The sequence below is a fragment of the Kocuria sp. CPCC 205258 genome (assembly GCF_040981005.1).
In the GTDB taxonomy this organism is placed as follows: domain Bacteria; phylum Actinomycetota; class Actinomycetes; order Actinomycetales; family Micrococcaceae; genus Kocuria; species Kocuria rosea.
In genome coordinates this window covers 1-223,372 of sequence record NZ_JAVKPS010000002.1, presented here as the reverse complement: position 1 = coordinate 223,372, position 223,372 = coordinate 1, and the positions used below count along the sequence as shown (strand labels likewise).

228 protein-coding genes, 2 pseudogenes and 1 riboswitch (1 of these 231 cut by a window edge) are annotated in these 223,372 nt (G+C 72.0%); of the genes and pseudogenes, 127 read left to right on the top strand and 103 right to left on the bottom strand.

All coding sequences use genetic code 11. The features are described from left to right. Together RF644_RS04380 and RF644_RS04375 are read right to left on the bottom strand one after the other, a co-directional pair. Positions 1-4: the beginning of a VWA domain-containing protein gene (locus tag RF644_RS04380; protein WP_368795557.1), read on the bottom strand. 1,985 nt of this gene lie to the left of the window's left edge; the window shows 4 of its 1,989 coding nt (coding positions 1-4); it begins with the start codon at positions 2-4; its stop codon lies off the left edge, out of view. Between the two features lie 81 nt (positions 5-85). Then, positions 86-1,501, bottom strand: coding sequence for a sigma 54-interacting transcriptional regulator (locus tag RF644_RS04375; RefSeq protein ID WP_368795556.1), 1,416 nt, complete (start codon positions 1,499-1,501; stop codon positions 86-88). 129 nt (positions 1,502-1,630) lie between these two features. Here RF644_RS04375 and RF644_RS04370 point away from each other — a divergent pair, with 129 nt between their 5' ends. Together RF644_RS04370 and RF644_RS04365 are read left to right on the top strand one after the other, a co-directional pair. Beyond that, positions 1,631-2,275 (top strand): MSMEG_4193 family putative phosphomutase, encoded by a 645-nt coding sequence (locus RF644_RS04370; protein WP_368795555.1) that lies wholly within the window; start codon positions 1,631-1,633, stop codon positions 2,273-2,275. Between the two features lie 10 nt (positions 2,276-2,285). Continuing rightward, positions 2,286-2,981 carry an SCO1664 family protein gene (locus tag RF644_RS04365; RefSeq protein WP_368795554.1) on the top strand — a complete coding sequence of 232 codons (696 nt, stop codon included), beginning with the start codon at positions 2,286-2,288 and terminating at the stop codon, positions 2,979-2,981. Here RF644_RS04365 and RF644_RS04360 read toward each other — a convergent pair. Both RF644_RS04360 and RF644_RS04355 read right to left on the bottom strand, forming a co-directional pair. Next, positions 2,978-3,952: a helix-turn-helix domain-containing protein gene (locus tag RF644_RS04360; protein ID WP_368795553.1), complete on the bottom strand. Its 975-nt coding sequence runs from the start codon at positions 3,950-3,952 to the stop codon at positions 2,978-2,980. The genes RF644_RS04365 and RF644_RS04360 overlap by 4 nt on opposite strands. A 5-nt stretch (positions 3,953-3,957) precedes the next feature. After that, on the bottom strand, positions 3,958-4,917 hold the full coding sequence (locus RF644_RS04355) for a helix-turn-helix domain-containing protein (protein ID WP_336650484.1): 960 nt from the start codon (positions 4,915-4,917) through the stop codon (positions 3,958-3,960). A gap of 239 nt (positions 4,918-5,156) precedes the next feature. Here RF644_RS04355 and RF644_RS04350 point away from each other — a divergent pair, with 239 nt between their 5' ends. Next, positions 5,157-6,845 carry an ABC-F family ATP-binding cassette domain-containing protein gene (locus tag RF644_RS04350; protein ID WP_368795552.1) on the top strand — a complete coding sequence of 563 codons (1,689 nt, stop codon included), beginning with the start codon at positions 5,157-5,159 and terminating at the stop codon, positions 6,843-6,845. Between the two features lie 18 nt (positions 6,846-6,863). Here the strand turns inward: RF644_RS04350 and RF644_RS04345 are convergent, their stop codons facing one another. Next, positions 6,864-7,742 (bottom strand): serine hydrolase, encoded by an 879-nt coding sequence (locus tag RF644_RS04345; protein WP_368795551.1) that lies wholly within the window; start codon positions 7,740-7,742, stop codon positions 6,864-6,866. A gap of 196 nt (positions 7,743-7,938) precedes the next feature. On the opposite strand from RF644_RS04345, the gene RF644_RS04340 reads away from it, so the two are divergent. From RF644_RS04340 to RF644_RS04310, 7 genes are all read left to right on the top strand, one after another. Continuing rightward, complete coding sequence (locus RF644_RS04340; protein ID WP_017835020.1) at positions 7,939-8,202, top strand: hypothetical protein; 264 nt, start codon at positions 7,939-7,941, stop codon at positions 8,200-8,202. Between the two features lie 49 nt (positions 8,203-8,251). Next, positions 8,252-8,932 carry a YqjF family protein gene (locus RF644_RS04335; RefSeq protein WP_368795799.1) on the top strand — a complete coding sequence of 227 codons (681 nt, stop codon included), beginning with the start codon at positions 8,252-8,254 and terminating at the stop codon, positions 8,930-8,932. Between the two features lie 256 nt (positions 8,933-9,188). Beyond that, on the top strand, positions 9,189-9,551 hold the full coding sequence (locus tag RF644_RS04330) for a hypothetical protein (protein WP_368795550.1): 363 nt from the start codon (positions 9,189-9,191) through the stop codon (positions 9,549-9,551). Between the two features lie 237 nt (positions 9,552-9,788). Then, positions 9,789-10,202, top strand: coding sequence for a hypothetical protein (locus tag RF644_RS04325; RefSeq protein ID WP_126349613.1), 414 nt, complete (start codon positions 9,789-9,791; stop codon positions 10,200-10,202). Between the two features lie 88 nt (positions 10,203-10,290). Then, entirely contained in the window at positions 10,291-10,509 is a 219-nt protein-coding gene (locus tag RF644_RS04320) for a hypothetical protein (protein WP_368795549.1), read from the top strand. Then, on the top strand, positions 10,506-11,336 hold the full coding sequence (locus tag RF644_RS04315; RefSeq protein ID WP_368795548.1) for an FAD:protein FMN transferase: 831 nt from the start codon (positions 10,506-10,508) through the stop codon (positions 11,334-11,336). The genes RF644_RS04320 and RF644_RS04315 overlap by 4 nt, the downstream gene beginning before the upstream one ends. A 95-nt stretch (positions 11,337-11,431) precedes the next feature. Then, positions 11,432-13,936 carry an ABC transporter gene (locus RF644_RS04310; RefSeq protein ID WP_368795798.1) on the top strand — a complete coding sequence of 835 codons (2,505 nt, stop codon included), beginning with the start codon at positions 11,432-11,434 and terminating at the stop codon, positions 13,934-13,936. A gap of 56 nt (positions 13,937-13,992) precedes the next feature. Here the strand turns inward: RF644_RS04310 and RF644_RS04305 are convergent, their stop codons facing one another. The 4 genes from RF644_RS04305 to RF644_RS04290 form a co-directional block, all read right to left on the bottom strand. Next, complete coding sequence (locus RF644_RS04305; protein WP_368795547.1) at positions 13,993-14,193, bottom strand: antitoxin; 201 nt, start codon at positions 14,191-14,193, stop codon at positions 13,993-13,995. Positions 14,194-14,330: 137 nt separating this feature from the next. After that, the gene (locus RF644_RS04300; RefSeq protein WP_368795546.1) at positions 14,331-14,846 is read right to left on the bottom strand and encodes a nucleoside deaminase; all 516 of its coding nucleotides are present in this window, start codon (positions 14,844-14,846) and stop codon (positions 14,331-14,333) included. 29 nt (positions 14,847-14,875) lie between these two features. Next, positions 14,876-15,637, bottom strand: a complete 762-nt coding sequence (locus tag RF644_RS04295; RefSeq protein WP_133409672.1) for a YoaK family protein — start codon at positions 15,635-15,637, stop codon at positions 14,876-14,878. Between the two features lie 51 nt (positions 15,638-15,688). Continuing rightward, complete coding sequence (locus RF644_RS04290; protein ID WP_368795545.1) at positions 15,689-16,399, bottom strand: FadR/GntR family transcriptional regulator; 711 nt, start codon at positions 16,397-16,399, stop codon at positions 15,689-15,691. Positions 16,400-16,541: 142 nt separating this feature from the next. Here RF644_RS04290 and RF644_RS04285 point away from each other — a divergent pair, with 142 nt between their 5' ends. From RF644_RS04285 to RF644_RS04260, 6 genes are all read left to right on the top strand, one after another. Further along, on the top strand, positions 16,542-17,921 hold the full coding sequence (locus RF644_RS04285; protein ID WP_035924441.1) for a GntP family permease: 1,380 nt from the start codon (positions 16,542-16,544) through the stop codon (positions 17,919-17,921). Between the two features lie 8 nt (positions 17,922-17,929). Then, on the top strand, positions 17,930-18,697 hold the full coding sequence (locus tag RF644_RS04280; RefSeq protein ID WP_017835009.1) for a glucose 1-dehydrogenase: 768 nt from the start codon (positions 17,930-17,932) through the stop codon (positions 18,695-18,697). A 97-nt stretch (positions 18,698-18,794) separates the two neighbouring features. Continuing rightward, positions 18,795-19,817: an L-idonate 5-dehydrogenase gene (locus tag RF644_RS04275; RefSeq protein WP_368795544.1), complete on the top strand. Its 1,023-nt coding sequence runs from the start codon at positions 18,795-18,797 to the stop codon at positions 19,815-19,817. Then, the gene (locus RF644_RS04270) at positions 19,817-21,364 is read left to right on the top strand and encodes a gluconokinase (RefSeq protein WP_368795543.1); all 1,548 of its coding nucleotides are present in this window, start codon (positions 19,817-19,819) and stop codon (positions 21,362-21,364) included. Before RF644_RS04275 ends, RF644_RS04270 begins: the two co-directional genes overlap by 1 nt. Before the next feature lie 183 nt (positions 21,365-21,547). Beyond that, complete coding sequence (locus RF644_RS04265) at positions 21,548-22,963, top strand: FAD-binding oxidoreductase (protein ID WP_368795542.1); 1,416 nt, start codon at positions 21,548-21,550, stop codon at positions 22,961-22,963. A gap of 61 nt (positions 22,964-23,024) precedes the next feature. Beyond that, positions 23,025-23,372 (top strand): Rv0909 family putative TA system antitoxin, encoded by a 348-nt coding sequence (locus RF644_RS04260; RefSeq protein WP_368795541.1) that lies wholly within the window; start codon positions 23,025-23,027, stop codon positions 23,370-23,372. Positions 23,373-23,488: 116 nt separating this feature from the next. On the opposite strand, the gene RF644_RS04255 is transcribed toward RF644_RS04260, so the two are convergent. The 3 genes from RF644_RS04255 to RF644_RS04245 form a co-directional block, all read right to left on the bottom strand. After that, positions 23,489-24,325, bottom strand: coding sequence for an alpha/beta fold hydrolase (locus tag RF644_RS04255; RefSeq protein WP_368795540.1), 837 nt, complete (start codon positions 24,323-24,325; stop codon positions 23,489-23,491). 148 nt (positions 24,326-24,473) lie between these two features. Beyond that, entirely contained in the window at positions 24,474-25,196 is a 723-nt protein-coding gene (locus RF644_RS04250; RefSeq protein WP_368795539.1) for a class F sortase, read from the bottom strand. A 21-nt stretch (positions 25,197-25,217) separates the two neighbouring features. Beyond that, the gene (locus RF644_RS04245; RefSeq protein WP_017835002.1) at positions 25,218-25,988 is read right to left on the bottom strand and encodes a hypothetical protein; all 771 of its coding nucleotides are present in this window, start codon (positions 25,986-25,988) and stop codon (positions 25,218-25,220) included. A 293-nt stretch (positions 25,989-26,281) separates the two neighbouring features. Here RF644_RS04245 and sigK point away from each other — a divergent pair, with 293 nt between their 5' ends. From sigK to RF644_RS04220, 5 genes are all read left to right on the top strand, one after another. Beyond that, entirely contained in the window at positions 26,282-26,890 is a 609-nt protein-coding gene (gene sigK / locus RF644_RS04240) for an ECF RNA polymerase sigma factor SigK (RefSeq protein ID WP_368795538.1), read from the top strand. Then, positions 26,887-27,657, top strand: a complete 771-nt coding sequence (locus tag RF644_RS04235) for an anti-sigma factor (RefSeq protein WP_368795537.1) — start codon at positions 26,887-26,889, stop codon at positions 27,655-27,657. Before sigK ends, RF644_RS04235 begins: the two co-directional genes overlap by 4 nt. Positions 27,658-27,682: 25 nt before the next feature. Next, on the top strand, positions 27,683-28,453 hold the full coding sequence (locus tag RF644_RS04230; RefSeq protein ID WP_368795536.1) for an aldolase/citrate lyase family protein: 771 nt from the start codon (positions 27,683-27,685) through the stop codon (positions 28,451-28,453). Then, complete coding sequence (locus RF644_RS04225; RefSeq protein ID WP_368795535.1) at positions 28,450-29,364, top strand: hypothetical protein; 915 nt, start codon at positions 28,450-28,452, stop codon at positions 29,362-29,364. Before RF644_RS04230 ends, RF644_RS04225 begins: the two co-directional genes overlap by 4 nt. A gap of 88 nt (positions 29,365-29,452) precedes the next feature. After that, a complete protein-coding gene (locus tag RF644_RS04220; protein ID WP_017834998.1) occupies positions 29,453-30,406 on the top strand; it encodes a hypothetical protein in 954 nt (317 codons plus the stop codon). Between the two features lie 50 nt (positions 30,407-30,456). Here the strand turns inward: RF644_RS04220 and RF644_RS04215 are convergent, their stop codons facing one another. After that, a complete protein-coding gene (locus RF644_RS04215) occupies positions 30,457-30,615 on the bottom strand; it encodes a hypothetical protein (protein WP_368795534.1) in 159 nt (52 codons plus the stop codon). 79 nt (positions 30,616-30,694) lie between these two features. After that, entirely contained in the window at positions 30,695-31,333 is a 639-nt protein-coding gene (locus RF644_RS04210; RefSeq protein ID WP_017834996.1) for a hypothetical protein, read from the bottom strand. Between the two features lie 166 nt (positions 31,334-31,499). Here RF644_RS04210 and RF644_RS04205 point away from each other — a divergent pair, with 166 nt between their 5' ends. From RF644_RS04205 to RF644_RS04195, 3 genes are all read left to right on the top strand, one after another. Next, a complete protein-coding gene (locus RF644_RS04205) occupies positions 31,500-32,636 on the top strand; it encodes a Gfo/Idh/MocA family protein (RefSeq protein WP_368795533.1) in 1,137 nt (378 codons plus the stop codon). 62 nt (positions 32,637-32,698) lie between these two features. Continuing rightward, positions 32,699-33,043 (top strand): nuclear transport factor 2 family protein, encoded by a 345-nt coding sequence (locus RF644_RS04200; protein ID WP_115163310.1) that lies wholly within the window; start codon positions 32,699-32,701, stop codon positions 33,041-33,043. 35 nt (positions 33,044-33,078) lie between these two features. Then, complete coding sequence (locus tag RF644_RS04195; protein ID WP_035924466.1) at positions 33,079-33,441, top strand: YciI family protein; 363 nt, start codon at positions 33,079-33,081, stop codon at positions 33,439-33,441. Between the two features lie 22 nt (positions 33,442-33,463). Here the strand turns inward: RF644_RS04195 and RF644_RS04190 are convergent, their stop codons facing one another. After that, positions 33,464-34,348, bottom strand: a complete 885-nt coding sequence (locus RF644_RS04190) for a hypothetical protein (RefSeq protein ID WP_368795532.1) — start codon at positions 34,346-34,348, stop codon at positions 33,464-33,466. A 147-nt stretch (positions 34,349-34,495) separates the two neighbouring features. Here RF644_RS04190 and RF644_RS04185 point away from each other — a divergent pair, with 147 nt between their 5' ends. The 5 genes from RF644_RS04185 to RF644_RS04165 all read left to right on the top strand — a co-directional run bounded on the left by RF644_RS04185 (position 34,496) and on the right by RF644_RS04165 (position 37,950). Beyond that, positions 34,496-35,044 carry a CueP family metal-binding protein gene (locus RF644_RS04185; protein ID WP_368795530.1) on the top strand — a complete coding sequence of 183 codons (549 nt, stop codon included), beginning with the start codon at positions 34,496-34,498 and terminating at the stop codon, positions 35,042-35,044. Between the two features lie 26 nt (positions 35,045-35,070). Further along, positions 35,071-35,982: an alpha/beta hydrolase fold domain-containing protein gene (locus RF644_RS04180; RefSeq protein ID WP_368795529.1), complete on the top strand. Its 912-nt coding sequence runs from the start codon at positions 35,071-35,073 to the stop codon at positions 35,980-35,982. A gap of 58 nt (positions 35,983-36,040) precedes the next feature. Next, positions 36,041-37,138 carry an FAD-dependent oxidoreductase gene (locus RF644_RS04175; RefSeq protein WP_368795528.1) on the top strand — a complete coding sequence of 366 codons (1,098 nt, stop codon included), beginning with the start codon at positions 36,041-36,043 and terminating at the stop codon, positions 37,136-37,138. 25 nt (positions 37,139-37,163) lie between these two features. Next, a complete protein-coding gene (locus RF644_RS04170) occupies positions 37,164-37,739 on the top strand; it encodes an NADPH-dependent FMN reductase (protein WP_368795527.1) in 576 nt (191 codons plus the stop codon). A gap of 70 nt (positions 37,740-37,809) precedes the next feature. Then, on the top strand, positions 37,810-37,950 hold the full coding sequence (locus tag RF644_RS04165; protein ID WP_017834987.1) for a hypothetical protein: 141 nt from the start codon (positions 37,810-37,812) through the stop codon (positions 37,948-37,950). Between the two features lie 16 nt (positions 37,951-37,966). On the opposite strand, the gene RF644_RS04160 is transcribed toward RF644_RS04165, so the two are convergent. Further along, positions 37,967-38,272, bottom strand: a complete 306-nt coding sequence (locus RF644_RS04160) for a hypothetical protein (protein WP_017834986.1) — start codon at positions 38,270-38,272, stop codon at positions 37,967-37,969. Between the two features lie 71 nt (positions 38,273-38,343). Continuing rightward, the gene (locus RF644_RS04155) at positions 38,344-38,841 is read right to left on the bottom strand and encodes a DedA family protein (RefSeq protein WP_368795526.1); all 498 of its coding nucleotides are present in this window, start codon (positions 38,839-38,841) and stop codon (positions 38,344-38,346) included. A gap of 190 nt (positions 38,842-39,031) precedes the next feature. On the opposite strand from RF644_RS04155, the gene RF644_RS04150 reads away from it, so the two are divergent. After that, entirely contained in the window at positions 39,032-39,412 is a 381-nt protein-coding gene (locus RF644_RS04150; protein WP_368795524.1) for a hypothetical protein, read from the top strand. A gap of 10 nt (positions 39,413-39,422) precedes the next feature. Here the strand turns inward: RF644_RS04150 and RF644_RS04145 are convergent, their stop codons facing one another. After that, on the bottom strand, positions 39,423-40,019 hold the full coding sequence (locus tag RF644_RS04145) for a LysE/ArgO family amino acid transporter (protein WP_368795523.1): 597 nt from the start codon (positions 40,017-40,019) through the stop codon (positions 39,423-39,425). A 70-nt stretch (positions 40,020-40,089) separates the two neighbouring features. Between RF644_RS04145 and RF644_RS04140 the strand changes: the two genes are divergently transcribed. Continuing rightward, complete coding sequence (locus RF644_RS04140; protein ID WP_368795522.1) at positions 40,090-40,998, top strand: LysR family transcriptional regulator ArgP; 909 nt, start codon at positions 40,090-40,092, stop codon at positions 40,996-40,998. A 122-nt stretch (positions 40,999-41,120) separates the two neighbouring features. Then, positions 41,121-42,260, top strand: a complete 1,140-nt coding sequence (locus RF644_RS04135) for an MBL fold metallo-hydrolase (protein WP_368795521.1) — start codon at positions 41,121-41,123, stop codon at positions 42,258-42,260. A 130-nt stretch (positions 42,261-42,390) separates the two neighbouring features. On the opposite strand, the gene RF644_RS04130 is transcribed toward RF644_RS04135, so the two are convergent. From RF644_RS04130 to RF644_RS04085, 10 genes are all read right to left on the bottom strand, one after another. After that, on the bottom strand, positions 42,391-43,137 hold the full coding sequence (locus tag RF644_RS04130) for a methyltransferase domain-containing protein (protein WP_368795520.1): 747 nt from the start codon (positions 43,135-43,137) through the stop codon (positions 42,391-42,393). A 151-nt stretch (positions 43,138-43,288) separates the two neighbouring features. Then, a complete protein-coding gene (locus RF644_RS04125) occupies positions 43,289-43,765 on the bottom strand; it encodes a heme-degrading domain-containing protein (protein WP_368795519.1) in 477 nt (158 codons plus the stop codon). Then, the gene (gene mgrA / locus RF644_RS04120) at positions 43,766-44,815 is read right to left on the bottom strand and encodes an L-glyceraldehyde 3-phosphate reductase (RefSeq protein WP_368795518.1); all 1,050 of its coding nucleotides are present in this window, start codon (positions 44,813-44,815) and stop codon (positions 43,766-43,768) included. Positions 44,816-44,862: 47 nt separating this feature from the next. Beyond that, positions 44,863-45,489, bottom strand: coding sequence for a bifunctional 4-hydroxy-2-oxoglutarate aldolase/2-dehydro-3-deoxy-phosphogluconate aldolase (locus RF644_RS04115; protein WP_368795517.1), 627 nt, complete (start codon positions 45,487-45,489; stop codon positions 44,863-44,865). Further along, positions 45,477-46,220 carry an IclR family transcriptional regulator gene (locus RF644_RS04110; RefSeq protein WP_368795515.1) on the bottom strand — a complete coding sequence of 248 codons (744 nt, stop codon included), beginning with the start codon at positions 46,218-46,220 and terminating at the stop codon, positions 45,477-45,479. Before RF644_RS04110 ends, RF644_RS04115 begins: the two co-directional genes overlap by 13 nt. Before the next feature lie 7 nt (positions 46,221-46,227). Then, positions 46,228-47,142 carry a sugar kinase gene (locus RF644_RS04105; protein WP_309057132.1) on the bottom strand — a complete coding sequence of 305 codons (915 nt, stop codon included), beginning with the start codon at positions 47,140-47,142 and terminating at the stop codon, positions 46,228-46,230. Further along, a complete protein-coding gene (locus RF644_RS04100; protein ID WP_368795514.1) occupies positions 47,114-48,598 on the bottom strand; it encodes a tripartite tricarboxylate transporter permease in 1,485 nt (494 codons plus the stop codon). The genes RF644_RS04105 and RF644_RS04100 overlap by 29 nt, the downstream gene beginning before the upstream one ends. A 17-nt stretch (positions 48,599-48,615) precedes the next feature. Continuing rightward, a complete protein-coding gene (locus RF644_RS04095) occupies positions 48,616-49,155 on the bottom strand; it encodes a tripartite tricarboxylate transporter TctB family protein (protein ID WP_368795513.1) in 540 nt (179 codons plus the stop codon). Then, on the bottom strand, positions 49,152-50,099 hold the full coding sequence (locus RF644_RS04090) for a Bug family tripartite tricarboxylate transporter substrate binding protein (protein WP_368795512.1): 948 nt from the start codon (positions 50,097-50,099) through the stop codon (positions 49,152-49,154). Before RF644_RS04090 ends, RF644_RS04095 begins: the two co-directional genes overlap by 4 nt. Before the next feature lie 376 nt (positions 50,100-50,475). Next, positions 50,476-51,321 (bottom strand): DUF1524 domain-containing protein, encoded by an 846-nt coding sequence (locus tag RF644_RS04085; RefSeq protein WP_368795511.1) that lies wholly within the window; start codon positions 51,319-51,321, stop codon positions 50,476-50,478. 92 nt (positions 51,322-51,413) lie between these two features. On the opposite strand from RF644_RS04085, the gene RF644_RS04080 reads away from it, so the two are divergent. Beyond that, positions 51,414-52,115 carry a Pr6Pr family membrane protein gene (locus RF644_RS04080; protein ID WP_368795509.1) on the top strand — a complete coding sequence of 234 codons (702 nt, stop codon included), beginning with the start codon at positions 51,414-51,416 and terminating at the stop codon, positions 52,113-52,115. An 85-nt stretch (positions 52,116-52,200) separates the two neighbouring features. Here RF644_RS04080 and RF644_RS04075 read toward each other — a convergent pair whose 3' ends face one another. Both RF644_RS04075 and RF644_RS04070 read right to left on the bottom strand, forming a co-directional pair. After that, the gene (locus RF644_RS04075; RefSeq protein ID WP_368795508.1) at positions 52,201-54,462 is read right to left on the bottom strand and encodes an esterase-like activity of phytase family protein; all 2,262 of its coding nucleotides are present in this window, start codon (positions 54,460-54,462) and stop codon (positions 52,201-52,203) included. Between the two features lie 167 nt (positions 54,463-54,629). After that, positions 54,630-55,661, bottom strand: a complete 1,032-nt coding sequence (locus tag RF644_RS04070; RefSeq protein WP_368795507.1) for a peptidase — start codon at positions 55,659-55,661, stop codon at positions 54,630-54,632. A gap of 163 nt (positions 55,662-55,824) precedes the next feature. Between RF644_RS04070 and RF644_RS04065 the strand changes: the two genes are divergently transcribed. From RF644_RS04065 to RF644_RS04035, 7 genes are all read left to right on the top strand, one after another. Beyond that, positions 55,825-56,520, top strand: coding sequence for a dienelactone hydrolase family protein (locus RF644_RS04065; protein WP_368795506.1), 696 nt, complete (start codon positions 55,825-55,827; stop codon positions 56,518-56,520). Between the two features lie 145 nt (positions 56,521-56,665). Beyond that, on the top strand, positions 56,666-56,854 hold the full coding sequence (locus RF644_RS04060) for a hypothetical protein (protein WP_368795505.1): 189 nt from the start codon (positions 56,666-56,668) through the stop codon (positions 56,852-56,854). Between the two features lie 48 nt (positions 56,855-56,902). Then, on the top strand, positions 56,903-57,520 hold the full coding sequence (locus tag RF644_RS04055) for a maleylpyruvate isomerase family mycothiol-dependent enzyme (protein WP_368795504.1): 618 nt from the start codon (positions 56,903-56,905) through the stop codon (positions 57,518-57,520). 145 nt (positions 57,521-57,665) lie between these two features. Next, positions 57,666-59,072, top strand: a complete 1,407-nt coding sequence (locus RF644_RS04050; protein WP_368795503.1) for an extracellular solute-binding protein — start codon at positions 57,666-57,668, stop codon at positions 59,070-59,072. Then, positions 59,069-60,010, top strand: coding sequence for a carbohydrate ABC transporter permease (locus tag RF644_RS04045; RefSeq protein ID WP_368795502.1), 942 nt, complete (start codon positions 59,069-59,071; stop codon positions 60,008-60,010). The genes RF644_RS04050 and RF644_RS04045 overlap by 4 nt, the downstream gene beginning before the upstream one ends. A gap of 28 nt (positions 60,011-60,038) precedes the next feature. Continuing rightward, the gene (locus RF644_RS04040; RefSeq protein ID WP_017834956.1) at positions 60,039-60,926 is read left to right on the top strand and encodes a carbohydrate ABC transporter permease; all 888 of its coding nucleotides are present in this window, start codon (positions 60,039-60,041) and stop codon (positions 60,924-60,926) included. Beyond that, entirely contained in the window at positions 60,923-62,266 is a 1,344-nt protein-coding gene (locus RF644_RS04035; protein WP_368795501.1) for a glycoside hydrolase family 32 protein, read from the top strand. Before RF644_RS04040 ends, RF644_RS04035 begins: the two co-directional genes overlap by 4 nt. On the opposite strand, the gene RF644_RS04030 is transcribed toward RF644_RS04035, so the two are convergent. The 7 genes from RF644_RS04030 to RF644_RS04000 all read right to left on the bottom strand — a co-directional run bounded on the left by RF644_RS04030 (position 62,232) and on the right by RF644_RS04000 (position 68,728). Next, on the bottom strand, positions 62,232-63,257 hold the full coding sequence (locus RF644_RS04030; RefSeq protein WP_368795500.1) for a LacI family DNA-binding transcriptional regulator: 1,026 nt from the start codon (positions 63,255-63,257) through the stop codon (positions 62,232-62,234). The two genes, RF644_RS04035 and RF644_RS04030, sit on opposite strands and share 35 nt — an antisense overlap. An 85-nt stretch (positions 63,258-63,342) precedes the next feature. After that, positions 63,343-64,692, bottom strand: coding sequence for an HAAAP family serine/threonine permease (locus RF644_RS04025; RefSeq protein ID WP_368795499.1), 1,350 nt, complete (start codon positions 64,690-64,692; stop codon positions 63,343-63,345). Positions 64,693-64,920: 228 nt separating this feature from the next. Beyond that, positions 64,921-65,085 (bottom strand): hypothetical protein, encoded by a 165-nt coding sequence (locus RF644_RS04020; protein WP_017834952.1) that lies wholly within the window; start codon positions 65,083-65,085, stop codon positions 64,921-64,923. Positions 65,086-65,375: 290 nt separating this feature from the next. Then, entirely contained in the window at positions 65,376-66,212 is an 837-nt protein-coding gene (locus RF644_RS04015) for a hypothetical protein (protein ID WP_368795498.1), read from the bottom strand. 148 nt (positions 66,213-66,360) lie between these two features. Next, positions 66,361-67,167, bottom strand: a complete 807-nt coding sequence (locus RF644_RS04010; RefSeq protein WP_368795496.1) for a VC0807 family protein — start codon at positions 67,165-67,167, stop codon at positions 66,361-66,363. A gap of 10 nt (positions 67,168-67,177) precedes the next feature. Beyond that, positions 67,178-67,798 (bottom strand): TetR/AcrR family transcriptional regulator, encoded by a 621-nt coding sequence (locus RF644_RS04005; protein ID WP_368795495.1) that lies wholly within the window; start codon positions 67,796-67,798, stop codon positions 67,178-67,180. A gap of 78 nt (positions 67,799-67,876) precedes the next feature. Further along, positions 67,877-68,728, bottom strand: a complete 852-nt coding sequence (locus RF644_RS04000; protein WP_368795494.1) for a helix-turn-helix domain-containing protein — start codon at positions 68,726-68,728, stop codon at positions 67,877-67,879. An 88-nt stretch (positions 68,729-68,816) separates the two neighbouring features. Here RF644_RS04000 and RF644_RS03995 point away from each other — a divergent pair, with 88 nt between their 5' ends. Both RF644_RS03995 and RF644_RS03990 read left to right on the top strand, forming a co-directional pair. Next, positions 68,817-69,401, top strand: coding sequence for a dihydrofolate reductase family protein (locus tag RF644_RS03995; RefSeq protein WP_368795493.1), 585 nt, complete (start codon positions 68,817-68,819; stop codon positions 69,399-69,401). Between the two features lie 76 nt (positions 69,402-69,477). Further along, the gene (locus tag RF644_RS03990; RefSeq protein ID WP_368795492.1) at positions 69,478-69,849 is read left to right on the top strand and encodes a VOC family protein; all 372 of its coding nucleotides are present in this window, start codon (positions 69,478-69,480) and stop codon (positions 69,847-69,849) included. Between the two features lie 35 nt (positions 69,850-69,884). Here RF644_RS03990 and RF644_RS03985 read toward each other — a convergent pair whose 3' ends face one another. Continuing rightward, on the bottom strand, positions 69,885-70,499 hold the full coding sequence (locus tag RF644_RS03985; protein ID WP_368795491.1) for a hypothetical protein: 615 nt from the start codon (positions 70,497-70,499) through the stop codon (positions 69,885-69,887). A gap of 102 nt (positions 70,500-70,601) precedes the next feature. On the opposite strand from RF644_RS03985, the gene RF644_RS03980 reads away from it, so the two are divergent. Beyond that, positions 70,602-71,588: a GlxA family transcriptional regulator gene (locus RF644_RS03980; protein ID WP_368795490.1), complete on the top strand. Its 987-nt coding sequence runs from the start codon at positions 70,602-70,604 to the stop codon at positions 71,586-71,588. 35 nt (positions 71,589-71,623) lie between these two features. On the opposite strand, the gene RF644_RS03975 is transcribed toward RF644_RS03980, so the two are convergent. Continuing rightward, positions 71,624-72,214: a GNAT family N-acetyltransferase gene (locus RF644_RS03975; protein ID WP_017834942.1), complete on the bottom strand. Its 591-nt coding sequence runs from the start codon at positions 72,212-72,214 to the stop codon at positions 71,624-71,626. A 191-nt stretch (positions 72,215-72,405) separates the two neighbouring features. Between RF644_RS03975 and RF644_RS03970 the strand changes: the two genes are divergently transcribed. After that, positions 72,406-73,278: an NAD(P)H-binding protein gene (locus RF644_RS03970; RefSeq protein ID WP_368795489.1), complete on the top strand. Its 873-nt coding sequence runs from the start codon at positions 72,406-72,408 to the stop codon at positions 73,276-73,278. A 35-nt stretch (positions 73,279-73,313) separates the two neighbouring features. On the opposite strand, the gene RF644_RS03965 is transcribed toward RF644_RS03970, so the two are convergent. The 3 genes from RF644_RS03965 to RF644_RS03955 all read right to left on the bottom strand — a co-directional run bounded on the left by RF644_RS03965 (position 73,314) and on the right by RF644_RS03955 (position 76,409). After that, entirely contained in the window at positions 73,314-73,904 is a 591-nt protein-coding gene (locus RF644_RS03965; protein WP_368795488.1) for a dihydrofolate reductase family protein, read from the bottom strand. Positions 73,905-73,986: 82 nt separating this feature from the next. Further along, positions 73,987-74,847, bottom strand: a complete 861-nt coding sequence (locus RF644_RS03960) for a phosphotransferase family protein (RefSeq protein WP_368795486.1) — start codon at positions 74,845-74,847, stop codon at positions 73,987-73,989. A gap of 77 nt (positions 74,848-74,924) precedes the next feature. Continuing rightward, entirely contained in the window at positions 74,925-76,409 is a 1,485-nt protein-coding gene (locus tag RF644_RS03955; protein WP_368795485.1) for a selenium-binding protein SBP56-related protein, read from the bottom strand. Positions 76,410-76,626: 217 nt separating this feature from the next. Between RF644_RS03955 and RF644_RS03950 the strand changes: the two genes are divergently transcribed. From RF644_RS03950 to RF644_RS03940, 3 genes are all read left to right on the top strand, one after another. Next, positions 76,627-77,004: a TIR domain-containing protein gene (locus RF644_RS03950; protein WP_368795484.1), complete on the top strand. Its 378-nt coding sequence runs from the start codon at positions 76,627-76,629 to the stop codon at positions 77,002-77,004. 70 nt (positions 77,005-77,074) lie between these two features. Further along, on the top strand, positions 77,075-78,103 hold the full coding sequence (locus RF644_RS03945) for an FAD-dependent oxidoreductase (RefSeq protein ID WP_368795483.1): 1,029 nt from the start codon (positions 77,075-77,077) through the stop codon (positions 78,101-78,103). Positions 78,104-78,330: 227 nt separating this feature from the next. Then, complete coding sequence (locus RF644_RS03940; RefSeq protein WP_368795482.1) at positions 78,331-78,777, top strand: hypothetical protein; 447 nt, start codon at positions 78,331-78,333, stop codon at positions 78,775-78,777. Positions 78,778-78,825: 48 nt separating this feature from the next. On the opposite strand, the gene RF644_RS03935 is transcribed toward RF644_RS03940, so the two are convergent. Next, complete coding sequence (locus RF644_RS03935) at positions 78,826-79,329, bottom strand: SRPBCC family protein (protein WP_368795481.1); 504 nt, start codon at positions 79,327-79,329, stop codon at positions 78,826-78,828. A 293-nt stretch (positions 79,330-79,622) separates the two neighbouring features. Here RF644_RS03935 and RF644_RS03930 point away from each other — a divergent pair, with 293 nt between their 5' ends. Further along, positions 79,623-80,573: an intradiol ring-cleavage dioxygenase gene (locus tag RF644_RS03930; RefSeq protein WP_368795480.1), complete on the top strand. Its 951-nt coding sequence runs from the start codon at positions 79,623-79,625 to the stop codon at positions 80,571-80,573. A gap of 47 nt (positions 80,574-80,620) precedes the next feature. Here RF644_RS03930 and RF644_RS03925 read toward each other — a convergent pair whose 3' ends face one another. The 3 genes from RF644_RS03925 to RF644_RS03915 form a co-directional block, all read right to left on the bottom strand. Then, complete coding sequence (locus RF644_RS03925) at positions 80,621-80,947, bottom strand: GYD domain-containing protein (protein WP_368795479.1); 327 nt, start codon at positions 80,945-80,947, stop codon at positions 80,621-80,623. Between the two features lie 58 nt (positions 80,948-81,005). Then, positions 81,006-81,455, bottom strand: coding sequence for a DUF4440 domain-containing protein (locus RF644_RS03920; RefSeq protein WP_368795478.1), 450 nt, complete (start codon positions 81,453-81,455; stop codon positions 81,006-81,008). Between the two features lie 137 nt (positions 81,456-81,592). Next, positions 81,593-82,021: a DUF1801 domain-containing protein gene (locus tag RF644_RS03915; protein ID WP_368795477.1), complete on the bottom strand. Its 429-nt coding sequence runs from the start codon at positions 82,019-82,021 to the stop codon at positions 81,593-81,595. A gap of 470 nt (positions 82,022-82,491) precedes the next feature. Between RF644_RS03915 and RF644_RS03910 the strand changes: the two genes are divergently transcribed. Next, entirely contained in the window at positions 82,492-82,725 is a 234-nt protein-coding gene (locus RF644_RS03910) for a hypothetical protein (protein ID WP_368795476.1), read from the top strand. A gap of 216 nt (positions 82,726-82,941) precedes the next feature. Further along, positions 82,942-83,730, top strand: coding sequence for an acetoin reductase (locus RF644_RS03905; RefSeq protein ID WP_368795475.1), 789 nt, complete (start codon positions 82,942-82,944; stop codon positions 83,728-83,730). Between the two features lie 133 nt (positions 83,731-83,863). Here RF644_RS03905 and RF644_RS03900 read toward each other — a convergent pair whose 3' ends face one another. Both RF644_RS03900 and RF644_RS03895 read right to left on the bottom strand, forming a co-directional pair. Next, on the bottom strand, positions 83,864-85,021 hold the full coding sequence (locus RF644_RS03900) for a thermonuclease family protein (RefSeq protein WP_368795474.1): 1,158 nt from the start codon (positions 85,019-85,021) through the stop codon (positions 83,864-83,866). Positions 85,022-85,117: 96 nt separating this feature from the next. After that, on the bottom strand, positions 85,118-85,777 hold the full coding sequence (locus tag RF644_RS03895; protein ID WP_368795473.1) for a M15 family metallopeptidase: 660 nt from the start codon (positions 85,775-85,777) through the stop codon (positions 85,118-85,120). 400 nt (positions 85,778-86,177) lie between these two features. Here RF644_RS03895 and RF644_RS03890 point away from each other — a divergent pair, with 400 nt between their 5' ends. Further along, positions 86,178-86,942 carry a nuclease-related domain-containing protein gene (locus RF644_RS03890; RefSeq protein ID WP_368795472.1) on the top strand — a complete coding sequence of 255 codons (765 nt, stop codon included), beginning with the start codon at positions 86,178-86,180 and terminating at the stop codon, positions 86,940-86,942. 18 nt (positions 86,943-86,960) lie between these two features. On the opposite strand, the gene RF644_RS03885 is transcribed toward RF644_RS03890, so the two are convergent. Next, positions 86,961-88,370, bottom strand: a complete 1,410-nt coding sequence (locus RF644_RS03885; protein WP_368795470.1) for a plasmid pRiA4b ORF-3 family protein — start codon at positions 88,368-88,370, stop codon at positions 86,961-86,963. A 162-nt stretch (positions 88,371-88,532) separates the two neighbouring features. Between RF644_RS03885 and RF644_RS03880 the strand changes: the two genes are divergently transcribed. Then, the gene (locus RF644_RS03880; protein WP_368795469.1) at positions 88,533-88,802 is read left to right on the top strand and encodes a hypothetical protein; all 270 of its coding nucleotides are present in this window, start codon (positions 88,533-88,535) and stop codon (positions 88,800-88,802) included. A 156-nt stretch (positions 88,803-88,958) separates the two neighbouring features. Here the strand turns inward: RF644_RS03880 and RF644_RS03875 are convergent, their stop codons facing one another. Both RF644_RS03875 and RF644_RS03870 read right to left on the bottom strand, forming a co-directional pair. After that, entirely contained in the window at positions 88,959-89,261 is a 303-nt protein-coding gene (locus RF644_RS03875) for a hypothetical protein (protein WP_368795468.1), read from the bottom strand. 236 nt (positions 89,262-89,497) lie between these two features. Further along, positions 89,498-90,448, bottom strand: coding sequence for a helix-turn-helix domain-containing protein (locus RF644_RS03870; protein WP_368795467.1), 951 nt, complete (start codon positions 90,446-90,448; stop codon positions 89,498-89,500). A gap of 134 nt (positions 90,449-90,582) precedes the next feature. Between RF644_RS03870 and RF644_RS03865 the strand changes: the two genes are divergently transcribed. After that, positions 90,583-91,365 carry an SDR family oxidoreductase gene (locus tag RF644_RS03865; RefSeq protein WP_368795466.1) on the top strand — a complete coding sequence of 261 codons (783 nt, stop codon included), beginning with the start codon at positions 90,583-90,585 and terminating at the stop codon, positions 91,363-91,365. Between the two features lie 241 nt (positions 91,366-91,606). On the opposite strand, the gene RF644_RS03860 is transcribed toward RF644_RS03865, so the two are convergent. The 4 genes and pseudogenes from RF644_RS03860 to RF644_RS03845 all read right to left on the bottom strand — a co-directional run. After that, on the bottom strand, positions 91,607-91,942 hold the full coding sequence (locus RF644_RS03860) for a hypothetical protein (RefSeq protein WP_368795465.1): 336 nt from the start codon (positions 91,940-91,942) through the stop codon (positions 91,607-91,609). 194 nt (positions 91,943-92,136) lie between these two features. Continuing rightward, positions 92,137-93,096, bottom strand: a complete 960-nt coding sequence (locus tag RF644_RS03855; RefSeq protein WP_368795464.1) for a 2-hydroxyacid dehydrogenase — start codon at positions 93,094-93,096, stop codon at positions 92,137-92,139. Then, positions 93,093-94,292 (bottom strand): pyridoxal phosphate-dependent aminotransferase, encoded by a 1,200-nt coding sequence (locus RF644_RS03850; protein ID WP_368795463.1) that lies wholly within the window; start codon positions 94,290-94,292, stop codon positions 93,093-93,095. The genes RF644_RS03855 and RF644_RS03850 overlap by 4 nt, the downstream gene beginning before the upstream one ends. A 218-nt stretch (positions 94,293-94,510) precedes the next feature. Then, positions 94,511-94,846, bottom strand: a pseudogene (locus RF644_RS03845) (NlpC/P60 family protein); the annotation flags it as partial. Between the two features lie 170 nt (positions 94,847-95,016). Continuing rightward, a riboswitch (cyclic di-AMP (ydaO/yuaA leader) is annotated at positions 95,017-95,203 on the bottom strand. Between the two features lie 520 nt (positions 95,204-95,723). Between RF644_RS03845 and RF644_RS03840 the strand changes: the two are divergent. After that, positions 95,724-96,239: a hypothetical protein gene (locus RF644_RS03840; protein WP_368795462.1), complete on the top strand. Its 516-nt coding sequence runs from the start codon at positions 95,724-95,726 to the stop codon at positions 96,237-96,239. A gap of 46 nt (positions 96,240-96,285) precedes the next feature. Next, positions 96,286-101,094: a DEAD/DEAH box helicase gene (locus RF644_RS03835; protein ID WP_368795461.1), complete on the top strand. Its 4,809-nt coding sequence runs from the start codon at positions 96,286-96,288 to the stop codon at positions 101,092-101,094. A gap of 221 nt (positions 101,095-101,315) precedes the next feature. On the opposite strand, the gene RF644_RS03830 is transcribed toward RF644_RS03835, so the two are convergent. Continuing rightward, positions 101,316-101,648 (bottom strand): Lsr2 family protein, encoded by a 333-nt coding sequence (locus RF644_RS03830; RefSeq protein ID WP_368795460.1) that lies wholly within the window; start codon positions 101,646-101,648, stop codon positions 101,316-101,318. A 368-nt stretch (positions 101,649-102,016) separates the two neighbouring features. After that, positions 102,017-102,298, bottom strand: coding sequence for a hypothetical protein (locus tag RF644_RS03825; RefSeq protein ID WP_368795459.1), 282 nt, complete (start codon positions 102,296-102,298; stop codon positions 102,017-102,019). A gap of 154 nt (positions 102,299-102,452) precedes the next feature. On the opposite strand from RF644_RS03825, the gene RF644_RS03820 reads away from it, so the two are divergent. Next, positions 102,453-103,193 carry a hypothetical protein gene (locus tag RF644_RS03820; RefSeq protein ID WP_368795458.1) on the top strand — a complete coding sequence of 247 codons (741 nt, stop codon included), beginning with the start codon at positions 102,453-102,455 and terminating at the stop codon, positions 103,191-103,193. Between the two features lie 239 nt (positions 103,194-103,432). Here RF644_RS03820 and RF644_RS03815 read toward each other — a convergent pair whose 3' ends face one another. Beyond that, positions 103,433-104,458 (bottom strand): hypothetical protein, encoded by a 1,026-nt coding sequence (locus RF644_RS03815; RefSeq protein WP_368795457.1) that lies wholly within the window; start codon positions 104,456-104,458, stop codon positions 103,433-103,435. Positions 104,459-104,851: 393 nt separating this feature from the next. On the opposite strand from RF644_RS03815, the gene RF644_RS03810 reads away from it, so the two are divergent. Further along, on the top strand, positions 104,852-105,520 hold the full coding sequence (locus RF644_RS03810; RefSeq protein ID WP_368795456.1) for a recombinase family protein: 669 nt from the start codon (positions 104,852-104,854) through the stop codon (positions 105,518-105,520). A gap of 143 nt (positions 105,521-105,663) precedes the next feature. Here the strand turns inward: RF644_RS03810 and RF644_RS03805 are convergent, their stop codons facing one another. The 3 genes from RF644_RS03805 to RF644_RS03795 form a co-directional block, all read right to left on the bottom strand. After that, positions 105,664-105,828, bottom strand: coding sequence for a hypothetical protein (locus RF644_RS03805; RefSeq protein WP_368795455.1), 165 nt, complete (start codon positions 105,826-105,828; stop codon positions 105,664-105,666). A gap of 20 nt (positions 105,829-105,848) precedes the next feature. After that, positions 105,849-107,309 (bottom strand): hypothetical protein, encoded by a 1,461-nt coding sequence (locus tag RF644_RS03800; protein WP_368795454.1) that lies wholly within the window; start codon positions 107,307-107,309, stop codon positions 105,849-105,851. 442 nt (positions 107,310-107,751) lie between these two features. Then, positions 107,752-109,119, bottom strand: coding sequence for a hypothetical protein (locus RF644_RS03795; RefSeq protein ID WP_368795453.1), 1,368 nt, complete (start codon positions 109,117-109,119; stop codon positions 107,752-107,754). Positions 109,120-109,562: 443 nt separating this feature from the next. Between RF644_RS03795 and RF644_RS03790 the strand changes: the two genes are divergently transcribed. Next, positions 109,563-110,141 (top strand): recombinase family protein, encoded by a 579-nt coding sequence (locus RF644_RS03790; RefSeq protein ID WP_368795452.1) that lies wholly within the window; start codon positions 109,563-109,565, stop codon positions 110,139-110,141. Positions 110,142-110,268: 127 nt separating this feature from the next. Here the strand turns inward: RF644_RS03790 and RF644_RS03785 are convergent, their stop codons facing one another. The 6 genes from RF644_RS03785 to RF644_RS03760 all read right to left on the bottom strand — a co-directional run bounded on the left by RF644_RS03785 (position 110,269) and on the right by RF644_RS03760 (position 115,059). After that, the gene (locus RF644_RS03785) at positions 110,269-110,493 is read right to left on the bottom strand and encodes a hypothetical protein (protein ID WP_368795451.1); all 225 of its coding nucleotides are present in this window, start codon (positions 110,491-110,493) and stop codon (positions 110,269-110,271) included. Between the two features lie 235 nt (positions 110,494-110,728). Continuing rightward, positions 110,729-111,130 carry a hypothetical protein gene (locus RF644_RS03780; RefSeq protein WP_368795450.1) on the bottom strand — a complete coding sequence of 134 codons (402 nt, stop codon included), beginning with the start codon at positions 111,128-111,130 and terminating at the stop codon, positions 110,729-110,731. 485 nt (positions 111,131-111,615) lie between these two features. Continuing rightward, complete coding sequence (locus RF644_RS03775) at positions 111,616-112,803, bottom strand: helix-turn-helix domain-containing protein (RefSeq protein ID WP_368795449.1); 1,188 nt, start codon at positions 112,801-112,803, stop codon at positions 111,616-111,618. A 295-nt stretch (positions 112,804-113,098) separates the two neighbouring features. Beyond that, the gene (locus RF644_RS03770; protein ID WP_368795448.1) at positions 113,099-114,043 is read right to left on the bottom strand and encodes a diacylglycerol kinase family protein; all 945 of its coding nucleotides are present in this window, start codon (positions 114,041-114,043) and stop codon (positions 113,099-113,101) included. 41 nt (positions 114,044-114,084) lie between these two features. Continuing rightward, positions 114,085-114,345: a hypothetical protein gene (locus RF644_RS03765; protein ID WP_368795447.1), complete on the bottom strand. Its 261-nt coding sequence runs from the start codon at positions 114,343-114,345 to the stop codon at positions 114,085-114,087. A gap of 21 nt (positions 114,346-114,366) precedes the next feature. Then, positions 114,367-115,059: a TetR/AcrR family transcriptional regulator C-terminal domain-containing protein gene (locus RF644_RS03760; protein ID WP_368795797.1), complete on the bottom strand. Its 693-nt coding sequence runs from the start codon at positions 115,057-115,059 to the stop codon at positions 114,367-114,369. Between the two features lie 267 nt (positions 115,060-115,326). Between RF644_RS03760 and RF644_RS03755 the strand changes: the two genes are divergently transcribed. The 5 genes from RF644_RS03755 to RF644_RS03735 all read left to right on the top strand — a co-directional run bounded on the left by RF644_RS03755 (position 115,327) and on the right by RF644_RS03735 (position 118,574). Beyond that, positions 115,327-115,626, top strand: coding sequence for a hypothetical protein (locus tag RF644_RS03755; RefSeq protein WP_368795446.1), 300 nt, complete (start codon positions 115,327-115,329; stop codon positions 115,624-115,626). Between the two features lie 88 nt (positions 115,627-115,714). After that, on the top strand, positions 115,715-115,936 hold the full coding sequence (locus tag RF644_RS03750) for a hypothetical protein (RefSeq protein WP_368795445.1): 222 nt from the start codon (positions 115,715-115,717) through the stop codon (positions 115,934-115,936). Positions 115,937-116,290: 354 nt separating this feature from the next. After that, positions 116,291-117,010, top strand: coding sequence for a GAF and ANTAR domain-containing protein (locus RF644_RS03745; protein WP_368795444.1), 720 nt, complete (start codon positions 116,291-116,293; stop codon positions 117,008-117,010). Between the two features lie 9 nt (positions 117,011-117,019). After that, the gene (locus tag RF644_RS03740; protein WP_368795443.1) at positions 117,020-117,304 is read left to right on the top strand and encodes a hypothetical protein; all 285 of its coding nucleotides are present in this window, start codon (positions 117,020-117,022) and stop codon (positions 117,302-117,304) included. A 286-nt stretch (positions 117,305-117,590) separates the two neighbouring features. After that, the gene (locus tag RF644_RS03735; protein WP_368795442.1) at positions 117,591-118,574 is read left to right on the top strand and encodes a GAF and ANTAR domain-containing protein; all 984 of its coding nucleotides are present in this window, start codon (positions 117,591-117,593) and stop codon (positions 118,572-118,574) included. 153 nt (positions 118,575-118,727) lie between these two features. Here the strand turns inward: RF644_RS03735 and RF644_RS03730 are convergent, their stop codons facing one another. Then, on the bottom strand, positions 118,728-119,543 hold the full coding sequence (locus tag RF644_RS03730; protein WP_368795441.1) for a hypothetical protein: 816 nt from the start codon (positions 119,541-119,543) through the stop codon (positions 118,728-118,730). Positions 119,544-120,059: 516 nt separating this feature from the next. Next, positions 120,060-120,212: pseudogene (locus tag RF644_RS03725) on the bottom strand (DUF1990 family protein); the annotation flags it as partial. Between the two features lie 131 nt (positions 120,213-120,343). On the opposite strand from RF644_RS03725, the gene RF644_RS03720 reads away from it, so the two are divergent. Both RF644_RS03720 and RF644_RS03715 read left to right on the top strand, forming a co-directional pair. Next, positions 120,344-121,015, top strand: a complete 672-nt coding sequence (locus RF644_RS03720) for a DNA alkylation repair protein (protein WP_368795440.1) — start codon at positions 120,344-120,346, stop codon at positions 121,013-121,015. Positions 121,016-121,095: 80 nt separating this feature from the next. Further along, complete coding sequence (locus tag RF644_RS03715; protein WP_368795439.1) at positions 121,096-122,313, top strand: MFS transporter; 1,218 nt, start codon at positions 121,096-121,098, stop codon at positions 122,311-122,313. Here the strand turns inward: RF644_RS03715 and RF644_RS03710 are convergent. Continuing rightward, positions 122,308-122,856: a hypothetical protein gene (locus RF644_RS03710; protein ID WP_368795438.1), complete on the bottom strand. Its 549-nt coding sequence runs from the start codon at positions 122,854-122,856 to the stop codon at positions 122,308-122,310. The two genes, RF644_RS03715 and RF644_RS03710, sit on opposite strands and share 6 nt — an antisense overlap. Positions 122,857-123,020: 164 nt before the next feature. Between RF644_RS03710 and RF644_RS03705 the strand changes: the two genes are divergently transcribed. Further along, positions 123,021-123,590, top strand: coding sequence for a dihydrofolate reductase family protein (locus RF644_RS03705; RefSeq protein WP_368795437.1), 570 nt, complete (start codon positions 123,021-123,023; stop codon positions 123,588-123,590). Between the two features lie 12 nt (positions 123,591-123,602). Here RF644_RS03705 and RF644_RS03700 read toward each other — a convergent pair whose 3' ends face one another. After that, on the bottom strand, positions 123,603-126,239 hold the full coding sequence (locus RF644_RS03700; protein ID WP_368795436.1) for an AAA family ATPase: 2,637 nt from the start codon (positions 126,237-126,239) through the stop codon (positions 123,603-123,605). Continuing rightward, complete coding sequence (locus tag RF644_RS03695) at positions 126,236-127,375, bottom strand: exonuclease SbcCD subunit D (protein WP_368795435.1); 1,140 nt, start codon at positions 127,373-127,375, stop codon at positions 126,236-126,238. The genes RF644_RS03700 and RF644_RS03695 overlap by 4 nt, the downstream gene beginning before the upstream one ends. A 116-nt stretch (positions 127,376-127,491) precedes the next feature. On the opposite strand from RF644_RS03695, the gene RF644_RS03690 reads away from it, so the two are divergent. The 3 genes from RF644_RS03690 (at position 127,492) to RF644_RS03680 (ending at position 129,511) form a co-directional block, all read left to right on the top strand. Beyond that, a complete protein-coding gene (locus tag RF644_RS03690) occupies positions 127,492-128,136 on the top strand; it encodes a maleylpyruvate isomerase family mycothiol-dependent enzyme (protein ID WP_368795434.1) in 645 nt (214 codons plus the stop codon). 192 nt (positions 128,137-128,328) lie between these two features. Continuing rightward, a complete protein-coding gene (locus RF644_RS03685; RefSeq protein WP_368795433.1) occupies positions 128,329-128,967 on the top strand; it encodes an HD domain-containing protein in 639 nt (212 codons plus the stop codon). Between the two features lie 133 nt (positions 128,968-129,100). Continuing rightward, positions 129,101-129,511 carry a VOC family protein gene (locus RF644_RS03680; protein ID WP_368795432.1) on the top strand — a complete coding sequence of 137 codons (411 nt, stop codon included), beginning with the start codon at positions 129,101-129,103 and terminating at the stop codon, positions 129,509-129,511. A 170-nt stretch (positions 129,512-129,681) separates the two neighbouring features. Here RF644_RS03680 and RF644_RS03675 read toward each other — a convergent pair whose 3' ends face one another. Then, positions 129,682-130,749, bottom strand: coding sequence for a GAF domain-containing protein (locus RF644_RS03675; protein ID WP_368795431.1), 1,068 nt, complete (start codon positions 130,747-130,749; stop codon positions 129,682-129,684). A gap of 197 nt (positions 130,750-130,946) precedes the next feature. On the opposite strand from RF644_RS03675, the gene RF644_RS03670 reads away from it, so the two are divergent. Next, a complete protein-coding gene (locus tag RF644_RS03670) occupies positions 130,947-132,755 on the top strand; it encodes a flavin-containing monooxygenase (RefSeq protein ID WP_368795430.1) in 1,809 nt (602 codons plus the stop codon). 87 nt (positions 132,756-132,842) lie between these two features. On the opposite strand, the gene RF644_RS03665 is transcribed toward RF644_RS03670, so the two are convergent. Together RF644_RS03665 and RF644_RS03660 are read right to left on the bottom strand one after the other, a co-directional pair. Beyond that, the gene (locus tag RF644_RS03665; protein ID WP_368795429.1) at positions 132,843-133,643 is read right to left on the bottom strand and encodes a hypothetical protein; all 801 of its coding nucleotides are present in this window, start codon (positions 133,641-133,643) and stop codon (positions 132,843-132,845) included. A gap of 71 nt (positions 133,644-133,714) precedes the next feature. Then, positions 133,715-134,278, bottom strand: a complete 564-nt coding sequence (locus RF644_RS03660) for a GIY-YIG nuclease family protein (protein ID WP_368795428.1) — start codon at positions 134,276-134,278, stop codon at positions 133,715-133,717. 171 nt (positions 134,279-134,449) lie between these two features. Here RF644_RS03660 and RF644_RS03655 point away from each other — a divergent pair, with 171 nt between their 5' ends. Further along, positions 134,450-134,812: a PadR family transcriptional regulator gene (locus RF644_RS03655; protein ID WP_095650174.1), complete on the top strand. Its 363-nt coding sequence runs from the start codon at positions 134,450-134,452 to the stop codon at positions 134,810-134,812. Next, the gene (locus tag RF644_RS03650; protein WP_368795427.1) at positions 134,803-136,161 is read left to right on the top strand and encodes a permease prefix domain 1-containing protein; all 1,359 of its coding nucleotides are present in this window, start codon (positions 134,803-134,805) and stop codon (positions 136,159-136,161) included. The genes RF644_RS03655 and RF644_RS03650 overlap by 10 nt, the downstream gene beginning before the upstream one ends. A 376-nt stretch (positions 136,162-136,537) precedes the next feature. On the opposite strand, the gene RF644_RS03645 is transcribed toward RF644_RS03650, so the two are convergent. Then, positions 136,538-137,539 (bottom strand): LacI family DNA-binding transcriptional regulator, encoded by a 1,002-nt coding sequence (locus RF644_RS03645; protein WP_035923595.1) that lies wholly within the window; start codon positions 137,537-137,539, stop codon positions 136,538-136,540. Between the two features lie 185 nt (positions 137,540-137,724). On the opposite strand from RF644_RS03645, the gene RF644_RS03640 reads away from it, so the two are divergent. Genes RF644_RS03640 through RF644_RS03610 form a run of 7 tightly spaced genes read left to right on the top strand, consistent with a single transcriptional unit; the run spans position 137,725 to position 144,069 of the window. Next, complete coding sequence (locus RF644_RS03640) at positions 137,725-138,693, top strand: asparaginase (RefSeq protein WP_035923592.1); 969 nt, start codon at positions 137,725-137,727, stop codon at positions 138,691-138,693. Between the two features lie 25 nt (positions 138,694-138,718). Continuing rightward, a complete protein-coding gene (locus RF644_RS03635; protein ID WP_368795426.1) occupies positions 138,719-139,606 on the top strand; it encodes a polysaccharide deacetylase in 888 nt (295 codons plus the stop codon). Positions 139,607-139,632: 26 nt separating this feature from the next. Continuing rightward, entirely contained in the window at positions 139,633-140,973 is a 1,341-nt protein-coding gene (locus RF644_RS03630; protein ID WP_144835717.1) for an MFS transporter, read from the top strand. Continuing rightward, positions 140,970-141,749 carry an SDR family oxidoreductase gene (locus RF644_RS03625; RefSeq protein WP_368795425.1) on the top strand — a complete coding sequence of 260 codons (780 nt, stop codon included), beginning with the start codon at positions 140,970-140,972 and terminating at the stop codon, positions 141,747-141,749. The genes RF644_RS03630 and RF644_RS03625 overlap by 4 nt, the downstream gene beginning before the upstream one ends. A gap of 20 nt (positions 141,750-141,769) precedes the next feature. Beyond that, complete coding sequence (locus RF644_RS03620) at positions 141,770-142,522, top strand: SDR family NAD(P)-dependent oxidoreductase (RefSeq protein WP_017834874.1); 753 nt, start codon at positions 141,770-141,772, stop codon at positions 142,520-142,522. Positions 142,523-142,545: 23 nt separating this feature from the next. After that, complete coding sequence (locus RF644_RS03615; protein WP_368795424.1) at positions 142,546-142,908, top strand: hypothetical protein; 363 nt, start codon at positions 142,546-142,548, stop codon at positions 142,906-142,908. Between the two features lie 60 nt (positions 142,909-142,968). After that, entirely contained in the window at positions 142,969-144,069 is a 1,101-nt protein-coding gene (locus RF644_RS03610; protein WP_368795423.1) for an NADH:flavin oxidoreductase, read from the top strand. Between the two features lie 66 nt (positions 144,070-144,135). Here the strand turns inward: RF644_RS03610 and RF644_RS03605 are convergent, their stop codons facing one another. The 5 genes from RF644_RS03605 to RF644_RS03585 form a co-directional block, all read right to left on the bottom strand. Next, a complete protein-coding gene (locus RF644_RS03605; RefSeq protein WP_284562904.1) occupies positions 144,136-145,101 on the bottom strand; it encodes a biotin-dependent carboxyltransferase family protein in 966 nt (321 codons plus the stop codon). Next, entirely contained in the window at positions 145,085-145,993 is a 909-nt protein-coding gene (locus tag RF644_RS03600) for an allophanate hydrolase subunit 1 (protein WP_017834475.1), read from the bottom strand. Before RF644_RS03600 ends, RF644_RS03605 begins: the two co-directional genes overlap by 17 nt. Continuing rightward, the gene (locus RF644_RS03595) at positions 145,990-147,402 is read right to left on the bottom strand and encodes an acetyl/propionyl/methylcrotonyl-CoA carboxylase subunit alpha (protein WP_368795422.1); all 1,413 of its coding nucleotides are present in this window, start codon (positions 147,400-147,402) and stop codon (positions 145,990-145,992) included. The genes RF644_RS03600 and RF644_RS03595 overlap by 4 nt, the downstream gene beginning before the upstream one ends. A 3-nt stretch (positions 147,403-147,405) precedes the next feature. Next, positions 147,406-147,645 (bottom strand): acetyl-CoA carboxylase, encoded by a 240-nt coding sequence (locus RF644_RS03590; protein WP_017834473.1) that lies wholly within the window; start codon positions 147,643-147,645, stop codon positions 147,406-147,408. A gap of 105 nt (positions 147,646-147,750) precedes the next feature. Next, positions 147,751-148,506: a 5-oxoprolinase subunit PxpA gene (locus RF644_RS03585; RefSeq protein WP_181372611.1), complete on the bottom strand. Its 756-nt coding sequence runs from the start codon at positions 148,504-148,506 to the stop codon at positions 147,751-147,753. 280 nt (positions 148,507-148,786) lie between these two features. Here RF644_RS03585 and RF644_RS03580 point away from each other — a divergent pair, with 280 nt between their 5' ends. Together RF644_RS03580 and RF644_RS03575 are read left to right on the top strand one after the other, a co-directional pair. After that, positions 148,787-148,993, top strand: coding sequence for a cold-shock protein (locus tag RF644_RS03580; protein ID WP_035923571.1), 207 nt, complete (start codon positions 148,787-148,789; stop codon positions 148,991-148,993). Between the two features lie 187 nt (positions 148,994-149,180). Further along, positions 149,181-150,092 (top strand): phosphotransferase, encoded by a 912-nt coding sequence (locus RF644_RS03575; RefSeq protein WP_368795421.1) that lies wholly within the window; start codon positions 149,181-149,183, stop codon positions 150,090-150,092. 150 nt (positions 150,093-150,242) lie between these two features. Here RF644_RS03575 and RF644_RS03570 read toward each other — a convergent pair whose 3' ends face one another. The 3 genes from RF644_RS03570 to RF644_RS03560 are packed head-to-tail and all read right to left on the bottom strand — an operon-like array spanning position 150,243 to position 151,805. Then, complete coding sequence (locus RF644_RS03570) at positions 150,243-150,611, bottom strand: Asp23/Gls24 family envelope stress response protein (RefSeq protein ID WP_133409785.1); 369 nt, start codon at positions 150,609-150,611, stop codon at positions 150,243-150,245. Then, the gene (locus tag RF644_RS03565) at positions 150,604-151,206 is read right to left on the bottom strand and encodes a hypothetical protein (RefSeq protein ID WP_368795420.1); all 603 of its coding nucleotides are present in this window, start codon (positions 151,204-151,206) and stop codon (positions 150,604-150,606) included. Before RF644_RS03565 ends, RF644_RS03570 begins: the two co-directional genes overlap by 8 nt. Continuing rightward, positions 151,197-151,805 carry an RNA polymerase sigma factor gene (locus RF644_RS03560; RefSeq protein ID WP_017834467.1) on the bottom strand — a complete coding sequence of 203 codons (609 nt, stop codon included), beginning with the start codon at positions 151,803-151,805 and terminating at the stop codon, positions 151,197-151,199. The genes RF644_RS03565 and RF644_RS03560 overlap by 10 nt, the downstream gene beginning before the upstream one ends. Positions 151,806-152,201: 396 nt before the next feature. On the opposite strand from RF644_RS03560, the gene RF644_RS03555 reads away from it, so the two are divergent. The 8 genes from RF644_RS03555 (at position 152,202) to RF644_RS03520 (ending at position 157,059) form a co-directional block, all read left to right on the top strand. Next, positions 152,202-152,759: an Asp23/Gls24 family envelope stress response protein gene (locus tag RF644_RS03555; protein WP_368795419.1), complete on the top strand. Its 558-nt coding sequence runs from the start codon at positions 152,202-152,204 to the stop codon at positions 152,757-152,759. Positions 152,760-152,972: 213 nt separating this feature from the next. Next, a complete protein-coding gene (locus RF644_RS03550; RefSeq protein WP_017834465.1) occupies positions 152,973-153,149 on the top strand; it encodes a hypothetical protein in 177 nt (58 codons plus the stop codon). 3 nt (positions 153,150-153,152) lie between these two features. Continuing rightward, positions 153,153-153,596 (top strand): Asp23/Gls24 family envelope stress response protein, encoded by a 444-nt coding sequence (locus RF644_RS03545; RefSeq protein WP_368795418.1) that lies wholly within the window; start codon positions 153,153-153,155, stop codon positions 153,594-153,596. Continuing rightward, positions 153,593-154,159, top strand: a complete 567-nt coding sequence (locus tag RF644_RS03540) for a DUF6286 domain-containing protein (protein WP_368795417.1) — start codon at positions 153,593-153,595, stop codon at positions 154,157-154,159. Before RF644_RS03545 ends, RF644_RS03540 begins: the two co-directional genes overlap by 4 nt. A gap of 3 nt (positions 154,160-154,162) precedes the next feature. Continuing rightward, on the top strand, positions 154,163-154,801 hold the full coding sequence (locus RF644_RS03535) for a hypothetical protein (RefSeq protein ID WP_368795416.1): 639 nt from the start codon (positions 154,163-154,165) through the stop codon (positions 154,799-154,801). Between the two features lie 253 nt (positions 154,802-155,054). Continuing rightward, positions 155,055-155,579, top strand: coding sequence for an excalibur calcium-binding domain-containing protein (locus RF644_RS03530; RefSeq protein ID WP_368795415.1), 525 nt, complete (start codon positions 155,055-155,057; stop codon positions 155,577-155,579). A gap of 28 nt (positions 155,580-155,607) precedes the next feature. Then, positions 155,608-156,294: a class F sortase gene (locus RF644_RS03525; RefSeq protein WP_368795414.1), complete on the top strand. Its 687-nt coding sequence runs from the start codon at positions 155,608-155,610 to the stop codon at positions 156,292-156,294. 195 nt (positions 156,295-156,489) lie between these two features. Continuing rightward, positions 156,490-157,059: a hypothetical protein gene (locus RF644_RS03520; protein ID WP_052132676.1), complete on the top strand. Its 570-nt coding sequence runs from the start codon at positions 156,490-156,492 to the stop codon at positions 157,057-157,059. A 100-nt stretch (positions 157,060-157,159) separates the two neighbouring features. Here the strand turns inward: RF644_RS03520 and RF644_RS03515 are convergent, their stop codons facing one another. Then, positions 157,160-158,365, bottom strand: coding sequence for an MFS transporter (locus RF644_RS03515; protein WP_368795413.1), 1,206 nt, complete (start codon positions 158,363-158,365; stop codon positions 157,160-157,162). Positions 158,366-158,495: 130 nt separating this feature from the next. Next, the gene (locus RF644_RS03510; protein WP_368795412.1) at positions 158,496-160,088 is read right to left on the bottom strand and encodes a GntP family permease; all 1,593 of its coding nucleotides are present in this window, start codon (positions 160,086-160,088) and stop codon (positions 158,496-158,498) included. Between the two features lie 98 nt (positions 160,089-160,186). Between RF644_RS03510 and RF644_RS03505 the strand changes: the two genes are divergently transcribed. Beyond that, a complete protein-coding gene (locus tag RF644_RS03505) occupies positions 160,187-160,948 on the top strand; it encodes a FadR/GntR family transcriptional regulator (protein WP_368795411.1) in 762 nt (253 codons plus the stop codon). Position 160,949: 1 nt separating this feature from the next. Continuing rightward, the gene (locus tag RF644_RS03500) at positions 160,950-161,726 is read left to right on the top strand and encodes an SDR family NAD(P)-dependent oxidoreductase (protein ID WP_115163398.1); all 777 of its coding nucleotides are present in this window, start codon (positions 160,950-160,952) and stop codon (positions 161,724-161,726) included. A gap of 69 nt (positions 161,727-161,795) precedes the next feature. Here the strand turns inward: RF644_RS03500 and RF644_RS03495 are convergent, their stop codons facing one another. The 3 genes from RF644_RS03495 to RF644_RS03485 form a co-directional block, all read right to left on the bottom strand. After that, complete coding sequence (locus tag RF644_RS03495) at positions 161,796-163,211, bottom strand: alpha/beta hydrolase family protein (protein ID WP_368795410.1); 1,416 nt, start codon at positions 163,209-163,211, stop codon at positions 161,796-161,798. A 113-nt stretch (positions 163,212-163,324) separates the two neighbouring features. Continuing rightward, the gene (locus RF644_RS03490; protein WP_035923555.1) at positions 163,325-163,801 is read right to left on the bottom strand and encodes a MarR family winged helix-turn-helix transcriptional regulator; all 477 of its coding nucleotides are present in this window, start codon (positions 163,799-163,801) and stop codon (positions 163,325-163,327) included. A 102-nt stretch (positions 163,802-163,903) separates the two neighbouring features. Further along, the gene (locus RF644_RS03485) at positions 163,904-164,887 is read right to left on the bottom strand and encodes an aldo/keto reductase (protein WP_368795409.1); all 984 of its coding nucleotides are present in this window, start codon (positions 164,885-164,887) and stop codon (positions 163,904-163,906) included. 190 nt (positions 164,888-165,077) lie between these two features. On the opposite strand from RF644_RS03485, the gene RF644_RS03480 reads away from it, so the two are divergent. From RF644_RS03480 to RF644_RS03445, 8 genes are all read left to right on the top strand, one after another. Beyond that, on the top strand, positions 165,078-166,118 hold the full coding sequence (locus RF644_RS03480; protein WP_368795408.1) for a LacI family DNA-binding transcriptional regulator: 1,041 nt from the start codon (positions 165,078-165,080) through the stop codon (positions 166,116-166,118). Positions 166,119-166,289: 171 nt separating this feature from the next. After that, entirely contained in the window at positions 166,290-167,978 is a 1,689-nt protein-coding gene (gene araB, locus RF644_RS03475; protein WP_133409799.1) for a ribulokinase, read from the top strand. Beyond that, a complete protein-coding gene (locus tag RF644_RS03470; protein ID WP_368795407.1) occupies positions 167,975-168,727 on the top strand; it encodes an L-ribulose-5-phosphate 4-epimerase in 753 nt (250 codons plus the stop codon). Before araB ends, RF644_RS03470 begins: the two co-directional genes overlap by 4 nt. Then, a complete protein-coding gene (araA, locus tag RF644_RS03465) occupies positions 168,702-170,216 on the top strand; it encodes an L-arabinose isomerase (RefSeq protein WP_368795406.1) in 1,515 nt (504 codons plus the stop codon). The genes RF644_RS03470 and araA overlap by 26 nt, the downstream gene beginning before the upstream one ends. A gap of 128 nt (positions 170,217-170,344) precedes the next feature. After that, a complete protein-coding gene (gene chvE, locus RF644_RS03460; RefSeq protein ID WP_017833605.1) occupies positions 170,345-171,463 on the top strand; it encodes a multiple monosaccharide ABC transporter substrate-binding protein in 1,119 nt (372 codons plus the stop codon). 82 nt (positions 171,464-171,545) lie between these two features. Then, the gene (mmsA, locus tag RF644_RS03455; RefSeq protein ID WP_144835727.1) at positions 171,546-173,075 is read left to right on the top strand and encodes a multiple monosaccharide ABC transporter ATP-binding protein; all 1,530 of its coding nucleotides are present in this window, start codon (positions 171,546-171,548) and stop codon (positions 173,073-173,075) included. Between the two features lie 93 nt (positions 173,076-173,168). Then, positions 173,169-174,332 carry a multiple monosaccharide ABC transporter permease gene (gene mmsB / locus RF644_RS03450; RefSeq protein ID WP_031283073.1) on the top strand — a complete coding sequence of 388 codons (1,164 nt, stop codon included), beginning with the start codon at positions 173,169-173,171 and terminating at the stop codon, positions 174,330-174,332. Further along, positions 174,329-175,375, top strand: coding sequence for an aldose epimerase family protein (locus RF644_RS03445; RefSeq protein WP_368795405.1), 1,047 nt, complete (start codon positions 174,329-174,331; stop codon positions 175,373-175,375). The genes mmsB and RF644_RS03445 overlap by 4 nt, the downstream gene beginning before the upstream one ends. 213 nt (positions 175,376-175,588) lie before the next feature. Here RF644_RS03445 and RF644_RS03440 read toward each other — a convergent pair whose 3' ends face one another. The 4 genes from RF644_RS03440 to RF644_RS03425 all read right to left on the bottom strand — a co-directional run bounded on the left by RF644_RS03440 (position 175,589) and on the right by RF644_RS03425 (position 179,952). Then, on the bottom strand, positions 175,589-176,437 hold the full coding sequence (locus RF644_RS03440) for a formate/nitrite transporter family protein (protein ID WP_368795404.1): 849 nt from the start codon (positions 176,435-176,437) through the stop codon (positions 175,589-175,591). A gap of 185 nt (positions 176,438-176,622) precedes the next feature. Beyond that, positions 176,623-177,564: a sugar phosphate isomerase/epimerase gene (locus tag RF644_RS03435; protein ID WP_115163405.1), complete on the bottom strand. Its 942-nt coding sequence runs from the start codon at positions 177,562-177,564 to the stop codon at positions 176,623-176,625. Positions 177,565-177,653: 89 nt separating this feature from the next. Next, entirely contained in the window at positions 177,654-178,430 is a 777-nt protein-coding gene (locus tag RF644_RS03430) for an SDR family NAD(P)-dependent oxidoreductase (RefSeq protein WP_368795403.1), read from the bottom strand. 97 nt (positions 178,431-178,527) lie between these two features. Then, on the bottom strand, positions 178,528-179,952 hold the full coding sequence (locus RF644_RS03425; RefSeq protein ID WP_368795402.1) for a GntP family permease: 1,425 nt from the start codon (positions 179,950-179,952) through the stop codon (positions 178,528-178,530). 207 nt (positions 179,953-180,159) lie between these two features. Here RF644_RS03425 and RF644_RS03420 point away from each other — a divergent pair, with 207 nt between their 5' ends. The 5 genes from RF644_RS03420 (at position 180,160) to RF644_RS03400 (ending at position 185,172) form a co-directional block, all read left to right on the top strand. Beyond that, positions 180,160-180,873: a GntR family transcriptional regulator gene (locus RF644_RS03420; protein WP_368795401.1), complete on the top strand. Its 714-nt coding sequence runs from the start codon at positions 180,160-180,162 to the stop codon at positions 180,871-180,873. Positions 180,874-181,050: 177 nt separating this feature from the next. Then, entirely contained in the window at positions 181,051-182,046 is a 996-nt protein-coding gene (locus tag RF644_RS03415; RefSeq protein ID WP_368795400.1) for a 3-hydroxyacyl-CoA dehydrogenase family protein, read from the top strand. 94 nt (positions 182,047-182,140) lie between these two features. Next, a complete protein-coding gene (locus RF644_RS03410; protein ID WP_368795399.1) occupies positions 182,141-183,892 on the top strand; it encodes a dihydroxyacetone kinase family protein in 1,752 nt (583 codons plus the stop codon). Between the two features lie 9 nt (positions 183,893-183,901). After that, complete coding sequence (locus RF644_RS03405) at positions 183,902-184,708, top strand: triose-phosphate isomerase (RefSeq protein WP_368795398.1); 807 nt, start codon at positions 183,902-183,904, stop codon at positions 184,706-184,708. Beyond that, positions 184,708-185,172, top strand: coding sequence for a ribose-5-phosphate isomerase (locus RF644_RS03400; RefSeq protein ID WP_017833593.1), 465 nt, complete (start codon positions 184,708-184,710; stop codon positions 185,170-185,172). The genes RF644_RS03405 and RF644_RS03400 overlap by 1 nt, the downstream gene beginning before the upstream one ends. Positions 185,173-185,254: 82 nt before the next feature. Here RF644_RS03400 and RF644_RS03395 read toward each other — a convergent pair whose 3' ends face one another. Next, positions 185,255-186,121 (bottom strand): alpha/beta fold hydrolase, encoded by an 867-nt coding sequence (locus tag RF644_RS03395; protein WP_368795397.1) that lies wholly within the window; start codon positions 186,119-186,121, stop codon positions 185,255-185,257. A 134-nt stretch (positions 186,122-186,255) separates the two neighbouring features. On the opposite strand from RF644_RS03395, the gene rocD reads away from it, so the two are divergent. Beyond that, complete coding sequence (rocD, locus tag RF644_RS03390; protein WP_368795396.1) at positions 186,256-187,521, top strand: ornithine--oxo-acid transaminase; 1,266 nt, start codon at positions 186,256-186,258, stop codon at positions 187,519-187,521. A gap of 6 nt (positions 187,522-187,527) precedes the next feature. Here the strand turns inward: rocD and RF644_RS03385 are convergent, their stop codons facing one another. Both RF644_RS03385 and RF644_RS03380 read right to left on the bottom strand, forming a co-directional pair. Next, positions 187,528-188,049, bottom strand: coding sequence for a glutathione peroxidase (locus tag RF644_RS03385; protein ID WP_095650202.1), 522 nt, complete (start codon positions 188,047-188,049; stop codon positions 187,528-187,530). A gap of 93 nt (positions 188,050-188,142) precedes the next feature. Next, a complete protein-coding gene (locus RF644_RS03380) occupies positions 188,143-188,865 on the bottom strand; it encodes a GntR family transcriptional regulator (protein ID WP_368795395.1) in 723 nt (240 codons plus the stop codon). A 148-nt stretch (positions 188,866-189,013) separates the two neighbouring features. On the opposite strand from RF644_RS03380, the gene RF644_RS03375 reads away from it, so the two are divergent. From RF644_RS03375 to RF644_RS03320, 12 genes are all read left to right on the top strand, one after another. Beyond that, entirely contained in the window at positions 189,014-190,351 is a 1,338-nt protein-coding gene (locus RF644_RS03375) for an ABC transporter substrate-binding protein (RefSeq protein ID WP_368795394.1), read from the top strand. Positions 190,352-190,405: 54 nt separating this feature from the next. After that, on the top strand, positions 190,406-191,383 hold the full coding sequence (locus tag RF644_RS03370) for a carbohydrate ABC transporter permease (RefSeq protein ID WP_368795393.1): 978 nt from the start codon (positions 190,406-190,408) through the stop codon (positions 191,381-191,383). A 1-nt stretch (position 191,384) separates the two neighbouring features. Next, positions 191,385-192,242 carry a carbohydrate ABC transporter permease gene (locus RF644_RS03365; RefSeq protein WP_368795392.1) on the top strand — a complete coding sequence of 286 codons (858 nt, stop codon included), beginning with the start codon at positions 191,385-191,387 and terminating at the stop codon, positions 192,240-192,242. Positions 192,243-192,294: 52 nt separating this feature from the next. Beyond that, a complete protein-coding gene (gene nagB / locus RF644_RS03360; RefSeq protein ID WP_368795391.1) occupies positions 192,295-193,083 on the top strand; it encodes a glucosamine-6-phosphate deaminase in 789 nt (262 codons plus the stop codon). Further along, positions 193,080-194,066 carry a family 43 glycosylhydrolase gene (locus tag RF644_RS03355; protein ID WP_368795390.1) on the top strand — a complete coding sequence of 329 codons (987 nt, stop codon included), beginning with the start codon at positions 193,080-193,082 and terminating at the stop codon, positions 194,064-194,066. Before nagB ends, RF644_RS03355 begins: the two co-directional genes overlap by 4 nt. Beyond that, entirely contained in the window at positions 194,063-194,947 is an 885-nt protein-coding gene (locus RF644_RS03350) for an endonuclease/exonuclease/phosphatase family protein (protein ID WP_368795389.1), read from the top strand. The genes RF644_RS03355 and RF644_RS03350 overlap by 4 nt, the downstream gene beginning before the upstream one ends. A gap of 47 nt (positions 194,948-194,994) precedes the next feature. Next, the gene (gene nagA, locus RF644_RS03345; RefSeq protein ID WP_368795388.1) at positions 194,995-196,224 is read left to right on the top strand and encodes an N-acetylglucosamine-6-phosphate deacetylase; all 1,230 of its coding nucleotides are present in this window, start codon (positions 194,995-194,997) and stop codon (positions 196,222-196,224) included. A gap of 179 nt (positions 196,225-196,403) precedes the next feature. Continuing rightward, on the top strand, positions 196,404-197,189 hold the full coding sequence (locus tag RF644_RS03340) for a VOC family protein (protein ID WP_368795387.1): 786 nt from the start codon (positions 196,404-196,406) through the stop codon (positions 197,187-197,189). A 135-nt stretch (positions 197,190-197,324) separates the two neighbouring features. Continuing rightward, the gene (locus RF644_RS03335; RefSeq protein WP_017833570.1) at positions 197,325-199,031 is read left to right on the top strand and encodes a carbon starvation protein A; all 1,707 of its coding nucleotides are present in this window, start codon (positions 197,325-197,327) and stop codon (positions 199,029-199,031) included. 4 nt (positions 199,032-199,035) lie between these two features. Further along, a complete protein-coding gene (locus RF644_RS03330; RefSeq protein WP_052132674.1) occupies positions 199,036-199,311 on the top strand; it encodes a cory-CC-star protein in 276 nt (91 codons plus the stop codon). Further along, entirely contained in the window at positions 199,302-200,327 is a 1,026-nt protein-coding gene (locus tag RF644_RS03325) for an ArsA family ATPase (protein ID WP_368795386.1), read from the top strand. The genes RF644_RS03330 and RF644_RS03325 overlap by 10 nt, the downstream gene beginning before the upstream one ends. A gap of 13 nt (positions 200,328-200,340) precedes the next feature. Next, positions 200,341-201,903, top strand: a complete 1,563-nt coding sequence (locus tag RF644_RS03320) for a molybdopterin-dependent oxidoreductase (RefSeq protein ID WP_368795385.1) — start codon at positions 200,341-200,343, stop codon at positions 201,901-201,903. A gap of 38 nt (positions 201,904-201,941) precedes the next feature. Here the strand turns inward: RF644_RS03320 and RF644_RS03315 are convergent, their stop codons facing one another. After that, a complete protein-coding gene (locus RF644_RS03315) occupies positions 201,942-203,003 on the bottom strand; it encodes a LacI family DNA-binding transcriptional regulator (protein ID WP_368795384.1) in 1,062 nt (353 codons plus the stop codon). Further along, positions 202,964-204,691, bottom strand: a complete 1,728-nt coding sequence (locus RF644_RS03310; protein WP_368795383.1) for a glycoside hydrolase family 13 protein — start codon at positions 204,689-204,691, stop codon at positions 202,964-202,966. The genes RF644_RS03315 and RF644_RS03310 overlap by 40 nt, the downstream gene beginning before the upstream one ends. A gap of 237 nt (positions 204,692-204,928) precedes the next feature. Here RF644_RS03310 and RF644_RS03305 point away from each other — a divergent pair, with 237 nt between their 5' ends. The 4 genes from RF644_RS03305 (at position 204,929) to RF644_RS03290 (ending at position 209,934) form a co-directional block, all read left to right on the top strand. Further along, complete coding sequence (locus RF644_RS03305) at positions 204,929-206,161, top strand: extracellular solute-binding protein (protein WP_368795382.1); 1,233 nt, start codon at positions 204,929-204,931, stop codon at positions 206,159-206,161. Further along, positions 206,158-207,789, top strand: a complete 1,632-nt coding sequence (locus RF644_RS03300; RefSeq protein ID WP_368795381.1) for an ABC transporter permease subunit — start codon at positions 206,158-206,160, stop codon at positions 207,787-207,789. Before RF644_RS03305 ends, RF644_RS03300 begins: the two co-directional genes overlap by 4 nt. A 1-nt stretch (position 207,790) precedes the next feature. After that, positions 207,791-208,813, top strand: coding sequence for a sugar ABC transporter permease (locus RF644_RS03295; RefSeq protein WP_368795380.1), 1,023 nt, complete (start codon positions 207,791-207,793; stop codon positions 208,811-208,813). Between the two features lie 104 nt (positions 208,814-208,917). Continuing rightward, complete coding sequence (locus tag RF644_RS03290) at positions 208,918-209,934, top strand: magnesium and cobalt transport protein CorA (RefSeq protein WP_368795379.1); 1,017 nt, start codon at positions 208,918-208,920, stop codon at positions 209,932-209,934. A 55-nt stretch (positions 209,935-209,989) separates the two neighbouring features. Here RF644_RS03290 and RF644_RS03285 read toward each other — a convergent pair whose 3' ends face one another. Together RF644_RS03285 and RF644_RS03280 are read right to left on the bottom strand one after the other, a co-directional pair. Continuing rightward, complete coding sequence (locus RF644_RS03285) at positions 209,990-210,799, bottom strand: ABC transporter permease (protein WP_368795378.1); 810 nt, start codon at positions 210,797-210,799, stop codon at positions 209,990-209,992. Continuing rightward, positions 210,796-211,845, bottom strand: a complete 1,050-nt coding sequence (locus RF644_RS03280; protein ID WP_368795377.1) for an ATP-binding cassette domain-containing protein — start codon at positions 211,843-211,845, stop codon at positions 210,796-210,798. The genes RF644_RS03285 and RF644_RS03280 overlap by 4 nt, the downstream gene beginning before the upstream one ends. Positions 211,846-211,907: 62 nt before the next feature. Here RF644_RS03280 and RF644_RS03275 point away from each other — a divergent pair, with 62 nt between their 5' ends. From RF644_RS03275 to RF644_RS03255, 5 genes are all read left to right on the top strand, one after another. Then, positions 211,908-212,924, top strand: a complete 1,017-nt coding sequence (locus RF644_RS03275) for a helix-turn-helix transcriptional regulator (protein ID WP_368795376.1) — start codon at positions 211,908-211,910, stop codon at positions 212,922-212,924. A gap of 10 nt (positions 212,925-212,934) precedes the next feature. Next, positions 212,935-214,233, top strand: coding sequence for an MFS transporter (locus RF644_RS03270; protein ID WP_368795375.1), 1,299 nt, complete (start codon positions 212,935-212,937; stop codon positions 214,231-214,233). A gap of 369 nt (positions 214,234-214,602) precedes the next feature. Beyond that, positions 214,603-216,237 (top strand): ATP-binding cassette domain-containing protein, encoded by a 1,635-nt coding sequence (locus RF644_RS03265; RefSeq protein ID WP_368795374.1) that lies wholly within the window; start codon positions 214,603-214,605, stop codon positions 216,235-216,237. A gap of 407 nt (positions 216,238-216,644) precedes the next feature. Further along, positions 216,645-217,115, top strand: coding sequence for a hypothetical protein (locus RF644_RS03260; protein WP_368795373.1), 471 nt, complete (start codon positions 216,645-216,647; stop codon positions 217,113-217,115). A 150-nt stretch (positions 217,116-217,265) separates the two neighbouring features. After that, a complete protein-coding gene (locus tag RF644_RS03255) occupies positions 217,266-218,381 on the top strand; it encodes an NAD(P)-dependent alcohol dehydrogenase (RefSeq protein WP_368795372.1) in 1,116 nt (371 codons plus the stop codon). Between the two features lie 49 nt (positions 218,382-218,430). Here the strand turns inward: RF644_RS03255 and RF644_RS03250 are convergent, their stop codons facing one another. Continuing rightward, on the bottom strand, positions 218,431-219,105 hold the full coding sequence (locus RF644_RS03250; RefSeq protein WP_017833553.1) for an SDR family oxidoreductase: 675 nt from the start codon (positions 219,103-219,105) through the stop codon (positions 218,431-218,433). 220 nt (positions 219,106-219,325) lie between these two features. Between RF644_RS03250 and RF644_RS03245 the strand changes: the two genes are divergently transcribed. Further along, positions 219,326-220,186, top strand: coding sequence for a hypothetical protein (locus RF644_RS03245; protein WP_368795371.1), 861 nt, complete (start codon positions 219,326-219,328; stop codon positions 220,184-220,186). Positions 220,187-220,253: 67 nt separating this feature from the next. Here the strand turns inward: RF644_RS03245 and RF644_RS03240 are convergent, their stop codons facing one another. Further along, complete coding sequence (locus RF644_RS03240; protein WP_368795370.1) at positions 220,254-221,099, bottom strand: IclR family transcriptional regulator; 846 nt, start codon at positions 221,097-221,099, stop codon at positions 220,254-220,256. 169 nt (positions 221,100-221,268) lie between these two features. Continuing rightward, positions 221,269-223,221, bottom strand: coding sequence for a BCCT family transporter (locus RF644_RS03235; RefSeq protein ID WP_368795369.1), 1,953 nt, complete (start codon positions 223,219-223,221; stop codon positions 221,269-221,271). Between the last annotated feature and the right edge of the window lie 151 nt (positions 223,222-223,372).

Here is a 223,372-nt window from a genome sequence, read left to right as displayed (position 1 = left end):
GCATGACGCCCCCTCTGTGTCTTCTCTGTGTCTTCTCTGTGTCCCGGTGCGGAACCCGGTGCGGGTCCTGGTGCCGGCCGTGCGGTCAGCCGTAGACGGTGCCGGCCTCGTCGGCGTCCTTGGAGATCTTCTGGGCGAGGTAGAGCCCCTCCAGCGCCAGCTCGATCGCGCTGGCGCGCTGGCCCGGCGTGCTCGCGCCGAGGCGTGCGGCAATCTCGTCGTAGGCGGTCGCGGCCCCGTCGTCGTCGGAGGCCGTCAGCTCGGGCAGCCCGGCGAGGAAGTCCTGGGCGGAGACGTCGTCGCCGGTGGACACGGTCGTGCGGCCGTCGAAGGCCTCCACGACCGGTCCGAGGTCGAGACCGCGGAAGCGGCCGCGGACGGTCTCGGCGGTGGCCCGGCGGAGCAGGTGGTCGAGGATCGCGCGCTCGCGGCCCTCCTCGCCGGACTCGAACTCGATCTTGCCGGCCAGGACGTCGGTGGCCGTCTCCATGTCCACCATCCGCGCGACCGCCTCCGCCTCGCCGCGGATCGTGGCGCGGCGCAGCGCCGCGGCCGCGACCGTCTCCGCGCCGGCGATGGCGAAGCGCGCCGACACCCCCGAGCGCTGGTCCACCGCGGAGGACTCCCGCAGCAGGCGGGTGAACCGGGCCAGGGTCTCCAGGATCGTGTCCGGGACCTCGGCGATCAGCTCGGCCTCCTGGCGGATCACGGCGATCTCGTCCTCCAGCTCGAGCGGGTAGTGGGTGCGGATCTCGGCGCCGAACCGGTCCTTGAGCGGCGTGATGATCCGGCCTCGGTTCGTGTAGTCCTCGGGGTTGGCCGTGGCCACCACGAGCACGTCCAGCGGCAGCCGCAGGACGTAGCCGCGGATCTGGATGTCCCGCTCCTCCATCACGTTGAGCATGGCCACCTGGATGCGCTCGGCCAGGTCGGGCAGCTCGTTGATCGCCACGATCCCGCGGTGCGAGCGGGGCACGAGCCCGTAGTGGATGGTCTCCGGGTCCCCGAGCCGCCGGCCCTCGGCCACGCGCATCGGGTCCACGTCCCCGATGAGGTCCGCCACGGACGTGTCCGGGGTGGCGAGCTTCTCGACGTAGCGCTCCGACCGGTGCCGCCAGACCACGGGCAGCTCGTCGCCCTCGAGCAGAATCCGGCGGCGCGACGCCTCGGTCAGCGGCTCCAGGGGGTGCTCGTTGAGCTCCGACCCCTCGATGGCGGGGGACCACTCGTCGAGCAGCCCGGCGAGGGTGCGCAGCAGGCGGGTCTTGCCCTGGCCGCGCTCGCCCAGCAGCACCACGTCGTGGCCGGCGAGCAGGGCCCGCTCGAGCTGCGGCAGGACCGTGCGCCCGAGCCCGTGCAGGCCAGGCCAGGGGTCACCGCCCTCGGCCAGCGTGCGCAGGAGGTTCTCGCGGATCTCCTCGCGCAGCGTCCGGTGGGTGACGCCGGCGGCGCGGAGCTCGCCGAGCGCGCGGATGTCAGGGTGATCGGTGCGATCAGTCACAGCGCCAACCTAACCCCGGCGTCAAGGGGGCGCCCGCGGGCCGGGTCCGGCGTCGTCGCAGGCGGCGCCCGACGACGACGGGCGCGGGGCCCTGTGGCCCCGGAGTCCCCGCCAGTACGCTGGTGCATCATGGTCACTCGCAAGGCACCACGGAGCACCCTCGTCCTGCTCGTGCGGCACGGGGAGACCCCCACCACGGGCAAGGTCCTGCCGGGGCGGGCCCCCGGCCTGCACCTGTCCGAGCGCGGCCGGGCCCAGGCGGACCGGGTGGCGGAGCGGCTCGCGGGCGTGCGCGTCGACGCCGTGTACACCTCACCGCTCGAGCGCACGCGCGAGACCGCGGCGCCGACCGCGGCCCGGACCGGCCGGGAGGCCGTCGTGGAGCCGGGACTGCTCGAGTGCGACTTCGGGGAGTGGACGGGCGAGGAGCTCTCCCGCCTCTCCCGGCTCAAGGCGTGGTCGACCGTCCAGCGGGCGCCCTCGACCTTCCGCTTCCCCGGCGGCGAGAGCTTCCCCGAGATGCAGGCGCGCACCGTGGGCGCCGTGGACCGGGTGCGCGCCGCCCACGAGGGCGGGGTGGTGGTCTGCTTCTCGCACGCCGACCCCATCAAGGCGGCCCTCGCCCACGCCCTGGGCACGCACCTGGACCTGTTCCAGCGCATCGTGGTCAGCCCGTGCTCCGTCTCGGCGATCTCGTACGCGCCGGGGCAGGCCCCGGTCGTGCTCACCGTGAACTCCACGGACGAGCCGCTGGCCGGCCTGAGGGTGTCGTGAGCGGACGCTGATGGGCGAGCTCGTGCTCCTGGCGGAGGGCCGGTTGGAGCTCCTCGGACTGATCCGGGAGAGCAGCAACTCGGCGCTGCTCGTCGAGGTCACGCTCGAGGAGGAGACGGCCTGGGGGATCTACAAGCCGCTCGAGGGCGAGCGGCCGCTGCTCGACTTCCGCCCCGGCCTGCATCGGCGGGAGCGCGCCGCGTACGTGCTGAGCGAGTTCCTGGGCTGGGGCATCGTCCCGCCCACCGTCCTGCGCCAGGACGGCCCGTTCGGCACGGGGTCCCTGCAGCGGTTCGTGGAGCACGACCCCCGGCAGCACTACTTCACCCTCTACGACACCGCCCCCGACACCCACGACGCCCTGCGCCGGATCGCGCTGTTCGACCTCGTGGCCAACAACGCCGACCGCAAGGGCGGCCACGTGCTGCGGGGCGCCGACGGCCGGGTCTGGGGGATCGACCACGGTCTGTGCTTCGCGGCGGCGTTCAAGCTGCGGACGGTCGTCTGGGACTTCTCCGGCGAGCCCGTGCCCGAGGACCTGCTCCGGGACATCGCCCCGCTGGCCGACGACGTCCCCGCCGAGCTCGCCGAGCTCCTCGACGCCGAGGAGGTGGCCGCGCTGCGGCGGCGGGTGCGCCGGCTCCTCGACGAGGCGGTCCTGCCGGTCGACGTCACCGGCCGCCGGATCCCCTGGCCGCTGCTCTAACGGCGCAGGGTGGCGGCCGGGTTCTCGCCGTAGGCCTGCCGGTGGCGGCGCGCGAAGTCGCCGGGGTGGTTCATGCCCCAGCGCCGGGCGATGCCGCGCACGGTGTCGCCGCGGGCCGGGTCGCCCTGCACCAGGTCGTCGTGGGCGGCCACCAGCCGCAGCTCGCGCAGATAGGCCCCCGGCGTGGTCCCGGCGTGGGAGCGGAAGGCCCGGACGAGCTCCACGGTGCTCACCCCCGCGTGGCGGGCGACGTCCTCGACCGTGATCGGCGAGGACGCGGCGGCGTGCAGGAACTCGACCGCGTCCCGGTAGGCCGTCTGCTGCCCGGCGGCCGACGCGCGCCGGGCCACGGGCTCCCCGGCGAAGGCGAACGCCTCCAGGGTCGCCACCGACATCCGCCGCCGCAGATCCGCGCGCAGCAGGGGGAGGGAGGCGACCTCGGGGTCGGCCAGGACCTGCTGCGCGAACGCGAAGGTGCTCCTCCAGTGCCTCTCCCGGGCGGGGGAGTGCGGGCGGGGTCCGTGGAAGGCGACCTCGAGGGTCTCGTCCCCGTGGACCGTCCGGGCGGTCTCCCGCAGCGTGGACCGGTCGATGGTGACCGAGTCGACCAGCAGCTGGTCCACCTCGCCGCAGTACTCCTGGCCCGGCTGCAGCAGGAACACCCCGAGCCCGCTGCCCCTCCGGCCGTCGATGCTCCAGTCGACGCCCCCGGCGCGGGGCACGACGACCGAGAACATGTCGTCGAGCACCATCCGGCCGGCGATGCTGCCGCGGAAGGTGAGCCGGCCCAGTTGGAGGTCGGCGTCGCCCAGCACGTCCTGGCGGTACAGGAAGGACGACTCGTCGGTGATCGTGCCCATGCGCGCACTGGTGTAGATCTGCTGCAGCGCCTCGTTCGCCACCTCCGGGTCGGTGGTCGCCGTGTGCAGGCGGATCGGCGTCCCCGGCGCCCGCTCCGTCTCCTGGGGCATCCCGGTCAGCTCCGCAGGGTGGTGGCGGGGGCCTGGCCGTGCCGGTCCCGGTAGGCGGCGGCGAAGCGGCCGCGGTGGCCGAAGCCCCAGCGGGCGGCCACCGCCTCCACGGTCGAGCCGGTCGTGGGGTCGGCGGCCAGCAGCTCCCGGTGGACGGCGTCGAGCCGGGCGTCGCGCAGGTAGGCCATCGGGGTGGTGTCCAGCTCCCGGCGGAAAGCCGCCTGGAGACCGCGCACGCTCATCCGGGCGGCGGCGGCGATGTCGGCCGGTCCGACGTCCGCGGCCACGTGCTCCTCGATGAAGGCCACCGCCCGCCGCACTCCGGCCGGAGCCGGGCGGGTCTGCCCGGTGGCCGTCCCGCTGCGGTCCAGGAAGCTCCCGGGAAAGGTGTGCAGCAGGACGGTGGCGAGGGAGCGGGCGGCCTCGGAGCGGATCAGGGGGCTGCTCATCGCCCGGGAGTCGGGCAGGAGGTCGCGGGCGAAGTGGGAGACCGTCCCGCGCCAGTACTGGGTCATGGCCGGCGACACCGGGCGGGTCCCCGTGAACTCCAGCCGGAAGCCCTCGTTCCCCAGCAGCCGCCGGGCGTGGTCCTCCACCGCGGCGGGGTCCAGGGACACGGTGGTCGCCTCGAGGTCGTCCCACCAGCTGCTGAAGGTGCGCTGCGGGAACAGGAAGGGCCCGGTGCGGGGGAAGCGGTCGCCGGCGCTGGTGGCGCTCAGCACGCCCGCCGTCACGTGGCACACCCGCAGCACGCCGGCGCCGTCCGTGCGGCCGGTGCACGAGGAGCCCTTCAGCCGGACGCGCTCGTAGGCGACGAAGTCGATCCCGGTCGAGGCCAGGGTCATGTCGAAACTGCCGTCCGGGGAGCGGCGCACGCCCCGGATGGCGAAGACCTCGTCGAGCACCGCGATGCCCTCGGCCGGGTCGCGGGTGCTGAACACGGCCCGCTGCACCTGGGAGTCCATGGTCCGCAGGCTACGCCCGACCGCCGAGGGAGTCGACCGCGGACCGCCGGCCGGCCGGCGGTCCGCCGGGACCCTTGCCCGTGGCGCCCGCCCGGGCGTACCTTGGTGGCCATGTTCCTGTCCTGATGCCCCGGCCCGCGTCCGCGGCCGGCACCGTCGATCCGAGCCCAGGGGGCTCCGCGCATCCGGTGCCGCACTCGCCCGGCGGGCCCGACCCCCAGCATCGACAGGACCGCACCGTGACCACCACCGCCCCCTTGGCGGCGACCGCCGCCCCGCACCGCCCCGCCCACCTGCGCCTGGACGGCATCGGTGTCAGCCACCCCGGCCGCCGGGTCCTCACCGACGTGTCCCTGACCGTCGCCGCCGGTGAGCGCACCGGCCTGATCGGGGAGAACGGCGCCGGCAAGACCACCCTGCTGCACGTGGCGGCCGGGCTCCTGGTGCCGGGCACCGGCACCGTGCACCGGCCCGAGCGCACCGGACTCCTCCACCAGGAGCTCGACCTCCCCGCCGCCACCACCCTGGAGCAGGTCGTCGAGCGAGCCGTCCGAGAGGTCCGCGCCCTGGAGCACCGGCTGGCAGCGCTCGCCGCCGGCATCGCCGCGGCGCCCGACGACCCCGCGACGGCGGACGCCTACGACACCGTGCTCCGGGACGCCGAGCGCCACGGGCTGTGGGCCCTCGACGCCCGCATCGAGACGGTCCTGAGCGGGCTCGGACTGGCCCGGCTGCCGAGGAGCCGGGCGGTCGGGGAGCTGTCCGGCGGGCAGCGGCGCCGCCTCGCGCTCGCGGCGCTGCTGCTCGCCCGGCCCACGGCGCTGCTGCTCGACGAGCCGACGAACCACCTCGACGACGACGCCGTCGACTTCCTCGCGGCCGAGCTGGCCGGCTGGCGGGGCCCGGTGCTCCTGGCCAGCCACGACCGGTGGTTCCTGGACGAGGTGGCCACCGGGGTGGTCGACCTGGACCCCGCCCTGGGCCCCGACGAGTCCGCCGGCGGCCCGCCCCGGCAGGGCACGGCGTCCACGGGCGGCTACAGCTCCTACCTCCGGCAGCGGGAGCTCGCCCGCCGCCGCTGGGCCGAGCGCTTCGCCGCCCAGGGGCAGGAGCGGGAGCGGCTGCGGGAGATCGCCGAGGTCTCCGGCCGGGAGATCTTCCACACCACGGCCCCGAAGTCCGAGGGGCGGATCACCCGGAAGTTCTACAGCGACCGCGCCGCCAAGACCATCGGCGGCCGGGTGCGCTCGGCCCGCCACCGGCTGGCCGAGCTCGAGCGCACCGCGGTCGGCCCCCCGCCGGCGCCCCTGCGCTTCGCGGGCTTCCACCGGGGCGCGGACACCGGGGCCGACGCCGACGTCCCGCTGGTCCGGCTCACCGGGGCACATGTGGACGGGCGACTGGCGCCGACCGACCTCGAGCTGCGCGCCGGGGACCGGTTGCTGGTCGAGGGCCCGAACGGCACCGGGAAGTCGACGCTGCTCGCCGTGCTGGCGGGGGAGCTGCGCGCCGACGGCGGGACCGTGGAGCGGCAGGGCCCCGTCGTCGTCGGCCGCCTGGCCCAGGACGACTCCTGGCCGGACCCGGCGTGCTCGGCCGAGGCGGCCTTCCGCTCCCGGCTGCGGGACGGCAGCGGCGCCCCGACGCTGGAGGAGCTCGGCCTCCTGCGCGCCGGCGACGCCCGCCGCCCCCTCGGGGAGCTCTCCCCCGGGCAGCGCCGGAGGGTGGCGCTCGCGGCCCTGGTCGCGGAGCCCGCCCCGCTGCTGCTCCTGGACGAGCCCACCAACCACCTGTCGCTGGCCCTGACCGAGGAGCTCGAGCGGGCCCTGGAGGACTTCCCGGGCACGGTGGTGCTGGCCACGCACGACCGGTGGGTCCGGCGGCGCTGGCGGGGCCGGGTGCTCCGGGTGCGGTCCGGGACGGACTGACCGCCCGGGCCCCCCGGCCTACGGTGCCGCGGCCGGGCGGGGGGAGGTGCCGGTGTCCTCCCGCACGTACGCCTCGATCTCCCGCCCGGCGTCCCCGAACCAGGGCGCCGACTCCTCGTAGTCGGACCACCCGTCGGTCAGGACGGCGACGACGTAGTCGTGCCCGCCGAGCTCGACGATCCCGGCGTCGTGCGAGACGTCCACCAGCAGGCCGGTCTTGTGCGCGAAGCCGACGTCCGGGGAGAAGCCCGAGGAGAGGGCGTAGTCGAAGTGCTGCTCCTCGAGGAATCCCATGAGCAGGGCGGTGGAGGAGCCGGAGAGCAGCTCACCGCGGCGCAGCCGCTCCAGGAGGGCGGCGACGTCCGCGGGAGTGGTGGTCATCGCGACGACGTCCTGCGAACCGGTGTCGGGGTCGAAGGTCGTGGCCGTGAAGCCCTGCCCGTGCGCGAAGGCCTCGACCTGCTCCCACCCGAGCCATTGGCCCAGTGCCGCACCGGAGGCGTTGTCCGACCAGCTGATCATCACGTCGAGGGCCTGCTCGACCGTGAGGCCCAGTCCCGGCACGACGTCCGAGAGGGCGAGGGCGCCCCGGTCGGCCCGGTCGAGGACCGCATGGGCCAGGAAGAGCTTGTAGAGGCTCGCGCTCGTGAACGGGCGGTCCGCGTTGCGGGCCACGACCTCCCCGCCCTCCGGGCCGAGCAGCACGACCCCGAGCTCCCCGGGCACCTCGGCGGCGAGCTCCTCCAGGTCCGCCGCCAGGCCCGCGGCGGCGGCCTCGGCCGTCGGGGCGGCGGCCGGCACGGCCCCGTCCCCGCCGCAGGCGCCGAGGAGGAGGGCGAGGGCGAGGCCCAGCGCCGCGGCGCGGCCGGATCGGGCCCCTCGACAGCTCGTGCGCACGGTGCGCCTTTCGTTCCCGGACGGACGGGGACGCGGGCGGTTCGCCCCGGCGGCAGGCGCCGGTCCCGTTCCCGACCGTACCGGCGCCGTCCTGGATTTCCGCTGAGCATCTTCCGTCAATCCTGTCCCCTCTGTTGCACCGGTTTGGAAAGCGTGCTTACCTTTGATGCTCATGCAGAACCACGGAGGAGGGGTCATGACAGCAGCTGCGGGCGAGAGCTGGTGGCGCAGGACGCTGGCGATCGGGTTCCTGTCCTTCGCCGCCCTGGGACTCGCGGGGTGCGACGACCCCGGGTCCGGCGGCGAGGAGGGCACGGAGCAGGAGGCCCCCGCCGGAGGCGAGGAGACCGCCGAGGACGAGGCCACGGACGCCACCGAGGAGGAGAACACGACCGGGCCCATCAGCCCCACGGAGGGCGAGGGGCCCATGGAACAGGATGACGAGCAGGAGGACGGCTGATCCGGCGGCTCCCTGGCCGGCGGCGCCGGGGTTGCCGCGCCCCCACCTGATGGACCAGCGCTGGGAGGACGCCGTCTTCCTGCAGTGGCGGATCCCCGTGTCCGCCGCGGCGGCGCGGATGCCGCCGGGCGTCCGGGCTGACGTGGTCGACGGCTCCGCCTGGGCGGGCCTCGTCGGCTTCCGGATGGAGCGGATCAGGCTCGGCGCCGCGGTGCCTCTGCCGTGGTGGGGAAGCTTCCCCGAGATCAACGTGCGCCTCTACTCCCGCGAGCCGGACGGCACGCGCGCCGTGGTGTTCCTGTCCCTCGACGCCCCGCGGCTCGCGGTGGTCCTCGGCGCCCGCGCGGCCGGCCTGCCCTACGTGTGGTCGCAGTGCCGGGCCGCCGCCCCCGACGGGGCGGATCCCGCTTACGGGTACGACGTCGTCCGGCGCCGCGGACGGACGACGTCCTCCTTCGCCGTGCACCCGGACCGCGCTGCCCGCGCCGACGACGAGCTGTCGCTGGAGCTCACCGCGCGGTTCGGTCTGCACAGCCGGTTCGCCGGCCGCACGGTGCACATCCCCGTCTCGCACGAGCCGTGGCCGCTGCACCCCGCGGCGGTCGCGCACCTCGAGGACGGCCTGCTGGCCGCGGCCGGTCTCGACGTCGACGGCCCGCCCGAGTCCGTGCTGTTCTCACCGGGCGTCCGGACCCGGATCGGGCGGCCCCGGACGGTGCACGGCCCCTGATCCGCCGGCCCGGCCCCGGCCGCCGGGCCGCACCCGCCCGCGCACCGTCCGCGGCCGTCCGGGCCCTCCGTCCCCCGGATCGCGCCGCCCGGCGCCCGACAGCCCCACAAGAGTGGGCAGGCCCGGAGCGCGCGGGAGGTCCAGGATGGAACCAACTCCCGCAGGAGCGACCGGGGGGACTCCGGTCGAGGTCGCTCCCGGAGCCGCTCACCGCCGGGACCGTTCCACCGGGGGAGCCGCACTCGAAAGGCCCGCCGTGACCACTCCGCTCGTTCCCGAGCTGCCCCAGCTGCCCGACTTCTCCGGCCGGTCCTCGGCCGAGCCGGGGGCCGACCGCCCCGGTCGCGCGTTCGAGCCCGCGGCCACGGGCGCCCTGCTCCTGCTCCTCGCGCTGACCGTGGTCCTGGCCGTCCTCGTCCGCGCCGTGCCCCTGGGGCCGCTGCTCACGGTGGTGCTCCTGCTGCTCGTGTCCGTCGGTGCGCTCGCGCTCGGCGCCCGGGGCGGCGGCGATCTCCCGGCGGAGCCGCCGGAGGACCCCGCCGACGGGACACCGGAGACGCAGGGGGTCTACTACTACGACCGGCACGGTCGGCCGGTGGCCATCGACGACGCGTTCTGAGCGGCGCCCCGTCCGGCGCCTCCCGGTCCGGCCCGGTGTCCGGCGGCCGCAGTGGCACCGGCACCGTGTCCGAATCGTGTCCGTCATCTTCACGCACGGTGGCCGATGCACCCTGACCTGCGCCTACGTTGGTGACGTCGTACCAGACACGGGGCCCGGGGGCGTTCGGGGGAATGCGCCGCGGGCCGGCACCAGTCGCGAAGCGCTTCTCGCTTCTCCACCGGATGGGACAGAACCATGAGAAGAACCACCAGGGCAGTCACGGCCGCCGCCTTCGCGGCAGGAATCGGTCTCGTCGCCGCCGCACCGGCGCAGGCGATGGAGATCTACGAGATCAGCGACGCCACGCGGATCGCCGAGGGGGCGGCCGTCGAGGGCACCTACAAGGTCTCGTGCACGGCGGGGAGCAACATCTTCGTCTCCCTCAGCGTGACCCAGCGGGTCTCCGAGGGGCGGATCGCCAACGGCAGCTACTTCCAGCAGTGGGTCTGCGAGGGCGGCGAGGTCGAGTTGGACTACCAGGCCGTGGCCTTCAACATGGCCTTCGACGAGGGACCGGCCGTGCTCTCCGGGTTCATCCAGGAGTGCCAGGCGGAGTTCTGCGGGACCGGCACGAACCTGCCGCTGCAGGTCATCGAGATCGCCGACTAGCGGGACCGGTGGACGGGCCCGTTCCTGCGCCGGCGCAGGAGCGGGCCCGTCCCGCGTCCCCGGCCGCGGAACTCTGCCCGAAAGTCCAGTGACCGGCACCACCCCCGGTCCTATAGTCGAAGTCATCGACCGCACATCTCTCCCCCCACGCCCCCCGCAGCGGCTCGACGACCCCGCCGCACCCGTCCTCCAGGAGGAGATCCTCACGAGGCGGCCGGCGCGCGTCGACGTCGTGAGCGGCGCCGCCCCTGCCGTGAAGGGCTACCGCACGGTCTGCCGGGAGCTCCTCGAGCGGGCCGGGCTGTGAGCGCCCCCGCCGTCGAGCTGCGTCGCCCCGAGGGCCGGTGGCACCGCCACCGGGAGCCCGTCTGGGGCACCACCGTGACCGTCGACGTCCGCGCCGGCGAGGAGGGGCTGCCCCCCGAGCCCGCCGTGCAGCACGCCCTGGACACGGCCGTGGCCAACATGCGGTGGGTCGACGCCGTCTTCTCCACCTACCGCCCCGACTCGCTCGTGACGGCGCTCCGCTCCGGTCTGCTCGACGAGCGCCGGCTCAGCCGGTGGGACGCCGCCCAGGGCGCCCTCCTGGACGTGCTCCGGCGCTGCCGGGAGGCCCGGGAGCTGACCGACGGCTGCTTCGACCCGTGGGCCGTGCGCGGCGGCTTCGACCCCTCCGGCTACGTCACGGCGTGGGCCGCGGAGTGGATCGCCGACGACCTCGTCCGCGTCGGGTGCGCGAACGTCTGCGTGGAGGCCGGCGGGGACGTCGTGACCCGCGGGTCCGCCGGACCCGGGAGGCCCTGGACCGTGGGCATCCGCCACCCCGACGACGCCGACGCGGTGACCTGGACCGTGCTGCCCGGCAACGGCGCGGTGTCGACCTCGAGCACCGCCGAGCGCCCGGCGCACGTCGTGGACCCGCGCACGGGACGGCCCGCCGCGGGCGCCCGGTCCGCGACGGTCGCCGGCCCGGACGCACGGCTCGCCGGCGTGCTGGCCACGGCCCTCGTGGTCGCCGGCCGGGGCGGGGCCCGCTGGTTCGCCGGCCTGGACGAGTGGTCCGCCTGGGGCGTCGACCCCGCCCCCGCGGACACGGCCTGGTCGGTCGGCCGGGAGCACCACCTGGCCCGCTGAGTCCGCCCGCGGCCCCGCCGGTGGCTAGGGTGGAGGCGGTGAGCACCCACCCCGACACCGCCCCGACCGCCGCCTCCGCCACCACCCGCACCGGCATGGTCCGGGTCCGGGGAGCCTCCGAGAACAACCTGCGCCACGTGGACGTGGACGTCCCCCGCGACGCGATCGTCGCCTTCACCGGCGTCTCCGGGTCAGGGAAGTCCTCCCTGGCCTTCGGCACCATCTACGCCGAGGCGCAGCGGCGCTACCTCGAGTCCGTGGCACCGTACGCGCGGCGCCTGATCCAGCAGGGGCACAACCCCGCGGTCGAGGGGATCACCGGGCTGCCGCCCGCCGTGGCCCTGCAGCAGCGGCGCGGCGCGCCCAGCTCGCGCTCCACCGTGGGCACCCTCACCACGCTGTCCAACTCGATGCGCATGCTCTTCTCCCGGGCGGGCACCTACCCGGACTCCGCCGCGGGGAGCCTGGACTCGGACGCCTTCTCGCCCAACACCGCCGCCGGCGCGTGCCCCCGGTGCTCGGGCCTGGGCACCGTGCACGACGTCACCGAGCCCTCCCTGGTCCCGGACCCGGGGCTCAGCATCCGGGACGGGGCCGTCGCGGCGTGGCCCGGCGCGTGGCAGGGCAAGAACCTGCGCGACATCCTGAGCCACCTGGGCCACGACGTCGACGTCCCCTGGCGCGAGCTGCCGCGGGAGGAGCGCGACTGGATCCTGTTCACCGAGGAGCAGCCGGTCGTGGAGATCACCCCGCAGCGGGACCGGGTGGCGAAGCCGTACAAGGGCCGGTTCTGGAGCGCGAAGAGCTACGTGCTGCACACCCTGGCGGACTCCGCGAGCCAGCAGATGCGCGAGCGCGTCCTGCAGTACGTGGTCACGGGACCCTGCCCCGCGTGCGCCGGCAGCGGCCTGCGCCCCGAGGCGCTCGCCGTGACCTTCGCGGGCCGGAGCATCGCCGAGCTCAACGGGGCGTCCCTCGGCGAGCTGGCCGAGGTGGTCCGGCCCACCGCCGCCCTGGAGCACGCCGGGACGGCCTCCCGGGCGGTGTCCTCGGGGGAGCGCAGCGAGGCCGCGGTGACCATTGCCAAGGACCTGCTCGCCCGGCTGCAGGTGCTCCTGGACCTGGGACTGGGCTACCTGAGCCTGGACCGTTCCACGCCCACGCTCTCCCCGGGGGAGATGCAGCGGCTGCGGATCGCCACCCAGCTGCGCTCCGGGCTCTTCGGCGTGGTCTACGTGCTCGACGAGCCCTCGGCGGGCCTGCACCCGGCCGACGCCGAGCCGCTGCTGGCCGTGCTCGAGGAGCTGAAGGCCTCAGGGAACTCGGTGTTCGTGGTGGAGCACGACATGGCCGTGGTGCGGCGCTCCGACTGGGTCGTGGACGTGGGGCCCCAGGCCGGGGACCGCGGCGGCGCGGTGCTGTACAGCGGCCCCGTGCCCGGCCTGGCCGACGTGGCGGAGTCCGCCACGCGCCCCTTCCTGTTCCCGGACGGCGCCCCGCACGGCTCTTCCGACGGCTCGCCCGACGATCCTCCGGGCGGCACGACGGCGGAGCGCACGCCGCGCCCGGTCGAGCGGCGGCTGCGGCTGCGCGGCGTCACGCGCCACAACCTGGTGGACCTCGACGCGGAGATCCCCCTGGGCGTGCTCACCGCCGTCACCGGGGTCTCCGGCTCGGGCAAGTCCACGCTGGTCAGCCAGGTCCTGGCCGAGACGGTCGGCCGGCACGTGCACGGCGGGGCGGCGCCCGCCGACGCCGAGGACGACGCCGCGCCCGCCGCCGGGGCACGGGTGGGCGCCGTCGAGGGCCTGGAGCACCTGGACCGGCTGATCCGGGTGGACCAGCGGCCCATCGGCCGCACCCCGCGCTCCAACCTGGCGACCTACACGGGACTGTTCGACGCGGTCCGCAAGCTCTACGCCGCCACCGACGAGGCGCGGGCCCGCGGCTACGGGGCCGGACGGTTCTCCTTCAACGTGACCGGCGGCCGGTGCGAGACGTGCCAGGGCGAGGGCTTCCTGGCCGTCGAGCTGCTGTTCCTGCCCGGCACCTACGGGCCCTGCCCCGACTGCCAGGGCGCCCGCTACAACCCGGAGACCCTGGAGGTGACCCACCGGGGGCGGAGCATCGCCGACGTCCTGGGCATGCGGGTGGAGGCCGCCGCGGAGTTCCTCGCGGACGTCCCGACCGCCGCGCGCAGCCTGCGCACCCTGCTCGACGTGGGGCTCGGCTACCTGCGGCTCGGCCAGCCGGCCACCGAGCTCTCCGGGGGCGAGGCGCAGCGGATCAAGCTGGCCACCGAGCTGCAGCGGGCCCGCCGCGGCCACACCCTGTACCTCCTGGACGAGCCCACCACCGGCCTGCACCCGCAGGACGTGCAGCTGCTGCTGCGCCAGCTGAACCGCCTGGTGGACGCCGGCAACACCGTGGTGGTGGTGGAGCACGCCATGGACGTGGTGGCGTCCTCGGACTGGGTGATCGACATGGGCCCGTCCGGCGGCGAGGCCGGCGGGCGGATCGTGTGCGCCGGCACCCCGGCCGAGGTCGCTGCGTGCCCGGCCAGCCGCACGGCGCCCTACCTGGCCGCAGCGCTGGCCTGACAGGCCTCGGCCCCGCGCGCCGGGAGGCGGGCGGGGCCGAGGTCAGCGGCCGCGGATCAGTTCTGCTGCTGGTCCTGCTCGTCGGCGCCGAGGAAGCCGCCGGCCTTCTCCTGGGCCTGGTCCACCTGGCCCTCGTACTTGTTGCCGGTGCGCTCGTCGACGGCGTCGCCGCCCCGGTCGATGCCCTGCTGCACCTTGTCCGGGTGCTGGTCCGCAAGGTTCTTCGCCTTGTCCGCGAATCCTCCCATGTCCACCATGATCGTTCCTCTCGTCGAACGGTTCCGGCGGGCGCCGCCCACCGGACGTACCCTTCCATCCTGGTCCCCGGACGGGGCCCCTGGCCACCCCGCGCCGAGGTTGCGGCTGACGGCGACGCCGCCGGGCGCGGTGGCCGTCAGCCGGGACCTCGCGGGTCGGTCCCGGTCCTTTTCCGGATGAGGTGCAGCCGGCGGTGCAGGTCACGCACCGCCGGCGCCAGCTCGGGGCAGGGGCCGTCCACGGGCACCCCCGGGGCCACCTGGGTGATCGGCAGCGCCGCGACGGGGGCGGGCGGGGCGCCGAGCTCGTCCAGCCACCGGCCGAGCTGCGCCGAGGAGGAGGCGTGGACGATGCGGCCCAGCCCCACCCAGGCGTGGGCCGCCGAGCACATGGGGCAGTGCTCGCCCGAGGTGTAGACCGTGGCCGCGGAGCGCTGCTCCGGGGTCAGGTGGGCGGCCGCCCACCGGGCGATCTCGAACTCGGGGTGGCGGGTCGCGTCACCGCCGGCCACCCGGTTGCGGTCCTCGAACAGGACCTCCCCCCGGGCGGAGACCAGCACCGAGCCGAACGGCTCGTCCCCGGCGTCGAGGGACTCGCGGGCCAGCTCCACGCAGCGTCGCAGGTGTCCGCGGTCGGTCTCCGAGATGCCCATGGGCCCAGCCTACGGGCGGGGGCGCCGGCTCACAGGAACGCGCGGGCGGGCGGGCGCCTGCGGGAGAGGTCCCGGGCCACCGGACGGTAGGCCAGGACCAGCAGCAGCAGGGCGACCGGCACCAGGAAGGAGAACCCCGCGGCCAGGTAGCCGACCGTCCCGGCCACGCCGCCCAGGAAGAACAGGCCCACGAGGGTGGTCAGGACCCGCAGCTTCCTGCGGTCCGCTCGGACCGGTTCCGGGCCCGGTGTGCGGTGGGGGTAGAGCATCCTGCCGAGCTCGATCGCGATGTCGGTGACCATCCCGGTGACGTGGGTGGTGCGCACGGGGATGTCGGCGACCTTGCTGAGGAGCGCGTTCTGCATCCCCATGGTGAAGCACAGGACGGCGACGGGCACGAGGCCGCGGTGGTCGTCCTCGACGGCCTCGGCGGTCAGGCTGAACACCAGGATCAGCGCGCCCTCGAAGGCGAGCACGTTCGCGAACCGGCAACCGAGCCCGCGCCGCCGGCCCCAGGTGAAGAGCAGCGAGCACCAGATGCCGCCGAGCACGAACGCGCCCAGTCCCACCGCGCCGAGGGACAGCAGCTCCACGTCCCCGTCCACGAGGTGGTCGGCCATGGTCGCGGTCAGACCGGTCATGTGGGAGGTGTAGAGCGCCACGGCCACGAAGCCCGCCGAGTTGAGCATGCCGGCCACGAGGATCAGCAGGCAGGCCAGGTGGAGGTCGTAGCGGGGGCTCCGGCGGGGCCCCGAGACCCGGGACAGGTAGCCGGTGACGGGTGTGGCCATGCGCTCAGCCTAGGAACGGCGCGGCCCGGGCCCAGCAGACCATCGGCCAGATCAGGCGGTGTTCTCCGTCACGTCGACGACCCCCTCGAGCACCTCCACCACCACGGCGCGCGCCCGCGCCTCGGCCTCGGCCGCGTTTCCGGCGGCGACGGCGGCGGCCGTGGCCTCGTGGTCCTCGAGCGCGCCGGGGTCCGGGGAGCGGGGCATGAGCCCGAGCGCCGTGCGGCCGGAGAGCACCTCGGCCACCACGTCCTGCAGGGCGGCGAGCATCGGGTTGCCGCTCGCCTCCAGCAGCAGCGCGTGGTAGGCGGTGTCCACCTCCAGGTACTCGGGGTCGGTGCCGCGGCGTGCCTCGCCGAGCTCCCGCAGCCGGGCGGCGAGCTCCACCAGTCGCCGCCGGGTGGGGCCGTCGGCCCGGAACGCGGCCAGCCGGGCGGCCACGGGCTCGATGGCGGTCCGCAGCTCGGTCAGGCTACGCAGCTGCTCGTCGCGTCCCGGGCCGCCGAGCCGCCACCGGATCAGCCGGGGGTCGAACGGGTTCCAGTCCCGCGGCGGGCGGACGGTGACGCCCACCCGCCGCCGGGACTCCACCATCCCCATGGACTCGAGCACGCGCACCACCTCCCGCACGAGCGTGCGGGAGACCCCGAACTCCTCCTCGAGGGCCGCGAGCGTCAGGACCGTTCCGGGCGCCCGCGCCCCGGAGGCGATGCTCTCACCGAGCCGGTCCAGCACCCCGCTGTGCTGCTCCACCCCGTGCATGGACGCTCCGTCCGTCATGTGCGGCGCGGTCGCGCCCACCCTGTTGCCAAAAGTATGATCTTTCTGTCAGCCTAGCGTGTGTCGTGGCTCACGACGAGACCCCAGGGCCTGCGCGCAGGCACGAGATCAACGGAGAAACTCAGTGGAAGACTGGACACAGACCCTCGGCACCGCGCCGCTGCTGACGATCGCGGCAGCCGCCATCGCACTGATCCTGGTCCTGGTGATCAAGTTCAAGCTGCACGCCTTCCTCACCCTGATCCTGGTGGCGCTGCTGACGGCGTTCGCCACGGGCATCCCCACGGGGATGATCGTGGACACCGCGGTCACCGCCTTCGGCGGCACGCTCGGCTCGGTGGCCCTGCTCATCGGCCTCGGCGCCATGCTCGGCAAGCTCGTGGAGCACAGCGGCGGCGCCCGGGTGCTCGCGGACAAGCTCGTGGACATCTTCGGCGAGAAGCGCGCGCCCTTCGGGCTCGGCATCGCCTCCCTGATCATGGGCTTCCCGATCTTCTTCGACGCCGGCCTCGTGGTCATGCTGCCGATCATCTTCGCCGTCGCCCGCCGGGTGAGCGGCAACAACGTGCTCCTGTACGGCATCCCCGCCGCCGGTGCGTTCTCGGTCATGCACGTCTTCGTGCCGCCGCACCCCGGTCCCGTGGCCGCCACGGAGCTCTACGGCGCGGACCTCGGCATGGTCCTGCTCATCGGTCTGCTGCTGGCGTTCCCGCTCTGGTACGTCTCCGCGTACCTCTGGGGCAAGCGCGTGGGCACCAAGTACGTCCTCCCCGTCCCGGGCTTCTTCGGCGACGTCGACGACGACCAGCCCGCCAACCCGCCGCGGGTCGGCACCATCATCGCCCTGCTGCTGCTGCCCCTGGTGCTCATCTTCATGAACACCGGCCTGGACTTCCTGCGCGCCGCCGGCGCCGTCTCCGAGGACGCCGAGTGGTTCCAGGTGCTCTCCGCCCTCGGCGAGTCCCCGGTCGCCCTGCTGATCTCGGTCCTCGTGGCCCTGTTCGTCCTCGGCACCCGCCGCGGCGAGCACGGCACCGCCCTGGAGAAGGTCATCGACTCCTCCCTGGGCCCGGTCGCCTCCGTCATCCTCATCACCGGCGCCGGCGGCATGTTCGGCGGCATCCTGCGCGCCTCCGGCATCGGCGACGCGCTGGCGTCCTCGCTGGACGGCATCGGGCTGCCCGTCATCTTCGCGGCCTACATCATCGCCGTGGTCCTGCGCCTGGCCCAGGGCTCGGCCACCGTGGCCCTCGTCACCGCCGCCGGGCTCATGGCACCGGCCGTGGCCGCGGGCAACTTCAACTCCGTGGAGGTCGCGGCCGTGGTCCTGGCCACCGCCGCCGGCTCGGTCTTCGCCGGGCACGTCAACGACTCCGGCTTCTGGCTCGTGGGCCGGCTCATGGGCATGGACGTCAAGACCACGCTGAAGACCTGGACGGTCCAGCAGGCCCTCGAGTCCGTCCTCGGCTTCGCCATCGTCCTCGTCATCTTCTACATCGCCTGAGGCCCCGGATGCGCAACGTCTTCGACATCACCGGCCGGCTCGCCCTCGTCACCGGCTCCTCCCGGGGGCTGGGGCGGGCCCTGGCCACGGGCCTCGCCGAGGCGGGGGCCCGCGTGGTCCTGCACGGGCGCGACGCCGACGCCCTCGCCCGGGTGCGCGACGAGATCGCCGCCGGCACGGGCACCGCCCCGGTCACGGCGGCCTTCGACCTCACCGACGCCGAGGCCGTCCGGACGGGGATCGACGCGGTCCTCGCCGAGCACGGCGTCCCGGACATCCTGGTGAACAACGCCGGGATCCAGCGCCGCGCCCCCTTCGCCGAGTTCGCGGCCCAGGACTGGGAGGACATCGTCGCGGCGAACCTCTCGAGCGTGTTCCACGTGTCCCGGGCCGTGGTCCCCGGCATGCAGGAGCGCGGCTCGGGCAAGATCGTCAACATCGGCTCCGTGCAGTCGGTGCTCGCCCGGCAGACCATCGCCCCGTACTCGGCCACCAAGGGCGGGGTGGTCATGCTCACCAAGGGCATGGCCGCGGACCTCGCCCGGCACAACATCCAGGTCAACGCGATCTCGCCCGGGTACTTCGCCACCGAGATGAATCAGGCGCTGATCGAGGACGAGGCGTTCAACCACTGGGTGGTCGAGCGCACCCCGGCCCGGCGCTGGGGGCAGGTCGAGGAGCTCGTGGGCACGCTGGTCTACCTGTGCTCGGACGCCTCCAGCTTCGTCTCGGGGCACAACGTCCTGGTCGACGGCGGCATGACCTCCGTCCTCTGACCCGGGTCCGCCGCACCACCCGCCCGGCGTGCACCGACGGGCACACATCGTCCCGCACCTCGCCGTGAGGCTCCGGGACGCACCAGGAGGAGAGCTCATGAAGGCCATCGTGATCCACGGCAAGGACGACCTGCGCGTCGAGGAGGTGCCCACCCCGGAACCTGCCGAGGGGCAGGTCCGGCTCCGGATCGCCTACGGCGGGGTGTGCGGGTCGGACCTGCACTACTGGGCCGAGGGCGCCAACGGCGAGTACGTGGTCCGGGAGCCTCTCGTGCCCGGGCACGAGGTCTCCGGGACGGTGGACCTGGACCCCGCCGGCGAGCTCGCCCCCGGCACCCCGGTGACGGTCCACCCGGCCACCTTCGGCACACCCCAGCCCGGGATCGAGGACCGGCGCCACCTGTGGCCCGGCGGGGCCTACCTGGGCAGCGCCTCCACCCGGCCGCACACCCAAGGAGGGATGAGCGAGTACCTGCTGGTCCGCCGGGACATGGTCCGGGTGCTCCCGGCCGGCCTGCCGCTGCGCCGGGCCGCGCTCGCCGAGCCGCTGGCCGTGGCCCTGCACGGGCTCACCGTGGCCGGGGACGTGACCGGCCGGCGCGTGCTCGTCTCCGGGTCCGGGCCGATCGGCCTGCTCACCGCCGCGGCGGCCCTGGCCCGGGGCTCGGCCGAGGTCGTGGCCACCGACGTCCTCGAGGGCCCGCTCGAGCGGGCCCGGGCGCTCGGCGTGCACGGCACCGTCCGGGTGGGGGCCGAGCAGATCCCGTCCGGGGCGTTCGACATGGTGCTCGAGTGCTCCGGCGTGCCCGCGGCCGTGAGCCCCGCGCTGGTGGGCGCCCGCCGCGGCGGCGTCGTCGTCCAGGTGGGGATGGTGCCGGACGAGGCGCGGCCCGTGAACCTGGCCCCGCTGGTCTCCAAGGAGCTCCAGCTGCGCGGGTCCTTCCGGTTCGACGACGAGATCGACGAGGCGATCGGGCTGCTCGCCGACCGTCCCGGGATCGAGGACGTGGTCACGCACGAGTTCCCCGCCGACCGGGCCGTGGAGGCGTTCGCCACGGCCCGCGACTCCGCGGTCTCCGGCAAGGTCCTCGTGTCCCTGGCCCCCGGGGAGCCGCGCTGATGCCGGGGCCGGCCGGCACCGGGCACCCGGATCCCGTGGTGGTGGGCGTCGACATCGGCACCACGAGCACCAAGGCCGTGGCCTTCGCCGTGGGCGGTGAGCAGCTCGCCGCCGCCTCGGCCGGCTACCCCCTGGAGGAGCCGCACCCCGGCCACGCCGTGCAGGACCCCGAGCTGATCCTGCAGGCGGTGCTGGACACCGTCCGCGCGGTGGCCGGGGAGGTCGGGACGGAGCGCGTGGCGGGACTGTCCTTCAGCGCCGCGATGCACAGCCTGCTCGGGCTCTCGCCCGAGGGCGAGCCCCTCACCACGCTCGTCACCTGGGCGGACACCCGGGCCAGCGTCCAGGCGGAGCGGCTGCGCGCGAGCGCGGGCGGCCTCGCCCTGCACCGGCGCACGGGCACTCCGGTGCACCCCATGTCGCCGCTGCCCAAGCTCGTGTGGTTCCACGACCAGGAGCCCAAGCTGTGCGAGCGCGTCGCCTTCTGGGCCGGCATCAAGGAGTTCGTGCTGCTGCGGCTGTGCGACGCGCTCGTGGTGGACCACTCGGTGGCCTCGGCCACCGGTCTGATGAACATCCACGAGCTGGCCTGGGACGGCGAGGCCCTCGCCCACGCCGGGATCCTGCCCGAGCAGCTGCCCGAGCTGGTGCCCACCACCCACGTCCTGCCCGGGCTCACGGACGAGGGCGCCCGGGCCACGGGGCTGCCCGCCACCGTGCCCGTGGTGGTGGGGGCCAGCGACGGCCCGCTGGCCAACCTCGGCCTGGGCGCGGTCCGGCCCGGGGTGGCGGCTTGCTCGATCGGCACGAGCGGCGCGCTGCGCGTCGTCGTCGACCGTCCCGTGGTGGACCCGCTGGGGCGGGTCTTCTGCTACGCCCTGACCCCGGGGCGCTGGGTGGTCGGCGGGGCGATCAACAACGGCGGCGTGGTCCTGGGCTGGGCCGGGGACGCCCTCGCCCCCGACCTGGGGGAGGAGCCGGAGGAGGAGCTGCTCGCGCTCGCGGGGAGCGTCCCGGCCGGGTCCGGGGGGCTGCTCATGCTGCCCTACCTGCTGAGCGAGCGCGCCCCGCACTGGAGCTCCCTGCCCAAGGGCGCCTACGTGGGGCTGACCCGCGCCCACCGCCGCGCGCACCTGGTGCGCGCGGCCCTGGAGGGGGTGTGCCAGCAGCTCGGCCTGGTCCTGCAGTCGATGCGCTCGGCCGGTCTGGCCGTGGAGCAGATCCGCGCCACCGGCGGCTTCGCCCGCAGCCCGCTGTGGCGGCAGCTGCTCGCCGACGTCCTCGGCACGGACATCTCCTTCGCCTCGGGCCACGAGGGCTCCGGGTTCGGCGCCGCGCTGCTCGGGATGCAGGCGCTCGGGCTGATCGAGTCCGTCGACGTGGCCGCGGACCTGGTGGAGGTCGAGTCCGTGGTGCGCCCGGACGCCGCCGACGCCGCGGTCCACGCGTCCCTGCAGCCGGTGTTCGAGCAGCTCTACGAGGCCCTCGTGCCCACGTTCACGTCCCTGCGCCGGCTGGCGCCCGCCCTGCCGCTCGAGCGCGACTGACCCTCCCGGCGGCCCTGGTCCGGCCGTGTCGTCCGGGTCGTGCCCGCCGGCGCCCCGTGACGATTTCGTGCACGGTCCGGAGGACGCATCGGCGGGCCCGCGTGGGAGAATGGACCTGTTCTGCGGCGCCTGCGGGCCCGAGCGGCCCCGCACCGCGGATCGCCGGTGCCGAGGGGGCCCGCGATGATCTCGAGAACGGACGTGGAAGAACTCCACCGGCAGGTCCGCGGCCCGGTCCTGCTGCCGGACGAGGCCGGCTTCGCGCAGGAGGTCGCCGGCTTCAACCTGGCCGCCGTCCACCACCCGGACGCGGTGGCGGGCGTGACCGACGCCGCCGACGTGGTGGCCGTGATGCGGTGGGCCGCCGCCCACCACGAGCCCGTGGGGGTGCAGTCCACGGGCCACGGCGCGGACCAGCCCATGGAGGGCGGAGTGCTCGTCACGACCCACCGGATGCAGGAGATCGAGGTCGACCCCCGCCGCCGGACCGCGCGGATCGGCGCCGGCGTGCGGTGGCGCCGCGTGATCGACGCAGTCGCGCCCCACGGCCTCGCGGTCCTCACCGGTTCGGCCAGCGACGCGGGGGCGGTCGGCTACACCCTGGGCGGCGGGCTGCCGGTGCTCGGGCGGATCTTCGGCTTCGCCGCCGACCATCTGCTGGGCCTCGAGGTGGTGACCCCCGACGGGCGGCTGCGCCACGTGGACGCCCGGCACGAGCCGGAGCTGTTCGCCCTGCTGCGCGGGGGCAAGGGCAACCTGGGCCTCGTCACCGCGATGACCATGGGCCTCGTCCCCCTGGAGGAGCTCTACGGCGGCGGGATCTTCTACCCCGGCACCGACGCCCAGGAGGTGCTGAGCGCGTTCAGCCGGTGGGCGCCCACCCTGCCGGAGCGCGCCTCGACGTCCGTGGCCCTGCGCTGGATGCCGCACGACCCGACCGTCCCCGAGCAGCTGCACAAGCGGATGCTCGTGCACCTGCGCTTCTGCTGGGTCGGCCCGGAGGAGGAGGGCGCCCGGGTCCTCGCGCCGATGCGGGCGGTATCCCGGCCGGTCCTGGACCTGGTGGGGCCCATGGACTACCGGGACATCGACCAGGTGCACATGGACGCCACCGAGCCGGGTCTCTACGTGCTCACCGGGGAGTTCCTGCGGGAGTTCGACGCCGCCGCGGTCATGACGCTGCTGCAGAGCGCCGGGCCCGGCAGCCGGTGCCCGCTGCCGGAGGTGGGGATCCGGCTGATGGGCGGAGCCTTCGCCCGGACCGACGGCGTCGAGGACGCGGTCTCGGGGCGGGACGCGGCGTTTTTCCTGGAGCTCATCGGCTGGCTCGCGCCCCACGTGGCCGCGGCGACGCCCCGGGCGCTGGCCGAGATCCTGCAGGCCATGGCCCCGTGGTCCACGGGCCGGGCCTTCGTGAACATGCACGGGGTCCCGGGCGGGGAGAGCGAGCACGCCCGGGCGTGGTCCGAGGAGGTCTACGCCCGTCTGGTCCGGGCCAAGGCGCTCTACGACCCGGACAACCTGCTGCGCTTCCAGCACGTGGTCGGCCAGGAGCGCCGGCCTCCCGGCCTCGGCCAGCCGGCGGACAGCTCCGCGTGATGGACTGGCGGCAGCACCGCGGCGCTCCCGCGCGCGGTGACCACTCTCGGAAGGAGACGTGATGGTGAACTTCAAGGGGCTCACGGCCAAGGCCAAGCAGCTCGCCCAGCGCAACCCGGACAAGGTCGACAAGGTCCTCGACCAGGCCGGCAGCTTCGTGGACAAGCGCACCGGGCGCAAGTACGAGCGCCACGTGGACACGGTCCAGCAGAAGGCCCGCCAGTTCCTCGGCGGGGGCCGCGCCCCCGGCGACCGGAGCTCCGGCGGCCCCAGCACGGGCGGCCCGGCGACCGGCGGCCCGACCACGGGCGGCCCCGCCGCCGGCGAGCGCCCGGACGGGCAGCCGGGAGGACCGGCCGGGACCGACCACCCCGGTGACGTGCCCGGCCACGAGGGCCCCCGCCACTGACGGTTCCCGGGCCCCGGGAACGGAGCGGACCCCGCCCGCCGCGCCTCGAGCGCACGGCAGGTGGGGTCCGTCGTCGTCCCGGCGGCGCAGGGCCCTCCCGCCGGGGGTCGGGGCGGCTACCGGGCGAGGAAGTCCAGCAGCGCCTCGTTGACCTCCGCGCCGTGGGTCCAGAGCAGCCCGTGCGGGGCGCCCTCGATCTCGACGTACTCCGCCTGCGGGAGGGCCTGGTGGAACTGCCGGCCGGTGGCGTCGATGGGCAGGATGTTGTCCGCGGTGCCGTGCACGATCAGGGCCGGCACGTCGATCTTGGGGATGTCGGCCCGGAAGTCGGTCAGCCAGGCGGGCTGGGCGGCCACCGACGCCACGGCCCCGGAGCGGGCGGCGATGCTCCGGCAGGCGTCCACGACCTCCTGGCTCAGCCGGTCCGTGCCCAGGAACGTGTCCGTGTTGAAGAAGTTGCCGAAGAACTCGGCGAAGAACGCGTAGCGGTCGGCGGTCACGGCCGCGGCCAGGCCGTCGAAGACGTCCTGGGGCACGCCCGTGGGGTTGTCCTCGGTCTGCAGCAGGTACGGCTCGAGCGGGCCCAGGAAGGCCGCCTTCGCCACCCGCGAGGATCCGTAGGTCCCGAGGTAGCGACCCACCTCCCCGGTCCCCATGGAGAAGCCCACCAGGACCACGTCGTTCAGGTCGAGGGTGCTCAGTACGGTGTCGAGGTCGGCGGCGAAGGTGTCGTAGTCGTAGCCCGTCGTCGGTTGGCTCGAGCGGCCGAAGCCGCGGCGGTCGTAGGTGATCACGCGATAGCCGGCCCCGAGCAGGGCGGCGGTCTGCTTCTCCCAGGACGAGCCGTCCAGGGGGTACCCGTGGATGAGGACGACGGGCTGACCGCTGCCGTGGTCCTCGTAGTACAGCTCGATGTCGGTGCTGTTCTCGGTGCCGACGGTGATGTGACCCATGGAGGCTCTTCCTCTCGCTGGTGCGACCTCTCGCTGGTGCGACAGATGCAGAGAACGGCCGTTCCCTGCGCAGAAGCCTAGGGAAGGGTCGTTCTCCGCGCGAGGCCGGGGCGGTGGGCACCAGCGCTCGTTCCCAGGGCTGCGCCGCTCAGGGCACCAGGGACGCGTAGACCACGTAGTTGTCGTCGAACTCCCCGGTGGCCGGGTCGAAGCCGTCGCAGGTGATCAGCCGCAGCTCGGACCCCTCCGTGTTGCCGTAGACCTCGAGGGTGGGGAAGTCGTCCTTGCCGTACTGCTCCCCGCGGTCGACGGCGAAGACCGCCGTGGACCCGTCCTCCCGGGCCACCTCGATCGTGTCGCCGGGTTCCAGGGCCCGCAGCCCGGCGAAGACCCCGGGGCCGCCGCCCGTGGCGTTGACGTGGCCCAGCAGCACGGCCGGGCCGCGCTCGCCGGGGGTGGGGGACCCGGTGTACCAGCTCGCCGGGGAGCCGGGCCCCTCGGGCGGAACCTCGAGCGAGCCGTCCTCGCGCAGGCCCAGGTGCAGCAGCTCGGACTCCGTGCCGGTGGCCGGGACGGACAGGGAGACCGGCTCCGACGCGCCCAGGACCGCGGGGCCGTCCGCTGGACCGTCAGTTGCGGCGGCGGTCGGCCTCCCCGTCGCGGACGGGGCCGCCCCCGCGCCCGAGGGCGCGGAGGTGCTCGACGGCGAGGCGGTGCTCGACGGTGAGGCGGTGCTCGAGGCCGCCGGCGGGGTGCTGCCGACCGCCGGCGCGGCGCCGTCGTCGGACGCGGCGCAGCCGGTGGCGAGCAGGACGGCGGTCGTCGCGGAGGCCAGGAGGCCTCCGCGACGACCGGTGGTCGATCCCGTCACAGCAGGAACCGTCCCGTCGGATCAGCCGCGCGCGGCGCGACGGCGCAGGGCCCACGCGGCGCCGGCCGCGGCGGCCAGGACGCCGCCGCCAAGGGCCGCGGCCTGGGCGGTGGACCCCGTCTCCTGGGCCACGCCGGTGTCGGCGCCGCCCTCCGGCATCGCGCCCATCTGCGAGGCGGTCAGCGTGCCGCACGCGGCCGGGAGGGTCGCGGCCGCGGGCAGCGCCGGGTCGAGGTCGCTCATCTTCTCGGCGGCCGCGGCGGGCATCTTCGCCGGGTCCACGCCGTGGACCACGACGACCGCGGTGCCGTTCTGCAGGGACTCGGCGGTGGCCTCGTCCAGCTGCAGGGTCCGCTCGTAGGTGTACGCGGAACCGCCCGGGAAGCGCTCCACGGCCAGACCGGAGTCGGGGCTGGTGTCGCCCTCGGTGGTCAGCGAGGTGCCGATCATGCCGTAGAAGGGGTGACCCTCGGTGGTGTTGACCACGCCGTCGCCGTCCGCGTCCGCCTCCGGGCCCGGGCAGGTGCCCTGGCCGTGGATGTGGATGTGCTGGGCGTGCGGGAACGGGCCGTCCATGAACGTCTCGGCCGCGCCGCTCACGTTCATCGTGACGGTGGCCTCGGTGCCGTGGACGTCGACCATGACGTCGCCGGTGGTGCCGGAGTTGTTCAGGGTGCTCAGCGCCGCCTGGGCGGACCACATGTCGGAGTCGTGGGCGGCGGCGGGCGCGGCGGCCATGGTGAGCGCGCCGAGGGCCAGGGTGGGGACTGTGAGGAGCATGGACTTGCGCATCAGATTCTCTCCTGTGTCGTACCGGGGGGTCGTGCCGTGTGCGCACTTTCGGTGTGCGCACGGTGAGTTCGGCGCCGGAACGGGCCCGGATGGGTGCGGGGGCAGAAAAGTTTCCGGCGCGCCGGAACGGACCGCCGACCCGTCCGGTGCCGGCCCCGCGACGAACAACGGTCATGGAGACGACGAGTGTGTCGATGGCATCACATCGACCCGGTGTGGCAAGGTGCAGTGCGACACTGCTCCCGCCCGGACCCCGGGCGGGGTGCCGCTCTCCGAGTGAACAGCGAGACCGCGTGAGCCCAGGACCGACCGGCCGGAGCGGGAGAGCCGGGGCCCCGGTCCCCGCGCCCGGGCGGACCGAACAACAGGTCGAGCTGCTGCGCCGCGTGGCGGGCGGTGACGAGGACGCCTTCGCCCAGCTGTACGACGCGACGTCGTCCACGGTCCACGGACTCGTGCTGCGGCTGCTCCGCTCCCCGGAGCTCGCCGCCGAGGTGGTCCAGGAGGTCTACCTGATGGCATGGCAGCAGGCGGAGCGCTTCGACGCCGGCCGCGGCACGGTCCTGGCATGGTTGTGCACCATGGCCCACCGCCGCGCCGTGGACCGGATCCGGCAGAGCCAGCGGGAGCGGGACCGGGACCAGCAGTACGAGGTCCGGCGGGCCGAGACCCCCTCCGACTCCACCTGGAGCGAGGTGGAGCAGTCCCTGGACTCCGAGGAGGTGCGGGCCGGGCTCGGCGGGCTCAGCCCGCTCCAGCGGGAGGCCGTCTGCCTGGTCTACTACCGGGGGTACAGTCACCGACAGGTCGCGGAGCACCTGGACGTCCCGCTGGGCACGGCGAAGGCCAGGATCCGCGACGGACTCACCAATCTGAGATCGGCACTGGGGGTGCGGCAGTGAAGGACATCCAGGGGGACGACCGCGCCGGCGACGTCCACGCCGACGCGGCGCTCTACGCCGTGGACGCCCTCGAGCCCGGCGAGCGCGCCGCGTTCGAGCTCCATCTGCGCGGCTGTGCCGCCTGCCGGGAGGAGGTGGCCGCGTTCGCGGAGGTCGGGGCGCACCTGGCCGCCGCCGTGGCCGAGCCGCCGCCGCCGGCGCTGCGCGGGGACGTCCTCGCGGCCGTACGCGGGACGCTCCCGGAGCGGCGGCCGGAGGAGCGGGCCGAGGACCGGGCCGGGGACGCGCCCGTGTCCCTGGCGCAGCGGCGCCGGCCCCGGCGCCGCTGGCTGGCCGCCGCCGCGGCCGCCGTGCTCCTGCCCGGTGCGGCCCTGGGCGGCTGGGCCGTCGGCACGCAGGCCGAGCAGCGGGAGCAGCAGCTCGTGGCCCAGGAGCAGGACCGGCAGAACCGGCTGCTGAGCGCCCCGGACGTCACCACCCGCCAGCTCGACGTGGACGGCCGCCCGGCCACCCTGGTGGTCTCGGCGCAGGCGGACGCGGCGCTGTTCGTCGCCTCCGACCTCGCCGGACCGGGGGAGGGCCGGGAGTACCAGCTGTGGCTCGTGCAGGACGAGACCCCGGTGCCGGACGTGCGCTTCGGCGGCGGACAGGTGCAGGTCTGGCTGGACGGCGACATCGACCGGGCCGGGGCGGTGGCCATGACCGTGGAGCCCGCCGGCGGCTCCGAGACGCCCACCCTGCCGGTGCTGGCCGCCGCGGAGATCTGAGCCCGGCTCCTGCCAGAATGAGGCCATGACCGAGGCAGAACCTTCCGGCAACGGCAACGGCAACGGCGGCGACGACGGGGTGCGTGCGGGGGTGTGGGCCACGCTCGGCGACGCCCGGACCGTGCTCGCCCTCGAGCGCGCGGGCTTCGCCTGGGTGGGCGTCGACGCCCAGCACGGCCACTTCGACGACGCCGCCGTCCGTGGTCTCTTCGCCCTGCGGCGCGAGCCGGCCGCCCCGGTGCTGGTCCGGGTCGCCGCGAACGACCCCACGCTCATCGGCCGGGCGCTGGACGCCGGCGCCGACGGCGTCGTCGTGCCGCTCGTCCAGGACGCGGCACAGGCCGAGGCCGCGGTCGCCGCGGCCCACTACCCGCCGCGGGGCGCCCGGAGCTGGGGGCCGCTGCCCGGCACGCGGGACCCCGCCGCCGGGGTGGCGTCCGTGCCCCGGCCGCTGTGCGCCGTCATGGTCGAGACCGAGCCCGCGGTCGCAGCGGTCCGGGCGATCGCGGCGGTCCCGGACCTGGACATGGTCTTCGTGGGGCCCTTCGACCTCGCGCTCGCCCTAGGCCGGGACGTCGACGAGCTGCTCGCGGACACCTCGCAGGACGCGCCCCTGCCCACGATCGTGCGCGCGTGCCGCGAGGCCGGTGTCCTGGCGGGCGCCTACGCCGGCACGCCCGAGCGTGCCGCCGCGCTGCGGGCGCAGAAATTCTCCTGGATCGCCGTCACGACCGACACCGGCGTCCTCCAGCTCGGCGGGGAGGCGGCCCGGGCAGCCCTGGCCCGCCCCTCATGAGATCCCGGCCGGGCGGGAGGCGCCGGCACCCCCTGCGGTGGGTGCTGTCCCGGGAGCTGGTCCTCGACTGGCTGCGCTCGTTCCGCACCAGCCGCAGCGCCCTGCACTTCCGGCTCCGGAACCGCTTCTCGGACGCGCCCGTGCGGGGGGACGCGCCCGTGGTCGTGAGCCTCACGTCCTACGGGAGCCGGATCCGGGCGGTGCACCTGGCCGTCGAGTCGATGGCGCACGGCACCGTGCGCCCGCAGCGGCTGATCCTGTGGCTGCGCGAGGCCGACGTCGTGGCGGACCCGCCCGCACCGCTGGCCCGGCTGGTGCGCCGGGGCCTCGAGCTGAGGTGCACCGAGGACTGGGGCCCCCACCAGAAGTACTACCCCTACGTCCGGTCCCGGGCGCGGCACGAGCTGCCGCTGGTCATCGCGGACGACGACGTGCTCTACGGCCCGACGTGGCTCGAGGAGCTGCTCGCGGTCCACGCACGGCACCCGCACGACGTGGTCGCCCACCGCACCCACCGGATCCGCCTCGGCGGAGGACGGATCCTGCCCTACGCGACGTGGAGCCCCGGCGCCCCGGCGGGAGCGTCCGTCCGCACCTTCGCCACGGGCACCTCCGGCGTGCTCTACCCGCCGCACCTGCTCGACGCCCTGCGCGAGCTCGGCACCGCGTTCACCGCGTGCGCGCCGATGGCCGACGACGTGTGGCTGCACGCCGTCGCCCTGCGCCACGGGACCGGCGTCCGGCCCGTCCGGGACGGCCGCACCGCCTACCGGCCCATCCCCAGAACGCTCTTCCGGGGCCTCAGCACCCGCAATGTCCTGCGCGGCGGCAACGACATGCAGATCGCAGCCACGTATTCGGCCTCGGACGTGGAAGAGTTGGAGCGTGCACGGGTGGCCGAGGGCCCCTGAGCACGTGGACGGGCAGTTCCCCCGCTTCCCGTCCGCCGGCCGTCCCCCCACGGCCGCTGTCCGCGCTCCCATCCCCCCAGGAGTTCCCATGCCGAAGAACTACCGCCGCCCGGACTCGCCGGACCACGTCGCAGCCGACGTGCCGGCGCGCGCAGCAGGGCACTCGATCGTCTTCGACTCGCCGGCCGAACTGGCCGCCTACACCCGCCACGACCGCCTGTCCGCCGACGGGCCCCTCCTGCTCGCCCGCCGCGCCGGGTTCCACCCCGACGGTTCCTGGCCCTGCTCGGCGCTCGAGTCCGCCCAGAACGTCCTGGCCACCCGGGCGCGCACCATGATCGAGATCGAGCTGCGCACCACGGTCGACGGCCGGTGCGTGGTCCTGCACGAGGCCGTCATGGGGCACGGGAGCACCGGCGCCGGCCCGGTGAGCGAGCAGTCGGCCGACTACGTGCTCAGCCAGCACCTGGTGGACAACTACGGCGAGGTCACCCGGTTCCCCATCCGGGAGGCCGGCGAGTTCCTCACCTGGGCGGTGCTGGCCGGGGCGGTGCTGTGGCTCGACGTCAAGAACGTGACCCCGGAGGCCGTCGTCGAGCTCGTCCGCACGCACCGGGCCGAGGGCCAGGTGGTGGTGAGCGTGCACGGGCTGACGGAGCTGGCCGTCTACCGCAGGATCGCCCCCGACCTCGTCTACTTCGTCCCGACCCACCCGGACGGCCTGCCCACGGTCGACGACGTCCGGCGGGAGGTGCCCGACCTCCGCCGGGTGATCGGCTTCGCCGGCCACTACGTCCCGGACATGGAGGAGAGCCTGCGGATGCGGAGCTGGAACGTGCCCATGCGCCTGGAGCTGCACCGCTACGACGAGAACCTGTCGGCCGACGCCCTGGACGTGCACTACTACCGCCGCGCGGTCGAGGCAGGCTTCGGGATCCTCTCCACCAGCCACTACCGCGAGGTGGCCGACCTCCTCGGCCTGTCCGCGTGGGCGCCGAAGAACGCCTCCGCCCGGGACGACCGGGGGCTGACCCGGCACTGATCCCGGGCGCGTGCCGCTCTCGGCGGTGCGCCCCGGATCAGTGCCGGAGATCAGTCGTCGCCCGGCGCGTCCTCGGGGGCGTCCCCCTCGGCCTGGGAGGGCTTGTTGTCGTCCGGGTCGACGGCCGACTGCACGCTCTGGTCCTCCGGCACGTCCCCCTCGGCCTGGGAGGGCTTGTTCTGGGCCGGGTCCGGGGTCGTCTCGCTCATGCCGCTCCTCGTGTGCTCAGCAGGGTGATGGTCCCGGCTCACGCTACGCCGGGCTCGGGGCCCCGACAAGAGGATCCGGCTACGCGGCCCGGCCGGCGCGGATCGCGGCGTAGAGCTGGGCGGGGATCAGCCCGGTCCGGTGGGCGCGCTCGACCGCGGCGAAGCCCTCCTCGGTCTCCTCGTACGGGAAGTGGATGAGGTCCGCCGCGAGCTCCCAGTGGTCGATCATCCCGCCGGCCCAGAGCTGGCAGATCGCCCACGGGGTGTCCGCGGAGAAGGCGGGGACGTCCGGCAGGACGTACTCGTCGGCCGGCACGCGCCAGGCCTCGAGGCTGTCCAGGTCCGCCGCGAGGTCCTCGAGGGTGTCGTAGTGGCCCGCGCGGTCCGGGTCCACGGAGCCGTTCGGGTTGGCCAGCTCGACGTCGTAGCCGCCCTCGGCCGCGGCGAACACGGTGGTGGGCCCGGGCTCCCCGCCCACGCCGGCGTCGAGGGGCAGCTGGGACGGCAGCCACTCCCACCCGTCGCCGAGCTGGTCCATCTCCAGGTCCCGGTAGGCCACCCAGCCGCGGGCGACGAGCAGCTCGTGGGCGTCGTCGTCCCAGGTGCCCTGCGCGGCGCCCTCGATGTCGACGGTGCGGGCGCCGGCCGCGGCGTGGAACTCCCGCCGCTGCTGCTTCTTCTTGGCGGCGGCCTTCTTGCGGGGCTTGCTCTTGGGCACGGATCCTCCTGACGGGCGGGGACGGACGCGTGCGCGGTCCCTCGGACCTCCCATGATCGCGCATCCGGCGGGATCCGGGGACGCCGGGCCCGCTCCGCCCTCCCGGGACCCCGCGGGGCTAGTCTGGCCGGGACCGTCCGTCCGTCCCGACCGCGAAGGATGCCCCATGACCTCTCCCCGGACCGCCCCCTCGACGAACGGCCCCGTGCGCTACGCGGTGGTCGGGCTCGGCCAGATCTCCCAGCAGGCGTTCCTGCCCGCCATGGCCCGGGCCGGCAGCTCCGTGCTGGCGGCGCTGGTCACCGGCACCCCGGACAAGGCCCGGGAGCTCGCGGCCGAGTACGGCGTGCCCGCGTACTCCTACGAGGACTACCCCGCGCTGCTGGCCTCCGGGGACGTGGACGCGGTCTACGTGGCCACGCCCGTGTTCCGGCACCGCGAGTTCGCCGAGCCGGCGCTCGAGGCGGGCGTCCACGTGCTGGTGGAGAAGCCGATGGAGACGTCCGTGGAGGACTGCCGGGCGATGATCGACGCCGCCGCGCGCGGCGGGGCCCGGCTGATGGTCGCGTACCGGCTGCACCACGAGCCCGGCACGCTCGAGCTGATCACCCGGGTCCGGGACGAGGGGCTGGTGGGCGACCCCCGGCTGTTCACCGCCGTCTTCACCCAGGACATCGACGAGGCCAACCACCGCGGGCACTCCGGGTACTGGGGCGGGCCCATCCCGGACATGGGCAGCTACCCCCTCAACGCGGTGCGCCACCTGTTCGCGGCCGAGCCCCTCGAGGTCCACGCGATGGGGGTGCGGACCCCGGGGCGCGGCTTCGACTTCGACGACACCGTGGCGGTGACGCTGCGCTTCCCCGGGCAGCGGGTGGCGCAGTTCACCATCAGCTACGCGGGCGAGGCCACCGAGCAGTTCACGGTGGTGGGCACCGGGGGCGTGGTCGCGGCGCAGCCGTGCTTCGGCTTCGGCCCCGAGGTGGGCATCAGCTGGACCGTGACCCGTGATGGGCGCAGCGAGACCCGCGCCCACGACCCGGTGGAGCAGTTCGCGGGCCAGACCGCGTACTTCTCGGACTGCATCCTCACCGGCACCGATCCCGAGGCCGGCGGGGAGGAGGGGCTGATGGACATCCGGGTGCACGAGGCGGTGCTCACCTCCCTCGAGACGGGCCGGACCATGCGCCTGGAGCCCGCGGACCGCGCGGTGCGCCCCGTCGCGGAGCAGGCCCGGGCCCTGCCGCCCGTGGCGGAGCCCGGCGACGACGAGCTGGTGGCCCAGGTCCCGCAGAACGGCTGAGCCCCGGTGGGCGGACCGGCTCCGTGCTTGTCCCGGCTCCCGCCCGGGAGTAGCTTGCGGGCATGACCAGCAGCAGCACGGACGTCGTCCGGCGGCTCTTCGCCGCCTACCTCGCGCAGGACGAGACGGCGGCCCGCGGGCTCGTCGGGGACGGGTTCCGGTTCACGTCCCCGCAGGACGACCACATCGACCGGGCCGCGTACTTCGAGCGGTGCTTCCCCACGGCGCAGCGGGTCTCCCGGCAGGACCTGCTCCAGGTGGTCGAGGCGGAGCCCGGCCTGGTGCTCGTCCGGTACGAGTACGAGCTCCGGGCCGGGGGGACCTTCCGGAACATGGAGGCGATCACCGTGCGCGACGGGCAGGTGGTGGACGCCCAGGTCTATTTCGGCGGGCCGCCGCGACCGTAGACTCCGAGGACCATCCGACGCCCAGGAGGCTCGCCATGAAGCACTACCTGCTCAGCATCGAACAGCCCGACGGCGGACCGGCGGCCCCGGAGGTCCTCGAGCCCGTAATGCGGGACGTCGCCGCGTTCAACGAGGAACTCAGGGCGGCCGGGGCGTGGGTCTTCGCCGGGGGCCTGGACCGGGCGGAGGCGTCCGTCGTCGTGCGCTTCCACGGCGAGGACGTGGTGACCACGGACGGTCCGTACGAGCGCGAGGACGAGCACGCCGGGGGCATCTGCATCGTGGCCGCCCCGGACTACGACGCCGCCATCGAGTGGGGCCGCAAGCTGGCGCAGGCGACCACGCTCCCGGTGGAGGTGCGCGAGTTCCAGGGCGAGCCGGAGGAGCACCTGGCGTAGGGCCCGCCCCGGTCCCGGCGGCTCACCGGCCGATCTGCTCGGCCTGCGCCTCCCACGCGGCGTGGGCGTCCCGGGGCCGGGCCGGCCGGCGGGTCTCCCGCAGCGCCCGGAGCGCGGCGTTGCGCTCGCGCGCCAGGCAGTCCGCGGCGGCCCGGGCGGCCGCGTCCTCGCGGACCTGGGCGCGGACGGCGGTGATGGTGCCCATGATGGCCTCGACGCCCTGCGAGCCGCCCGCCAGGTAGGCGGCCCGGACCTCCCGGTCCGGGTGGTACAGGTAGCGGTCGTCGACCTGGCCGCGGTGGGTGTCGAACTCCTCGTCGGTCAGCTCCGAGAGCATGGCGGCCACCCGGTCCAGGCGGGCCTCGACCTCCCCGTGCAGGGGCGTCCTGGCGGCGGCGTCCCGGACGGACCACAGGGCCTGGCCGTGCCGCCGCAGCCGGGTCGCGTCCCAGTCCGCGTGCGGGACCTCGGCCAGCCGGACGGCGATGAAGCTCGCCTCCCCGTGCCGCTGCTGCGGCGGCAGGACGCCGAGCTGCCACCGGATCCACGCGGTGCGCATGTCCTCCGCGGCGGCCAGCCGGGCCTGCTCCGCGGTCCTGATGATCGACTTCCCGCTGTTCTTCCGGGGGCTCCTCCCCGGGTTCCTCGCGGCGGCCCTTCCGTCCGTCCGCGCACCGGACCCGGCGCGGCTCCGCTGCCAGCCGTGCAGCCGCTCCCGCACGCGCACCACCAGGGAGCGGACGAGCGTCCGCAGGAGCACGCCGAACAGCCACAGGGCTGCTCCCGCCAGCAGGAGGAGAAGGATCGTGCCCAGGTTGACGAGGACGAACGAGACCACCGACAGGACCACCGCCCCGGCGATCAGGAGCACGATCCCGGAGACCTCGTTGTTCTCGGTGTTCTGCACGGCGGATCCTCCCGAACCCCTCACACCACTGGACATCCACTCTAGCCGCCGGGGCAGGATCTGTGACCGGTCCCACAGGAAACTCCCGGCATCCCGGGGTGGTTGCGGGGGAGCCGGTGGCAGGGACCGCCCCGATATCCTGGACCCATGCGATCCGCCGTGCTGTCCGTGTCCGCCGCCGTCCTGCTCCTCGTCTCCGGCTGTGCCGGCGGGGGCTCCGAGCAGGACGACCTGCTCCGGGCGCACGGGCTCGAGGGCGCGAGCACGCAGGAGGTCGTCGAGCAGCTGGACCGCACGCACGAGGACCGCGACGCCGGCCTCGCCGGCTCCGTGACCTACGACGAGGTCGTCCTCGACGACGGCACCGCCGAGACGACCCTGCCCATGCCGGAGGACCGCTTCTACCTGGCGGTCGCCCCGTATGCCACCACGACCCACGAGTGCTTCTTCCACAGCCTCTCCGGGTGCCAGGGCGAGCTCGTGGGCGAGGACTTCGACGTGCGGATCACCGACGGCTCCGGGGCCGTGCTCGTGGACGAGAGCGTGGCCAGCTACGAGAACGGGTTCGTGGGCTTCTGGCTGCCCAAGGACATCACCGGCACGCTCGAGATCGGCTCGGAGCGGGGCCGGGCGGTCCAGGAGTTCGAGACCTCCCCGGACAGCCCGACCTGCCTCACCACCCTCCAGCTGGCCTGAGCCCGGCGCGAAGGAAGGGTGACCGGATGAGCATCAGCATGGCCCTGACCTCCCAGGCGGTCCGGCTGCGGGCGCGCCTGCAGCCGTGGACCCCGGTGGAGCAGCTGCATGGGCGCCGGTACCCGGAGCCGGCCAGGATCCCGGCCGACCTGCGGCGCTCGCACGCCGTGGAGCGCACCGAGGTGGCCGGGCGCCCGCTGTTGCGCCTGACCCCGCGCGCCGGGGCGGACGGGTCCCACCTGATCTACCTGCACGGCGGGGCGTTCGTGAACCCGCTGCTGCCGGCGCACTGGTGGATCGTCCGCGAGCTCGTGAAGGACACCGGGACCACGGTCACGGTCCCGCTGTACCGGCTGGCCCCGGAGGGCCACGTGGACGAGGGCTACGACTTCCTCGCCGCGGCCTGGGTGGACTTCGTGACCCGGCCCGCCGCGGACCGGATCGTGGTCGCGGGGGACTCGGCCGGCGGGTGCCTGGCGATCGGGCTGGCCATGCGCCTGCGGGACGCCGGGCAGCGGATGCCCGACCACGTGGTGGGCTTCTCCCCGGCGGTGGACGTCTCCGCCACGCACCCGGCCGTGCGGGAGATCGACCCGCACGACCCCATGCTGAGCACCGACCGGGTGGTGCCCATGGCCGCGGCCTGGGCGCGGGACCGCGAGCTCACCGACCCGCTGGTCAGCCCGCTCTACGGGGACGTGGCCGGGCTGCCGCCGGTGCACGTGGTCCAGGGCGGCAAGGACATCCTGGCCGCCGACGTCCTGGCCTTCGCGCGGGACCTGGCGCGGGCGGGCAACCCGGGGAAGCTGATCTACGAGCCCGGCGCCTTCCACGTCTACGTGGGCGCCTGGTGGACCCCGGAGGCCCGGCGGGCGGTCCGGCACGTGCGCTCCCTGCTCGGGGAGCCCGCCACGGCGGCGGGGCGGGCCCAGGAATAGCCCGCCACCCCCGGCCGTTTCCTGATTGGTGATACATCAACCAAAAAGGGGGGCGGGCATGAAGGTCGTGGTCATCGGGGCGGGACAGGCCGGGCTGTCGGCGGCCCACCACCTGCGGCGCCGGGGACTGGTCCCCGAGGAGGACTTCGTGGTCCTCGACGCCAATCCCGGCCCCGGGGGAGCGTGGCGGCACCGCTGGCCCTCCCTCACCTTCGGCGGCGCCCACGGGATCCACGACCTGCCCGGGCTGCCCCTCGGGGTGCAGGACCCGGCCGAGCCGGCCTCCGCCGTCGTCGCCCGCTACTACGGCGAGTACGAGCGCCGCTTCGCGCTGCCGGTCCACCGTCCCGTCGCGGTGCGTCGCGTCGAGGCGGCGTCCGACGACGGGCCGCTCGAGGTGGTCACGGACACCGGCACCTGGCGGACGGAGCTGGTGATCAACGGCACCGGCACCTGGGACCGCCCCCACTGGCCGTACTACCCCGGGCGGGAGTCCTTCCGCGGGCGGCAGCTGCACACCCACGACTTCCGCTCCGCGGAGGAGTTCCGCGGCCGGCACGTGGTGGTCGTGGGCGGCGGCACCTCGGCCGTGCAGTTCCTGCTCCAGCTCGCCGCGGCGGGCGCCACCACCACGTGGGTCACCCGCCGGTCCCCGCGCTTCACGGACCGGGAGTTCGACCCGGACTGGGGGCGGGACGTCGAGCGCCGGGTCGACGAGCGGACCCGCGCGGGCCTGCCGACGGCCAGCGTGGTCTCGGCCACCGGGCTGCCCCTGACCGCCCAGTACCGGGCCGGGATCGAGGCCGGGATCCTCGTCTCTGCCGGGCCGCTGGGGGCGGTGACGCCCGAGGGCGTCCGGCTCGCCGACGGCCGGGAGGTGCGGGCGGACGCGATCCTGTGGGCCACCGGCTTCCGGCCCGCCCTGGACCACCTGGCACCCCTGGGGCTGCGCGAACCCGGCGGCGGCATCCGGATGGACGGGGTGCGCGTGCTCCGGGATCCGCGGGTGCTGCTGGTCGGCTACGGCGCCTCGGCCTCGACCCTCGGCGCCACCCGCGCGGGGCGAGCGGCCGCCCGCGAGGCCGTGCGGCTGCTGTCCGCGGCTCCGGCCGGGAAGCAGCGGCCCGCCGCACGTGTTGGCACTGTCAGCACCTGATCCGAGACCCCCGGGAGGGACCGCCATGGTCCGCATCGGCATCATCCTCGGCAGCACCCGGCCGAACCGCAACGGCGGGGACGTGGCCCGCTGGGTCCTCGCCCACGCCACCGGGCGCGGCGACGCCCAGTTCGAGCTCCTCGACCTGCGCGAGCACCCCCTGCCGCACTTCGACGAGCCGGTGCCGCCCTCGGCCGGGAAGTACCAGAACGAGCACACCAGGCGGTGGGCGGCCACGATCGATCGCTTCGACGGCTTCGTGGTGGTCACCCCCGAGTACAACCACGGCGCGCCCGGGGTGCTGAAGAACGCCTTCGACTACCTCTACGCCGAGTGGAACAACAAGGCGGTGGGCTTCGTCTCCTACGGCACCGCCGGCGGCGTGCGCGCCGTGGAGCAGCTGCGGCAGGTGGCCGGGGAGCTGCAGCTGGCCGATGTGCGCCAGCAGGTGTCGCTGTCCCTGCGCACCGACTTCGAGCACTACCGCACCTTCGCCCCGGCCGAGCACCACCGGCGCTCGCTGGCCACGATGCTGGACCAGGTCGTGTCCTGGTCCACCGCCCTCGCGCCGCTGCGCGCCCCGGCGGAGGACGCCGGCTGAGCAGGGAGCCGTCGTAGTCTGGGGGCACCGCGCCGATGCGGCGCACGCCATCCCGACGAAGGAGCACCTCGTGAGCGAGCAGCCCACCTCCAGCCCGGACCCCATCGAGGACGCCGCCTCCAACGACGACGCCGACATGACCACCGAGATGACCCCGATCCCGCACGAGCACGGGGACGCCAAGAACGAGGAGTCCGAGCAGCGGGACTGAGCCCGTCCCGCTGCGCTCAGGCGGCCGTTCCGAAGAGCGAGGCGCGAAGAGCGGACAGGGGCGGGGCGTGCTCGGCCAGCTCCTGGAGGTAGCCCAGGTCGTCCAGGTCGCCCAGGGCGGCCGTGAGCTCCGCGCAGGTGAGCTGGGCGTCCTCGGCGACAACCTCGAGGGCGGGGGCCTCAGCGGCCGTGACGTGCTCGGCCAGGGCGTCGAGGACGACGACGGCGTCGACGCTGACGTGCTCGTCGTGGATGGCCTCGACGAGCAGCCGCTCGGCGGCGTAGACGGGCGCGGCGAACATGTGGGGAACGGGGGACTGCATCGGTGACATCACTGCCGGAACACTACCCCCGGTTCATAAGAATTCTCTGAGACCGGACGGCGGGCCGGGGGTCATCGGGAGATCGGCAGGTCCTCGTCGCGGCGCTCGCGGCGGGCCCGGCGTCGCGCGCGGATCCTGTGGCCGAGCAGCAGGAGGAGCACGGCGACGACGACCGGCGCGACCACCCACGGCTGCTCCAGCCACGCCCAGACGACCGCCATGCCCACGGTGCCGTAGATGACGCCCCAGATGAGGGTGCCCACGAGCATCGCGGGGATCCAGCGGCGCAGGGGCATGCCCGTCACGGCCGTGGTGAGGATGACGGCGGTCTGCAGACCCACGGTGAGGAAGCAGGCCGGGACGGCCAGGACGCCCCAGCGGTGCACGAACCGCTGGGCCCGCCGGTAGACGGCGGTGTCCATGAGCTCGCGGACGCGGTCGGAACGCCGGCTCCCGCCGGTGGCGGCGGCGCGGCCCAGGGCGAAGATGGTGGTGGTCCGCACAACGGCCCCGGCCCAGAAGAACAGAATCGCGGCCCCGAGGGGGAGGGACTCCAGCCAGGCCTGCACCCGTCCAGTCTAGGGAGCAAGCCTGACAACCGCTGACGACAGGGTGTCAGTCCGGCACGAGATGTGCCCGCCCGGGTGGCGCGGATCCGGCCGGAGGAGGGCTTCCTCCGGTCCTGCCGTGCCGCCCGGGGGTACTCTCGCCGTACGGCCGGCCCGCCCCGGGAGCCGGAGCCCCGACCGAGGAGGACGCATGAGCGTGGAGCTCGACGAGCGCGGGACCGTGACCGCCAACGGGCGCCCCGTGGACTACGCGACGGCCTACGCCTGGTGCGTCGACTCGCCCGAGACGATCACCGAGCTCGTCCACGACACGAAGGCGTTCGCCACGGTGATCGCCGCCGCCGAGCACGCCGGTCCCGAGGAGCAGGCCGAGGCCGTCCGGCAGGCCTTCGCCGCCGGGACGCCCCGGGAGCCCGGCGCCTCCTGGACCGAGGCGACGTCGGCGGAGCCGGTGACCGAGGAGCCGGCCGCCGGGGAGCCCGTCACCGAGGAGCCGTTGCCCCAGGAGCCGCCGCTTACCGGGGAGCCGGCCGCCGAGGAGTCGGTCACCGAGGAGCCGGCCGCGGGCTGAGACCGCGGGATCAGCCCCGCACCAGGTTGACGGCCAGGGCGAGCATCACCACGCCGATCACCAGGTCCACCACCCGCCAGGTGCGCGGGCTGCTGAGCACCCCGGACAGCGCCCGGGCGCCGTAGCCCAGGGCGGAGAACCACACCACGCTGCCCACCACGGCACCTCCGGCGAAGACCCACCGGGCGTCGGTTCCGTGCTGGTTGGCGAGGCTGCCCAGCAGCACCACGGTGTCGAGGTAGACGTGGGGGTTCAGGTAGGTCAGGGCCAGGGTGGTGGCGATGACCGATCCGCGGGAGCGCGGGGCCTCGGCGGTCACGGAGGACGGCTTCAGGGCCGAGGCGAAGGACCGCACGGCCCACCACGTCAGGTAGGCGGCCCCGCCCCACCGCAGCACGTCCAGGGCCTCGGGGAACCGGGAGACCAGCGCCCCGATCCCGGCAGTGCCGCCGAGGATCAGCACCGCGTCGCTGACCGCGCACAGCGCCACCACCACGCCCACGTGCTCGCGGCGGATGCCCTGCCGCAGCACGAACGCGTTCTGCGCGCCGAGGGCGACGATCAGCGCCAGTCCGCTCATCAGCCCGGTACCCCAGATGCTCCACATGGCCTCGACGGTAGCCAGCTCCTGGGGTACAGACAAACGAAAGAATTGATAGGTGCGTTAGTTTTGCTTCATGAACTTCGAGCATCTGCGCGCCCTGACCGCGATCGTCGACGAGGGCACCTTCGAGGCCGCCGCGGACGCCCTGGGGATCACCCCGTCGGCCGTCAGCCAGCGGATCAAGGCCCTGGAGGCCTCCGTGGGACAGGTCGTGGTGCGCCGCGGCGCGCCCTGCACTCCCACCGAGGCCGGGGCCGTGCTGCTGCGCACCGCCCGCCAGGTGCAGGTGCTCGAGGCGGAAGCGCTGCACTCCCTCGGCCACGGGATCTCCTCCCGGACGGTGACCCCGGTGGCCGTCAACGCCGACTCCCTGGCCACCTGGTTCGTGCCCGTCCTGCAGGAGGCCGCCGGCTGGTCGGACACCACCCTGGACCTGCACGTGGAGGACCAGGACCACAGCAGCCGGCTCCTGCGCCAGGGGGACGTCATCGGCGCCGTCACCGGCGACCCCGCCCCCGTGAGCGGATGCCGGCTCGAGCGGCTGGGCTTCATGCGCTACGTCCCGGTCGCCACCCCCGCCCTGCGCCGGCGGTTCACCACCGAGGCCGGCGTCGACTGGGCGGACATGCCGGTGCTCCGGTTCAACGCCAAGGACGACCTGCAGCTGCGCGCGCTGCGCGCCCACGGCGTCGACCGGTCCCCGCCCACCCACACCGTCCCGTCCGCCGAGGGCTTCCTCGCCGCCGTCCGGGCGGGTCTGGGCTGGGGGATGCTCCCGGAGCTGCAGCTGGGCACGGACCTCGCCGACGGGTCCCTGGACCTGCTCGAGGACCACGCGCACCACGACGTCGCGCTCTACTGGCAGAGTTGGGCCCTGGACTCCGAGCGGCTGCACCGCATCACCGCGTGCGTCCGCCGGGTCGGCCGGGAGCACCTGCGCGCCACGGCGCAGGACGGGCCCGGGGCCGGCCCGCCGGCGTAGGGCCCTCGGCCGGTCAGCGCGCTCGTGGTGCGGGGAAGGGGCCGGTGCTCGACCGCCTGTTGAACAGACGGTCTGCGGACTAGTGTGATGTGCGTCTCGTTGCAGCCTGCCCAGGAGTCCTGATGTCCTCTCGAGAACGTCCCGTGTCGCGTCGTACGGTGCTCGGCGGTCTCGCCGCTGCCGGTGCTGTTCCCCTGCTCGCGCCGGCCCCCGTGGCTGCGGCGGCGGCCGGCACGCCGTTGCGTTCCGATGCACGGACCAAGATCGTCCTCCTGGGCACCAGCGGCGGCCCGGGCTGGGGCGCCACCGAGCCGCCGCGCACGGGCATCGCCAGCGCGCTGGTCGTCGGTGACCGCTACTACCTCGTGGACACCGGCGAGGGCGTCGGATTCCGGCTCATGGACGCCGAGCTCGGGAACTGGCAGGCCAGGGCCGCGCTGAGCGATCTGCGCGCGATCTTCCTCACCCACCTGCACTCGGACCACATCAACGACCTCTCGAACATCCTCAGCCTGGGTGCCTACAACGGTCTGGTGGCCGCGGACCGCCCTGTCCCGGTGTGGGGCCCCGGCAACCGCGGGATCCTGCCGCCGAAGACCGGCACCCATCCGATGCCGCCCATCACAGCCCCCGAGAACCCCACCCCGGGCACCGCGGAGATGGTCGGGCTGCTCGTGCGTGCCTTCGCCACGGACTTCAACGATCGCGCCATCGACGGCGGCATGCCCGCCCCGCAGGACATGTTCGCCGGTCACGACATCCCCCTGCCGGAGCGTCTCGCCGACGACCCGAACGGCGATCCGCACCCGCGGATGAAGCCGGTGGTCTTCTACGAGGACGACCGGGTGAAGGTCTCCGCGACCCTGGTCCAGCATGCTCCGGTCTTCCCCTCCTTCGCCTTCCGCTTCGACACCGAGGACGGCAGCGTCGTCTTCTCCGGCGACACCGGACCCAGCGAGAACCTCGTCCGGATGGCACGGGGCGCGGATGTGCTGGTGCACGAGGTGATCGCCACCGAATGGGCGGCCCAGCGCTATCCGGAACCTCGCAGCCCCGAGGACGAGGCGGCTTTCCAGCACCTCATCAAGTCCCACACCCCTGTCGAAGAGGTGGGTGCCATCGCGGAGAAGGCCGGCGTCCCGACGCTCGTGCTCAACCACTTCGTGCCCGGCAGCTGGCCGCTCGAGAAGTGGCAGGCGGCGCAGCAGGGGTACAGCGGTCGGCTGATCGTCGGGGCCGACCTGGACGAGATCGGTCTCTAGCCGCCTCTCACGCATTCCTGAAGGCGCTCCTGGTACTCCCGGACCGGTCTTGTCGTACCGCGCCCCGGCCTCGACCTCCTCGGCCCCGCCGGGCCGTACGCCCGTTGACCCGGGAACCTGCTCCGGGAGATCAGCGTTCCATGAGGGCGAAGACTCCCCAGCCGAGGTGCTCACGCGTGGAGCGCACGTAGCGGGCGGGCTCCGTGGTGAGTTCTTCGCGTACCTCGGTGGCCAGATCGTCGTCCGGGTTCTGGTCGAGCCAGCGGCGCAGGTTGAGCCACTGGGCGGCGGCGTAGCGGTCCCAGCTGTCCTGGTCGGCCAGCATCATCTCCACGACGTCGTATCCGAGCTGCTGGAACTGCTCGATCAGTTCCGGCAGGAGCAGGAAGTCGGCGAGGCCGGTGGCGTGGCATGCCTGGGCGGTCTCCTCGTCCGGAGGGAGCCGCCGCCAGTAGGGCTCGCCGATCAGCAGCAGTCCTCCGGGGCGGAGGCTGCGGTCGAGCAGCTCGGCGGTTCCGGCGACGCCGTTGCCGATCCACGTGGCGCCGATACAGGCGGCGAGGTCGACCGGCTGATCCGCGACATGGCCGGCGGCGTCACCGTGGACGAACTCGACCCGGTCCGCGACGCCGAGTTCGACGGCGCGGGCCCGGGCCTGCTCGGTGAAGACCGTGCTGATGTCCACCCCGGTGCCCGTGAAGCCCAGGTCACGCGCCCAGGTGCACAGCATCTCGCCCGAGCCGCTGGCCAGGTCGAGCATCCGTGTCCCGGGGGCGAGGTGGAGTGCCTCGCCAAGGGCCGCGAGCTTGCCCGCGGTCAGCGGGTTGTGGATCCGGTGGGTGCTCTCGCGGATGGTGAAGATGCGGGGAAGGTCCATCACCAGATTCTTCTCCGTCCTGCCGTGCGAGGGGAAGAGCAGCGGGGCTGCCGCCCCGCCAAGTGACATCCGATCCGGCTTCAGCACCCTTTCGCTTCACATACGGCCGGTGTCCGGACATCGTGCCGCGGCGGGGACGGTGGGGCCGGGGTCACCGCCCGGAGAGGAAGGCCCGTAGCTGCTGCGCCAGGAACGCATGATCGTCGCGCTGGGGCAATCCGGACACGCCGACGGTGCCGATGACGGTCCCGGACTCGCGCAGCTTGATGGGGAACACTCCTCCATTGGCCGCGTAGCGGTGGGACGGCAGACGCGAGTCGTCCTCAAAGTTCCGTCCCAGAGCACGAAATTGCTCGCCGACTCCCATGGAGCTGCGCTCGAAGTGGGTGACTACGGCCGCCTTGCGTTCCAGCCACGAGTCGTTGTCCGGGGTGGCCCCCGGCAGGGCCGTGTGGAACACCCGTTGGGCGCCCAAGGTGATGCCGATGACCAGGGGAAGGCCTTGTTCGAGGGCCGCCCTGCGCAGTGCGTTGCCCAGACGCCAGGCGTCCTCCCGATCGAAGGTGGTGAACTGCAGCTCGTGCTCGTCGGCCAGGATCTGTTCCAGGTAGGTGCGATCGGTGGACATTCAGGCCTCGCTCGAGACGGTCCAGAGGTTGAGCCCGCCGTCGAGAGCGTGCTCCTCGATGCGGGACAACTCCTCGGTGGTGAAGTCCGGGCCCTGCAGTCCCTGGACGGTGTCGTCCAGCTGCTCGGGCTTGCTCGCACCGACCAGCACGGAGGAGATCCGGGGATCTTTCAGGACCCAGGCGACCGCCATCTGCGCCAACGACTGCCCTCGTTCTTCGGCGATGCGGGCCAGCGCGCGGACGTGGTCGAGGTTCTCCTCGGAGAGCATGCCGTCCTTGAGGGTCTTGCCCTGGGTCGCCCGGGATCCGGCGGGTACGCCGTTGAGGTACTTGCCGGTGAGCAGACCCTGGGCCAGGACGGAGAAGGCGATGCACCCGGTGCCTTCGCCGGCCAGGACGTCGAGAAGGCTGGGGGTGCCGTGCTCGACCCATCGGTTCAGCAGGGAGTAGGACGGCTGGTGGATCAGCAGAGGCGTGCCCAGGTCGCGCAGTGCGGTGGCGATCTCCTGGGTGCGCGCGGGGGAGTAGGAGGAGACGCCGGCGTAGAGGGCTTTGCCTTGCCGGACCGCGGTGTCCAGGGCGGCGGCGGTCTCTTCGACGGGGGTTTCCGGGTCGAAGCGGTGGCTGTAGTAGATGTCCACGTAGTCCAGCCCGAGGTTGTCGAGAGACCGCTCCAGGGCGGCCAGCAGGTGCTTGCGGGAGCTGCCGGTGCCGTAGGGGCCGGGGGAGAACGGGTAGCCGGACTTCGTGGAGATCACCAGCTCGTCCCGCAGGCCGTGGAAGTCCTGGGCCAGGAGCCGTCCGACGTTGCGTTCGGACGCGCCGGCGGGCGGGCCGTAGCCATCAGCCAGGTCGAAGTGGGTGATGCCCAGGTCGAAAGCTCGGCGGACAATGGCGCGCTGCCGGTCCAGGGGCGTGTCGTCGCCGAAGTTGTGCCACATGCCCAGGGAGACGGCGGGCAGCTTCAGCCCGCTGCTGCCGACTCGGCGGTAGCGCATCGTGTCATAGCGGGTGGGGGTCGGGGTGTAGTGGCTGGTGGTGGTCTGCACGGGTGTGTGTCCTTATTGTCGTGGTGGGCGGTGAGGGTCCACGGTTCTCAGGGGGCGGTGGTGGACGGTGAGGGCATCAGCGCTGCCAGCAGCTCCAGCTGCGTCGGGTCCTCGAGGGCGGATCCGACCGCGACGACATCGGCTCCGGCCTCGAGGTACTCCCGGGCGTTGTGGGCGTTGATGCCGCCGGTGGCGACGATCTTGATCTGGGGGAAAGGCCCGCGCATCCCGTGGAACCAGGAGGTTCCGAGGCTGATGGCGGGGAAGGCCTTGACCCAGCGCATGCCGTGATCGGCGGCGCGCTGGATCTCCGATGCGGTGGCGACTCCGGGAAGGTGAGCCAATCCTGCTGCGATGCTGGACTGGGCCACAGCGAGGTCCAGGCCCGGCGCCACGGTGAAGCCCGCCCCGGCCGCGACAGCCTGTTCCAGGTGCTCCAGGCTCACGACGGTGCCCGCGCCCACCACACGCCCGTGGTCGCGCCCGGCGGCGACGGTCGCGGCCAGGGCTTCGACGGCCGCAGGCGACTGGATCGGGACCTCCACGCAGTCGATGCCGAGTTCCCAGGCGCGGGTGGCCAGCTCGACGGTGCGCTCGGGCGTGTAGCCGCGCAGGATGGCCATGACCGATGTGCGGGCGAAAGTACTGTCGAAAAGGTCGTCTACGGACGCCATCCCAACTCCTTCGAAATCGTGGTGGTGGTTGTTCTCAAGGCCGGCAGCAGGTCCACGAGGTCGTCCATGGTGGCCCGCGCTTTCAGGGCGGTGATCGACACGGCCCCGGTGACCTGGCCGGTGGCGTCGCGCAGTGGCATGGCGACACAGTGCAGGAAGTCTTCGTACTCGCCGTCGTCCACCGCGTAGCCCCGTTCCACGACCTGGGCCAGCTGCTCCAGGAACTGCTCGCGCGAGGTGATCGTCGTGGCGGTGTAGCGGGAGAAGTCGACGCTGCTGAGCACGTGCTCCACGAACTCCGGGGCCTGGTGGGCCAGGATGGCTTTGCCGACCCCGGAGGTGTGGATCGTGACCGGGTGGCCGATCTGGGAGTACAGCCGCACCATGCCGGGTTGCTCGATCTTGTCGGCGTAGACGATGGACCGGCCCTGCACGGCGGCCAGATGGACCGTGTGCCCGCACCGGCGCCCCAGTTCCTGCAGGTACGGGTGAGCAATGTTGGCCAGGTCGAACTGGTCCAGGGCGAGATTGGCCAGTCCGGCCAGGCGGTAGCCCACGCCGTAGCGACCGTCCTCTCGTCGTCGCGTCAGTCCGCTCTCCGTGAGGGTCTGCAGGGTGCGCAAGGCCGTGGAGCGGTGGATGTCGAAGTGCGCGCCGACCTCACTGGGCGTGCGGGGCTGGACACTGACGTACTCGAGGATCTCGATGGCCCGTTGAATGCTCTGTGACATGGCCTCACTACACCAGATCGAAGTCGTGGACGCTGGAGAGGGCCCGGGCGGCAAGGGTGTGGCCCAGTGCCAGCCGGGCTCTGGGCTGCTCCCCGGTGAGCACCCCGGAAAGATACCCGGCGGCAAAGGCGTCGCCGGCGCCGACCACCTCCACGACATCGACGGTGTGAGCGGGCACGAACACGGACCCGACGGCCGAGACGTCCGTGGCACCCACTGCTCCGTCCTTGACCACCAGGTGCTGTGGCGCCCCGAGGAGTTCGTAGAGCTCCTCCGAGTCACCGGTGCCCCACAGCGTCTCGGCCTCGTCCCGGCCGACGAAGACGAGATCGGCCTGCCGAGCGCACTCGGCGAGCACCGGTGCCGCCTCCGCAGCCGACCACAACCCCGGTCGATGATTGACGTCGAAGGACACGAGGGTGCCGTGGTCCCGGGCGGTGGGGAAAGCGGCGTCGAGCAGGGCACGGCAGCTCGCAGAGAGCCCAGCAGTGATGCCCGACAGGTGCAGCACCGGCAGCTGCGCCCACTTGACGTCGTGCAGGACGGAGGGCCCCATCGTCGAGGCGGCCGAGCCGGAACGGTAGTAGTAGACCGTGGTGGCGCTCTCGCCGGGATCCTTGAAGTACACCCCTGTCGGGGCGCTGGGATCCAAGCCGACGAGCGAGATGTCGACCCCGTGCGTCTGCATCTGCCGCAGCAGGCGCCGGCCCAGGGGGTCGTCGCCCACACGGCTCAACCAGGCGGCGCGGTGGCCCGCACCGGACAGATAGAGAGCCACGGTGGATTCCGCGCCCCCGGCGGAGAGGACAAAACTCTCCGCGGTCTCGAGGGGTTCGGCGGCGGCCGGTGCGACGAGGGCCATCGTCTCGCCCAGGCACAGGACGGCGGGGCCGTCACCGGACGGATTCAGGGACTCGGGCACGGAGCTTCCTCGCTTTCGAGGTGGAACGGAGCCACGGCAGCAGCACAGCGCCGAGACTGAGGAGGAGGAGACCGACGGCGATGGGACTGGTGAGCACAGTCCCGAAGCCGTCGATGACGAGGGCCCGCCGCAGGTTGCTCTCGGCCAGCGGGCCGAGGATCAGACCCAGCACCATGGGGCCGGCGGGAAAACCGAACCGGCGCATGAGCAGGCCAATGAGGCCGAAGCACAGCATGAGGACCACATCGAAGACGCTGCTCTGCACCGCGTAGGTGCCCACGATGCAGAAGGCGATGATGATCGCCGTCAGGTACTGCTGCGGCAGGGCGAGCAGCTTGACCACGCCCTGCATCCGGACCAGGGCCAGGGCCAGGGCCATGAACGTGGCGAACACCATGATGGTGGCCAGGCTGTAGACGAGATCTGGAGACTCCACGAACAGGGCGGGGCCGGGCTGGAGTCCCCAGATGATCATGGAGCCGATCATCACGGCCATCACGGAATCCCCGGGCACGCCGAGGGCCAGTGTGGTGGTGACGGACCCGCCCATGGTCGCCGTGCTCGCGCTGTCGGCCGCTGCCAGGCCCTCGAGCGAGCCGTGCCCGAACTTCTCCGGGTGCTTGGAGGCACGTTTAGCCTGCGCCCAGGCGATGACGCCTGCGATGTCCCCGCCGGCGGCGGGAACCACACCCACCACGGCACCGACCCCGGTGCCGATGGCGGAGGGCTTGAGCAGCTCCCGCTGTTGCGCCCGGGTGGGCCACCACGCTCCCAGCTGGGTGATGGGCACAGGGTTGTTCTTCTTGCGCCTTTCAGCCAGCTGGTTGAAGAGCTCCGCGATCCCGAACAGACCGATGATCGCTGCGATGAACGGGATGCCGGAACTGAGCTCCGAGAACCCGAAGGTGAAACGGGTGTCGCCGGTGATGGGATCGCGTCCCACGGTGCCCAGCAACAGGCCTGCCGCACCGGCGACGAGGCCCCTCAGGACGTTGCTGCCCGAGACCCCGACCATCATGGTCAGGCCGAACACGACGAGCGCGAACATCTCGGCCGGGCCGAACCGCAGGGCCACCGACGCCAGGGGTTGGGCCGCGAGCACGAGGATGAGGATCCCCGCCAACGAGCCCACCGCGGAGACCAGCGCCGAACTGGTCAGCGCGATGCCCGCCTTGCCCTGTTTCGCCAGCGGATACCCGTCAAAGGTGGAAGCAATGGAGGCCGGGGTGCCCGGGGTGTTCACCAGGATGGCAGGCACCCGGTCCCCGAACTGGGCCGCCACATAGATGGACAGCAGCACGGCCAGGCCCTGGAGAGGCTCCAGCGTCAGGGTGAACCCTGCGGCCAGGGCAACGGCCATCGTCGCCGTGATGCCCGGGACAGCACCGACCAGCGTGCCGAGGAGCACCCCGATCAGCAGGCACAGTCCGATGGTCGGATCCAGGAGGGCGGTCACACCCTCGACCACGGCGTTCACAGCGGCACCCGCAGCAGCAGACCGAACAACCCGTACAGCACCATTGCGGTCAGTGCCGGGAACACCACCAACGCCTTGATCCCCCGCCCGCCGGTGACGAACAGCAGGACGGACAGGAACACGACCGTGACCGGCAGGAAGTGGAAGAACTGCCAGCCGATGCCGTACACAACGATCGCCGCGATAACGGCTCCCAACCGCCCCAGACCGTGGGCGCTGACGCGCTCCTCGGGCACGGGATCAGGTCGTCGCAGGGCGACGGCCGCGATGGCCACGGCGCCGGCGACGAGCAGGCCGCCCAGCACCGTCGGCCACCATCCCGGACCGACGGCTCCATCCACCGCCGAGAGTTCTAGGGCGGTGGCCGACCATACCGCCGTGCCACCGAGCAAGGCCACGGCCAGGGCCACGAGGAGGCCGCGTCCGTTGATCTTCCCTGGTCCCGGCGCCGGCTCCGCGGCGGAACGGTCGGTGACAGCCGTGGAACCGGCGTCGGCCACACCGTCCGGCGCGCTCAGCACCGGCACGTCCTTCACGACCCGGCTCCGACCAGCTCGGCGAAGCGGCTGCTCTCGGCGTTGACGAATTCCTCCGTCTCGGACGCGGAGCGGTGAAGCGGGATGTTGCCGCCCTTCTCGATGAAGGAGACGTAGGCCTCGGAAGAGACCGCCTTCTCCAAGGACTCCTCCAAGGTGCCGGCGACCTCCGGGTCGAGCCCGGTCGGCGCCGCGACCGTGGCCCAGCTCCCGATCACCACGTCGTGCCCCTGTTCGGAGGCCGTCGGCACATCGGGAAGGGCCGGCGCGCGATCTTCGGTGAAGACCGCCAGCACCCGCAGACGGCCGTCCTCGTGGGCGGGCGCCGTTTCGCCGATGCCGGCCACGACCGCGTCCACCTGTCCACCGGTGGCGGCCGTCACGGCCGGGGCGCCCCCGTCGAAGGGGACGTTCTTGAACTCCACGCCTGCGGCGTTGCCCAGCTCGGTGGCGCCCAGTTCCCAGATGGACCCGGGCCCGGCGTTGGACACCGCCACGCTGCCCGGGACCTCTTCGGCTGCGCGGACCAGGTCCTCCAGGGTGCGGAAGGGGCTGTCGGCCGGGACCGCGATGGTTCCGGGCTGCGAGTTCGCCTGACCGAGGAAGTCGTAGTCGGCAGGGTCGATCTCGTAGTCCTGGTGTCCCAGCAGGCTGACCTCCACCGGCAGGACCGCGATGGTGTAGCCATCGGCGGCCTGGGCTGCGAGGTGCTCCATTCCGACGCTTCCGGCGCCGCCGGGCCGGTTCTCCACGACGATGGAAACACCGAGGTCCTTCTCCATCTCGGTAGCCAGCGTGCGAGCTGTCAGGTCGGTCGCGCCCCCTGCGGAGGTGGGCGTCATGAAGGTGATCGTCTCGGAAGGGAACTCACCACCGGCGGCAGAAGCGCCGCCGCGGTCAGCGCATGCACTCAGAACCAGCACGCCGGTCAGCGCGGCAACCACTGTGATGCTGCGCCGGCGTCGGGTCGTCGATCGTGGGGACATCGTCGTCCTCTTTCTTCTATGTTGCGTATATTGCAACAACGCTGTGTATGTTGCACAAGCGTAGAGCGAGGGGTGCGCCTGTGACAAGAGTCACCACAGATGTGTCGGGAACGAGTGGCATCGCGTGGGGGAGCCGTGCGGCCAGCAGCCGAACCGTCCCGGTGCCGACGGGCCGGTCATGCCGGCGGGGCGTTGCACGTCCTCATGCTCGAACGCCCGGTGGGGGTGCTGCCAGGAGATGCCGGCAGCACGGAGTGTCCCTCCCGTGCCGTGCCTGCTGTTCAGCGGCAGACCGGTGAGTCCTGCGGTGCCCCCAGCGCTGCGGCGTCCGCCGTCACTCGCAGGCCAGGCCCTCTGCCCCACCCCGGTCCAGCTCCGGGCGGTAGCCGGGCTGGTCCGAGCGCAGGGGCGCCGCACCCGCGGCGCGGACCGCGGCGCAGTCGGCGTAGTAAACCTCCTCCGCCGGTGACGGTCCCGCGGCGGCGTTCCCGGCGGGCGGGACGTCGGTGGGCACGTCCTGGTCCGGGCACCCGGCCAGCACGTCCGCCATGGCGTCTCGCTCGGGAGCCGTCACGAACAGCTCGTAGCGGGTCTTGACCGCGATCTGGGTGGCCACGTACTCGCACCGGAAGGACTCGTTCGGCGGCAGCCACTCGGCGGCGTCGGAGGCGGACTTCTCCCCGTTGGTCGGCCCGTCCACGGCCCGCAGGTTGAGCGGGTCGTTGGCCAGGGCCGTGCGCTCCTCCTGGGTGAGCCGGTCGGCCCCGGAGATCCACGCGTTCTTCAGCGCCACCACGTGGTCGATCTGCACGTCGGCGGAGGTCAGCGGTCCGCGGACGAACTCGATCGTCCGCCCGGTGTAGGGGTCCTCGAGGGTCCCGGAGAGGACCCTGCACCCGTCGTCGTGGAGGACGTCACCGGTCAGGTCCCGGGCCAGGACGTCGTTGCGGGCGTCACAGCCGTTGCCGTCGGGATCGGCCCAGTCCCCGAACTGGGCGAGCCGGTCGTAGTCCTCCCCGCCGCCGGCGTTCTCGACCGGCAGGGCCGCCAGCGCCCGCGCGGCGGGGGAGGTGGCCTCCACGGCCTGCGGCGTGCAGCCGGTCAGGACGCCCAGGGCGACCGCGAGCGGGACGAGCACCGTCCGCCGGGCACGGGGCTGCGGTGGCTCGAACCTGCGCACGGTGTTCCCTCCGCTCCGGCCGGTGGTGTCGGGACCCCTATTCTCGCAGGTCAGCCGTTCGGGGTAGATTGCGGCACCGGAGGAGGGCAGACATGAGACGGTGCTTCGCCGCGGCCCGCGTGCTGATGGGACTGGCCCTGGTCGTGGCCGTGGCCGGGCGGCTACAGGCGTACCTGCGGTTCTGGATCGAGCGCGGGGACCGGGCCATCGCGGTCGACGTCGCCAACTTCTTCAGCTACTTCACCATCCAGACGTCGCTGTTCCACGCCGTGGTGTTCGGGTTCGGCGCGTGGTCGCTGCTCGCCCGGCGGGGCGCCGACCCGCCGTGGTTCGGGGCCGTGCGCGCCGCGGCCACGACGTACACCGTCACCACCGGGGTGGTCTACAACGCGCTGCTGCGCGGTCTGCCGCAGGAGGCGGCCCTGGAGCAGCCGTGGGCCAACGAGGTGCTGCACACGATCGTCCCGGTCTACGCGCTGCTGGACTGGCTGCTCGCCCCGGGGCGGAGCCCGGTCCGGTGGCGGACGGTCGGCGGGATCGTGGTCTATCCGGTGCTGTGGGCCGGCTACACGCTGGTGCGGGCGCCGTTCGTGCTGGACGAGGGCACCGGCAACCCGTGGTGGTACCCCTATCCGTTCCTGGACCCGCACGAGGCGGCCGGCGGCTACGGGTCCGTGGCGGTGTGGATCGCGGTGCTCGCGGTGGCGATCACGGCGACGGCCTCGGTCCTCGTCGGGTTCTCCCGGCTCCGCACCAGGGCTCCCGACGACGACGGGGCCGAGCGCCGCCGGTGACGGGCGGGGCCGCGCAGGGGCCGCCCGGTCCGGCCCGGGCGGCCCCTGGAACGCCGTCGTCAGGACGGGGCGCCGGAACGGGTCGTCAGGACAGGTCCTCGAGGGCCGCCGCCGCGAGGTCCGGGTGGTCGGAGAAGAGTCCGTCCATGCCGGCCTCCACGAAGGCCCGGATCTCCCCCGCCAGGTCGCCGTGCTCCCGCGGATCGGCGCCGGCGCGGTGCTCGGCGGGGAGGAAGAAGTTCTCCGCCCGGAAGGTCCAGCCGTGGACCTCGAGACCCGCGGCGTGGGCGTCGGCGATCACGGCCGTCGGCTCGCCGAGGGTGTCGTCGGCCTCCCGCGGGATCATGACGTCCTTGCAGGCGCCGAGGATGTCGGCGTAGGACGCGATCTCCTCGAGGCCCTCCGCCGTCGTGAGGTCCGCGTAGCCGCGCGGGTCGCCGGCGGCGGCGAGGTCGAACGGCGCGCCCGAGCAGTCGACCAGCTGGGCGAGGCGCACGTCGGTCATCCCGTCGAGCTCGCGCAGGTTGGCGGTCTCGAAGCTCTGGAGGACGACCGGGTCCGCCTCGTCGCCGTAGCCGTTGGCCTCGAGCACCTCGACCGTCCTCTCCTCCAGGGACAGGCCGATCGAGTCGAAGTACGTGGGGTGCTTGAGCTCGGGCGCGATCCCCACCGGCTCGCCGTCGCAGGTGCGCGAGCGGCGGGCGAGGTCCACGACCTCCTCGAAGGTCGGGATCGGGTACAGGCCGTCGAAGGCGGTGCTGCCAGGGCGCAGCTCCGGGATGCGCTCCTCCGCGCGCAGGGTGCGCAGCTCGGCCAGCGTGAAGTCCTCGGTGAACCAGCCGGTGACCTCGGCGCCGTCGACCACCTTGGTGGTGCGCCGCTCGGCGAACTCCGGGCGGTCCTCGACGTCCGTGGTGCCGCCGATCTCGTTCTCGTGCCGTGCCACGAGCTCGCCGTCCTTCGTGGGGACGAGGTCGGGTTCGATGACGTCGGCGCACTGCGTGATGGCCAGCTGGTAGGAGGCCAGCGTGTGCTCGGGGCGGTAGCCGGAGGCGCCGCGGTGACCGATCACCTCGGGGCCCGTCCCGGCCGCGGGCTCGAGGCGCTCGCGGTCCAGCACGATGAGTTCGGTGTCGTCCGGGGTGCCCGGGACGCGGGCGTCGTTGCCCGGGTAGTTGTTGTCGTTGCCGACCAGCAGGCGGCCGTCCCGCAGCTGCAGGACCACCTCGACCGACTGCTGGGGGAAGGAGAACTGCTCGCCCACGCCGTAGGCGCCGGGGGAGGTCCCGGTGCCGATGCCGGCCGGGTTGTCGATGGCGAGCAGGTCGGCCACCAGCTCCTTCTCGAGGTGGCCCGAGTCCTCCGTGCGGCGGAGGTCGACGGCGTAGACGCGCTTGGTGACCGCCGCGGGACCGTCGAGGTCGTCGCGCTCGAGGACCAGGAGCCGGTTCTGACCGTTCAGGAACGCGTCGCCCACGAGGTTGGCGTCGGTGTCCGTCTCGTAGTCCCACGTGCGGCCGGTGTACTCCAGCGTCCTCGTGTCGAACTCCAGGACCAGCCGGCGGCGCGGATCGTCGTCGTCGGCGAGGGCGCCCTCCAGGATCGGGTAGAGGTAGCGGCCGTTCTTCGAGCCCGCCATGGCTTCGAAGCCCTTGCTGGCGCCGACGGCGGGCTGCTCCCCGTCCTCGAGGTAGGGGCTCTGCGGCGACTCGAGCGTGCCCGTCCCGCCGTCGCGGACGTCGGCCAGTGGGACGGGCTCCTCGAGCACCACGCCCTCGGCGTCCACGTGCAGCAGGAAGGGCCCGAACTCCTCGCCGATCCAGAAGGTGCCGTCCGGCTGGCGGACCACGGACTCGACGTCGAAGTCGTTGCCGGTCAGCAGCCGCTCCTCGGTGTCCTCGTGCACCACGGGGAAGGGGATGCGGTGGTGCGGGTCCCGCAGCGACACGTGGTCCTGGACCTCGATCTCGCCGCTCCCGCCCTCGGCGGTCTCCCACTGCGGGGCGATGCGGTAGAGCCGCAGCAGGAAGTCGGCGGAGTTCTCCTGGTTGCCGAAGCCGTTGTCCGGCATGGCCCAGAACGTGCCGTCGCCGTTGTCGACCATGGCGGAGAAGCCGGGGATGACCTGACCGTCGAAGGGGCCGGTGCGGCCGTTCGCCGGCGTGGCGGCCGCCCCGGAGGGCGGGCCCTCGGCGAGGTGGTCGGCGGAGAGGGTGGCGCGCTGCTCGAGCACGGGCGCGCCGGCGGGCCCGCGGCCCGGATCGCCGTTGTGGGCGAGCGCCCCCGGCGTGGAGGTGAGGAGGACGGCCGCGGCCAGTGCGGCGGCTGCTGCTGGGACTCTGCGCATGCGCCGAGCGTAGGGCCGGGGCGTGGCCGGCCGGTGGCATCCGGGGAACATGTCGGCGAACGACGCCGCGCCGCTCGTTCACCCACCGGGCGTCCGCCCACCGCGCTCCGACCTGCGGCTCCGGTCCGGATCCGGGTGCGGCGGGCGGCACGCCGGCGCGGTCCGGGTCAGAGCCGCGGCACGCACGGCCCGGCGCCCAGCTTCGCCAGGCCGGCCCGGTCCCCGGCCGAGAGCACCGTGGCCCCGCCCGCCGGGTGCATCATCTGGGTGGGGTCGTCGACGTGGGCGAGCCCCACCACGTGCGCCAGCTCGTGGATGACGGTCGCGCGGACGTGGGCCGCTCCGTCCGGGTGCTCCAGCACCGGCGCCAGACCGGGGGCGTCGAGGGCGACCTGACCGGTGACGTAGGCGAACGGCCCCCCGGGCGCCTGCCGGGCCGTGCTGCCGCCGAGGCCCACCACGTTGCCGGCCAGCCCCGGCACCTCGGTCTCGTCGGACCACGCGATGAGCACGGGCGCCCACTGCCGGCCGTACCGGTCCGGCTGATAGGGCGTGCGCTGCTCGGCGGGCGCCTCCGTCGTCGTCCCCACGGGGACGAACCGCAGACCCGTGGCCGCGGAGATCTCGGCGACCGCCTCCTCGACGAGCTGCCGGCCGCCCGGCGGGGCGCCGTCCGGGCGCACGACGTAGTGCACCGGACGGCACGGGTCGTAGGCGACCATCGGCTGGGCGGGGTCCGGGGAGTCCATGAAGCGGTGGCCGCCGACGTCCTCGACCGCCGGGGGCGCCCCCAGCGGCGCCGGTGCGGCCCCGACCCCGGGCGGGGGCGCCGACGCGTTCGGCAGGTAGGGGCGGATGACCGGCAGCGCGTAGTCCTGGAAGAGCCCGGGCGTGAACCAGAGCATCAGCAGCACCACGACGCCCACGGCCGGGGTCCCCCGCCACGCCGGGCTGCGCCTGCGCGGCGCCCTCGCCCAGCGGCGGGCGGATGCCCGGGTGGCTTGGGCGGCGCGCCGGTCCCGGCGCCGGCGCGCGCCCGGGCCCAGCAAGGCCTCGCGCTGCTGCTCCAGCGCCTCCTCGAGCACCCACTGCGGCGTCCGTCCGCTCGGGGACCGCGGGAGGCGCGCGGCGGCGGCGTGCTCGTCGCGGGTCCGGGGCGACGCTCCCCGCTGCGGCGTGGCGCCACCGGGCTGGTGCATGGTTCCTGGCTTCTGTGCTGGATTGGGCCGTCACGCGGCCCACACTGAAGTGTACGAAAGCAAACACAGCGGGGGATCCCGCACCGGCCCGTGACGGGCAATCGCCTGTCCACACTCCTGCCTACACTGGCCCGACGCAGCCCCGACCCGAAGGAGCACCGCAGTGGAGACCACCCCGCACCAGAACGTCACCTTCCCCTCGGCCGGGGGCCGGGCCCACGGCTACCTGGCGCTGCCGGACGCCGGCCGCGGTCCCGGCGTGCTCGTGATCCAGGAGTGGTGGGGGCTCACCGACCACATCCGGGACGTCGCGGACCGGCTCGCCGCCGAGGGCTTCGTGGCCCTGGCCCCCGACCTCTACGGCGGGTCCATCACCCACGACGGCGAGGAGGCCGCCGAGATGATGTCCCGGCTGCCCGAGGAGGAGGGCGTGCGGCTGCTCGCCGGCTCCGTCGACTTCCTGCTCGGCCACGAGGCCGTCACCAGCTCCACGGCGGGGGCGATCGGCTTCTGCATGGGCGGCGGGTTCGTCCTGGCCCTCGCCGCCGACCAGGGCGGGCGGATCGGCGCCGCAGTGCCGTTCTACGGTGTCGGCCAGGGCGTGCCGGACGCCTGCCACGGGGTGCGCGCGGCGGTGCAGGGCCACTACGGCCGCGAGGATTCGTCCTACCCGGTCGAGAAGGCGCAGGCGCTCGAGGAGCAGCTCCGCCGCGAGTCCTCCGCCCCCGTGGTCGAGTTCCACTACTACGACGCCCCGCACGCCTTCCACAACGACCGGAACCGGGAGAACCACCGCCCCGACGCCGCGTCCGCGGCCTGGGAGCGCGCGGTCGCCTTCCTGCGGGAGCACGTCCGGTAGCCGGGGACGACGGCGGTCCCGCCGGCCACCACCGCTCGGACCCGGGCCGACGCCCAGGCACCGCCGGTCGCGGTGACAGCTCCGGCACAGCCTGCCGTGCCAGGCTCGGCCCCGGAGCACGCCCGAGACCACCCAGGGAGAACCGATGACGCAGACGACCACCCGGACCATGACGCGCACCGCGACCGCCGTGCTCACCGCGGCACTGGTCGCCCTGGCGGTGGTGCTGCAGCAGCCGGAGCCCCTCACCGCGGCACTGCTCGTCGTCGTCCTCGGCACCGGCTGGGACCTGCGCCTGACCCGCCAACTGGCCCGGGTGCGGGTCCGCCCCTGACCCCACCGCCCCGAGCACGCCGGGCGCCCGAGCACCGAGGAGTCCCCCATGACCGAGATCTGGCCCGTGGTCCACGCCGAGCGCCGGGCGCTGATCCGGGACCTGGAGGACCTCCCGGCGCAGCAGTGGGCGACCCCTTCGCTGTGCCCCGGCTGGGACGTCCACGACGTCCTGGCTCACCTCGTCGACGACGCGCGGACCACGCGCCTGGGCTTCCTCCGCCGCCTCGCGGCCGCCCGCTTCGACTTCGACCGCTGCAACGCCCGCGGCGTCGCGCGGGAGCGCCGAGCGGATCCGCGGGACACGCTGGCTGCGTTCCGCGCGGTGAGCGGCCGCACCACGAGCGCGCCGGCGGCGCCGGCCACCCGGCTGGTGGAGGTGTTCGTGCACGGGGAGGACATCCGGCGCCCGCTCTCGCTCACCCGGGACCGTCCGGCCGGACCGGTCGCCGAGGCCCTGCGCCACCAGCTGCGGACCAGCACGAAGCTCGGCGGCGGGAAGGAGCGGGCGGCGGGCCTGCGGCTCGTGGCCACCGACGCCGACCTCGACGCCGGGACCGGCCCGGAGGTGCGCGGCGGCGTCCTCGCGCTGCTGCTGGCGGTGTCCGGGCGCCCGGTCGGCCCGGAGGAGCTCACCGGCCCCGGGGCGGCGGCACTCGTCTCCTGAGCGCTCGCCGTTCCGGACGGCCCCCGATGCAGTCTTGTGACGGCCCCGCACTGTGATCCTTGACACCTCGCCCCGGATGTCTCTACTCTCCTAACACGTGTCAGGAACCTGACACGTGTTAGTTCAGCAGAGTGAGGACACGCGGATGACTGCAGCGAGCAGCATGACCCGTCGCGCGCTACTGGGGGTCGGGGGCGTCGCCCTGGCCGGGGCCACCGTCGGGGCGTGGCCGCGCCTGACCGCCTCCGACATCCCCGGTCGCGGGGATGACGTCCTGACGGTGGCGATCCAGGGCACGTCCCAGGACGCCGCGAAGCGCCTGCAGCTGGTGGACGAGTTCCGGGCCGAGCACCCGGACATCCCGGTGCGGATCCAGGCCGTCCAGAGCGCCGACTGGGGCGACTTCTTCTCCAAGATCCTCACCATGGTCGCGGCCGGCCAGGCGCCGGACCTGGTGTACGTGGCCACGGAGGGCACCCAGCTGTTCGCCGACCGGCTCGCGGTGCCCCTCGACAGCTTCGTCCAGCGGGACGCCGCCACGATGGGCGAGTACTTCCGCGACGTGCACCCCAGCCTCGTGGAGGCCTTCATGTACAAGGGGAACCTGTACCAGCTGCCGCTGGAGTTCAACGCGGCCAACATGTACCTCAACACGGCGGCGCTGCGCCGGGCCGGGGCGGAGCGGCCCGCCGACGACTGGACCAAGGACGACTTCACGGGGCTCATGCGCGCCATGCAGCGCTCCAACGAGGGCTCCTTCCGCCCCTACTACTGGACCAACCGCCTGTTCGGCGGCGTGGTCCCCTGGCTCTACGCCAACGGCACCAGCTTCCTCACCGAGGAGAAGGCGCCGGGCGGCGGATGGCTGTGGAACGGCTTCTACGGGGACCACCCGGCGGGTGCCGACCGCAGTGGCGGCTACCTGTGGACGGGCTCAAACGTCCGGGACGAGCGGGTCACGGAGACGTTCGACTACCTGCGGGAGCTCGTGCAGGAGGGCCTCGGCGTGCGCCCCGAGGAGGGCGGCGGCAACGCCCTGATCGGCCTGTTCGCCTCCAACCGCGTCGGCGCCACCCCGGCCGGCGGGTACTGGGCGCAGGGACTGAACGAGGCCGGCATGGCACCAGACGCCTTCGACGTGCAGTTCTTCCCGCGCTGGCGCGCGCAGCGCCACCAGTTCGGCGGCGCCGGCTACGCGCTGATGAAGACCTCGGAGCGCAAGGACCAGGCGTGGGAGTGGATCAAGTTCACGGCCCGCAAGGAGTCGATGCAGCTGGCCACCCCCCACCCGAACACCACGCCGAGCCGGCGCTCCATGGTCACCGCGGACTTCTACCGCGGGGCCGGTCCCGAGCACTGGCAGGTCTTCTACGACACGCTGGACCGCTTCCCCAGCACCGGTCCCATCCCCGCCCCGCCGCAGCAGGCCGCCGTCGAGTCCGCGCTCATGAAGAACGTGGCGGTCGCCATGGGCGGCGGCGCCGGCCAGATGACCTCGGCCCTCGACCGGCTCGACACCGAACTCGCTCTCATCCTCGGGGAGGACTCATGACCACCATCGCACCGGCACCGGACGTCGCCCGGACCACGGTCCCCGCACCGGCGCCGCAGCCGCGGCGGACCCGCTCCCGGGCCGAGAGGTGGATGACCGTCGTCTTCCTGGCCCCCACCGTCATCGGGATGGGCGTCTTCACGGTGCTGCCCATCCTGGCCTCCGTGGTGCTGGCCTTCTTCCAGTGGGACATCATCTCCGCGCCCGAGTTCGTGGGGCTGCGCAACTTCACCGAGCTCGTCACGGATCGGACCGTGCGGGTCTCCTTCCTCAACACGATCGTGTTCGTGGTGGTCGCGGTGGCTCTGCAGCTGTCCCTCGCGATGACCCTCGCGGTGCTGGTGCAGGGGAAGATGCCGAGCTGGTTGCGGCTGTTCTTCCGCTCCACGTTCTTCTTCCCGCTCATCCTCTCCGCGGCCAGCGTCTCGATCTTCATGCGCTACATGTTCAACGAGCAGTTCGGCGTCGTGAACTGGCTCCTCACCAATGTCGGCCTGCCCGCGGTGCCCTGGTTGACCACCACGACCGGGGCCTCGCTCGTGGTGGTGCTCGTCTACGTGTGGCAGAACTTCGGCTTCACGTTCCTGATCCTGCTCGGCGGGATCGCGTCCATCCCCAAGGAGCTCTACGAGGCGGCCGACCTCGACGGCGCCAAGGGCTGGTCCAAGTTCCGCAACGTGACCCTGCCCCTCGTCAGCCCGACCCTCCTGGTCGCGTCCGTGACGGCGATCATCACGGCGCTGCAGGTCTTCGACCAGCCCTACGTGCTCACCCGCGGCGGCCCCGGGGACTCGACCCGCTCCGCCGTGATGGTCGTCTACCAGACGGCGTTCCAGCAGCTGGAGTTCGGCAAGGCGTCCGCCATCGGCCTGGTGCTCATCATGCTCGTCACCCTGGCGCAGTTCCGCCTCTCCCGGCGCTACGTCCACTACCAGTGAGCTCTCCCGACCGACGAAGGACCACCTCATGTCTGCACCCGCTCACACCCCGTCCCGGACGGCCGGCTCCGCGCCCCGCCGTCGTCGGCGCCGGGGGCTGCCCACCCCGGGGCGCGTCGCCGGCTTCCTCTTCCTGCTGGTCGCCGCCGTCGCGGTCCTGGGGCCCGTCATGTGGACCCTGTCGACGTCGCTGCGCAGCCCCAGCGAGGCGTTCGACCTCCCGCCCAAGTTCTTCCCGACCGACCCGGACACCACGGCCTACGCCGAGGTCGCCCGGCAGATCGACCTGGTGCGGCTCGTCCTCAACAGCGCGCTGGTCACCGCCCTCATCGCCGCCGGGCAGATGCTGACCGCGGCCATGGCCGGGTACGTCTTCGCCCGCATGCGCTTCCGGGGCTCCGGGCTGATGTTCGGCGTGGTCCTGGCCACCATGATGGTCCCGGTCCAGGTGACGATCGTGCCCGTGTTCATGCTGGTCCGCGGCATGGGCCTGGCCGACACCCTCCTGGCGCTGATCATCCCGGCCATCCCCACCGCGTTCGGCACGTTCCTGATGCGCCAGTACTTCATGGGGCTGCCGAACGACTTCGCGGAGGCCGCCGCCCTGGACGGGGCGAGCCCCTGGCGGACCTTCTTCTCCATCTACGCGCCGCTGTCCCTGCCGGGCATGGCCATCGTGGGCATCCTGGCGTTCAACTACCACTGGAACGAGTTCTTCCGGCCCCTCATCCTGACCATCTCGGAGCAGAACTTCACCCTCCCCCTGGGCCTCGTGTCCCTGCAGGGAAACCTGGGCACGGGCTCCATCTCCGTGGTCCTGGCCGGCGTCGTGATCTCCATGATCCCCGCACTCATCGTCTTCGTCTTCGGGCAGCGCTACCTGCGCGAAGGCCTCACCGCAGGAAGCAGCAAATGACCCTCTCTCCCAGCACCGCCTCCGCCGTCCTGCCCACGAGCCGGGCCTTCCCCCGTACCCACCCCCGGCCGGCCCGGGGCTGGCTCAACGACCCCAACGGGCTGTGCCGGGTCGATGGCACCTGGCACGTGTTCTTCCAGTACAACCCCGGCTCCGCACGCCACGACGCCATCCAGTGGGGGCACCTGTCCTCACCGGACCTGGTGACGTGGCAGGAGGAGCCGGTGGCCCTGCGCCCGCAGCAGCACGGCCCCGACGCGTTCGGCTGCTGGTCCGGGGTGCTCACCGTCGAGGACGGGCGCCCGGTGGCGGTCTACAGCGGTGTCGAGGCCGGCGACGACCGGTCCCGCGTGACGCTGGCCACCGGCTCGGAGGACCTGCGGTCCTGGCGGCAGGAGGGCGTCACGGCGGCGGAGATGCCCGAGGACCCCGGCGTGGTCGCGGTGCGCGACCCGTTCCTCTTCCGCTGGGCGGGGCGGCGGTACGCCCTCCAGGGCGCGGGGCTGGCCGACGGCCGGGCGGCGATCCTGCTCTACGACGCCGCCGACCTGGAGCACTGGACCTACCTGGGCGTGTGGCTGACCTCGGACCACCCCGTGCTCAGCGCGGACCTCGACGCCTCGATCTGGGAGTGCCCCCAGCTCTTCGAGGTGGTCGAGGGCGAGGTGTCCCGCTGGGTGCTGATCGTCTCCCGGTGGGTGCGCCAGGAGGACGGGTCCGGCCGGCTCCAGGACGTGCGCTACGTCGTCGGGCGCATGGACGAGGACCCCGACGACGACGACGGGGGCCGGGCCCGGGGAGCCGCCCCCCGCTTCACCCCCGAGGCCTGTGGTGCCGTGGACACGGGGCCGGCCTTCTACGCGCCCCAGGTGCTGGCGCTGGAGGACCGCACCCTGCTGTGGGGCTGGTCGTGGGAGACGCGGCCGGCGGACGTCAGCGACGAGGAGGGGTGGGCCGGTCTGCTCACCTGGCCGCGCGAGCTCCGGCTGGACGGCGATGTCCTCGTCCCGGCACCCGCCGCCGAGTGCGCGGGGCACCGGCGCGAGCACCTTGAGCCGACGTCCGCGGACGAGACGGTCGAGCTGCCGGACGCCGCCGAGCTCCGCGCCACGGGCCCGGACGCCGCCGTGCGCCTGCTGCTGCGCGGTCCCGCCGGCGAGCGCGAGGTCTGGTCGGGGCGCGCGGCGACGGTCGTGGTCGACGGCTCCCTGGTGGAGGTCTACGCGCAGGACGGGCCCTCCCACACCCTCCGGGCCTATCCGCAGGACGGCGAGACCTGGTGCGCGGCGGTCGAGCCGGGCGCGGTCACCGGGTGGGCGCTGGGCCCGTCGACGCCCTGACGATCAGCGGGCAGTCGATGCGCTCCACCGCGGGCGGGATCTCGAGGCCGTGGAGCTGCTCCAGGAGCAGCTCCACGGCGCGCGCCCCGATCCGCAGGTGCGGCAGGGCGACGGTCGTCAGCGCGGGGACGAGCTGGTCGGCCACGCTCTGCTGGTCGTCGACCCCCACGAGGGAGAGGTCCTCCGGGACCCGCAGGCCGGACGCCGCCGCGCAGAGCAGCACGCCCGTGGCGGTGCGGTCGTTGGACGCGAGGATCGCCGTCGGCGGCTCGCGCAGGGCGAGCAGCCGCTGCGCCGCCCGGTAGCCGTCCTGGATCTCCCAGCCGGTCGGCTCGACCGTGAGCCGCAGGCCCTCGCGGCCGAACTCCGCGCAGGCCGCCTCGAAGCCCTGCCGGCGCAGCGGCGTGGCCGGCGAGTCGGACGTGCCGGTCAGCAGGGCGATCCGGCGGTGCCCCAGTCCAAGCACGTGCTCCGTGGCGCGGCGCATCCCGGTCACCTCGTCCGGGATCACCGCGGCGAGCCGTTCCTGCGGGTCGTAGCAGTTGGCGAGCACCGCGGGGCGGCGCAGCAGCGGCTCGGGCGGGTCCAGCTCCACGAGGCCGCCCGTGGCGTAGACCAGCCCGTCGACGTGCCGGTGGATCAGGGCCTCGGCGAGCTCGAGGTCGCGCCCCGGCACCCCCTCCGTGTCGGCTACGGTCAGCACGTAGCCCGCCGGGCGGGCGACGGAACCGGCGCCGCTGATGATCCGGCCGGCGAAGGGACTGGTCACGATCTCGTCGGTGATCACGCCGATGGTGTTGGTGCGCTGGCTCTGCAGGGCGACCGCCACCGCGTTCGGCACGTAGCCCAGCCGCTGCACGGCCTCCCGGATCCGCTGCTGGGCGGTGGGCGAGACGTTGCCGTCGGCGTTGTTGTTGAGGACCATCGAGACCGCGCTCCGGGAGACCCCGGCCTCGCGCGCGACATCGGCGGCAGTGGGGTTGCGGGCCATGTTCCTCCGGCGGTAGCACCGGTCTCGAACCGGGTCGGTGTGCGGCCCCCAGTCTATCGGGGGCACCCGGTCCGGGGGCGGGGGCTCAGCGGACGAGGGTGAAGAGGATGCCGCTGATGGCCACGAGCCCGGCGACGGTCACGAACACGTTGGAGAGCTGCCCCCGGTAGGGCGCCAGCGCCGGGATCCGGCGCACGGCGTACATCGGCATGAGGTACAGGATCACGGCGATGACGGGCCCGGCCAGGGACTCGATGAGGGACAGGATGCTCGGGTTGAGCACCGCGGCCGCCCACGTGGTGAGGAAGATGAAGACCGCGATCCCCCGGCGCAGCGTCCGGTCCTGCGGCTGCCGGATCCGGGCGGGGAGCATGCTGCGCACGATGCCCGCCGCGCCCTCGCTGGCGCCCAGGTAGTGGCCGAAGAACGAGGAGACGATCGCCACGACCGCCACGGCGGGGCCGAGGTAGCCGATCCAGGGGTTGTCCTGCACGTTGGCCAGGTGGGAGAGCACCGGGAGGTTGGCCTCCCGGGCCTCCTGCAGCCCGGTGGTGCCCAGGGACAGGACGCAGGACCAGACGAAGCCCATGGTGAACAGCACCAGCAGGACCGTGGTGCGGCGCAGCACGCGGGACGCCGCCGCGGGCGCGTCCGGCCCGTGCTCGCGCTGCATCGCCAGGGAGAACTGCGAGATCGCGGGGGAGTGGTTGAACGCGAACACCAGCACCGGGATGATCAGCCACACCGACAGCGTGAGCTCGCCGGCGGACGGCACCACGGCGAGGTCGCCCACCTGCCAGGTGGGGACGAGGTAGACCGTCACCCCCAGCAGGGCGAGGATCAGCGGGTAGACCAGCCACCGGGTCACCGCGAGCATGAGGCGCTGACCGGCGACCATGACCAGCATCATCAGGGCGATCAGCACCCCGGAGAGCAGCACGCGGGGGACCGGCGGCAGGCCCAGCTGGTTGACGAGCAGGCTCTCGACCGTGTTGGTGATGCCCACCCCGTAGATCAGGACGATGGGGTAGATCGCGAGGAAGTACAGGACGGTGATCACCCGCCCGGCGCCCTCCCCGAAGTAGTCGCGGGCCACGACCGTGATGTCCTCGCCCTTCCGCGGCGAGGCGCAGACGAAGCGTGCGAGGGCCCGGTGGGACAGGTAGGTCATCGGCCCGATGAGGACCGTCACCACGAGCAGCGGCCACAGGCCGCCGGCCCCCGCGTTGATCGGGAGGAAGAGGATGCCCGCGCCGATGGCGGTGCCGAACAGGCCGAGCATCCAGCCGGTGTCGACCGCGGAGGGCCGGCTCCGGGCACCGGGTGCCGTGGCCGAGCGGTCCGGGGCGGGGTTCGTGGTGGTCGGCGTGGTCGCCGGGGAGGGAACGGGTTCTGCGTCGGCGGAGATCGTCCGCGGGGCAGGGGAGCGCGACATGGTGGTCCTCGCTGGGTGCACATGGGGTGGACCTCAGGGACGATACCAGCCGGACCCCGTCCCTCCGGGCCTCGGGCGGCGTCACTCCCGGGCAGCGGCACCCGCGCCCCGGAACCGCCGCCGGGGACGACGACGGAGCAACGGCCCGGCACGACCGGCGTGCCGGGCCGTCGCTCCGTCGGCGGGTCAGGACCGGCACCTCAGTGCCGGCGGGTCAGTGCCGGCGGGTCAGTGCTGTCGCAGGGGGCGTCCCACGATCCCGGTGGACACCGCGAAGTACGCGGCCGCCGCGAACAGCAGCGTGGCCCACCCGTAGGCCTGGGACCCCAGGGCCAGGACGGCGCCGTTGGCGACGAACAGCATGACGGCCGCGACCGTCAGCCACTGCGCCACCTGATTTCCGCGAACCTCTCGAACCCCTGCCACTGTCATCCCCTTCGTCGATCGCCTCCCGCCTGCGACCGCAGCCGGGATGAGGCCAAGTTAGGTGCCTTTCGGGACATATGTCAGTCGACTTAAGTCCAGACCTTGTGGGAGCCGCGCCAACATCGAGCCTGGTCAGGGGCAACAGGCGAACATGACGAAAGATGGCGCGGCCTGGGTCCAGGAACAGGCGCCGGCACGGGAAGGGGCGGGGACGTGATATCCACGTCCCCGCCCCGGTCCTTCCGGTGTGCTGCCGCCTACGGCGCCGCGGGCGCCGCACCGGCGTCAGCACCGGGCACGGCCTGCTCGGCGGCCGCGCCGGCGCCCGGCTGGACGGTGTCGGTCTGCCCGCTCTCCGACTCCTGGCCGCTCGTGTCCGGGAGGGTACCGCCGGTCGTGGTGTCGTCCTCGGTCACTGCCCCGTCCGCGGGGGCGACCTCGCCCGGAACGACTCCACCCGGGGCCACGGTGACCTCCGCGTCGGGGACGGTCCCGTCGGCGGGGGCCACCTCGCCGGTGCCGGCGGCCGGGTCCTCGACCGGGGCGGGGGCAACGTCGCTGCGCACGGAGACCGACTCGCTGCCGGTCACGGTGCGCTGGATCGTGCCCGTGCCCCCGGAGAGCTCGGTGCCGGTGAGCGCCTGGATGCCGAAGATCGCCGCGACCGCGAGGCCGAGGACGGCGCCAGTGGTGACCAGGATGGGCTTCAAGCGCGGGCGCAGGGCGGACCAGCGGCTGCCGGCGGCCACGGCGGTGCTGCCGTCCGACTCGGAGGAGTCCAGGCCGGGGCGGGCGAGCACGCGCTGGGCCACGGTGGTCTTCACCTTCTTCAGGCCCCGGCGGCTCTTCTCGAGCGAGGCCGAGTAGAGCACGATGGCGATGCCGGAGACGATGCTGGTCAGTGCGGCGCCGAGGACGGTGCCGACGACGCTGAGGTGGCCGCCGATCACGGACATGGTCGCGGCGGTGGCGGCGCCGGCGAGCAGGCCCGGGATGTTCAGGGCCGGGCTCTTCTTCTCGGACTGCTCCTCGGCCGGTGCCTGCGGATGGTCCTCGGCCGCGGGGGCCTCGGTGCGTGGTCTTTCCAGAGTCATGCCGTCCTGCTTCGGTTGCGGGGAAGGGGGTGCTGATCCCCGCGACGATGCTCGGGCCAGCCTTCCCCATTATCCGGACTGACCTGGGAAAGCACAGGCCGAGTGGGAACTCTCACACCTTGCGGTCCCCCGTGGGCGCAACGTGGCGTCAAAGGCCCGGGTCACCGTCCGGTCCGCTCCGGGCGCCTGGACCGCCGGTCACCGGGGGCGGCCCGGCCGCCGTGGCCGGCGCGGCGGCCCGGCCCAGGTGCCGCCGCCCGTACGCCTTGCCGGCCTGGACGACGGCGACCAGCAGCACCAGCAGCAGCGCCGCGGCGGCAGCCGGGACCGCGTCGACGGGCAGGGTGTAGGCCATGACCGCTCGGGCGCCGGTTCCGATCAGGAAGGCGGCTCCCCAGCCCGCGGTCATTGCCCGGAAGATCCGGCGGAACACCGGGTCCTGCTCCCAGTCGTGCTTCCAGCGGGCGGCGGCCTCGGCGGGCATCAGGGCCACGGTGGCGTCGAAGAGCGCGGACCGGCCGCCGGCGAGACTCGTCAGCAGCCACGCGCCCAGCAGCGCGGTGAGCCAGCCGCCCAGGGCCATCAGCAGCCGGGCGTCGGCCGTGATCAGCCCCACGGCGGTGTTGAGGGCCAGCACGGACAGGGTGAAGGCCCCGAGCCGGTCCAGCCGGTGGGTGCGGGCCGCGGCACCCAGCACGCGCAGCAGCGGGGCGAGCCCGCCGAGCACCAGCGCCACCCAGGGCTCCGCCCCGGCCAGCCGCAGTCCGTAGTACAGGGCGAAGGGCAGGACCAGGCCCGCGCCCAGCAGTCCCACCAGCGGATGACGCCGGCAGCTCACCGGCGTCCCGTCCGGGACCGCACCGCCGTCCGGGGCCGGCGACGGCGCGGGGATCCGGTCCGGCGGTGTCCCGGCAGGGGGAACGGTCGGCCGCGGGGTGGGGTCCGGGACGCTCACAGCGCTCTCCTCAGGGTCTCTTCCGGGTCGCGAGCCCGACCACGGAGACGAGCTCGCGGGTATAGGTGCCCAGATCGAAGTCCGGGTCGGTGACCAGCCGCCCGGAGGCGGTGTCGATCGCCCCGCGGATAAGGATCGCCAGGGCATGGGCGTCGAAATCCCGGAAGGCCCCGGTCTCCTGCCCGTCGCGCAGCAGGCCCTCCAGGTGGGCCAGCACGGGGTCGGCCCCGGACGGGGTGAACCGGGGGGCACCGTCCGGGGCGCGCAGGTTCATCACGATCTCGGTGACCGCCCGGATGTCCGCCGGATGCCGGCCCAGGAAGGCGAGGTTTGCCTCCACGTAGGCGGTCAGCACCACCGAGGGGTCGGTCTCGGCGTCGGTGCGGGCCGCGATGGCGGCCCCGGCGCGGCGGTAGACGTCGATCACCACCTGGGCCAGCAGCTCGTCCTTGGACGTGAAGTAGTAGGAGACCACGCCCTTGCTCACGCCGGCGCGGCGGGCGATCTCGGCCAGGGAGGCCCGCCCGTACCCGGACTCGGCGATGGCCTCGATCGCGCACGCCAGGATCTGGGCCCGGCGGGCCGTCTCCGTGAAGGTCGGGGAGTCACCCGAGGCCTCGTTTGACCGCATGGTCAAAATATAGGCCGTGCGGTCAATCCGCGGAAGGCGGGGGCCGAGTGTGACGCCCCGCGGTCGGGGCAGGACTCGTCACACCGTCTGAGAGGTCGGAAAGGGACGAGGGCGTGTCCCGAGCAGGGTGAACGCGGTGGGCCGCCGTGCCCGAGCGAGGGCGAGGGGCGTCTCGCCCGCGAAGCGCCGCACCTCCCGGGTGAGGTGGCTCTGGTCCGAGAGGCCGTGCCGGGCGGCGAGCGCCCCGAGACTCCGGCTCCCCAGTTCCGCGTGCAGGCGCTCGAACCGGATGATCTGTGCTGCGACCTTGGGCGGGACACCGGTCACCTCGTCGAAGCGCGCCCGCACGTGCCGCACGCTCCAGCCGGAGCGCCGGGCCAGATCCGCGATCCGCGTCTGTCCGCCCGTCTGCTGCAGCTCCGACCACGTCCACTCCACCAGGGCATCGGCCGGTGCCCCGGACCCGGCGAGCCGCACCAGCTCCTCGACCACGATCGCGAAGCGCTGGGGCCAGCCCGGCACCTCGGCGAGCCGGTCGGGCACGTCGTGCCCCCATCGCGGCACCAGGTCCGCCAAGGGCAGGACGTGCCCGGCGGTCTCCCGGCCCGGCACGCCCAGCAGCCGGCAGGCGCCCGGTGGGGTCAGGTAGACCTGCACGGATGCGTGCCGGCCGAAGAAGACCGTGCGCACCGGGCCGGGCATCAGCCCGGCGAGGAAAGCGCCGTGGGCCGTCTCCGCTCCGGTGGGAAGCGCCCGGACGTGCAGCGGTGAGGTGAAGGAGATCTCCAGCACCAGGAAGCTGCCGGCCGGCTGCACCCGGGACCGTCCTCCCGGCGGAGCGAGTTCGTCGAAGCCCACGATCCCCGCCACCAGCCCCCGCAGCGGAGGCGGAACGGCGTGCCGGAGGACCGTCGGCGCGGACCCGCTCACGTCAGCCCTCTGTTCCGTGCCGCTTTTTTCAAGACCCCCTCGGCCCCGGAGTTCTACCGTCGGAGGAGGACGAGGAGAGGACCCCACGATGGGCACGCTGGTCATGATCGAGTTTCTGACGGTCGACGGAGTCATGCAAGGGCTGGGGTCACCCGGGGAAGACCCGGAGGGCGGGTTCGTGCACGGCGGCTGGGGCGCCCCCTATGCCGAGAGCGTCCACCAGGTCACCGCGTCCTCGGGGTTCGCGAGGACCTCGAGCTACCTCTTCGGGCGCCGGACCTACGAGAAGATGGCCGCGTTCTGGCCCCACCAGCCGGCCGACGACCCCGTGGCCGCCCATCTGAACGCCACCCCCAAGTACGTGGCCTCCCGGACCCTGACCGAGGCCGCGTGGCCGGGGACACGGATCCTCGCGACGGACGTCGTCGACGCCGTGCGGGGGCTGAGGGCGGGCGAGGACGGGGACATCGCCGTGCTGGGCAGCGGCGTGCTCTGCCGGGAGCTGCTCGCGGAGGACCTGGTCGACGAGATCCGGCTGTTCGTCCACCCCCTGCTGCTCGGGTCCGGCAAGCGGCTGTTCGGCGGGCTGCCGGTCCCGCGCCGGCTCGCGCTGAGATCGGTCGCCAGGACGGACCTCGGGACCGTCGCGCTCGTCTACGGCACACGGGCGTGAGCGGCCCGTCATGATGGGGACGTGGGGCCGATCGACCTCACCTGTCCATGAGGAAGAGCTGACACAGGAGGAACCCATGATCACGAACGTGGCGGCGGCGGTGCTGTACGTCGGCGACCAGGACGAGGCCCTGGCGTTCTACCGGGACACCCTGGGGTTCGAGCTCGTGACGGACGCCGACATGGGCGGGGGCGCTCGCTGGGTCGAGGTCCGGCCCCCCGGCGCGCAGACGTCGATCGTCCTGTCGGCGGCCTCGGCCTTCGGCAAGGACCCCGGCGAGGGCGCCCACCTGACCTTCACCGCGGACGACGTCGCGGCAACCGTGGCGGAGCTGCGCTCCAGGGGTGCCACGGTGTCCGATCCGGTCAGCGAGCCGTGGGGGACCTACGCCACCGTCGACGCGCCGGACGGGCACCGGCTGCAGTTCCACGAGCGTCCGGGCCGCTGACGACCGCCGTGCACTCCCTCCCGGTCGGCCCGGGCTCATCCGGCGAGGGCGAGAGCGAGGACGCCGACCCCGAGGGCGAGATCGAGGGCGCCGCACCACTCGGCCAGCGACCGCGAGACCACCTCGTGGCGGTGCCAGTGCACCAGGTCCCACGCGGCGTGGCCGATCAGGCCGGCAGCGACCAGCACGCGCCCGGCCTCCGGGGAGAGCCAGAGCGCACCGAGTCCGAGCGCCATGAACCCGACGGCGGCGAACGGCTGCCAGCGATAGGCCCCTGGCCGCGAGAAGGTGCCCCGGACCGCGCCGACGCCGACGGCGCCCAGCACGACCGCGGTCATGGCGGCCAGTTCGACGACCGGCCCCGCCCCGGCGAGCCGGGCCGTGACCACGAGGACGACCAGGACGGCGAGCACCGGCCAGGACCAGCGGGGACGGACGAGCACGGCGATCACCACGTACCCCGTCGTCGCGAGCACCAGCACCAGGAGCACGGCTGTGACGCTGTGCGGGTCGTCGGTGGCGAGGTTGAACGCGGCGAACGCCAGGCCGAGGATCGCGGGCCACCGCCGTGCGATCGCCCGGACGGGTCGGGGCGCCGACGGTGTCGGCGCCGGAGCGGAGAGGGTTGCGGACGGAGACCGGTGGTTCATGCCACGAGGGTAGGAGCGGCCGGACGTCACTCTTCGGGCGCATCCTCGGCTGCGTCCGGAATCCTGGGATACTCGTCCCACACCGGGTGACAGGGGAACCTGATGGCTGATCGTGCCACGGCGGTGATCGCCTACGACGGGGCGGAGCTGCTCGACATCGCCTGCATCACCACGCCCCTGGCCCTGGCCAACATGATCGGCCGGCCGCGCGACCCCTACCGGGTGCAGGTGCTGAGCCTGCACGGGGTCCCGATCCGCTGCGAGACCGGTCTGACCCTGCAGGCGGACGGCGCCCTCGAGCACGTGCTCGGACCGGTCGACACGATGATCGTGACCGGCGGCCTCGGCCACCACCGCGCCGCCGACGCCGAGCCCCTCCTGCGGCACGTGCGGCGCCTCGCGGCCACGAGCCGGCGGGTGGCCTCCGTGTGCACCGGCGCCAGCGTCCTGGCCGCCGCCGGGCTGCTCGACGGGCGGCGCGCCACCACGCACTGGCGCTTCGCCGCCGACCTCGCCCGCCGCTATCCGCAGGTCGAGGTCGACCCGGACCCGATCTACATCCGCGACGGGCGGATCGCCACCGCGGCCGGGGTCACCAGCGCCCTGGACCTGACCCTGTCCTTCATCGAGGACGACCACGGCGTGCCGCTGGCCCGCCAGGTGGCCCGCAACCTCGTGACCTACCTGCAGCGGCCGGGCAACCAGGCCCAGATGAGCCTGTTCACCGGCGTCTCCGGAGGAGGCAACGACGTGGTGCAGCAGGCGATCGGGTTCATCACCACCCACCTGGACGCGGACCTGTCCACGGCGGCCGTCGCCGACCACGTCGGGGTCAGCCCCCGCCACCTCACCCGCCTCTTCGAAGCGCACCTGGGCCTGCCGCCGGCCCGGTTCGTGCGGGAGGCCAGGACCGACGCCGCCGCCCGGCTGCTGGAGTCCAGCTCGTTGCCGGCGGCCGCGATCGCCCAGCGGTGCGGGTTCGGCTCCGCCGAGGCCCTCCGGCAGAGCTTCGTGGGCCGGTACGCGATCTCGCCCACCGACTACCGGGCCCGCTTCAGCCGCCCGCCCCGGGCCGCGCCCGCGTCCTGACCTCGTGCCCGGTGCGGGCCCCGCTCAGGCCCCGCTCACCGCAGCGGCAGCCGCATGAGCACGCGCGGGAAGCCGTTGAGGACCGAGGTGGTGTCGGCGGCCTGGGTGAAGCCGGCGCGCTCGAACATGGCGCGGGTGCCGACATAGGCCATCGTGGTGTCGACCTTCCGGTCCCCGTTGTCCACCGGGTAGCCCTCGACGGCCGGCGCGCCGTGGCCGCGGGCGTGCTCCACGGCGCCCTCGAGCAGCGCCTGGGCCACACCCCGGCCCCGCTGGCCGCCGCGCACCCGGAAGCACCACACGGCCCAGACCGGGAGGTCGTCGACGTGCGGGATGCGCCTGCTGTGGGCGAAGGAGTGCAGCTCGGCCCGCGGGGCCACGCCGCACCAGCCGACCACCGTCCCGCCGTCGTAGGCGAGGACGCCCGGCGGGATCGGCCGGGCGCACAGCTCCTGGACCCTCTGCGCACGTTCCCGGCCGGTCAGCGCGCGGTTCTCCTTGGAGGGGAGCCGGTAGGTGAGGCACCAGCAGACCGCCGAGTCGGGGTTGCGGGGGCCCAGGACGGTGGCGACGTCGTCGAACCTCTCGCTGGTCGCCGGTCGGATCGTGAACGCGGTGGAAGTCATGGTCGTTCCTCGCTGCTGGGCGGAGTGGCGCCGGCCGTGCTCTTCACCGAGGGAGAACCCGCCGTCCGGACCACCCTACGGGCGGGCCACCCTCCGGCGGGTGCGGACGGCGGCGGAACCCGGTGCGCCGGGGCAGCCGGAGTCGTAGCGTGGTGGGAGCACCGGACTGCTCGAGGCAGAGGGGACCCGTCATGAGGATCGTCGTCACCACGCCCACGGGGCACGTGGGCTCCCGCGTCGTGCGGCTGCTCGTGCAGGCCGGGCTGCGGCCCACCGTGCTCGTGCGCCGCGCGTCCCGCCTGGACCCGGACCTGCGGGCCCGGTGCGAGGTGGTCGAGGGGGACCAGGGCGATCTCGCCGCCGTGACCCGGGCCACCGACGGGGCCGACGCCCTGTACTGGGTGAACCCGCCGACGGACGACGACGACCCCGTCGCCGGCTACGCCCGGATGGGCGAGGTCGCCGCCGCTGCGGTGGCTGGGAACGCCGTGCCGCGGGTGGTCTTCCAGAGCAGCATCGGCGCCGAGGCCCGGCACGGGTTCGGGGAGATCGACGGGCTGGCCCGCACCGAGGAGCTGCTCGACGCCACGGGCGCGCACGTCACCCATCTGCGCTGCGGATACTTCTTCACCAACCTGCTGCTGGATCTCGAGTCGGTGCGGTCCGGGGTGCTGGGCACCACCCTGCCGGTCGACCACCGGATGCCCTGGGTGGACCCGCGGGACATCGGGGACGTCGCCGCCGTCCGGCTGCTGGCCACCGACTGGACCGGCCGGCACACGCAGGGCGTGCACGGGCCCGAGGACCTCTCCTTCGCCGAGGCCGCCCGGATCGTGGGGGAGGCGCTCGGGCTTCCGCTGACCGCCGTCCAGGTGGCCGAGGACGAGGTCGCCGGGATCCTGCGCTCGGCCGGCCTCACCGACGCGCAGGTCGAGGGGGTGCTGGGGATGTCCCGGGGGCAGCGGGGATTCACCCCGGAGAACCCGCGGGAGCCGCTCACCACGACGCCCACTGCACTGGGCGCCTGGGCCCACGCCGTCCTCCGGCCCGCGCTCGCGGCCTGAGCCGGCCCGCCGACCCCTAAGCGGTGCCCGCCGGGTCAGGACGAGGCGACCGGGCGGCGGTCCCAGGTCAGGACCACGTGGCCGCCCTCGAACGTGCTGACGTCCGTCAGGTCGAACCGGGCGGGCGAGAACTCTCCGGCGTCGAAGGCCGGCCGCCCGGCCCCGGCGAGCACCGGGTAGAGCTTGACGACCACCCGGTCGATCTCCGGGAGCACCGCCGCGGCCAGCGACGCACCGCCGACGAGACAGACGTCGAACGGCGAGTCCTCGGCCTTGAGCGAGCGCACGAGCCCGACCGGGTCCTCGCGCACGACCGTCACCTCCGGGGTGAGCTCCTGCTGCGTGGTCGACACGACGTACTGGCGCAGGTGCGCGTACGGACTGACCACGCCGATCGCCAGGGCCGGTTCGTAGGTGCGCCGGCCCATGACCACGGTGTCGAAGTGCCGGTGGGGCGCGTGGTCGATGCCGAGGTGGGTGCGGACGTGGGTCGGGAGGGTCTCGGGGTACTCCTCGCCCAGCCAGGCGCCGTAGGCGTCGGAGAGCGGGAAGAAGTCGGTCTCGTCGTGCGGGCCGGCGATCCGGCCGTCGATCGAGACGCCGATGAAGTAGGTCAGTCGTCGCATGCTCCCATTCTCGGCCGGTGCACCGGGCGACGTCACGGCAGTCCCGGACCACGACGGGTGCGGCGCGGCGCCGGGGCCCGGTTCACCGACCGCGCCGGACGCGGTCGAAGGTCTCCCGGGCGACCTCCCACGTGGTCTTGCCGACGTCGAAGTGGTCGGTGAGCATGTACACCCCGATCCAGCGCTGGTACGTCCAGGCGCGGTCGAGGAGCCCGGGGTCCCTCGGCCCGGTGTAGCGCTCGTGCACCGCGCGGACGAAGTCCTCGCCGTACTCGTGCAGCTCCGCGAAGTCCACGGCCGGGTCACCGACACACATGTCGCTGAAGTCGATCACGCCGAGCCGGGCGTCGTCGTCGTCCCAGAGCAGGTGCCGGCTGTAGACGTCGTTGTGGACGACCACCTCGGGGAGGTCGGCGGCGAGGAGCGCGTCGACGTCGGCCAGGATCCGCGCCACCTCGTCCAGCTCTGCCGGGGTCAGCACGGCGGGCAGGTGCGCGGCGGCCGCGCTGCGGACGTCGTCCTGGTCCTCGGCCAGGAAGGACGCCGGCACCCGCTCCAGCGGGGTGCCGGGGACAGGCGCGGTGTGCAGGGCCGAGAGGAAGCCGGCCAGCTGGTCCACGAGCGCGTCGCGAGCCGTTCCGCCCAGGGAGGCCAGCACCTCCGGCTGGAGCGTGCGGCCGGGCAGGAGCGGGTACCCGGCGAACGAGCCGTCCGGCGCCACGCGGTCGTAGCGCGGGATCCGCACCGGCAGCCGCGGGGCGAGGTGGTCCAGCACCGCGACCTCCCGGCCGAGCGCCTGCGCGTAGGGCGTCTCCTGCGGGAAGCGGAACACCAGGGCCTCGTCCAGGACGACGACGACGTGGTCCCAGCCCTCGGTGATCCGCCGCGCCCTCGACCACGTCAGCCCGGGGAACGCCGCGGCGATGCGCTCCAGCTCGTCCATTCCGGTCCTCCGTCCTCCTCCGGATCCGTCCGGCGCGGGCTCCTTACGTGCGGTGGTGCCGGTGCCGAGCGCGTGGGTCAGGTGCGGTAGCAGTAGGAGTCGGAGGACGCGTCCCCGCCCTGCAGTCGGATCTGGTGGACGCGCAGTCCCCGGAAGTCCTCCTGGGAGAGGAAGAAGTCCTCGTCGATCGACAGGCCGCCGGTGTCGGTGTCGGCGTCGATCTTGGCCATCCAGGCTCCGATCCCGTGGGGGTAGAACTGGTCGTCCCAGGCCCCGTAGAGGGAGTTGGTCACGTAGACCCGCTTGCCGTCGCGGCTGGTCTCCACCATCTGCGGGCCTCCGCCGAGCCACGTGCCCGGGGCGGAGGGGTGGGCGGCGCGGTCCCCGATCCCGCCCAGACGGACCGATCCGGTCTCGCGCGGGTGGGCCGGATCGGAGACGTCGTACTGCTTGAGCTCCCCGGTGCCCCAGCAGGAGACGTAGAGCCAGCGGTCGTCCACGGACAGGGAGATGTCGGTGACCAGCGGAGGCACCGCCCCGAACGGACGCAGCAACTCCGGCAACCTGTCCGCGTCGAGGGGTTCGGCCGGGATGGAGACGACCTTCTCCGCCGCCCACTCCCCGGTGCCCGTGCGGTGCCAGTGGAAGATCGCGGCCGAGAGGTCCTGCGTGGAGATCGCCGTGTCCACCAGCCCCCAGGTCGCCTCCGGATCGTGGGCCGGTCGCAGCTCGAGGGCCATCTGGTGCTCGGGCCCCAGCTCCACGCGCTGCAGATGCTTGCCGGCGGCCAGGTCCCAGAAGTGCAGGGCGTGGCCGTACTCCTGGTTGAGCAGCTGCTCGGCGACCACGCCGTTCTCCACCATCGCCGGAGTGCCCCACTCGCTGGTGACCAGCGTGTTGTGCATCAGGTGCCACCAGGCGTCGTAGGCCAGGTGCTGGGGGCCGCGGTCGGTCTCCCACCGCCCGACCACGTCGAAGGTGTCGTGGTCGAGCACGGCGATCCCGCCCGGCCCGCCGTCCCCGGACGCCGCCCCCAGGCAGGAGAGGTAGACCCCGTCCGGGCCGCAGTGCAGGGTGTGCGGGCGGGAGTACCCGGCCTTCTCGGCCAGCTCCTGCGCCGTGATGGTCTTGATCACCCGCGGGGCGCGGGGGTCGGGGTGGGTGTCGGCGACGTGCACGTTGGAGGACCGCAGCCCGGGCATCAGCAGGTACCGGCGGGACAGACCGGTCATCTCGTGCCCTTCGTGCATGAAGGCGCTGCTGCAGGCGTTCCAGCCGAAGTGGTGCAGCTCGTCCCCGGTGGTGGGCATGTCCTCCCACCCGACCACCGTGCCGTAGGAGGCCGAGTCCGGGTCGAGGTCCACGACGGTCAGCGCGTCGGGACGCTCAGCGCCGCGGTCGAAGGCGACCACGTACGCCAGCTTCTCCCGCGGGGCGGCGATGGCCTCGGCCGGGGAGCGGTAGAACGTGGGGTCGGTCGGCGAGGACGCGGCGGCATCGGTCCCCTCGTCGTGGCCGCCGCCGGGCCCGGTGTGGTGGTGGTCGTGGCCGTGGTGTCTCATCGGAACTCCCCAGTGCTGGACCTGTGCAGCACCATTTTCCCACCCCGCCCGCGGGCAGGCCAGAGCGCGCGAAGGGCATGCGGGCCGCGCACTGCACCTCAAGACATCAGAGGTCTTCATGAAGGGATGTTGCTCGGCCCCGCCCGCCGGACGGCGCCGACCGCATATGGTGCCTTGCACTAGGACAAACATTCGATGTGGCAGGGAGTTGACGGCAATGGCGCCGAAGACTGTATTTCTGGCGTTCGCGGAGCAGGACGAGCTGTTCCGGAACCTTTTCACCGCGCAGTGGGACCGGGCCGGGGACCAGGCGCGATTCGTGGAGCCGCCCGGGAACGGGACGAGCCCGGACGAGTGGAAGCAGGACGTGCGGGACCGGATCCGCCGCAGCGACGGCGTGATCGCGCTGATCGGCGGCGGCACGCCGGAATCGGACGCGGCGCGGTGGCAGATCCGGTGCGCGGTGGCCGAGGACAAGCCGCTGCTGGGCCTGTGGGTGGAGCCCGAGGCGCGGAAGAAGCCGGCCGAGATGGGCCCGGCGCGCTGCGAGTCCTGGACGTGGGAGAACATCGGGAACTTCCTCGACCGCCTGTAGCCCGGCCGCCCGCAGCTCGACCGCCCGGGGCACGTCCCGGGACCGGGACCCGCCGACCACAGGAGGAGCCGTGCGCGGATCGGCCGTCGTCATCGGTGCGGGCATCGCCGGCCTGGCCACCGCCCGCGGCCTGCTCGGCGCGGGCTGGTCCGTCCGGGTGCTCGAGCGCTCCTCGGGCCTGCCCGGCACCGGCACGGCGCTGGGCATGTGGCCCGAGGCGATGCAGGCCCTGGACCGGCTGGGGGTGGGCGAGCAGGTCCGGACCGCGTCCGTGGAGCAGCGGGGTGCGCGGCTCCTCCGGCCGGACGGCACCGAGATCGCCCACCTCGGCCCCGGGCGCACGGCCCGGCTGGTCCCCCGGCCGGCGCTCCTGGCGGCGCTGGCCCAGGGCCTGCCCCCGGACGTCATCGCGTGGAACGCCCCGGTGACGGACCACGGCGCCCTGCCCGCGGCCGACGTCGTCGTCGCCGCGGACGGCGTCAACAGCCCCGTCCGCGCCGCGCTCTTCGGCGTCGCCCCGCGGCCGCTGGGCACGGTCGCCCTCCGCGGCACCGTCCCGGGGCCGGCGGACGGCGCCACGGAGACCTGGGGGCCGGCGCGGCTCTTCGGGATCACCCCGCACGACGCCGAGCGCACCAACTGGTTCGCGAGCGTCCGCGCCGACGTGCTCGCCGCCGCCGCGTCCGAGCGCGACGACGCCCAGGCCCTCCACCGGCTCTACGGCGACTGGCACCCGGACGTGCGGCGCGTCCTGGCGGCCCTCGGGGACACCCCGATCGACCGGCGCACGTTGCTCGACGTGCCCCCGCTCCCGTCCTACGTCCGGGGGCACACCGTGCTCCTCGGCGACGCCGCCCACGGCATGGCACCCAATCTCGGCCGGGGCGCCTGCGAGGCCCTCCTCGACGCCACGGCGCTCGTCGAGGCGCTGACCGCCGCCTCCGACGTGCCCGGCGCCCTGCACTGGTGCGACGCCGTACGCCGCCGGCCCACCGTCCGCACGGTGCGTCTGGCCCGTCTGGCGAATCGCGTGGGCACGGCGCGGCACGGGCTGGCCGTGCGCAACGCCGCGGTCGCCGCTGCGGCCCGCCTGAGCTAGCGCGGGCGGGCCTCAGCTGCGGACTGCCGGGGCGTCACGAACGAGGGCGACCCCCAGGATCATGGTGGGGTGAACCGTGCGATCGGCCTGCGATGCACCCTGTGCGGCGCCCCAGACGTGGGTCTTTGTGGGGACAGAGGGGCCAAATAGTGACTCCGGAGTAGCCAGTAGGCTGATGTATACGAATCGACTGTGCTTCGCCCCCCCACTCAGGAAGCGAGACGACGATGACCACCTCCGAGATCCTGCAGGACGCCAAGAACCTGGTGGAGACCCGCTCCCCGGCCGGGGTGCGCGTGGACCGCTTCGAGATCGTCGACGAGGTCGCCGAGCTCTCCCTGTCCTTCCGGGCCGAGGCGCTGGACAACGTCCTGGCCTCCGAACTGGCCGCCACCGGCGGGCCCGCCGACTGGGGCGACCCTCGGGCGCCGATGGACGAAGGCTCCCCGACCTGGGCCTACGCCGGAGGGATCGCCGCCCTGCTGCACCACGGCTACTTCAACCAGACGATCCTCACCCAGCACGAGGCGGCGCTGCTCCGGATCCTCGCGGCGCACGGTCATCCCGGAACACCGGTGACCGCCACGGCCACCTACAGCGCGGCGGAGCTCATGCCCCACTACCGCCGGCTCAAGGCCGAGCACCTCAAGCACCTGAGCACCCCCCAGGGGTGAGCCGCCCTCCCCGCACGGGCCGGTCGTCGCCGATGGTCGGCCTGTCCGTCACGGTGCGGAGGACGACGACGCGGCGTCGGCCTCGGCCACGCGCTTGAGCCGCTGCAGGCTCTCCCGCAGTCCCTCGCGCATCGTGGTCATCCGGTCCCGGTCCCGGCCCAGGGTGCCGATGATGAACCAGCCGATGCGGCCGACCGGGCGGGCGATCTCGTAGGACTCCGTCACCCGGGTGCCGGTGCCCTCCGGCTCGAACCGGTAGCGCCACACGAGGGTGCCGGCGAAGCGCTCGGTGCGGGCGAACGCGAACTCCCGGCCGGGTTCGGCGGCCATGACGATCGGCGTGTTGTGCCACGGGAACCGGGAGTCGGGCGGCACCCGGTTGCGGGCCCGGAAGCGTGCGCCGACGCGGGGTCCGCCGTCGTCGAGCCAGACCACCTCGTCGACCTCGGGACTGTACTCGGGGGTGCGGGTGACGTCGGCGACGAGGTCGTAGACCGCCCGCGGCGGCGCCTCGACGTGGATGGAGTCCTCGGCGCGGCCCAGTGTCTGCATGGTGGTCCTCCGTGCGGTGTCCGCGTGGCGGGGGCCCGGGCGCCCCGGGGGAGCGACGGGCCGGGTGCTCCCACGGTAGGACCCCGGTGCGGCGGGTTTGTCGGGGTGAGACCGGATCGTTGCTCGCCGCCGCTGCGTGTCGCCGGCGGACTGCGGCCGGTGCGCGTCCCGCCGACCGGGCGCCCGCACCGACCCATGAATTCGCACACGCGGGGCTGTGTCCCGGCTCAGCCGCGGCACAGCACCCGTTCCTAGCGTGGAGGCCGACGACGACCAGTACCGATGGAGGACCCATGGACCGCAGCACCCCGCACGAGACGGCGCTCAGCTACGAGGGCCGCCGGCTGCCGCGCCCCGAGGAGGAGGTGGTGGACCAGGGGCTGGGCTTCGACATCGGCACCCTGATGAACCGGCGGAAGGTGCTGACGGTCTTCGGTCTCGGCGCCTCGGCCCTCGGACTCGCGGCCTGCGGAGCCGGAGCGGGCGGCAGCGGCGCGAGCGCGTCGTCGTCGGCCTCGACGTCACCCTCGGCCTCGGCCACGGCCCTGGCGGTGGACGAGATCCCGGACGAGACCGCCGGGCCCTACCCCGGGGACGGCTCCAACGGCCCGGACGTGCTCGAGCAGAGCGGGATCGTGCGCAGCGACCTGCGTTCCAGCTTCGGGGACGCCGGCGGCACCGCCGAGGGCGTGCCCATGACGCTGGAGCTGACCGTCGCCGATCTCGCCAACGGCGGGGTGCCGTTCGCGGGAGTGGCCGTCTACGTCTGGCACTGTGACCGGGAGGGCCGCTACTCCATGTACAGCGAGGGCGTCACGGGGGAGAACTACCTGCGCGGGGTACAGATCGCCGACGACGACGGGAAGGTGCGTTTCACCAGCATCTTCCCGGCCTGCTACACGGGCCGGTGGCCGCACATCCACTTCGAGGTCTACCCGGACCAGGCGTCCATCACCGACTCCACCACCGCGATCGCCACCTCGCAGGTCGCCCTGCCGAAGAACGCCTGCGACGCCGTCTACGCCACCGCCGGCTACGAGTCCTCCGTCAGCAACCTGGCCCAGCTCACCCTGGCGAGCGACAACGTCTTCGGCGACGACGGCGGGGCCAGCCAGCTGGGTGCCGTCACCGGCAGCGTCGCCCAGGGCTACACCGTCACCCTGACCGCCGGGGTGGACACGACCACCACGCCCACCGGCGGAGGCACGGCCGGAGGGCCGGCCGGGCCGCCCCCGTCCCGCTGAGCGATCCAGCCGTCGGTCTTCTGCTCGGGATCCCTTGGCGGCCGGGATCAGGTGCCGGGAGGCCGGTACTTGACCTGCTCGGCCCGGCGCAGCGCCTCCAGCGTGTCCTCGACGCTCATGAGCACCGTGGTCTCCAGGGAGCTCAGGGCGCCGCCTCCGCTGATGGCGAGGGCGACCGCGGCCATGGACACGTTGTCGGGCGCCTCCCACAGGTTGTAGCCGTCGTGCTCGCCGAAGGCGTACCAGAAGCCGTGCAGCTTCCCGCCGACCGATTCGATGTAGTCCTGGGCGGCCCGGCGGCGGTCCTCCGGGTGGGCGATCAACCGCGCCCAGGTCTCCGGGGTGTAGCTGAACTTGGACAGGTAGAGCGGCATCGTCTCGTCCCTTCTCCGTCCGGCGGGACGTCCTGGTGGCCGTCCCGCCGGCACCTGGTCAGGCCCCGGTCCCGGACCGGTCGACCATCGACTCGATGGGACGGGGCGTGGTGATGGCATCGGCGTGGCGGTGGCAGATCCGCCAGACACCGTCCTCCTCGCGGCGGTAGACGGTGGTGGCCCGCAGCGCGAAGGGAACCGGCTGATCGGCTCCGCCGAGCTTGGCCCGGCAGTGCTCGATCTCCACGATGTAGGCGATGTCCGCCGTGCCGTACTCGGAGATGCGCTCGAACCGGACGGGCTCGCCGTCCCGCATCTGGGACGCGCCTCGGCGCACGGCCTCGGCGACCCGTTCGAATCCGCGGGCCGGCGGACCCAGCGGGTTCGCCAGGGTGACGTCCCCGGCCCGGGAGAACATCCCCACCTTCGGCTCGGGGTCCCCGCGCACCAGGGCGCTGAAGGCCTGGTGGTCGGCTTCCACGGTCTGGGTCAGGTCGGCGGGGATCACGGTGTCCTCCTGGGGTCCGCGGCGTTCCACTCCTGCTGAGCTGACCGTAGGCCCCGCCGAGGGGCGGTCCAAGGGGAACGGCCGGATCGTCGCCGGCCCGTGACTCATGTCGCCTCCGTGTCGGCGGCGACGTCCGCTCAGTCCGGGGCGCCGTCCCGGGCGCGGTCCGTCCAGGGGCCGTCGCCGAGCTTGGTGTACGAGGCGGCGACGATCTGCTCGAGGACGTCCAGGTCCACCGCGCCGAGATCCTTGAGGTAGATGCAGCCCACCCCGGTGGTGTGCGGGCCCAGGCGCGCCAGGTTCTCCCGGTGGGCGTCGACTCCGTCGTACACGTAGACCGTCGTCGCCGCCTTCCGGGCCGCGAAGCCCGCCGCGGGGGCGTCGCCCTCGTGCCCGCTCGCGTACTTGTAGTGGTATTGGCCGAAGCCCACGATGGTGCCCCACATCTCCGCCGGCTGCCCGGTGACCCGGGTGAACAGGGGGAGGAGGCGCTCGGCGTCCGCCCGCCGCTTCGCCGGCGTGACCCCGGCGAGGTATTCCTCGACCGGCTGATCTGTCTTCTCCACGATGGGCTCCTCGGGGTCGCTGGGACGTCGATCGTCTCAGGCCCCAGGGTCCTCGGCCGGTCCGACACGACAGCGCGGACTCCGCTCGGAGTATGGGCGACGACGACGCGGGTCGGTCACCGACGGCTCAGGCGCGGCGTCCGAGGCGTGCGGCGAAGTCGTCCGAGCGGACGAGATCTGGTCGGTACGTTGGTCACCCTGTCGTCTTGTCCAACTTTGTCTGAACAACGTTTTACAAGAGTCGGGAAGACCATGTTCTGCAGTGCGCGGCCACGGCCGTACGGTGGATGGTGCTGACGCCGGGACCGGTCCGGCTCCTGACGGCCGACACCCTCTCCCGGTCGCTCCGGGCTGAGCCTCTGTCCACGTATGAGGGGACGCTCTGCCGAGCACATTCCGCCGACCAATGTGCCTCTGACATGGGACGATGTTGATTGCGACATTCATTTCCCCACGTCAGGAGCACCCCCATGGAAATCATTCCGGAGGGCCGACCCCTCCATGTGCTGGCCGTCCTGCTCGGCATGGCCCTGGGCATCAAGGCCCCGCCCTCGTCCTTGCGGTCGACCGCAGGATGGGCGCTGGCCACCGTCTCCGCCATCACCTACGCGGGCCTGGTCGCCCGGGACCGGGACCGCAACGCCCAGTGGGACTTGGCGCGCCTCGCCTATGACCGCTGGGGCGGCACGTGCCGGTGCTGCTGACGCCTCGGGTGACGCACGGAGTGGCGATCGCAGCGTGATGCACGTCCGCCTTCGACGGACTCGACGTGCACGCAGCTGGTGTCCCAAGGGTTATCGCTGGGCGATAGCGCCTGTTTCGTGAGCTGAGTCACCCCCGCAGACTCATGGGCACGGGCACCAGCGCCGGCGACGGAGCCGGCGGAGCGCAGGACCGGTGCCACGACCACAGGAGACACCATGCCGGACACCACTTCTCGCGTCGCACTGATCACCGGAGCCGGGCGGGGCATCGGCCGCGCCATCGCCGAGCGGCTCGCCGACGACGGGCTCGACATCGTCGTGGCCGACGTCCCCGACGCCCAGGACAACATCGACGCGGTGGTCTCCGCCGTGGAGGACCGGGGCCGCAAGGCCGTCGGAGTGGCCGGGGACGTGTCCAACCACGAGGACGTCGCACGCATGGTGCAGGAAGGAGTGGACGCCCTCGGGCAGCTGGACGTCTTCGTGGCCAACGCCGGCATCGCCCAGGTCGACGAGATCCTGGACGTGGAGCCGGATGCCCTCGACCGGATGCTGGACGTCAACATCAAGGGCGTCTACTACAGCTACCAGGCCGCGGCCCGGCAGTTCATCGAACAGGGCACCGGCGGCAAGATCATCGGGGCCGCCTCGATCGTGGCCTTCCGGCCCTTCCCCGTCCTGGCCTCCTACTCCGCCACGAAGTGGGCCGTGCGCGGTCTGACCCAGGCGGCGGCGATGGAGTTCGCCCGGCACGGGATCACCGTCAACGCTTACGCCCCCGGGGTGGTGGGGACCGCGATGTGGGACCTGATCGACGAACGGCTCACCACCCGCGACGGCACCCCGCGCGGCAGCGCCCTCCAGGCCCAGGTGGACAACATCCTGGCGGGCCGGGTCTCCGAGCCGGCCGACGTGGCCAAGCTCGTGTCCTATCTCTCCGGATCCGACTCCGACCACATGACCGGGCAGACGGTCCTGATCGACGGAGGCATCAACTTCTCCTGATCCCCGCCGGGGCCGGCCCTTCGGCTCCAGTAGTCCGGGCGCACCGACCCGGCAGCGCACATCGTGACGTGGGCTGCCGGGTCGGTCCGCATCCGCGGCGCTCGCCGCGGGACCTCACGATCCGAGACGGGGCTCAGCAGGGCTTGAAGAACTTCCCCCCGGGCGCGTAGCAGCGCGGCCCGGTGTAGCCGGGGATGTCCGCGTAGTAGCCGGGAGGGGCCTGGTTGACGATGTTGGCGCCCGGGTTCGGGGCGGGGGCCGGCGCGGGTCTCGGCGCGGGAGTGGGAACGGGTGCCGGGTTCGGTGCGGGCGCCGGCGCGGGCACGACCGCCTGACGGGCGGCGTCGGTCGCTGCCTGCCGTGCCGCTTCCGCCTGGCGGTCGAGCTCGGCCTGCCGGGCGGACTCCGCCTGACGTGCCGCGTCGGCTTCCGCCTGGCGGCGCTGGTCCTCGGCCGCCCTGCGCTCCGCAGCCTTGGCTTCCGCCGCGCGGCGCTGCTCCGCGGCACGCTCCTGGAGGGCAGCGACGTCCTGGCGGACGCCTGAGATCCCGGTCGTGAGCGACGGCAGCCCGACCAGATGGCGGACGTGCGGGTGCGCGTCGCCGTCGACCGCGTCGAGGGCCGCCAGGAACGCGACGGCGGCCGCCACCTCACCGGTCGCATCGGCGAGGTCCGCCGGCGCGGCGTCGGCGAGCGCGCCCTCCGCCTGCTGGAGCTGTGCGGGAATGGTGCAGCCGTGGGCGGGGTCGAGCAGGCCGGTCTGCTGCTGCTCGGCCTCGGCGAAGGCCTCCTCGACGGGCGGCAGGAACCGGCCGTTCGGCGCGATGTAGAGCGGTGTGCCCAGGCCCTGGCGGGCGATCTCGGCGTTGACCAGCGTGCCGTCCTCCAGGAAGACCCCGGCCAGGGTGCGGTCGTAGCGGTCGGTGCGCTCCTGGTCGTACTCCAGGCCCACCACGGTGCCCGGCGGCAGGAGCTCCTCCAGCAGCGCTGTGGCCTCCGGGCCGAGGCACTCGACGATCTCGTTGGGGTCCTTGGTCTCCGGGGTGTCGATGTTGAGCAGCCGCACCCGCACCACCTCGCCGCCCAGCTGGACGTCGACGGTGTCGCCGTCGATCACCCGCTCCACCACGGCGCGCTCGCCGCGCAGTTCCGGAGCGGCGGAGGTTTCAGTGGTGGCGGTGTTCGACGACGACGTCGTGTCGCTGGAGGCCGCCGACCCGCCGCAGCCGGTCAGGAGCAGGAGGACGAGCGCGGAGGCGCTCAGGCGGAGAGAAGCGGGTGAGGGGGCCACGGGAGTCCTGTCAGGAAAGCGTCAGTTCCCCTCCAGCGTATGGATGCATCTGCAATCACCGGGGAGGCTGGTGTCCCCAGTTCTGCGGCAGCAGGCTCAGTACAGGTAGTCCGGGGCCGGCGCGAGGCCGAAGAACTCCTCCATGGTGTCGACCTTCGGGTCCACCTTGGCGGCATCCTGCATGTCCTCGACGAGGTCCGGACCGACGTAGCGCAGGTGCCACGGCTCATAGTCGTAGCCCGTGATCTTCTGGTTCTCATCTCCGTCCGGGTAGCGGATGATGAACCCGTACTCGTCGGCGTGCTCGGCGACCCAGGCGCCGACCGGGGTGTCCTCGAAGCAGTCCTGCAGCGCGCACGCGCCGGAGGAGTTGCCCACGTCCATGGCCAGCCCGGTCTGGTGCTCGCTGTGCCCGGGCCGAGCGGCGATGGTGTCGGCGGTCTCCTGCCCGTACTGCTGCACGTAGCTGTCGTAGAGACTGGCCTGGTGGTCGTAGGAGCGGTACCCGCTGATCGCCACGATGTTCACCCGGTCCGCCTTGGCCGCCTTGACCATCTCCTGGTAGGCCTGGGCGGCCTCTGAGCGCAGCTGCTCCGTCTTGATCCGGGTCAGGGGCTTCGGCGCATAACTGGGTGGATCCAGCGGTCGGTGCTTGTTCACCACCACCGTGAGGCTCGAGGCGGAGTCGATGTCGTAGGTCGTCGTCCCGCCCGCGCCTGCCGTCGGCGCCACGAACCCCACCGTCAGAGCTGCCACCGCTGTTGCACTGCCGAATCGGCCGAGAAATTGCATCATGTCCACGCCCCCACGTGTTCGGAAAAGACCAGCGTCAGCCTAGCCACGGTCCGTCACCGCGCGGGCAGTGTGACGGGGGTGTCCGTTCCGCAGCGTCGGGGCCGTGCGCCTGCCGCACCCGCATACTGTGTGCAAAAGTAAACACACTTCGTCGAAGCGGTGCCCCGCTGATCGTCAGCGGGACATGCCCTCCGCCCCTGTCCGAAAGCTGACGACCATGCCGCCCTCCGCCGAGCCTGCGCCTCCGCCGCCCATCCGCACCACGGGATTCGCCGCCTTCCGGCTGCTCGGGCCGCCGGCGGAGGCCCCAATCCCGGTGCAGGAATCCAGTCTGGCGAACCGACGAGCCGGGCAGGCGGTGATGGCTGAGACGCTGCGGATCCATGACGGAGATCCGCCCCGGTCGTGGTTGCGACGTCTGGTCGGAGCCAACCCGCTCAACGCCGACAGCCGGCCCTGGTTCCAGGGGGCTCTGGGGGAGATCGCGGTCGGGCAGATCCTCGGCCGCCTGGGCCCGGAGTGGACGGTGCTCCACGCCGTTCCGGTCGGCGCCGGGGTCTCGGACATCGACCACGTGCTGATCGGTCCGGCGGGCGTGTTCACGCTCAACACGAAGAACCACGCGGGCAGAAATGTCTGGATCGGCGAGCACGCGATCCTGATCGACGGGCACAAGCAGCACTACCTGCCGCACGCCCGGCACGAGGCGGCCCGAGCGGCGAAGCGGCTGAGCGCGGCGGTGGGGGAGCCGGTCTCGGTCACCCCGGTGCTGGTGCTGATCGAGCCGGGAAAGCTGACGGTCAAACAGCGTCCCGCCGACGTCAGAGTCGTCACCGATCGTGAGCTGCTGCGCTGGCTGAAGCGTCGTCGTCCCGTCCTGGCTCCTGAGCGGATTGCCCGGATCGCTGCCGTAGCCGTGGTTCCGGGGACCTGGCACCACCATCCCGCGCCGCCCGAGGACCCGGTCGCGCTGCAGGAGCGCTTCGCGGAGCTGCGACACACCGTGCGGAGCGCGCGACGCCGCCGCAGGCTGTGGGGCCTCGGGATGATCTTCGGGGGCACTGCAGTCGCCGTCAACTACGGCTCGGACCTCCTGACGGCACTGCTCAGCGCCGGACTGTCCTGAGCGACAGAAGCACAGCGGTCAGGAGCGCAGCACGGCGCGGGCGAAGGAGCGCCCTTCCGGAACAACGGATGCGTCCGGTGCATCCAGCGCGGATAGTCTGCCGATCACGCCCAGCTGGGCGAACACGTCCCAGCTGTCCCGGACCTGGCCGCGCACCATGTCGGGGGTGAGTCCCCACCCGTCGGCGGCCTGCCAGCCGAGGACCTCCAGACCGAAGCCGATCCGTCGCAGCACCTCGTCCTGGGATTCGGTGTGACCGGCCGCGAGCTCGAGGGCCAGCAGGAGCGTGGCATCGCGCCCGGCGTCGTGCCGGTGCCGGTGGGCCAGGGACCGGGCCACGAAGAACCACAGGCCCACGGGGTCGTCCCCGAGCCCTCGGACGGCCACGGGCAGGACCAGCCGACCCTTGAGTTTGCGCACCAGTCCGAGCCTGTGCGCCTGCTCGCGCAGCCGCCTGACCGGCTGGGTCCACTCCTCCCGATTGCCTTTCCCGATCCAGCGCTCATCCCAGCCGAACTCCTCCATGGCCTCGGCCACCACGGAGGGCGGCAACCACCCGGCAGCGGTCAGATTCAAACCATCGGCACCGACCCTGCGGATCAGCCAGCGGTACGGGGTCACCATCCGGTCCGCCACGGCCGCATCGACCAGCACGGGTGTCTCCAGCTCAGCGGACTGCAGACAGGTGCGAAGTTCTGGGCGCAGACCGGGCGGAACCCGCTCCACCAGCTCGGCGACAAGGGGAGGTGTGTCCGGATGCGCGGCGGGGCGTCCGTCGTCGTCGGAGGCGGGGAAACGGAGGGCCAGCTCGCGGTTGACGGCGTCGACGTCGAACTGGTCGGCATCAAACGGCTGCCACGGACCGACGGTATGGGCAACCCACTCCGTCAGCTCCTGGTGACGCTCGTGGCCGGGATCGGCGAGGGCGCCCAGCAGCTCGGCATAGCCGGGAGTGCTGCCGCAGTCCTCCGGGGGCGCTCGCCGTTCGCCGCGATCCACGTGCGCAGCCGGTTCCATCGCGGGGACGGTGAGCTGCTCGACGAACTCGAGGCGGTGGATCCAGCGGTCACCGAAGTCGTACTCGTAGTACAACGGACTGCTCTCCTCGGCCAGCACCTGGCCGAGGGTCCATTCGGTCTCGGGCAGGCCGTCCAGCTCCTTCAGGTCCTCGTGGGTCATCCAGCGCCGGGGGTCCCGGACCTCCCCGTCCACCGGGTGCAGGCGCTCGTCGGGGTCGGTGTCCTCGAACAGGTGCAGGTGGCTGTCTCGCCAGCCCATGGCGATCTGCAGGGCCTCGTGCACCCGGTCCAACGTGAGATCTGCGTCCAGCTCGAGAAGCCGCCAGATCTCGGGTTCGGTGTCCAGCAGGACGATCTTGAAGCGGATCAGATCCCGCGTCGGCCGGCCGGTTCCCGCGCGTGCTGCCATGGGGCCATCCTCTCAACCCGGCTGCCCTCATGTCAGGTGCCCACGGCCCGGACGCCCGGGATGCGCGACGGTACCGGCGACCGGGCACTGCGGTCCGTGCGGCTCCGTGGGGCAGCCGGGTGGACTCTTGTGGGTTCCGCCCCGTGAGCGCACAGTTCTCTTATGAGAACGACGAAGCCGTTGTTCGTGGTGGCCGTGGTGATCGCGGCCCTGGCCCAGCTGGTGGTCGGATTCTTCTACATGGCCAGCGGTTTGATGGCTCCGCTGTGGGCCATCGTGCTCCTGGGTGTGTGGTGGGTGCTCCTGACATATGTCGGGGTGCGGCTGGTGCAGCGTCGGTCCTACCTGGTGCTCCTGGTCCCCGTGGTGGCCGTCGCAACATGGTTCGGCGTCATGACGTTCGGGGAAGCGGTGCTCGGCTGGACTCCCTGAGGTCCATCAGCTCGTGCCGCAAGCGCCGCCAGAGGGTTCACACCGCTGCCCACGGTGTTCTACAGCCGGCTGCTGTAGCGCCCGTCGGGGTAATGCCCTCGTCGGGCAGCAGGCGCTGGACCTGCCTGCCGGACGAGGGCTCCTTCCAGTCGCACCTCACGAGCAGGTTGCGGGCCCGGACAGGGGCCGTGCGTTCATCGGGATGTCGTCAGCCACGGCGGCCTGCCGGCCCGACGACGCGGCGACGACGTTCGACGGACTCACCGGGTGACCGGCGCCCACGCGCGGGGCCCCGTCGCCCAGGAAGACCAGGCTGCGTCGCAGCGTGTGGACCCAGCCGTCCCACCCGAGGTGGCGCCACGGCACCCGCTCCTCCGGGGGTGCGGCCAGGCGGCCGATCACTGTGTACACCGACAGCACAGCGGCTGCGGCCAGCACCAGGAACACGAACGAGATCATGATGAGCTCCTTGCCTGCGGTGTGCCGGCCGATCCGGCGCACCCTCACGCTGACAAGCCTCGTCGGCCGGAGTCTCTCGCACGAGTGGCAGAAATGACTACCTCCGGTCATTTTCTGCCAAGTCTGTCGGCACTCTGCCGCGGAGTCCCGGATGAGCGGAACGCTTGCTCGAGACTGCGACCATGACGGAGCTCGTCGGCCGCGCTCTCGCGGCCGAGGTGCTCAGGAGGCGGTGGTCAGGAGGTCGTCGCGAAGCGGCGGCGGTACTGCTGCGGGCTGAGCCGGCGGATCCGGGTGAAGTGGTGGCGCAGCGTGGCCGCGTTGCCGAAACCCACGTCCGCGGCGATGCGCTCGACGGGCAGGTCGGTCTCCTCGAGGAGCTGCTCGGCCCGGTGCAGGCGCCGCGCGGTGATCCAGGCGTGCGGCGTGGTGCCCGTCTCGTCGCGGAACCGGCGGGCGAAGGTGCGCGGGGACATGGCGGCGCGCCGGGCCAGGGCGTCGACGTCGAGCGGCTCGTCGAGGTGCCCCACGATCCAGGTGAGCAGCGGGTCCAGCGTCTCGGCCCGGCGCTCGGGCACCGGGTCCTTGATGAACTGGGCCTGACCGCCCTGGCGCTGCGGCGGCACCACCATGCGCCGTGCCACGGTGTTGGCGGCCGCCGAGCCGAACTCCTGGCGCCACAGGTGGAGGCAGGCGTCGAGACCCGCCGCGGTGCCGGCGCTGGTGAGGATGCTGCCGTCCTCCACGTAGAGGACCTCGGGCACCACCTGCGCGGCGGGGAACCGCTCGGCCAGCTCCGCGGTGTGCATCCAGTGGGTGGTGCAGCGGCGGCCGTCGAGCAGGCCGGCCGCCCCCAAGACGAAGGCGCCCGAGCAGATGGACAGGAGCCGGGCGCCACGGTCGTGGGCCGCGCGCAGCGCGTGGATCACCTCCTCCGGGACCGGGATGTCCCGGGACATCGCCGGGAGGACCACCAGATCCGCCGCGGCCACCCGGTCGAGCCCGTGCTGGACCGCTATGTCGAAGCCGGCGATCGTACGGACCGGCCGCCCGTCGGGACTGCACACGGCGAAGTCCATGACGGGCAGGCCGTCGCCCGAGCGGTCGATCGCCCAGGCCTCGCAGGCCACCCCGAGCTCGAAGGGGGAGACCTCGTCGAACACGATGACGGCCACGTTGCTGATCATGGGTCCATGCTCCCAGCCCCGTGGCAGGAAGTCGACGACAGACAGAAAGGTGACACTCGCGGCAGGACCGGCCGGCGAGGAGAATCGGTGCCAGCAGCACCGAGGCACGGACGGCGGGAAGAGGACGGTGGGCCATGGAGAGCACGGACGAGGGCGAGCGCCGGAAGGTGGCGGTCCTGGGCGCGACCGGGCAGCTGGGCGCACGAGTGGTGACACATCTGCGGGAGCGCGGCGTCGACGTCGTCGAGGTCTCCCGCGGACAGGGCGTCGACGCCTACTCCGGGGACGGCCTGGACGCCGCGTTCGAGGGAGTCTCCACCGTGGTGGACTGCCTCCATCTGGCGACGCTGTCCCGCAAGCGCGCCGTCGACTTCTTCACCACCACCGCACGCAACGTGGCGGCGGCGGCACAGCGGGCAGGGGTGTCCCGGATCGTGTGCGTCACGATCCTCAATGCCCGGGAGCCCGAGGTGCACCGGTGGATGGGCTACTACGCGGGCAAGGCCGCTCAGGAGCAGACCTACCGTGTCGGGCCCGTCCCGGTCACGTTCGTGGCCTCGGCGCAGTGGTACGAACTGGCCGAGACCCTGCTGTCGCAGATGCGCATCGGCCCGCTCTCCGCGGTGCCCGGGATGCGCTCCCGGCCGCTGGCCGCCGACGACGCCGCCGCGTTCGTCGCCGACCGTGCTCTGGAGCCCGGCGGCTCCGCGGCCTCCGACGACGCCGTCATCGCGGGGCCCGAGGTCCGCGACATGGCGGAGCTGGCCCGCGCGATCGACCAGCGCCGAGGCGGTCACGGGAAGGTCCTCCGGGTGCCGGTGCCGTTCACCGCTCTCGGCAACGGCGGCCTCCTGCCCCGAGGAGACTTCACGACCGCCCAGACCCGGTTCGAGGACTGGCTCCGCGGCACCTCGTGAGAAACGTGATCGCCGGCACTCACGGACTCGTTCCGGGCGGCACGATGAGCTCAGCCGGTACCCGTCGATCCGTGCGGTGGGGCATGACCCTGATCGAGGCCTTCCAACCCCGGACCGGAGCTTGAGTGGACGCCTTCGGGTAGGTCGGGATCGTGGAGCGATCAGGGTGGAGCGCAGTGATCGCGTACCGGATGATGCTGCAGGCCGCACGGATCGCGTGCTCGAGCTGGTAGCGGTGCACTCAGCGTCTCGGCAACGACTTCAGGATGGACAGCCGCTCCTCCTGGCCAATCAGGCCGCCCATGGGGGAGACCTCACGCATCTCGATGCTGCCGGGGTCGGTGGAGTCCAGGACCGTCCGTAGGGTCTCCACATCGCGGGTCTCCACGATGCGGCGCCAGCGGTCGAGGTTCTCCACGTGCGGATGCCCTTGCACCGAGCTGCTGAGTCGCTCGAGGTTCTGGAGGATCCGCGGTGTCCAGGAGGACAGGGTCTCTTCGTTCAACTTGGGGACCAGCGACCGGTGAAGGAGCAGGGTGCGCAGGCTTGACCGGTTCATCGCGGTGTCCTGGGACATGGCTCCTCCTCTCGTCCTGGTGACCGATTCTACCGTTGCGCATGGTGTCCGAGCGGACTGGTGGCTCATCTCTGGTACCCAGGTGAAACGTCCCCAGGCGTGGCCATCAGAGCATCACGTTGGCCGCGCTCTGGGAGAGATCAAGGTTGGGCTGATCCTCGGGGTCCTGTCCCGATCGACGGATGCCCCTGCTGCTACCCGATCGGTGTCGGCGGTCGTTCCCCGCCGAGCAGGGCGAGCACGTTCTCGGCGGCGAGCACCGCCATCGCGGTGCGCGTCTCCACGGTGGCGGAGCCCAGATGCGGTACCAGCACCACGTTGTCGAGCTCCAACAGCTCGGGATGCACCCGGGGCTCGTGCTCGTAGACGTCCAGCCCGGCACCCGCGATCCGGCCCTCGCGCAACGCGGACGCGAGCGCCGCTTCGTCGACGATCGGCCCTCGCGCGGTGTTGACGAGGTACGCCGAGTCCTTCATCGCCGCCAGCTGCTCCGCGCCGATCAGGTGGTGCGTGGCGGGCCCGTAAGGACAGTGCAGCGACACGACGTCGGAGACGGCCAGCAGCTCGTCGAGATCGACCCGCCGGGCGCCCAGCTCGGCGGCGATCCCGGGATCGCACTCACTGCGCGACTGGTAGACGACCTCCATGCCGAAGGCCTTGGCGCGGCGCGCGGTCGCCTGGCCGATGCCGCCCATGCCCACGACTCCGAGGGTCCTGCCCTGCAGGCCGCTGCCGAGCAGGAAGAACATGCCCCACTTCCAGGCCTGGCCAGAGCGGATGAGTCGTTCCCCCTCGCCGAGCCGGCGGGTCGCCATGAGGATGAGGCCGAAGGCGATGTCGGCCGTGGCGTCCGTGAGCACCCCGGGGGTGTTGGTGGCCACGACGTCCCGCTCGGTGCAGGCCGGCACGTCGATGTTGTCGTAGCCGACGGCGACGTTCGCGACCACCTTCAGCTGCGGGCCGGCGGCGTCGAGCAGCTCGGCGTCGACGCGTTCGGTCAGCAGGCTCACGACCGCGTCGGCGCCGGCCACCCGGCGCAGGAGTTCCTCGCGGCCGATCGGCTCCGGATCCGGCCAGGCGTCGACGTCGTGCTCGACGCGGAGCTTCTCGATCGCGGCGTCGGGCACCCGTCCCGTGACGACGACCCGGCTCATGCCGACTCGATCCACTGGCACAGGCGGCCGAGGCCGTCGCGGATATCGGGGACGTCGATGCCCGAGTAGGCGAGCCGGATGTACTGCCGGTCCTCGCCGGGCTGGCGGCGGCCGAAGTGCTCTCGCGTGCAGAAGGAGACGCCGGTCTCGTGCAGGGCCGCCGTGGCGAAGTCGCCGACCGCCGAGTACCCCATGCGTTCCATGGCCTGGGTGACGTCGGGGAATAGGTAGAACGTGGACTGCGGCACGGCCACGTGCATGCCGGGGGTGGCGTTCACGAGCTCACAGGCGGCGTCCCGGCGCTCGCGCAGGACGTCGAGCATCTGCTGCACGGGCTCTTGCGTACCGCGGAGTGCCTCGATGCCGGCCCACTGCACGTAGTGCGTGGTGCAGGACTCGTCGTTGGTGTTGAGCGTGCTGAGCACCTTGGCGAGCTCGACCGGCGCGACGGCGCAGCCGAGGCGTGAGCCGGTCATGGCGAACTTCTTGCTGAACGTGTAGAGGATGACGGTGCGCTCGGCCATGCCGGGGAGCGAGGCGATCGAGCTCGAGACCCCCTCGTAGCGCGTCTCGAAGTAGGCCTCGTCGGAGAGCACCCAGAGATCGTGCTCCTGGGCGAGCTGCGCGACGGCCTCGCGCTCGGCCGCCGTCGACTCGGCCGAGATGGGGTTCTGCAGGTCGTTGTAGATGATGGCGACCGTGTTCGGGGTGATCGAGGCGCGCACCTGGTCGAGGTCGATGGCGAAGCCGTCCTCCGTGGGGAGGTAGCGGTACGGCACGGCCGTGCCACCGAGGTACTCGATCTGCGACTCGTAGATCGGGAAGCCGGGGTTCGGGTAGAGCACCTCCTGGCCGGGGTTCATGACCGCCTGCAGGAACTTCGTGATGACGGGCTTCCCGCCCGTCATTACGACGACGTTCTCGGGGCTGAGGTCGATGCCGCGACGCGAGCCGATGTCCTCGGCGAGGGCCTCGCGCAGCTGCGGGATGCCGGGGCCGGGGCAGTAACCCGTGTAGCCGTCGGCGATGGCCCGGTCCATCGCCTCGATGATGTGCGGAGCCGTCGGGATGTTGATGTCGCCGAGGTGGAAGGGGTACACACGGTTCCCTCCCGCCTTCCAAGCGGCCGCGGCTTGCGCGACGCTGAAGGCGGTCTCGGTGCCCAGCCGGTCGAGCCGGTGCGCGAGTTGTCGCATGCCGTTCCACTCCTCGTCGAGTTGGCGATCGATCCGCTGGCGGACCCGGGTCGAGCATACGACTCATATATCAGGCTGGGAAGAGTGGGCTCCAAATGGTTTTCGCGGTGGACCTTGCCGCGAGGCTCCCCGCATCCGGAGGTCGCCTCTAGTGGATGCGGGGAGTGCGGTTCCGTCTGGACGGCCGGGAACCGCACTCCCCGCTCAGGTGCATGGGGTCAGCGCACGCGGAGGTAGACGGGGCCGGAGCCGACGTTGACGGTCTGGATGACCGTCTGGTTGCCGTTCCAGCCGCCGTGGACGGCCTTGCCGCCACCGATGTACACGGCGATGTGGGCGAAGCCCATGCCGCCGTTGGCGTAGTAGACCAGGTCACCGGGCTGGGCCTGGGCGGCGGAGACCCGGGTGCCGAGCTTCAGATAGGAGGCCGGCCACCCGTGGTGGTTGATCCCGGCCGCGCGCAGGGACTTGGTGACCAGGGCGGTGCAGTCCTGGCCCACGCCCAGCTGGTTCTTGGCGGCGGCGGCGATGGTCGCGGCCTTGCCGGACTGGGACTGGATGCTGATCAGCTGCTGGGGGGCTGCGGCGGGGGCGGCCTGGGCCGGTGCCATGCTGCCGAACGCCAGGGCGCCGCCGGCGACCGCCAGGATCGCGGTGCGTCCGGGGCGGAACGAGCTCTGGGCGCGGTGGCGGGGCATGCGGGACTGGAAAATGGGCATGAGTGATGTCCTCCCTCTTGCCTGCGAGGTGAGCTGTCGGATGCGGGTGGGAGACACCCGGTCGTCAGGGCGGGGGCCCTGACGACTTAACCCCTAGGTCCCGGGGGAGGGACCGTTCATGGTTCCCCCGCTTCTGCCGAGCGATGTGTTCTGGGGGCCCCGGGCACCGGCAGAATTCGGCGATGTGCACGGGGATACCGGTCGGTGAGGCGACCGGCACGGAGAGAACACTAATCGAAAGATAACGGAAAAGTCTCGCTTTGATCACGGGCGTGTCTCGGCTCTTATGTCGGCCCAGCAGGGCACCTCCCCACCCAGGCGAAGTGGTTCGGTAAGAGGTGCCGCTGGAGATCCCCGGGACGCCTCAGTTCGAGACGAAAGTAGTCTTGACCTGGGGGCTCTGCATTGACCATGCCGATGGGCGAGAACTCCCCTGCCCTGGAGCGGATTGTTCGGTGGCGACCTTGAAACATGGCGCGCTAGTTTGCCGGGAAAGCTTCAAAGCTTCTGACCGCCGGCGTCAGCTGTCATATCCATCCGGCGCAGCAAGAATGATTTCTAGTACGCCCCGACCCCATTCGTAAATTCACAAAAAGAAATACCCGTGTCGGTGCAAAGTGCACTACGCACTTCATATGGATTTGGGTGATGCCATGATCCCAATGCGGGTCTGAACCGCTTTCCTCTTCATCGGCATGCCTAGGGTGGCGGGATGGATGCCTATTTGGAGAAGTCGCCGAACGCCGGTCGGATGGGCAAGGCTGCGGAATACCTCGTCGCCTCGTTCTGCATCCTGGTCAGTCAGGGCCGGCTGAATGTCTCTACCTCGATGGTTGATGACGAGGGGGTGGATCTGGTGTTCCATCAGCGCGGCGGGACGGCGACCCTGGCGGTGCAGGCCAAGGCGAGGATGCTTTCCGGAACTGTGGTCGCACGTGGACGTTTCCAGGCGTTCGTGCGGTCCCAGACCTTCACGCCTCGCAGCGACCTGGCGTTGCTGTTCGTGGCCGTGGACGACGAACACGGTCAGCTGCGCCAGGCATGGTTGGTGCCCAGCGATGAGTTCGACAAGCGCAAGGGCACGCCCACCGCACAAGGGCGGTATCGCTTCTCTGCGTCCCTGAAGCCGGGGACGCAGGATCAGTGGTCGCCGTACCGGCTCGAGCCTCTGGAGTTGCCCGAGACGATCCTGCGGTCCCTGGACGGACTGGAGGCCTCTGACCGGTAGATTCGACGGTGCCCCCAGTGCAGTCCAGTTGTAGGAGTTGAGCCCGGTGACGACGTCGGTCCATGAGGTGATGGAAGCGTTCCGTCAGGAGCGCACCAACTACGACCGGGGAGCGAAGTTCGAGGAACTGATGGTCCGGTACTTTGAGCTGGACCCGATCTACTCCTCGACCTTCGACCGGGTGATGCGCTGGTCGGATTGGGAGGGCCGCAACGGCCAACCCGACACCGGCATTGACCTGGTGGCCCGCCACCGGGGGGATGGGTCGTGGACGGCGATCCAGTGCAAGTTCTACGAACCCCACCACTACGTGTCCAAAGCGGACATCGACTCATTCCTGGCCGCCTCGGGCAAGGAAGGGTTCTCCAACCGCATCATCATCTCCACCACCGAGCACTGGGGCGGCAACGCCGAGGAGACGATCAAGAAGCAGGCGATCCCGGTGCAGCGGATCGGGCTCTCGGAGATCGCCGCGGCCCCGATCGACTGGCACGTGGCCTGGCCGGCCGAAGACCAGCTCGAGGTCGATCTCAAGCCGGCCGCCAAGCACCAGCCGCGCCCCCACCAGCAGGAGGCGATCGAGAAGGTCACCGCCGGCTTCACCGCCCACGACCGAGGCAAGCTGATCATGGCCTGCGGCACCGGCAAAACCTTCACCTCCCTGAAGCTGGTGGAGACCATGGCCGCCGCCGCCCGTGAGCAGGGGCGGGCCGGGGCGTTCCGGGTCCTGTTCCTGGTCCCCTCAATATCCCTGATGTCCCAGACGCTGCGGGAGTGGACCGGCCAGACCGCGATGCCGATGGCCTCTTACGCGGTGTGTTCGGACACCAAAGCATCCCGTGCGGCCGAGGACATCTCCACGGTGGACGTGGTCATCCCGGTGACTACCGATGCCACTAGGCTCGCCCACGCCATCGCCGGTGAGGTGGGGGAGCCGGAGGTCTCGGTGGTGTTCTCCACCTACCAGTCCCTGCCCGTCATCCACGACGCACAGGCGCAGGGGGCGCCGGGGTTCGATCTGATCGTCTGCGATGAGGCCCACCGCACCACCGGCGCCACCTTGGCGGGGGTGGACGAGTCGAATTTCGTGAAGATCCACGACGCCGACTACATCACCGGGGCCAAGCGGTTGTACATGACGGCGACCCCGCGGATCTTCGCCGAGGAGACCAAGGCCAAGGCGAATGAGAACGCCGCGGTACTCACCTCCATGGACGATGAGACGGTCTACGGCCCGGAGTTCCACCGCTTGGGCTTCGGGGACGCGGTCGGGCGCGGGCTGCTGACCGACTACAAGGTGCTGGTCCTCACCGTCGATGAGGAGTACATCGCCGGGCCCCTGCAGCAGCAGCTGGCCGACGAGAACCACGAGCTCACCCTCGACGACGCGACCCGGATCGTGGGGTGCTGGAACGGGTTGGCCAAGCGCACCGGCCACAATGGCGCCGGCGGCTTCGGAGCGGGGGAGAAGCCGATGCAGCGGGCGGTGGCGTTCCTGCGTGACATCAAGACCTCCAAGCGGCTGGCCGGGGCCTTCGAAGAGGTCATCGACGCCTACGAGAGTGCCGGCGACAACATCCTGCGGTGTTCGGTGGAGCACGTGGACGGGACCTACAACGCCCTGGAACGCAACCACCGCCTGGACTGGCTCAAGGCCCCCGTCCCGGAGGGGGAGTGCCGGATCCTCTCCAACGCCCGCTGCCTGTCCGAGGGTGTGGACGTCCCGGCCCTGGATGCGGTGATGTTCCTGAACCCGCGCAACTCCGTGGTCGACGTCATCCAGTCCGTCGGCCGGGTCATGCGTAAGGCACCCGAGAAGGACTACGGGTACATCATCCTGCCCGTGGCCGTGCCGGCGGGGATGGCCCCGGAGCAGGCGTTGGCAGACAACCAGCGATTCAAGGTCGTCTGGCAGGTCCTCCAGGCTCTGCGGGCCCACGACGACCGGTTCAACGCCATGGTCAACAAGCTGGACCTGAACAAGTCCCAGGCCACCGACAAGCTGATGATCGGCCACGTCGGCGCCGGAGACGGCGACGACGAATACACCGACAAGACGAGTACGGAGCGTGAGCAGGAGGACGCGCTGCGCCGCGGCGTCCAAGGGATGCTCAACCTCGAGCTGGAGTGGCGCGACGCCGTCTACGCGAAGATCGTGGACAAGGTCGGCACGCGCACCTACTGGGAGGACTGGGCCAAGGACGTCGCCGACATCGCCGGCGCCCAGCAGACCCGCATCCGGGCGCTGGTCGACCAGGCCGATGATGAGGTAGCCGAGCAGTTCGCTGCGTTCGTCAAGGGATTGCGGGAGAACCTCAACGACAGCATCGACGCTGAGTCAGCGATCTCGATGCTCTCCCAGCACCTGATCACCAAGCCGGTCTTCGACGCCTTGTTCGAGGGCTACGACTTCGCCGCCCACAACCCCGTCTCTATCGTCATGGACACCATGGCTACCGCCCTTGAGGGTAAGGGCTTGGACGCGGAGACCGAGAAGCTGACTGGCTTCTACGAGTCCGTGCGGATGCGCGCGGCCGGTGTCGACAGTGCTGAGGGCAAGCAGCGGATCATTGCCGAGCTTTACGAGAAGTTCTTCAAGCTCGGCTTCCGCAAGCAGGCCGACGCCCTGGGCATCGTTTACACCCCCACCGAGGTCGTCGATTTCATCCTCCGGGCCGCCGATGACGTCTCTCGGGCCGAGTTCGGCCGCGGCCTCACTGATGAGGGTGTGCACATCCTGGACCCCTTCACCGGGACCGGCACCTTCATCACCCGGCTGCTGCAGTCCGGGATCATCAGCGAGCACGACCTAGCCCGCAAGTACGCCTCCGAGCTGCACGCCAACGAAATCATGTTGCTGGCCTACTACATCGCCGCCGTCAACATCGAAGCCACCTACCACGGCCTCGCCGGCGGGGATTACCGGCCCTTCAACGGGATCGTGCTTACCGACACCTTCCAAATGTCCGAACACGGCGACACCCTCGACATGGCGATGTTCACCGCCAATAATGACCGCGCCGTAACTCAGCTCGAGGCGCCTATCAAGGTCATCATCGGCAATCCCCCGTACTCCGTCGGCCAGTCCAGCGCCAACGATAACAACGCCAATCTGGCCTACCCCACCTTGGACGCGGCCATCGCACGTACCTACGTGACCCGCTCTACAGCCACCAATAAGAACAGCCTCTACGACTCCTACATCCGGGCTATCCGCTGGGCCACCGACCGCATCGGCAACTCCGGCGTCATTGCCTACGTCACCAACGGCGGCTGGATCGACGGCAACACCGCAGACGGGCTCCGCCTTACGTTGGCCGAGGAGTTCTCCACCCTCTATGTCTTCAATCTACGGGGCAACCAGCGCACCTCCGGCGAGCAGTCACGCAAGGAAGGTGGCAAAATCTTCGGCTCGGGCAGCCGCAACACCGTCGCCATCCTCATAGCAGTCAAAAAGCCTGCCAGCCCCGGTCCATGCCGTGTCCATTACCACGACATTGGCGACTACCTCACCCGCGAAGAAAAGCTTGACATCGTCAACTGCGCCACCCTGGATAACGTTGCCTGGAAACTCATCGAGCCAAACGCGGCCGGTGACTGGCTCAGCCAACGCAACCATGAATTCACGACCTACCCGGCCATCGGTGAAAAAAAAGTCACGGCGGATACTATCGCCATCTTCCAAACTTATAGCCGTGGACTGGCAACCGCTCGAGACGCGTGGTGTTACAACTACTCGAAAGCGGCGGTGGAAACAAACATGCGTCGTATGATCGACAATTATAACCGCCAAGTAAACCTCGTCGCCACAAACACCACCACGGCGGATCAGGTCGATAGCGATTTTTCTCGTATCAGCTGGAACCGCGGCCTACGAAAGGACCTCGCCCGCGGCAAGTACCATAAGTTCAATTCGGAAAGGCTGTACACAGGGGCATACCGACCATTTACGCGTCAACATGTATACTTTGACCGCTCTATGAATGACATGGTTTATCAGCTGGACACCCTTTTTCCGACCTCCCATCATCGCAACCTGGGGATTTTGCTAACTGGGCCAGCTTCGCACTTTGAGTTCACGCCATTCATTGTCGATGCTCTTCCGAACCTGCATACTTTGGATACTGCTCAGTTCTTCGCCCGGTGGACATACGAAAAAGTGACAACCAAAGAAGGCCAACTGGACCTTGAAGCCATTGCGGACGCTGTCGACGAGCATGGGTATCGACGTGTTGACAACATCACTGACAGGGCCCTTGCTGATTACCGTTCTTCCTACGGAGAGGCGGTCACCAAAGATGATGTCTTCTATTACGTCTATGGCCTGCTGCACTCTCCGGATTACCGATCCACTTATGCATCGGACCTTACAAAGATGTTGCCGCGTATCCCCAAAGTTGCCAGTGCCTCGGACTTCAAGACCTTCGCCGATGCTGGCCGGCAGCTAGCCGAGTTACATCTGGGATACGAAACTGCGGAGCCCTATCCATTAACTGAGGTCGTCAAAGATGGCGCACCTACGGATCCGGCGCAACTCTACCGGGTGAGCAAGCCAAAATACGGCACTGGTAAGGATAAGACCAAGATCATATACAACGCGTGGATTACTCTTGAACGCATTCCGGCGGCGGCGCATGCGTACATGCTCGGACCTCGATCCGGGCTTGATTGGTTGATTGACCGTTACCAGGTTAAAGTCGACAAAAATTCCGGCATTGTTAATGACCCTAATGACTGGGCCGCCGAGCACGCAACCGCTCGATACATCCTTGACCTCATCAAGCGCGTTACCACTGTCAGCGTAAGGACGAATGAAGTCATAGGAACTCTTCCTCCCTTGCAGATCAATAAATAATGCTAGGGCGCAGCACTGGCCATTGCAGGGGTCGGAAATATTCCGAAAAGAGCTCGGTCATTACATTCAGGGGTGCTCGCTCAATTCTCCGGAAGCGCAGTTGTAAGAACAGCTTGATCAAGGCCCTTTTCTGGTTTGGGTTATGCCTTTGAGCCGCGCCCTCTAGGCGGGGTATCGAGGCGGTCCAGTGAAACCTGCTGTGCTCACCTGATGGGGATGAACTACCTAGCGGCGGCGTAATAGGCTTCCTGGATGTTCCGGGGGATGCGCCCGCGGTCGGAGACGTCATAGCCATTAATTTGAGCCCATTTCCGGATTTGGGGAGTGTCCGGGTTCCATCGGATTGCCGGCCCTTTGGCGTCTGTCTTGGGCTCCTTGTTGGGGATCTTGCGGCTTCCGGTGATGAAGGGGCGTACTGCCCTCCGCAGCTTTTCAGCATTGTCCCTTGAGAGGTCAAGCTCGTATTCCTGGCCATCAAGGGCGAAGTGGACCGTCTCGTCGGCGGGACCGCCGTCGAGGTCGTCCTGCAGATGAACTTCGGCTTTGCGGGCCATGGGAGCGCCTTTCTATCAACCCGTGAGGGCTATGGTAGGGGGCAGGTGCTGGCGGTGTGGGGTGGTTCGCGGAAGCCCAGGACCTAGGAGGCCCCGGTATCACCCTCGACTTCCGTGGGACCGGGATAGTTCTTCTTGGTGCGGTTGCCCTGGATGACGATGCCCGCGTGGGTAAGATCCACGCAAAGCATTCCGTCCTCTACGAAGGGCTTCCACCGCCTGGTTGCGGTGGTGGATCCAGGGAGGCAGCGACCCTTCTTGGGTGGTCGACGCTGGCCCATTGTGTGTTCGGGGGCGGTGGTAAGCCGGCAGTTGCGCCGCCTGGCGGGCACCGAGGGCTACGAGGTCCTCCTGGAGTTCTTGGCTCACTATATGGCCCTGGTGGTGCCGGATCCGGTGGCGACCGAGGGCAGCATTTGGGTGGTGGAGACGGAGTGGGCGGTGAATGCGGTGGCCGAGATGATTGCCTGCCCCGGTCCGCGCTTGGATCCGCTGCGCCCCGCATAGGCGTATGGGGAAGAATCATCGGCTCCGCGCAACGCCATGACTTTGCGGTCGAGGTCGTAGAGCAACTCCATTGTCTGGGCGTTGTCGACCAGTTCGCGGGCTGATTTGTTCAGCGAGATCACCCCGCGCTTCTGGATCGTCACGCTCGGCGCCTTTGCCAATGGAGTCATCCTCTTATCGAACACCTCTTCTCACCGGCCTTGACACGTTCCGGCGGGGCATGGGGTCCTCCTCAGTCGGGGGTGTCGTACTTTCCTGTCCGCAACGAAGACTACTGTTCTGTCAATGACCTTGACGGTGAACCTCGCGTGGCTCGGTATCCCGCTCTCTGACTGGGCTGACATCGGCACGGTCGTCGCTACTGGCCTTGGTGTTCTGGCCATCGTCTTCGCCGTTGTTTCGATCTTCCAGGCTCGTCATCTTCAGAAGGAGGCGGCCAAGCCGTACGTGACAGTGACCATGGAGCCCAACTCAAACATGCCCGAGCTCCTCGAACTAGTAGTGAAAAACTATGGTGCGACTGCGGCCAAAAATGTTCGGATGTCCTTTGACCCGCCTTTGCAACGATCCGCCTGGGACGGTGAGAAAGAATCCCAAGACGTCATCACCCCTCGGTTGATACCCGTTCTCGCACCGGGTCAGGACTGGCGGACCACGTGGGATGTCGGGTTCCTCCGCAACAAGGCGAAGCCGTCGCTGCCCGACATGTACGAAGCTGAGATTTGCTGGGAAGGGTACGGGAAGAAGTTCGGCTGGAAGTGCGTGGTACAGCGTTATGTGCTCGACTGGACTCCACACTTCGACCGGCGTGTGCTGGTCGTGAAGACCGCCCATCACGCGGCCAAAGATCTGGAGGAGATCAAGCGCCTGCTCAAGCGACCGTTGCCTCTCCGCACGCCTGTACCGGTGACGCACATCCCGCTCGCAACCGAACCTGCGGAATCACGCGAGGAAGAGCAGAAGCGTCTGGCTGCCGAGGCCCGCTACCTCAAGCACCAGCAGGAGTCTGGCAACTGGCCGGACCTTGGCAGCCTCTAAGGGGGTTGGCGCGCCGCGGTCATGTGACGGCGTGGAAGTTCGCGGTCCCTCTCGCAGTCCCAGCACCATGAGTCGTTCGCAGCGGTGCGTCCGGGTGGCCAGCCCGTCCCCTCCTGCAACAGCAGCGGTAGCCCATATACACGGGGTGACTGCAGCCTCGAGTTCCTTACGAGATCGCCGGGCCTAGCTGCTCACTTCCTGTGAATCTTGGTATTGACAGTTCCATCCATTCGGTGTGGTTAGTTGCCCCACATGAACCCATGTGGGCGTCCGAACTTTTCATTCGGAAATATCAACTGCGCCACGCCATAGGCTTCTTCGAAAGACTCGATGTCTGCGTTCGGCTTTTCATTTATGTGGCGCACCCAATCGATGGTTGGGTCATCAAACCTCGAGTAGGGCACTGAGTAAGTTGGGCGGGTGTGCTTGTAAATTCTTTGATTCGTGAGTAGCCAGTCGGATCCGAACTGGGCGACCACTGGCCGACCCTCGGGTTCCGCATTGGACGCCACTGTGAGCAGATCCGCAAAGCCGGCAAGGAAGGCTCCTGCATCAAAGCCAGCGAACCCTTCGCGCCTGCACATGGTGCCCACCGCGGTCATGACTTCGACGAGAGACTTTACCTCAAAGCGGCTATTTTCGTCATACCAGCACACCTCACCCGCCACCTGTTGATTCTGCAATAACTGGAAGGATAAATGTCCCAAGCTGTCATCATGGTGCTGGCTCGTTTCGCTATCAACAGCAAGCCACAGCCCTCGGTGAGGGTCTATCTCTAGTCTTGGAGGGTGTCCGGAACTCACCCAGTTCATATTGTGAGCTGTTAGCAGCAACTCCTCCAGATCCTCATCGCCTGTTGCCGTTCGGAGGCCGTCGATGAGTTCCTTCTCTTTATTCTCTTCGGCAGCCAAGCGATCAGCCACCTCAGCAGATAGATCGTCGATGCGTCGTTTAGTTTCCTGTTCCACCTGTTCAACATACGACTCAATAGCAGCGACCGTGCGCCTGGTTTCCCGACTCTCCCTTTGCACCGATGCGTTGAGCCGCTCCGTAAACCAATAGAACGGCGCGAACAACATGAAGGCGATGCCAGCGTTGGACAGCGCGCTCGACATCCAGACGCTTCCCTGCGTCAGCCAGGACACGCACATGATGGTCAGTCCGACCACCACTAGGCAGGTTGCATACCATGCCGGGTGCTTTCTAACCCGCTTGTGCCAAGGAAGTGCTGATCGCGAGATATCGCTGTCGGATGCGTCTGCCATGTGCACGAGCATATGCAACACTCAGTTCTCATCTCGTCCGCCCACATTTCTTGACAGCTTTGGTGACGGCCGGGTTATTGACTCTCGGACAGGTGTTGCCGTTACCCTGCGCGTCAGGCTGAGGTGAGACACCTTCACTGAGTTCCTTCCCTGCGCACGGGGCGAGAAGCGACAGCACACGATGACGATGACAGCAACCGACTGTATCGGAAGGTAGGGGATGCGAGACGGCTCGTCGAGCTTGAGGTGACTGTCCCACTTCCTTGGTAGTGGGGCGGCCGGCAGCGGAGTATCTTCTGGAGTCCTTCGGTCGGCGAGTCGTGTTCCACAAGTTAGGCCAAAACTGCTGGCCCGTATCAGGCTCACGGAATCGACATCCGGTACGCCGGCGTCATGGAATTGGGGTACGCGCGGGTCTCGACGGCCAAACAGGGCCTCGACCGGCAGATCGATGCCCTCCGGCAGGTCGGCATCGCTCTGGAGCGTATCTATGTGGACAAGAGGTCCGGGACCACCACCGACCGCCCCGGACTGACTGCGGCGCTGGACTACGCCCGCCAGGGCGGCGTGATCGTAGTGCACACGCTGGACCGGCTCGGGCGCACCGTGCGCGACACTCTGCACCTGATCCACGACCTGGCCGAGCGGAGGGTGAGGGTGCGCAATCTGGCGGATCCGATCACGGTGGACTCCACCAACCCGAACGATCCGATGGCGCAGCTGGCGGTGGTGCTGTTGGTGTTGTTCGGGCAGATGGAGCGCACCTACAGCCTGGAGCGGGCGGCCCACGCGAGGGCGGTGGCCACCGCGAAGGGCCGGCGGATCGGGCGGCCCTCGGTGGTGGACCCGGACAAGCTGGCCTACGCGGCGCACCTGCGCGAGAGCGGGCATACGATCGCCGAGATCGTGGCGAAGACCGGGATCACTCGCACCACCCTCTACCGCCACCTTCCACCTCGGCCTGCCGAGATCGTGACCGCCGAACCCGCCACTGCCGCCGGCTTTGATCCCGCCCCGGTGGACTGGCCGAACTCAAATGGCGGTCATGGTGCAACCACTTGAGTGTGCACGAGGGAACGGGGCGGCTGTGCTAGCCCCCTACTGCGGTGCGTCGATAGGCAGCGATTGGTTTGCAACGGCCCGCAGTGATGGCAGTGTCCCGGTGCAGTCGAATGGCACGGTGCGGCGCCGACTGATGGGTAGGCCTACTTCTCCTTGCGGATGCCTTTGAAACTACCGCCGCTTTGTTTCGCCTGGACGAACCGGCCGGTGGAGCTGTCGCGCTTCACCCAGGTGCCAGAGGCCGTCTTCATCTGAGATCGGCCGGTCACGGCGCCACGCCTAGACCCGTACCCAGTGTTCTTCGCCATGGTTCCTCCTAGGGGTCATCTTACTCATTGGTGGGAACACGCGGTTGTACGGATTCTTGGGTGGGGGCAGTTGGGGGGACGGACTCCGGGGCGGGGGCACTAGGGCTAAAGGACGTGCTGGGTCCGGAGCCAGTCTCGGTGTCAGTTCGGCCGTCGCTCGGACTCCATATGTACAGAATGCTTGAAACGAGAATCAGAGTCAGAAGAGTGACACTCAAGGCTACCGAGCTGACCCACCTTAAGCGTGAGCCCAACGTGGAGGGCTCGCGGCCCAGTAGCACCGAAGCGGCAAGGGCCGCCGGGCCGACAATGAGCGCAAGTGACCGCAGGTCCGTGGGCTGCTCGGCCATCAGGGCGAGGATCAGCAGCACCAACAAGCCAGTGACGAGGTAGGGCACCAGTTGGAGGCGACGCAGCAACCTGAGCTGAAAACTAAGGCGTATCCGGTAGTCGCGCTCGATGTCATGGGCATAGAAGGCGCGGCTCTGGGAATCTTCGCGCGTCTGGAATGCCCCGAGGGAGTAGTCGTCTGAGTCCGGCTTCAATGCACGGAAGTCTCGGATCCAGACATTCGGGTCCGAGACCTTGAAGGTCACATGATTCGTCTGCGCGTCAGCGATCACGAGCTCCTGGGTCCCGCGATTCCGTACCCGCGACAAGCGCACATCGCGGCGTTCGGCGATTTTCACCAAGAACGGCTCATCCAGTGGGACGCGCATGGCCACCATCAGATCGTAGTTGTTGGCATAGTCCGCAAGGACGTCGAGGAACTCTCCTGCGGCATTAGGTTCCGAGTCCCTTGCTTGCTGATCCATGGCCACTATTAAGTCGCGGTACTGGTCAAGCAATTCGCAGGCCTCCTCGTCCGTGCTCAGTGCCCCGGCAACGAAGAGCTCGGGCAGCACTAGTGCCGGATTTTCCGGAGCCGAATAGTCGCGAAAGACATCGAGACGAGGCCGTAGCACCTCTCGGCAGACGTTGCCTACTTCCTCCCATGTGGCCAACGTCTTCGTTGACACGGGCCGACCTAATCCATCCTGAAGGTACTCCGCCAGGGAAACCTCCTTGGCGTCGGTTAGCAGCTCTCCCGTAAAACCACACACCGCGTTGAGCAACGTCCGCAGCTCCGGGGTTACCTCTTCTCCGCAGGACGCCGCCACGTCTGTCAGGTACAGCGACTGCCGCTCCGCTATCTCGAGTCTCGGCAGCACCCAGCCGTCGCCGTCTGGGCCCTGCGCATCGAAGTCCAAGAGCGGTCCACGGGGCATTGGTGCAACCGGGAGCACGAGTAGCGCGTGGGTACTCCCTACGGGCACTTCCGCACCGAGGTGCTGACGCAACGGCGCTACCTGCAACGACCTCCGGCGCATGCATGTGGTGGCGGCATCAATCGAAATCTCCTCCACCACCCGCACCCGCCAATCAAGCGGATTGGCGAGAAGCTCCACGGTCACCCGACGATCGTCAATCAGGTTAACCACAGTCTCCGCCACACTTGCCTCCCATCAAATGGCTTTGGTCGTTCCCCTGTGATGCACACTAGCTTCCCGTCCTCGTGCAGACGCGTCGCCAGCTGATGAGGAGCCCAAGGATTGCTTCCAGGAGGACTTCGTCGACACCGGCCCTCATGTAGTAACAAGCATGTCCGACCGAGGCTTATCGACGGAGACGCTTGGTCTAACCGCGGAGGTCCTCAAGGAATGCCTCCTAGCCATGGGCTAAGAGGCATTCTAGTTGTGAGACACAGTAACGCTGCCTTGGGGCGGAGGTCGGGCAAATTGTGGCCCGTGATAGCGGCGGCCGTCCACAGCAGTGACAAATGGCTTTGCAGGTTGTTGGCGTGTGCACCAAAAACCGAATCCCCAAAATGTCTGTCAAGTGACATTGGCACAAAGCGTGCATCAAAACTCATAGAGGGATGAGTTATTGCTTAATTCTGTCAATTAATCGATCTCTTCGTGATCTTACGATCGACATACCCAATCGTCGAAGTCGTTCCGCTGTAAGAAGGGAATCCCATAGATCATCACGCGCATGAGCCGCTGTACGCCCAACTAACTTTTCGAGTAGGTGAATAGCCTTTTCTTGGTCGGTGATTGGAGTGTTACTGTTCCAAATATCGAAAACCTTCCGGCCTAATCGAGTTTTGTGCGGGGCCAGCGACTTTTCAATACTTTCCAGTGTATAAAATTCGGCATCGTAAAAAGAACCGGTTGAATGTTGAAGTTCATATCGTGCGCGAAAATTACCTCGAGGTATTATGGACGATATTTTATAGGCATATCCATTTTTTTCGAGTTCTTGTAATAGGTTTCGAGTGCATTCGAGGTTTTGTTTTATTTTGTTTTGTATATCCAATTTTAGTGGGCGTCGGTAGTTGGTCAAAGCTGTGGGAATATGCCGTCCCATCTGGCTTTCATTCGACTCGCTGGTATTTTGAGTGAGAGATTTTCTGTCTAAGCGACCGTTTATCCATTTCAATCCGTCGTGCGCCGTAGCTTCTTTTAGGTATTCGGTTGTAGGAAATCGGGAAATTTCATCAAGAATATTTTCTTGATGTTTAATTTCCAGCCTGTATAGAGCGTCGATGTGTGGCTTGAGTAAGTTTAGCGTTTTCCGACACTCAACGGACGCCATTTTGCTGAATTCCGTACGTCCTCGCACATCGCTTTTCATCACAACAGTCGCAAATATTACCAACAATGCAAGCAAGGCAACTATCTGAGAGGGGGGAACGGTAGTAAACGGAGAAATCCAATCGACTTCTGAAATTCTAAGCACCAGATTTGGCAAGTAACCGACGTACCACAAAACACCGACCCAAATTATCAAATTTACAAAGTTAAGTCGCAACATAAAAAAGATGAACTCAATTACCACAGCGAAATATAATGCCAGCATTGCCAGCAAGTTAGCAATCCAAGATTGGGGGAGCCGACGCAGTGAGTCCCTAGAAGTGTCTCTTCTTCGTTCGTTTCCATACCCGAAACCAATTCCCAACATAAAGCGAGCCCTGCTGAAGAAGGCTTCCCCGTGGGCCACTAATCGAGCACAGTAAACCGCAATCCCGATGGACAGCCACCGCGCAAGATGCTTGAGGAGATTTTCCCATCCTCGTTCCAGCAAAAGTAAGAAACCATACAGAATGGCGGTACCAAGCAAAAGTGTCACGGTAACTATCCAATATAGGGCAAGTGCATTAACCCATAGTGGTATTTCATGTTCACCGCCATTAAGGAATGGTCTCGTTTTATTTAGAATATCTGCCGTCAACATTGGGTCAATGTACACGGCGGACCGTCATTGGTCACCACTTGTGTAAATTGGGACCTTCTAAGTTAAAAGATTACGATGCACGACATAGGTTTACTTAAGTCATTTTTGACAATTTACGGACTGTAATGAAAGTTTCTACCATTCTTGGTTCAAAACTCTAAAGTATAGTTTGACTGTCTTTTGGCCGATGATCCTGAGCCTGTGGGCGATGTGGTTCCTCCTGCGGATCCGGCAGGCGCCGTCAAGTGTCAGCTAGGGACCTTGAAGCGACCGCGAGAGACGCTTCAACCTTTTCGCTCAGTTGACCTGTGTCTCGCAATCCAAGGGTTGCAAGGCGTCTCGTCCGGAAAATTTGCACCCGCATGTTTCCGCGGTCTGGTCTGTCTCGCATCCTTGTGCTTTATCTATGTCCCTAGAATCGGATACTCAACCTTGGTTGCGAGACAGATGGGGTGGACATGGGGAAGCTGATCGGGTACGCGAGAGTGTCGACACGGCAGCAGGACGCGAACCGTCAAGTGTCTGACCTGCTGAAGGCCGGCGTGCGGCGCGATGACATCTATGTCGACAGTGGAGTGTCTGGTGGGCGTGCATCGCGTCCGAAGTTCGACAAGGCCGTGGCCGCGCTCGAGGAGGGCGACACGCTGGTGATCACCACACTGGACCGGTTGGGGCGATCGACGCAGAACATGCTGGCCTTCGCCGAAGCACTGAGGGGCAGAGGTTCCGGGTTGCGCGTGCTCAACCTGGGTGGGGGAGACGTGGACACCGCTACCCCGATGGGTTCGATGGTCTTCACCGTGATGGCCGCCTTGGCCCAGATGGAACTGGAGATCAAGCGGGAGCGGATCACCGACTCGGTCGCCAAACGCCGGGCCGCCGGCAAGGACCTCGGGGGTCGCCGCCAGACCTTCACCGACTCCCAGATCCGCAACGCGCTGCGACTCATCGAATCGGGGGAGCCGGCGACCCAGGTGGCCCGGGATCTCGGGATGTCCAGGGCGACCCTGTACCGGCGTATCCGGGAGCTGACGTAGCCGACCATGTGAGATGGTCAGGGGCTCCTGGCAGTGATGCGCGAGGGGCCCGTGTGCGGGCGTGACCACCGGCGGATCGGCCGATCTGGTTGGTCGACGAACTCTCCGGGGACGCGATCGTGAATGGTCATCCGGGCTGATAGTTGATGAGTTCGTGGCATGCGTGCTCGAGCATCAAACGGTCGAGGCGCGGCAGGTGCACCACCTGGTGTAGGTAGGCCTCGATTTCGACTTCGCCGGTGTCGCCGCCGAGGCTGAAGTAGTGCCACCACAGCTGGGACACTGAGATGCCGGCCTGAGCCATCGTGTGGTGCAGTGTGCGAGCTTGCTGAGCTTCCAGGGCATCAAGCACGGGCAGCTCCTGCAGCGTCGGGACCGGGTGGTGGCCTGGCGGATGAAGCGGGGTGGCTGGCTGCTTAACCACCCTCGTGATCCCAAAAGATAGCGCAGGCGGCTTGCTGAGACACACCCCCCGTTCGCTTTCCGGACTATCCAGTCCGAGACCGCACCCGGTGAGCGAAGCCGAGGACATCCTGACGGTCAGGAACCGGCCGGTTGAGGACCTCATCGGGGTGGTGACTGGCGGCTCAATCGCTGGGCTGAAGTACTCGGCCCGGCCCGGCAAAGGCCGGTGTCGTGGCCTGGGGAAGCGTCGGCAAGACATCACCGGCCAAGTGCTGCGGGGTGCCGGCGGCCACCCATTCCAGGAGTGGCTCGTTGAGCGCGGCCACCGCGGCCACCGCCCGGGCCCCGGGCACGGCTTCGGCGGTAGTGAGCATCGTGGCGTCGGGGCAGTAGGCGATCATCACCCCGTGGAAGGATCGGGCGCGGGCGGCCTGCTCGGCGGTGCCGATGCGCACACCCCGGGATGTCAGCCGACGCAGATGACTGAGCTGGACGACCATGGTCGGGTCGGCCACCAGGATGCCGAGATCTCCCCAGGTGAGATCTTCGGCCTGTTCGAAGGCCCAGTTGATGATCTGGAACAAGCCATTAGCCGGAGCCACCGGGGCAGCGACATAAGCGCGAGGGCGCTGCGACAGTACACCAGAGATCACAGGCCCGACACTCCCTGAACGTATCGACACCACCCCAGCTGCGGTGGAGGTGCCCAGCGTACAACCCGGCTTGGGCCCCTGCTGACCGCTCCCACCTCGACATCGACAGCGACAGACGTGTCGGTGGTGGGCACCAAGTCACGCCACCCCCGGGCAGGTTTCCCTCAGCCCGTCTCCTGCGGGTGCCTGACACGTTGGGGTCATCCGCGGATGGAGAGAACAACTGGACGCCTTCCTCTTCGCATGAGGCCGGTTAGCGGCGGGCCGTGCTGGGGTAGAGATTCTTCGCATGGGCCGCATTGAACCGCCTGATGCTGTGGCCTCGCCATGATGGACGCGTGGCCGGACGGGTTGTTCCCGTGCCCCGGGCTGCGGGGGCTGCGGACGGGTGGGCCTGGTACCGCAGCGGTGGTTGCTCAGGAACGGTGCTGAGGGGGCCGGGCGCGCAGGACGAGCTCGAGCTCGAAGCGGGCTTGCGGGTCATTGAGGGTCTCCCCGAACACTTCGCGCAGCTGGTTGACCCGGTAACCGACCGTCTGCTCGTGGACGAGCAGCTCGGCTGCCATTGCGGCGCGGTGCCCGTGGTGCTTGAGCCAGGACAACAGGGTCGCCCCCAGTCGCTCCCGTTGAGCAGGGCGTAGTTGTTCCAGCGGGGCCAGCCGCAGGGCGGCGAGATCTTCGACCATGGCGTGCTCACTGAGCAGCAGCAGCTGAGCGAGGTGCTCGGTGACCCACAGTGGCCCCTCATCACCGGGGTCGTGCTGTAGCAGGTCCCGGGCCAGCACGGCCAGACGCAGAGAGTCAGGTGCTGACTGCCAGGCCCGTCCCGGACCGACCACCGCGTTCCGCCCGGCCAGGGCGCGCCCCAGCTCTTGGCGTGTGGTCGGGGAGGAGGGTTCGGGCACGAGCGCGATGAGCTCACCGGGGCGCGAGGTGAGCAGCGATCGGGTGCCCAGCCGGGATCTCAGTCCCGTGCGCCGGTCGGCGGGCAGTGCGACCACGACGACCCGCTCGGGCAGGGTCCAGCCGGCCGCGAGCACGGCCGTGTGCACGGCGTCCTCCTCGGCGTGGCCGCGGATCAGCATCTCCGCCACGGTGTCCAGCAGCCGGTCTCGCTCACCGGCCCGCTCGGACTGCTCCAGGGCGTAGCCCTGGGCGCTGGCGGCGGAGAGCTCCTCGATGTAGGCGAACACCGACTCGGCCAGAACGATCAGCACCGAAGCTTCGGCCCCGGTGTCCATGGCGACCCCCGACATCGAGCGCAAGGTGGTGCGGGCCGCGGAACGGTAGGCGGCGAACAGGGCGTCCATGGGGCGTCCCTGGTGGACCTCGGCTCGGCCGAGCAGCTCATAGACGAGCCGATCCTCATCACGCAGAGCCGGCTGGGCGGTGCCGGCCAGGTCCAGGAAACGGGTGAGGGCGGACTCGACTCCCTGCTGGATCTCGCCGCGCAACGGACCGCACAGGGAGGGGGCGTACACCGGGACGTCGCGGTGCACCGCCGCCAGCAATCCCTCGGTGAAGACGGGCACATGCTCGGCCAGCAGTGGGGCGAGTGATCGCGGCAGCGCCGTCCACGGCACATCGTGATCCGGATCAGTCACCGCGCACCCCTCCATGATGTCGCCACCGCTTCCCGGGCCCGCAGAGAATGAGCATCCCGCAACGTCTCAGATGGAACGCCGTCGGTTGGCGATCTCACCTGCTCGCACCTGCTGCCCGGTCCCGGGCGAACCGACCACCTGACAGTCCGCTGCTCGAGCACCGGCCGGTCGGTCCTGGCCCGCTTGCACTGCAGGCACCGGGCCGCAGGGCCAGAGCCTGAGTTCTACACTGTAGGACCAGTTCTCCGCGTTGGGCACCCAGGGCGCCGCTAAAGGTTCTGCCCCTGCCGGTCCGTCAGCCGATCACGGTCAGGGCGCCTGGGGCGGATTCAACGCACACGGTGGTGTTCGCCGGAACGGAGCGGACCTCTCCGTCGAGCTGGTAGGGCATCGGTTTGAGGGTGGTGAACTCGTAGTGGGCCACGCTGGGTTGGTCTCCCAGGCCGGTGGTGGTCGCGCGGGCGGCCTTGACGAGGACCCGCCACTTGGCGGTGTGCGGGAAGAGGATCACCTCGAAGCGCCCGTCGGCCGGACGGTCCTCGGCTTCACTCAAGGTGGCGTGCTTGGCCATCTGAGGGATGTTGGCGAAGACGAGGCTGTCGATCTTCTGGCGGGTGCCGTCGGTGTGCTGGATGCGGAAGGGCCGGAACTTCGCGAAGGTCCGCACCACCGAGATCATCTCCTTGAGCGCGCCTTTGTTGCCCTTCTCCATGTCGATGGCCACCACCGGGGTCAGCCCGAAACCGATGTAGGAGTGGGCGTAGAGGGCTTGCGCGCCCGGGTGGTTGCCGGTGGACAGGTGCAGCAGATCCATCTGGCGCACCTGGCCTTCGGCAATGGCTTCAGCCAGAGGCTGGCGGGCGGTGGTGCGGTGGTGGTCGTTGGCGTTGCCCGCGGGGAGCACCGCGCACACGGTGTCGGTGGACCCGGCGGCCATGACCCCGTTGACGACCTCGTGGTAACCCCCGTCCCCGCTGACCGAGACCACCAGGGCGTTCGGCGTGCTCGCCGCCTCGCGCGCCAGGTCCACGGCGTGCCCGGCGTGCTCCGTGGGCAACATCCGGATCTGCGGGCTGTAGGGCAGATCCTGGGCCAGCTGGTCGCGCAACGTTGCGGCCAGTTGCGGAGCGTCCCCAGTGCTGTGCGGATTGAAGATCAGACAGATGACGTCGAACCGACGGACCGTTGGTTCCGGGGTGTGGATGGGGCCTGTGGTGTTGGTGGGGTCAGCGGTGTTCATGGTGTGCCTGTCGGTGAGGGCTCGAGCTGGGTCATGCGGTCTTATGCGGTGTCGCGGGCGTTGAGCTCAGACTGCAGGTCGTGGCAGCGATCCATGGTGGAGAAGTGGGGTCCGGCGGGGTCGGTGAGGTAGTCGTGGTCGAGTTGGCGGGTGATCCGGGAGTGCAGCACCTGCAGGTCCGCCATGCACAGGCCGGTCAGATCCTCGGGGAAGTCCTCTCCCGGGCCCAGCTGGCTGCCCGGGCTCATCAGGGGCGCAGAGTGCTCATGCGGAGCGGTGTGGTCGGAGGCGGTGGTGGTCATGACAACTCCTGTGGGACGAGATCAGGCATCGAGCGGATGGGAAAGCCCCGGTTGACCCTCGGGTTTACCGGGATCGGTGGGGTGGAGCTGGGCGGTGAGGCCGGTGAGCAGGATGGTGATGCCCGCCTCGAGCTCGGCAGCCCCGTCGTAGTCGGCCAGCACCGGGGCCAGGGCTCGCAGCCGGGGGAAGGAGCGGGCGGGGAGGCGGTGCAGGCCCAGGCGCAACAGGTCCTCGTTCTCCTCCGGGTCCACGATCATCTCCTGGAGCTCGTTGAGGACGTGGCCGTAGAGGAATCCGTAGTAAGCCCGGTAGACGTGCAGGGCATCGGCCGGGGCGAAACCGGCGTCGATGAGCAGGGTCAGGATGTTCTCCAGCGGCCGCAGCGTCCCCAGTGGGCGCAGTCCCAGCGGGGTGGACAGCGGCCGGGTCACCAGCAGCGGCACCACGTGCGGGTGCTCCAGCGCCAGGTCCCGGAAGTCGTGGGCGGTGGCGCGCAGCTGGGCCTGCCAGTCGGCTCCGTCGGTGGGGATGACCAGCTGGTCGAGCACCAGCTCGGTGATCCCGTCGAGCAGGTCCGCCCGGTTCTTCGCATACCGGTAGAGACCCATGGGATCGCGTTCCAGTTCGGTGCCCAGCCGGCGCATGCTCAAGGCGTCGAGGCCCTCGGCGTCCACCAGGGCCAGCGCCGCGGTGAGCACGACCTCCCGGCTCAACCGCGGCCGGCGTGCCTTGGTCTTCGGAGTGGGTGCGGGACCCTCGAGGGCGTCGGTATCGGGGTCTGTAGTGGGGGGAGGCACAGCGATCGGGATCCTTTAATAAGCGGGCTTTGCGTTAACCGCAGTCTACACGTACAGTCTACGGTGTAGGCAAGGCGTCGAGCACACGGCGCCCCCCGGCCTGCCACTGACTGCACCGACGGAAAATCTGCCGTCGGGTGCCCTGCCGAATCCGGCCCCCCTTTGCTTTTTCAGGAGAATCCCTTGACGAACACTGCTTCCCACACCGCCACCACCGCCACCTCTGCTCACACTGCCGACGGTGGCGTGCGGCGGGCCACCGAGACGAAGAACGCGACGAAGACCACCGAGTTCATCGCCTACCTCGGGGTGCTGGTGGCCATCGTCGTCACCGCCACCCTGGTCGGTGACGGCGGGGCCGAGAACGGCGCGGATCTCTTCGACGCCCGTCAGGCCATGGAATACATCACCTACCTCACCATCGGCTACCTGGTGGCCCGCGGACTGGCCAAGTCCGGCAGCCGCGAGAACTACACCGCCTGAGCACCCAACCGCTCCGGCGATTCCCGTCCCGATCTCAGCCCAGGACACCCGGGATCGCACTCCCCGCACGACGTGAACAGGACGCATCATGACCACCACTGATCCATGGATCCACGACCTGGCCCGGGTGCACCTCGGTGACCGGATCGAAGTATGGGACCAGCACCACCTGCGCCATGCCGGCACCGTGAGCCAGATCGCAGCCCATCTGGGCGTGCTGTGGGTGCGCGAGGCCAGCAGCGGGCTCGCCAAGCTGATCCCCGCCGACGAGTACCGGCTTCGTCACACCTCGGTGGCCCACGCCGCCTGAGGGTAGGAGCAGACCCTCCCGGCCGCCCCTGTTTCGCCTCCAGGGGTGGCCTCCGGCGCCGGTGATGTCCCAGAGCCACTCGTGATGCCCGCCCGGCACGGCTACCCCGTGCCGGGCGGGCATCACCACGTGGCGCGGTCACCTCCGGCTGCGGATTTGCGCCCTGGGCGGGTTCATCGGTGAAGGAGTGCTGCGGGCTCTGTGATCGTTGATGGCCCGCCCCGCCCGCTTTCATCAGGCGTAGCCTTGAAAAATGGGGTACGTCTCGAGCGAGGAATGACCTGTCGTCGATGCAACGGCGGCGCGCACGGTGCGCAATGGCTCGAGATTCCCCGCTGGACCGAGGAGGTCCCCATGCAACCCGAATCCTCTGCGATGGAGCTGACGGCGGTCTTCGCCCGCATCCAGCACATGCTGCTGTCCCAGGAACACGCCACCGCTGCGGTGCACCAACTGGCCCAGGTCGCCCAGGACCTCATCCCCTCGGCGGTCGGGGCAGGGGTCTCTCTGATCGACGCCCACGGCGCCAGAACCAGCACCGGCGCCACCGATCATCTCGTGGAAGCCGCCGACGCCCTCCAGTACGAGCTGGGGGAGGGTCCCTGCCTGAGCGCCTGGGCCACCGAGAGCCCCCAGCGCATCAATGACACCACCGACGACGACCGGTGGCCCCAGTGGTCGACGGCTGTTGCTGTCTCGGGGATCCGCTCGATGCTCAGCGTCCCGCTGGTGTTCCAGGACCGGTGCCTGGGGGCGATGAAGGTCTACGCCACCGTCGATAACGCCTTCACCGCCCACGAGGAGCAGCAACTGGGCCTGCTGGCCGCAGTCGCGGCCACCTTGCTGGGCGCAGCTCAGACCCGCGACGCCCCGCAGCGGCTCAGTGCCGCGCTGCAGTCCGGTCTGCAGGATCGACAGGCGATCGACCGGGCCACCGGGATGCTGATGGAACAACGGGCCACCGACCCCGACGATGCCCATGCCGTGCTGCTCACGGCCTCACTGGCCCAGGGCCGGCCCATGGTCGAGGTCGCCCGCCAGGTCCTGGATCGACACCCGGATCCGGGGAATTGAGGCCCGGCGATGGATCACGACGGGGTCGGGGCGGAACAGGCCCGTCTGCTGCTCGAGGTCATCGGTCGTGCCGGTATCGAGGTGAGGCAACTGTGGTTCCATTACTTCACCCTCGGCGGTCACGTCGGGGAGATCGAGGTCGAGGCCTATCTGCACCACTGCCTGGACCTGCCCCGGCTCCAACGGGACTTATTGGCCCACGCCGCCAACGAGCTCATCGACCGGCGACCTCCGCTGCGCGCCCCGTACACCTCGGACCTGCTGAACCCCTCAGACCGCGCATCACAGGAGTAGAGGGGTTCTCTGCCCTGAGGTCGTGTCCCTCGGCCAGGGCTTCCGGTGCGCAGTTACCTGAGGCCCTCGAACCCCCTGCGGGCAAGCTCCGGGGGCGGTCTGCGAGTGAGGATATCGGCCCTACGGTGGCGGCCCCTACCTGGTTATGGGTGAGGCACAAGCAGAACCAGCCTCCGCCGTCCCCCTCACCGGGGCCTGTGCTCGATGGGGTATGGAAGTGCATTCTGGTCTCAGTGCCCGCACTGCTAGGCCATGTGCCGAGCAACCCAGGATGGAAAGAGTTCAGATGATGGGTGACCCCGAGCCCGAGTCGGTCCAGGACCGCGCCCGCAGACATCAGTCCCAGGCCCGAGCCCGAAATCAAGAACTGGCGGCCCAGGCCGAAGAGCTCAAGCAGGAGGGCCAGTCCCAGGTGCGGGCCTGGAAGACCCGTGAGGCGGCCGCGGGAGATACAGGTCTGGAAGATGATGACCCCCGCGCCCCGCAGGAGGGCGGACACCGGCCCCCAGATGAAGAGGCCGGGGAGATGAACGATCCAGCGGCAAGCACGGCCCACCCGGCCCGAGAGGCCGGCAGCACCCAGGACGTCGCGGCTCTGGCCGGGCAGTTGAGCGAGCTGGCGAGGTCCCTGCAGCAGGAAGAGGACCTCGAGGCCACGCTGGCGGCGATGGTCCACGCGGCCCTGGAGTTGATCCCCGGGGCGGCGGCAGCGTCCATCTCGGTGGCTCGAGCCCGTCGCACCATGACCTCCCACGCCGCGTCCTCACAGCTGGCAGCGATCGTGGACCGGTTGCAGGAAGAACACGGCGAAGGGCCCTGCCTGGATGCGGCCTATGTCGAGACGATCGTCCGCGCCCCGGACTTTCGCCGTGAGGACCGGTGGCCGTCCTTCGCCCCGGCCGCCGCCGAAGCCGGTGCCAGGTCGATGCTGTGCTTCCAGCTCTACACCGACGAGAGGGACCTGGGGGCGCTGAACATCTACGGGGCCGAAGCCGAGGTGTTCACCGCGAAGTCCGAGGAAGCTGGATTGTTGGTCGCCGCGCACGCGGCGGTGGCCTTCGCCGATGCTCAGCACATCAACCGCCTGAACCAGGCTTTGACCACCCGGGATCTGATCGGCCAGGCCAAGGGCATCTTGATGGAGCGCTTCAAGATCACCGACCAGCAGGCCTTCGTGGTGCTGACCACGGTCAGCTCCCGGTCCAACCTCAAGCTGCGCGAAGTGGCTGAGCAACTGGCCACCACCGGCACCTTCCCCGGTGAACACTGAACGCAAGCGCATGGGCGGTGTGGGTCCCACTCGCTTTACATATGGCCGGCTATCGGACACTGACCATGTCCTTCAGAGTGGGGCAACAACGGCTTCCCGGTGTAGCAAAGCCCCCGGTAAATCACCGAGGGCTTTGCTACTCTCCTGCGGGTGTTACTGCACGGCAACGAATACCTTGTCTCCGAGCAGGCCAGGGGTGACGGCGAGAACGCCTTGGTCAGCCGTCGTGGTCGGCACTTCAAAGGCCGCATTGCCTGTTGCCGTGCCATCCGTGTAGAGCGTGCTCGTGGTATCGATGGCGTCCGGTGCGACGACGGAATTGTCGAAGCTGTTGACCGTCGTGCTGTCTGCTGTCACGTACTCGACTGTGACGGAAGCCGGTATCTGCCCATCTGGGTCATCGCCCAGATAGGTCGCGGAGTAATTGACGAGGATGTACACCGATCCCTCGGCGGGCGGTTCGTTGAATTGGTTGGCAGAGACAACTGCGTCCGTGGCGTCGAGGGTGACGGATTTGACGACGACGCGCCAATCGTCGGACTCAATCACCGAGCCGATGGGGTAGGGGTTCCCGCGCGTTCCGGCTTCGGCGGCCGCGTCTCCCCCAGTGCCGTCTTCCTCGGCTGCTCCATCATCGGCAACCGCGTCATCAGACGGTTCGACGACGGTGGTGTTCCCACTGTCGAACGCTTCATCGAAAGAGGTCGTGACGACGGTGAGGAACACGACGACTCCGACAATCGTTCCCACGATCGAGAGGACCACAGCGGTGATGCCCATCCATTTGGACTTGTCCTTGAGGAACAGGGAAACGAGGCCCAGAACAAAGGCAATCGGCAGCAGGATCCAGCCGACGATGAGGGCGCCGGGGATGCAGGCGAAAACGAAGCCGAGCACTGCTGTAATCAGCGCGATGAGTCCCACGATGTTCGACTGCTTTTTCGCTTTGGTCTGCTGAGGCGGCAGCATCTGCGTGGACGCTCCCTGGCCAGAATGGGCGGGATATGGTTGCTGTGACTGGCGGGGCGGAACTTGCTGAGAGCTCTCCCTGGGGGGTTCGGGTGGTGTCATTGCTCCATATTCGCAGATGCGAAACGCTCACAGCTTCAAGACACGAGACCGCCTCGATTCACGACCTTCCCCAATGTAACAATGATGGAGCGTGGCCTCTCGGTGACTACTTTCTGGGGTTTTCCAGCCCTTGCGGGGCGACATCCGCGGAGCGGCCGGTTCTAGTGGTACTCGGATAACGATCAGCGTAGTAGCCAGAGCCCCAGGGACCACGAGATGAAGAATCACGCCCCTGGGGAGTCCTTTTTCTGTTCAGCGAGAGCAACGTTGATCATGACGACGCTTCACAACGAGGGGATGCTGAGGCGCTGGTTGTTTCCAGGGACTGCGCCCCTGCGCGTGGGGTCCCTGTGGTGCGCACCCGCTCGCCATCGAGGAGGCGCTACAAAGCCTGCAGGTCCGGCGGAAGTATCTCTACTGCAGGCGACGGCTGATCGGCGCCACGGCGCTGAACCACCACATGCCCGGGCGGGAGAACGCGGTGAGGGCGAACGCGACCGCATTATCCTCTAGCCATTGAGTGCAGAATCTTTCCTCGCCTCGTTTGGGATGACCCTGCAGGGTGCCGTAGGCGAATGCTCACCGACGATGGGTCTGTTGCAGAACCAGGGGACATCTCGACCTGATCTAGCGCGCCTCCGCGCGGGCACCGCGTCCCTCGTAGGCTGGCTCTCACGCGCGACGAACAGGAGGCCGGAATGGCCGGGACACCGGTGGACGACGTGCTGGCCGAGCTGGCCGCGCTCGAGGACCCCAGGGTGCGCGCGGTGAACGAGCGGCACGGCGACGACCACGGCGTAAATCTGACCAAGCTGCGGGCGGTCGCGAAGCGCCTGAAGACGCAGCAGGACCTCGCGCTTGAGCTCTGGGGCACTGGGGACACTGCGGCGAGACTGCTGGCGCTGCTGATCTGCCGGCCGAAGTCGTTCGAGCGGGACGAGCTGGACACCATGGTGCGCGACTCGCGCGTCCCCAAGGTGCACGACTGGCTCGTGAACTACGTGGTCAAGAAGAGCCCGCACGCCGAGGAGCTGCGCGTGGCCTGGTTCGCCGATCCGGATCCCGCGGTCGCGAGCGCCGGGTGGGCGCTGACCTCCGACCGCGTGGCGAAGAAGCCCGAGGGGCTCGACCTCGCCGGCCTGCTCGACGTCGTCGAGGCGCAGATGAAGGCCGCCCCGGAGCGTCTGCAGTGGGCGATGAACACCTGCCTGGCGCAGATCGGGATCCAGCACCCGGAGCACCGGGCCCGGGCTCTCGAGATCGGTGAGCGCCTGGAGGTGCTCAAGGACTACCCGACGCCGCCGAACTGCACGTCGCCGTTCGCCCCCGTCTGGATCGCCGAGATGGTGCGCCGACGGGACGCTCCGTAGCAGCGCCGGCCGGCTGTGGCGCTAGCGTGAGGTGAGCGCGGTCACGCCGCGCTCACTCGTCCCGCCGTGAAAGGCCCTGCATGTTCCTCCGCTCCGGCGCCGCGCCCCGCCGTCGTCCCGTGCTGTCCGCGAAGGCGGCCTTCTGGGTGCAGGCGTCCGTGCTGGTGGTGGTCATGGCCGCCTCCAGCGCGCCCAGCCCCCTGTATCCGCTGTACCAGGACCTGTGGGGCTTCCCTCCGGTCGTGCTGACCGTCATCTTCGCCGCGTACGTGGTGTCCCTGCTCGCCGCGCTGCTCACGGTGGGGGCGCTGTCCGACCACCTGGGGCGTCGGCCGGTGTTGCTGGCCGCCCTGGCCCTGGAGATCGCCGCGATGGCCGTGTTCGTGCTGGCGGACAGCGAGGCGACCCTGGTGGTGGCACGGCTGGTCCAGGGCGTGGCGACCGGCACGGCGACCGGCGCGCTGGGCGCCTATGTGATCGAGCTCGAACCGGAAGAGCGCCGGGGGCTGGGGACCGTGATCACCGGGGCGGGGCCGGTTCTCGGCCTGGCCGGGGGAGCGGTGGCCTCGAGCCTCATCGTCGCGGCCGCCCCGCAGATGATCGACCTCATCTTTGTCGTGCTGCTGGGGCTGCTGGTGCTGCAGGCCGTGGGCACGGCGCTCGGCCCCGAGACCGTGGAGCGTGCTCCTGGGGCGCTGGCCTCGCTGCGTCCACGGGTCTCCTTCCCGCCGCAGGTGCGCCGCTCGGCGGTGTGGGTGCTGCCCGCCACGGCCGCGTGCTGGTCCCTGGGCGGGCTGATCATCTCCCTGGGGCCGAACCTGGTCCGCTCGCTGACCGGGGCGGACTCCGTGGTCCTCACAGGCCTCGTGGTCGCGGCGCTGACGGGCACCGGCGGGATCGCGATCCTGCTGTTCGGCAGGACCTCGCCGGAGCGGGTGCTCGCCGTGGGCATGGGCGTCCTGGTGGTGGGCATGGCCGCCACGATCGCCGCGCTCGTCGTCGGGTCCGTGGGGCTGTACTTCGCCGCGACGGTGGTGGCCGGCGTCGGCTTCGGCGCCGGCTTCCTCGGGGTGCTGCGCACGCTGCTGCCGCAGGCGGCACCGCACGAGCGGGCGGGGCTGCTCTCGGCGATCTACGTGGTCAGCTATCTCTCCCACAGCATCCCGGCCGTGGCGGCCGGTGCCGTCGCGGGCGAGGTCGGCCTGGTGCCCACGGCAATCGGCTACGCGGGCATGGTCCTGCTGCTGGCCGTGGTCGTGCTCCTCGGCCTCCTGCGGAACCGCCCGCGCCGCTCATGACCTCCGGCGGTGGTGCAGGACGAGCAGCCGCGCGTAGCCGTCCGTGAGGTGGTCGATGAGATCCACCTTCAGGTACTCGTGCTCCGAGAGCCGGCGCACGGTGTGCAGCGAGATCCCGTCGTACTGCACGGGGTGGGGCAGCTCTCCCCGCCCGCCGGGAGGCTCCACGTCCAGCCGCCACGCGTCCAGGTCCTTCTGCGGCGTGGGGTCGTGCAGCGGCGTGCGCGTCCACAGCCGGCCGTCCGTGCCGACGACCAGGCCGCGGACGACGTGCCACCCGTCGCCGCACGCGACCCGGGAGAACGCGTGGCCGACCAGGGGGTAGGACCGGGCGCCGTGGGGGACGTGCACGAGCTTGGCCGGCTTCAGGCCCTCTCTGCGCAGCAGCTCGCTCGCCTCGACCCCGACCTTGCGCACCTCGTCCAGGGCCCGCTCCAGACCGGCCTCGCGTGCACCGCGGCCGTGCGGGGTGCGGCGGCGCGGCTGCGGCTCGTGCGGTGCCCGGGCGGCAGCGCGAATACGCCGTTCGTCCTCGATGCTCATGCCGCCTCCTCGCGTCGGTGACCACGATTCTATGTGGTCCACCTCACGTGAGCGGCCAGTGGGTCTCCGTGCCTTCCGGCCCGACTGGTGCTGCGCCATGCTGGAGTCACCCCCGGTTCCGGGAATCCGATCGACGGGTTGCAGCGACGCACAGGAGGTCTCCGATGACCCGCACCGTCTTCTACACCGCCACCACCCTGGACGGTTATCTCGCCGACGACCAGGACTCCCTGGAGTGGCTGTTCCGGCAGGACTCCGACCCCGAGGGCCCGTTCCGCTACGACGAGTTCATCGCCGGGGTCGGGGCGGTCGTGATGGGCCGCACCACCTACGAGTGGGTCCGCGCGCACCTGCAGGCCTCCGGCGAGGACTGGCCCTACGCCATGCCCACCTGGGTGGTCACCCACGCCGAGCTGCCGGGGATCGCCGGGGCCGACCTCCGCTTCGCCCAGGGGGAGGTGGCACCGATCCACGCCGCTCTCGCGGAGGCCGCCGGCGGGAAGGACATCTGGGTGGTCGGCGGCGGCGACCTGGCCGCCCAGTTCGCCGAGGCGGGACTGCTGGACCAGTTGATGGTCTCCATCGCGCCGGTCACGCTCGGGGCGGGCCGCCCCCTGTTCCCCCGCCGGTTCGACCTGGAGCTGACGGACGTGGCCCGGAACCGCGCGTTCGTCTGCGCGACCTACCGCGTGGTGGGCCCGATGGCGCCCTCGGGTGGAGGACCGGCCTCCTGAACCCGAGAAGGTTCACATCTCGATCCGGTGCGCCTCCCGCAGGTTCACGAAGCGCTCGGGGTTCGAGGTCAGCACGATCACCTGGGTCCGCTCCCCGGCGGTGGTGATGGCCGAGGCCAGCCGGCGGAGCCGCTGCGGGTCGGAGTGGCCCAGGGCGTCGTCGAGCAGCACCGGCACCCCGTCCTCCGGGTCCACGAGCAGGGCGGTGGCGAGCCGGATGAGGATCACCAGCTGCTCCTTGGCCCCGGTCGAGAGGGCGGAGAAGGGCAGCCAGTCGCCGTCGAGCTTGCGCTGCTCCACCTCCAGGGACCCGCTCACCTGGACCTCGAAGTCCGGGCCGTAGACCGACCGGCCGAGGTGCTCCACCTCGGTGCGGAACGGCTGGACGTACTGGGCGTGGGCGCGCTCGCGGTGCTCCAGCAGCGTCCGCTCCAGGAGCAGGGCGGCCTCGGCGCGCCGCTCGATCCCGGCGAGGTGGCGCCGGGCGGCCTCGAGCCGTGTCTCGGCCTGGTCGTGGGCCAGCTGCACCCGGTCCCGGCCCATGCCCTCGAGCCGGCCCGCCAGGGACTGGTGGCGGCCCCGCCGCTCGCCCAGCAGGGACTCGAGCCCCTTGATCTCGTCCGCGACGTGCTGCTGGTCGGCGAGCACCCGGTCGGCGTCGAGACCGGCGAGGGCCGCCTCGTGCCCGTCGATCTCCGCCTGGACCGCGGCCAGCGCCTCGGCCGCCGCGGTGACGGCACGGTCGAGGTCCTCGTCCGGGACCTCGCGGCGGGCGTCCTCGAGCCGGGCCCGGGAACCGGCGAGGGCGCGCTCCTGCTCGAGCGCGGCGCCCTGCAGGGAGTGCAGCGTCGTCTGGGCGGACTGCAGGGCGGCCCGGGCGGCTTCGGCAGCGGCCTCGGCATGGAGCGCGGCGTCCTCGACGTCGGTGAGGGCGGCCTCGGTTGCCTCGACCGTCTCCTGGGCGGCGCCGGCGGTCTCCGGCAGGGGAGCGTCGTCGTCCCGGCGGTCGCCGTACTGCTCGATCGCGGCGGCGAGGCGGTCCCGGTCGTCGCGCAGGCGGCTCTCGTCCTCGCCGTCGAGCAGGCGGTCGCGCTGGGCCACGGCCTCGCGCACCTGCTGGGCCAGCTCCTGGGCGGCACGCCACTCGGTGCGGGCCGCCGCGACCGAGTCGACGCCGTGCCGGGCCAGCAGCGCGGTGAACCGCTCGCGGGCCGTGCGGGCGGCGTCCCGGCGGGCCGCGATGCCCTGCTCCGGGAAGACCCGCAACCGCCACTCGCCGGGAATCTCCACCTCGACCTCGTCCGTCACCGGGACGGACCACGGCTCCTCCGGGGCAATCTCCTCGGTGCTGTCGCCGCGAGTGATCGGGCGCGCGCGGCCCAGCGCGGTCAGCTCCACCCGGGCGCTGCCGGCCGCCAGCTCCGCCTCGGCCTTCTCCGCGGCCCGCTCGGCCCGCTCCAGCTCGTCCGCGACGTCCTCGTCGATCTCCGTGCCGGGACGAGACCGCAGCTCGGCCAGCTGCGCCCGGACCGCCTCGAGCGAGTCCAGGATCTCGAGCACGCGGCGGTGGCGCTCGACGTCGTTGAGGTGCCTCCGGTCCTCCCGGGCGGAGCGGTGGGCCGCCCGGGCCTCCTGCACGGCGGTCTGGGCCGCGGTCCGGCGATCCTCGGCCTCCTCGGCGTGCTCCCGCACCGGGGCGAGCTCCTGCTCGCGCGCCCGGAGCTGCTCCGCGAGCGCCGCGCTGCGCTCCTCGTCGGCGGTCAGCGCGGCCACGAACTCCGCGCGCCGGGCCGAGCGCTCCCGGGCGCGGTCGAGCTCGCCCTGGGCGGCGTCCCGCCGGCGCTGGGCCTCCTGCCGCTGCCGCTGGACGGCCTCGATCTCCCCGGCGGCACGGTCCAAATCCGCCTTCTCCGCCCGGGCAGTCCCGAGCTTCCGGCCGGTGGCGGCGATCTCCTCGGTGAGCTCGGCGAGCTCCTCCTCGACCACCGCGATGCCCCGCAGCTCCTCGGCGGCCTCCGCGGCCGCGGTCCCGGCCGTACGGCAGTCGGTCTCGGCCTGGAGGTACTTGGCGTTCTTCTTCCGCGTCGAGGTCCAGTACCTGTCGCACTCCGCGCTCACGCGTTCCAGGAGGGAGGCGACCTCGCGGTCGTCGCCCTGGGCCTGGCCGGCGTGGCACTCCAGGGCCCGGCGCAGCGCCGCGCTGTCGGTGAGGGCGTTCTGGGTCAGCCCGCCGGCCTGCATGAAGCGCAGGGCCTTCCACAGCGCGGTGTCGGCCCCGCCCCACAGCTGCTCGGCGGCGTCGTGGGCCTCGCGGCTCGTGAGCTTGTGGCCGCTCCGGGGGCCCGAGATGTACTCCAGGGTCGTGGACGGCCGCTTCAGCCACTGCTTGGTGTAGATCACGCGGGTGGTCCCGATCGAGAACTCCGCCTCCACCAGGACGGGCACGTCCCGGCCGGCGGGCTTGGCCTCGGCGATCTTCTTGTGCCGGCTGCTGTCCGGGAGCTCGATCAGCGCGTCCAGGGCGTCGATCATCGAGGTCTTGCCGATCTCGTTGCGGCCGGTCAGCACCACGACCCCCGCGTCGGGGAAGACGACCTCGCGGGCGGTCACGCCGCGGAAGTTCTCCAGCTTGAGGCGGTGCAGCTTCATCGGGTCGGTCCTCCCACGAGGCGGTACAGGAGCCGGAGCGCGTCCCCGGCGGCGGGCGCGTCCTCGGACTCCGAGGCGGCCAGTTCGCGCAGCTCGGTCACGGCGTCGGCGGCGTACCCGCCGACGTCGAGGTCCTCGAACTCGTGTTCGTCCGGGATCACCACCAGGTCAGTGTGCCGCTCCCACGCGTTGAGGCTCGCGAAGATCTCCGCCTGCTGCTCGAGCAGACCGTCCAGCTGCGCGGACTCGGAGAGGTTCAGGGTGCCGGTGAAGACGGTCTTGAGGATGATCCGCTCCTTCGGGGTGAGGGCGGCGAGCTCGGCCCGCAGCGTCCCGACGTCGTCGGCGCCGTCGAGCTGCCGTGCGAGGACGCGGTGCTCCCACTGGCCCACCTCGTGGGAGGTGACCTCCACGGTGCTCCCGTCCAGCGCCACCTCGAGGACGTGGCCGCGGCCGTGCTCGCGGAAGCCCGTGGACTCGTGGGTGCCGGAGTAGTGGATGGCGCCGCGGTCGTCCTCGGGCCAGCGGATGTGCCGGTCGCCCAGCGCCACGTAGTGGATCGCCCCGCGGGCCAGGGCCTCGTCCAGGGGCGCGCGGCGCACGGTCACCTGGGAGGTGCGGTCCGGGTCCAGCTCGTCGAGCATCCCGTGGCCGACGACGACGCGCAGCGTCCCGTCCGGGGTCAGCCCCTCCAGGGCCGGGGCGACGGGGTCCGCGTCGGGCCGCTTGCTGCGCCAGGGCGCGGCCACGAGCTCCACGCCCTCGGCGACGGGCCACGGGCCCACCTCGTCCAGGAACACGACGTTGTCCGGCGTCGAGCCGAGGAACGCGTCCTGGGCGTAGATCGACCCCGGTCCGAGCGGGTCGTGGTTGCCGGGCAGCAGGTACACCGGCAGCCCCACGGAGCCCATGGCGTCCAGGGCGCGCCCGACGTCCCGGCGGCTGAGGTTGGCGTGCTCGAAGACGTCGCCGGCCACCACCACGAACGCGCATCCGCGGGCGCGGGCCAGCTCCCCGATGCGGCGGATCGTCTCGACCCGGTCACCGGTGTACCGGGACTGGGCCTCGCCCTCGAGATAGTGCCGGGTCATGCCGAGCTGCCAGTCGCTCGTGTGGAGGAATCGGATGCTCGTCATCGAGGCTCCTCGTGCGGTCGGGGGGTGCTCTCCCAGGGGGTGGGTCCAGTGCCACGCTATCGGGATCGGCGGACACCGAAGGCCCCGGCACCCCGGCGTGTGCTTCGATGGGGCTCATGGAGCCGAGCAACCGGAACGACCTGTGGGCTGCCATCCACGCCGAGCGCGCGCGCCTGGCCGAGGACCTGGCCGGCCTGGACGACGCGCAGTGGGCGGCGCCGTCCCTGTGCTGGCGGTGGACCGTGGAGGACGTCGTCGCGCACCTGACCGCGGCCGCGAGCATCGGCCGGCTCCGCTGGCTCCGGAGCGTGCTGGGCGCCCGCTTCGACTTCGACCTGCACAACCAGCGCCGCCTCGAGGAGCACCGGGGCGCCACCCCGGCCGAGACGCTCCAGCGGTTCCGGGCCGCGGCCGGCAGCACCGTGGCGCCTTCCAAGGACACCGCGGCGTGGCTGGGGGAGGTCGTGGTCCACGGCCAGGACGTCCGCCGCCCGCTGGGCCTGCCGCGCACGCCGCCGGTCGGGACCGTGACCGCGGTGGCACGGTTCTACGTGGGCAAGGACTTCGCGGTGCCCAGCCGCAGCGCCGCCCAGGGCCTCCACCTGGTGGCCACGGACGGCCCGTTCGAGTCCGGCGCCGGGCCCCTGGTCAGCGGGACCACGCTGGCGATCGTCATGGCGCTGGCCGGCCGAGCGGCGTACTGCGACGAGCTGACCGGCGAGGGCATCTCGATCCTGCGGTCCCGCTGCTCGCCTGCCTGAGCGCGTTTCCCCGAGCGGGGGACACCCGCGGTGCCCATGGGGCGCGGGGTGGAGCCGTCCGGAATGTCCGGATCTGTGGGACGGTCGTCCGGCCGGACGCTGGGCATTGCGCCACCGGTGGGAGAGAGTGAGGAGAGGACCGGCCGCGTGCCGGTCCGGCACGACACCATTCACCCGAGCAGAGGAGACACCTTGGCCGAGACCATCGCCGGCATCACCGTTCCGGACTCCGCCCTCGTCCGCGAGACCACCGAGCTGGTCCGGCGGGCCGCCGACGAGAGCCTGTTCAACCACTCCCGCCGGGTCTTCCTCTTCGGCATGCTCAAGTCCGCCGCGCGCGGAATCGAGGTGGACCCGGAGCTCGCCTACGTGGGGGCGATGTTCCACGACCTCGGCCTCACCGACGAGTACCGCACCCAGGACCAGCGCTTCGAGATCGACGGCGCCGCGGCGGCGCAGGCGTTCCTGCGCGACCACGGCCGCTCCGCGGAGGAGGCGCGCAACGTGTGGCTGGCGATCGCCCTGCACACCACCCCGGCCATCCCGCTGCACCTGGAGCCCGAGGTCGCCGTGGTCACCCTGGGCGTCGAGACCGACGTGCTGGGCCTGGACCTGGACCAGATCGCCGAGGAGCACCGCGCCGAGGTCGTCGCCGCGCATCCCCGGCCGGACTTCAAGAACAAGATCCTCCGCGCGTTCTACGACGGCATGGCCGACCGGCCCGAGACCACCTTCGGCACCATGAACGACGACGTGCTCGCCCACTTCGACCCCGACTTCCACCGGGAGGACTTCGTGCGCATCATCCAGGAGAACGCCTGGCCCGAGTGAGCACCGCGGGGTCTCCGCAGCCCGGCGGGGACCCCGGGGCCTGCGGGCCCGCAAAGGGGCGGTCACACCGTTGTGCCGTCCGCGGGCCGGGGGGAGCATGGAGTCCCGGCCCGCCGAAGCTCCAGGAGTTCCCGTGGCGTACAAGTTCTTCCCCCACATCCCCGTCGCCGACCTCGAGCGCTCGCGGTCCTTCTACCAGGCCCTGGGCTGGCGGACGGCTCCCGGCATGGCCGAGGGGCGCAGCCTGATCCTGGATCTCGGGGAGGACTTCGGGGTCACGCTCGTCGAGCGGCGGTTCATGCAGCAGGCGATCGGCGAGGACCAGGAGCTCGCCGACCCCCGTCGCACGGTGAGCGGCAGCTTCGCCCTGCTCGTCGACATCCCCGAGGAGGTCGACGCCCTGGTCGAGCGGGCGGTTGCCGCCGGCGCCACCGCGGGGCACCGCAAGGATGACAGCTACACGAGCCACCGGGTGTTCGCGGACCCGGACGGCCACCGGTGGAACATCGTGTGGGCGGACCCGATCGTGACGACCCGGGAGTGAGGCCCGCTCCGGACGACGAGCCCGGACGCACCGCGGACGGAGGGCTGGGGCCGGAGCCCCGCCCGATGCGAGATTCACCGGATTCACCGACGTTCACAGGGGTCGTGAACGGTGCGGGGGAGCGCCGGCATCCGGCCGGTCCGCCCAGCGCCGTCGTGCCCCCTCCCGGCTCATCCGCGCCGGTAGGCGTGGCCCATCTCGGTGTGGGACCAGCGGGTCTCGATCCGGGCGTCGCCGCTGCGCCGCACGGCCTCGGCGGTCTCCCGGTCCAGCTCGGAGCGCCACTCCTCGATGGTGAGCAGGTCCGAGGAGCGCAGCAGCGGATGCCGGTAGATGTTCAGGGCCCGGGTCACCTCGCCCTGCTCCAGGGCGGTCCGCAGCTGCAGGACGTCGCTGGTGACGGCGGCCGGGTCGGCGAAGCGGTAGGGGCCGGTGGTGATCACCGCCCCCAGCCGGCGGCGGACCCGGTGGATCTCCGTGCGGACCGTGCCGGGGGTGCCGTGCTCGCCGTAGAGCTCGTAGGCCATCTCCTCGGCGCTCCACCCGCGCTCGCGCAGGCTGAGCAGCGCGAGGATCTCCGCCGAGCGCGTCGGCAGGGGGAACCAGTCCCCGCCGCCCACCCGGGCCGCGGCCGGCTCGGCGAGCAGGCGCAGCTCCAGGGGAGGCGTGCCGGTCGTGCCGGCGGGGTGTCGTGAGTCCGTCCGGGCGGCGAGCAGCGTCTCGACGACGCGCGCGGCCGAGCGGACCAGGGCCCTGGTGTCCGGGGTGGCGGTGCCCCGCGGCCCGGACAGGTCGATGACGCCGAGCACCTCCCCGCTGCCCGGGTGGCGCACCGGGGCGGACGTGCAGTCCCACGCGCTGTGGGACCGGGCGAAGTGCTCCGTGCCCCGCAGCTCCTCCGCGGTCCCGCTGCGCAGCGCCTGGGCGATCGCGTTGGTGCCCACGCCGTGCTCGTCCCAGCCGGCGCCCTCGACGAAGCCGAGCCCGTCGGCGCGTTCCAGCGGCGAACGTCCCCCGCGCCGCCACAGCACGGTGCCGTCGGGGCCCGTGAGGACGGCGACCCGGGCCTCGGCGGCGTCACGGACGACGCCCAGGAGGTCGGCGACGACGTCGACGTGCGCCCCCAGCGGGGAGAGCGCGCGCAGCTGCTCGACCTCGTGGTCCGGGAGCACCTCCCGCGGGCCGTCCAGGTCGCGGGACATGCCCCGGGCGGCGCACCGCTCCCACGCCGAACGCACCCGGTCCGGTGTCCTCGCCGATCCGCAGCTGTCCACAGCGCGCTCCTCCGTTCTCTGCGCCTGTCCTGACGTCACCGGGTCCGTCACGGCGTCCGTCCTGATGCAACGCCGGGGAAACCCCCTCGGCCCCACAGTGGTGACACGCATCACATCGGACCCTATGCCACTGGGTGTCCGGCGTACACCGAGGAGGAACCATGACCACGATCGACACCGGCGTGGGAGCCGGCACGGACACCGCCCGCTCCTGGCTGGCCGCCTTGGAGGACGCCCTCGCGGCCGGCAACGCGGACGCGGCGGCGGATCTGTTCGCGGAGGAGAGCTTCTGGCGCGACTTCCTGGCGTTCACCTGGAACCTGAAGACGCTGGAGGGCCGTGAGCAGATCTGCCGGATGCTCGCACAGACCCTGCCGCACGTCCGGCCCTCCGGGTGGGAGGTCGAGGGCGAGCCCACCGAGGCGGACGGGGTGACGGAGTGCTGGGTGCGCTTCGAGACTTCCGCCGGCTCCGGGTGGGGCTACCTGCGGCTGCGCGACGGGAAGGCGTGGACCCTGCTGACCACGCTGCAGGACCTGCGCGGCTTCGAGGAGCAGAAGGGTTCGCGCCGGGACCGCGGGGTGGTCCACGAGATCACCCGCGAGCGCACCACCTGGCTGGAGCGGCGCCGGGCGCGGGAGGAGGCCCTCGGCAGGACGGAGCAGCCGTACTGCCTCGTCGTCGGCGGCGGTCAGGGCGGGATCGGCCTGGCCGCCAGGCTGCAGCGCCTCGGCATCCCCACGATCGTGGTGGACAAGCACGAGAAGGCCGGGGACGCCTGGCGCAACCGCTACAAGTCCCTGCACCTGCACGACCCGGTCTGGTACGACCACATGCCCTACCTGCCGTTCCCGGACGACTGGCCGGTGTTCCCCGCCAAGGACAAGGTCGCCGACTGGCTGATGCACTACGCCGACATCATGGAGCTCAACTACTGGGCGAGGACCGAGTGCCGGTCGGCCGAGTGGGACGAGCAGTCCGGGACCTGGACTGTCGCAGTCGACCGCGACGGCGAGGAGGTCGTGCTGCACCCCACCCAGCTGGTCTTCGCGCTGGGCGTCTCCGGGTACCCGAGAATCCCCGACTTCCCGGGCGCCGACGTCTTCCGGGGCGCGCAGCACCACTCCTCCGCGCACGCCGGCGGCGACGACTGGGCGGGCAAGCGGGCCGTGGTGATCGGCTCCAACAACTCCGCCCACGACATCTGCGCGGACCTCTGGGAGCACGGGGCCGAGGTCACCATGGTCCAGCGCTCCTCGACCCACATCTCCCGCAGCGAGTCCCTCATGGACCTCGTCCTGAAGCCGCTCTACTCCGAGGAGGCGCTGGAGGCCGGCATCACCACGGAGAAGGCGGACATGCTCTTCGCGTCCTGGCCGTACCGGGTCCTGCCGGACGTCCAGCGGCCCGCGTTCGAGGCGATGGCCGAGCGGGACCGCGAGTTCTACGACGCGCTCGAGGCGGCCGGCTTCGACCTCGACTTCGGCGAGGACGGCTCCGGGCTGTTCCTGAAGTACCTGCGCCGCGGCTCCGGGTACTACATCGACGTGGGCGCCTCGCAGCTGATCATCGACGGGCGGGTCCAGCTGGCCACCGGCCAGGTCGACCGGCTCACGGAGGACGCGGTGGTGCTCGACGACGGGACCGAGCTGCCGGCCGACCTCGTCGTCCACGCCACCGGCTACGGGTCCATGAACGAGTGGCTCGCGGACCTGATCTCCCCGGAGGTCGCCGACCGGGTGGGCAAGTGCTGGGGCTACGGCTCCGACACCACCCGGGACCCCGGGCCCTGGGAGGGCGAGCTGCGGAACATGTGGAAGCCCACCAACGTGGAGAACCTCTGGATCCACGGCGGGAACCTGCACCAGAGCAGGCACTACTCCAAGTACCTCGCCCTGCAGCTCAAGGCCCGGATGGAGGGCCTGCCCACCCCGGTGTTCGAGCTGGAGGAGTCCCACCACCCCCGGTGATGCCGGCCCGTGAGTGACAGCGGGGCGCCGGAACGGATCGACCGTTCCGGCGCCCCGCCGGGCGGGTCACTCCTCGATCTTCCGGGCCTACTCGTCCCAGGCGGTGCGGGCGTCCCGGCCCGCGGTGGGGTGGTAGGTCTCCCGCAGGGCGCGCAGCGCGGCGGTGCGCTGCTGGGCCAGGGCCTTCGCGGCGGCCCTGGTGGCGGCGTCCTCGCGGGCCTGGGCCCGGGCGGCGGTCACGGCGTCCATGATGAGGTCCACGCCCAGGGCGCCGCCCTCCAGGTAGGCGGTGCGGACCTGCCGGTCCGGGTGGTACAGATACTGGTCGTTGACCTGGCCGAGGGCGGTGTCGAACTCGGCGTCGGTCAGGTCGGAGATCATGGCGACCACCCGGTCCAGGCGGGCGTCCAGCTGGTCGAGCAGGTCGTGCCGCCGGGCGCTGCGGCGCAGGGACCACAGCGCGCGGCCGTGCGTGCGGAGCCGGTCCACGTCCCAGTCCGCCTGCGGCACCACGGACAGGGTGCCCGTGAGGAGCCGGGGGTCCCGGGAGCCCTCCGGCGGGGGCAGGGAGCGGAGGTGCCACGAGATCCAGGCCGTGCGCATGTTGGACGCCCCGGCCGCCCGGGCCTCCTCCACCGACGTCCGCCCGGTCTGCGGGGCGGCGAGCGGCGGCCCGGCGTCGTCGTCCTCGGGCGCGTCCTGCCCGGCGGCGCGGGTCCGGCTCGTGATGAAACCGGCGCTGAGCCAGACCAGCAGGCCGACCAGGGCCAGGCCGAGCAGGGCCACCCCGCCGAGGAGCACGAACCGGAACAGGCCGACGGCGACCACCGCGGCGACCAGGGCCACCACCCAGACGGCGGCTCCGCTGCTGCTCCCGGTGCTGTTCATGACGGCCCCCGAACGACCACGTGCGTGCTGGGCACCCATTCTACCGCCGCGGCCACAGCGGCCCCGGGAGCTCAGGACCGCTGGGGCAGGCCTTCGCGGAAGACCCGCTTGAGCTCGGTCAGCTCCGGGCCGTGCCCGGTGCCCTCGGTGTTGAGCGCCGGCTGGTGCGCGGCGACCCAGTGCTGCTCGAGGGCGTCGACGTCGTCCTTCGTCCCGCACTCCGCCCAGCCGAGGAGCAGGTGCTCCTGCATCCAGGCCGTGAGCCGCTGCTCGTGCGCCTCGTCGAGGACCACACGGCCCCGCCCGTCCACGGCGGCGCCGTCCCGCCAGGACGGGTCCCCGGGCAGGAGGACGGCGAGCAGCGTGCGCCGCAGCGCGGAGGAGCGGGTGCGCCGCAGGTGCTGGCCGGCGATCCGCCGGTGGAGGTCTCGCCGGGCGCGGCCCACGTAGAGCAGCTCGGCCGTCCCCGAGGAGTGGCGGAGCCGCGGCACCGCGGGCAGGTGCAGCCCGGCCGCCTCCGGGGTGGGGGAGCGGGCGGTGTCCAGCCACCAGGCGTAGACGCCGCGGGCGTGGCGGACCTCCGCCTCCGGCGGCGTGCTGAGCGGGAGCGCGGCGAGGCCGGGCTGCGTGCTCACGGATCACCACCTCCTCGGGGCGTTCTCTTCTGCAACTCTGCTTCGACTGTAGGCGCAGGACGCGGCGGTGCCCACCCCGCCCGACTCGCGCCGTCGTTTCCGGCGCCGCGCTTGCCATACCTAGTGCTGCTAGGGTTCAATGCGTAGCACACCTAGGTATCAGGAGGCACAGTGCGCATCGACAAGGACCTGGTCGCCGCCTCGGCCACCCCGCTCGTGCTGGGGATCCTGGCGGACGGCGACCTGTACGGCTACGCGATCCTCAAGCGCGTCAGCGAGCTCTCCGGCGGCTCCATGCAGTGGACCGACGGCATGCTCTACCCGCTGCTGCACCGGCTCGAGCGCCTCGGCCACGTGTCCTCCTCGTGGGGCACGTCCGAGGCCGGGCGCCGCCGCAAGCACTACGCGATCACGGCCTCGGGCCGGGCCGCGCTCGCCGACCGGCAGGAGCAGTGGGCGGTCGTGGCCGACGCGCTGCGGCAGGTGTGGCAGGCCGCGCAGCAGCCGCCCGCCACGACCGAGCGGTGGGCGTGATGGAGCTGCACGCGGAGCAGGAGGCCCAGATCGGGCGGTGGCGCGGCTGGGTCCAGCGCCGCCAGGCGATCTCCCCGGCCGACGTGGACGAGCTCGAGGACCACCTGCGCGAACAGGTCGCGGACCTGCGGGCCACCGGGCTCGACGACGACGAGGCCTTCCTCGTCGCGATCAAGCGCATGGGCAATCTCGACGCCGTCTCGCACGAGTTCGCCCGCGAGCACTCCGAGCGGCTGTGGAAGCAGCTCGTGCTCCTCCCGGAGGACGCCGAGGACGCCGGCGCGCCGCCGTGGCGGGAGCTGGGCGTCGTCCTGGCGCTCGCGGTCGGGGCCGGGCTGGCGGTCAAGGCCGGCACCGCCTGGCTCGGCGACGAGGCGGTGCTGGCCCGCAACCTCGGCCTGCTCGTCCTGCCCTTCCTCGCCGGCTACTTCGCGTGGAAGCGCCGGCTCACCGCGCGCGTGGTGGCGGCGCTGCTCGTCCCGGTCGCGCTGCTGGCGGTGGTGCTCAACGTCTATCCGTTCGTCCCCGGCGGGTCCACCGAGCTGCTCGCCGCCCTGCACGCCCCGGTGGTCCTGTGGCTGCTGGCCGGGATCGCCTACACCGGCGGGAGGTGGCGCTCCGACAGCCGGCGGATGGACTTCGTCCGCTTCACCGGCGAGCTCGTGATCTACTACACGCTCCTGGCCCTGGGCGGGGCGGTGCTGGTCGGGCTCACGTTCGGGGCCCTCCAGGTCCTCGGGATCGACCTGGAGCCGGTGCTGGAGGACTGGATCCTGCCGTTCGCGGTGCCCGGGGCGCTCGTGGTGGCCGCGTGGCTGGTCGAGGCCAAGCAGAACGTCGTCGAGAACATCGCCCCGGTCCTCACCCGGGTGTTCACGCCCCTGACCATCCTGATGCTGCTGTCCCTCCTGGTGGTGCTCACAGCGGCCGGCGGGCTCGTCGACGTCGACCGCGGGCTGCTGATCCTGATGGACGCGATCCTCGTGCTGGTCCTGGCGCTGCTGCTCTACTCGATCTCCGCCCGGGACCCGCTCGAACCGCCCGGCCTCTTCGACGGCCTGCAGCTGGTGCTCGTCGTCGCGGCGCTGGCGGTGGATGCGGTGATGCTGACCGCGATGCTGACCCGGATCGCCGAGTTCGGCTCCAGCCCCAACAAGATCGCCGCGCTCGGCCTGAACCTGCTGCTGCTGGTGCACCTGCTGCGGGCCGCCTGGCTGAGCGCCGGGTGCCTGCGGGGACGCCGGCCGTTCGCGGAGCTCGAGCGCTGGCAGACGCGCTACCTGCCGGTCTACGGCGTGTGGGCCGCGGTCGTGGTGGTGGTCTTCCCGCTGGTCTTCGCCTTCGCCTGACCGGCGGGCTGCCTGGCCGGCGGGCTCCGGGTTCGCACCGCGGAGCGGCTGCTGCGGGCGGAGGGGCCTGCGCGTCCCGGTGGCAGGGGAGTCGCCCCCCGACGACTGACCAGATGGTCCGAGGCCCGCTGCCACCAGGACGGCGGCATCATGATCGTCGTCGTGCCGGCGGCCTTGCGGCCGATCGTCCCGACGAGATCCTCACGCGGCGGTTCAGCCCCCCGGCTGATCACCTGCGTGATGCATCAACACTAACACTGGCCTATTACCTGATCGATTCGCATTCTGTCCACAGTTGCGCCGACTTGCCTCGGGGCTCTACCCCGCACCCGCCGGCGTGCCGGTCCTCCGGTCCTGCGGTGGGGGCGTCCGGTGCTCAGGCGCTCGTGCGCACGACGAGCTCCGGGGGGAGCCGGACGCTCTCCACGTCCCGGCCGTCGAGAACGTCCATCAGCATCTCGAAGCCCTGCCGGCCGATGCTGTGCATGGGGGAGCGCACGGTGGTGAGCCCCACGCTGCCGGCCAGCGGCGTGTCGTTGAACCCGACGAGGGCCATGTCCTCCGGGACCGTGACCCCCTCCCGGGCGAACACGCCGAGCGCACCGATCGCCGCGAAGTCGTTGACCGCGAACACCGCCTCGGGCAGCGGCCCGACGGCCAGGATCCGGGCGGCGGCCACGCTGCCGGCCGGGGCGTCGAAGCCGCCGGGGACCACGCGCTCCGGGTCCACCCCGAGGCCGTGCCCGGCGAGCGCGTCCAGGAAGCCTGCGCAGCGGTCGATCGAGGTCGAGGCCCGCGGATTGCCCGCGATGAGCCCGAAGGTCCTCCGGCCGGACGCGACGAGGTGCTCCGCGACCATCCGTCCACCGGCGTAGTCGTCGCAGGTCACGGACCGGTGCCCCGGGGACCGCCGGCTCACCAGGGTGAAGGCCACGCCGCGCTCGGCGAGCTCGTCCAGGAAAGGGTCCTCGAACAGGGCGTCGCCGAAGATCAGGCCGTCGGCACGGCGGTCCAGCAGCTTCTCCGCCTTGGCGCGGTGGGCCGTGGGGTCGTCCAGGGAGTTGGAGACCACGGTGAAGTAGCCGTGCTCGGAGGCGGCCTCGTCGATGCCCTCGTACATGGTGGCCAGGACGTAGTCCTGCAGGCGGGGCACGACGACCCCGATCATGTGCGACTTGGCCGTGCGCAGCGACGCGGCGTAGGGGTTCTTGCGGTAGCCGCGCTCCTCCGCGAGCGCGAAGATCCGCTCCGTGGTGTCCGGCGCGGCCCACTTGGAGCCGAGGCCCTTGGGGTCGTTGAGCACCCGGGAGACCGTGGAGGGGTTGAGGCCCAGCTCGGCCGCCAGGGCCTTCAGCGTGACCGCCGGTCGTGCGCCCATGTCCACCTCCTCGCGGCTGTTTCCACACAGTAACGGACGTTAAATTCTCGTGAATGTGTTGCGCATCACTCTAGGGGCGCTCTATGGTCGATCCCAACATCGTACGCAATCGATTGCGGCATTCGTTTGCATAGACCGGTGGCGCTCCGGAGGAGCGGGACGACCTTGAGGAAGGGAGGCGGCGCGTGACACACATCCAGCTGCTCGGCACGGGGGGCACCATCGCGTCCCGGGGCGGCGGGTCCACGGGCTCCGTGGCCACGGACACCGCAGCCGACCTGTCCCGGAACCAGTACGGCGAGCTCAGCGTCTCCGCCCGGGACATCCTCACCACGGGCAGCTACCGGCTCACCCTCGGGGAGCTGCGGGCGATCGCCGAGGCGGCCCGGGACGCGCTGGCCGATCCGGCCAACGACGGTGTGGTGGTCACCCACGGGACCGACACCCTGGAGGAGACGGCGTTCCTGCTGGAGCTGGTGCACGGCTCCCCGAAGAGCGTGGTGCTCACCGGCGCCCAGCAGCCGGCCGACAGCCCGGCCCCGGACGGCCCCCGCAACGTCGAGGAGGCGGTGCTGGCCGCCGCCTCGCCCGAGCTGCGGGGCAGCGGCGTGCTGATCTCCTTCGACGGGACGGTCCGCTCCGCCCGCGGCGCCCGGAAGGCGCACACCACCGCGAGCAGTCCCTTCCAGGGCGGCGCCGAGGTGGCGCACATGGCCGGGTCCGGGCTCGTCGTCACTGCCAGGCCCGTCCGCCGGGAGCCGCTGCCGTTGCCGCCGACGGCCTTCGACAGCACCAGGGTCGAGATCATCACGGCCCACACCGGCGCCACCCCCGACCTCTTCGACTTCGCCGTGCGCTCCGGCGCGCAGGCCGTGGTCCTCGCCGGATCGGGCGTCGGCAACGCGGGCCCCGGCTTCGCGGAGTCGGTGGCCCGTGCGGTCGGGGCCGGCTGCGCCGTGGTGCTCAGCACCCGTGCCCCGTGGGGACCCGTCGTCCCGCTCTACGGCAACGGCGGGGGCACCGACCTCGTGGCGGCCGGCGCCGTCCCCTCCGGGGACCTCAATCCGCTCCAGGCGCGCATCCTCGCCGCCCTCCTGATCTCCCTGGGGACCTCGGCCACCGAGTTCCCCAGGGCCTTCACCGCCCACCTCTAGAACACCCACCACCAGAGGAGACATCATGTCCAAGAAGATCTACGTGTCCGTCGGCATCGACGTCGACGCCGTCGGCGGCTGGCTCGGCTCCTACGGCGGCGAGGACTCCCCGGGCGACATCTCCCGCGGCCTCTTCGCCGGCGAGGTCGGCGTGCCGCGGCTGCTCCAGCTCGCCCAGCGCCGCGAGATGCCCGTCACCTGGTTCTGGCCCGGGCACTCCGTGGAGACGTTCCCGAAGGAGTTCGACGCGGTCGTCGCCGCCGGTCACGAGATCGGCGTCCACGGCTACAGCCACGAGAACCCCATCGCGATGACCCGCGAGCAGGAGACCGAGATCCTCGACTACTGCACCGACCTCATCGAGCGGCGCGCCGGGAAGAAGCCCGTCGGCTACGTGGCGCCCTGGTGGGAGTTCTCCGGGGTGACCAACGAGATCCTGCTCGATCGCGGCTTCCTCTACGACCACTCGCTCATGCACGACGACCACACCCCGTACTACGTGCGCGTCGGGGACACCTGGACCAAGATCGACTACGACGCGGCCTCGGCCAAGGAGTGGATGAAGCCGCTGGTGCGCGGCGAGGAGACCGACCTCATCGAGATCCCCGCCTCGTGGTACCTGGACGACCTCCCGCCGATGATGTTCATCAAGTCCAGCCCGAACAGCCACGGCTTCGTGTCCCCGCGGGACATCGAGCAGCTGTGGAAGGACCAGTTCGACTGGGTCTACCGCGAGATGGACTACGCCGTCTTCCCCCTCACGATCCACCCCGACGTCTGCGGCCGCCCGCAGAACCTGCTGATGCTCGAGCGCCTCTTCGACCACATCCAGGGTCACGACGGCGTGGAGTTCGCGTTCATGGAGGACGTCGCCCGCGACTTCGCCGCCCGCAGTCCCCGCACCTCCGCCTGATCCCACCGGCACGAAGGAACATCGCCATGTCCGCTCTGCGCTCGAACCCGACGCCCTCCGGCGTCGAGCCCTGGAACGTGCCCATCACCCCGAAGGTGGTCAAGCAGGTCTCGATCGTCTGCTTCATCGCCTGGGTGGCCTCCGTCTACGACTTCACCCTCTTCGGCACGCTGCTCCCCGTGATCGCCGAGGACTTCGGCTGGTCGGTGGCCGAGTCCACCGCGATCAACACCTACGCCACGATCGGCGTGTTCATCGTGGCCCTGGCCGTGGGCACGATCATCGACAAGATGGGCCGCAAGAAGGCGCTCATCGTGCTCATGCTCGGCGGCGCCGTGGCGTCCGGTCTCACCGGCGCCGCCATCGGCGCCGCGAGCCTGGTCATCATCCGCTCCTTCTCCGGCTTCTCCATGTCCGAGGAGGTCGTCAACGCGGTCTACCTCAACGAGATCTACAAGGAGGCCAAGAGCCGCGGCCTCATGTACTCGCTCGTCCAGGGCGGCTGGCCGGTCGGCGCACTGGTCTCCGCGGGACTGTCGGCCCTGACGCTCCCGCTCATCGGCTGGCGCTGGAGCTTCGTCGTCGCCGCGGTGCTGTCCCTGATCGTCGTCGGCCTGGCCCTGCGCCTGCCGGAGTCCCCGACCTTCGCCGCGATGAAGGAGGTCCGGCGGCGCCGGGCCGCCGGCGACACCGCCGGTGCCCACGCGCTGGCCGACGAGCACGACCTCGAGGAGGCGGCCCACCACGCCACCGGCGTGAAGGACGTCTTCACCCCGGAGCTGCGTCGGCACACGACCTGCCTGTCCCTGGCGTGGTTCTTCAACTGGTTCGGCATCCAGGTGTTCTCCGTCCTGGGCACCACCATCCTGGTCGAGGCCAAGGGCGTCTCCTTCGACAACGCCCTCATCATCCTGGTGCTCTCCAACGCGGTGGGCTTCGTGGGCTACGTCTTCCACGGCTGGCTGGGCGACAAGATCGGCCGCAAGCCGACCGTGGTCCTCGGCTGGATCGCCGGCGGCATCGTCAGCCTGGCGATGCTGCTGGGCCCGGGCACCTCCGGCTACATCATCCCGCTGTACGCCATGACGCTGTTCTTCCTCACCGGCCCGTACGCGGCGCTGCTGTTCTACATGGGCGAGTCCTTCCCGCCACAGGTGCGCGGTATGGGGGCGAACGTGGCCCACGTGATGGCGCCGCTCGGCGGCATCGCCGGCTCCGGGCTGCTCACCATCCTGCTGACCGCAGGGGTGGACACGGCCACGGCGGCGATCATCACCGGCTCCGGCGGGCTGATCCTCTCGGCGCTGTGCATGGCCGGGACCCGCACCCTGAAGGACGCCCACCTGAAGACCACGGTGATCGCATGATCCGCGACGACGGACTCGAGGGAAAGGTCGCCGTCATCTCCGGCGGCGGCAGCGGGATCGGCCGGGCCCTGGCGGTCGCCTACGCCCGGGCCGGGGCGCACAGCGTCATCGGCTACCTCCCCTCGGACCCCCACGACGCGACGGACACCGTCCGCGCCGTGGAGGCCGCGGGCGGGCGCAGCACGGCCGTCCCCATGGACGTGCGCAGCTTCGAGGACACCGAGAAGCTCGCCCAGGCCGCGCTCGACGAGTTCGGCCGGCTGGACATCTCGGTGGCCGCGGCCGGCATCCTGCGCCGTGCCGCGCTCGCGGACATGACCGACCAGGCGTGGGACGACATGATGGCCGTCGACCTCTCCGGGGTGATGCGCGTCTTCCGCTCCTGCAGCACGCGGATGACCCACGGCGGGGCCATGGTGGCGACGTCGTCGATCGCCGGCGGCGTCTACGGGTGGGAGGAGCACAGCCACTACGCGGCGGCGAAGTCCGGGCTCATCGGCCTGTGCCGCTCGCTGGCCGTGGAGCTCGCACCCCGCAAGATCCGGGTCAACGCCGTCATCCCGGGGCTGATCGAGAGCCCCCAGTCCCTGGACCCGGTGAACTCGCTGGGCCGCGAGGGCCTCGACGCCGCGGGCTCGATCATCCCCTGGGGCCGCGTGGGCAACGTCGACGAGGCCGCGCGCACCATCCGCTTCCTCACCGGCGACGACTCGGCCTACGTCACGGGTCAGCAGCTGATCGTCGACGGCGGGCTCACCGTCCGCTGGCCGAGCTGAGCCCACCAGGAAAGGCAGACATGGAACAGCAACTGACCGGAAAGGTCGCCGTCGTCACCGGCGGCGGCAGCGGCATCGGCGCGGCGATCGCCCTGCTCTTCGCCCGGGAGGGCGCGGACGTGGCCGTGCTGGACCGCGACGAGCAGCACGCGGCGGCCGTCGCGGAGGAGAGCGGCAGCTTCGGCGGGCGCACCACGGCGATCGCCGTGGACGTCACCGACGGCGAGGCGGTGCAGCAGGCGATGGCACGGGTCGTCGAGGAGCTCGGCGGGATCGACGTCCTCGTCAGCGCCGCCGGCATCCTCGACGAGACGCCGCTGCTGGAGATGACCGAGGCGACATTCGACAAGGTCCTGGCCGTGGACCTCAAGGGCGTCTTCCTGGCTGCGCGCTGGGCCGCGCCCCACATGGTGGAGCGCGGCGGCGGGCGGATCATCAACATCGCCTCCCAGCTGGGCATCAAGGGCGGCACTGGCCTGACGCACTACGTGGCGGCCAAGGCCGGGGTGATCGGCATGACGAAGGCCATGGCGCTGGAGCTCGCCGAGCACCACATCCTCGTCAACTCGATCGCGCCCGGTCCGGTCGTGACGCCGCTGATCGAGGGGCTGTCCGAGGAGTGGAAGGCCGCCAAGCAGGCGGAGCTGCCCATCGGCCGCTTCGGCCAGGCCCACGAGGTGGCGCCCACCGCGCTGCTGCTGGCCTCCTCGCCCGGCGGCGACCTCTACACCGGCCAGACGCTGGGCCCCAACAGCGGCGACGTGATGCCGTAGCCGGCCCCGGAGGAGATGCCACCATGTGCGCAGGATGCCCCGGAGGGCGGGCGGTCTCGAAGGTCACCGCCTACATCAACCTCCACGGGATGAAGCAGGCCGTCCTCGCGGAGCTGCGGCGCAGCGTGGGGCGCCGCGCGAGGATCACCGTGCTCGGCGACCGGTGGGTGCTGGGCTCCCGGACGGGCGCCCAGCAGGTCTTCCCCGACGTCGAGACGCTGGCCGACGCCCTGGTCGACCAGCACCTGGTCGACCGGCGCCTGCTGCCGGACGACGGCGGCGCGGAGTTCGAGCGGATCCTCGCCGCCGGGACCCACCACGGCGCCCCGCCCCTGGACGCGGGGCGGCTCGTGCGGGCGCTTCTCCTCAGCGCCGACACCGTGTGAGCCTTCTCGGAGGCACCCGCCGACCCGACCACCCCCGAACGACTCCCGAAGGAGATGCACATGCCGGATCTCGACCCCCTCTGGTCCCCCCTGCAGATCGGTCCCGCCGCACTGGAGAACCGCGTGGCGCTGGCTCCGATGACCCGGATCAGCGCCACGGAGGAGGGCCACGCCACCGAGCGCATGGTCTCCTACTACGAGGCCTTCGCCCGCGGCGGCTTCGGGCTGCTGATCACCGAGGGGATCTACCCCGACGCCGCCCACGGGCAGGGCTACCTGTACCAGCCCGGGATCGCCACCGACGACCAGGCCCGGGCGTGGTCCGAGGTGGTCGACGCCGTCCACGCGGCCGGGGCGAAGATCTTCGCCCAGCTCATGCACGCGGGGTCCCAGGCCCAGGGCAACCGGTTCGTCGACTCCACGATCGGTCCCTCCGCGGTGGCCCCCAAGGGCGAGCAGCTGGGCTTCTACCGCGGTGAGGGCCCGTACCCCGTGCCCGCGGAGATCACGGCGGAGCAGATGGCGGAGGTCCGGCAGGCGTTCGTGGACGCCGCGCTGCGCGCCCGTGACGCCGGGTTCGACGGCGTCGAGATCCACGGCGCCAACGGGTACCTGCTCGACCAGTTCCTCACCGACTACCTCAATCTCCGGACCGACGAGTACGGCGGTTCGCCGGAGAACCGGGTGCGATTCGCCGCCGAGGTCTGCCGGGCCGTGCGCGACGCCGTGGGGCCGGACCTGGCGGTGGGCATCCGCATCTCCCAGGCCAAGGTCAGCGACCACGACCACCGGTGGAGCGGCGGGCCCGACGAGGCCGAGGTGATCTTCTCGACCCTGGGCGCCACCGGGATCGACTTCGTCCACACCACCGAGTACCGGGCGACCGCCCCGGCGTTCGGCGACGAGGGGCCCTCGCTCGCGGCGCTGGCCAAGCAGCACTCGGGTCTGCCCGTGATCGCCAACGGGCACCTGGACGACCCGGAGACGGCCGTGTCCATGCTGGCGGACGGCACGGCCGACGTGGTCGCCCTGGGCAAGGCGGCGCTGGCCAACCGGGACTGGCCGCAGCGGGTGCGCAGCGGCCGGCCGCTCGCCGACCTCGACGGCAGCCTGCTCGCACCCCTGGCCGACGTCAAGGACTGGGAGCTGGAACTCTCCTGAGCGGACGCACCGCGGCGGGTGGTGCCGAACCGGCACCACCCGCCGCGGCCCGCGAGGCCCGGCTGCTCACAGCGCCCAGATCTCCTCCAGCCGCTCCGCCCGCTCGTGGCGCGCCTGCAGCGCCTCCTCCATGGACACCGCGCGGAACCGGGTGACCGTGCCCGGGGCGGCACGGGCCAGCAGGTCCATGTCCGCGGAGATCACGGTGCCCACCATGGCGTAGCCCCCGCCCGAGACCGCGTCCCGGTGCAGCACGATCGGCTGGGTGCCGCCGGGGACCTGGATGGAGCCCACGGCGTAGCCGGCGTCCACGATGTTGGAGGGGTCCGAGCCCGCCCCGAACGGCTGCCGGCGCTGGATCCACTCCACGCCCGGGCCCTCGAAGCGCAGGCCCATCCGGTCCGCCACGGGAGTGAGCTTCCACTCCTCCTCGACCAGCCGGCGCCGGCCCTCGTCGGTGAGCAGGTGGTCGTAGAGGCCCCACATGATCCGCAGCTCCAGCGACCTCCCGAAGCCCGGTCGCAGGCGCTCCGGGATCTCCTCGACCTCGGGCAGCAGGCCGGTGGGCTCGCCCACCGGCACCACGTCCCCGGCCTCCAGCTTCCGGCCGTCCAGCCCACCCAGCCGCCCGATCGCGTAGGTGGAGCGCGAGCCGAGCACCTCCGGCACGGAGATGCCGCCGCGGACGGCCAGGTAGAACCGGGCGCCGCCGCGGAGCACGCCGAACTTCACGGCGTCCCCCGCCGCCAGCTCGATCCGCCGCCACGACGGGCGCTCCTCACCGTTGACCAGCACGGGCAGGTCCGCACCGGTCACAGCGATCGTCGTCGGGGCGTCCACGGTGAAGGCGGGGCCCGTGTAGGTGCACTCGAGCACGGCCTCCACGGCGGTGTTGCCGACCAGCTTGTTCGCCGCCTGCGCGGACTCCTGGTCCATGGCCCCGCCCTGCGGGATGCCCACGTGGTAGTACCCGATCCGTCCCTGGTCCTGGACGGTGGTCAGCAGTCCGGGCTGCTCAATCGTCAGCGCCATCGAGGGCCTCCAGAAGGGTGCGGTTGTAGCTGTCGGGATCGGCGAGCGCGGCTTCGACGTCGAGGGTCACGGGCGCCTGCTTGTACCGCCAGGTGCCGTCCTCGACCTGCTGCTGGATGGAGCGGTACTCGGCCTCGTCGACCGGCCGGAACTTCACGAGGTCCCCGGGCCGGAACAGGATGAGGAAGTCCCGGAAGTCGCGCAGGTGCTGCTCGGGGTCGTAGATGGGGGCGGCGGCGATGCCGAACATCTGGTAGCCGCCGGCGCCGCGCACCGAGTAGATGCACGCGAAGCACCCGCCGTGGCCCACGGTGAGCGGGGGAGTGTCGGTGCGGGGGCTGAGGTACTTGGGCACCTCGAGCTGCCGGTCCCTCGGCACGAGCTGGTACATGAACGGCAGCCCGGCCACGAAGCCCACCATGGACACCAGCCACGGGGACTCGTGGTGGCGGCGGATGAACTCGGCGGCGTCCGCGAGGCCGTTGACCTTCGCGGCGTAGTCGAGATCGGTGCCGGAGGGGTCCTGGTGGTAGCCCTCGCGGAAGCGGGCCACGACCTCGGCGGTGTAGGGGTCCTGGTACCAGACCGGGACCTCGATGATCCGGGTCTCGGCGGTGTACTGCGTGGACTCGCGGGCCTGCCCCTCGAGCTCCTGGGTGCGGCGCTTGAGGTCCTCGGCCCTGATCACGTCCGGGTCGAAGCGCACCAGCAGGGACGCGTTGGCGGGGCAGACGTCCACCACGCCGGGCAGGTCCAGGGCGGAGAGGCCGTGCGCCACGGTGGTGGCCAGGTAGTTGGCGGTGAGGTTCATGGCCTCGTCGAACTCCACGAACAGGAACTCGTCACCGCCCCACGTGTACCGGGCGGTGGGCAGGTACAGGGTCTCGGTCATGGTGCGCTCCCCTCACTGGGAATGTCGCCGGGCTCGTCGCTGGGTGTGCCGCCGGCCCGGCCGGTCAGCAGCTCGGTCTCGATCCAGGTGGTGTGGTGCGCCACGGCCGCGAACTCCGGGTCCAGCACGAGCCGCCGCAGCAGCGGCACCGTGGTCCTGATCCCCTCCACGTGCGTGGCGGCCAGGGCCGCGCCCATCCGCTGCACGGCCGTCTCCCGGTCCTCGGCGTGCACGATCAGCTTGGCCAGCAGCGAGTCGTAGTACGGGGCCACGGTGTCGCCGCTGCGCACGCCGGAGTCCACGCGGTACTCGGAGCCCTCCGGCCAGTCGAGGCGGCTGATCGTGCCCGGGCTCGGCATGAACCCCTTCTCCGGGTCCTCGGCGTTGATCCGGCACTCCACGGAGTGCCCGGCGAAGGAGATGTCCTCCTGCCGCAGCTCCGTGCGCCCGGTCGAGGCGATCGTGAGCTGCTCGGCGACCAGGTCCACGCCCGTGACGAACTCCGTGACCGGGTGCTCCACCTGCAGGCGGGTGTTCATCTCGATGAACGCCGCCTCGTGCCGGACGGGGTCGTAGAGGTACTCGACCGTGCCCACCCCGGTGTAGGAGCACAGCCGGGCCAGGTTCACGGCGGAGTCCCGGATGCGCTCGCGGACCTCGTCCGGCAGGTCCGGGGCGGGGGCCTCCTCCACGATCTTCTGGGAGCGGCGCTGCAGGGAGCAGTCGCGGTCGCCCAGGTGCAGGAAGGTCTGCCCGTCGCCGAGGACCTGGACCTCCACGTGCCGGGCCCGCTCCACGAACCGCTCCAGGTACACCGTGGGGTCCCCGAAACTCGCCCCGGCCTCGGACCGGGCGGTGTCGACGGTCCGCAGCAGGTCCTCCTCGGCGCGGACCAGGCGGATGCCGCGCCCGCCGCCACCGGCCGAGGCCTTGATGACGAGCGGGTAGCCGACCTCCCGGGCCAGCGCCAGCACGGCGTCGTCGTCGCCCTCCAGGGGCCCGTTGGACCCGGCGAGGACGGGCACCCCGGCCGCGATCGCGGCCTCCAGCGCCCGGGTCTTGTGGCCCATGAGGTCGATGACGTCGGGGGCGGGGCCCACCCACGTCAGACCCGCTTCCTGGACGCGCCGGGCGAACGCGGCGTTCTCGGAGAGGAAGCCGTAGCCGGGGTGCACGGCGTCGCACCCGTGCTCCAGGGCCGCGACCACGAGCGCCTCCGCGTTCAGGTAGGACTTCTGGGCCGGGGCGGGGCCGACCACGGCCACGGCGTCGGCGAGCTCCGCCGCCATGGAGTCCTGGTCCACCTCGCTCACGGCCAGCACGGTGCGCAGGCCCATCTGCTGCGCCGAGCGCAGGATCCGGACCGCGATCTCGCCCCGGTTGGCCACCAGGAGCGTGGAGATGGGCACGACTCAGCTCTCCGCGACGACGGCGATGACGTCCCCCGGGTTGACCATGTCGCCGTCCTCCACCTCGAAGGCCTGGATCGTGCCGGCGGCGTCCGACTGGACCTCCGAGAACTGCTTCATCACCTCGATGAGACCGATGACCTGGCCGGCCTCGACCGGGTCGCCGTCCCGGACGAACGGGTCCTTGTCGGGGGAGGGGCGGCGGTAGAAGACACCGGGGAGCGGGGACTGGATCTCGGTCATGGTGCGGGTCCTTTCGGTCGGGTGGAAAGACATGGGGTCGGCGGGCACCGGGTCGGGGAGCTCCGGGTCCGGGTCGGAAGGCCGGGACGACGGCGGCCGGGCGGGTCAGGTGCCCGTCGCCGCGTGGGCGTCGATCGCCGCGCGGACGGCGCGGGCCACCGCGGGCGCCCCCGGGGCGTCGGAGTGCACGCAGACCGACTCGAAGCGCATCGGCAGTTCCGTGCCGTCCTCGGCCCGCACGACCCCTTCGGCCAGGGCCTGCGCCACCCGGTCGGCGGCGGCGCGCGGGTCGGTGGCGTGGGGCGTGCGCTGGATGATCAGCCCGCCCTCGGCGTTGTAGTCGAGGTCCACGTAGAGCTCGGCCACGAAGGGCACGCCGCGCTCGGCGCACACGGACTCGTGGGCGGTGCCGGCCATGCCGAGCACGGGCACGCGGTAGTCGGCGGCCACCGCCGCCACCGCCTCCATGAGCGCCGGGTCCTTGGCGACCATCCCGTAGAGCGAGCCGTGCGGCTTGAGGTGGTGCAGGTCCGCCCCGTGCTGGAGCAGGAAGCCGGTGAGGGCGCCCACCTGGTAGCGGACCAGGGACTCGACCTCTTCCGGGGTGAGCACCATGGCGCGGCGGCCGAAGCCCCACTGGTCGGGCAGGGAGGGGTGGGCGCCGATCGCGACGTCGTGGGCCACGGCGGCGGCCACGGTGGCGGACATGATGTCCGGGTCCCCGGCGTGGAAGCCGCAGGCGACGTTGGCGAGGTCCACGACCTGCAGCAGCTCCGGGTCGTTGCCGAAGCGGTGCAGGCCGATCCCCTCGCCCATGTCCGAGTTGACGGTGGGCCGGGTGCGGGTCTCAGGTGTGGCCATGGTCACAGCCTATGGACGCGACGCGCCCGTGGGAACGGCCTCGGGGCGATCCCCCGGCGATCTCGAGGTGTCCGCGGGGGCAGTGGGGCCCGTCACTGTGCTTTTCCCCGAACACCTGTAGAGTCATCACCAGTTGTTGAAGTTTCGTTCTTGCAGTTCAAGCAGTTCGCCCGGACATCGGGCGCAGCAGTTTTTCTGAGAAGACGTTTTGGCAGGCATCGCAACGCCCGAGCACCCCGATCGCCGGGGACGCTCCGTTTCCCAGAAAGACAGGTTCCCCATGACTACTGGCACCGTGAAGTGGTTCAACGCCGACAAGGGCTTCGGCTTCATCACCCCCGAGGACGGCTCCAAGGACGTGTTCGCGCACTTCTCCGCGATCAACTCCGGCGGGTTCCGCTCCCTCGAGGAGAACCAGCGCGTCGAGTTCGAGACCCAGGACGGCCCCAAGGGCCCCCAGGCCGCGAACATCACCGTGCTTGCGTGATCACGCTCTGATCTCCTCGTGAGATCTCCGGCGCGGGGCTGAACGCCCCGGCGTCGACCTGACATCGCCACCTGGCTCCGGCCGGGTGGCGATGTCTTTCTCTGCCGGACCCCCGCACCGGGTCCCGGGGCCGGCAACCCGGATCGGGGTGCGCCCGAGCCGACGCAGCCGGGAGGAGGGGTGGACGATGCCCGAGGTCGAGGTGCAGCCGACGGCCGCCCAGGTGCGCCGCCTGCTGGAGGCGCAGCTGCCGCGGGAGCTCCGCGGACTCCTGGACCTGACGCCGACCCCGGTGGCGCAGGGCTGGGACAACGTGCTGTTCCGGCTCGGCCCCGCCCACGCGGTGCGCCTGCCGGTGCGCCGCGCCGCCGTCCCGTGCCTCATCCACGAGGTGCGGTGGACGGCCGTGGCCGGCGCACCGCTGGCCGCGCTGGGGATCGCCGTGCCCCGGCCGGTGTTCCGCGGCGGCCCCGGCGCCGGGTACCCGTGGCCCTGGGTGGTGGTCCGGTGGATCGAGGGCGAGGCCGTCGCGACCCTGCTGCTCGCCCGGCGCGGGCGGCTCGCGGAGGACCTGGCCCGGGCCCTGTCCTCGCTGCACCGGCCGGCACCCGGGGACGCCCCGCGCAATCCCTACCGGGGTGTCCCGCTCGACGCGCGGCTCCGCGCGTCGCCCCCGTCCTGGCCGGCCGCGGCCGCGGTGCTCGGGGCGCGGCGCACCGAGCGGCTCCGCGGCGTCGTCGACGACGGCCTGCGCGCCGCCCCGTGGTCACGGCCGGCGGTCTGGCTGCACGGGGATCCGCACCCCTGGAACCTCGTGCACCGGGACGGGCGGCTGGCCGGTCTCGTCGACTTCGGGGACGTCTGCGCTGGGGACCCCGCGTCCGATCTCGCCGGCGCGTGGCTGGCCTTCGACGCGGACCAGCGCTCCGGGTTCCGCGCCGTCGTCGACAGCACCGGCCGGTACGACGACGACGTGTGGCGCCGCGCCGCCGCCTGGGCCGCCCTGTACGTCGCGGCGCTGGCGGCGAACCCCGGCGCCGGCCCGGACTTCGGTCCCGTGCTCCGGCACGCGGCCGCGCAGCTGGCACCTGCGTCCTGACGGCCCGGACCATCGGCAGTTCCCGCACCGGGCGCGGGGTGGTCACCGACGTCGTCGCCGGCCCGGGTGGACCGGAAGCCGGCCCGGTGCCGCAGGCTGCTGCCGGGCGGTGCCGATCCTCGGCGCCGCCGCCGCGTGCCGGGTGGGGGTTCAGTCGCCGATCGTGAGCACGGAGACCGTCACCGAGGTGCAGGTGAGGCCCAGCGCGGACAGGGTGGCGGCGACGGCGCGCTGCACGTCCTCGGCCACGGAGCGCAGGCGGTGACTCGGGGCGGTGGCGATGTCCACGGACACGGCCGCCGTGGTCCCGGCCAGGTCCAGCTCCAGGCCCTGACCGCCGAGCAGGGCGTCGCGCTGCAGCAGAGCGCCGCCCCACTGGCCCACGCGGCCGAGCAGCGACGGCTCGAGCCGGACCACGCCCGGCACGGCGAGCACGGCCTGGGTGAGGGCGGCGGTGACGGCCTCGGCGTCCGGGTCCGCCCCGGTGGGCAGGGTGTGCGGGCTGTCGATGTCAGGCATCGTAGACGTCCTCCACAACGATGTTCACGGCCCCGGGGTCCACGGACACGTGACGGCTCAGGACCGCGATGACGCGATCACGGATGTCGGCGCTCACCCGCGGCACCGTGACGGTGTGGGAGATGGCGATGCGGCACGTCACGGCGTCGAGGACGGGCGCCTCGGGGTCGTAGCCCAGCTGGCCGTCGAGCCGCCGTCGCGGGGTGATGTCGATGCGCCGGGCGCGGACGCCCGGCACGGAGTCGGCCGCGAGCCGGACCAGGCTCACGAGCGCCTGCTCGCTGACGAGCACAGGGCCGATCTCGGTGACGGTGGCAGGGATGCGCCGGCCGCGGCGGACCTCCGCGCGCGCCACGGCGAGGACGTTCTCCCGCACCCTGGCCCGGGGCCTGAGGCTCTCGTCCGGGTCCGTGCCGGCCGTCTCCTCCAGGGAGCGGTGGCGGGCGGTGACCGAGCGCAGGGTCTGCAGGCTCGCGCGGGCGGCCCGGCACTGGTCGCACGTGAGCTCGTGGGCGTCCGACGGGCGGTCGATGTTCTGCCACACCTCGTCGATGCTGCGCCCGCACCCCAGGCGGGGGTTCTCGTCTATCGCCATGACATCATCCCCTTCGCCAGTTCTGCTCGTGCTCGGGCCAGGCGCCCCCGGACCGTCGACTCGGAGACGGACAGCGCCTGGGCGATCTCGCGGTAGGGGCGCTCCTGGATCTCCCGCATCAACCAGCAGGCGCGCAACGGGGGTGGCAGCTGGTGCACCAGCTGGGTGAGCTCGTCGAGCTGGTGCTGGGTCTCGGTCACGGCGGCCGGGTCGGAGGGCGACCGTGGACCCACTGTGTCATGCACGGCCGTGGATTCGGGGATTTCCTGGGGCGCCCACGGGTCCGTTTCGCGGCTGCCGGCGCGCTGCAGCAGGTCCAGGCAGCGGCGCGAGGCGATGCGGTACAGCCATCCGCCGAACGCCCCGTTGGTGGTCAGCGTAGGCAGGGCCCGCCAGGCCCGGATCAGGGTGTCCTGGACGATGTCCTCGGCGTCCTGCCGGTTGCCCACCATGTTGTAGGCGTACCGGTAGAGCCTGCCCTCGTAGCTGACGACCAGCTGCTCGAACGCGTCGACGTCCCCGTCCTGCGCCCGGGCGACGAGGGTGTCCTCGTCCAGCGCCACCGCTCCGTGCGGTTGCCCCGGGTCCACATCGTCCACGTGCAGGTCTGCCTCTCGTCGTCGGTGCCGCCCGCGTGCCGCTCCTCGGGCGGGGTCGCCCGGTCGTGCGGCCACCCTGCGCGGTGCCGTCGGAGGACCGCACCCGGGCACGCCGTCCCGAAGTGCGGGAGCGTGCCCGGACCAGCATGCACGTCTTCCCAGAATTTAGCTAGACGATCTAGCGACAATGGGATTGGATGAGGGGCGGTCGTGATCGGCATCCGCCGGTCCGGCCGCTGGGCGTGATGCAGATCACATCGAACGGGCGTGACGAACGGCGAGGACGGCCGGTCTTACCTGTACCGGCACCGATGACCGCCCCCGCACCGGGGGACGTCGGCAGGCCGACCCGAGCACGACCAGTCCACCCGTCTTCCACGACCGAGGAGAAGCACCATGGCCCAGAACACCTCCGTTCCCCGTCCCGGCGAGAACACCTCGACCCAGTCCGGGACGAGCATCCCCCGCACCGGTGAGGAGCGCGCCCGCGACGAGGCCCGGGAGGCCCCGACCACGCTGGAGCCCCGCCGCCCGGTGGGCCCGCTGCAGTCGGACCGCGGCAACACGACCCTGGAGGACACGGTCGTGGCCAAGATCGCCGGCATGGCCGCCCGCGAGGTCCCCGGCGTCTACGCCATGGGCAACGCCGCCCGCCGGGCGTTCAACGCGATCAGCGACCGCATCCCCAACTCCCAGACCAACGTCTCCGGCGGCATCAGCGTGGAGAAGGGCGAGCGGCAGACGGCCATCGACGTGACCGTGGTCGTCGACTACGGCGCCTCCGTGGTGGAGGTCGGCAACGGCATCCGCCGCAACGTGATCCAGGCGGTCGAGCAGACCACCGGGCTCGAGGTCGTCGAGGTCAACGTCAACGTCTCCGACGTCCACCTCCCCGAGGAGGACGGCGCCGGTCGCGGCGTCCCCGCCGGCTCCTCGGCCGGCGAGCTGGAGTAGCGTCCCCGCCCGCGCGCCATCGGTGTCCGGACCGTCCGGTCCCGGACCGGGGCGCGCGGGCCCACCGACTCCCGTCCGTCGTCCGCCGCCCCTCGGCGGGCGGCGGACGGGGCCACGCAGGGGCCGTCCCGGACGAGCACCGCGTGCCGCCGGACCCGCCGCTCCCCGCCCGCGGCACCTCCCTTCCCCGATGTCCCGTGAAAGGACCTCATCGTGTCTGTCTCCCGTACCGCCCTCTTCGTGGGCCTGCTGCTGGGACTGGTCGTCGCCTTCGGCACCTTCACCCAGTTCCTGCTCGTGGTGCTCTTCGGTGCCGCCGGGCTCCTGATCGGCCGTGTGCTCGAGGGCAAGCTCGACCTGTCCGAGCTCGTCGGCCGCGGCCGGAGGTGACCGGTGACCGCCATCGTCCGTTCTGACGCCCCGGCGTCACGGTCCGCGGCCGGCGCCGCCCATCGCGGCCCGGCGCAGGGCCCGGCCCTCGCCGAGCGCGGCACCCTGACCGTGCCCTCGTCCGTGGTCGCCAAGATCGCGGCGCAGGCCGCCTGGGAGCTGGACGCCGTCGGCGCCGCCTCCGGCGGTGTGCTCGGCCTCGGCGCGCGCCGCGACTTCGAGCGGCGGCCCACGGCCGACGCCCGCATCTACGGCCGCGCCGCCGTGATCGAGCTCGACCTCGGGGTCGCCTACCCCACCCCGCTGCGGCGGACCGCGGACCGGATCCGCGCGCACGTCACCGCCCGGGTCCGCGACCTGACCGGTCTGGACGTGGAGCAGGTGGACGTGAAGATCTCCTGGTTGCACCCGGCCGGAGCCGGCGGTACGAGAGGAGCACTGCTGTGAGCACCCCGTCCTTCCCGCCCCTGCGCCGACGCCCGGCCCGGGTCGTCCCCTCCGTGCTGGTGGGCCTGCTCGGGCTGACCGCCGCGGGCCTGTTCGCCTGGGCCGCGGTCCTGCGCTTCACCCAGGGCTCCTGGCCCGAGCCGGTCGCCACCGGCGCCCCGGCCGTCCTCGAGACCCCGGTCACCGACCCGGGGGTGCTCGCCGCCGGCACCCTCCTCACCGTGCTGGGTCTCGTCCTGCTGCTGTGCGGGCTCGTCCCCGGCCGGTACCGCGCCGCCCGGGTGCAGGTGCCCCCGCAGCTCTACGGCGGCTCCGAGGAGACGGTGCTCACCCACCGCGGTCTCGGCCGGCTGCTGGAGGCCCGCACCGCCCGGGTCGACGGCGTGGGCCGCGTCCGGGCCGAGGTGGGCGAGCGCCGCGTCCGCCTGCACGTGGACACCCCGCTGCGCGAGACCGGGGCCCTGGCGCCCCGGGTGCGCACGGTCGCCGAGGACGCCTTCGTCCGCCTGCCGCTGGCCACCGCCCCGCAGGTGTCCGTGTCCGTCACCGAGAAGAGGAGCTGACCGATGCGCACCGTCTCCGGAACCCGCAACCGCAGCCTGCTCACCGTCCTGGGGCTGGTCCTGACCCTCGCCGGGGCCTGGCTCGTGCTCCTCGCCACGGGGACCGCCGCACGCCTCCAGGGCGTGGGCGCCCTGGCCCCCGCCGAGGGCGCCGCCGTGGGGGATCTCCTCGGCCCGGTCGACCAGGTCCTCCTGCCCGTGGGGATCGCCCTGATCGTCCTCGTCGGGCTGGTCGCCCTGTGGTGGCTGGCCCACCAGGTCCCCACCAGGGACCGGCCCGTGGACTACCGGCTCCAGGACGACGACGACCACGGCGTGGTCAGCATCGCGCCGTCCGTCATCGCCGCCGCGGTCCAGGCGCAGTGCGAGGAGCTGCCCGACGTCAAGCGGGCCACCGTGGAGCTGGCCGGCTCCGCCCGCGACCCCGAGCTGCTCCTCGACCTGACCCTCACCCCGGGCGCGTCCGTCGACCGGGTGCTGGACCAGGTCTACGGGACGGTGGTGCTCGACGTGGCCGTCGCCCTCGAGGTGGAGCTCGCCCACGTGGCCGTCCGCCTGGACGTGGCCCGTGCGGCCCCCCGCGACACCCAGGTGGCCGTGCATGGCACGCGTCCCCGCGCGGAGAAGACCGCGGCGCACTAGGCGTCCGGCCGCAGCGGCGCTGTCCCGGACCGGGGGGATGGGGGCGGCGCCGCGGACCGCCGGCTCCGCTCCGCGAACCGCGTCATGAAACGCACACGATGCGTTCCGATGCGCCCGGTCGCGCCGGACGTGCGGGTGATCCGGCCCCTCGGGCCCCGCCCGGGCTTCCATCACGAAACGGCACGTGACGTTGCAGTGGTGAACCTCCTACGATGCGCTTGCACATCAGCACTCCCAGAAGCGAGGGAACACCATGAAGAACAGTGCAGCGGGCGTGGCGGCGGCGGCGATCGGGCTCGTGGTCCTGACGGCAGGACCGGCGACGGCCGCGCCCGGTGACGCGATGGTCTTCACCGACTGCGCCACGGCCGCCGGGTACGGCGTCCACAACATCCCGGTGGGCTCCGTCAGCTACAGCACGAGCCTCGTCGACGACGACGGCGACGGCGTCGTGTGCGAGAGCGCCGAGTGGTCCTACGACCCCACCCGCATCCCCGTGGAGAACGCATCGGGGGGCTGGAGCCACACCGTCATCGACTGGGTCCCCGGCGCCGGCCCCGGGCCGGACGCCCAGCCCGACGAGGTGCCCGGGGAAGTGCCTGCCGAGGACCCGTATACCCAGGTGGACGAGGTGCCCGTGGGCGGCGCCGACACCGGTGCCGCCGTGGACGCCGGTTCCGGAGCCCCGGTCCTCGCCGGCGGTCTGGCCCTGGCGGCGGTGGCCTCGGCGGCGGCCGCCGCGGTGGCGGTGCGCCGGCGCGGTGCCGGCCGGGCCTAGGCCGGGCCGGGCGGAGGGACCGGTCCCCGTGCCGGATCCGACCGCCGACCGCCGCAGGGGCCGCCTGGTCCCTGCGGCGGTCGTCCTCCTGCTGCTCAGCGGCTGCGCGGGCGGGTCCCCCGCGCAGCCCGCTGCCCCGTCGTCGTCGGCGGTGTCCGCCGCGCCGGCGCGGACGCCGGCGCCGGGTGCGACGGCCGCGCCCACCACACCGGCTGCCGCACCGTCCGCCGCCCCGGCGCCCGAGGCGCTGCCGCCGGTGCTGCCGGGATCCGCGCCCGTGGCGGTGCGGATCCCCGCGGTGGGGGCCTCGTCCGAGCTGCTGCACCTGGGCCTGCGCCCGGACGGGTCGCTGGAGGTGCCGCCGACCGGCCCCGGGGCCCCGGCCTCCTGGTACACGTCCTCGCCCACACCGGGGGAGCGGGGGCCGGCAATCCTGCTCGGCCACGTCAACGCGACCGACGGCGGGCCCGGTGTCTTCGCGGGGCTGCGCGGCCTGGCCCCTGGCGACACCGTGGAGATCGCGCGGGCGGACGGCAGCACGGCGGTGTTCGTCGTCGACCGCGGGGAGCAGTACGCCAAGGACGCCTTTCCCACGCGGGCCGTCTACGGCAACACGGCCGGAGCGGAGCTGCGCCTGATCACGTGCGACGGCTACGACCCCGCCACCGGCCTGTTCGACGACAACTACGTGGTCTACGCGACCCTCGCGACCTGATTCCTCCCTCCTCCCGCGGGATGGCACCTGCCGGCGACCGGGGGCGCCGCCGTCGCCGACACCGGTGGTCTCGCGGACCCAGGGCCCGGGGTGGGGGACACGCCTCGTCCTGAAGACGGAGGTGCGATCGCACACCGCGGGGGAGGATGGGAGGGCGCATCCTGTGCCGTTGCCGTTCCACCGAAGGAGATCCTCATGAGCAACCCCTATCCCCAGCAGCCCGAGGGCGCCCGCGGCGGCCCGCCGCAGTACCAGGCCGGCGGCGACCAGTACGGAGCCCATCAGGGCGGGCACCCCGGCGCCGCGCCCCCCGAGGTCAAGCGGCTCCTGACCCTGACCCTCGTCTCCGCGGCCGTCTACCTCCTCAACGACATCGTGGGGATCATCGCCGCGACCACCGTGGACACCACCGAGATGTACCGGGAGATGGGCCTGTCCGCCGACCAGATCGCGGCGGCCGACCAGGCCTCGGGCATCGGGCAGATCACCGGCATCGTGATGCTGGTGATCGCCCTGGGCCTGTACGCCCTCGTCTACGTGTTCCTGAAGAAGGGCAAGAACTGGGCCCGCGTCCTGGGCATCGTCCTGTCCATCCTCAGCGTGGTCGGGACGCTGATCGGCCTCCTCGGCGCGATGGCCTACGGCGGGCTGGGGATCGTCCTGCTGGTCCTCGGGCTGGTGCTGGTCGTGGTGAACGTCCTGTGGCTGGTCACCGCGTTCAAGGCCCCGGTCAAGGAGTGGTTCGCCCCGCGCCGCATGGTCTGATCCGCTCCGGCGCCCCTCGGGCGCCCGGCAGTCCCCACCGGAACGCCGCCCGGCCGCCGCGGCCGGGCGGCGTTCCGCCGTGACGGGCGGCGCGGACCGCTCAGCGGCCTGGCCCGATGACGCGGTCGCGCCCGGCGAAGAGGGCCACGACGCACAGCACCGCCATGAGACCCGCCATGAGCAGCAGCGGCGGCTCCCACCGCCCTCCGGCGTCGTAGAGGGCGCCGAAGGCGGCGGGGGCGATCGCGGCCAGCGCGTAGCCCACGGACTGGGCCATCCCGGACAGAGCCGCCGCCTGGCGGTGGTCGGTGGACCGGAGGCTGAACAGGGACAGCGCGACGACGATGAGGCTGCCGCAACCGATCGACCCGAGCACGATCCACAGCAGCGTCAGCTCCGGCGCGGCGGCCAGCCCCGCGAAGGTGGCCAGGGCCAGGGCACTGCCCGCGAAGGCCACGGGCCGCTGGTCGCCCAGCCGGTGCATGAGCGCCCCGGTGCCCAGGCTGGCGCCCATCCCGATCAGCAGGAACAGCGCCATGTGCGTGCCCGCGGCGGTCGCCGAGACGCCGTGGCTGCGCTCGATGCTCGGCAGCCACGCCATGAGCACGTAGAACGCCACCGACTGCAGGCCCATGAACAGGGTGACCTGCCAGCCCAGCGCCGACCGCCACGGGGACCGGTAGGGGCCCGGCTCCGCCGCGGGGGCCGCCGGCCCGGAGCTCCCGGTCCGCAGCCCGGGCGAGAGCACCACCAGCGCCACGACGGCCGGCACCGCCCACACCGCCAGGGCCAGGCGCCAGCCCGCCGGCCCGGCGTGGGCGATCGGGACCACCAGCGCCGAGCCGGCCGCGGCCACCGCGCCCTGGATCGACGTGTACACGCCGGTCACCTGGCTCACGCGCAGCGGGAACTCCCGCTTCACCAGCGAGGGCAGCAGCACGTTGAGGAACGCGATGCCGATGCCGATCACCGCCGTGCCCACCCACACGGCGCCCTCCACCGGGGCGCAACGGCCGGCGATCCCGGCCGCGAGCAGCAGCAGCGACAGCCACAGGGCCCGGTCCAGGCCCGTCCGGGCGGCCACCGCCGGGGCCACGGGGGAGAACAGGGCGAACATGGCCAGCGGCAGCCCGGTCAGCAACCCGGCCTGGCCCGCCGAGATGCCGAGGTCGCGGCTGATCTCCTCGAGCAGCGGCCCCACGGTCACGAAGCCGACGCGCAGGTTGACCGCGATCAGCACCACGCCGAGGAAGCCGAAGCCGAGGCGGGCCCGCCGGCCCGTGGCCGATGACGCGTTGGTGAGCACGGCACACCCTTTCAGGAAGCGGGAGGGAGGATCTCCGGACAGCGTAGACGGGGCGGCGTGCCCCGGCACGCCGCCCCGTCCCGGTCGGAGCCCGGCTGTCCCGCCGGGTCGGGCCATGGTCCGGCCGGGTTCAGCCCAGGATGAGGTTGAGGACGAACAGCAACGGGATGGACCCGGCCCAGACGGCGGTGGTGATCCCGGACCAGCCCTTCAGCGCGTCCGTGCCCTCCAGCCCGGTGAAGCGGGTGACCACCCAGAAGTAGGAGTCGTTGAAATAGCTGAACACCATGGAGCCCGCCGTGCAGGCCACGGCGGCGACGACGGGGTCGATGCCCAGGGTGGTCACCAGCGGCGCCGAGACGGAGGCCGCGGTGATCATGGCCACCGTGCCGGAGCCCTGGGCGATGCGCACGAGGGTGGCGATGAGGAACGGCACGAGGAACGCGGGCAGCGGGGTGGAGGCGATGGCCTCGGCCAGGGCGTCGCCCACGCCGGAGCTGCGGAGCACCTGGCCCAGCGCGCCGCCGGCGCCCGTGATGAGCAGGATCAGACCGGCCGAGGCCGCGGCCTCGGCGAACCAGCCGTGCGCCTTGTTCCGGGGCGTCCACCGGGGCAGGAGCACGTAGAGGGCCAGGACCATGCCGATGATCAGCGCGACCACCGGGTTGCCGATGAAGGCGAACGGGACCGCCCAGGCGGAGGGCTCGTACCCGTCGCCGCCCACGACTCCCTGGGCGTTCTGGTCGATCGCGCCGGTGACCGTGTTGAGGATGATCAGCAGCAGCGGGATGACCAGCGGCAGGGATCCGACGAACGCGCCGATCCGGTGCGGCTCGGCGCCGGCCGGCGGCTCGCCGAGGTCGTGGGACGGCTCCGCGGCGGGCGCCTGGGCAGCCTCGTCGTCGAGACCGTCCCGGGGGCCCTCCTCCAGGTCCGTGCTCCCGACATGGGAGCTGCCCCCGACGCCGGCCGTGGCAACGGTGCCGTAGACGGCCTCGCGCACGTGCTCCTCGATCTTGGGCTCGAGCTGGGGGCCGATCCAGCGCGCGTAGAGGACCACGACGGGCAGCAGGAGCACGGTGAAGGCCAGGCCGACGAGGATGATCGCTCCGATGTCCGCGCCGAGGATGCCGGCCACGGCCAGGGGGCCCGGGGTGGGCGGCACGAGGTGGTGGGTGAGCGTCATGCCGCAGCCCAGCGCCAGGGCGAGGGTCACGTAGCCGGCGCGCTTCACCCGGGCGATGGACCGGGCGAGCGGGTTCATGATCACGTAGCCGGAGTCGCAGAACACGGGGATCGAGACCAGGGCGCCCACGCTGCCCATCGCCCACGGCTCGCGGCCGTGGCCGAAGACGCGGAGGAAGGCGAGGGCGAGCGCGTTGGCGGCCCCCGACACCTCGAGGATCTTGCCGATGCCCACGCCGAGGCCGATCACGATGCCGATCGAGGCCAGCGTGTTGCCGAAGCCGGTGGTGATGGCCGAGACGATGTCGAGCACCGGCTGGCCCGCGACCAGACCGGTGACGAGGGCGGCGATGAGCAGCGCCACGAACGCGTCCAGGCGCGTGCGCAGCACCAGGACGATGATGGTGGCGATGCCCAGCACGAGTGCCAGGAGTAGTTGCAGATCCACGGTGATCGGCTCCTCGGGGACGTGGGACGCCCGGGCTGCTGCCCGGGCGTGGGAATTGACGAGATCGGCGCTCCATGTGAGGCTAGTCACACATATGACGTCTGACAAGAGGCAGGTACGCGCCGTGAACCCCGATCCCGACGTGCGCACCGCTCCCCCCGCGAGGGCCGCGGCGCACCGGCGAGCCGATGGCTAGGAAGTCGCTGGTCGAGGCCGTCGCCGAGGACCTGCTCGAGCGCATCCTCGGGGGCGAGGTGGCCCCGCACGAGGCCCTGCCCCCCGAGGCCGAGATCGCCCGGGAGTCCGACGTCAGCAGGCTCACCGTGCGCGAGGCCCTCAAGGCGCTCCAGGCGCAGAACATCGTCTACGTGCGGCGCGGCCTCGGGACCTACGTGAACCCGCCCGACGCGTGGACCGGCCTCGAGGCGATCCTGAAAGCCGCCTCCCGGGGGGCGACCTCCCACCAGGTGGCGCTGCGGCTGCTGGAGGTGCGGCGCATGGTGGAGACCGGCTCCGCGGAGCTGGCCGCCGTGCACGTCACGCCGGAGGACCTCGCCGCGATGGAGACCGCGGTCCGGGATCTCCAGCGCGCGCACGAGGCGCAGGACCTGGACGAGGTCACCCGCGCCGACATGGCCTTCCACGACGTGGTGCTCCGGGCCTCGGGCAATCCGTTCGTGCCCGTCCTGCTGGCCCAGCTCTCCCAGCTGCTCTACGCCGAGCGGCGGGCGACCTCCGCCTTCCCCGAGGTGCAGCGGCACGCCATCGAGCACCACCGGCTCGTCCTGGAGGCCATCGGCACCCGCGACCCCGAGACGGCGCGCAAGGCCATGGAGGCCCACATCGACCAGACCTACGCCGACTACGAGCACTACATCGGCCGCGTGGCCGCACCCGGCGGTCCCGACCCGGCACCCGGACCCTTTCCCCACAGCACAGGAGACGACTGACATGACCGAGACCATCGCCTTCCCCGCCGAGCGCACCGCCGTGCTCACCGGCGCCGCCTCCCCGCGCGGCATCGGCCGCGCCACCGCCGACCTGCTCGCGAGCCAGGGCTGGAACGTCGCCGTCCTCGACATCGACGGCGAGGCCGCCGCGGAGGCCGCCCAGGACATCGCCGGACGGCACGGGGTGCAGGCCCTCGGGCTGCGCACGGACGTGTCCGACCAGGCCTCCGTGGATGAGTCCGTCGCACGGGTCGAGGCGGAGCTCCCGCCGATCGTGGCCCTCGTCAACCTCGCGGGCATCAGCTCGCCCACGGAGTTCATGCAGGAGACCCGGGAGGCCTGGGACCGGGTCTTCGCCATCAACATGACCGGCACGTTCATGGTGACCCAGCGCGTGCTGGCCGGGATGATCGAGCGCAAGGTCGGCCGCGTGGTCAGCGTCTCCTCGATCTCCGCCCAGCGCGGCGGCGGGACCTACTCCAAGGTGGCCTACAGCGCGTCCAAGGCCGCGATCATCGGCTTCACCCGGGCCGTGGCGCGCGAGATGGGCGAGCACGGGATCACCGTGAACTGCATCGCCCCCGGCCCCGTGGACACCGACATCATGGGCGGCACGCTGAGCGACGAGCGCAAGGCGGACATGTCCAAGGACATCCTGGTGGGCCGTGTGGGCACCGTGCGGGACATGGCGGCCCTGCTCGCGTTCCTCGTGGGACAGGACGCCGGATTCATCACCGCGGCGACCTACGACATCAACGGGGGGCTGCAGATCTCCTAGCCGGACCGCGGACACCGGGCGGGAACCCTGGGGATCCCGCCCGGTGCCCGCATCCTGCAGGGCCCGGGGTCAGGGCGCGGCGTACCAGGTGCGGTCGCCGACGAACTCGTCCGGTCGGTGGTCGACGAAGGCGGCGCCGTCGAGGCCGAGGGACTCGGCGCTGCGCTGGAGCGAGGAGGTCCTGGCGAGGGATCCCCAGCGGCCCGTCTCCAGGCGCTCGTCCATGGCCTCGACGGCGGCGACGTTCTCGGCGACGGTGAAGGTGCAGTGCCCCTCCCGGTCCACGAAGGCCTGCCGGAACAGGGACTGCTCGCCGGCCCGGCGGACCGTCTCGGCGTACTCCTCCTGGTACTCGACCGGGGCCAGCAGATCGACCAGCGTGTGGGTGGCCAGCACGGGGACCTGCAGCTCGCCGGTGGGCGTCGAGGTCCGCAGCATCCACTCCAGGCCGTCCTCGTCCGGGGTGATGTCGGCGCTGCGGCTCAGCGTCCCGAGGTCCGCGGCGAGATCGAGGCCGGCGAGCCGGTACAGGTGCCGGACCTGGTGGCGCTGGTCGGAGGAGCGCAGCAGCCGGGCGTAGTCGACCCCGGCGGTCCAGCCGCTGTCGCCGCCGGCGGCCTCGACGATGGTGTGGCGGCGCTCGATGACGGTCGGCAGGGCCTGCAGCACCAGCTCGGCCTGGGCGGCCGCCAGTGCCTCGGGGTCCTCGGTGTCCACGCCGTCCAGCTCCGTGGGGGTGTGCAGCAGGGCCGCCACCAGGGCGATGCGGGCCCGGCCCTCCGCGGAGCCGCGGGCCTCCTCCAGGGCATCGCGCAGCGCGGCGATCGTCGCGTCGGACTGGCCCGGGGCGGTGAAGCCGGTCAGCTGCACGTCCTGACCCGGCAGCAGCAGCTCCGCCGCGGCGTGGGCGGCATCCAGCTGGTAGTTGTTCAGGGCCACGCCGCCGCCCACCAGCCCGCAGGTGCTGACGGCGCCGTCGATGCCGGCCCCCGGCACCTCCGCCATCAGGCTCGTGACGAGCCCGCCCATGGAGCGGCCCATGGCGATGACCCGGTCGGCCTCGCCGAAGCGCTGCTCGAAGGCCGCCAGGGTGTCCAGCTGGTCCTGGACGGCCGTCTCCAGGGCCCAACCGGTCGCGGCGTAGGACGACGACGCGACGGCGTAGCCCCGGCGGATCAGTTCCTGCGCCGTCGGGTCGAACCCGGCGTCCCAGGCGGGGTTGGCGGGCCCGGGGCGGAAGCCGTGGGCGAACAGGACCACCTTGCCGTTCCAGTCCGCCGGCACCTCCGCCCGCCAGGCGGCACCGTTGTCCAGGGTTCCGGTGGCCACGGTCGGGGCCGCCGAGGCGGCCGTGCCGGGGGAGGCGACGACGGAGGCGTCCGGGGCGGCCACGGCGGGGAGGATGCCGGCGGTGGTGGCGAGAGCGGTGGCCAGGGCGGCGACCGGGACGAGCGCGGTGCGACGGAACCGGGGGGAGCGGACCACGAGATACCTCCAGAAGTGAACAGTTCAGTTAGTGAACTGATCCTGCGCCCGCCGGCCGGGTGTGTCAAGGGTCACAGTCCATGGGAGGTGCCCAGTGCGCGTCCCTCCGGGCGTCAGAAGGCGACCTGTCGCAGCAGGCGCGCCAGATCCTCCCGGTCCTGGGGCCGGAGGTCCCCGAGCGACCTCTCGGCGGCGAGGTCCACCGCCGCCTTGGCGCTGGCGTAGAGCTCCCGCCCCGCACCGGTGGGGGCCACGATCTTGGAGCGGCGATCCCGGGGGTCGGCCTGCCGCTCCACCAGACCGCGCTGCTCCAGCTCGTCGAGGAGGGCCACGGTCTGGCTGGGCTTCATCCGCAGCAGCTCGCCGAGCTCCCGCTGCGTCGGCCCCGTGCCGCTGCAGGCCGCCGCCAGGAGGGAGTAGCTGCGGACCTTCAGCCCGAGCGGGGCGAGCCCCTGGTTGGCCGTCGACGAGCCCAGCGCCGCCGCCCGGGCCATGAGGAAGATCGGTTCCGAGGCCAGGTCGATCTCCGTCAGTCGTGCGAGACCGTCAGGTGCAGGGCCGGGGTGGTCCGCGGCGGGGCTGGGGGACATCGGGGCGGCTCGCTTTCACGGGTGGATCCGGACCATCCTACGAGCTGGAGCCGCCCCGGGCGGCACCGCCCCCGGCGTCGCCCGGGACGGTGCGGGAGGGGCTCACCAGCGGGGGTGGATGTCCGCCCGGAAGTACGCGTCGTAGATCCTGCGGACCCCGGCGTCGATCTCCCGGCCCAGGTCCCCGGTGTCCGCCGCCGAGGCGTTGCCGCGGACCTGCTCCACGCTGCGCGCCCCGGGGATCACGGTGCTGACGCCGTCCTGGGCGATGATCCACGCGATCGCGGCCTGCGCCGTGGTCACCCCGTCCGGAAGCAGCCCGGCGAACTCGCGGACGGCCTCGAGGCCGCGCTGGAAGTCCACCCCGGAGAACGTCTCGCCGACGTCGAAGGCCTCGCCGCCGCGGTTGTAGTTGCGGTGGTCGTCGGCCGCGAACCGGGTGTCCGCCGTGTACTTCCCGGACAGCAGCCCCGAGGCCAGCGGCACCCGGGCGATGATCCCCACCCCGGCCTCCTTCGCCGCCGGCAGCACGGCGTCCAGCGGCTTGAGCCGGAAGGCGTTGAGGATGATCTGGACGGTGGCGGTGCTCCCGCGGGCGATGGCCGCGAGCGCCTCGTCGGTGCGCTCCACGCTGACGCCGTAGTGGCGGATCGCGCCCTCCTGGACCAGGGTGTCCAGGGCGTCGTAGACCTCCTGGTCGCTGTAGACCGGCGTGGGCGGGCAGTGCAGCTGGACCAGGTCCAGGGTGTCGGTGCCCAGGTTCCGGCGCGAGCGGTCCACCCACTGCCGGAAGTTCGCGAGGGTGTAGTTCTCCGGGACCTGGTCCGCGCGGCGGCCCATCTTCGTGGCCACGGTGATGTCCAGGTCGGGGTGCTCGCGCAGGAACGCGCCGATGGTCTGCTCGCTGCGGCCGTCGCCGTAGACGTCGGCGGTGTCGAAGAACGTGACCCCCGACTCCACGGCGGCCTCCAGGACGGCGGTGGCCTCGGCGGGGTCGACGTCCCCCCAGTCCGCGCCCAGCTGCCACGTGCCCAGGCCCACGGTGGAGACCTTCCGTCCGGTCCTGCCGAGTGTGCGTTGCTCCATGCGTAGAATCCCGTTCCGCGATCGGTGGAGGGTCTCCCGGGTGCCCGGGGGACGGCGGCCCGGGTTCCGGGGGCGCCGGGGACCACCATGCGGTGCGACGTGTCCGCCGCGCAAGCACCGGGGGGAGGGAGATCCCTTCCGGGGACCCCTCCACTGGGTCCGTCCGGTGCCGTGCAGTACCGTTCTGGCCATGACCGTCGAGGGTGGTGCGAACTCCGCACGGCCTCCGCGCGCCCCCAACATCCGGGACGTGGCCCGCGCGGCCGGGGTCTCCCACCAGACGGTCTCCCGGGTGATCAACGGGCACCCCGCGCTGCGCGACTCGACCCGGCAGCGGGTGCTGCAGGCCATGGAGGAGCTGCGCTTCCGGCCCAACCGGGCCGCTCGCGCCCTGGTCACGAGCGAGTCGAGGACCATCGGCGCCCTCGTCTCCTCGGGCGCCGAGTACGGCCCGTCGGCCAGCCTCCGGGCGGTCGAGACGGCGGCCGACGAGGCCGGCTACGTCGTGGACACCGCCCACATCGACCACGCGGACCGCGCCTCGATCGAGTCGGCCCTGGACCGGATGGTCGGCCACGCGGTGGAGGGGCTGGTGATCCTCGCGCCGCAGTCGCGCACGCTGGAGGTGATCGAGCAGCTGTCCATCCGGATCCCGTTCGTCACCGTGCACTCCCTGCACAGCGAGGACCACCGGATGTCGGTCGACCAGCTGGCCGGGGCGCGGCTGGCCACCCGTCACCTGCTGGAGCTGGGGCACCACCGCGTGGTCCACGTCCCCGGCCCCGAAGGGTGGGTCGAGACGGACGCCCGCCGCCAGGGCTACCGCGAGGAGATGACCGCCTGGGGGTTCGAGCCCGTGGTGGCCCCCGCCGGGGCGTGGACCGCGGACTCCGGCTACCGCGCGGGGCTCGGACTGCGCGGGCGCCGGGAGTTCAGCGCGGTCTTCTGCGGCAACGACCACATCGCGCTCGGCCTCGTGCACGCGTTGGCCGAGGCCGGGCTGGACGTGCCCGGGGACGTCAGCGTGGTGGGATTCGACGACGTCCCGGAGGCCGCGCACTTCCGGCCGCCGCTGACCACGGTGCGCCAGGACTTCCCCGAGCTGGGCCGGCGCTGCATGGCCGTGCTGCTCGCGGAGCTGCGGGGGGAGCAGCCGGTCCGGCCGGGGGACGTGGAGCCCGTGCTCGTGGTCCGCGAGTCCACGGCCGCGCCCGCCTCCGACCAGGGCTGATGGATTCCCGGCCACGCCGTTACCAAACTGTTATCAAGTGATGTGGGACACGTGCTTCCACGCTGCGGTAGGTTGGCCCGAACATCAGATGTGACCGTTCACATTCCGAGGTGGGCCGGCCGGCGGCCGCCCCTTTCGGAACGTGCGGCTCGAACGACAACGAGGTCCTCCGTGAGCCAGCCCAGCCCAGATCCCACGTACGTCATCGGCGTCGACTACGGCACCCTGTCGGGGCGGGCCGTCGTCGTGCGGGTGCACGACGGCGCCGAGATGGGCTCCGCGGTGCACGAGTACGAGCACGGCGTGATGGACACCGTGCTCGCCGCCACGGGGGAGGCCCTGCCGCCCGAGTGGGCGCTGCAGGTCCCCGCCGACTACGTGGACGTCCTGCGGCACGCGGTGCCCGCCGCCGTCCGCGCCGCCGGGGTGGACCCGAGCGCCGTGGTGGGCGTGGGCACCGACTTTACCGCGTGCACCATGGTCCCCGTCCGGGCCGACGGCACGCCCCTCAACGAGCTGCCCGGCCTGGCGGGCCGCCCGCACGCCTACGTGAAGCTGTGGCGCCACCACGCCGCGCAGGGCCAGGCGGACCGCATCAACGATCTCGCGGCCCGGCGCGGAGAGCGCTGGCTGGCCCGCTACGGCGGTCTCATCTCGAGCGAGTGGGAGTTCGCCAAGGGACTGCAGCTGCTCGAGGAGGACCCCGAGCTGTACCACCTCATGGACCACTGGGTGGAGGCCGCCGACTGGATCGTCTGGCAGCTGACGGGCAGCTACGTGCGCAACGCGTGCTCCGCCGGGTACAAGGGCATCCTGCAGGACGGCGAGTACCCCGACCGCGAGTTCCTCGGCGCCCTGAACCCCGGGTTCGCCGGCTTCGCGCAGGACAAGGTCGACCACCCGATCGGGGCCCTCGGCACGGCCGCGGGCACGCTCAGCGCGCAGGCCGCGGAGTGGACGGGCCTGCCCGCCGGCATCGCCGTGGCGGTGGGCAACGTCGATGCGCACGTGAGCGCCCCCGCCGCCCGGGCCACCGCGCCGGGTCAGATGGTGGCGATCATGGGCACCTCCACCTGCCACGTCATGAGCTCCGACACCCTGCGCGAGGTCCCCGGGATGTGCGGCGTGGTGGACGGCGGGATCATCGACGGGCTCTACGGCTACGAGGCCGGGCAGTCCGGGGTGGGCGACATCTTCGGCTGGTTCACGGCCCACTTCGTGCCGGGGCGGCTCCAGGAGGAGGCCGCCGAGCGCGGGCTGAGCGTGCACGAGCTGCTCACCGAGCAGGCGAGTCGCGAACCGGTGGGCGCGCACGGGCTCCTGGCCCTGGACTGGCAGTCCGGCAACCGGTCCGTGCTCGTGGACCACGAGCTCTCCGGGCTGCTCGTCGGCCTCACCCTGGCCACCCGCCCGCACGAGGTCTACCGCGCCCTGCTGGAGGCCACCGCCTTCGGGACCCGCACGATCGTGGAGGCCTTCGCCGCCTCCGGGATCCCCGTCACCGAGTTCGTGGCGGCCGGCGGGCTGATCAAGAACGCGTTCCTCATGCAGATCTACGCCGACGTGCTGGGCATGCCGATCTCGGTGATCGGCAGCGACCAGGGCCCGGCCCTGGGCTCCGCCATCCACGCGGCCGTGGCCGCCGGCGCCTACCCGGACGTCCGGGCGGCCGCCGCGGCGATGGGCCGGCTCGAGCGCAACGCCTACACCCCGAACCCCGCGCACACCGAGGCCTACTCCGTCCTCTACGAGGACTACACCGCGCTGCACGACCACTTCGGCCGCGGCGGCAGCGACGTCATGCGCCGGCTCAAGGCGCTCCGGCGCAACGCCCGTTCCACCCAGGAGGTCTCCGCGTGAACGCCCTGACGCCCGAGCTCGAGGAGCGGATCGCCCGCGTGCGGCGCGAGGTCGCGGACCTGCACGCCGAACTGGTCCGCTACGGGCTGGTGGTCTGGACGGCGGGCAACGTGTCCGGGCGGGTCCCCGGCACGGACCTCTTCGTGATCAAGCCCAGCGGCGTGAGCTACGACGACCTCGGCCCGGACAACCAGATCCTGTGCGACCTGGACGGCCGGCCGGTCCCCGGCACCCCCGGCGCGGAGCGCTCGCCGTCCAGCGACACCGCCGCCCACGCCTACGTCTACCGGCACATGCCGGAGGTCGGGGGAGTGGTCCACACCCACTCGCCCTACGCCACGGCCTGGGCGGCCCGCGGCGAGGCCATCCCCTGCGTCCTGACGGCCATGGCGGACGAGTTCGGCGGGGAGATCCCCGTGGGGCCCTTCGCGATCATCGGCGACGACTCGATCGGCCGCGGCATCGTGGAGACCCTCTCCGGCCACCGCTCCCGCGCGGTCCTCATGCTCAGCCACGGGCCGTTCACCATCGGCAAGGACGCCCGGGATGCCGTCAAGGCCGCGGCCATGCTCGAGGACGTGGCCCGCACCGTGCACCTCTCCCGCCAGCTGGGCGAGCCGCTGCCCATCGACCCTGCGCACGTCGACTCCCTGTTCGACCGCTACCAGAACGTCTACGGCCAGCAGCCCGCGGCCGTCCCCACCACCCCAGGAGCGCTCACCCGTGAATCCTCTGCCCACCGCCCTTGACCACTACGAGGTCTGGTTCCTCACCGGCAGCCAGGACCTCTACGGCGAGGACACCCTGCGCCAGGTGGCCGAGCAGTCCCGCGAGATCGTCCGCGTGCTGGGCGAGGCCGGGCTGCCCGTCGAGGTGGTCTGGAAGCCCACGCTGAAGGATGCGGACTCGATCCGCCGCACGGCCCTCGAGCTCAACGCCGCGGACGGCGTGATCGGGGCGATCGCCTGGATGCACACCTTCAGCCCCGCCAAGATGTGGATCACCGGCCTCGACGCCCTGCGCAAGCCGCTGCTCCACCTGCACACCCAGATCAACGTCGAGCTGCCGTGGGGCGAGATCGACTTCGACTTCATGAACCTCAACCAGGCCGCGCACGGCGACCGGGAGTTCGGCTACATCCAGACCCGGCTCGACGTCCCGCGCAAGACCGTGGTGGGCCACGTCTCGACCCCCGGCGTCACCGCGCAGATCGCCTCCTGGCAGCGCGCGTGCGCCGGCCGCGCGGCGGTCCAGGGGCTCAGGGTGGCCCGGTTCGGCGACAACATGCGCAACGTCGCCGTGACCGAGGGCGACAAGACGGAGGCCGAGCTGCAGTTCGGGGTCTCCGTGAACACCTGGGGCGTCAACGACCTCGTGGCCGTGGTGGACGCCCAGCCCGAGGACCGCGTGGACGAGCTCGTCGCCGAGTACGAGGAGCTCTACGACGTGGCCCCCGAGCTGCGCCGCGGCGGGCAGCGCCACGAGTCCCTGCGCTACGGGGCCCGGCAGGAGCTCGGGATGCTCCAGTTCCTGGAGGAGGGCGGCTTCGGCGCCTTCACCACGAACTTCGAGGACCTCGGCGGTCTGCGCCAGCTGCCGGGCCTCGCCGTGCAGCGGCTCATGGCCCGCGGCTACGGGTTCGGGGCGGAGGGCGACTGGAAGACGGCCCTGCTGGTGCGGGCGGCCAAGGTCATGGGCGCCGGGCTGCCCGGGGGCGCGTCCCTCATGGAGGACTACACGTACCACCTGGTGCCGGGGGAGGAGAAGATCCTCGGCGCTCACATGCTGGAGGTCTGCCCGAGCCTCACCACGGCGCGCCCCTCCCTCGAGGTGCACCCGCTGGGCATCGGCGGACGCGAGGACCCCGTGCGCCTGGTCTTCGACACCGACGCCGGTCCCGGCGTGGTCGTGGCGATGTCCGACATGCGGGACCGGTTCCGGCTCACCGCCAACACCGTGGACGTCGTGCCCCCGGACGCCCCGCTCCCGAACCTGCCGGTGGCCCGGGCCGTCTGGCGGCCGCACCCCGACCTCGCGACCTCGGCCGCGGCCTGGCTCACCGCCGGCGCCGCCCACCACACGGTCCTCAGCACCGCGGTGGGCGCCGAGGTGATCCGGGACTTCGCCGACATGACCCGGACCGAGCTGCTCGTCATCGACGGCACCACCACCCTGCGGGAGTTCCAGCGCGAGGTGCGGTGGAACGCGGCCTACTACCGGCTCGCCCAGAAGCTCTGAGCGGGACGGCCGGAACGACCATGATGACCAGGACCCCTGACGACCACCACGAGATCTCACCAGCACCGACCTCGCTCGAACACTCCCACCACCGGGCAGTGCGGCCCGGACCGACGAAAGGCACGACCATGACCCCGAAGATCGACCTGAAGAAGACCCTCACGGGGGTGACCGCCCTGACCCTCGCGCTGGGCCTCACGGCCTGCGGCGGCAACCGCGGCGGCGGCGCGGAGGCGGGCTCCAACGAGGGCGCCAAGATCGGCGTGGCGATGCCCACACAGCAGTCCGAGCGCTGGATCGCCGACGGCGAGAACGTCAAGGCGCAGCTCGAGGAGCTCGGCTACGAGGTGGACCTCCAGTACGCCAACGACGACATCCCCACCCAGATCTCCCAGATCGAGAACATGATCAACGGCGGGGCCAAGGCCTTGGTGATCGCCTCGATCGACGGCACCACGCTGACCAGCGTGCTCGACACGGCCGAGACCCAGGAGATCCCCGTGATCGCCTACGACCGCCTCATCAACGAGTCGGACACCGTGGACTACTACACCACCTTCGACAACTACGAGGTGGGCGTGCAGCAGGGCACGTCGCTGCTCACCGGCCTCGGGGTCCTCGACGAGAACGGCGAGCCCACCGGCGAGAAGGGCCCCTTCAACGTGGAGCTCTTCGCCGGCAGCCCGGACGACAACAACGCGACCTTCTTCTGGGACGGCGCGATGGACACCCTCAAGCCCTACCTGGACGACGGCACGCTCAACGTCCCCAGCGGCCAGACGGAGTTCGAGCAGGCCGCCATCCTGCGATGGCTGCCGGACACCGCCCAGGACCGGATGGAGGACCTCATCACGGTGGGCGGCGGCGACCAGCTCGACGGCGTGCTCTCCCCGTACGACGGCCTCTCGATCGGCATCATCTCCGCGCTGCGCTCCGGCGGCTACTCCCAGGACGAGCTGCCCGTGGTGACCGGCCAGGACGCCGAGGTCGGCTCCGTGAAGTCGATCGTCAACGACGAGCAGTACTCCACGATCTTCAAGGACGTCCGCGAGCTCGGCGAGCGCGCGGTGCTCATGGTGGACTCCCTGATGCAGGGCGAGGAGCCCGAGGTCAACGACGAGGAGACCTACGACAACGGCGTGAAGGTGGTCCCCGCCTACCTGCTCGAGTCGCAGATCGTCACGAAGGACAACTACCAGGAGGTCCTCGTGGACAGCGGCTACTACGAGGCGTCCGAGCTCGAGTGATCGCGACCGGCCGGGCGGCACTCCGCCGCCCGGCCGGTCCGTCCCGTCCACCCACCCACCAGCTCGAGACGAGGAGGCCCGCATGAGCGAGCACGTTCTGGAGATGCGCCGGATCAGCAAGTCCTTCCCCGGCGTCAAGGCGCTGCAGGACGTCACCCTGGCCGTCGCCCGCGGCGAGGTCCACGCGATCTGCGGGGAGAACGGCGCCGGCAAGTCCACCCTCATGAAGGTCCTGTCCGGCGTGTACCCGCACGGCACCTACGAGGGGGACATCGTCCTGGAGGGCGAGACCGTCTCCTTCCGGGACATCAAGGACAGCGAGCGCAGCGGGGTGGTCATCATCCACCAGGAGCTGGCCCTGTCCCCGTTCCTGTCCGTCGCCGAGAACATCTTCCTCGGCAACGAGCGCGCCACCCGCGGGTTCATCAACTGGAACGAGACCAACGCCAGGGCCGCCGACCTGCTCCGGCGCGTGGGCCTCGACGTGAACCCCAGCGTCCCGGCCGGGGACATCGGGGTGGGCAAGCAGCAGCTCGTGGAGATCGCCAAGGCGCTCTCCAAGGACGTGAAGCTGCTCATCCTCGACGAGCCCACGGCCGCCCTCAACGACGAGGACTCCGCGCACCTGCTGGGCCTGGTCCGCGGGCTGCGCGAGGACGGGATCACCTGCATCATCATCAGCCACAAGCTCAACGAGATCCGGGCGATCGCCGACTCCGTGACGATCCTGCGCGACGGGCAGACCATCGAGACCCTCAGCCTGCACGACGGGTCGGTCACCGAGGACCGGATCATCAAGGGCATGGTGGGCCGCGAGCTGACGAACCGCTACCCCGAGCGGGTCCCCGACATCGGCGCGGAGGTGCTCCGCGTCGAGGACTGGACCGTGCACCACCCGCAGGAGCACTCGCGGGTGGTGGTGGACAACGCGCACCTGTCCGTGCGGGCGGGCGAGATCGTGGGCATCGCCGGGCTCATGGGCGCCGGGCGCACGGAGCTGGCCATGAGCATCTTCGGGCGCAGCTACGGGTCCAACATCACCGGGCGGATGTACAAGAACGGCGAGGAGATCACGGCGCGCACCGTCAGCGAGGCGATCCGGCACGGCATCGCCTACGCCACGGAGGACCGCAAGCGCTACGGGCTCAACCTCATCGACGACATCAAGCGGAACATCTCCTCGGCGGCGCTGGGCAAGCTCACGTCCGCGGGCTGGGTCGACGGCGGGCGCGAGACGCTCGTGGCGCAGGACTACCGCACCAGCATGAACATCAAGGCGCCCTCGGTGTCCTCGATCACCGGCAAGCTCTCCGGCGGCAACCAGCAGAAGGTCGTCCTGTCCAAGTGGATGTTCGCCGACCCCGACGTGCTCATCCTCGACGAGCCCACCCGCGGCATCGACGTGGGGGCGAAGTACGAGATCTACACGATCATCAACAGGCTGGCCGCGCAGGGGAAGGCGGTGCTGGTCATCTCCTCCGAGCTGCCGGAGCTGCTGGGGATCTGCGACCGGATCTACACGCTCGCCGAGGGCCGGATCACCGCCGAGGTGCCCATCGCCGAGGCCACCCCCGAACGACTCATGCAGCACATGACCAAGGAAAAGGACTGACCCATGGCTTCCACCCTCGTCGACGAGGACCGGGCTCTCGACAGCCGGGGCCCGCAGAAGGCCTCCACCGTGGCCGGCGCCGGCCGGTTCCTCATGAGCCGGCTCCGCCAGATCGGCATCTTCCTGGCCCTGCTGGTGATCGTGACGCTGTTCCAGGCCCTGACCGGCGGCGCGCTGCTGCAGCCGGACAACGTCTACAACATCATCGTCCAGAACAGCTACATCCTGCTGCTGGCGATCGGCATGGTCATGATCATCGTGGCCGGGCACATCGACCTCTCGGTCGGCTCGGTGGCCGCGTTCGTGGGCGCCATGTCCGGGATCATGATCCGGGACTGGAGCCTGCCGTGGTGGGTGGCCCTCGTCGCCGCCCTCGCGGTCGGCGCGCTCGTGGGCGCCTGGCAGGGCTTCTGGGTGGCCTACATCGGGATCCCCGCCTTCATCGTGACCCTCGCCGGCATGCTCGTCTTCCGCGGGCTGACGCAGATCGTGCTCGAGAACCAGCGGATCACCGGCTTCCCGCCGGAGTACCGCCAGCTCGGCGGCGGCTCCCTCTTCCCGGGGCTGTTCCCGCCGGCGACCAACATCCTGGACTGGACCACGGTGGGCATCGGCCTGATCGCCACGGCCATGCTCGTGCTGAGCCAGCTCCGGGGCCGGGCCAACCGCGCGAAGCTCCACCTCGAGGACGAGCCGCGCGCCTGGTTCCTCACGCGGCTGGTCTTCGGCGTCGTCGTCATCCTCGCGCTCACCTTCCTGCTGGCCAGCTCGCGCGGCGGGACGCCGATCGTGCTCGTGGTCCTCGGCGTGCTGGTGGTCGCCTACAGCGCCGTCATGAACCGGACGGTGTTCGGCCGCCACGTGTACGCCCGCGGCGGCAACCTCCAGGCGGCCCAGCTGTCCGGTGTGAACACCAAGCGCGTCGACTTCCTGCTCTTCGTCAACATGGGCGTGCTGGCCGCGCTGGCCGGGCTGGTGTTCACCGGCCGGCTCAACTCCGCCGGGCCGGGCGCCGGAAACCTGTTCGAGCTGGACGCGATCGCCGCGGCGTTCATCGGCGGCGCCGCCGTGACCGGTGGCGTGGGCACCATCATCGGCGCCATCACCGGCGGTCTGATCATGGGCGTGCTCAACAACGGCATGTCCCTCATGGGCGTGGGCATCGACTACCAGCAGTTCATCAAGGGCCTGGTGCTCCTGCTGGCGGTCGGGTTCGACGTGTTCAACAAGCGCCGCGCCTCGAACGCGCTCAAATGACCGCGCCCGCCCCGCAGTCCTTCGGGACGCTGCCCGACGGTCGGGAGGTCACCGCGCACACCCTCGCTACCCCGGGCGGGCTGAGCCTGCGCGTGCTCGACCTCGGCGCCGCGGTCCAGGCCCTGTATATGCCCGGCCCGGCCGGGGGCCCCGGCACCAATGTGGTGCTGGGGCACCCGGACGCCGCCGGCTGCGCGGCACCCCCGGAGGCCTTCCTGGGGGCGGTGGTCGGCCGCTGCGCCAACCGGATCGCCGGGGCCCGCTTCGACCTCGACGGGACCACCGTGGAACTGGCGGCCAACGAGGGCGGCAACACCCTGCACGGCGGCCCCGACGGCTTCCACCGCCGCACCTGGCGGACGGTCTCCGCGAGCCGCGACGTCCTGGTGCTGGAGCTGGTCAGCCCGGACGGGGACCAGGGCTTTCCCGGCGAGGTGGTCCTCCGGGCCCGGTACGCCGTCACGGACGACGTCCTCGCTCTGGACCTGGAGGCCCGCACCGACGCCCCGACCGTGGTCGGGCCCGCGAGCCACGTCTACCTCAACCTCGCCGGGGAGGGGTCGGGGACGGTCGACGACCACACGCTCACCGTCGAGGCTGACCGGTACCTGCCGGTCGGCCGGGACGGGGTACCGCTGGACGGCCTGGCCGCCGTGCGCGGGACGCCGCTGGACCTCACCGCCCCCGCCCGGCTCGGGGACCGGGTGCGGGCGGAGCACCCGCAGATCGCGGCCGTGGGCGGGATCGACCACTCCTTCCACCTGCGCGGCACCGGGCTGCGCGCCGCCGCCCGGCTGGAGCACCCGGCGAGCGGGCGGTCCGTGGAGCTGTGGACCGACCAGCCGGCCCTGCAGGTGTACACGGGCAACGCCCTGGACGGCACCATCACCGGCACCGGCGGGCGCGCCTATCCGCGGGGAGCGGGGATCGCCCTGGAGCCCCAGTACCACCCGGACTCGCCGAACCGGCCGGAGCTCTCCGACCCGGTGCTGCGCCCGGGGCAGACCTACCGCTCCCGCACCGAGTGGCGCTTCCGGTACTAGCGGCCGCCGGCCTTGTTCTCGCGCCGCTTCGCCATGATGCGGCCGAAGACCGCGGTGCCGACCATGAACAGGATCCTTCGCATGCTGGTGCTCCTTCTTCTCGCTGGGGTGCTGCTCGGATGACGTGCCCGGTCCACGCTACGGGGTGTCCCGGCAAAAGGTAAGTGAGCTGAAGAGTTTTCGGCCGAGAGCGAGCACGCCGGGGGCCCCGCGTCAGCGGGTGCGGGGGCGGTAGCCGGCGTCGTCGTTGACGTACGCGTAGTAGAAGCCGATCAGGACCCCGCCGCCCAGGAAGTTGCCCAGGAGGGCGATCCCCACGTTGGCGCCCGCGGCCCCCACGTCGAGTCCGCCCTCCAGTCCCACCACGGTGAACAGGACCGTGTTGGCCACGGAGTGCTCGAGACCCAGGAACGCGAAGAGGAAGACGGCCACGATCATGATCAGGCTCTTCATCAGGTCGTCCTTCACCAGGCCGTTGTAGACGAGCAGCATCGCCAGGTTGATGAGGAAGTTGCACAGCACCGCGCGCAGGAACAGGTCCGTCCACCCGGTGGCGCCGCCGGTGACGAACTCGAGCTTGTGCGCCACGGCGGCCTCCATCTCCGCGTGCGCGGGCCCGTCCGTGATGGTGCTGAAGCGCAGCACCACGGCCACGAGCAGCCCGCCCAGGAAGTTGCCCAGATAGCACAGCCCGAGCAGCCGCACCGCCTTGAACCACGAGGTGCGGCGGTAGTAGGCGCCGATGGAGACGATCATCATGTTGGACGTCAGGAGCTCGGACTTCGAGTAGTAGATGAAGACCAGCGCCCAGCCGAAGGTCACGGCGCCTAGCAGGCGCCCCAGGGGGCGTAGCGTCGCGTCCCCGGCGGGCACGGCGTCGAACGCGGCGACGACGGCGAAGTTCGCGGCGAACAGGACACCGATGATCATTCCCGCCATCCCGGCGCGCTGCAGGTAGCGCCGCGCCAGCTCGCCGGACATGGTCGTCTTGGTCTCCAGCGCCGCGAGGACGGTGCTGATGAACTGCTTGCCCGGGAACAGCTGCTGCGGGTCGGAGGTCATGCTCGGCGCCCGTCTCCAGAGGTGGCCGTGGACCCGGGCGGCGTCCAGGAGCCGCCCGGTGGGACCATCCTAGGCGCGGGCCCGCGCCCCCGGTCCCGGGGACCCGGCGCCGGCGCCGCCACCGGCATCGACGACGGAACGGCCCCGGTGCCGCACCGGAGCCGTTCCGTCCGTCCTGCCGGGGATCATGCCTCCGGGAGCTTGGCCGCGAGGATCCCCCGGATGTAGTCCCGGTTCATGGCCGTCACCGTGAGGCCGTCGCCGCCGTAGTGCTCCACGCACATGGGGCCGTCGAAGCCGGCCTCCAGGGCCATGCCGATGGCCTCGCGGTAGTCGATGAAGCCGAGGGCCAGCGGCGCCGGCGCCGAGGCGTAGGAACCGGTGGCGGGGTCGTGGTCCCGGAAGTAGTTCTTGAGCTGCCAGTAGTTGGTGTGGGGGAGCATCTTGGTCAGCATCTCCCGCCAGTCCTCGACCTCCCGGTGCAGGCGGACGATGTTGCCGATGTCGGGGCACAGCCCCACGTTGGGCAGGTCCACGGCGGTGACGAGCTGCACGGAGCTGTCGGCGGTGCCGAGGAAGGTGCCCTCGTACATCTCCAGCGACACGCTGACCCCCCGCTCGGCGGCGTACTCGCCGAGCTCGCGGAAGCGGGCGGCGGCCTTCTCCCGGTTCTCCGGGGTCTCCTCGTCCTCGGCGCCCTCCGCGAGCCAGAACCAGGTGGCCTGCTTCTGCGGCTCGGTGAACGGGTCGTGCAGCCCCAGGCACACCATGGGCACCTCGAGGTCCGCCGCGGCGTCGATGGTCCGCTTCGTGTAGGCCATGTTCTCCCGGGCCCGGTCCTCGTCCGGGGTGATGACGCTCTTGCGGGTCACGGCGATGTCGCTGAAGGCGAGGTCGTAGGAGCGGGCCGTCTCGAGCAGCCGGCGGCGGCCGTCGGTGTCGAGGTCGGCGGGCCGGACCCAGGAGTCGGTGAGGTCGACGTGGTCGAAGCCCGCGAGGCGGACCTCGCGCAGCGTCTGCTTCCAGGCCTCGGGGCCGGCGGTGGTGCGGTCGCGGCCGTCGGCGGTGGTGCCGGTGAAGTTCAGCAGGGCGGCGCCGATCGGCCAGGTCTCGGGGGTGTGCGGCATGGTTCTCTCCTTGTCGGGCGCCTCGTCGGGCGCCGTGCTGGGTGGTGTCCGGGGTGCGCGGTGGCACCGGTGCTCGGGGCGGTGCGGGCTCACACCATGTGCTTGCCGCCGTCGATGAAGTACGAGGCGCCGTTGACGAACCCGGCCTCGTGGCTGGTCAGGAAGGCGACGAGGGCGGCCACGTCCTCCGGCTGCCCGACGCGGCCGGCGGGGATGCCCGCGGACATGGCGGACTTGCGGTCCTCGGTGAGCGCGCCGCCCATGATGTCCGTGTCGATGGGGCCCGGGACGAGCGCGTTGCAGGTGATCCCGTGCGCTCCCAGCTCCCGGGCGCCGCCGCGGGTCAGACCGAGGACCGCGGCCTTCGCCGCGGCGTACCCGGTCTTCGAGAACGTCCCGCCGCCGTCGTAGGCGGTGATCGAGGACGTGTTGACGATCCGGCCGCCGTGGCCGCCCTCGACCATGCGCCGGGCCGCCGCCTGCATCATGAGCAGCGTGCCCGTGGCGTTGACGTCCATGACCCGGGTCCAGACGTCCTTCGTGAGCTCGAAGAAGGAGTGGGGGCTGGCGATGCCGGCGAGGTTCACCTCGGCGAGCACGGGCGGCAGGTGGGCGTCGATCTCCTCGAACGCGGCGTCCACGGAGGTGGGGTCGGCGACGTCGACCGGGATGCCGCGCACCGGGCTCTCCGTCCGTCCGGCGAGCTCGGCGGCGAAGGAGCGGACGCCGTCGGCGTCGACGTCCAGCACCGCCAGGGCCCATCCCTCCCGTGCCAGGCGGCGGGCGACGTGGCGGCCGATGCCGCGCTCGGCCCCGGCGCCGGTGACCACCGCCGTCCGGTGCGCGGGGAACTGTCCGTCGGTCATGAGAACTCCTTCGGGGCGATCAAATGCGGGGCGATCAGGTGCGTGGCGATCAGGCGCGTGGTGGGTGCCGGGCGTGGTCGTGGTGCCCGTGGCCGGCTCACGCGGCCAGGGCGTAGACGACCCAGGCCAGGGCGAAGGCCATGAAGCCGATCGCGGTGCCGACCACCGACCAGGTCTTCAGCGTGGTCATGGTGTCGAAGCCGCAGAACTTGCCGATGAGCCAGAAGCCCGAGTCGTTGACGTGGGAGAAGGTGATGGAGCCCGCCGCGATGCCGACGACGATGGCGGCCAGCCCGACGCCGGACAGGCCCAGCTCCGCGACGGCGGGGGCCATGATGGAGCCCGCCGTGGTCGCGGCCACGGTGGCCGATCCCTGGGCCACGCGGAAGGCGATTGCCACGAGGAAGCCGGCCAGGATCACCGGGAGCCCCATCGCGTCCAGGCCGCCGGCGATGGTGCCGCCGATCCCGGTCTCGGTGAGCACCCGGCCGAAGGCGCCGCCGGCGCCCGTGATGAGGATGATCGAGCAGACCGGGGCGAGGGCGTGGTCGACCAGGTCCTCCAGGGCGCCGCCGATCGAGCCGCGGCCGCGCCGCGGCCGCAGGTACAGCAGGTACATCGCGAACAGCGTGGCGATCAGCAGCGCGATCGGGGTGTTGCCGATGAGCCGGGACAGCCGGAACAGGACGTTGTCCTCGCCCACGGACCCGCTGGCCTCCAGCGTGGTGAACAGCGTGTTGAAGAAGATGAGCACGAGCGGCAGCAGCAGGACGAAGATGATCGTCCAGAAGCCGGGCCGGGGCATGTCGTCCTCGAGCTCCACCTCGCCCAGGAGGTTCGGCACGGGCATGTCCGGGTAGCGCTTGGCGATGACCAGGCTGAGCCGGTAGCCGGCGAGGTACCACGTGGGCAGGCCGACCAGGAGCGAGACGAGCACGACCATCCCGACGTCGGCGCCCATCACCGTGGCGGCGGCGGTGGGGCCCGGGTGCGGCGGGGTGAGGGCGTGCATCATCAGGAAGGCGCCGATGGAGGGCAGCACGTAGAGCATGAAGGAACCGCCCAGGCGCCGCGCCACCGTGTAGATGATCGGCAGCATCACGATGAAGCCGGCGTCGAGGAAGATCGGGAACGCGTAGAAGAGGGAGGCCACCGCCAGGGCGAGCGGGGCCCGCTTCTCCCCGAACCGCCGCAGCATCGCGTCGGCGAGCACCTGGGCGCCGCCCGAGACCTGGACCAGGCGGCCGAGCACCGCGCCGAAGCCCACGAGCAGGGCCACGTTGCCCACGGTGGTGCTGAACCCCGCGACCACCACGCCCACGACGTCGGCCACGCCGATGCCGGCGGCCAGCGCCGTGAGCAGGCTGATGATGATCAGGGCGAAGAACGCGTGGACGCGGAGCTTGATGATCAGGAAGAGCAGCGCGGCGATGGCCGCGACCGCGATGGCGAGCAGGGCCCACGTGGGCCTCTCCGCCAGGACGAGCGCGTCCGCCGTGGCGGCGGGAAGAAGGATGTGCATAGCTGAATCACCTTTGATCAGAACGCGGACGGGCCACCCTGATGCTGTGGCGTGGACCACATTCGACGGGCCATTGGCCAATACCCTATAGGATATTGGTGAGCTGTCCAGTGGGTGGGGCGTCGTCAGGAGCGGTCCGGCCGCCCTCTGCGCCCGCGCCTGCGTGGGACAATGCCTGTTACGGCGGACGCGAGTGAGGAAATCGGCATGGACACGACTGTTCCGGGCGGGACGTGGGTGCAGCGCAGCATCCTCGCGGACCAGGTCTACAAGGAGATCCTCGCGCGCCTCATGGACGGTGACCTGAAGTCCGGGGACCCCATCAGCATCGACGGCACGGCGCGCGCGCTGGGCGTCTCGCCGACCCCGGTCCGGGAGGCCCTGGCGCGGCTGGAGTCCACGAACATGGTGGTCCGCGCCGCGCTGCGCGGCTACCGCGTGGCACCCCTGCTCACGCACGAGGAGCTGCTGGACCTCATGGACGCGCGCCTGCTCATCGAGCCGTACAACGCGGAACTGGCGTGCGGCCGCGCGGACGCGACCTTCCTGGAGTCCCTCGAGCGGTCCATCGACGACCTCCGTGAGGCGCCGAACGGGCCCCACTTCTCCGACTACCGCTCCTACTGGGAGGCGGACGAGCGCTTCCACCGGCTCATCGCGGAGCAGGCCGGCAACAAGTTCGTCCTCGGCGCCTACGAGTCCCTCGGCGGGCACGTGCACCGGTTCCGGCTCTTCAGCGGACTGGGGGTGCAGGACGCGCGGAGCGCCATCGAGGAGCACGCGCGGATCCTCCAGGCGCTGCGCCGCGGCGACCCCGCGGCCGCGCGGATCGCCATGGCCGGGCACATCTGCGGCGTGCGGGAGCGGGCGATCCACGAGCACGAGAGTGCCGACCAGGACGCCCGGAGCGAGAGCGCCTGAGGCCCCTCCCGCACCCCTCGACACCTTCCGGTGTGGTTGACACCACACTCCGGTCCGTGGATCCTATAGGAAACACGGCGAAGACCTGATCCGGTTCCCGCGGTCGCTCGCGACCCGCGCTCCGATGCCGCCGTGTCCCACGGACAGAACATGTGCACATCAGAGGAGATGGGGATCATGGCTCAGCGCTCGGTAGCAGTAGTCGGTTCGGGATACATGGGCGGGGGCATCGCCCAGGTGCTCGCCCTCGGCGGCGCGCGGGTCGCGCTCGCCGACATCTCGCAGGAGATCGCCGAGAAGAACCTCGAGCGCCTGCTCGGGGAGGCGGAGCAGTTCGTCGCCGACGGGCTCTTCCCGGCGGACGCGGTCGAGCGCCTGCGGGAGAACCTGTGGGCCGCTCCCAGCATCGAGGAGGCCGTCGCGGACGCCTCCTACGTGGAGGAGGCCGTCCCGGAGGTCCTCGACATCAAGCACGGCACCCTGCGCCGGATCAGCGACGCCACTCCGGCGGACGCCGTGATCGGCTCCAACACCTCCACCATCTCCATCGCCCAGCTCGCCGAGGTCGTCGAGAACCCGGGCCGTTTCCTCGGGGTGCACTTCTCCAACCCCGCGCCGTTCATCCCCGGCGTCGAGGTCATCCCGCACGCGACCACCACGCCCGAGACGGTCGCGGCGGCCCAGGAGATCGTCGAGCTGACCGGCAAGAAGTCCGCCGTGGTCAAGGACGTCACCGGGTTCGTGCTCAACCGCCTGCAGTACGCCCTCTTCCACGAGGCCGCCCAGCTGGTCGAGGAGGGCATCGCCACCGCCGAGGACGTCGACACGCTCGTGCGCACCACCTTCGGCTTCCGGCTGCCGTTCTTCGGCCCCTTCGCGATCGCTGACATGGCCGGACTGGACGTCTACGCCTTCTGCTACGCCTCCCTGCAGACCTCCTTCCCCGAGCGCTTCGCCACGCCCAAGGCGCTCCAGGACCTCGTCGACGCCGGGAAGCTCGGCACCAAGTCCGGCGCCGGCTTCCTGCAGATCCCCGCCGAGCGCTCGAACGACCTCGTCGCGTACCGCAACAAGGCGTACGTGGCCATGGGGCGGCTCCTGGACGACCTGGGCCCCAGCCCGGTCGACGAGGAGACCGCCCAGCAGGGCGGCGCGTCCGCCCACGCCGGCTGAGCCGGCGCCACCGCACACCCCGCCGGCCGGAGCGGCGCTCGACGCCGATCGCCGCTCCGCCCGGCCACCCTCCGAGACCACCGAGGCTGGAACGATGACTTTTCTTGTGAACGATCCTGCGGAGTTCGCGTCCGACGCGCTGCGGGGATATGTGGCCGCCCATCCCGAGCACGTGGTGGCCGCCCACGGCGGGGTGGTGCGCGCCTCCGAGACGCCGGCGGGTCAGCCGGCGCTGGTGATCGGCGGGGGGTCGGGGCACTACCCGGCGTTCGCCGGGTGGATCGGGCCGGGGATGGGCCACGGCGCCCCGTGCGGCAACATCTTCTCCTCGCCCTCGGCCTCCCAGGTGTACTCCGTGGCGCGCTCGGCGGAGAACGGCGGGGGCGTGGTCCTGGGCTTCGGCAACTACGCCGGGGACGTGCTGCACTTCGGGCAGGCCGCGGAGAAGCTGCGCGCCGAGGGCGTGGACGTGCGGATCATCCGGGTGTCCGACGACATCGCCTCGGGCCCGGCCGGGGCCCACCGTGAGCGCCGCGGCATCGCCGGGGACCTGCCGGTGTTCAAGATCGCCGGGGCGGCGATCGAGGCCGGGGCCGATCTGGACGAGGCCGAGCGGGTGGCGTGGAAGGCCAACGACGCGACCCGGTCCTTCGGGGTGGCCTTCGAGGGCTGCACCCTGCCCGGTGCGGGCGAGGCGCTGTTCCACGTGCCGGCCGGGGAGATGGCGATCGGGCTCGGGATCCACGGCGAGCCCGGCGTGCGGGAGGTGCCGATGGGCACGGCCGACGAGATCGCCGACCTCCTGCTGGACGGTGTGCTGGAGGAGGAGCCCGCCCGGGTCGAGGGCGGCTACCAGGGGCGGGTGGCGGTGCTCGTCAACGGCCTGGGCACGGTCAAGTACGAGGAGCTGTTCGTGGTCTACGCCCGGGTGGCCGCCCGGCTGGCCGAGAAGGGACTCACCGTGGTGGCCCCGGAGGTCGGGGAGCACGTCACCAGCCTGGACATGGCAGGGTGCTCGCTGACCGTGGTGTTCCTCGACGAGGAGCTCGAGCGCTACTGGCTGGCCCCGGCCGACACCCCGGCGTTCCGCCGGGGGGCGGCGGACACGGCCGGGCGGCCGGCGCGGACCGGGGTGCACACCCCCGGTGCGGAGGAGGTGCCCGAGGCCACCGCGGAGTCCCGGTCGGCGGCCGAGCGGGTCGTGGCGGCCCTGGCGGTGCTGGAGGCGACCGCGGCCGAGCACGAGGAGCACTTCGGCAAGCTGGACGCCATCGCCGGCGACGGCGACCACGGCCAGGGCATGGCCTACGGGACCCGGGGCGCGCTGGCGGCCGCCCGGGACGCGGCCGCGGCCGGTGCCGGGGCGCGGACCGTGCTGCTGCGTGCCGGGGACGCCTGGGCCGAGGAGGCCGGCGGCACTTCCGGTGCCCTGTGGGGCGCGGCGCTGACCGCGGCCGGCGGGGTCTTCGACGACGCCGCCGGGGCCGGGTCGGACGTGGCGGTGGCCGCCCTGGTGGCCGGGATCGACGCGGTCGTGCGGCTGGGCGGGGCCCAGCCGGGGGACAAGACCATGGTCGACGCCGCCCTGCCGTTCCGCGAGGCGCTGCTGGCCGAGTTCGAGACCTCCTCCGACCTGGCGGGCGCCACGAAGAAGGCCGCCGCGGTGGCCCGGGAGGCCGCCGAGGCCACCGCGGACATCACCGCCCGCCGCGGGCGCTCGAAGGTGCTGGGCGACAAGAGCCTGGGCACCCCGGACCCCGGGGCGCTGTCCTTCTCCGTGCTCATGGACGCCCTGGGCGATCTCTTCGCCCGGACCCCGGACGCACACGGCCCGGACGCCCGGTAGGAGGCGGTCGTGACGGTGTGGGTCGGGACGAGCTGGAAGATGAACAAGACCCTGGCCGAGGCCACGGACTGGGCCCGGGGCCTGGCCGAGGCCCTGGCCGGGCGGGACCTCGGGGACGTGCAGCCCTTCGTGATCCCCCCGGCCACGGCGATCGCCGCGGTGGCCCAGGCCCTGGCGGAGGAGCCCCGGGTGCTGGTGGGGGCGCAGAACGCGCACTGGGCCGAGGCCGGTGCCTGGACGGGGGAGGTCTCCGTGCCCCAGGTCGCCGACGCCGGGGCCCGGATCGTGGAGATCGGCCACTCCGAGCGCCGGGAGCACTTCGGCGAGACGGACGAGACCGTCCGCGCCAAGGTCGCCGCGACCCTCGCCCACGGGCTCGTCCCGCTGCTGTGCGTCGGGGAACCGGCGGAGGTGCAGGCCGCCGGCGGGTCCGGCGCGCACGTCCTCGGCCAGGTCGAGCGCGCCCTGGCCGGCCTCGAGGCCGAGCAGCTGTCCCGGGTGCTGATCGCCTACGAACCGATCTGGGCGATCGGCGAGCACGGCCGCCCGGCCACCGTCGCGGAGCTGGCCGAACCCTTCGCCGCCCTGGGCGCGCACTGGGGGTCCCGGGTGGCCGGGCTGCTCTACGGCGGGTCGGTCAACCTGGACAACGCCGCGGACCTGCTCGGCATCGACCACGTGGACGGCCTGTTCGTCGGCCGCACGGCCTGGCGGCTGGAGGGCTACCTGCGCCTGCTCGAGATCGCGCGGAGCGCTGAGGCGGCCCGCGCGAGGACCATCAACGACGAGAACGACGACAAGGAAAAGGTGAAGTGATGAGCGAGAAGAAGCTGCGGATCGTGATCGGCGGCGACGACGCCGGGTTCGACTACAAGGAGGCCCTGCGCCGGGACCTCGAGGCCGACGACCGCGTGGAGAGCGTGGTCGACGTCGGGGTCTCGAAGACCGAGAACACGGACTACCCGCACGTGGCCGTCGAGGCCGCCCGGAAGGTCGCCTCCGGGGAGGCCGACCGGGCGCTGCTGATCTGCGGCACGGGCCTGGGCGTGGCGATCTCGGCGAACAAGGTCCCCGGGATCCGGGCGGTGACCGCCCACGACTCCTACTCGGTGGAGCGCTCGGTGCTCTCCAACAACGCCCAGGTGCTGTGCATGGGCCAGCGGGTCGTCGGCCTGGAGCTGGCCCGGCGCCTGGCCAAGGAGTGGCTGGGCTACACCTTCGACACCACCAGCGCCTCGGCGGCCAAGGTCGAGGCCATCACCGGCTACGAGAACGGCTGACCGCACCTCGGCACCGGCCCCACCGGGCCCCGGCACGGAACACCGTGCCGGGGCCCGGTGCGTGTCCGCCCTGGGGCCGCGACTACGTCCGGGCAGCACGCAGGTGCGCCAGGACGGCCGCCCCCACCTCCTCCGGCCGCTCCTCGGCGAGGAAGTGGCCCGCGTCCACGGCCCGGCCCGTGGCCCGCGGGAACTGCCGCCGCCACAGCGCGAGCGGGTCCTCCCGCGCACCGACCCGTCCCCGGGCGCCCCACAGGACGAGGGCGGGCAGGTCCCGCTGCTCGTGCTCGTCCGCCTCGTCGATCTCCCGGTCCGGGCCGGCGGCCGCGCGGTAGTCGCGGCACCAGGCGTCGACCACGGCGGGATCCCGCGCCGCGTCCTCGTAGGCGGCGAGCGCCGCCGGGTCGAACGGGACCTGCGTGCCGCTGAGCCCCTGGAGCGTCCGGCGCACGAAGTACACGGGGTCGTGGCCGATCAGGGTCTGCGGCAGGCCCTCGCCCTGGGCGAGGAAGGCCCAGTGGTAGTACTGCAGGGCCATCCACGCGTCCATCGCCCGCCACACCTCCAGCGTGGGCAGGATGTCCAGCAGGGCCACGGACGCCACCGCGCCGGGGGCGTCGAGCGCCATCCGGTGGGCGGTCCGGGCACCGCGGTCGTGGCCGACGACGGAGAACCGCTCGTGGCCCAGCGCCCGCATGAGCTGCACCTGGTCGGCGGCCATCGCCCGGAAGGTGTGGTCCTCGCTGCCCGTGCGCGAGCCGCCGTAGCCGCGCAGGTCGGCGGCGACCACGGTGAACTCCTCGGCCAGCACGGGGGCGAGGTGGTGCCACATGGCGTGGGTCTGCGGGAAGCCGTGCAGCAGGAGCACGGGCGGGCCGTCGCCGCCCGTGCGGGCGTGGATCGTGCCGTCGGCCACGGGGACGTCGTGGGCGGTGAAGTCGGGGAACACGGTTCCTCCTGCAGGTCGGGGACGGGCCGCGCGGCGCGGGGCCGGGACTGTAATGCGGGCCCGGCGGCGTTGTACGTGATGGGCTGGACCGCACACGCTCCAGACAACACCAGCGAGGAACCGGGAGAAACCCCATGAACCACGCCCCGACGCAGTTCGTCGACCCCGCGGCCACCACCGCTCACGGCACGAGCACGCGGGAGCTCGTGGAGGCCGCCGAGCGGTACACCGCGCGCACGTACTCCCCGCTGGACGTGGTGGCGGCCCGGGCCCAGGGCACCACCGTCACGGACGTGGAAGGCCGGGAGTACCTCGACTTCCTGGCCGGCTACTCGGCGCTGAACTTCGGCCACGGCCACCCGGCGGTCCTCGAGGCGGCCCGGACCCAGCTGGAGCGCGTGACGCTGACCAGCCGGGCCGTCCACAACGACCAGCTCGGGCCCTTCGCCCGGGAGCTGTGCGAGCTGCTCGGCCAGGACATGATGCTGCCGATGAACACCGGCGCCGAGGCCGTCGAGTCGGCGATCAAGCTCGCCCGGAAGTGGGGCTACGAGCGCAAGGGGGTGGCCCCGGGCCGGGCGCAGATCGTGGTGGCGGCGGGGAACTTCCACGGCCGCACCACCACGGTCATCAGCTTCTCCGACGACGACGAGGCGCACCGCAACTACGGCCCCTACACGCCGGGCTTCGTGACCGTCCCGTTCGGGGACCTCGCAGCCCTCGAGGCGGCCGTCACCGAGGACACCGTCGCGGTGCTGCTGGAGCCCATCCAGGGCGAGGCCGGGGTGATCGTGCCGCCGCCCGGGTATCTGCAGGGTGTGCGGCGGTGCACGGCCGAGCGCGGCGTCCTGCTCGTCGCGGACGAGATCCAGTCCGGGCTGGGCCGCACCGGCCGGACGCTGGCGTGCGAGCACGAGGACGTGGAGGCGGACCTCTACCTGCTGGGCAAGGCCCTGGGCGGGGGAGTCCTGCCGGTGTCCGCGGTGGTGGGCCGGGCGGACGTGCTCTCGGTGCTGCGGCCCGGCCAGCACGGCAGCACGTTCGGCGGGAACCCGCTGGCCGGCGCCGTCGGCCGCGCCGTCGTCGCCCTCCTCGCCACCGGGGAGCCCCAGGAGCGGGCGCGGGTCATGGGCGAGAAGCTGCACGCCGGCCTGGCGGAGCTGGCGCCGCTGGGCCTGACCGAGGTGCGCGGGCGCGGGCTGTGGGCCGGGATCGACATCGATCCGCGGCTCGGCACCGGCCGGGAGTGCTGCGAGCGGCTGGTGGCCCACGGGATCCTCGCCAAGGACACCCACGGCTCCACCATCCGGCTGAGCCCGCCGCTGGTGATCACCGACCGGGAGCTGGAGCGGGGCCTGACCGCGCTCGCGGACGTGCTGCGGGAGATGGCCGGCCGCTGATCCGCCTCAGCCCGTCCCGGCGGACTCCGTCCCGGCGGGCGCCTCCCCGTGGGCCAGCGCCGACTCGATGCTGCCGGCGAGCTGCGCCGGCGAGGTCTTCGGGGCGAAGCGGCGGATCACCCGCCCGTCCCGGCCCACGAGGAACTTGGTGAAGTTCCACTTGATGGCGTCGCCCATGATCCCGCCCCGCTCCTCGCGCAGCCACGACCACAGGGGGTGGGCGCCGGGGCCGTTGACGTCGACCTTCTCGAACATGGGGAACGTGACGCCGTAGTTGCGGCTGCAGAAGTCGGCGATCTCCTCCTCGCTGCCCGGCTCCTGGTGCCCGAACTGGTTGCAGGGGAAGCCCAGGACCACGAGCCCGTCCTGCCGGAAGTCCCGCCACAGCTGCTCGAGGCCCTCGTACTGCGGCGTGAACCCGCACTCGCTCGCGGTGTTGACCACGAGCACCACCTTCCCGGCGTACTCGGACAGCGGCTGCTCGCGCCCGTCCAGGGTGGTGGCGGTGAAGTCGTGCAGCGTGGTCATGGGAGCCTCCGGAGCGGTCGGGGACGGTGGTCTGCCCCCATTCTGCCGCCGACGCGCCGCCCGCGCCCGCGAGAGCGCCCGCGACCTCGCGGGTCAGTGCTGCGGGCCCTTCATCCGGGCCAGGAAGCGGAACCGGTCCCCGCGGAACACCGAGCGGGTCCACTCCACGGGGGAGTCGTCCGCCGTGAACCCGAGCCGGTGGATCAGCAGCAGGGGAGCCCCCATCTCGATGCCCAGGAGCCGGACGTCGTCCGGGCCGGCGAGCCGGGTCTCCACGGTGTCCTCGGCCGCCACGATGTCGATGCCGTAGTCCTGGCGCAGCGCGGTGTACAGGGAGCCGGTCCGGTCCAGGTGCGCCGCCAGGCCGGGCAGCGCCCCGGCGAGCAGGGCGACCTCGTGGGCCAGCGGCTCGCCGTTGATGAGCCGGATCCGCTCCACCCGCGCGAGCTCGGCGCCGACGGGCATGCGCAGCCGGGCCGCTGTGTCGTCGTCGGCGGCCGTGCGGCTCACGTCGAGGACCGTGGAGGAGCTCACGAGGCCCTGGGCGTCGGCGTCGTCGCTGAAGGAGGTGAGCTGGCGGACGTAGGTGAACCGCGGCGGGGCCACGAAGGTCCCCCGGCCCTGGGCCCGGCCCAGCACCCCTTCCGCCACGAGCTCGCCGATGGCCTGGCGGACCGTGGTCCGGGAGGTGGCGTACTGCTCGGCGAGCGCCCGCTCCGTGGGGATGAGCGCGCCGGGGGTCGCGTCCCGCACGAGCGCCCGGAGCTGCTCCTTGAGCAGGTAGTACTTCGGGACGGCCCGCGGCTCCGCGCTCATGGGGCCAGCATATCGACCGCGTCGCCCGGTCCTGCGGGCACCGTCTCCCGCCGTGTGAGCATTGACACACAAATTGGTCTAGTCCAAGCTGGGGGAACGACAGCTGTGACGATCGCGAACACTGCGGCCGAGAGAAGGGGAACTGCTCATGAGTGCACGAACGAGGCGCCGGTCCCGGGCCGTGGTGCTGGGAACCGGCCTGTCGATGACCGTGGTGCTGGCCGCCTGCGGCGGCGGTGGGGAGAGCGCGAGCGGCAGCGGGGAGGGCGACGGCGTGATCGAGGTCTGGGCCCACAGCGGCCAGGCGGCCGAGGCCGAGGCGCTCGAGGCCCTCGTCGCCGAGTACAACGACTCGCAGGAGGACGTCAGCGTCGAGCTGACCCTCATCCCCGAGCCGGACTACACCAGCACCGTCCAGGCGACCGCCGCGGAGGACCTGCCCGACGTGATGGAGATGGACGCCCCGACGATGGCGTCCTTCGTCTACGACCGCAAGCTCGTGCCCCTCGACGACGTGGTGTCGCAGGAGACCCTCGAGAACCGGATCGAGGGCGTGCGGGAGAGCGGCACGTACCAGGACCAGACCTACGCCGTCGGCATGTTCGACGTCGGGCTCGGGCTGTGGGGCAACCAGCAGCTCCTCGACGCCGCGGGCGTGGAGGCCCCGGCCACCGCCGCCGAGGCGTGGACGGCGGAGGAGTTCGAGCAGAACCTGCAGAAGCTGGCGGAGGTCAGCCCGTCGGGCAACGCGATCGACCTGGGCGAGGCCAACGGCTTCGCCGCCGAGTGGGGCACCTTCACCACCTCCCCGGTCCTGTGGTCCAACGGCGGCACGCTGATCCGGGACGGCGCGGCGGAGGGTGTGCTCAACAGCGCCGAGAACGTGGAGGCCCTCGAGGAGTGGGCCTCGTGGAAGGAGCACACGGACCCGAACACCAGCGGCACCGCCTTCCCCGACGGGGACGTCGCCCTGACCTGGACGGGCAACTGGATGTACCCCACCTTCAGCGAAGCCCTCGGCGAGGACCTGGTCCTGATGCCCCTGCCCGACCTCGGCAACGGCACCAAGGCGGGCCACGGCTCCTGGCAGTGGGGCGTGACGCCGGCGGCCGGCGGCGACCAGGCCGCGGCCGGTGCCTTCCTCGACTTCCTGCACTCCGACGAGAGCATCGCCACGATGGTCGAGGCCAACGCGGCGGTGCCCGGCACCACGAGCGCCCTCGAGGGCAGCGAGCTCTACGGCGAGGGCGGCCCGCTGGAGCTGTTCGCGTCCAATCTGGCCTCGGCCTGCAGCTCGGAGGAGGTCACCCAGGAGTGCATCGCGGTGGCGCGGCCCATCACCCCGGGCTACCCCACGGTCACGAGCTCCTACGGCAGCGCCCTCGCGGCGATCTGGGGCGGGTCGGACCCGCAGGAGGAGCTCGACAGCGCGGCGCGGGCCATCGACGCCGACTTCGAGGACAACAACGGCTACCAGGACGAGTGACCGCCGCGGCGGGGCCGCCCAGCGGCCCCGCCGCGCACCTGCGAGGAGTGCACCATGACCACCACACCGGGCCTCGCGGCCCCCGCGTCCGCCCCGGCGGACGTGCTAGAGGCGCCACCGCCCCGCAGGGGGCTCCGGCGGGACGGACTCGCCGGGGTCCTCATGGCGGGTCCCGCCGTGCTGCTGCTCGTCCTGTTCGTCGCGGTCCCGTTCGTCGCGGCCATCGGCTTCTCCTTCCACAACGTCCGGCTCGGCGACCCGCGCGATCCCGCCTTCATGGGGCTCACCCAGTACGCCCGGATCTTCACCGACCCCGACGTGTCCAGCCGGTTCCTCAGCGCGCTGCTCCACAACCTGGTCTTCGCGGCCGTGGTGGTCCCGGTGCAGACCGCCCTCGCGCTCGCGCTCGCCCTGCTCGTGCAGAAGACCGTCCGGGGGGTCGGGATCTTCCGATCCGTCTTCTTCCTCCCCGTCGTCTTCCCCATCGCCCTGGTGGCCCTCATCTGGCGGCTGATCCTCGCCCGCGGGGACGACGGCCTCCTCAACTCCCTGCTCGGGTTCTTCTCGGGCGGCGCCTTCGGGGCCCAGGACTGGCTGGGCTCCGAGCTCACGGCGCTGGCCTCGGTCATCGTCCTGTCGATCTGGCAGGGCGTCGGCTTCCAGATGGTGATCCTGCTGGCGGCCCTGCAGCAGGTGCCCGCCGACCTCTACGAGGCGGCCCGCCTCGACCGGGCCGGTGCGTGGCAGCGCTTCGTGCACGTCACCCTGCCCGGGATCAACACCACCCTCGTCTTCGTGGCGCTCTACACGATGATCCTGTCGCTGCGCGTCTTCGACCAGATCTACGTGCTGGCCCGCTCCGGCGGGGGGCTCAACGAGGACGCCACCCGCACCGTGATGTACGAGGCGGTGACGTCCGCCTTCGACGAGAACAACATCGGGCGCGCGAGCGCCATCTCCGTGGTGTTCTTCGTGATCGTGGTGGTCCTGTCCCTCATCCAGCGCCGCGCCACCCGCGAACGGGAGGACTGACATGACACAGACCGCCGCCCCCGCCGCCCGCCGCCGCAGGACGGACGTGCCCCGCTACGCGGCGCTCGTCGTCACGAGCCTCCTGTTCTTCGCCCCGGTCGCCTACATGGTGGCGGCCTCGCTGGCCCCCGCCTCCCGCACGCTCGCCGGCTTCGAGGTCTTCGACCCGCGCGAGTGGGGCCTGCACAACTACACCGGCGTGGCCTCGAGCCTGTCCTCGGACAGCACCGGCCACCTGTGGCGGTTCTTCTTCGTGTCCGTCACTGTCACGGTCTGCGTGGTGGGGCTCGGGCTGGTCGTGAACTCGATGGCGGCCTTCGCCCTGTCGCGGCTGACGTGGCGGGGCAGGAACCTGGTGCTCCTGGGCGTCCTGCTGCTGCTCATCGTCCCGTTCGAGGCCGTGGCCGTGCCCATGTTCTACCTCTACAACGACGCCCGGAACACCCTGTGGATCCAGATCGTCCCCTTCATCGGCAACGCCCTGTCGATCTTCCTCTTCTACTCGTTCTTCTCCGGCATCCCCCGCAGCATCGACGAGGCCGCGCGGATGGACGGCGCCGGGCCGCTGCGGGTGTTCTGGCAGATCATCGCGCCCATGAGCAAACCCGCGTACGCGTCGGTGGCGGTGCTGACCTTCCTGACCCAGTGGGGAGCGTTCCTGTGGCCGGTGCTGATGATCTCCGAGCCGAACCTGCGCCCCCTGCCCCTCCAGATCAGCGTCTTCGCGGGCCAGCTCCCTCCGGCGTGGGGCGAGGTCATGGCCTTCGGGGTGCTCCTGGTGGTGCCCGTGATCGTCGTGTTCCTCGTCTTCCAGCGCTGGTTCATCGAAGGCGTGGCGAGCTCCGCCGTCAAGGGCTGAGCCGGACCGCCCCGGCACCGCCCACCTCCACCCGTCGTCCGGAAGGACCCCCATGCAAGTGCTCGTCCTGCCCACGGCCGGCGACGTCGACGCGCGCGCGGCGGACGTCGTCGCCGAGCAGGTCTCGCGCCGGCCGGACACCGTGCTGGGCGTGGCCACGGGCTCGTCCCCCCTGGGGGCCTACCGGGAGCTCGCCCGCCGCCAGGGCCACGGTCTGCTGGACCTCACGCGGCTCCGCTGCTTCGCCCTCGACGAGTACGTCGGGCTGCCCTCCGGGCACCCGGCCGGCTACGCCGCCGTCCTGGAGCGCGAGCTCGCCCGGCCCTTCGGCCTGCCCCCTTCCCGGGTGCAGGTCCCGGACGGCTCCCGCGGCGACCTCGAGGCGGCCTGCCGCGACTACGAGGAGGCCGTGGCCCGGGCCGGCGGCATCGACCTCCAGATCCTGGGCATCGGCGCCAACGGCCACATCGGCTTCAACGAACCGGGGTCCTCGCTGTCCTCCCGCACCCGGGTCAAGGCACTGTCCGCGCGGACCCGTGCCGACAACGCCCGGTTCTTCGAGGCCCCCGACCACGTCCCCACCCACTGCGTGACCCAGGGGCTGGGCACCATCCTCGACGCCCGCCGGGTGCTGCTCGTCGCCCAGGGCGAGCGCAAGGCCGCCGCGGTGGCCGCAGCCGTGGAGGGACCCGTGTCCGCGATGTGCCCGGCGTCCGTCCTGCAGTTCCACCGGGCGGTCACGGTCGTGGTGGACGAGGCGGCGGCGAGCCGGCTCGCCCTGACCGACTACTACCGGTTCGTGGCCGAGGCCGAGCACCGGCTGCCCCGGGAGGAGGCATGACGTTCCGCCTCGCGGACCACTGGGTCTGGGACAGCTGGCTGGCCGACGACGGACAGGACTACCACCTGTTCTTCCTGCGGGCCAGCCGCGCCCTGCGGGACCCCGGCCGGCGTCACCGCCGGGCCTCGATCGGGCACGCCGTCTCGTCCGACCTGGAGAACTGGACCCTCCTGCCGGACGCCCTCGTGGCCGGCGACGAACCGTCGTGGGACGACATGGCGACCTGGACGGGCAGCACCGTCCAGGGCCACGACGGCCGCTGGCACCTCTTCTACACCGGTGTCAGCCGCGCCGAGGACGGGCTGCGGCAGCGCATCGGATCGGCCGTCTCGGACGACCTGATCAGCTGGGAGCGCACCGGTGCGGGCCCGCTCGAGGCGGACCCCCGCTGGTACGAGAAGCTCGGGGAGGGCACCTGGCCGGACGAGGCGTGGCGGGACCCCTTCGTCTTCTACGACGACGACAGCCGGCAGTGGCAGATGCTCGTGACGGCACGGGCCGCCACGGGGGACCCGGACGCCCGCGGCGTGGTCGGCCACGCCGTGAGCGACGACCTGGAGCACTGGACGGTCCGCCCCCCGCTGACCGCGCCCGCCGGCTTCGGGGAGATGGAGGTCGTCCAGTCCCAGGTCGTGGACGGGACCGCAGTGCTCATCTTCTCCTGCCTCCCGCGGCTGGCGCCCGGCATCCCGTTCTCGGAGACGAGCACCGGGACCTGGATCGCCCCCGGCGCCGGCCGGCTCGGACCGTGGGACCTCGAACGGAGCTCCAGCTTCTTCGTGCCCGGCGTCTACGCCGCCCAGCTGGTCCGCAGGCGCGACGGCCAGTGGGTCGTCTTCGGCTTCCAGAACGGGGTGGACGGCAGCTTCGTCGGCGAGATCGCGAGCCCGGTGCCCCTGGCGGACCTGCTGACGGAGGGCCGGCTCTTCCCCGTCCACGAACGACCCCCCATCCCCACCCCCTGCACAAGGAGCACCTCATGAAGAAGCTGATGGCCGTGGGATCCGCGGCCGCCCTGCTCGTGACCGCCGGCGCGCTCGGCGCGTCCCCCGCCGCGGCGGCCCCGGGCCACGGCCCGGACCGCAGCACCGACCTCCGCGTCATGTCCTTCAACATCCACCACGGCGCGGACGGGGACGACGTGCTGGACCTCGAGCGCACCGCCGCCGTGATCGAGGCGTCGGGCGCGGAGGTGATCGGGCTGCAGGAGGTCGACAACGCCTGGTCCTCGCGCAGCGACTTCGAGGACCAGGCGGCCCGCCTCGCGGAGCTCCTGGACATGCACTACGTCTACGGCGCGAACCTGGACGCAGCGCCCGCCGAGGGGCGGACCGAGAACAGCCGGTACGGCAATGCGATCCTCAGCGAGCACCCGATCATCGACTCCGAGAACCACCTGCTGACCAGCATCGAGTACGCGGAGCAGCCCACCGAGCAGCGCGGTCTGCTGGAGGCGGTGATCAACGTGAAGGGTCACCACGTCGGGTTCTACAGCACCCACCTCGACCACCAGCGCGCCGAGCAGCGCGAGCTGCAGGCCCGGGAGATCCTGCAGATCACCGGCGAGAGCTCGCGCCCGGCGGTGGTCGTCGGGGACCTCAACGCCGAACCCGACGCCCCGGAGCTGCAGGGCTTGTTCGAGGTGTTCACGGACGTCTTCGCAGCCCTGGGCCAGGACGACGCCTACACCTTCACCCCCGACGGCGCCCCGGTCGAGGACGCCGGCCTGCGGATCGACTACGTCCTCGTGTCCGAGGACGTACGGCCGCGGGCCGCGCACGTGGTGCGCACCTCCGCGTCGGACCACCTGCCGATCGTCGCCGACCTCGCGATCCCGCGGTCCCCGAACGGGCTGGTCCGATAGCCCCCCGCCGGTTCGACGTCCCGCACCACCGGAAGGAGGAGAGGCCCTTGGCCGCCGAGGACTCCCCGCGCAGGACGGTCCTCTCGGGCCGCGTGCACACGGGGCACACCGAGCACCCGGACGGTCTCGTGGTCGTCGAGGGCGATCGCGTCGTCCACGCCGGGCCGCGGGCCGGCCACCCCGGTGGCGACCCGGGAGAGCACCACGTCCTGGGCCCCGGACAGACGGTGCTGCCGGGGCTCGTGGACGTGCACTGCCACGGTGGTTTCGGCGCGGACTTCTCCTCCTCGGCGGAGGTGGAGATCCGCGCCACCCTCGAGCACGTCCACCGCCAGGGCACCACGACGCTCGTGGCCAGCCTGGTCACGGCCTCACGGGAGGACCTGCTGGGCGCCGTGCCGCTGCTGGCGGCGTTCACCGGGGAGGGGCTGATCGCCGGGATCCACCTCGAGGGCCCGTTCCTGTCCACGGCCCGGTGCGGGGCGCAGGACCCCGCGTGGATGCTGGAACCGGACCTCGGGCTGGCCGCCGACCTCGTCGCCGCCGCGGCGGGGACGCTCCGGACGATGACCTTCGCCCCGGAGCTGCCCGGCTCCCGGGATCTGGCCGAGCTGCTCGTCGCCCACGGCGTGATCCCCTCCCTCGGGCACACCGACGCGGACACCGCGACCGTCGACGACGCGCTGCGCCACCTGCAGGAGCTGCTCCGCGACGCCCCCGGGGACGGCCCGCCCCGCTCGCCCACGGTGACGCACCTGTTCAACGCCATGCCCGCCATCCACCACCGGTCCCCCGGGCCGGTGCCGGCCTGCCTGCGCGCCGCCGCGCAGGGCCGGGCCGTCGTCGAGCTCATCGCGGACGGCACCCACCTGGACCCCGGCATCGTGCGGTGGGCGTTCGAGCTGGCCGGCGCGGACAGCATCGCGCTGGTCACCGACGGGATGGCCGCGACCGGGCTGACGGACGGCACCTACACGCTCGGCGCGGCGGAGGTGCGGGTGCAGGACGGGGTGGCCTCCCTGGTCTCCAACGGCTCGATCGCGGGAGGCACGGCCACGATGCTGGAGGTCCTGCGCCGGACGGTCGCGGCGGGTGTCCCCCTCGGGGACGCGCTGCGCTCGGCCACCGTGGTCCCGGCCCGCGTCCTGGGCCTGGCCGGGGAGGCCGGGAGCCTGACGGCGGGCGCGCTCGCGGACCTCCTGGTCGTGGGGGAGGACCTCCGGCTGGAGGCCGTCATGCGCCGGGGCGAGTGGATCTCCGGGGACCCGCCCCGCTGAGTCTGCCCCGGCGGCGCCGAGGTCGCAGCCGACGGCCACGCAGCCGGGCGCGGTGGCCGTGGGCTGCGACCTCGCGGGGCAGGGGCGGGGCGCGGGCGCAGGTGGGTAACGATCCCCCGGGCGGCTCCTGTGGGCCCCGGGGGCGCGGCGTACCCTGGCCGTGTCGGAAGGAGCCCGTCATGACACAGCGCAACGAAGCGTGGCCCGCCGGAACCCCCTGCTGGGCCGATCTGACCGCGTCCGATCCGGTCCGCACGCAGGACTTCTACCGTGCGGTGCTCGGCTGGGAGTACGGCGAGCCGCGGCCGGAGCACGGCGGGTACCGCAACGCCCTGGTCGGCGGGAGACCCGTGGCCGGGCTCTCCCCGGCGGCCCCGGATCTGACGGGCGTCCCGCACGTGTGGCAGGTCTACCTCGCCTCGGACCGGATCGACCTCTGCGCCGAGCGGGTCCTCGCCGCCGGCGGCACCCAGCTGATGGAGCCGGTGGAGGTGGGCGGGTCCGGCCGGATGGGCGTCTGGCAGGATCCCACCGGGGCGTCCTTCGGGATGTGGCAGGCCGGGGAGCACATCGGTTTCGCCGTGCTCGACGTGCCCGGCAGCGTCGCCTGGTGCGACCTGATGACCCCCGACCACCACACCGCCCGCGACTTCTACGCGCACGTCTTCGGCTACCACTACGAGGACATCGGCGAGGACGGCGTCTCCTACGCCACGTTCACGGTGCCGCACGGGGACCGCCCGGCCGGCGGCATCGGCGGGACCGACCCCGCGGCGGAGAACGCTCCCGCGGTCTGGTCGGTCTGCTTCCAGGTCGACGACGTCGACGCGGCCGTCCAGCGGGTGCGCGACGCCGGCGGAGCGGTCATGGAGGACCCCTTCGACTTCGCCTACGGGAGACTGGCGGTCGTGGCCGGCCCGGACCGGGAGTCCTTCGCGATCATGACCCCGGGGGAGCCGATGTAGGTCGTCGGCGCGCCACGCTCCGCCCCCCTGCGAGGCCGTGGCGGAGCGTGCGCGGGCGGTCCGTGATCCCGGTCACCCGGCGGTAGCATGGTGACCCAGCGGACATCCACCCACCTCCCCAGAGATCGGAGCGACATGAACTCCATCGTCCTCGCCGTGGTCGGTGTGGCCATGATGATCCTCGGGTACATCCTGTACTCGAAGTTCGTGGCCCGCCGGATCTACCAGCTCCAGGACTCCTTCGTCACCCCCGCCCACGAGCTCAGTGACGGCGTGGACTACGTCCCCACCAACAAGTACGTGCTGTGGGGCCACCACTTCACCTCCGTGGCCGGTGCGGCGCCCATCGTGGGCCCCGCCATCGCCGTGATCTGGGGGTGGGTGCCCGCCTTCCTCTGGGTGACCCTCGGCACTGTCTTCTTCGCCGGCGTGCACGACCTCGGCGCCCTGTGGGCGTCCAACCGGCACCGTGGCAAGTCCATCGGCTCGCTGTCCGGGCAGTACATCGGCCACCGCGGCCGCAACCTGTTCCTGGTCGTGATCTTCCTCGTGCTGCTCATGGTCAACGCCGCGTTCGCCGTGGTGATCTCCAACCTCCTGGTCGGCACCCCCACCTCGGTCATCCCCACGTGGGGCGCCATCGTGGTCGCGCTGCTCATCGGCCAGGCGGTCTACCGCTACAAGTGGAACCTCGCCGTCGTGTCCGTGGTCGGCGTCGTGGCGCTCTACGCCCTCATCCTGCTCGGCGACCGCTTCCCGGTCGTCCTGCCGGAGACGGTCCTGGGCCTGCCGGCCAACGCGTTCTGGATCGTGGTGCTCTTCGTCTACGCCGGCATCGCGTCCGTGCTGCCCGTGTGGATGCTGCTGCAGCCGCGCGACTACATCAACGGCCTCCAGCTGTTCATCGCCCTGGGCATCCTCTACGGCGCGGTCCTGATCTCCGCCCCGACCGTGGTGGCGCCCGCGTTCAACACCTCCGTGCCCGAGGGCACGCCGAGCATCGTGCCGCTGCTGTTCGTGACCATCGCCTGCGGCGCGATCTCCGGGTTCCACGGGATCGTGGCCTCGGGCACGTCCTCCAAGCAGCTGGACAAGGAGACGGACGCCCGCTTCGTCGGCTACTTCGGCGCCGTGGGCGAGGGCCTGCTGGCACTCGGCGCGATCATCGCGACCACCGCCGGGTTCCGCACCCTCGCCGACTGGGAGGCCGTGTACAGCGCGTTCGGCCAGGGCGGCGTGGCCGCGTTCGTCCAGGGCGGCGCCTCGGTCGTCAACTCCGGGCTGGGCATCCCGCCGTCGCTGAGCGCGACCATCCTCGCCACGATGGCCGTCCTCTTCGCGGCCACCACGATGGACACCGGCATCCGCCTGCAGCGCTTCGTGGTGCAGGAGGCCGGGCACATCATGGGCGTCAGCATCGGCAAGGTGGTCTCCACCCTCATCGTCCTCGCGGTGGCCATGGGGCTGACCTTCAGCGCCGGCGCCGACGGCTCCGGCGGCATGCTGATCTGGCCGCTGTTCGGCACCTCCAACCAGCTGCTGGCCGGTCTGACGCTGTCGATGATCGCGGTGATCCTGCTGCGCAAGGGCCGCCCGGTCCTGCCCGTCCTGGTGCCGCTGGTGTTCCTGCTCGTGATGTCCGTCTACGCGCTGATCGTGCAGCTGGGGCAGTTCTGGGCCGCCGAGAACTGGTTCCTGCTCGTGCTCGACGTGATCATCCTGATCGCGGCCCTGTGGGTCATCGTCGAGTCCGTGGCCGCCATGAACGCGGCCCGGAAGAGCCCGCCCGAGCTGGACGAGGAGACCGTCAGCACCTCGGCCGGGGAGAACCGCTCCCTGTGAGCCGGTGAGGGCCCTCGACCGGCTGCGCTCCGTGCAGGCCCGCCTCGGTGCGGGCCTGCACGAGTTCTACGTGGCGCCCTACCGGCGCACCTTCGCGCGCGCCCAGCGCGACGAGGAGGACCTGTTCATGATGCTGGTCCTCTCCGAGGCCCTGGGCGTGCCCAACCCCGCCAGCTACTACACCGTGGAGCTGCTGCCCGTGGTCTACGACCGGTTCCACGACTGGCACCGGCGGATGGGCATGGAGCGCTCGCCCCTGGAGCACATCTCATGCTGCTAGAGCTCGCCGCCGCCCGCCGGGTCCTGTTCGTGGGCGGCAAGGGCGGCGTCGGCAAGACCGCCGTCGCCTCCGCCACCGCCCTCGCCCAGGCCCGCGCCGGCCGCCGGGTGCTCGTCGTCTCGACCGACCCCGCCCACAACCTCGGGCACCTGTGGGAGCGCCCGGTGGGGGACCGGATCACCCCGCTGACCCGCGACCTCGGCGGCGGCGCCCTCGACGGCATCGAGGTGGACCCGGTCGCCACGACCGACGCCCACCTCGCCGCCGTGGGCGCCACCATCCGCCGGCTGATGCCCGAGCACCTCGCCGCCGAGGTCGACAAGCACATGGAGCTCGCCCGGGACTCGCCCGGCACCCACGAGTCGGCGGTGCTCGAGCGGATCGCGGAGCTCGTGGACACGGGCCTGGACGACTACGACCTCATCGTCTTCGACACCGCGCCCTCCGGGCACACCGCCCGACTCATGGCCCTGCCCGAGATCATGTCCGCCTGGACCGAGGGGCTGCTGCGGCGCCGCGGGAGGGCGGAGAAGTTCGGGGCCGCCCTGCGCGGCCTCGAGGACCGGGACGCCGCGAGCGAGAGCATCGTGGGCACCGGCCGGCCCCGGGACCCCCGCGAGGAGCGGGACCTCGAGATCCGGCGGATCCTGCTGCGCCGCCGCGAGCGCTTCGAGGCCCTGCGCGAGGTGCTGGTGGACGCCGAGCGCTGCAGCTTCGTGATCGTCCTCGCGGCCGAACGGCTGCCCGTCCTCGAGACCGCGGAGCTGCACGAGCAGCTGGTCCGCGCCGGCGTGCACGTGGGGGCGCTCGTGATCAACAAGCGCTCCCCGGCGGACGCCGGGGACTTCCTCGCCGAGCGCCGCGCGCTGGAGGAGGTGCACGTCGCCACCCTGCGCGGCGCCCTCCCGGGCGTCCCGCTGCTGCAGGTCCCCCTCCTGCCGGGGGACGTCGTGGGCCAGGAGGCGCTCGAGCGGTTCGGGGACGCGCTCGCCCAGGCTGATCTCAGGGCCAGGTGACACGCTGACGCGCATGACCTCCACCGCGGACCGTCCGGACACCGGGCGACGACGACGGGCCCCCGCCGACCTCGGCCCCTGGATCCTCGCGGGCGTCGCCGCGACCGCTCTCGCCGTGGGCCTGGCCGAGCTGCTCGCCTGGGTGACCGGGCCGGTCGGCGCGCCCCTCACGGCGGTGGGCGGGGTGATCGTGGACGCGGTCCCGGCCCCGGTCAAGGACGCGGCGATCGCCCTGTTCGGCACCGCGGACAAGCTCGTGCTGCTGCTCGTCATGGCCGCCGGGCTCGTGGCGGTCGGCACGGGCATCGGGGCGGCCCAGCGCGCCACCCCGCCGATGGGCACGGTGCTCCTCGGCGTGCTGGGGCTCCTCGGGCTGCTGGCCGTGCTGACGCGGGCGGGGCCGACCGTGGCGGACACGGTCCCCGTCGTCGTCGGCACGGGGGCAGGGGCGCTCTTCCTGACGGTGCTCACCCGCCGCACCGCCCCGTCCGTCCGGTCCGGGGCCGCCCTCGACCGCCGCGGCTTCGTCCGGGTCTCCGCGGCCGCCGCCGTGCTGGGCGCCGCCGCCGGTGTCGCGGGACGCTGGGCGTCCGCGGCCGCGGCCCGGGTCCCCGCCGCCCGGGACCTGCTGCGGATCCCCGCCCCGGCCGTGCGGGATCCGGTCCCCGCCGGGGCCGACCTCGGCGTGGCGGACGTGGAGCCCTGGCTCACGCCCGCCGACGACTTCTACCGCATCGACACGGCCCTGTCCGTGCCGCGCATCGACGTGGACGCGTGGGAGCTGCGCATCCACGGCATGGTGGAGCGCGAGCTGACGCTGCGCTTCGACGACCTCACGGCCCGGCCGCTCCTCGAGCGGATCGTGACGCTGGCGTGCGTGTCCAACCCCGTGGGCGGCGACCTCGTGGGCAACGCGGTGTGGACCGGCGTGCCGATCCGGGACCTGCTCGCCGAGGCCGGGCCCTCCGCCGAGGCGGACATGGTGCTCTCGACCTCCGAGGACGGGTTCACGGCGAGCACCCCGCTCGAGGCCCTGACCGACCCCGGCCGGGACTCCCTGCTCGCGGTGACCATGAACGGGGAGCCGCTGCCGTTCGAGCACGGGTACCCCGTGCGGATGGTCGTGCCGGGGCTCTACGGCTACGTCTCGGCGACCAAGTGGGTCGTGGACCTCGAGGTCACCCGCTTCGACCGGGCGGAGGCGTACTGGACCTCGCGCGGCTGGACGGCCCGGGGACCGATCAAGATGTCCTCCCGCATCGAGGTGCCGGCCGAGGGCGGGCGCACGGAGGCCGGGCCCGCGGTCCTCGCCGGCACGGCCTGGGCCCAGCACACCGGGATCGCCGCCGTGCAGGTCAGCGTGGACGAGGGGCCGTGGCAGGACGCCGAGCTGGGCTCCGTGGGCACTGACGACACCTGGCGGCAGTGGGTCCTGCGCACCGACCTCCCGGGCGGCCGGCACACCGCGCGGGTGCGGGCCGTGGACCGGGACGGGACCGTCCAGACCGCCGAGCAGGCCCCGCCCGCCCCGGACGGCGCCTCCGGGTGGCACGAGCGGACCTTCACGGTGGCCTGACCGGCCCGTCCTGCGCTCCCTCCGCGCCGACCGCCGGGTCAGGGGCGGTCGGAGGCCGGGGCCGGGCCGGTGGAGGAGCGGGCGACGAAGTGGGCCGGGAAGAGCTCGTTCGACGGTTCGCGGCTCCCTCCGGCGAGGTGCTCGAGGAGCCGCTCCACAGCGCGGGTGCCCTGCTGCCGGGCGTGCTGGTCCAGGGTCGTCAGGCCAAAGGCCTCCCCGATGGGGTGGGCGTCGACGCCGATGACGGACAGGTCCCCGGGCACGGTGAGCCCGAGGTCCCGCGCCGCCAGGATCGTCCCGGCCGCCATCTCGTCGGACGAGGCGAAGATGGCGGTCGGGCGGTCGGCGGGGTCCGCCAGGAGGTTCTTGGCCTGCTGGTACGCGTCGGTGAACGTGTAGTCCGCGATGAGCGACCACGCGGGTTCCACGGCCAGCCCGGCGTCCGCCATCGCCTGCTCCCAGCCGTCCCTGCGGTCGCTGGACATGGGGAAGTAGCGCCTGCCCTCCTCGGCCCCGCCGAGGTGCGCGATCCGCCGGTGGCCCAGCCCGATGAGGTGCTGCGTCGCGCGGCGCCCGACGTCGAGGTCGTCGATGCTGATGGTGGGCGCCCCCACCAGGGGGCCCCCGACCCCGACGAGGGGGATGCCGGCGGAGAACAGCTGCTCGGTCTCCGCCGGGTCCAGGTGCAGGGACACCGCCACGGCCGCGTCCAGCCGCTTGCGCAGCAGGAAGTCGGTGAGGACGGTCTCCCGGTAGCGGTCCCCCTCGAAGTTGTAGAGGGTCAGGTCGTACCCGGCCTCCATGAGCGCGCCGGCCACTCCTTCGAGGACGGTGGAGAAGTACCACCGGTCGACGTGGGGGAGGACCACCCCGATGTTGCGGCTCCGGCCGCTCGCCAGGCTCGAGGCGTGGTAGGACACGACGAAGCCCAGCTCCTGCGCCGCCTCGCGGACCCGGGCCCGGGCGCGGGGCGAGACGTGCCCCTTGCCGCTGAGCGCGCGGGAGACGGTCGCGGTGGACACGCCCGCCCGCGCGGCGACGTCCTGGAGCCGGGGTGGGTTCATCGTCCGGTCGTCCCGGGGTCCTCCGTCTGCAGCCATGCGCACTCCTCCGGGTCCAGGATATGCGGCGCGGAAGCCGGGGACCCGCTGCGGAGCAGGACCGGCAGTTCCGGCAGCTCGACCGGGGCGGAGCCCGTGTTCAGCAGCACCAGGACGCCGTTGTTGACGAGCCCGAGACAGCCCGGGCCTGTGAGGTCCTCCGCCCACGCGAGCGAGCCCGAGCCGAGCCCGTGCTCGCGCCGCAGCGCCAGCGCGGAGCGGTAGAGGGACAGCGTGGACCCCGGGTCGTGGCGCTGCGCCTCGCGCGAGAGCTCCGCCCAGTCCGAGGGCTGCGGGAGCCAGGCCTCGCCCGTGGCGCTGTAGCCCAGGGACGCCCCGGTGCTGGTCCAGGGCAGCGGCACCCGGCAGCCGTCACGGCCGAGCCGGCTCCCGCCGGTCCGGTGGTAGGTCGGGTCCTGGCGGACGTCGTGGGGGAGGGTCGTGTGGTCCGGCAGGCCCAGCTCCTCCCCCTGGTACAGGTACACGCCGCCCGGCAGGCCGAGCATGAGCAGGGACGCGGCACGTGCCCGCCGCGTGCCCAGCACGTGGTCCGGCTGCTCGTCCTCGGGCCCGCGGCCGTCGCCCGGGCGCGGGGAGTCCGCGGTCAGCGCCAGGCGGGTCGGGTGCCGCACGACGTCGTGGTTGGACAGCACCCAAGTGGTGGGGGCCCCGACCGCGTCGAACGCCTCGAGGGAGGAGGTGATGATCCGGCGCAGCTCCGCGGCGTCCCACGGCGCCGCCAGGTAGGAGAAGTTGAACGTCTGGTGCATCTGGTCGGGGCGCACCCAGTCGGCCAGGCGGTCCAGCGGGTCCACGCTCGCCTCGGCGCAGAGGATCCGCTCGCCGTCGTACTCCGCGAGCACCTCGCGCCAGCGCCGGTAGATGTCGTGGATCTGCGGCTGCCCGAACATCGGGGCGTCGGTGAACGGGTAGCCCGGGGTGCTCCCCCCGTCGGCCCGCCCGTCCCAGTCCGGGAGGCCCTCCGCCTTGATGAGCGCGTGCGCCACGTCCACCCGGAAGCCGGCGACGCCGCGGTCGAGCCAGAAGCGCAGCACCCGCTCGAACTCCTGGCGGACCAGCTCGTTGTCCCAGTTGAAGTCGGGCTGCGACGAGTCGAACAGGTGCAGGTACCACTGGCCGGGCTGCCCGTCGGACTCGGTCACCCGGGTCCAGGCCGGGCCCCCGAAGTGGGACTGCCAGTTGTTGGGGGGCAGCTGCCCGGACGCGCCGCGGCCGTCCCGGAAGACGAACAGATCGCGCTCCGGGGCGCCGGGACCCGCCGCGAGGGCCTGCCGGAACAGGAGGTGCTCCTGCGAGCAGTGGTTGGGCACGAGGTCGATGATCACCCTGACGGACAGGGCGTCCGCGGCCGAGACCAGCGCGTCGAAGTCCGCGAGGGTGCCGAAGGCGGGGTCGACGTCGCAGTAGTCGCTCACGTCGTAGCCGCCGTCGAGCTGCGGAGAGGGATAGAAGGGGGAGAGCCAGATCGCGTCGATGTCCAGCTCCGCCAGCTGTCCCAGCTCGGCGGTGATGCCGGCGAGGTCGCCGACACCGTCCCCGTCGAGGTCCCGGAACGAGCGGGGATACACCTGGTAGATCACCGAGGAACGCCACCACTTCGGCTCCTGGTCGCGGTCGTGGACGGGTGTGAGGCGCAGGGACTGCAGCGCACCGTAGGTCGTGGACATGCGGTCCATCGTAGGGCGGATCACCCCGGACTGGAAGCGCTATCACACTGAACGCCCTGACAAAGTTGTTGCTGCATCGGGTGTGGACAGGCTTAGTGGTAGCGCTTACAGTAGTGAGCCAGCTCACCTCCTGGGGTGAAGCCCCCCGGCAGCAGCAGCCCGACCGACCCGCACCACCCCCGCAGACCGACGGTCGTCGCGACCGCGCGACCACGGAAGACATCGAGGAACCCCACCATGAAACACATCCACCGGGCGGCCTGCGCCGTCGGTGCCGTGCTCCTGCTCGCCGGGTGCTCGTCGGCGCCCACGGCCGGGGTCGCCGGCCTGGCCGGCGGACCGGGCAGCATCAAGATCCAGGCCGGCACCGGCGAGATCCCGGTGCTGCAGGAGGTCGCCGAGGACTTCACCGCCGACACCGGGGTGGAGGTGGAGTTCGTCCAGCGCGAGGTCAACGCGCAGACGCTCTCCAACTTCATCTCGCAGTCCCCCACGGGGCAGGCCCCGGACATCCTCGTCTCGCCGCACGACAACCTCGGCCAGCTCGCCGCCAACGGCGTCGTCGCCCCCGTGGAGATGGGGGAGCGGGCGGCAGACTTCACCGAGAACGCCCGGGAGGCCGTGGTCTACAACGGCGTGAGTTACGGCGTGCCGTTCGCGATCGAGAACGTGGCCCTGCTGCGCAACAACGAGCTCACCACCGAGGACCCGGCGACCTTCGACGAGCTGCGGGCCGAGGGGCGCCGGATCATGGACGAACGCGACATCGAGTACCCGTTCACGGTCAGCCAGTCCCCGGAGACCGGCGACCCGTACCACCTGTACGCCCTGCAGACCTCGTTCGGAGCGGAGGTGTTCGAGCGCACCGAGGAGGGCGAGTACACGAGCGACCTCACCATGGGCGGCGAGGAGGGGCACCGGTTCGCCCGCTACCTGCAGGAGCTCGGAGCCTCCGGGGACCTGCGCACCTCCATGACCCCGGACATCGCCAAGGAGTCCTTCCTCAACGGCCAGTCCGCCTTCCACCTGGGCGGGCCGTGGGAGCTGGAGGACATCGAGGCCGCCGGCATGGACGTGAGCGTCCTGCCCGTGCCGCCGGCCGGGAACGAGGAGGCCCGCCCGTTCGTGGGCGTCCAGGCGTTCTTCGTCAACGCCAACGCACAGAACCCGATGGCGGCCCAGGACTTCGCCGCCAACTACCTGACCCGCCCCGAGACCCAGTCCGCCCTGTACGAGAGCACGGGCCGGCCGCCGGCCAGCACGGTGGCGGTGGACCGCATGCAGGGCGACCCCCTGCGCTCCGCCTACGCCCAGATCGCCGAGACGGGCCTGCCCATGCCGGCCATCCCCGAGATGGGAGCGGTGTGGAGCTTCTGGGGCACCACGGAGAACGCCGTCGTGGACGGCCGCGGGGACCCCGTGGAGCTGTGGGACCGCATGATCGACAACATCGAAGGACAGATCTCATGAGCACGAGCACCACCGCACCGGGTGGGACCGCCGCCCCCGTGCAGACGCCAGGCGGCAACGGACTCGGCGAGCCCCTCGACCTCCGCCGGTCGCACTCCCGGGGATTCGGCCTGGGCTTCGTGGTCAAGCTGATCCTGATGGCCCTCATCAACGCCTTCGGCCTCTACGGCATCCTGGCGTCCTGGGCGGCGGGCAGCTGGGGAATCCTGGTGTTCCTCGTGGCGGCCCTCGTCGTCGCCGACCTCGTCTACTTCCTGCCCACCCGGAGGATCCTGCCCGCCAAGTACCTCTTCCCCGGCCTCATCTTCCTCCTCGTCTTCCAGATCTTCGTGCTGATCTACACGGCCGCCACGGCGTTCACGAACTACGGCGACGGCCACAACGCGTCCAAGGACGCGGCCATCACCCAGCTCACCACCACCTACGAGCAGCGGATCGAGGGCACCGACGCGTACCCCGTCACGGTGCTCGAGGGCGAGGACGGACTGGCCCTGGCCACGGTGCGCGACGGCCAGGTGCTCGTGGGAGCGGCGGACCAGCCGCTGGCCCCGCTGGACGGAGCGACCGTCGCCGACGGCCGGGTGGCCGAGGCGCCCGGCTACGAGGTCCTCGACTACGGGGGCGTCGTGGCGGCCGCCGGCGAGCTGGCGGACCTGCGGGTGCCCGTGGGCGAGCAGGAGGCCGAAGGCGTGCTGCGCACCGACGACGGCCGCACCGCCTACGCCTACCAGCCCACGCTCGTGCACGACGAGGCGGCCGACGCCATGGTCGCCGACGACGGCACCGTGTACGCGAACAACGGCGAGGGCGCGTTCGTGGGTCCCGACGGCGAGGCCCTGCGACCGGGCTGGAGGGTCTTCGTGGGCCTGGACAACTTCGGGGCGATCTTCGACCCGGAGGTCCTCGGCGGCCCGTTCGTCTCCGTGACCCTGTGGACCTTCGCCTTCGCGATCCTCTCGGTGGTGCTGACGTTCTTCCTCGGCCTGCTGCTGGCCATCCTGTTCAACGACGAGAAGCTGAGGTTCCGGAACGTCTACCGCGCCATCATCTTCCTGCCGTACGCGTTCCCGGCCTTCCTGTCCATCCTCATCTGGGCGGGCCTGCTCAACACGGACTTCGGCTTCATCAACGAGGTCCTGCTGGGCGGCACGGCGGTCCCCTGGCTCGACAACGCCTGGATGGCCAAGCTCTCCGTGGTGCTGGTGAACCTCTGGCTCGGCTTCCCGTACATGTTCCTCGTGACCACCGGCGCCCTCCAGTCCATCCCGGGAGAGCTCTACGAGTCGGCCGAGATGGACGGCGCGGGGCCGGTGCGCCAGTTCCGGGCGATCACCCTGCCGATGCTGCTGGTCGCGGTGGGGCCGATGCTCATCGCGTCCTTCGCGATGAACTTCAACAACTTCAACGTGATCTACCTGCTCACCGGCGGGGGCCCCCAGGACCTGGAGTCCACCACCGGGGTGGGTGCCACGGACATCCTCATCTCGTTCGTCTACAAGATCGCGTTCGCCGGCGGGAACAACGACTACGGTCTGGCCTCCGCCCTGTCCATCCTCATCTTCATCATGGTGGCCGTCATCTCCGCGCTGACGTTCCGCCGCAGCAAGGCTCTCGAGGAGATCAGCTGACATGTCCACTCCCACCGCACCCACCCCGGGCGACCGCCCCGGCCCCGACGGCACGGACCGCGCCCCCTGGGCCGCCGCCGCGGCCGCGCCGTCCGCCGGAACCTCGAACACCCTCCAGCCGACGGACACGCTGCGGCCCCCCGGCGCCGCGCCGGGGGCTCCCCGGCCCCGCAGGCGCCGCCGCTCCGCTCGCGGCGGGTGGAAGCACCTCGCCGCGCTCGCGGCGTGCGCCTTCGCCCTCTTCCCGCTGGTCTACGCCCTCTCGGCGTCCCTCTCGGCCTCCGGGTCCCTCCTGGGGTCCAACCAGCTGTTCTCGGACGTGACGGGCGCCAACTACACGAACCTGCTCAACGACCCGCAGAACCCGTACCTCACCTGGTTCGGGAACTCGCTGTTCGTCTCGGTCACCACGGCCGTGGGCACCGTGCTCATGGGCGCGGCCGCCGCCTACGCCTTCTCGCGGTTCCGCTTCCGCTCCCGCAAGGGCGGGCTGCTGGCCCTGCTCGTGATCCAGATGTTCCCGCAGCTGCTGGCCTTCGTGGCGATCTTCCTGCTGCTCTTCGCGATCTCCGAGGTCTACCCGTTCATGGGGCTGAACTCCCGGCTCGGACTGGTGGCCGTGTACCTGGGCGGGGCACTGGGGGCCAACACGTTCCTGATGTACGGCTTCTTCAACACCATCCCCAAGGACCTCGACGAGGCCGCGAGCATCGACGGCGCCTCGCACGCCCAGATCTACTGGACGATGATCCTGCCGCTGGTCACCCCGATCCTCGTGGTGGTCGGGATGCTGTCCTTCATCACGTCCTTCTCGGACTTCCTGCTGGCCCAGATCGTGCTCCAGGACCCGGGCCAGTACACGCTGGCCGTGGGGCTCTACCAGTTCGTCGCCGTGCAGTTCGGGGAGAACTGGGGCGTGTTCACCGCCGGGGCGATCCTGGCGGCCATCCCGGTCGTCGCGATGTTCCTGTTCCTCCAGCGCTTCATCGTCTCCGGGCTCACCGGCGGCGCCGTGAAGGGCTGACCGCCCGCCCGGCCCCTGCGCCGGACCCACCGGTCCGGCGCGGGGGACGGGTCCTGTCATGATGGGGCGGGACGGGCGACGGGCAGAACGGGAGGTGGCACGCGATGACGCTGGTGGACAACGTGGTGTACGTGGAGGGCCGGCGCACGTCGACCCCGGAGGACCTCGACGAGACCTACGCGGCGCTGCGCGGGCGCGGCGGGATGGCCTGGATCGGTCTCTACCGCCCCGAGCCGGCCGAGGTGCAGTCCGTGGCCGCGGAGTTCCGGCTGCACGACCTCGCGGTGGAGGACGCCCTGAAGGGCCACCAGCGCGCCAAGCTGGAGCGCTTCGGGGACACCCTCTTCGTGGTGCTGCGCCCGGCCCGCTACCTGGACGACGTGGAGAAGGTCGAGTTCGGGGAGCTGCACGTGTTCGTGGGCCGCGACTTCGTGGTCACGGTCCGCCACGCCGAGTCCCCCGACTTGGCCGCGGTCCGGCGCCGGCTGGAGGCCGCGCCGGAGCTGCTGGGCACGGGCCCGCAGGCGGTGCTGTACGGGATCCTCGACGAGGTGGTCGACGGCTACGCCCCCGTGGTCGCGGGGCTCGAGAACGACATCGACGAGATCGAGGACGAGATCTTCGGCGCGGACCGGGACGTCTCCCGCCGCGTCTACGAGCTCTCCCGGGAGGTCATCGAGTTCCAGCGCGCCGTCCACCCGCTGGTGGCCATGCTGGAGGCCCTGCAGCACGGGGCGGAGAAGTACGGGCTCGACCTCGAGCTGCAGCAGCGGCTGCGGGACGTGCAGGACCACGCCATCCGGGTGGCCGAGCGCGCGGACGCGTTCCGGGTGCTCCTGCAGAACGCCCTCACGGTGCACGCGACCCTGGTGGGGCAGCGGCAGAACGACGAGATGCAGCGGCTCACCGAGTCGGCCCTCGCGCAGAGCGAGGAGGTCAAGCGGATCTCCTCCTGGGCCGCGATCCTCTTCGCCCCGACCCTCGTGGGCACGGTGTACGGGATGAACTTCGAGCACATGCCCGAGCTCGCGTGGCCGCTGGGCTACCCGCTCGCGCTGCTGGCCATGCTGGGCATGGGGGTGGCCCTCTACGGGGTGTTCAAGTGGAAGCGGTGGCTCTGAGCGGCACCGGGCGACCTCCGCGGCGACCCTCCCTGCGACCTTCCCGGTGGGCCCCTCAGATGCTGTTGCGCATCGCCCGGATCCCCACGGTCAGCCCCAGCGCGGCCAGCACGACCGCCGCGAGGGCCCCGGCGGCCACGGCCGGATCACCGAACTGGCCGTTGAACAGGGCCCGCTCGGCGTCGACCATGTAGGTGAGCGGGTTGAACCGCGAGAGCACCTGCATCCACCCCGGGCCGGCCTCGAGCGGCAGGAGCATCCCGGAGAGCAGCATGAGCGGGAACAGCAGACCCTGCTGCACGGTCCAGAACATCCAGTCCCGGTTCCGGGAGACGATGGCGAGGGCGTAGCTCAGCGCCCCGAGCCCCACCCCGAAGACCGCGAGGATCGCCAGGCCCACCACCATGCCGGGCAGGGACGGGCGGAAGCCGAAGAACGCGGCCACCCCGGAGAGCACCAGCGCCTGCAGGACCAGCGGCACCATCTCCTTGCACGCGCGCCCCACCATGAGCGCGGAGCGGGTCACCGGCGCCACGAGCATCCGCTCGTGCGCCCCGGACTGGATCTCGAACAGCAGGTTCGAGCCGGTCATCGCAGTGCCGAACAGCGCGATCATCACCACGATGCCCGGCACGAACCACTGGAACGCCTGGTCGAGGGGCAGCCCGGTCATCCCGCCCAGGAGCGGGCCGAAGAAGGCCAGGAACATCAGCGGCTGCATGAGCGAGAACACCAGGCTGAAGGGGTCCCGGACCACGGGCCGGAGCTCGCGGACGAAGACGCTGACGGAGTCGTGCATGATCCCGGCCGGGCGGGCCCGGTCGGTGCCGCCGGGGGACTCGCGGGTGGTCGGAACGGCGGTCATCGGGGTGCTCCCACGCTCGTGGCCTCGGCGGCCGGGTCGGTCTCGGACGCGTCGGCCCGCTCCTCGCGCAGGCTCCGGCCGGTGAGCCGGAGGAAGACGTCGTCGAGGGTCGGGCGGGTCAGCTCGGCGGTCCGCACGGTGTGGTCGGCCCGGTCGAGCTCGCGCAGCAGGGCGGGCAGCACGCGCTCGCCGTGCTCGACCGCGACGACCACGCGGGTGCCCTCCCCGGCGGGGACCGCCTCCGGCTCGGCGCCGCCGGCCCCCGCCGCGGCGGCCGCGCGCCGGACGGCCGCCGCGGCGGCGGGCGGGTCGGCGTCGAGGGTGAGGGCGATCCGGTCGCCGGCCAGGTCCGTCTTGAGCCGGGACGCGGTGTCGTCGGCGATGATCCGTCCCCGGTCCACGACCATGACCCGCTCGGCGAACTGGTCGGCCTCGTCGAGGTAGTGGGTGGTGAGGAACAGCGTGGTCCCGTAGCGGCGGCGCAGCTCGAGGATGTGCTCCCACAGGTGCGCGCGGGACTGGGGGTCCAGCCCGGTCGTGGGCTCGTCGAGGAAGAGCAGCTGGGGGCCGGGGATCAGTCCCAGGGCGATGTCCACGCGGCGGCGCTGGCCGCCGGAGAGCTTCATCGTGGGCCGGCGGACGAGGTCGCCGAGGCCGAGGGCCTCCACGAGCTCGTCCACGCGGCGCCGCGTCTCCGCCCGGCTCAGCCCGTACAGGGCGCCCTGGCTGAGCAGCTCGTCGCGGACCCGCTGGTACTGCCCGGCCCCGTTCTTCTGCCCGATGTAGCCGATGCGGGCGCGCACCTCGGCCGGCTGGCGGGCGACGTCGAACCCGCACACGGTGGCGGTGCCGCCGGTGGGCCGCAGCAGCGTGGTGAGCATGCGCAGCGAGGTCGACTTGCCCGCGCCGTTGGGCCCGAGGAACGCGGTCAGCGTGCCGGGCGCCACGTCCATGGTCAGGTCGGCCACCGCCTCGACGGTCCGGCCGCCGGGCCCGCGGAAGCTCTTGCTCAGCCCGCGGGCGCTGATGATGGGTGGGGTGCTCATGGGTCCACGGTAGAGCGCATTCAGGCCACCAGCTGTCCGCAGGGGGGCGTAGATTGCGGGACATGTCCGATCCGACGTCGCGGGTGCTCCGGCTGCTGTCCCTGCTGCAGACCCACCGCTACTGGTCCGGGCCCGAGCTCGCCGAGCGGCTGACGGTCTCCGAGCGGACGCTGCGCCGGGACATCGACCGGCTGCGCGAGCTCGGCTACGAGGTCACGGCCCGCCCCGGCACGGCGGGCGGGTACCAGCTCGCCGGCGGCACCAGCATCCCGCCGCTGCTGCTCGACGACGACGAGGCCGTGGCCATCGCCGTGGGGCTGCGCACCGCCGCGGTGCACGGCGTCGGCGACGGCGAGCAGACCTCGCTGAGCGCCCTGGCCAAGGTCCAGCAGGTGCTGCCGCGGCACCTGCGCCGCCGGGTCGCCGCGCTGCAGGCGCACACCGTCCCGGCGGCCCGCACGGACGCGCACGTGGCCACCGAGGTCCTCGCCCAGCTCGCCCTGGCCTGCCGCGACCACGAGCGGGTGCGCTTCCGCTACGTCGACCGGCAGGGACGGGAGAGCGCCCGCCTGGTCGAGCCGCACTCCCTGGTCCCGCGGGACCGGTGGTGGTACCTCGTGGCCTGGGACGCCGACCGCGCCGACTGGCGCACGTTCCGCATCGACCGGCTGCGGAGGCTGGCGGGCACCGCCGTGCGCGTCGCGCCGCGGGAGCTGCCCGCCGCGGACGCCGCCGAGTTCGTGCTGGCCGCCCACGGCGCGGCCGGCGTGCGGCACGAGCTGACGGTGCGGATGACCGTGGGCCTGGACCGGGTCCGGGAGCACTTCGGGCCGTGGGCGGCCACGGCGGTGCAGGGGCCCGGGGGCACCGTCGACTGGACCGTCACCGGCGGCTCGGTCCCGGAGCTGCTGATGGCGCTGCCCTGGATCCCGGCGGACGTGCCGTGGCGGCTGCTGTGCTCGGACGAGGTGGCCGAGGCCGTGCGCGGGTTCCGGGACCGCCTCGGCGACGCCCTGGACGGTCCGTCGCCCCCTGACTCCAGCGGGGCGGGGGCGGAGGCGGGGGAACCCAGCCCTTAGAGTCGTGGACGTGACCGTCCAGACCACCGCCCTCGACCCCGCCCGGGTCCGGCGCGCCCGGATCGCGGTGTCCGCGTTCTTCCTCACCAACGGCGCCCTCTACGCCAACCTGCTGCCGCGCCTGCCGGAGGTCAAGGACGCGTTCGGGCTCTCCAACACCCTCTACGGCCTGCTGGTCGTGGCGTTCCCGCTCGGGGCGATCCTCGTGGGCGCCCTCCCCGCCCGGGCGATCCGCCGCTTCGGCTCCGGCCGGGTGGCGGCCCTGGGCACCGTCCTGCTCTCCGTGTGCCTCGCGGCCGCCGGGGCCGGGGCGGGCCTGGGCGCCGGCACGGGGCTGGGCGCGGGGGTGTTCCTCGCGGCGATGTTCCTGGGCGGCGCCCTGGACGCCCACGTGGACACCGCCCAGAACGCCCAGGGGATGGAGGTCCAGCGCGCCCGCGGCCGCTCGATCATCAACTCCCTGCACGCCCTGTGGAGCCTGGGCGCCGTGGTCGGCGGGCTCATGGGCGCCGCGGCGCTCGCCCTCGGCGTGCCCCTGGGGTGGCACCTGCCGGCGAGCGGGCTCGTGTGGAGCGCGGTCGCCCTCGTGGCGCTGCGCGCCGCGCTGAGCCCGGCCGAGGGGCAGGAGCTGCGCACGGTCCGCTCGGACGACCCGCCGCCGGACGGCACGACGACGACGGGCCCCGGCACCACCGGCTCCCGGCCGGACCCCGGCTCCGGGCCCGCCGGGACGGGGCGGCGGTCGGCGGGGCGCATCGTCGTCGTCAGCCTCCTGCCCGTGGCCGTGATCGCGATGGCCGGGGTGATGGTCGAGGACGCCGGGCAGAACTGGTCGGCCGTGTACCTGAACGCCGAGCTGGGCGCCCCGCTGGCCACCGCGGGGCTCGGGCTCGTGGCGCTCATGGCGGCGCAGTTCGTGGGCCGGATGCTCGGCGACCCCATGACCGACCGCTGGGGCCGTGCCGCGGTGGTCCGCGCCGGCGCCGCGCTGAGCGCGGCCGGGATGCTGCTCGTGGTCCTCGCCCCGGCGCCGGGCCCGGCCGTCGCGGGCTTCGCGCTGGCCGGCTTCGGCTGCGCCACGCTCGTGCCCGCGGCCTTCCACGCCGCCGACGACATCCCCGGGCTGCGGACCGGGACGGGCCTGGCCCTGGTCAGCTGGCTGATGCGGATCAGCTTCCTCGGCCTGTCCCCGGCCGTCGGGGTGCTCTCCGACGCCGTGGGGCTGCGGGCGGCGCTGCTCGTGGTCCCGGTCTTCGCGCTCGTCGCGGCCCTGATGGCCGGCGTCCTCCGGGAGCGCCGGGCCCCCTGACCTGGGGCCCGCTGCTCTCCCGGCCGCCCCGCCCGCTGAGTCCCCACCTCTCAGCCACCCACTCCGCCGAGCCCCCACGTTGTGCGCCGGGTCCCCACCAAAGTTCTGGGGATCCGGCGAGCGATGGGGGACTCGGCGCTCGGGGTGAGCTGGGGGTGGGGGCTCGGCGGAGTGGGTGGGTCCGACCTGGCTCTCCCGAGCCGGCGGTCCCGGGCTATCCTGGAGCGACTATGTTCCACCACTTCTTCCTCTGACGGGTTCCGGATCCCGCCGCGCGTCCGCCGCGGCGGTCCGTCGTCCTGACCACCCGTCCCCTCGTCAGGAGCCCCGGCCGTCCGGCCGTGCGCGGCTCCGCACCTCGGAGGAAGCATGTCCGCCGTTCCCGTCCACCGTCCCGCCGTGCCCGCGGGCGAGCACGCCCAGCTGACCGCCACCGGGATCCGCCTGGTCCGCGGCTCCCGCACCGTCCTGGACGGGCTCGACCTCACGATCACCCCCACCACCCGCCTCGGCGTGGTGGGGGAGAACGGCCGCGGCAAGACCTCGCTGCTGGAGGTGCTCTCGGGCGCCCTCCTCCCGGACGCCGGCACCGTCCGGCGCTCCGGCACGCTCGCCGTGGTCGACCAGGAGCTGCCCGTGCCGCCCGAGGGCACCGTGGGGGACCTCCTGGATCTCGAGCTCACCGCCGAGCACACCGCGGTGGCGCAGGTCGAGGCCGCCGCCCGCGCCCTCGCCGCGGACCGGCCGGGCGCCCCGGAGCAGTACGCACAGTCGCTGGCGGTCGCCCAGGCCCTCGACGCCTGGGACGCCGACCGGCGGGTGGACCTCGCCCTGCAGGCCCTGCACGCCGTGACCGACCGCTCCCGGGTGCTCGGCACCCTTTCGGTGGGCCAGCGCTACCGGGTGCGCCTGGCCTGCCTGCTCGGCACCGTCCACGACCTCCTGCTGCTGGACGAGCCCACCAACCACCTCGACGCCGCGGGGCTGGCCCACCTGGCGGCGGCGCTGCGCGAGTTCCGCGGCGGCGTGGTCCTGGTCAGCCACGACCGGCGGCTGCTGGGCCAGGTCGTGGACACCGTCCTGGACCTGGACCCCAGCCGGGACGGCCGCCCGCGGTGGTACGGGGGCGGGGTGGCGGGCTGGCGCGCCGGCTGGACCGCCGAGCGCTCGCGGTGGATCCACGACCACCGGGAGCAGCAGGCCGAGCACGCCCGGCTGGCCGGGAACCTCCAGCGCGCACGCTCCCGCCTGGTCGACGGATGGCGCCCGGACAAGGGCACCGGCAAGCACACCCGCGCCACCCGAGCCCCGGGGCTCGTCCGCTCGGTGCACCGCCGGCAGGAGGACCTCGAGCGGCACCGCGTGGACGTCCCCGAGCCCCCGCTGGAGCTGTCGGTGCCGGAGCTGCCGGCGCTGCCCGGCGTCGAGCTGGTGCGCGCCGAGGGCGTCGCGGTCACGGGCCGGCTGCTCCGGCCCGTCGACGTGGTGCTGGAGTCCGGGGACCGGCTGGTCGTGGCAGGCCCCAACGGGGCGGGCAAGTCCACCCTGCTGCAGGTGCTCGCCGGTGCGTTGGCTCCCGACGCGGGGCGGCGCACCGCGGCCCCCGGGGCGCGGATCGGCCACCTGCTGCAGGACGGGGTCCGGCACGGGGCGCGCTCGGCCCAGGAGGTCTACGAGCAGGAGCTCGTCCGGCTCGTGCTCGCGGACCGGCTGGCCGAGCACGAGGTGGCCCCTCTGGAGTCCCTGGGGCTGCTGGCGGCGCGGGACCGCGGACGCCCCGTGGCGGAGCTGTCGGCCGGGCAGCGGCGGCGCCTCGAGCTGGCCGTGGTGCTGGCGTCCCGGCCGCACGTGCTGCTGCTGGACGAACCGACCAACCACCTCTCGATCGCCCTCGTGGACGAGCTCACCGAGGCCCTCGCCGCCACGGCCGCGGCCGTGGTGCTGACCACCCACGACCGGCAGCTGCTGCGGGACACGAAGGGCTGGCCGCGGCTGACGCTGTGACGGCCCCGCCGTGGGCGGGAGCAGGACGGGGGCCGGCCCCGGACCGCGGAGCGGAGAGGGCGGTCGGACGCCGTCACAGAGGGGCGCGGAGGCGTCACACCTGTTGATCCTGCATACCCCCTGGGGTATGTTGTGATCGGCATCACCGCAGACCGTCGAGCCGAGCGGCCCCGCCGGGCCGCTCCTCCCAGGATCGAGAACGGATCATGCACCCGAGACTGATCGTCCCGGCCGCCGCTGTGCTTCTCGTGACGGCCGTCAGTGCCTGCGGCCCGCAGGCTTCCCCGCCGACCGGGGCCAGCACGGTCCCGACGTCGAGCCCCGCTTCGCCGAGCCCGACCACGACGGGCCCGACGACGCAGCCCGGAACGGCACCCGTCTCGGACGCTGCCGGGGCGGTCCCCTCGGTGTCGACTCCTCCGGCCCCCGCCGACCCCGTGGCCGCGGCCGCGTGGGAGGCTCTGATGTCCCCCGAGGGCGAGTACGCCGCCTCGGCGCAGTACCGGGCGGTCATCGACGAGTTCGGACCCGTCGAGCCGTACGCGAGCATCCAGGCCGCCGAGGAGCAGCACGTCGACGCCCTGACCCGCCAGCTGGAGCGGCTCGGTGTCACGGTCCCGCCGAACCCCTACACCGGGCGGATTCCCGCGCCCACCGATCTCGAGGCCGCCGCCACCGCCTGGGCGGCCTGGGAGACCGACAACATCGTGCTCTACGACCGGCTGCTGGAGGAGGTCCGCGGGGACGAACCCCTGACCCGCGTCTTCACCAACCTGCGCAGCGCCTCCCAGGAGATCCACCTGCCGACGTTCGAGGCCGCGGCGGCCAACGGGGGCCAGCTCACCCCGGAGCAGATGCGGGACCTGGGCCACGGCTGACCCGTCGCTCCTCCTGCGGGAGGAGTGCGCCGCGGCCGCCTGTCCTGTCCGGTCGCGCCTGCCCTCCCCGGGAGACCGCGCCCGCCCTAGACTGCCGAGCAGGGGGCGCGTGAGCCGCGTCACCGCACCGGGAGTGCCGAGGAGGACACCATGAGGATCCGCGCCGCCGTCGTCGAGGGGATCGGGGCCCCGTTCGAGCTGGAGGACGTCGAGCTCGCCGAACCCGGCCGCGGGGAGGTGCTGGTCCGGATCGTCGCGACCGGGGTCTGCCACACCGACGCCATCACCCGTGCGGGCGACATGCCGCTGCCGCTGCCGGGGATCCTGGGCCACGAGGGCGCGGGGATCGTGGAGCAGGTCGGCGAGGGCGTCAGCGCCGTCGTGCCCGGCGACCGGGTCGTCATCGGGTGGCCCTCGTGCGGAGCGTGCCGCAACTGCCTGGACGGGCAGCCCCGCTACTGCGCCCGGACCGGGGAAGCTCTCGTCTCGGGCCGCCGCTTCCGGGGCGAGGACGCAGGGACCTCGGCCTACACACGGGCGGACGGCTCGGAGGTCTCCGGGCACTTCTTCGGCCAGTCGTCCTTCGCGACCCACTCGATCGTCCTCGCCGACGCCCTCGTGAAGGCGCCCGACGACGTGCCGCTCGAGCTGCTCGGACCCCTGGCCTGCGGGCTGGGCACGGGCGCCGGCGCGGTGCTCAACGAGGCCCGCCCGGAGCCGGGCTCGTCCCTGGTGGTCTTCGGCGTCGGGGCCGTGGGACTGGCCGCGATCATGGCCGCCCGCTGCACCGCCGCCACCACGGTCGTCGCCGTGGACCTGCACGACTCCCGGCTCGAGCTGGCCACCCGCTACGGGGCCACCCACGTCATCAACTCCCGGGACACGGACGTGGTCGCGGAGGTCGCCCGGATCACGGGCGGCTCCGCCGACTACGCCTTCGAGTGCACCGGGGTGGTCCCCGTCGTGGAGCAGGCCGCGGACTGCGTGGGCATGCTGGGCACGCTCGTGCTCATCGGCGGCGCGCCCGCCCAGGCGCGCTTCAGCCTCGACCACATGCACGCGCTGTGGGGCAAGCGGATCGTGGGGGTTCTGGGCGGCGGCAGCCGCAGCGGGAAGTTCATCCCCGCCCTGATCGACCTCCACCGGCAGGGGCGGTTCCCGTTCGACGAGCTGGTGCGCTTCTACGAGCTCGACGAGATCGAACAGGCCCTCGCCGACAGCGGGTCCGGCGACGTGGTCAAGCCCGTCATCCGCATGCCCCGGTGACGTGGTGCCCCCACCGCCGCGGCGGGTCCGGCGGGCACGGGCACCCGGTTCAGTCGATCCGCAGCTCGTGGACGCCGCGCTCGAGGCCGCGCTCCACCGCGGCGATGACGTCGTCCACGTTGTGCCCCGGCGGCAGCCGGGGCGGCAGGCCGGTGAGCGCCCGGTCTACGAGCCCGGTGTCCATGTGCGGCAGCCGGGCGTCCATCACCGCGATACGACGACGGCGCAGCTCCCGCCGCAGCGACCCCAGCCACGAGGCCATGGCCGCCTTGCTGGCGGCGTAGCCGGCCATCCCGGCCAGCGGCAGCTCCGCGACCACACCGGTGAGGACCGCGATCGCGCCGCCGTCCGCGACGTGGGGCAGGGCCGCCCGGATGACGGCCATGGGGCCGAGGGCGTTGACCTCGAACAGCTCCTCCACGACGGCCTCGTCCTCGTCGGCCGCGGGGCCGAACGCGGCGACCCCGGTGGCGATCACCACGGCGTCGAGCCCGCCCAGCTCCTCGGCCGCGCGGCGCACCACCTCCGCCGCCTCGTCGTGGTCCACGAGGTCGAGGGCGTGGGCCGCGCGCAGGCCGAGACCGCGCCGCAGCTCCTCCGCGGCGGAGGCGGAGCGGCCCGTCACCACGATGTCGGTGGTGCGCTCGCTCAGCCGTTCGCACAGCCGCCGTCCGAGGACGCCGGTCGCCCCCACCACGAGGATCCTCGCGCCGTTCAGGTCCATGGCCCCACTCCTGTCCCCGGTGCGACCCTGGAGCGGGCCGTGCCCCGAGCGTACCCACGCTCTCCGACAGCGCCCAGGAATTTGCGATCCCACAACGATCGCCGGGCACCCGCCGCCCGCCGTTGCCGACCGCGAACCGGGCGGCGTAGCCTGCAGTCCTCGGAGCCGGGCCGGGCGCACGCCCGGGGCGCTGGTGCTCCGCGATCGGGGGGCCGTCCACATGTCACCGACCACGTCACGATCGACCCGGGCGCTGGGCGCGGCCGCCGCGGCCCTGCTCCTCCTGGCCTCCTGCGGCACCCCGTCCGGAGGGGACCCCGCCGCCGAGGGCACGAGCCCGGGCGCGTCGCCGGCCGCCACGGCGGCCGAGTCCCCGACGGCCACGGAACCAGCCACAGAACCAGCCACGGAGAGCCCGTCGCCGACCGCCGAGAACCCGACGGCCGGTCCGACGGAGGCCCCGACCAGCACGCCCACCGCGAGCCCGACGGCGAGTCCGACTGGGGCTCCCGCGGAGCTCGTGACCTACTCCGGCACGGCCGCGGACGCCGCCTTCGCCTTCGAGCTGCCCGCGACGTGGAGCGTGGACGGGGACTTCTCGGACGTCGGCGGCACGGTGACGGTGCTCGGGCCGGACGGCGCTCCCGTCGGCCACCTGTCGGTCCTCATCGCCTGGGGCGCCGAGTGCGGCCCCGACTGCTCGATGCCGCCGGTGGCCCACCTCGGGGACGTCCCGGGGAGCGTGCCCCTGTCCAGCAGCGGGGAGTTCGTGGTGCGCTCCGTGGCCATGGACCTGACGTCCTCGCCGGAGCTGCGCAACGCGTACGGCTGGCCGGACGCCGTGCGGCTCGTGACCTCGCTGACCGACGCGGACGCCCCTCCGCCCACCATGATGCTGCCGCACGTCCTGTACGGCCTGGGGCTGGTCGAGACCGGGGTGGTCGCGCCCAACGGCATCACCTACCGGACGGTCATCTTCAGCTCGGTCCACGACTTCCCCACGCTCGAGGCCGCCCGGGAGTACGCCGGATCGGAGCAGCACCGGCAGGTCGAGGCGATGATCGCCTCCTTCCGCGCCTGAGTGCCCGAGAGACCGCCCCGGGCGCCGTGGACCACGCCGTGCCAGGGGCGAGGCAGCACGGAACCTCCTACGCGGAGTCGTCGAGCGGGGTGTACCCCATGCGCCGGCTGACTCGCAGGCCCGCCTCCTTGAGGTCCCCGACGAGGTCGGTCATGTGCTGGTCCGTGAACCGGAACGCCGGTCCGGACATGCTGATCGAGGCGACGACCGTGCCGAGGTGGTCCCGCACGGGCACGGCCATGGAGTTCAGCCCGATCTCGTACTCCTCGCACGCGACGGCGTAGCCCTGGGCGCCCACGTCGATCAGCTGCCGTTCCAGCTGCTTGCGGGAGGTGATCGTGCGGCCGGTGAGGGCGCGCAGCCCCTGGGACCGGAGAATGCGGGCCCTGTCCTCGGAGGGGAGCCCGGCGAGGAGCACCTTGCCGCTGGCGGTGGCGTGCAGAGGGGTCAGGCTTCCGATCCAGTCGTGCATGGTGAGCGCGGAGGGCCCCATCTCCTGGTCCACGTTGACGGCCTGGCCCTCCCGGAGGACCGCCAGGTTGACCGTCTCGGAGTGGGTCCGTGCCAGCTCGCGGATCTCGTCGCGTGCCTCGGCCACCACGTTCAACCGGCCGGGGATCGCGTTCGCCAGCCGCAGGATGCCGAAGCCGAGCTGATACGGGCTCCCGTCGCTCGGGTGGTGCACCAGACCACGGGACTCCAGGGCGCCGAGCAGCCGTGAGGCAGTGGACTTGTGCACCCCCAGCTCCGCGGCCACCTCGGTCACCGTGGAACCACCGGTCCGGGCGAGGACCTCGAGCACGGTGATGGCCCGGTCGACGGACTGGACACCGCCCGGGGTCACCCCGTCCGAGCTGGGCTGCTCCGGTGCGACGTCGGGCGTGGATGAAGGTCTGGGGGCTTGTGGGGACATGACCCCATGGTAGTCAGTCGTCATTTCAGCACTTCGTCCGCTCTGTCTGTTCCGTCGGCTCCGTCCGAGGAGGACCGCCCGTCCGCCTGAGGAGGGCCGGTCCCGGTGGGAGATTGCCCCGCGACCTGCGTGCTGGGCCGGGGCGCACCCCGGCCCAGCACGGCTGCCCTCACGAGCGGCTCGCCCCCTTCTTCTTGCGGACCTGGCCGTTCTCCTGGCCGTCCACCCGGGCGTAGATCGGCTGACCGGCGGCTGTGGCGTCCACGGCCTGGAACTGGGACGTGGGCGGATCCGAGCTCTCCTGGGTGACCAGAGTGAACTTCTGGTGCCCGTACTCGTCCACGGCCGTGCGGATGGCCCGCCGCATCACGGAGTCCGACAGACGCTGGCGCAACCACATCGGGTCCGCCCGCAGATCGCGGGTCAGGGCGATGCACAGGACGAACATCACGAGGACGAACGGCAGCGCGGCGACGATGGTGAGCCGCTGCAGACCGCTCAGCGCCTCCGCGGGAGTGTCCCCGCCGGCCAGGAGCATGACGGCCGCGACCCCGCCCATCAGCACGCCCCAGAAGATCACGACGGGCTTGGACGGCTCGAGACTGCCCCGGGAGCTGAGCGAGCCCATCACGATGGACGCCGAGTCGGCCCCGGTGACGAAGAAGATGGCGGTGAGCACCATGGCCAGCACCGCCAGGCCGATGGTCAGCGCCTGCGGCGTGCCGAGGTTGTTGAACATGTCGTAGATCGCGCCGTCGAAGGAGATGGTGGGGACGCCGTCGACGACCGTGGCGATCCCGTCGCCGGGGTCGGGGGTCGCGTTCGCCGCCTGCTGGATGTGGATGGCGCTGCCGCCGAAGACGGCGAACCACAGCAGGGACACCAGGGAGGGGACCAGCAGCACACCGGTGACGAACTGGCGGATGGTGCGGCCGCGGCTGATGCGGGCGATGAACATGCCCACGAACGGCGTCCAGGAGATCCACCACGCCCAGTAGAAGATGGTCCAGCTGGACAGCCACGCCCGCATCTCCTCGCCGCCGGAGGCCTCGGTGCGGGCGGCCATCTCCGGGAGCTGCTGGAGGTAGGAGCCGATCGCGTTGGGGATGAGGTTGAGGATGAACAGGGTGGGTCCCACGACGAAGACGACGAGGGCCATGACCACGGCGAGCACCATGTTGGTGTTGGCCAGGAACTGGATGCCGCGCTCGATGCCCGACACCGCCGAGGCCACGAAGCAGAACGTGAGCACCGCGATGATGAGCACGAGCATCGGGGTGGCCACCTCGCCCACGACTCCGTTGAACTGCAGGCCGCTGCCGATCTGGAGCGCACCCAGCCCGAGCGAGGCCGCGGAGCCGAAGAGCGTGGCGAAGATGGCCAGGATGTTGATGACCTTGCCCCCGATGCCGTCGACCGCCCGCCGCCCGAAGAGGGACACGAACGCCTCGGAGAGCAGGTTCTTGCGGCCCAGGCGGAAGGTGCCGTAGGCGATGGCGATGCCGAGGACCGCGTACATGGCCCAGGGGTGCAGCGTCCAGTGGAACAGCGACGTGGCCATGGCCGTCTCGATGGCTTCGGCCGTGCCGGCGTCCACCGTGGCCGGTGGCGGGGAGATGTAGTAGAAGAGGGGCTCGGCGACGCCGTAGAACATCAGGCCGATGCCCATGCCGCACGCGAACATCATGGAGATCCACGAGACGGTCCTGAACTCCGGCCGTTCGCCGTCCTTGCCCAGCGGGATGTTGCCGAACCGTCCCAGGGCCAGCCACAGGACGTAGGCGACGAACAGGGAGGACATCAGCACGAAGATCCACCCGGTGTTCTCCAGGACCCAGCCCAGTGCCGTGGTCGAGACGGTGGACAGGTTGTCCGTGGCGACGAAGCCCCAGACCACGAAGGCGACGACCAGGGCACCGGTCACGCCGAAGATCACCTTGTCCAGGCCCTCGAAGTCTCCCCGGAGCGAGCTGCGCCGTTTCCGGACCCCCTCCTTGAGCTCGCCGAGGATCTGGGTCTCCTCGGCCTCCGCCTCGTGGAGGTGCGTCGTGTCGTCGACGGGACAGGCCGGCGGGGCCTCCGCGTCCGACGACGGAACCGGTGGTGGGTTCTCAGTGCTCATCGTGATCCCCTCCCGGGAAAAGGTGCTGCGGCCCGGTCCCGGAGGACCGGCGTGGCGCCGTCCCGACGACGTCGCCGATTTTGTCGGTGATCCAGTCGTGGAAGGCGCCGATGTGGTGTTCGGAGGGGACGAGGACCCCGCCGGTGGCGTA

Bases quoted from the DNA above. Each gene is read 5' to 3' on its own strand.
- RF644_RS04370 (WP_368795555.1), top strand. From the start codon at position 1,631: ATGGTCACTCGCAAGGCACCACGGAGCACCCTCGTCCTGCTCGTGCGG.
- RF644_RS04365 (WP_368795554.1), top strand. From the start codon at position 2,286: ATGGGCGAGCTCGTGCTCCTGGCGGAGGGCCGGTTGGAGCTCCTCGGA.
- RF644_RS04360 (WP_368795553.1), bottom strand. From the start codon at position 3,952: ATGCCCCAGGAGACGGAGCGGGCGCCGGGGACGCCGATCCGCCTGCAC.
- RF644_RS04355 (WP_336650484.1), bottom strand. From the start codon at position 4,917: ATGGACTCCCAGGTGCAGCGGGCCGTGTTCAGCACCCGCGACCCGGCC.
- RF644_RS04340 (WP_017835020.1), top strand. From the start codon at position 7,939: ATGACAGCAGCTGCGGGCGAGAGCTGGTGGCGCAGGACGCTGGCGATC.
- RF644_RS04335 (WP_368795799.1), top strand. From the start codon at position 8,252: ATGGACCAGCGCTGGGAGGACGCCGTCTTCCTGCAGTGGCGGATCCCC.
- RF644_RS04325 (WP_126349613.1), top strand. From the start codon at position 9,789: ATGAGAAGAACCACCAGGGCAGTCACGGCCGCCGCCTTCGCGGCAGGA.
- RF644_RS04310 (WP_368795798.1), top strand. From the start codon at position 11,432: ATGGTCCGGGTCCGGGGAGCCTCCGAGAACAACCTGCGCCACGTGGAC.
- RF644_RS04305 (WP_368795547.1), bottom strand. From the start codon at position 14,193: ATGGTGGACATGGGAGGATTCGCGGACAAGGCGAAGAACCTTGCGGAC.
- RF644_RS04300 (WP_368795546.1), bottom strand. From the start codon at position 14,846: ATGGGCATCTCGGAGACCGACCGCGGACACCTGCGACGCTGCGTGGAG.
- RF644_RS04295 (WP_133409672.1), bottom strand. From the start codon at position 15,637: ATGGCCACACCCGTCACCGGCTACCTGTCCCGGGTCTCGGGGCCCCGC.
- RF644_RS04290 (WP_368795545.1), bottom strand. From the start codon at position 16,399: ATGCACGGGGTGGAGCAGCACAGCGGGGTGCTGGACCGGCTCGGTGAG.
- RF644_RS04280 (WP_017835009.1), top strand. From the start codon at position 17,930: ATGCGCAACGTCTTCGACATCACCGGCCGGCTCGCCCTCGTCACCGGC.
- RF644_RS04275 (WP_368795544.1), top strand. From the start codon at position 18,795: ATGAAGGCCATCGTGATCCACGGCAAGGACGACCTGCGCGTCGAGGAG.
- RF644_RS04270 (WP_368795543.1), top strand. From the start codon at position 19,817: ATGCCGGGGCCGGCCGGCACCGGGCACCCGGATCCCGTGGTGGTGGGC.
- RF644_RS04265 (WP_368795542.1), top strand. From the start codon at position 21,548: ATGATCTCGAGAACGGACGTGGAAGAACTCCACCGGCAGGTCCGCGGC.
- RF644_RS04260 (WP_368795541.1), top strand. From the start codon at position 23,025: ATGGTGAACTTCAAGGGGCTCACGGCCAAGGCCAAGCAGCTCGCCCAG.
- RF644_RS04255 (WP_368795540.1), bottom strand. From the start codon at position 24,325: ATGGGTCACATCACCGTCGGCACCGAGAACAGCACCGACATCGAGCTG.
- RF644_RS04245 (WP_017835002.1), bottom strand. From the start codon at position 25,988: ATGCGCAAGTCCATGCTCCTCACAGTCCCCACCCTGGCCCTCGGCGCG.
- RF644_RS04230 (WP_368795536.1), top strand. From the start codon at position 27,683: ATGACCGAGGCAGAACCTTCCGGCAACGGCAACGGCAACGGCGGCGAC.
- RF644_RS04225 (WP_368795535.1), top strand. From the start codon at position 28,450: ATGAGATCCCGGCCGGGCGGGAGGCGCCGGCACCCCCTGCGGTGGGTG.
- RF644_RS04220 (WP_017834998.1), top strand. From the start codon at position 29,453: ATGCCGAAGAACTACCGCCGCCCGGACTCGCCGGACCACGTCGCAGCC.
- RF644_RS04215 (WP_368795534.1), bottom strand. From the start codon at position 30,615: ATGAGCGAGACGACCCCGGACCCGGCCCAGAACAAGCCCTCCCAGGCC.
- RF644_RS04205 (WP_368795533.1), top strand. From the start codon at position 31,500: ATGACCTCTCCCCGGACCGCCCCCTCGACGAACGGCCCCGTGCGCTAC.
- RF644_RS04200 (WP_115163310.1), top strand. From the start codon at position 32,699: ATGACCAGCAGCAGCACGGACGTCGTCCGGCGGCTCTTCGCCGCCTAC.
- RF644_RS04195 (WP_035924466.1), top strand. From the start codon at position 33,079: ATGAAGCACTACCTGCTCAGCATCGAACAGCCCGACGGCGGACCGGCG.
- RF644_RS04185 (WP_368795530.1), top strand. From the start codon at position 34,496: ATGCGATCCGCCGTGCTGTCCGTGTCCGCCGCCGTCCTGCTCCTCGTC.
- RF644_RS04180 (WP_368795529.1), top strand. From the start codon at position 35,071: ATGAGCATCAGCATGGCCCTGACCTCCCAGGCGGTCCGGCTGCGGGCG.
- RF644_RS04175 (WP_368795528.1), top strand. From the start codon at position 36,041: ATGAAGGTCGTGGTCATCGGGGCGGGACAGGCCGGGCTGTCGGCGGCC.
- RF644_RS04170 (WP_368795527.1), top strand. From the start codon at position 37,164: ATGGTCCGCATCGGCATCATCCTCGGCAGCACCCGGCCGAACCGCAAC.
- RF644_RS04160 (WP_017834986.1), bottom strand. From the start codon at position 38,272: ATGCAGTCCCCCGTTCCCCACATGTTCGCCGCGCCCGTCTACGCCGCC.
- RF644_RS04150 (WP_368795524.1), top strand. From the start codon at position 39,032: ATGAGCGTGGAGCTCGACGAGCGCGGGACCGTGACCGCCAACGGGCGC.
- RF644_RS04145 (WP_368795523.1), bottom strand. From the start codon at position 40,019: ATGTGGAGCATCTGGGGTACCGGGCTGATGAGCGGACTGGCGCTGATC.
- RF644_RS04140 (WP_368795522.1), top strand. From the start codon at position 40,090: ATGAACTTCGAGCATCTGCGCGCCCTGACCGCGATCGTCGACGAGGGC.
- RF644_RS04135 (WP_368795521.1), top strand. From the start codon at position 41,121: ATGTCCTCTCGAGAACGTCCCGTGTCGCGTCGTACGGTGCTCGGCGGT.
- RF644_RS04130 (WP_368795520.1), bottom strand. From the start codon at position 43,137: ATGGACCTTCCCCGCATCTTCACCATCCGCGAGAGCACCCACCGGATC.
- RF644_RS04125 (WP_368795519.1), bottom strand. From the start codon at position 43,765: ATGTCCACCGATCGCACCTACCTGGAACAGATCCTGGCCGACGAGCAC.
- RF644_RS04115 (WP_368795517.1), bottom strand. From the start codon at position 45,489: ATGGCGTCCGTAGACGACCTTTTCGACAGTACTTTCGCCCGCACATCG.
- RF644_RS04110 (WP_368795515.1), bottom strand. From the start codon at position 46,220: ATGTCACAGAGCATTCAACGGGCCATCGAGATCCTCGAGTACGTCAGT.
- RF644_RS04080 (WP_368795509.1), top strand. From the start codon at position 51,414: ATGAGACGGTGCTTCGCCGCGGCCCGCGTGCTGATGGGACTGGCCCTG.
- RF644_RS04075 (WP_368795508.1), bottom strand. From the start codon at position 54,462: ATGCGCAGAGTCCCAGCAGCAGCCGCCGCACTGGCCGCGGCCGTCCTC.
- RF644_RS04070 (WP_368795507.1), bottom strand. From the start codon at position 55,661: ATGCACCAGCCCGGTGGCGCCACGCCGCAGCGGGGAGCGTCGCCCCGG.
- RF644_RS04060 (WP_368795505.1), top strand. From the start codon at position 56,666: ATGACGCAGACGACCACCCGGACCATGACGCGCACCGCGACCGCCGTG.
- RF644_RS04055 (WP_368795504.1), top strand. From the start codon at position 56,903: ATGACCGAGATCTGGCCCGTGGTCCACGCCGAGCGCCGGGCGCTGATC.
- RF644_RS04050 (WP_368795503.1), top strand. From the start codon at position 57,666: ATGACTGCAGCGAGCAGCATGACCCGTCGCGCGCTACTGGGGGTCGGG.
- RF644_RS04045 (WP_368795502.1), top strand. From the start codon at position 59,069: ATGACCACCATCGCACCGGCACCGGACGTCGCCCGGACCACGGTCCCC.
- RF644_RS04040 (WP_017834956.1), top strand. From the start codon at position 60,039: ATGTCTGCACCCGCTCACACCCCGTCCCGGACGGCCGGCTCCGCGCCC.
- RF644_RS04035 (WP_368795501.1), top strand. From the start codon at position 60,923: ATGACCCTCTCTCCCAGCACCGCCTCCGCCGTCCTGCCCACGAGCCGG.
- RF644_RS04030 (WP_368795500.1), bottom strand. From the start codon at position 63,257: ATGGCCCGCAACCCCACTGCCGCCGATGTCGCGCGCGAGGCCGGGGTC.
- RF644_RS04025 (WP_368795499.1), bottom strand. From the start codon at position 64,692: ATGTCGCGCTCCCCTGCCCCGCGGACGATCTCCGCCGACGCAGAACCC.
- RF644_RS04015 (WP_368795498.1), bottom strand. From the start codon at position 66,212: ATGACTCTGGAAAGACCACGCACCGAGGCCCCCGCGGCCGAGGACCAT.
- RF644_RS04005 (WP_368795495.1), bottom strand. From the start codon at position 67,798: ATGCGGTCAAACGAGGCCTCGGGTGACTCCCCGACCTTCACGGAGACG.
- RF644_RS03995 (WP_368795493.1), top strand. From the start codon at position 68,817: ATGGGCACGCTGGTCATGATCGAGTTTCTGACGGTCGACGGAGTCATG.
- RF644_RS03990 (WP_368795492.1), top strand. From the start codon at position 69,478: ATGATCACGAACGTGGCGGCGGCGGTGCTGTACGTCGGCGACCAGGAC.
- RF644_RS03985 (WP_368795491.1), bottom strand. From the start codon at position 70,499: ATGAACCACCGGTCTCCGTCCGCAACCCTCTCCGCTCCGGCGCCGACA.
- RF644_RS03980 (WP_368795490.1), top strand. From the start codon at position 70,602: ATGGCTGATCGTGCCACGGCGGTGATCGCCTACGACGGGGCGGAGCTG.
- RF644_RS03975 (WP_017834942.1), bottom strand. From the start codon at position 72,214: ATGACTTCCACCGCGTTCACGATCCGACCGGCGACCAGCGAGAGGTTC.
- RF644_RS03970 (WP_368795489.1), top strand. From the start codon at position 72,406: ATGAGGATCGTCGTCACCACGCCCACGGGGCACGTGGGCTCCCGCGTC.
- RF644_RS03965 (WP_368795488.1), bottom strand. From the start codon at position 73,904: ATGCGACGACTGACCTACTTCATCGGCGTCTCGATCGACGGCCGGATC.
- RF644_RS03960 (WP_368795486.1), bottom strand. From the start codon at position 74,847: ATGGACGAGCTGGAGCGCATCGCCGCGGCGTTCCCCGGGCTGACGTGG.
- RF644_RS03955 (WP_368795485.1), bottom strand. From the start codon at position 76,409: ATGAGACACCACGGCCACGACCACCACCACACCGGGCCCGGCGGCGGC.
- RF644_RS03950 (WP_368795484.1), top strand. From the start codon at position 76,627: ATGGCGCCGAAGACTGTATTTCTGGCGTTCGCGGAGCAGGACGAGCTG.
- RF644_RS03940 (WP_368795482.1), top strand. From the start codon at position 78,331: ATGACCACCTCCGAGATCCTGCAGGACGCCAAGAACCTGGTGGAGACC.
- RF644_RS03935 (WP_368795481.1), bottom strand. From the start codon at position 79,329: ATGCAGACACTGGGCCGCGCCGAGGACTCCATCCACGTCGAGGCGCCG.
- RF644_RS03930 (WP_368795480.1), top strand. From the start codon at position 79,623: ATGGACCGCAGCACCCCGCACGAGACGGCGCTCAGCTACGAGGGCCGC.
- RF644_RS03925 (WP_368795479.1), bottom strand. From the start codon at position 80,947: ATGCCGCTCTACCTGTCCAAGTTCAGCTACACCCCGGAGACCTGGGCG.
- RF644_RS03910 (WP_368795476.1), top strand. From the start codon at position 82,492: ATGGAAATCATTCCGGAGGGCCGACCCCTCCATGTGCTGGCCGTCCTG.
- RF644_RS03905 (WP_368795475.1), top strand. From the start codon at position 82,942: ATGCCGGACACCACTTCTCGCGTCGCACTGATCACCGGAGCCGGGCGG.
- RF644_RS03890 (WP_368795472.1), top strand. From the start codon at position 86,178: ATGGCTGAGACGCTGCGGATCCATGACGGAGATCCGCCCCGGTCGTGG.
- RF644_RS03885 (WP_368795470.1), bottom strand. From the start codon at position 88,370: ATGGCAGCACGCGCGGGAACCGGCCGGCCGACGCGGGATCTGATCCGC.
- RF644_RS03880 (WP_368795469.1), top strand. From the start codon at position 88,533: ATGAGAACGACGAAGCCGTTGTTCGTGGTGGCCGTGGTGATCGCGGCC.
- RF644_RS03875 (WP_368795468.1), bottom strand. From the start codon at position 89,261: ATGATCTCGTTCGTGTTCCTGGTGCTGGCCGCAGCCGCTGTGCTGTCG.
- RF644_RS03870 (WP_368795467.1), bottom strand. From the start codon at position 90,448: ATGATCAGCAACGTGGCCGTCATCGTGTTCGACGAGGTCTCCCCCTTC.
- RF644_RS03865 (WP_368795466.1), top strand. From the start codon at position 90,583: ATGGAGAGCACGGACGAGGGCGAGCGCCGGAAGGTGGCGGTCCTGGGC.
- RF644_RS03860 (WP_368795465.1), bottom strand. From the start codon at position 91,942: ATGTCCCAGGACACCGCGATGAACCGGTCAAGCCTGCGCACCCTGCTC.
- RF644_RS03855 (WP_368795464.1), bottom strand. From the start codon at position 93,096: ATGAGCCGGGTCGTCGTCACGGGACGGGTGCCCGACGCCGCGATCGAG.
- RF644_RS03850 (WP_368795463.1), bottom strand. From the start codon at position 94,292: ATGCGACAACTCGCGCACCGGCTCGACCGGCTGGGCACCGAGACCGCC.
- RF644_RS03840 (WP_368795462.1), top strand. From the start codon at position 95,724: ATGGATGCCTATTTGGAGAAGTCGCCGAACGCCGGTCGGATGGGCAAG.
- RF644_RS03830 (WP_368795460.1), bottom strand. From the start codon at position 101,648: ATGGCCCGCAAAGCCGAAGTTCATCTGCAGGACGACCTCGACGGCGGT.
- RF644_RS03815 (WP_368795457.1), bottom strand. From the start codon at position 104,458: ATGGCAGACGCATCCGACAGCGATATCTCGCGATCAGCACTTCCTTGG.
- RF644_RS03810 (WP_368795456.1), top strand. From the start codon at position 104,852: ATGGAATTGGGGTACGCGCGGGTCTCGACGGCCAAACAGGGCCTCGAC.
- RF644_RS03805 (WP_368795455.1), bottom strand. From the start codon at position 105,828: ATGGCGAAGAACACTGGGTACGGGTCTAGGCGTGGCGCCGTGACCGGC.
- RF644_RS03790 (WP_368795452.1), top strand. From the start codon at position 109,563: ATGGGGAAGCTGATCGGGTACGCGAGAGTGTCGACACGGCAGCAGGAC.
- RF644_RS03770 (WP_368795448.1), bottom strand. From the start codon at position 114,043: ATGAACACCGCTGACCCCACCAACACCACAGGCCCCATCCACACCCCG.
- RF644_RS03765 (WP_368795447.1), bottom strand. From the start codon at position 114,345: ATGACCACCACCGCCTCCGACCACACCGCTCCGCATGAGCACTCTGCG.
- RF644_RS03750 (WP_368795445.1), top strand. From the start codon at position 115,715: ATGACCACCACTGATCCATGGATCCACGACCTGGCCCGGGTGCACCTC.
- RF644_RS03745 (WP_368795444.1), top strand. From the start codon at position 116,291: ATGCAACCCGAATCCTCTGCGATGGAGCTGACGGCGGTCTTCGCCCGC.
- RF644_RS03740 (WP_368795443.1), top strand. From the start codon at position 117,020: ATGGATCACGACGGGGTCGGGGCGGAACAGGCCCGTCTGCTGCTCGAG.
- RF644_RS03735 (WP_368795442.1), top strand. From the start codon at position 117,591: ATGATGGGTGACCCCGAGCCCGAGTCGGTCCAGGACCGCGCCCGCAGA.
- RF644_RS03730 (WP_368795441.1), bottom strand. From the start codon at position 119,543: ATGCTGCCGCCTCAGCAGACCAAAGCGAAAAAGCAGTCGAACATCGTG.
- RF644_RS03720 (WP_368795440.1), top strand. From the start codon at position 120,344: ATGGCCGGGACACCGGTGGACGACGTGCTGGCCGAGCTGGCCGCGCTC.
- RF644_RS03715 (WP_368795439.1), top strand. From the start codon at position 121,096: ATGTTCCTCCGCTCCGGCGCCGCGCCCCGCCGTCGTCCCGTGCTGTCC.
- RF644_RS03710 (WP_368795438.1), bottom strand. From the start codon at position 122,856: ATGAGCATCGAGGACGAACGGCGTATTCGCGCTGCCGCCCGGGCACCG.
- RF644_RS03705 (WP_368795437.1), top strand. From the start codon at position 123,021: ATGACCCGCACCGTCTTCTACACCGCCACCACCCTGGACGGTTATCTC.
- RF644_RS03700 (WP_368795436.1), bottom strand. From the start codon at position 126,239: ATGAAGCTGCACCGCCTCAAGCTGGAGAACTTCCGCGGCGTGACCGCC.
- RF644_RS03695 (WP_368795435.1), bottom strand. From the start codon at position 127,375: ATGACGAGCATCCGATTCCTCCACACGAGCGACTGGCAGCTCGGCATG.
- RF644_RS03690 (WP_368795434.1), top strand. From the start codon at position 127,492: ATGGAGCCGAGCAACCGGAACGACCTGTGGGCTGCCATCCACGCCGAG.
- RF644_RS03670 (WP_368795430.1), top strand. From the start codon at position 130,947: ATGACCACGATCGACACCGGCGTGGGAGCCGGCACGGACACCGCCCGC.
- RF644_RS03665 (WP_368795429.1), bottom strand. From the start codon at position 133,643: ATGAACAGCACCGGGAGCAGCAGCGGAGCCGCCGTCTGGGTGGTGGCC.
- RF644_RS03645 (WP_035923595.1), bottom strand. From the start codon at position 137,539: ATGGGCGCACGACCGGCGGTCACGCTGAAGGCCCTGGCGGCCGAGCTG.
- RF644_RS03635 (WP_368795426.1), top strand. From the start codon at position 138,719: ATGTCCAAGAAGATCTACGTGTCCGTCGGCATCGACGTCGACGCCGTC.
- RF644_RS03630 (WP_144835717.1), top strand. From the start codon at position 139,633: ATGTCCGCTCTGCGCTCGAACCCGACGCCCTCCGGCGTCGAGCCCTGG.
- RF644_RS03625 (WP_368795425.1), top strand. From the start codon at position 140,970: ATGATCCGCGACGACGGACTCGAGGGAAAGGTCGCCGTCATCTCCGGC.
- RF644_RS03620 (WP_017834874.1), top strand. From the start codon at position 141,770: ATGGAACAGCAACTGACCGGAAAGGTCGCCGTCGTCACCGGCGGCGGC.
- RF644_RS03615 (WP_368795424.1), top strand. From the start codon at position 142,546: ATGTGCGCAGGATGCCCCGGAGGGCGGGCGGTCTCGAAGGTCACCGCC.
- RF644_RS03610 (WP_368795423.1), top strand. From the start codon at position 142,969: ATGCCGGATCTCGACCCCCTCTGGTCCCCCCTGCAGATCGGTCCCGCC.
- RF644_RS03605 (WP_284562904.1), bottom strand. From the start codon at position 145,101: ATGGCGCTGACGATTGAGCAGCCCGGACTGCTGACCACCGTCCAGGAC.
- RF644_RS03600 (WP_017834475.1), bottom strand. From the start codon at position 145,993: ATGACCGAGACCCTGTACCTGCCCACCGCCCGGTACACGTGGGGCGGT.
- RF644_RS03590 (WP_017834473.1), bottom strand. From the start codon at position 147,645: ATGACCGAGATCCAGTCCCCGCTCCCCGGTGTCTTCTACCGCCGCCCC.
- RF644_RS03585 (WP_181372611.1), bottom strand. From the start codon at position 148,506: ATGGCCACACCTGAGACCCGCACCCGGCCCACCGTCAACTCGGACATG.
- RF644_RS03580 (WP_035923571.1), top strand. From the start codon at position 148,787: ATGACTACTGGCACCGTGAAGTGGTTCAACGCCGACAAGGGCTTCGGC.
- RF644_RS03575 (WP_368795421.1), top strand. From the start codon at position 149,181: ATGCCCGAGGTCGAGGTGCAGCCGACGGCCGCCCAGGTGCGCCGCCTG.
- RF644_RS03570 (WP_133409785.1), bottom strand. From the start codon at position 150,611: ATGCCTGACATCGACAGCCCGCACACCCTGCCCACCGGGGCGGACCCG.
- RF644_RS03565 (WP_368795420.1), bottom strand. From the start codon at position 151,206: ATGGCGATAGACGAGAACCCCCGCCTGGGGTGCGGGCGCAGCATCGAC.
- RF644_RS03555 (WP_368795419.1), top strand. From the start codon at position 152,202: ATGGCCCAGAACACCTCCGTTCCCCGTCCCGGCGAGAACACCTCGACC.
- RF644_RS03535 (WP_368795416.1), top strand. From the start codon at position 154,163: ATGCGCACCGTCTCCGGAACCCGCAACCGCAGCCTGCTCACCGTCCTG.
- RF644_RS03530 (WP_368795415.1), top strand. From the start codon at position 155,055: ATGAAGAACAGTGCAGCGGGCGTGGCGGCGGCGGCGATCGGGCTCGTG.
- RF644_RS03520 (WP_052132676.1), top strand. From the start codon at position 156,490: ATGAGCAACCCCTATCCCCAGCAGCCCGAGGGCGCCCGCGGCGGCCCG.
- RF644_RS03505 (WP_368795411.1), top strand. From the start codon at position 160,187: ATGGCTAGGAAGTCGCTGGTCGAGGCCGTCGCCGAGGACCTGCTCGAG.
- RF644_RS03500 (WP_115163398.1), top strand. From the start codon at position 160,950: ATGACCGAGACCATCGCCTTCCCCGCCGAGCGCACCGCCGTGCTCACC.
- RF644_RS03490 (WP_035923555.1), bottom strand. From the start codon at position 163,801: ATGTCCCCCAGCCCCGCCGCGGACCACCCCGGCCCTGCACCTGACGGT.
- RF644_RS03485 (WP_368795409.1), bottom strand. From the start codon at position 164,887: ATGGAGCAACGCACACTCGGCAGGACCGGACGGAAGGTCTCCACCGTG.
- RF644_RS03480 (WP_368795408.1), top strand. From the start codon at position 165,078: ATGACCGTCGAGGGTGGTGCGAACTCCGCACGGCCTCCGCGCGCCCCC.
- chvE (WP_017833605.1), top strand. From the start codon at position 170,345: ATGACCCCGAAGATCGACCTGAAGAAGACCCTCACGGGGGTGACCGCC.
- mmsA (WP_144835727.1), top strand. From the start codon at position 171,546: ATGAGCGAGCACGTTCTGGAGATGCGCCGGATCAGCAAGTCCTTCCCC.
- mmsB (WP_031283073.1), top strand. From the start codon at position 173,169: ATGAGCCGGCTCCGCCAGATCGGCATCTTCCTGGCCCTGCTGGTGATC.
- RF644_RS03445 (WP_368795405.1), top strand. From the start codon at position 174,329: ATGACCGCGCCCGCCCCGCAGTCCTTCGGGACGCTGCCCGACGGTCGG.
- RF644_RS03440 (WP_368795404.1), bottom strand. From the start codon at position 176,437: ATGACCTCCGACCCGCAGCAGCTGTTCCCGGGCAAGCAGTTCATCAGC.
- RF644_RS03435 (WP_115163405.1), bottom strand. From the start codon at position 177,564: ATGCCGCACACCCCCGAGACCTGGCCGATCGGCGCCGCCCTGCTGAAC.
- RF644_RS03430 (WP_368795403.1), bottom strand. From the start codon at position 178,430: ATGACCGACGGACAGTTCCCCGCGCACCGGACGGCGGTGGTCACCGGC.
- RF644_RS03425 (WP_368795402.1), bottom strand. From the start codon at position 179,952: ATGCACATCCTTCTTCCCGCCGCCACGGCGGACGCGCTCGTCCTGGCG.
- RF644_RS03420 (WP_368795401.1), top strand. From the start codon at position 180,160: ATGGACACGACTGTTCCGGGCGGGACGTGGGTGCAGCGCAGCATCCTC.
- RF644_RS03415 (WP_368795400.1), top strand. From the start codon at position 181,051: ATGGCTCAGCGCTCGGTAGCAGTAGTCGGTTCGGGATACATGGGCGGG.
- RF644_RS03410 (WP_368795399.1), top strand. From the start codon at position 182,141: ATGACTTTTCTTGTGAACGATCCTGCGGAGTTCGCGTCCGACGCGCTG.
- RF644_RS03400 (WP_017833593.1), top strand. From the start codon at position 184,708: ATGAGCGAGAAGAAGCTGCGGATCGTGATCGGCGGCGACGACGCCGGG.
- rocD (WP_368795396.1), top strand. From the start codon at position 186,256: ATGAACCACGCCCCGACGCAGTTCGTCGACCCCGCGGCCACCACCGCT.
- RF644_RS03385 (WP_095650202.1), bottom strand. From the start codon at position 188,049: ATGACCACGCTGCACGACTTCACCGCCACCACCCTGGACGGGCGCGAG.
- RF644_RS03380 (WP_368795395.1), bottom strand. From the start codon at position 188,865: ATGAGCGCGGAGCCGCGGGCCGTCCCGAAGTACTACCTGCTCAAGGAG.
- RF644_RS03375 (WP_368795394.1), top strand. From the start codon at position 189,014: ATGAGTGCACGAACGAGGCGCCGGTCCCGGGCCGTGGTGCTGGGAACC.
- RF644_RS03370 (WP_368795393.1), top strand. From the start codon at position 190,406: ATGACCACCACACCGGGCCTCGCGGCCCCCGCGTCCGCCCCGGCGGAC.
- RF644_RS03365 (WP_368795392.1), top strand. From the start codon at position 191,385: ATGACACAGACCGCCGCCCCCGCCGCCCGCCGCCGCAGGACGGACGTG.
- nagB (WP_368795391.1), top strand. From the start codon at position 192,295: ATGCAAGTGCTCGTCCTGCCCACGGCCGGCGACGTCGACGCGCGCGCG.
- RF644_RS03355 (WP_368795390.1), top strand. From the start codon at position 193,080: ATGACGTTCCGCCTCGCGGACCACTGGGTCTGGGACAGCTGGCTGGCC.
- RF644_RS03350 (WP_368795389.1), top strand. From the start codon at position 194,063: ATGAAGAAGCTGATGGCCGTGGGATCCGCGGCCGCCCTGCTCGTGACC.
- RF644_RS03340 (WP_368795387.1), top strand. From the start codon at position 196,404: ATGACACAGCGCAACGAAGCGTGGCCCGCCGGAACCCCCTGCTGGGCC.
- RF644_RS03335 (WP_017833570.1), top strand. From the start codon at position 197,325: ATGAACTCCATCGTCCTCGCCGTGGTCGGTGTGGCCATGATGATCCTC.
- RF644_RS03325 (WP_368795386.1), top strand. From the start codon at position 199,302: ATGCTGCTAGAGCTCGCCGCCGCCCGCCGGGTCCTGTTCGTGGGCGGC.
- RF644_RS03320 (WP_368795385.1), top strand. From the start codon at position 200,341: ATGACCTCCACCGCGGACCGTCCGGACACCGGGCGACGACGACGGGCC.
- RF644_RS03315 (WP_368795384.1), bottom strand. From the start codon at position 203,003: ATGGCTGCAGACGGAGGACCCCGGGACGACCGGACGATGAACCCACCC.
- RF644_RS03310 (WP_368795383.1), bottom strand. From the start codon at position 204,691: ATGTCCACGACCTACGGTGCGCTGCAGTCCCTGCGCCTCACACCCGTC.
- RF644_RS03305 (WP_368795382.1), top strand. From the start codon at position 204,929: ATGAAACACATCCACCGGGCGGCCTGCGCCGTCGGTGCCGTGCTCCTG.
- RF644_RS03300 (WP_368795381.1), top strand. From the start codon at position 206,158: ATGAGCACGAGCACCACCGCACCGGGTGGGACCGCCGCCCCCGTGCAG.
- RF644_RS03295 (WP_368795380.1), top strand. From the start codon at position 207,791: ATGTCCACTCCCACCGCACCCACCCCGGGCGACCGCCCCGGCCCCGAC.
- RF644_RS03290 (WP_368795379.1), top strand. From the start codon at position 208,918: ATGACGCTGGTGGACAACGTGGTGTACGTGGAGGGCCGGCGCACGTCG.
- RF644_RS03285 (WP_368795378.1), bottom strand. From the start codon at position 210,799: ATGACCGCCGTTCCGACCACCCGCGAGTCCCCCGGCGGCACCGACCGG.
- RF644_RS03280 (WP_368795377.1), bottom strand. From the start codon at position 211,845: ATGAGCACCCCACCCATCATCAGCGCCCGCGGGCTGAGCAAGAGCTTC.
- RF644_RS03275 (WP_368795376.1), top strand. From the start codon at position 211,908: ATGTCCGATCCGACGTCGCGGGTGCTCCGGCTGCTGTCCCTGCTGCAG.
- RF644_RS03265 (WP_368795374.1), top strand. From the start codon at position 214,603: ATGTCCGCCGTTCCCGTCCACCGTCCCGCCGTGCCCGCGGGCGAGCAC.
- RF644_RS03255 (WP_368795372.1), top strand. From the start codon at position 217,266: ATGAGGATCCGCGCCGCCGTCGTCGAGGGGATCGGGGCCCCGTTCGAG.
- RF644_RS03250 (WP_017833553.1), bottom strand. From the start codon at position 219,105: ATGGACCTGAACGGCGCGAGGATCCTCGTGGTGGGGGCGACCGGCGTC.
- RF644_RS03245 (WP_368795371.1), top strand. From the start codon at position 219,326: ATGTCACCGACCACGTCACGATCGACCCGGGCGCTGGGCGCGGCCGCC.
- RF644_RS03240 (WP_368795370.1), bottom strand. From the start codon at position 221,099: ATGTCCCCACAAGCCCCCAGACCTTCATCCACGCCCGACGTCGCACCG.
- RF644_RS03235 (WP_368795369.1), bottom strand. From the start codon at position 223,221: ATGAGCACTGAGAACCCACCACCGGTTCCGTCGTCGGACGCGGAGGCC.